Annotated in this window: 185 protein-coding genes, 1 other RNA gene and 1 pseudogene (2 of these 187 only partly in view); 85 read left to right on the top strand and 102 right to left on the bottom strand. The window is 37.9% G+C overall.

The genetic code is table 11. The annotated features are described in order from the left end of the window. Positions 1-2,445 carry the 5' portion of a cytochrome c biogenesis protein gene (locus AC3E9U_RS13220; protein WP_488747391.1) on the bottom strand. The gene continues 753 nt to the left of window position 1, outside the view, so the window shows 2,445 of its 3,198 coding nt (coding positions 1-2,445); its start codon is at positions 2,443-2,445; its stop codon lies off the left edge, out of view. Between the two features lie 314 nt (positions 2,446-2,759). Between AC3E9U_RS13220 and prmA the strand changes: the two genes are divergently transcribed. Both prmA and AC3E9U_RS13210 read left to right on the top strand, forming a co-directional pair. Beyond that, a complete protein-coding gene (gene prmA, locus AC3E9U_RS13215) occupies positions 2,760-3,596 on the top strand; it encodes a 50S ribosomal protein L11 methyltransferase (protein WP_488747390.1) in 837 nt (278 codons plus the stop codon). 28 nt (positions 3,597-3,624) lie between these two features. After that, entirely contained in the window at positions 3,625-3,900 is a 276-nt protein-coding gene (locus AC3E9U_RS13210) for an ATP-dependent Clp protease adaptor ClpS (protein WP_488747389.1), read from the top strand. A 51-nt stretch (positions 3,901-3,951) separates the two neighbouring features. Here the strand turns inward: AC3E9U_RS13210 and AC3E9U_RS13205 are convergent, their stop codons facing one another. The 3 genes from AC3E9U_RS13205 to AC3E9U_RS13195 all read right to left on the bottom strand — a co-directional run bounded on the left by AC3E9U_RS13205 (position 3,952) and on the right by AC3E9U_RS13195 (position 5,453). Then, the gene (locus AC3E9U_RS13205; protein WP_488747388.1) at positions 3,952-4,377 is read right to left on the bottom strand and encodes a lipocalin-like domain-containing protein; all 426 of its coding nucleotides are present in this window, start codon (positions 4,375-4,377) and stop codon (positions 3,952-3,954) included. Between the two features lie 87 nt (positions 4,378-4,464). Next, positions 4,465-4,887, bottom strand: a complete 423-nt coding sequence (locus AC3E9U_RS13200; RefSeq protein ID WP_488747387.1) for a DUF6691 family protein — start codon at positions 4,885-4,887, stop codon at positions 4,465-4,467. An 8-nt stretch (positions 4,888-4,895) separates the two neighbouring features. After that, a complete protein-coding gene (locus tag AC3E9U_RS13195; RefSeq protein WP_488747386.1) occupies positions 4,896-5,453 on the bottom strand; it encodes a YeeE/YedE family protein in 558 nt (185 codons plus the stop codon). 120 nt (positions 5,454-5,573) lie between these two features. Here AC3E9U_RS13195 and AC3E9U_RS13190 point away from each other — a divergent pair, with 120 nt between their 5' ends. The 4 genes from AC3E9U_RS13190 to AC3E9U_RS13175 all read left to right on the top strand — a co-directional run bounded on the left by AC3E9U_RS13190 (position 5,574) and on the right by AC3E9U_RS13175 (position 8,296). After that, positions 5,574-6,050 carry a DUF4199 domain-containing protein gene (locus tag AC3E9U_RS13190; protein ID WP_488747385.1) on the top strand — a complete coding sequence of 159 codons (477 nt, stop codon included), beginning with the start codon at positions 5,574-5,576 and terminating at the stop codon, positions 6,048-6,050. Between the two features lie 5 nt (positions 6,051-6,055). Beyond that, entirely contained in the window at positions 6,056-6,520 is a 465-nt protein-coding gene (locus AC3E9U_RS13185; RefSeq protein WP_488747384.1) for a 2-dehydro-3-deoxyphosphooctonate aldolase, read from the top strand. Positions 6,521-6,613: 93 nt separating this feature from the next. Beyond that, positions 6,614-7,432 (top strand): 3-deoxy-8-phosphooctulonate synthase, encoded by an 819-nt coding sequence (gene kdsA / locus AC3E9U_RS13180; protein ID WP_488747383.1) that lies wholly within the window; start codon positions 6,614-6,616, stop codon positions 7,430-7,432. A gap of 18 nt (positions 7,433-7,450) precedes the next feature. Next, positions 7,451-8,296: a hypothetical protein gene (locus tag AC3E9U_RS13175; protein ID WP_488747382.1), complete on the top strand. Its 846-nt coding sequence runs from the start codon at positions 7,451-7,453 to the stop codon at positions 8,294-8,296. A gap of 49 nt (positions 8,297-8,345) precedes the next feature. Here AC3E9U_RS13175 and AC3E9U_RS13170 read toward each other — a convergent pair whose 3' ends face one another. After that, entirely contained in the window at positions 8,346-8,693 is a 348-nt protein-coding gene (locus AC3E9U_RS13170; protein ID WP_488747381.1) for a DUF1801 domain-containing protein, read from the bottom strand. 72 nt (positions 8,694-8,765) lie between these two features. Between AC3E9U_RS13170 and AC3E9U_RS13165 the strand changes: the two genes are divergently transcribed. From AC3E9U_RS13165 to AC3E9U_RS13145, 5 genes are read left to right on the top strand one after another with little or no spacing between them, the layout of a single operon-like run. After that, positions 8,766-9,374, top strand: a complete 609-nt coding sequence (locus tag AC3E9U_RS13165; protein WP_488747380.1) for a hypothetical protein — start codon at positions 8,766-8,768, stop codon at positions 9,372-9,374. A 2-nt stretch (positions 9,375-9,376) separates the two neighbouring features. After that, on the top strand, positions 9,377-9,673 hold the full coding sequence (locus AC3E9U_RS13160) for a winged helix-turn-helix domain-containing protein (RefSeq protein ID WP_325203370.1): 297 nt from the start codon (positions 9,377-9,379) through the stop codon (positions 9,671-9,673). Between the two features lie 59 nt (positions 9,674-9,732). After that, positions 9,733-11,121, top strand: coding sequence for a cell envelope integrity protein CreD (creD, locus tag AC3E9U_RS13155; RefSeq protein ID WP_488747379.1), 1,389 nt, complete (start codon positions 9,733-9,735; stop codon positions 11,119-11,121). 55 nt (positions 11,122-11,176) lie between these two features. Further along, a complete protein-coding gene (xrtK, locus tag AC3E9U_RS13150) occupies positions 11,177-11,668 on the top strand; it encodes an exosortase K (RefSeq protein WP_488747378.1) in 492 nt (163 codons plus the stop codon). A gap of 1 nt (position 11,669) precedes the next feature. After that, positions 11,670-14,453, top strand: coding sequence for an MSEP-CTERM sorting domain-containing protein (locus tag AC3E9U_RS13145; protein ID WP_488747377.1), 2,784 nt, complete (start codon positions 11,670-11,672; stop codon positions 14,451-14,453). 33 nt (positions 14,454-14,486) lie between these two features. Here AC3E9U_RS13145 and AC3E9U_RS13140 read toward each other — a convergent pair whose 3' ends face one another. After that, complete coding sequence (locus AC3E9U_RS13140; RefSeq protein ID WP_488747661.1) at positions 14,487-15,689, bottom strand: NAD(P)-dependent oxidoreductase; 1,203 nt, start codon at positions 15,687-15,689, stop codon at positions 14,487-14,489. 206 nt (positions 15,690-15,895) lie between these two features. On the opposite strand from AC3E9U_RS13140, the gene ssrA reads away from it, so the two are divergent. Then, positions 15,896-16,292, top strand: a transfer-messenger RNA (tmRNA) gene (gene ssrA / locus AC3E9U_RS13135). A gap of 91 nt (positions 16,293-16,383) precedes the next feature. Beyond that, on the top strand, positions 16,384-16,539 hold the full coding sequence (locus tag AC3E9U_RS13130; RefSeq protein ID WP_488747376.1) for a hypothetical protein: 156 nt from the start codon (positions 16,384-16,386) through the stop codon (positions 16,537-16,539). Between the two features lie 201 nt (positions 16,540-16,740). On the opposite strand, the gene AC3E9U_RS13125 is transcribed toward AC3E9U_RS13130, so the two are convergent. From AC3E9U_RS13125 to AC3E9U_RS13090, 8 genes are all read right to left on the bottom strand, one after another. Continuing rightward, on the bottom strand, positions 16,741-17,706 hold the full coding sequence (locus AC3E9U_RS13125; protein WP_488747375.1) for a fasciclin domain-containing protein: 966 nt from the start codon (positions 17,704-17,706) through the stop codon (positions 16,741-16,743). Between the two features lie 257 nt (positions 17,707-17,963). Continuing rightward, positions 17,964-18,188, bottom strand: a complete 225-nt coding sequence (locus AC3E9U_RS13120; protein ID WP_488747374.1) for an FAD-binding domain-containing protein — start codon at positions 18,186-18,188, stop codon at positions 17,964-17,966. A 228-nt stretch (positions 18,189-18,416) separates the two neighbouring features. Then, the gene (locus AC3E9U_RS13115; protein WP_488747373.1) at positions 18,417-19,109 is read right to left on the bottom strand and encodes a lycopene cyclase domain-containing protein; all 693 of its coding nucleotides are present in this window, start codon (positions 19,107-19,109) and stop codon (positions 18,417-18,419) included. A gap of 2 nt (positions 19,110-19,111) precedes the next feature. Then, positions 19,112-19,552, bottom strand: coding sequence for a sterol desaturase family protein (locus tag AC3E9U_RS13110; protein WP_488747372.1), 441 nt, complete (start codon positions 19,550-19,552; stop codon positions 19,112-19,114). 21 nt (positions 19,553-19,573) lie between these two features. After that, positions 19,574-20,413: a phytoene/squalene synthase family protein gene (locus tag AC3E9U_RS13105; protein WP_488747371.1), complete on the bottom strand. Its 840-nt coding sequence runs from the start codon at positions 20,411-20,413 to the stop codon at positions 19,574-19,576. Further along, positions 20,410-21,891: a phytoene desaturase family protein gene (locus AC3E9U_RS13100; protein WP_488747370.1), complete on the bottom strand. Its 1,482-nt coding sequence runs from the start codon at positions 21,889-21,891 to the stop codon at positions 20,410-20,412. Before AC3E9U_RS13100 ends, AC3E9U_RS13105 begins: the two co-directional genes overlap by 4 nt. Positions 21,892-21,926: 35 nt before the next feature. Further along, positions 21,927-22,826, bottom strand: a complete 900-nt coding sequence (locus tag AC3E9U_RS13095) for a MerR family transcriptional regulator (protein ID WP_488747369.1) — start codon at positions 22,824-22,826, stop codon at positions 21,927-21,929. A 169-nt stretch (positions 22,827-22,995) separates the two neighbouring features. Continuing rightward, positions 22,996-23,619, bottom strand: a complete 624-nt coding sequence (locus AC3E9U_RS13090; protein ID WP_488747368.1) for a fasciclin domain-containing protein — start codon at positions 23,617-23,619, stop codon at positions 22,996-22,998. A 230-nt stretch (positions 23,620-23,849) separates the two neighbouring features. On the opposite strand from AC3E9U_RS13090, the gene AC3E9U_RS13085 reads away from it, so the two are divergent. From AC3E9U_RS13085 to AC3E9U_RS13075, 3 genes are read left to right on the top strand one after another with little or no spacing between them, the layout of a single operon-like run. Beyond that, positions 23,850-24,347: a TspO/MBR family protein gene (locus AC3E9U_RS13085; protein WP_488747367.1), complete on the top strand. Its 498-nt coding sequence runs from the start codon at positions 23,850-23,852 to the stop codon at positions 24,345-24,347. Between the two features lie 43 nt (positions 24,348-24,390). Beyond that, on the top strand, positions 24,391-24,870 hold the full coding sequence (locus AC3E9U_RS13080; protein ID WP_488747366.1) for a hypothetical protein: 480 nt from the start codon (positions 24,391-24,393) through the stop codon (positions 24,868-24,870). Between the two features lie 21 nt (positions 24,871-24,891). Beyond that, the gene (locus AC3E9U_RS13075; RefSeq protein ID WP_488747365.1) at positions 24,892-26,316 is read left to right on the top strand and encodes an SDR family oxidoreductase; all 1,425 of its coding nucleotides are present in this window, start codon (positions 24,892-24,894) and stop codon (positions 26,314-26,316) included. Positions 26,317-26,989: 673 nt separating this feature from the next. Here the strand turns inward: AC3E9U_RS13075 and AC3E9U_RS13070 are convergent. Then, positions 26,990-27,550 (bottom strand): DUF4494 domain-containing protein, encoded by a 561-nt coding sequence (locus tag AC3E9U_RS13070; RefSeq protein WP_488747364.1) that lies wholly within the window; start codon positions 27,548-27,550, stop codon positions 26,990-26,992. A gap of 214 nt (positions 27,551-27,764) precedes the next feature. Further along, positions 27,765-27,935: a hypothetical protein gene (locus tag AC3E9U_RS13065; RefSeq protein WP_488747363.1), complete on the bottom strand. Its 171-nt coding sequence runs from the start codon at positions 27,933-27,935 to the stop codon at positions 27,765-27,767. 239 nt (positions 27,936-28,174) lie between these two features. Here AC3E9U_RS13065 and AC3E9U_RS13060 point away from each other — a divergent pair, with 239 nt between their 5' ends. The 6 genes from AC3E9U_RS13060 (at position 28,175) to AC3E9U_RS13035 (ending at position 32,910) form a co-directional block, all read left to right on the top strand. After that, on the top strand, positions 28,175-28,747 hold the full coding sequence (locus tag AC3E9U_RS13060) for a Crp/Fnr family transcriptional regulator (RefSeq protein WP_488747362.1): 573 nt from the start codon (positions 28,175-28,177) through the stop codon (positions 28,745-28,747). A gap of 101 nt (positions 28,748-28,848) precedes the next feature. Next, complete coding sequence (locus tag AC3E9U_RS13055) at positions 28,849-30,060, top strand: MFS transporter (protein ID WP_488747361.1); 1,212 nt, start codon at positions 28,849-28,851, stop codon at positions 30,058-30,060. 22 nt (positions 30,061-30,082) lie between these two features. Then, positions 30,083-31,066: an aldo/keto reductase gene (locus AC3E9U_RS13050; RefSeq protein ID WP_488747360.1), complete on the top strand. Its 984-nt coding sequence runs from the start codon at positions 30,083-30,085 to the stop codon at positions 31,064-31,066. 5 nt (positions 31,067-31,071) lie between these two features. Continuing rightward, positions 31,072-31,857 carry a type 1 glutamine amidotransferase domain-containing protein gene (locus AC3E9U_RS13045; RefSeq protein ID WP_488747359.1) on the top strand — a complete coding sequence of 262 codons (786 nt, stop codon included), beginning with the start codon at positions 31,072-31,074 and terminating at the stop codon, positions 31,855-31,857. Between the two features lie 225 nt (positions 31,858-32,082). Next, positions 32,083-32,472: a VOC family protein gene (locus tag AC3E9U_RS13040; RefSeq protein WP_488747358.1), complete on the top strand. Its 390-nt coding sequence runs from the start codon at positions 32,083-32,085 to the stop codon at positions 32,470-32,472. Positions 32,473-32,553: 81 nt separating this feature from the next. Next, positions 32,554-32,910 carry a hypothetical protein gene (locus AC3E9U_RS13035; RefSeq protein WP_488747357.1) on the top strand — a complete coding sequence of 119 codons (357 nt, stop codon included), beginning with the start codon at positions 32,554-32,556 and terminating at the stop codon, positions 32,908-32,910. A 77-nt stretch (positions 32,911-32,987) separates the two neighbouring features. Here the strand turns inward: AC3E9U_RS13035 and AC3E9U_RS13030 are convergent, their stop codons facing one another. After that, positions 32,988-34,634: a serine hydrolase gene (locus AC3E9U_RS13030; RefSeq protein WP_488747356.1), complete on the bottom strand. Its 1,647-nt coding sequence runs from the start codon at positions 34,632-34,634 to the stop codon at positions 32,988-32,990. 164 nt (positions 34,635-34,798) lie between these two features. On the opposite strand from AC3E9U_RS13030, the gene AC3E9U_RS13025 reads away from it, so the two are divergent. Together AC3E9U_RS13025 and AC3E9U_RS13020 are read left to right on the top strand one after the other, a co-directional pair. After that, a complete protein-coding gene (locus AC3E9U_RS13025; RefSeq protein WP_488747355.1) occupies positions 34,799-35,866 on the top strand; it encodes a sensor histidine kinase in 1,068 nt (355 codons plus the stop codon). Next, complete coding sequence (locus AC3E9U_RS13020) at positions 35,859-36,551, top strand: LytR/AlgR family response regulator transcription factor (protein ID WP_488747354.1); 693 nt, start codon at positions 35,859-35,861, stop codon at positions 36,549-36,551. The genes AC3E9U_RS13025 and AC3E9U_RS13020 overlap by 8 nt, the downstream gene beginning before the upstream one ends. A 193-nt stretch (positions 36,552-36,744) precedes the next feature. On the opposite strand, the gene AC3E9U_RS13015 is transcribed toward AC3E9U_RS13020, so the two are convergent. From AC3E9U_RS13015 to AC3E9U_RS13000, 4 genes are all read right to left on the bottom strand, one after another. Beyond that, positions 36,745-37,569, bottom strand: a complete 825-nt coding sequence (locus AC3E9U_RS13015) for a hypothetical protein (protein ID WP_488747353.1) — start codon at positions 37,567-37,569, stop codon at positions 36,745-36,747. Continuing rightward, complete coding sequence (locus AC3E9U_RS13010) at positions 37,566-39,728, bottom strand: AAA family ATPase (RefSeq protein ID WP_488747352.1); 2,163 nt, start codon at positions 39,726-39,728, stop codon at positions 37,566-37,568. The genes AC3E9U_RS13015 and AC3E9U_RS13010 overlap by 4 nt, the downstream gene beginning before the upstream one ends. A 20-nt stretch (positions 39,729-39,748) precedes the next feature. Then, positions 39,749-41,515 carry an amidohydrolase family protein gene (locus tag AC3E9U_RS13005; RefSeq protein ID WP_488747351.1) on the bottom strand — a complete coding sequence of 589 codons (1,767 nt, stop codon included), beginning with the start codon at positions 41,513-41,515 and terminating at the stop codon, positions 39,749-39,751. 317 nt (positions 41,516-41,832) lie between these two features. Beyond that, complete coding sequence (locus AC3E9U_RS13000; protein WP_488747350.1) at positions 41,833-49,035, bottom strand: T9SS type A sorting domain-containing protein; 7,203 nt, start codon at positions 49,033-49,035, stop codon at positions 41,833-41,835. A gap of 533 nt (positions 49,036-49,568) precedes the next feature. On the opposite strand from AC3E9U_RS13000, the gene AC3E9U_RS12995 reads away from it, so the two are divergent. The 3 genes from AC3E9U_RS12995 (at position 49,569) to AC3E9U_RS12985 (ending at position 51,403) form a co-directional block, all read left to right on the top strand. Further along, positions 49,569-50,075 (top strand): hypothetical protein, encoded by a 507-nt coding sequence (locus tag AC3E9U_RS12995; protein ID WP_488747349.1) that lies wholly within the window; start codon positions 49,569-49,571, stop codon positions 50,073-50,075. A gap of 5 nt (positions 50,076-50,080) precedes the next feature. Then, on the top strand, positions 50,081-50,656 hold the full coding sequence (locus AC3E9U_RS12990; protein WP_488747348.1) for a hypothetical protein: 576 nt from the start codon (positions 50,081-50,083) through the stop codon (positions 50,654-50,656). A 324-nt stretch (positions 50,657-50,980) separates the two neighbouring features. Continuing rightward, positions 50,981-51,403 carry a DUF1801 domain-containing protein gene (locus AC3E9U_RS12985; protein WP_488747347.1) on the top strand — a complete coding sequence of 141 codons (423 nt, stop codon included), beginning with the start codon at positions 50,981-50,983 and terminating at the stop codon, positions 51,401-51,403. Positions 51,404-51,453: 50 nt separating this feature from the next. Here the strand turns inward: AC3E9U_RS12985 and AC3E9U_RS12980 are convergent, their stop codons facing one another. Both AC3E9U_RS12980 and dinB read right to left on the bottom strand, forming a co-directional pair. After that, positions 51,454-54,510 carry a DNA polymerase III subunit alpha gene (locus AC3E9U_RS12980; protein ID WP_488747346.1) on the bottom strand — a complete coding sequence of 1,019 codons (3,057 nt, stop codon included), beginning with the start codon at positions 54,508-54,510 and terminating at the stop codon, positions 51,454-51,456. A gap of 1 nt (position 54,511) precedes the next feature. Then, complete coding sequence (gene dinB, locus AC3E9U_RS12975) at positions 54,512-55,663, bottom strand: DNA polymerase IV (protein ID WP_488747345.1); 1,152 nt, start codon at positions 55,661-55,663, stop codon at positions 54,512-54,514. 100 nt (positions 55,664-55,763) lie between these two features. Between dinB and AC3E9U_RS12970 the strand changes: the two genes are divergently transcribed. The 6 genes from AC3E9U_RS12970 to AC3E9U_RS12945 all read left to right on the top strand — a co-directional run bounded on the left by AC3E9U_RS12970 (position 55,764) and on the right by AC3E9U_RS12945 (position 60,941). Then, complete coding sequence (locus tag AC3E9U_RS12970; RefSeq protein WP_488747344.1) at positions 55,764-56,528, top strand: XRE family transcriptional regulator; 765 nt, start codon at positions 55,764-55,766, stop codon at positions 56,526-56,528. Positions 56,529-56,632: 104 nt separating this feature from the next. Beyond that, positions 56,633-57,730 carry a class I SAM-dependent methyltransferase gene (locus tag AC3E9U_RS12965; RefSeq protein WP_488747343.1) on the top strand — a complete coding sequence of 366 codons (1,098 nt, stop codon included), beginning with the start codon at positions 56,633-56,635 and terminating at the stop codon, positions 57,728-57,730. Positions 57,731-57,848: 118 nt separating this feature from the next. Continuing rightward, positions 57,849-58,394 (top strand): DUF4468 domain-containing protein, encoded by a 546-nt coding sequence (locus AC3E9U_RS12960; RefSeq protein ID WP_488747342.1) that lies wholly within the window; start codon positions 57,849-57,851, stop codon positions 58,392-58,394. A gap of 128 nt (positions 58,395-58,522) precedes the next feature. Then, positions 58,523-59,770, top strand: a complete 1,248-nt coding sequence (gene pepT / locus AC3E9U_RS12955) for a peptidase T (protein WP_488747341.1) — start codon at positions 58,523-58,525, stop codon at positions 59,768-59,770. A gap of 111 nt (positions 59,771-59,881) precedes the next feature. Next, the gene (locus AC3E9U_RS12950) at positions 59,882-60,349 is read left to right on the top strand and encodes a GNAT family N-acetyltransferase (RefSeq protein WP_488747340.1); all 468 of its coding nucleotides are present in this window, start codon (positions 59,882-59,884) and stop codon (positions 60,347-60,349) included. Between the two features lie 7 nt (positions 60,350-60,356). Beyond that, on the top strand, positions 60,357-60,941 hold the full coding sequence (locus tag AC3E9U_RS12945) for a YdeI/OmpD-associated family protein (protein WP_488747339.1): 585 nt from the start codon (positions 60,357-60,359) through the stop codon (positions 60,939-60,941). 52 nt (positions 60,942-60,993) lie between these two features. Here AC3E9U_RS12945 and yajC read toward each other — a convergent pair whose 3' ends face one another. The 4 genes from yajC to AC3E9U_RS12925 form a co-directional block, all read right to left on the bottom strand. Continuing rightward, positions 60,994-61,269, bottom strand: a complete 276-nt coding sequence (gene yajC, locus AC3E9U_RS12940; RefSeq protein ID WP_488747338.1) for a preprotein translocase subunit YajC — start codon at positions 61,267-61,269, stop codon at positions 60,994-60,996. Between the two features lie 11 nt (positions 61,270-61,280). Continuing rightward, the gene (locus AC3E9U_RS12935) at positions 61,281-61,763 is read right to left on the bottom strand and encodes a DUF1573 domain-containing protein (protein ID WP_488747337.1); all 483 of its coding nucleotides are present in this window, start codon (positions 61,761-61,763) and stop codon (positions 61,281-61,283) included. 16 nt (positions 61,764-61,779) lie between these two features. Beyond that, positions 61,780-62,724, bottom strand: a complete 945-nt coding sequence (gene nusB, locus AC3E9U_RS12930; RefSeq protein ID WP_488747336.1) for a transcription antitermination factor NusB — start codon at positions 62,722-62,724, stop codon at positions 61,780-61,782. Positions 62,725-62,808: 84 nt separating this feature from the next. Continuing rightward, a complete protein-coding gene (locus AC3E9U_RS12925) occupies positions 62,809-63,915 on the bottom strand; it encodes a Glu/Leu/Phe/Val dehydrogenase dimerization domain-containing protein (RefSeq protein ID WP_488747335.1) in 1,107 nt (368 codons plus the stop codon). Positions 63,916-64,114: 199 nt separating this feature from the next. Here AC3E9U_RS12925 and AC3E9U_RS12920 point away from each other — a divergent pair, with 199 nt between their 5' ends. The 3 genes from AC3E9U_RS12920 to AC3E9U_RS12910 all read left to right on the top strand — a co-directional run bounded on the left by AC3E9U_RS12920 (position 64,115) and on the right by AC3E9U_RS12910 (position 68,964). Then, positions 64,115-65,863, top strand: coding sequence for an ABC transporter ATP-binding protein (locus tag AC3E9U_RS12920; protein ID WP_488747334.1), 1,749 nt, complete (start codon positions 64,115-64,117; stop codon positions 65,861-65,863). 73 nt (positions 65,864-65,936) lie between these two features. Then, positions 65,937-66,320: a PUR family DNA/RNA-binding protein gene (locus AC3E9U_RS12915; RefSeq protein ID WP_488747333.1), complete on the top strand. Its 384-nt coding sequence runs from the start codon at positions 65,937-65,939 to the stop codon at positions 66,318-66,320. 133 nt (positions 66,321-66,453) lie between these two features. Continuing rightward, the gene (locus AC3E9U_RS12910) at positions 66,454-68,964 is read left to right on the top strand and encodes a cation-translocating P-type ATPase (protein ID WP_488747332.1); all 2,511 of its coding nucleotides are present in this window, start codon (positions 66,454-66,456) and stop codon (positions 68,962-68,964) included. A gap of 30 nt (positions 68,965-68,994) precedes the next feature. Here the strand turns inward: AC3E9U_RS12910 and AC3E9U_RS12905 are convergent, their stop codons facing one another. The 3 genes from AC3E9U_RS12905 to AC3E9U_RS12895 all read right to left on the bottom strand — a co-directional run bounded on the left by AC3E9U_RS12905 (position 68,995) and on the right by AC3E9U_RS12895 (position 70,570). Further along, positions 68,995-69,666, bottom strand: coding sequence for a hypothetical protein (locus AC3E9U_RS12905; RefSeq protein ID WP_488747331.1), 672 nt, complete (start codon positions 69,664-69,666; stop codon positions 68,995-68,997). A 98-nt stretch (positions 69,667-69,764) separates the two neighbouring features. Further along, positions 69,765-70,097 (bottom strand): tRNA-binding protein, encoded by a 333-nt coding sequence (locus tag AC3E9U_RS12900; RefSeq protein WP_488747330.1) that lies wholly within the window; start codon positions 70,095-70,097, stop codon positions 69,765-69,767. Then, positions 70,097-70,570, bottom strand: a complete 474-nt coding sequence (locus AC3E9U_RS12895; protein WP_488747329.1) for an Mpo1 family 2-hydroxy fatty acid dioxygenase — start codon at positions 70,568-70,570, stop codon at positions 70,097-70,099. The genes AC3E9U_RS12900 and AC3E9U_RS12895 overlap by 1 nt, the downstream gene beginning before the upstream one ends. A gap of 84 nt (positions 70,571-70,654) precedes the next feature. Here AC3E9U_RS12895 and AC3E9U_RS12890 point away from each other — a divergent pair, with 84 nt between their 5' ends. Next, the gene (locus AC3E9U_RS12890; RefSeq protein ID WP_488747328.1) at positions 70,655-71,212 is read left to right on the top strand and encodes a thioredoxin family protein; all 558 of its coding nucleotides are present in this window, start codon (positions 70,655-70,657) and stop codon (positions 71,210-71,212) included. A gap of 224 nt (positions 71,213-71,436) precedes the next feature. On the opposite strand, the gene AC3E9U_RS12885 is transcribed toward AC3E9U_RS12890, so the two are convergent. Next, positions 71,437-71,958 carry a hypothetical protein gene (locus tag AC3E9U_RS12885; RefSeq protein WP_488747327.1) on the bottom strand — a complete coding sequence of 174 codons (522 nt, stop codon included), beginning with the start codon at positions 71,956-71,958 and terminating at the stop codon, positions 71,437-71,439. A gap of 103 nt (positions 71,959-72,061) precedes the next feature. Next, the gene (locus AC3E9U_RS12880; protein WP_488747326.1) at positions 72,062-72,406 is read right to left on the bottom strand and encodes a c-type cytochrome; all 345 of its coding nucleotides are present in this window, start codon (positions 72,404-72,406) and stop codon (positions 72,062-72,064) included. Between the two features lie 209 nt (positions 72,407-72,615). On the opposite strand from AC3E9U_RS12880, the gene AC3E9U_RS12875 reads away from it, so the two are divergent. Beyond that, positions 72,616-73,971 carry an RCC1 domain-containing protein gene (locus AC3E9U_RS12875; protein ID WP_488747325.1) on the top strand — a complete coding sequence of 452 codons (1,356 nt, stop codon included), beginning with the start codon at positions 72,616-72,618 and terminating at the stop codon, positions 73,969-73,971. 249 nt (positions 73,972-74,220) lie between these two features. After that, positions 74,221-74,979, top strand: coding sequence for a hypothetical protein (locus tag AC3E9U_RS12870; protein ID WP_488747324.1), 759 nt, complete (start codon positions 74,221-74,223; stop codon positions 74,977-74,979). A gap of 380 nt (positions 74,980-75,359) precedes the next feature. Here the strand turns inward: AC3E9U_RS12870 and AC3E9U_RS12865 are convergent, their stop codons facing one another. The 15 genes from AC3E9U_RS12865 to AC3E9U_RS12795 all read right to left on the bottom strand — a co-directional run bounded on the left by AC3E9U_RS12865 (position 75,360) and on the right by AC3E9U_RS12795 (position 85,610). Beyond that, complete coding sequence (locus AC3E9U_RS12865) at positions 75,360-75,953, bottom strand: TIR domain-containing protein (protein ID WP_488747323.1); 594 nt, start codon at positions 75,951-75,953, stop codon at positions 75,360-75,362. Continuing rightward, the gene (locus AC3E9U_RS12860; RefSeq protein WP_488747322.1) at positions 75,954-76,610 is read right to left on the bottom strand and encodes a TIR domain-containing protein; all 657 of its coding nucleotides are present in this window, start codon (positions 76,608-76,610) and stop codon (positions 75,954-75,956) included. It abuts the gene before it with no gap. Next, positions 76,610-78,043 (bottom strand): SIR2 family protein, encoded by a 1,434-nt coding sequence (locus tag AC3E9U_RS12855; protein ID WP_488747321.1) that lies wholly within the window; start codon positions 78,041-78,043, stop codon positions 76,610-76,612. Before AC3E9U_RS12855 ends, AC3E9U_RS12860 begins: the two co-directional genes overlap by 1 nt. Before the next feature lie 3 nt (positions 78,044-78,046). Beyond that, entirely contained in the window at positions 78,047-78,667 is a 621-nt protein-coding gene (locus tag AC3E9U_RS12850; RefSeq protein WP_488747320.1) for a toll/interleukin-1 receptor domain-containing protein, read from the bottom strand. Positions 78,668-78,688: 21 nt separating this feature from the next. Then, a complete protein-coding gene (locus AC3E9U_RS12845; protein ID WP_488747319.1) occupies positions 78,689-79,105 on the bottom strand; it encodes a hypothetical protein in 417 nt (138 codons plus the stop codon). A 3-nt stretch (positions 79,106-79,108) separates the two neighbouring features. Then, positions 79,109-79,912 (bottom strand): endonuclease/exonuclease/phosphatase family protein, encoded by an 804-nt coding sequence (locus AC3E9U_RS12840; protein WP_488747318.1) that lies wholly within the window; start codon positions 79,910-79,912, stop codon positions 79,109-79,111. Positions 79,913-79,933: 21 nt separating this feature from the next. Next, positions 79,934-80,143: a hypothetical protein gene (locus tag AC3E9U_RS12835; RefSeq protein WP_488747317.1), complete on the bottom strand. Its 210-nt coding sequence runs from the start codon at positions 80,141-80,143 to the stop codon at positions 79,934-79,936. Between the two features lie 144 nt (positions 80,144-80,287). After that, complete coding sequence (locus tag AC3E9U_RS12830) at positions 80,288-80,644, bottom strand: hypothetical protein (protein ID WP_488747316.1); 357 nt, start codon at positions 80,642-80,644, stop codon at positions 80,288-80,290. A gap of 11 nt (positions 80,645-80,655) precedes the next feature. After that, positions 80,656-81,711 carry a type I restriction endonuclease gene (locus AC3E9U_RS12825; RefSeq protein WP_488747315.1) on the bottom strand — a complete coding sequence of 352 codons (1,056 nt, stop codon included), beginning with the start codon at positions 81,709-81,711 and terminating at the stop codon, positions 80,656-80,658. 6 nt (positions 81,712-81,717) lie between these two features. Beyond that, positions 81,718-81,927 carry a TM2 domain-containing protein gene (locus AC3E9U_RS12820; protein ID WP_488747314.1) on the bottom strand — a complete coding sequence of 70 codons (210 nt, stop codon included), beginning with the start codon at positions 81,925-81,927 and terminating at the stop codon, positions 81,718-81,720. A gap of 3 nt (positions 81,928-81,930) precedes the next feature. Further along, positions 81,931-82,548: a PH domain-containing protein gene (locus AC3E9U_RS12815; RefSeq protein ID WP_488747313.1), complete on the bottom strand. Its 618-nt coding sequence runs from the start codon at positions 82,546-82,548 to the stop codon at positions 81,931-81,933. Between the two features lie 63 nt (positions 82,549-82,611). Beyond that, a complete protein-coding gene (locus tag AC3E9U_RS12810; protein ID WP_488747312.1) occupies positions 82,612-82,782 on the bottom strand; it encodes a hypothetical protein in 171 nt (56 codons plus the stop codon). Positions 82,783-82,927: 145 nt separating this feature from the next. Beyond that, the gene (locus AC3E9U_RS12805) at positions 82,928-83,593 is read right to left on the bottom strand and encodes a response regulator (protein ID WP_488747311.1); all 666 of its coding nucleotides are present in this window, start codon (positions 83,591-83,593) and stop codon (positions 82,928-82,930) included. 5 nt (positions 83,594-83,598) lie between these two features. Continuing rightward, positions 83,599-85,302 carry a tetratricopeptide repeat-containing sensor histidine kinase gene (locus tag AC3E9U_RS12800; protein WP_488747310.1) on the bottom strand — a complete coding sequence of 568 codons (1,704 nt, stop codon included), beginning with the start codon at positions 85,300-85,302 and terminating at the stop codon, positions 83,599-83,601. 50 nt (positions 85,303-85,352) lie between these two features. After that, positions 85,353-85,610, bottom strand: a complete 258-nt coding sequence (locus tag AC3E9U_RS12795) for a hypothetical protein (RefSeq protein WP_488747309.1) — start codon at positions 85,608-85,610, stop codon at positions 85,353-85,355. Between the two features lie 333 nt (positions 85,611-85,943). Between AC3E9U_RS12795 and AC3E9U_RS12790 the strand changes: the two genes are divergently transcribed. Beyond that, complete coding sequence (locus AC3E9U_RS12790; protein ID WP_488747308.1) at positions 85,944-86,837, top strand: hypothetical protein; 894 nt, start codon at positions 85,944-85,946, stop codon at positions 86,835-86,837. 92 nt (positions 86,838-86,929) lie between these two features. On the opposite strand, the gene AC3E9U_RS12785 is transcribed toward AC3E9U_RS12790, so the two are convergent. From AC3E9U_RS12785 to AC3E9U_RS12770, 4 genes are all read right to left on the bottom strand, one after another. Next, complete coding sequence (locus AC3E9U_RS12785) at positions 86,930-87,070, bottom strand: hypothetical protein (RefSeq protein ID WP_488747307.1); 141 nt, start codon at positions 87,068-87,070, stop codon at positions 86,930-86,932. A 264-nt stretch (positions 87,071-87,334) separates the two neighbouring features. Further along, positions 87,335-88,138: a helix-turn-helix domain-containing protein gene (locus AC3E9U_RS12780; RefSeq protein WP_488747306.1), complete on the bottom strand. Its 804-nt coding sequence runs from the start codon at positions 88,136-88,138 to the stop codon at positions 87,335-87,337. A gap of 60 nt (positions 88,139-88,198) precedes the next feature. Continuing rightward, positions 88,199-88,927, bottom strand: a complete 729-nt coding sequence (locus tag AC3E9U_RS12775; protein WP_488747305.1) for an SDR family oxidoreductase — start codon at positions 88,925-88,927, stop codon at positions 88,199-88,201. A gap of 30 nt (positions 88,928-88,957) precedes the next feature. Continuing rightward, positions 88,958-89,956 carry an SDR family NAD(P)-dependent oxidoreductase gene (locus AC3E9U_RS12770; RefSeq protein WP_488747304.1) on the bottom strand — a complete coding sequence of 333 codons (999 nt, stop codon included), beginning with the start codon at positions 89,954-89,956 and terminating at the stop codon, positions 88,958-88,960. A 672-nt stretch (positions 89,957-90,628) separates the two neighbouring features. Here AC3E9U_RS12770 and AC3E9U_RS12765 point away from each other — a divergent pair. From AC3E9U_RS12765 to AC3E9U_RS12735, 7 genes are all read left to right on the top strand, one after another. Continuing rightward, positions 90,629-90,955 (top strand): hypothetical protein, encoded by a 327-nt coding sequence (locus AC3E9U_RS12765; protein WP_488747303.1) that lies wholly within the window; start codon positions 90,629-90,631, stop codon positions 90,953-90,955. Positions 90,956-91,277: 322 nt separating this feature from the next. Further along, the gene (locus AC3E9U_RS12760; protein ID WP_488747302.1) at positions 91,278-91,694 is read left to right on the top strand and encodes a DUF3788 domain-containing protein; all 417 of its coding nucleotides are present in this window, start codon (positions 91,278-91,280) and stop codon (positions 91,692-91,694) included. 374 nt (positions 91,695-92,068) lie between these two features. Next, entirely contained in the window at positions 92,069-93,439 is a 1,371-nt protein-coding gene (locus tag AC3E9U_RS12755; protein WP_488747301.1) for a DUF1214 domain-containing protein, read from the top strand. 238 nt (positions 93,440-93,677) lie between these two features. Beyond that, a complete protein-coding gene (locus tag AC3E9U_RS12750) occupies positions 93,678-94,049 on the top strand; it encodes a hypothetical protein (RefSeq protein ID WP_488747300.1) in 372 nt (123 codons plus the stop codon). Positions 94,050-94,930: 881 nt separating this feature from the next. Continuing rightward, a complete protein-coding gene (locus AC3E9U_RS12745; RefSeq protein ID WP_488747299.1) occupies positions 94,931-95,383 on the top strand; it encodes an Hsp20/alpha crystallin family protein in 453 nt (150 codons plus the stop codon). Between the two features lie 72 nt (positions 95,384-95,455). Further along, the gene (locus AC3E9U_RS12740) at positions 95,456-95,962 is read left to right on the top strand and encodes a hypothetical protein (protein ID WP_488747298.1); all 507 of its coding nucleotides are present in this window, start codon (positions 95,456-95,458) and stop codon (positions 95,960-95,962) included. A 542-nt stretch (positions 95,963-96,504) separates the two neighbouring features. Next, on the top strand, positions 96,505-96,948 hold the full coding sequence (locus tag AC3E9U_RS12735) for a hypothetical protein (RefSeq protein ID WP_488747297.1): 444 nt from the start codon (positions 96,505-96,507) through the stop codon (positions 96,946-96,948). Here the strand turns inward: AC3E9U_RS12735 and AC3E9U_RS12730 are convergent. Then, positions 96,933-98,015: a Fic family protein gene (locus AC3E9U_RS12730; protein ID WP_488747296.1), complete on the bottom strand. Its 1,083-nt coding sequence runs from the start codon at positions 98,013-98,015 to the stop codon at positions 96,933-96,935. The two genes, AC3E9U_RS12735 and AC3E9U_RS12730, sit on opposite strands and share 16 nt — an antisense overlap. Before the next feature lie 691 nt (positions 98,016-98,706). Between AC3E9U_RS12730 and AC3E9U_RS12725 the strand changes: the two genes are divergently transcribed. The 4 genes from AC3E9U_RS12725 (at position 98,707) to AC3E9U_RS12710 (ending at position 104,755) form a co-directional block, all read left to right on the top strand. Next, on the top strand, positions 98,707-99,288 hold the full coding sequence (locus AC3E9U_RS12725) for a papain-like cysteine protease family protein (protein WP_488747295.1): 582 nt from the start codon (positions 98,707-98,709) through the stop codon (positions 99,286-99,288). 16 nt (positions 99,289-99,304) lie between these two features. After that, complete coding sequence (locus tag AC3E9U_RS12720) at positions 99,305-100,732, top strand: caspase family protein (RefSeq protein WP_488747294.1); 1,428 nt, start codon at positions 99,305-99,307, stop codon at positions 100,730-100,732. Positions 100,733-100,968: 236 nt separating this feature from the next. Beyond that, positions 100,969-103,848, top strand: a complete 2,880-nt coding sequence (locus AC3E9U_RS12715) for a hypothetical protein (RefSeq protein ID WP_488747293.1) — start codon at positions 100,969-100,971, stop codon at positions 103,846-103,848. A 70-nt stretch (positions 103,849-103,918) separates the two neighbouring features. Further along, positions 103,919-104,755, top strand: coding sequence for a hypothetical protein (locus AC3E9U_RS12710; protein ID WP_488747292.1), 837 nt, complete (start codon positions 103,919-103,921; stop codon positions 104,753-104,755). A gap of 425 nt (positions 104,756-105,180) precedes the next feature. On the opposite strand, the gene AC3E9U_RS12705 is transcribed toward AC3E9U_RS12710, so the two are convergent. The 15 genes from AC3E9U_RS12705 to AC3E9U_RS12635 all read right to left on the bottom strand — a co-directional run bounded on the left by AC3E9U_RS12705 (position 105,181) and on the right by AC3E9U_RS12635 (position 137,658). Next, complete coding sequence (locus AC3E9U_RS12705; protein ID WP_488747291.1) at positions 105,181-105,699, bottom strand: hypothetical protein; 519 nt, start codon at positions 105,697-105,699, stop codon at positions 105,181-105,183. 6 nt (positions 105,700-105,705) lie between these two features. Beyond that, positions 105,706-106,662: a hypothetical protein gene (locus AC3E9U_RS12700; RefSeq protein WP_488747290.1), complete on the bottom strand. Its 957-nt coding sequence runs from the start codon at positions 106,660-106,662 to the stop codon at positions 105,706-105,708. After that, positions 106,646-107,170 (bottom strand): hypothetical protein, encoded by a 525-nt coding sequence (locus AC3E9U_RS12695; RefSeq protein ID WP_488747289.1) that lies wholly within the window; start codon positions 107,168-107,170, stop codon positions 106,646-106,648. The genes AC3E9U_RS12700 and AC3E9U_RS12695 overlap by 17 nt, the downstream gene beginning before the upstream one ends. Beyond that, a complete protein-coding gene (locus AC3E9U_RS12690; RefSeq protein ID WP_488747288.1) occupies positions 107,163-108,353 on the bottom strand; it encodes a hypothetical protein in 1,191 nt (396 codons plus the stop codon). The genes AC3E9U_RS12695 and AC3E9U_RS12690 overlap by 8 nt, the downstream gene beginning before the upstream one ends. Further along, positions 108,353-110,263: a type II secretion system protein GspD gene (locus AC3E9U_RS12685; RefSeq protein ID WP_488747287.1), complete on the bottom strand. Its 1,911-nt coding sequence runs from the start codon at positions 110,261-110,263 to the stop codon at positions 108,353-108,355. The genes AC3E9U_RS12690 and AC3E9U_RS12685 overlap by 1 nt, the downstream gene beginning before the upstream one ends. Beyond that, entirely contained in the window at positions 110,256-111,665 is a 1,410-nt protein-coding gene (locus AC3E9U_RS12680; protein WP_488747286.1) for a GspE/PulE family protein, read from the bottom strand. The genes AC3E9U_RS12685 and AC3E9U_RS12680 overlap by 8 nt, the downstream gene beginning before the upstream one ends. After that, positions 111,665-112,141, bottom strand: coding sequence for a prepilin peptidase (locus AC3E9U_RS12675; RefSeq protein ID WP_488747285.1), 477 nt, complete (start codon positions 112,139-112,141; stop codon positions 111,665-111,667). The genes AC3E9U_RS12680 and AC3E9U_RS12675 overlap by 1 nt, the downstream gene beginning before the upstream one ends. Further along, positions 112,142-112,576, bottom strand: coding sequence for a type IV pilin protein (locus AC3E9U_RS12670; protein WP_488747284.1), 435 nt, complete (start codon positions 112,574-112,576; stop codon positions 112,142-112,144). Between the two features lie 697 nt (positions 112,577-113,273). Further along, entirely contained in the window at positions 113,274-113,963 is a 690-nt protein-coding gene (locus AC3E9U_RS12665) for a hypothetical protein (RefSeq protein WP_488747283.1), read from the bottom strand. 6 nt (positions 113,964-113,969) lie between these two features. Next, a complete protein-coding gene (locus AC3E9U_RS12660; protein WP_488747282.1) occupies positions 113,970-125,183 on the bottom strand; it encodes a thrombospondin type 3 repeat-containing protein in 11,214 nt (3,737 codons plus the stop codon). Between the two features lie 14 nt (positions 125,184-125,197). Further along, positions 125,198-125,923 carry a LolA3 family protein gene (locus AC3E9U_RS12655; protein ID WP_488747281.1) on the bottom strand — a complete coding sequence of 242 codons (726 nt, stop codon included), beginning with the start codon at positions 125,921-125,923 and terminating at the stop codon, positions 125,198-125,200. A 2-nt stretch (positions 125,924-125,925) separates the two neighbouring features. Then, on the bottom strand, positions 125,926-130,908 hold the full coding sequence (locus AC3E9U_RS12650; protein ID WP_488747280.1) for a choice-of-anchor J domain-containing protein: 4,983 nt from the start codon (positions 130,906-130,908) through the stop codon (positions 125,926-125,928). Further along, positions 130,909-136,566 (bottom strand): hypothetical protein, encoded by a 5,658-nt coding sequence (locus tag AC3E9U_RS12645; RefSeq protein ID WP_488747279.1) that lies wholly within the window; start codon positions 136,564-136,566, stop codon positions 130,909-130,911. Next, positions 136,563-137,171 carry a hypothetical protein gene (locus tag AC3E9U_RS12640; protein WP_488747278.1) on the bottom strand — a complete coding sequence of 203 codons (609 nt, stop codon included), beginning with the start codon at positions 137,169-137,171 and terminating at the stop codon, positions 136,563-136,565. The genes AC3E9U_RS12645 and AC3E9U_RS12640 overlap by 4 nt, the downstream gene beginning before the upstream one ends. Continuing rightward, on the bottom strand, positions 137,155-137,658 hold the full coding sequence (locus tag AC3E9U_RS12635; RefSeq protein WP_488747277.1) for an OmpH/Skp family outer membrane protein: 504 nt from the start codon (positions 137,656-137,658) through the stop codon (positions 137,155-137,157). Before AC3E9U_RS12635 ends, AC3E9U_RS12640 begins: the two co-directional genes overlap by 17 nt. 188 nt (positions 137,659-137,846) lie before the next feature. Here AC3E9U_RS12635 and AC3E9U_RS12630 point away from each other — a divergent pair, with 188 nt between their 5' ends. The 5 genes from AC3E9U_RS12630 to AC3E9U_RS12610 are packed head-to-tail and all read left to right on the top strand — an operon-like array spanning position 137,847 to position 141,676. Continuing rightward, positions 137,847-138,560 carry a toxin-antitoxin system YwqK family antitoxin gene (locus AC3E9U_RS12630; protein WP_488747276.1) on the top strand — a complete coding sequence of 238 codons (714 nt, stop codon included), beginning with the start codon at positions 137,847-137,849 and terminating at the stop codon, positions 138,558-138,560. Positions 138,561-138,612: 52 nt separating this feature from the next. After that, positions 138,613-139,758: a hypothetical protein gene (locus AC3E9U_RS12625; protein ID WP_488747275.1), complete on the top strand. Its 1,146-nt coding sequence runs from the start codon at positions 138,613-138,615 to the stop codon at positions 139,756-139,758. Next, entirely contained in the window at positions 139,733-140,074 is a 342-nt protein-coding gene (locus AC3E9U_RS12620; RefSeq protein WP_488747274.1) for a hypothetical protein, read from the top strand. The genes AC3E9U_RS12625 and AC3E9U_RS12620 overlap by 26 nt, the downstream gene beginning before the upstream one ends. Positions 140,075-140,105: 31 nt before the next feature. Further along, positions 140,106-140,558, top strand: a complete 453-nt coding sequence (locus AC3E9U_RS12615; protein ID WP_488747273.1) for a PulJ/GspJ family protein — start codon at positions 140,106-140,108, stop codon at positions 140,556-140,558. Continuing rightward, entirely contained in the window at positions 140,555-141,676 is a 1,122-nt protein-coding gene (locus AC3E9U_RS12610; protein WP_488747272.1) for a type II secretion system F family protein, read from the top strand. The genes AC3E9U_RS12615 and AC3E9U_RS12610 overlap by 4 nt, the downstream gene beginning before the upstream one ends. Here the strand turns inward: AC3E9U_RS12610 and AC3E9U_RS12605 are convergent. Then, on the bottom strand, positions 141,673-142,713 hold the full coding sequence (locus tag AC3E9U_RS12605) for a site-specific integrase (protein WP_488747271.1): 1,041 nt from the start codon (positions 142,711-142,713) through the stop codon (positions 141,673-141,675). The genes AC3E9U_RS12610 and AC3E9U_RS12605 overlap by 4 nt on opposite strands. 181 nt (positions 142,714-142,894) lie before the next feature. Between AC3E9U_RS12605 and AC3E9U_RS12600 the strand changes: the two are divergent. The 3 genes and pseudogenes from AC3E9U_RS12600 to AC3E9U_RS12590 all read left to right on the top strand — a co-directional run. Next, positions 142,895-143,947 (top strand): annotated as a pseudogene (locus AC3E9U_RS12600) (hypothetical protein); the annotation flags it as partial. A gap of 4 nt (positions 143,948-143,951) precedes the next feature. Continuing rightward, positions 143,952-144,533 (top strand): hypothetical protein, encoded by a 582-nt coding sequence (locus AC3E9U_RS12595; RefSeq protein ID WP_488747270.1) that lies wholly within the window; start codon positions 143,952-143,954, stop codon positions 144,531-144,533. A gap of 195 nt (positions 144,534-144,728) precedes the next feature. Beyond that, entirely contained in the window at positions 144,729-145,283 is a 555-nt protein-coding gene (locus AC3E9U_RS12590) for an REP-associated tyrosine transposase (protein WP_488747269.1), read from the top strand. A gap of 288 nt (positions 145,284-145,571) precedes the next feature. Here AC3E9U_RS12590 and AC3E9U_RS12585 read toward each other — a convergent pair whose 3' ends face one another. Together AC3E9U_RS12585 and AC3E9U_RS12580 are read right to left on the bottom strand one after the other, a co-directional pair. Further along, complete coding sequence (locus AC3E9U_RS12585; RefSeq protein WP_488747268.1) at positions 145,572-146,504, bottom strand: peptidylprolyl isomerase; 933 nt, start codon at positions 146,502-146,504, stop codon at positions 145,572-145,574. 72 nt (positions 146,505-146,576) lie between these two features. Then, entirely contained in the window at positions 146,577-147,734 is a 1,158-nt protein-coding gene (locus AC3E9U_RS12580) for an MFS transporter (RefSeq protein ID WP_488747267.1), read from the bottom strand. A gap of 116 nt (positions 147,735-147,850) precedes the next feature. On the opposite strand from AC3E9U_RS12580, the gene AC3E9U_RS12575 reads away from it, so the two are divergent. The 8 genes from AC3E9U_RS12575 to AC3E9U_RS12540 all read left to right on the top strand — a co-directional run bounded on the left by AC3E9U_RS12575 (position 147,851) and on the right by AC3E9U_RS12540 (position 155,660). Beyond that, positions 147,851-148,309: a GNAT family N-acetyltransferase gene (locus tag AC3E9U_RS12575; protein ID WP_488747266.1), complete on the top strand. Its 459-nt coding sequence runs from the start codon at positions 147,851-147,853 to the stop codon at positions 148,307-148,309. 15 nt (positions 148,310-148,324) lie between these two features. Further along, a complete protein-coding gene (locus tag AC3E9U_RS12570) occupies positions 148,325-149,125 on the top strand; it encodes a class I SAM-dependent methyltransferase (RefSeq protein ID WP_488747265.1) in 801 nt (266 codons plus the stop codon). Between the two features lie 88 nt (positions 149,126-149,213). Beyond that, the gene (locus tag AC3E9U_RS12565; protein WP_488747264.1) at positions 149,214-150,611 is read left to right on the top strand and encodes an MBL fold metallo-hydrolase RNA specificity domain-containing protein; all 1,398 of its coding nucleotides are present in this window, start codon (positions 149,214-149,216) and stop codon (positions 150,609-150,611) included. Positions 150,612-150,615: 4 nt separating this feature from the next. After that, positions 150,616-151,287 (top strand): LOG family protein, encoded by a 672-nt coding sequence (locus tag AC3E9U_RS12560; RefSeq protein ID WP_488747263.1) that lies wholly within the window; start codon positions 150,616-150,618, stop codon positions 151,285-151,287. Positions 151,288-151,293: 6 nt separating this feature from the next. Next, the gene (locus tag AC3E9U_RS12555; protein ID WP_488747262.1) at positions 151,294-151,743 is read left to right on the top strand and encodes a DUF1569 domain-containing protein; all 450 of its coding nucleotides are present in this window, start codon (positions 151,294-151,296) and stop codon (positions 151,741-151,743) included. Positions 151,744-151,895: 152 nt separating this feature from the next. Then, entirely contained in the window at positions 151,896-152,573 is a 678-nt protein-coding gene (trmD, locus tag AC3E9U_RS12550; protein ID WP_488747261.1) for a tRNA (guanosine(37)-N1)-methyltransferase TrmD, read from the top strand. Positions 152,574-152,754: 181 nt separating this feature from the next. Continuing rightward, complete coding sequence (gene rplS / locus AC3E9U_RS12545; RefSeq protein WP_488747260.1) at positions 152,755-153,108, top strand: 50S ribosomal protein L19; 354 nt, start codon at positions 152,755-152,757, stop codon at positions 153,106-153,108. Positions 153,109-153,437: 329 nt separating this feature from the next. Next, on the top strand, positions 153,438-155,660 hold the full coding sequence (locus AC3E9U_RS12540) for an NADP-dependent isocitrate dehydrogenase (protein ID WP_488747259.1): 2,223 nt from the start codon (positions 153,438-153,440) through the stop codon (positions 155,658-155,660). Positions 155,661-155,833: 173 nt separating this feature from the next. Here AC3E9U_RS12540 and AC3E9U_RS12535 read toward each other — a convergent pair whose 3' ends face one another. The 7 genes from AC3E9U_RS12535 to AC3E9U_RS12505 form a co-directional block, all read right to left on the bottom strand. Further along, complete coding sequence (locus AC3E9U_RS12535) at positions 155,834-160,885, bottom strand: Ig-like domain-containing protein (protein WP_488747258.1); 5,052 nt, start codon at positions 160,883-160,885, stop codon at positions 155,834-155,836. Positions 160,886-161,024: 139 nt separating this feature from the next. Next, on the bottom strand, positions 161,025-162,896 hold the full coding sequence (locus AC3E9U_RS12530; protein WP_488747257.1) for an OmpA family protein: 1,872 nt from the start codon (positions 162,894-162,896) through the stop codon (positions 161,025-161,027). A 17-nt stretch (positions 162,897-162,913) separates the two neighbouring features. Then, on the bottom strand, positions 162,914-163,849 hold the full coding sequence (locus tag AC3E9U_RS12525) for a PorP/SprF family type IX secretion system membrane protein (RefSeq protein WP_488747256.1): 936 nt from the start codon (positions 163,847-163,849) through the stop codon (positions 162,914-162,916). Positions 163,850-163,920: 71 nt separating this feature from the next. Further along, positions 163,921-170,493: a choice-of-anchor J domain-containing protein gene (locus tag AC3E9U_RS12520; protein ID WP_488747255.1), complete on the bottom strand. Its 6,573-nt coding sequence runs from the start codon at positions 170,491-170,493 to the stop codon at positions 163,921-163,923. Between the two features lie 179 nt (positions 170,494-170,672). Next, positions 170,673-177,080, bottom strand: coding sequence for an Ig-like domain-containing protein (locus AC3E9U_RS12515; protein ID WP_488747254.1), 6,408 nt, complete (start codon positions 177,078-177,080; stop codon positions 170,673-170,675). A gap of 419 nt (positions 177,081-177,499) precedes the next feature. Beyond that, complete coding sequence (locus AC3E9U_RS12510) at positions 177,500-178,669, bottom strand: tetratricopeptide repeat protein (RefSeq protein ID WP_488747253.1); 1,170 nt, start codon at positions 178,667-178,669, stop codon at positions 177,500-177,502. A 10-nt stretch (positions 178,670-178,679) separates the two neighbouring features. Then, positions 178,680-180,284 (bottom strand): helix-turn-helix domain-containing protein, encoded by a 1,605-nt coding sequence (locus tag AC3E9U_RS12505; RefSeq protein ID WP_488747252.1) that lies wholly within the window; start codon positions 180,282-180,284, stop codon positions 178,680-178,682. Between the two features lie 375 nt (positions 180,285-180,659). Here AC3E9U_RS12505 and AC3E9U_RS12500 point away from each other — a divergent pair, with 375 nt between their 5' ends. The 10 genes from AC3E9U_RS12500 to AC3E9U_RS12455 all read left to right on the top strand — a co-directional run bounded on the left by AC3E9U_RS12500 (position 180,660) and on the right by AC3E9U_RS12455 (position 193,638). Then, on the top strand, positions 180,660-183,032 hold the full coding sequence (locus AC3E9U_RS12500; protein ID WP_488747251.1) for a TonB-dependent receptor: 2,373 nt from the start codon (positions 180,660-180,662) through the stop codon (positions 183,030-183,032). Positions 183,033-183,037: 5 nt separating this feature from the next. Continuing rightward, positions 183,038-183,859, top strand: a complete 822-nt coding sequence (locus tag AC3E9U_RS12495; RefSeq protein ID WP_488747250.1) for a DUF4249 domain-containing protein — start codon at positions 183,038-183,040, stop codon at positions 183,857-183,859. A gap of 312 nt (positions 183,860-184,171) precedes the next feature. Next, positions 184,172-184,834 carry a thiamine diphosphokinase gene (locus AC3E9U_RS12490; RefSeq protein WP_488747249.1) on the top strand — a complete coding sequence of 221 codons (663 nt, stop codon included), beginning with the start codon at positions 184,172-184,174 and terminating at the stop codon, positions 184,832-184,834. An 88-nt stretch (positions 184,835-184,922) separates the two neighbouring features. Next, a complete protein-coding gene (locus AC3E9U_RS12485) occupies positions 184,923-185,354 on the top strand; it encodes a thioredoxin family protein (RefSeq protein WP_488747248.1) in 432 nt (143 codons plus the stop codon). 2 nt (positions 185,355-185,356) lie between these two features. After that, complete coding sequence (locus AC3E9U_RS12480; protein WP_488747247.1) at positions 185,357-186,277, top strand: FAD:protein FMN transferase; 921 nt, start codon at positions 185,357-185,359, stop codon at positions 186,275-186,277. A gap of 19 nt (positions 186,278-186,296) precedes the next feature. Continuing rightward, positions 186,297-186,503 carry a DUF4266 domain-containing protein gene (locus AC3E9U_RS12475; RefSeq protein WP_488747246.1) on the top strand — a complete coding sequence of 69 codons (207 nt, stop codon included), beginning with the start codon at positions 186,297-186,299 and terminating at the stop codon, positions 186,501-186,503. 19 nt (positions 186,504-186,522) lie between these two features. Continuing rightward, complete coding sequence (locus AC3E9U_RS12470; RefSeq protein ID WP_488747245.1) at positions 186,523-187,737, top strand: DUF3570 domain-containing protein; 1,215 nt, start codon at positions 186,523-186,525, stop codon at positions 187,735-187,737. Positions 187,738-187,909: 172 nt separating this feature from the next. After that, positions 187,910-189,898 carry an excinuclease ABC subunit UvrB gene (gene uvrB / locus AC3E9U_RS12465; RefSeq protein WP_488747244.1) on the top strand — a complete coding sequence of 663 codons (1,989 nt, stop codon included), beginning with the start codon at positions 187,910-187,912 and terminating at the stop codon, positions 189,896-189,898. Positions 189,899-190,286: 388 nt separating this feature from the next. Beyond that, positions 190,287-191,210, top strand: a complete 924-nt coding sequence (locus tag AC3E9U_RS12460) for a DUF6252 domain-containing protein (protein WP_488747243.1) — start codon at positions 190,287-190,289, stop codon at positions 191,208-191,210. 244 nt (positions 191,211-191,454) lie between these two features. After that, entirely contained in the window at positions 191,455-193,638 is a 2,184-nt protein-coding gene (locus AC3E9U_RS12455) for a prolyl oligopeptidase family serine peptidase (RefSeq protein WP_488747242.1), read from the top strand. On the opposite strand, the gene AC3E9U_RS12450 is transcribed toward AC3E9U_RS12455, so the two are convergent. Next, positions 193,635-194,036 carry an excinuclease ABC subunit B gene (locus AC3E9U_RS12450; RefSeq protein ID WP_488747241.1) on the bottom strand — a complete coding sequence of 134 codons (402 nt, stop codon included), beginning with the start codon at positions 194,034-194,036 and terminating at the stop codon, positions 193,635-193,637. The genes AC3E9U_RS12455 and AC3E9U_RS12450 overlap by 4 nt on opposite strands. An 81-nt stretch (positions 194,037-194,117) precedes the next feature. Here AC3E9U_RS12450 and AC3E9U_RS12445 point away from each other — a divergent pair, with 81 nt between their 5' ends. Next, positions 194,118-194,579 (top strand): DUF1456 family protein, encoded by a 462-nt coding sequence (locus tag AC3E9U_RS12445; RefSeq protein ID WP_488747240.1) that lies wholly within the window; start codon positions 194,118-194,120, stop codon positions 194,577-194,579. Positions 194,580-194,637: 58 nt separating this feature from the next. On the opposite strand, the gene AC3E9U_RS12440 is transcribed toward AC3E9U_RS12445, so the two are convergent. Both AC3E9U_RS12440 and sucC read right to left on the bottom strand, forming a co-directional pair. Further along, complete coding sequence (locus AC3E9U_RS12440; protein WP_488747239.1) at positions 194,638-194,979, bottom strand: hypothetical protein; 342 nt, start codon at positions 194,977-194,979, stop codon at positions 194,638-194,640. A 329-nt stretch (positions 194,980-195,308) separates the two neighbouring features. Further along, entirely contained in the window at positions 195,309-196,502 is a 1,194-nt protein-coding gene (gene sucC, locus AC3E9U_RS12435; RefSeq protein WP_488747238.1) for an ADP-forming succinate--CoA ligase subunit beta, read from the bottom strand. Between the two features lie 205 nt (positions 196,503-196,707). On the opposite strand from sucC, the gene lysA reads away from it, so the two are divergent. Continuing rightward, on the top strand, positions 196,708-197,913 hold the full coding sequence (gene lysA, locus AC3E9U_RS12430; RefSeq protein WP_488747237.1) for a diaminopimelate decarboxylase: 1,206 nt from the start codon (positions 196,708-196,710) through the stop codon (positions 197,911-197,913). A 74-nt stretch (positions 197,914-197,987) separates the two neighbouring features. On the opposite strand, the gene pafA is transcribed toward lysA, so the two are convergent. The 14 genes from pafA to guaA form a co-directional block, all read right to left on the bottom strand. Further along, a complete protein-coding gene (pafA, locus tag AC3E9U_RS12425) occupies positions 197,988-199,607 on the bottom strand; it encodes an alkaline phosphatase PafA (protein WP_488747236.1) in 1,620 nt (539 codons plus the stop codon). Positions 199,608-199,652: 45 nt separating this feature from the next. Further along, positions 199,653-200,060: a hypothetical protein gene (locus AC3E9U_RS12420; RefSeq protein WP_488747235.1), complete on the bottom strand. Its 408-nt coding sequence runs from the start codon at positions 200,058-200,060 to the stop codon at positions 199,653-199,655. An 18-nt stretch (positions 200,061-200,078) separates the two neighbouring features. Continuing rightward, on the bottom strand, positions 200,079-201,020 hold the full coding sequence (locus AC3E9U_RS12415; RefSeq protein WP_488747234.1) for an NAD(P)H-dependent flavin oxidoreductase: 942 nt from the start codon (positions 201,018-201,020) through the stop codon (positions 200,079-200,081). A gap of 12 nt (positions 201,021-201,032) precedes the next feature. Continuing rightward, positions 201,033-202,649, bottom strand: coding sequence for a S8 family serine peptidase (locus AC3E9U_RS12410; protein ID WP_488747233.1), 1,617 nt, complete (start codon positions 202,647-202,649; stop codon positions 201,033-201,035). A gap of 27 nt (positions 202,650-202,676) precedes the next feature. Continuing rightward, positions 202,677-203,864: a tRNA 2-thiouridine(34) synthase MnmA gene (gene mnmA / locus AC3E9U_RS12405; protein ID WP_488747660.1), complete on the bottom strand. Its 1,188-nt coding sequence runs from the start codon at positions 203,862-203,864 to the stop codon at positions 202,677-202,679. A gap of 18 nt (positions 203,865-203,882) precedes the next feature. Beyond that, the gene (locus AC3E9U_RS12400; protein ID WP_488747232.1) at positions 203,883-204,620 is read right to left on the bottom strand and encodes a toxin-antitoxin system YwqK family antitoxin; all 738 of its coding nucleotides are present in this window, start codon (positions 204,618-204,620) and stop codon (positions 203,883-203,885) included. A 194-nt stretch (positions 204,621-204,814) separates the two neighbouring features. Beyond that, positions 204,815-205,615, bottom strand: a complete 801-nt coding sequence (gene proC / locus AC3E9U_RS12395) for a pyrroline-5-carboxylate reductase (RefSeq protein ID WP_488747231.1) — start codon at positions 205,613-205,615, stop codon at positions 204,815-204,817. Positions 205,616-205,696: 81 nt separating this feature from the next. Further along, positions 205,697-207,583 (bottom strand): membrane protein insertase YidC, encoded by a 1,887-nt coding sequence (yidC, locus tag AC3E9U_RS12390; protein WP_488747230.1) that lies wholly within the window; start codon positions 207,581-207,583, stop codon positions 205,697-205,699. A 102-nt stretch (positions 207,584-207,685) separates the two neighbouring features. Continuing rightward, positions 207,686-209,302: a CTP synthase gene (gene pyrG / locus AC3E9U_RS12385; RefSeq protein WP_488747229.1), complete on the bottom strand. Its 1,617-nt coding sequence runs from the start codon at positions 209,300-209,302 to the stop codon at positions 207,686-207,688. A gap of 107 nt (positions 209,303-209,409) precedes the next feature. Then, a complete protein-coding gene (locus AC3E9U_RS12380; RefSeq protein WP_488747228.1) occupies positions 209,410-209,640 on the bottom strand; it encodes a DUF3820 family protein in 231 nt (76 codons plus the stop codon). A 10-nt stretch (positions 209,641-209,650) separates the two neighbouring features. Continuing rightward, on the bottom strand, positions 209,651-210,295 hold the full coding sequence (locus AC3E9U_RS12375; RefSeq protein ID WP_488747227.1) for a hypothetical protein: 645 nt from the start codon (positions 210,293-210,295) through the stop codon (positions 209,651-209,653). 15 nt (positions 210,296-210,310) lie between these two features. Further along, on the bottom strand, positions 210,311-210,715 hold the full coding sequence (locus AC3E9U_RS12370; RefSeq protein ID WP_488747226.1) for an OsmC family protein: 405 nt from the start codon (positions 210,713-210,715) through the stop codon (positions 210,311-210,313). Beyond that, positions 210,715-212,676 (bottom strand): amino acid ABC transporter substrate-binding protein, encoded by a 1,962-nt coding sequence (locus AC3E9U_RS12365; RefSeq protein WP_488747225.1) that lies wholly within the window; start codon positions 212,674-212,676, stop codon positions 210,715-210,717. Before AC3E9U_RS12365 ends, AC3E9U_RS12370 begins: the two co-directional genes overlap by 1 nt. Before the next feature lie 77 nt (positions 212,677-212,753). Continuing rightward, the gene (guaA, locus tag AC3E9U_RS12360; protein ID WP_488747224.1) at positions 212,754-214,283 is read right to left on the bottom strand and encodes a glutamine-hydrolyzing GMP synthase; all 1,530 of its coding nucleotides are present in this window, start codon (positions 214,281-214,283) and stop codon (positions 212,754-212,756) included. A gap of 93 nt (positions 214,284-214,376) precedes the next feature. Here guaA and AC3E9U_RS12355 point away from each other — a divergent pair, with 93 nt between their 5' ends. From AC3E9U_RS12355 to AC3E9U_RS12340, 4 genes are all read left to right on the top strand, one after another. Further along, positions 214,377-215,414 (top strand): DHH family phosphoesterase, encoded by a 1,038-nt coding sequence (locus AC3E9U_RS12355; RefSeq protein WP_488747659.1) that lies wholly within the window; start codon positions 214,377-214,379, stop codon positions 215,412-215,414. 29 nt (positions 215,415-215,443) lie between these two features. Then, a complete protein-coding gene (gene gldI / locus AC3E9U_RS12350; protein WP_488747223.1) occupies positions 215,444-216,001 on the top strand; it encodes a gliding motility-associated peptidyl-prolyl isomerase GldI in 558 nt (185 codons plus the stop codon). A 28-nt stretch (positions 216,002-216,029) separates the two neighbouring features. Beyond that, complete coding sequence (locus AC3E9U_RS12345) at positions 216,030-217,118, top strand: peptidylprolyl isomerase (RefSeq protein WP_488747222.1); 1,089 nt, start codon at positions 216,030-216,032, stop codon at positions 217,116-217,118. A gap of 69 nt (positions 217,119-217,187) precedes the next feature. Further along, positions 217,188-218,387, top strand: a complete 1,200-nt coding sequence (locus AC3E9U_RS12340; RefSeq protein ID WP_488747221.1) for a peptidylprolyl isomerase — start codon at positions 217,188-217,190, stop codon at positions 218,385-218,387. Between the two features lie 77 nt (positions 218,388-218,464). On the opposite strand, the gene AC3E9U_RS12335 is transcribed toward AC3E9U_RS12340, so the two are convergent. The 6 genes from AC3E9U_RS12335 to AC3E9U_RS12310 form a co-directional block, all read right to left on the bottom strand. Beyond that, positions 218,465-218,899, bottom strand: coding sequence for a hypothetical protein (locus AC3E9U_RS12335; protein ID WP_488747220.1), 435 nt, complete (start codon positions 218,897-218,899; stop codon positions 218,465-218,467). Positions 218,900-219,037: 138 nt separating this feature from the next. Beyond that, complete coding sequence (locus tag AC3E9U_RS12330) at positions 219,038-220,216, bottom strand: AIR synthase related protein (protein ID WP_488747219.1); 1,179 nt, start codon at positions 220,214-220,216, stop codon at positions 219,038-219,040. Between the two features lie 199 nt (positions 220,217-220,415). Continuing rightward, positions 220,416-221,270: an OmpA family protein gene (locus AC3E9U_RS12325; RefSeq protein ID WP_488747218.1), complete on the bottom strand. Its 855-nt coding sequence runs from the start codon at positions 221,268-221,270 to the stop codon at positions 220,416-220,418. A 59-nt stretch (positions 221,271-221,329) separates the two neighbouring features. Next, positions 221,330-222,085, bottom strand: coding sequence for an OmpA family protein (locus AC3E9U_RS12320; RefSeq protein ID WP_488747217.1), 756 nt, complete (start codon positions 222,083-222,085; stop codon positions 221,330-221,332). A gap of 590 nt (positions 222,086-222,675) precedes the next feature. Further along, on the bottom strand, positions 222,676-224,865 hold the full coding sequence (locus AC3E9U_RS12315; RefSeq protein ID WP_488747216.1) for a glutamine synthetase III family protein: 2,190 nt from the start codon (positions 224,863-224,865) through the stop codon (positions 222,676-222,678). 313 nt (positions 224,866-225,178) lie between these two features. Next, positions 225,179-225,703, bottom strand: coding sequence for a hypothetical protein (locus AC3E9U_RS12310; RefSeq protein WP_488747215.1), 525 nt, complete (start codon positions 225,701-225,703; stop codon positions 225,179-225,181). A gap of 401 nt (positions 225,704-226,104) precedes the next feature. Between AC3E9U_RS12310 and AC3E9U_RS12305 the strand changes: the two genes are divergently transcribed. Both AC3E9U_RS12305 and AC3E9U_RS12300 read left to right on the top strand, forming a co-directional pair. Further along, positions 226,105-226,845, top strand: coding sequence for a porin family protein (locus AC3E9U_RS12305; protein WP_488747214.1), 741 nt, complete (start codon positions 226,105-226,107; stop codon positions 226,843-226,845). Positions 226,846-226,870: 25 nt separating this feature from the next. Next, positions 226,871-227,992, top strand: a complete 1,122-nt coding sequence (locus AC3E9U_RS12300; protein ID WP_488747213.1) for a hypothetical protein — start codon at positions 226,871-226,873, stop codon at positions 227,990-227,992. Positions 227,993-228,073: 81 nt separating this feature from the next. Here the strand turns inward: AC3E9U_RS12300 and AC3E9U_RS12295 are convergent, their stop codons facing one another. Then, positions 228,074-228,952 (bottom strand): hypothetical protein, encoded by an 879-nt coding sequence (locus AC3E9U_RS12295; RefSeq protein ID WP_488747212.1) that lies wholly within the window; start codon positions 228,950-228,952, stop codon positions 228,074-228,076. Between the two features lie 150 nt (positions 228,953-229,102). Then, a protein-coding gene (locus AC3E9U_RS12290; protein WP_488747211.1) for a methylmalonyl-CoA mutase family protein crosses the window boundary here: on the bottom strand, positions 229,103-230,686 show its final stretch. The gene runs 1,842 nt beyond the window's last position; 1,584 of the gene's 3,426 nt are visible here — the last part of the coding sequence; the start codon falls outside the window, past its right edge; its stop codon occupies positions 229,103-229,105.

The raw sequence follows: 230,686 nt of genomic DNA, 5'->3' as shown, positions 1-230,686 counted from the left end.
TATCATCGATTCATAGGCATCACTCCACGGAGCATGTCCGGAAATGTACCAACGTACAATCAAACCTGCCGTATGCAATAAAAACAGCACCGTAACAACTACATTAAGGGCTTTAAGTGAGAACAATAACCATTTTTTGTTGCTAAATATGTTTATTATGGACAAAATCAACATAAGTACCCCGGCGTACATATACCAGGAAAACAGTTTTTTGAAGATGTCATATTTGTTATATAGGATTTCCGAATTGATTTTCTCTTCACTTGGATACACCTCTTTACCGTATTTCTTTTGGAATTTGATCAATCCGTCAAGGAAGGTTTCCGCTGCTTTGTAATCATGCTTGGTCGGAACTTCATCCAGTGAACTCAAATATAATGGAATCACGTTTTTTGTAAACAACGAATCAATTCCTGTCAGACCCGTTTCGTTCAGTTCCAGATGCGAAACCCATTTGTTGTTCTTGTCAAACGGAATCGGGAACACTTTTAAAATTTGTCCGCTCAATGCCGAATACAATAAGTTCACTTTCTTATCGGTTTCGATAAAATCTTTCTGAAACTGATTTGGAACCGGTGCTTTATAGGCTTCCTCCAAATAAGGCGATAATTTATAGTTCCCTCTGTCATCAAAGAATTTCATCAGGGAAACGTACTTTGCACCTTTTTCGGCACCGATCAAATTATGGATACTATCGTTGTCTTTTTTGATGTAGATAATCGGCACATTGTACCAAACCTGTGGAAATTGGGTCATCGAAAGGAAAACCTGATCGGAGTTCATTCCTTTATACGTGTCACTTTTGCTGACTTTTCGCAACAATTCAGACGAAAACGTATTTAATGGTTTCATACGTCCTCCCTGGTCCTGAACAATCAGTCGGCCGAATTTTTCCGCATGTTCTTCTGAAACCTTATATCTGAAAATCAATGAATCGATTTGCTTTTCGGTGGGCATCGTCGGTTGGTGTTCCTGATGTTGTGCCATCATCCCAGTGCTGAAAAGCAAAACGATAATTGCCGTTAAACTTGCTTTTTTAGCTTTGACTTTATCCAGTTTTCGCTTCAGATCGCCGAAACGGGAATCTTTTGTAAACAAAATTCCGAGCATTCCTAAAAATAAAAAGAAGTAGCCAACATAAGTAACCCATGTTCCCCAAAAATCATGATTTACGGAAAGAACCGTGCCTTTTTCATCCGGATCAAAAGAAGCCTGAAAGAAACGATATCCTCTGTAATCCAAAATGTTATTCATGAAAATTCGGGCATCAAAAGTGTTTTTTTCTTCTGTATCCACCACCGTTACTTTACTCTCAAAAGCGGAATAACTTTTCTCGGTTCCGGGATACTTAGAAGCAATGAAATCGTTTAATTTAATTTTGAACGGTGTTTCATAAATCTTACTGCCGTACATAAAAGTATATTCCAGGTTCCCCAATTTAAATGACTGAGGTTCACCCATTTTTCCTTTAGCCCCCATCAGGGTAACTTCTTTTTCTTTTCCTTCGGTTTTAACAGTAAGCACTAAAGCGTCATCCGTGTTTTTATCTTTATAATCACCATTAGATTCCAGAGCCATTTTCCCTTTAATCGCAGGTTGCGGAATTACGAATTGCGTTCCACCCATGTGATAAAGAGAACGAAGCATCAGCGGCTGGATTTTATCTTTCTGAACAGTACCCTGCATTTTGTCCGCCATTCGCATAAAATTTCCGTCAAACGGAGCCTGAATAGTATACGCTTCTGATATTTTAGTGATGTTTACAGCACCTTGTGTGAATTTATTAAACGCAAAAAGTACGTTGTGGATATTCTGCACTTCACCTTCTTTTAGGAAATGCTCGTGACGCGTTCCGTCTCCGGATTCCACCAATTTCAAAAACAAAACACCATTTGGATCTTCTTTAACTACTTCTTTGGCTCCCATAATGAAATCTTTGAATTCGATTTCGAACGGAATCTTGTCAAAATTCTCATTAATTGAGAAATAATTATCTGTAGCAGGCGACATCAGCAATTGCTTTTCAAATGTTCTGCGTTTCATTTCGCCGTCATGGTTACCGTCCACAAAAACATTAAGATATACTTTTTCGGAAAAAATCTGGTTAGATTCCTGACCTTCGCGAATCGGCATCATCCCTTCAAAACTGATGTAACGGGTTATAAAAGCTCCGGCTATAATCAAAATAAAAGACAAGTGCAGTAACAACGATGCCCATTTGCTTTTCTGCAGTAAATTGTATCGTTTGATGTTCCCGATGAAATTGATTACAAAGAACACCATGATCACTTCAAACCATTTGGCGTTGTATACTAAAATTCGGGCGGTATCGGTATTGTAATCATTTTCAATAAAGGTCCCGGCGGCCATCGCTGCAGCAAAAACGAGGAATAAAACAGCCATTAAACGGGTTGAAAACAGGAAGGAAAATATTTTTTTATCCATAACGGAAATGCTTTTTTACAAATTGGTGCGAAGATACTTAAAAACTAAGTTTTGAAACCCCATTTTAACGAAATTTAAGAAATATGATGTTTGGCTAAAAACTTACTTTATCAATACGAATCAGAACACTAAATCTACTAACACAAACTTAATCAGAATTCTAACAGCAAGAACTGACAATTATCATCTCGACTTTTCCGTATTCAGATGTCCCTTCGCCCTTCTCCCTTCTCCCCTCCCATCTATTTTCTATTCTCTATTCTCTTTCATCTTCTCACTTTTCACATAATTACTACCTTTGCAAAAAAAATATCATGGATAATGCATATATCGGGTACCATTTTACGGTGGAACCTAGAGAATTGGGTTCGGAAATTCTAGTAGCCGAATTGGGAGAAACAGCCTTTGAAAGTTTTATTGAAACCGAAAACGGTATTTCTGCTTATGTACAGAAAGCACTTTGGAACGAGCATATTTTGGACGATGTTCAGATTTTACATTCAGATGAATTTAAGATCGAATATACTTTTGAAGAAATCGAACAGGTAAACTGGAATGAAGAATGGGAGAAAAATTTCGATCCGATTGATGTCGACGGAATTTGTCATGTTCGTGCTCCTTTCCACGAAAAAACGAATGCGCGATACGATATTGTCATCGAACCTAAAATGAGTTTTGGAACCGGGCATCATGAAACCACGCACATGATGATCCAGCATCTTCTGGAAATGGACGTTACCGATTTAAAGACCTTGGACATGGGTTGCGGAACCGCCATTTTAGCCATTTTAGCCGAAATGAAAGGAGCTAAACCAATCGATGCGATTGACATTGACAACTGGTGTTACCTGAATTCCATTGAAAATGCCGACAGAAACAACTGCAAACACATTTCGGTTTATGAAGGTGATGCGTCATTGCTGAATCAGGGTCAGAAATACGATTTGATTATCGCCAACATCAACAGAAATATTTTGCTGAATGATATGCAGACTTATGTTAACTGTCTGAACAAAGGCGGAATTTTGTTGTTAAGCGGATTCTACAATGAAGATATTTCTGTGATAGATACCTCCTGTACGGAAAAAGGCCTAACCTATGTTAAAAAGTTCCAAAAGAACAATTGGGTTGCTTTAAAATACGTAAATTAGTAGCTAATTTCAATCTAACAATTAGATTATGAGTGTAAAAGAAAAAGTAAGGGAGAAAGTCTCCGTAGAAGAACTACTCTCTTCTGATTACGAAATTATTCTGTTTAATGATGATGTCAATACATTCGATCATGTGATAGATACACTGATAGATGTTTGCAATCATGAACCTTTACAAGCAGAACAATGTGCGCTTCTGGTTCACTACACCGGTAAATGCGGTGTAAAAACAGGCTCATATAAGGAATTGGAACCGCGGTGCGGCAAACTGCTTGAAGCCGGCCTTAGTGCTGAGATACAATAAAAAAAGTCCCGAATTTCCTTCGGGACTTTTTATTTATACGAAAAAGCGGAATTACATTCTTGTGAATACTGCCACGTAAGTCATTCCTTCTTCAACAAACTTAATTTTCAAAGTTGTAGCATTTAAAGTCACAATTTCGGCAGTCATAGGCCCCTCTCCATCAAAAGTAGCTGTGATGTTATTACCGTTTTTTGCCCAGGTACCTTCAGTAATATCAAGTACACAATCACTTGGGTAATACCCTTCTTTTGCTACATTTCCGGAAAGTAATTCTATGTAGTCTTTTTTAGTGGCACATTCGTTTTCATAATCTTCCAACATTTCATCACCATCCATTATCATTCCCTCCTTTGAATGCTGCCATTTCCCTTCAATTGAAGCCGTAGAAGACGAACTTGAGTCATCGTCTTTGTTACAAGATGTGAAAACCATACCTAATGTAAGGGCCGAAACAAATAAAACGCTTACTCTTTTCATTATTTATTTTTTTTAAGGTTGAATAACAAATATAGAAAAAAAGTATATTTCTTATTAATTAATCATTAAAAACAGAGTAATTACCTATTAGTGAGGCAATTTACTTTTAAATACCCCGTACAGATAAGTTCCTAATAACGCTCCCGCCAAAACGATTACGATCCCGTAAAAACCGGCACCTAAAAGAATAAAGATCGGTCCGGGACATGAGCCTACCAATGCCCATCCCAATCCGAATAACAAACCGCCAACAACATAGCGAACGAATCCTCTTTCTTTGTCATCTATATGAATCGGAAGACCTTTGATATCCTTCAGATTATTTCTTTTTATAAGTTGAACACCGACAACTCCGGTAAACACAGCAACACCGATAATGCCAAACATATGGAATGACTGGAATTGGAACATTTCATAAATTCTGTACCATGAAACGGCTTCAGCTTTAGTTAAAACGATTCCGAAAACGAATCCTACTAAAATGAATTTTATTAAATTGATGAATTTCATATGCTTTCTTAAAAAATTAGAGGTAAAATATAATGCGACATAACCAACCCTCCTATAAAGAATCCGATTACAGCAATTAACGAAGGTTTCTGAAGGTTACTCAAACCGGAAATCGCGTGACCGGATGTACAGCCTCCCGCATAACGGGTTCCGAAACCGATCAGTAAACCTCCAAAGAAAAGAATGGCCAGCATTTTAGGTGTTTTGATAGCTTCCCAACTGAATAATGATTCAGGTCCTAATTTCCCGTTTGGCGCCTCGATATGCATAGCAGCCAATTGTTCAACGGTTTTAGGATTCAGCTGAACGCCGCTTCCGTCACTCAAAAAATGAACCGCGAAAAACCCGCCCAGAATAGCACCAAAGACAACAGCCAAATTCCATTTTTGCTCACGCCAGTCGAATTTGAAAAAATCCACATTTTTACCGGCTCCGGCAATTGTACATAGCGTTCTTAAATTGGAAGACATTCCAAAAGACTTTCCGAAGAAAATCAGTGTAAGCATTACTGCTCCTATCAACAACCCTGAAATATACCAAGGCCAAGTTCCGTAAAATGAATACATAATTTCGTTTCTTTTTGGCAAAAATAATTATTGCCTAAAGATTTTGTGTAACAAACATTACAATTTTTTCGCTTCAATAAAATAAACTGTTAATTTTGGTCTACTAAAATTTAGCTTGAAATGAAAAATTACAGGATTGAAATTAAATGGGGAATAATTTACATAATTGCGTCATTAGCGTGGATGTTTCTTGAAAAAGCAGTTGGTTTACATGATGTCCATATCGACAAACACCCGATTTATACTATGCTGTTCGTTTTCGTTGCCATAGCAATTTACGCAATGGCGATCCGGGATAAAAAAAAGAACTTTTTTAACGGAGTAATGACATGGAAGCAGGGTTTTGTTTCCGGTATTATGATTACAATCGTGGCAGCGCTTTTGACTCCTTTATTACAATACATAACCAGTACTTTCATTACGCCTGATTTCTTTAAAAACGCAATTGCTTATTCGGTTGAGCATCACAAATCGACCCGTGAACAGGCTGAATCTTATTTTAACCTGAAAAGCTATATCTATCAGGCCACATTTGGAACTTTATCTTTTGGAGTCGTTATTTCCGCCATTAGTGCTTATTTCAACAAAACAAAGTAAATCGTATGACTAAGAAACTATTTTCACTACTGATAATTGTGACTGCTTTCACCTCCTGCATCAGCACAAAATCAACGATTCAAAACATTGACAACAATGCGCTTAAGCCCGCCGTTAAAGACGATGCCTATATCCTGAAAGAATATGCCGATTCCAAAAAATACGGATACAATCAGGATTATCCGATCAATATAGGTGTGGTCCAGGTTACGAGCGAAAGTACATACATCGGTTATTTCTTCAAAGGGATCACCGGACCGAAAGGAGAAGCGCTGACATATGAAAAAGTAGACACCTGCTGTCCGTTTCCTACAAAATATGATAAAATGGGCGGAGGTTTATTATACATTTATGAAGTACGCTGGGCCGGGCAGTCTAAACCCGTGCGTTTGTATTTCAACATTTACGAAAGAGGCAAAATAATGTGCCCGATTGGTTTCCAGATTAAAGATTTTAACAAGAAACAATAAGAAATTTTAAGAATATTATAAGATTTCAGGCCTTCTAATTTCTACATTGGAAGGTTTTTTTGTTATATCTTTGCATCACTTTTTAGAAAAACCATGGATTTACAGAACATACCGCAAATCAAACATACCGACAGTGGGAACTTTTTCTTACTTGCAGGTCCGTGCGCCATTGAAGGCGAAGAAATGGCAATGCGAATTGCAGAGAAAACCGTTTCGGTAACGGACAAACTTAAGATCCCTTATGTATTTAAAGGTTCTTTTAAGAAAGCAAACCGCTCCAGAATTGATAGTTTCACAGGGATTGGTGATGAAAAGGCACTGAAAATCCTTGAGAAAGTTTCAAAAGAATTTGGTGTACCTACCGTTACTGATATTCACACAAACGAAGATGCGGTGATGGCTGCGGCATATGTTGATATACTTCAGATCCCTGCATTTTTAGTTCGTCAGACGGATTTAGTCGTAGCTGCTGCGAATACAGGTAAAACAGTTAACCTTAAGAAAGGTCAGTTCATGAGCCCTGAAAGCATGAAACATGCGGTACAGAAAGTGATTGACTGTAATAACCAAAACGTAATGGTTACCGACAGAGGCACCATGTTCGGATATCAGGATATGATTGTTGACTATCGCGGAATCCCAACTATGAAGGAATTTGCTTCAACGGTTTTAGACGTGACCCATTCCTTACAGCAACCTAATCAAATGGTTGGTGTGACAGGCGGTCGTCCTGAAATGATTGAAACAATTGCCAAAGCAGGTATCGCGGTTGGTGTGGACGGAATTTTCATTGAAACGCATTTCGATCCGGCTAACGCAAAAAGCGACGGTGCCAACATGCTCCATTTAGATTTATTTGAAGGACTGATGTCCAAATTAGTTGCCATAAGACAAACTATTAATAAATTTTAACCCGACTCAAATCTACTGATGAAACATCCATTTCTAATGGTTGTGCTTGTTTTTAGTGTTTTTTCTCAGCACAGTAAGGCGCAGGATGCTAATGCAATTCCAGAAAAATACACTGCTCATAATAAAGGGAAATTTTATATTTTTTGGGGTGGAAACCGTGATCATTTTTCCAAATCCGATATTACCTTTAGAGGTGAAGATTATAATTTCACACTGGAAAATGTAGAAGCACACGACAAACCGAAAGGATGGCATTGTGACTATATCAATCCGGCCAACATGACCATACCACAAACCAATTTCAGATTGGGGTATTTTATAACAGATCATTACAATATTTCCATCGGGGTCGACCATATGAAATATGTAATGTATCAGGATAAGGCTGTAAATTATACCGGATATTACCAAAATGTTGGATCTTACGGGGAAACTTTGCCCAATGGACAGCTACTGCTAACGGAAGACTTCCTGACTTTTGAACATACTGACGGTCTAAACTATATCAACACTGAATTTTCAAGGGTAGATGATATTTCGAAAGTTTTCTCATTGCCCAATACTGATAAAGTTCAGATCAATATAACTGAAGGTATCGGTGGTGGACTTTTATATCCGAAAACAAATGCAAAGGTTCTCGGTAAACAGCGACATGACAATTTCCATGCTGCCGGATATGGTCTTTCAGCTAAGGCTGGATTGAATTTTACTTTTTTCAAGTACTTCTTCATTCAAACGGAATTAAAAGGAGGCTATATCAACATGAACGATATCAGAACCACGTACGACAGTAAGGACAGTGCTTCCCAGCATTTCTTCTTTGTTGAAACGGTAATTGCGATTGGCGGAATATTCAGGATTTAAACAAATAGTAAAAAATACATTTAAAGGTTTTCAGCAATGAAAGCCTTTTTTATTTGTATAAAGCGGAAGCTTCCTTAACAACTTCTTCTAAAACCGTATTGTCTATTTCAGACAGCGTATAATACCGAAGCGACTTCACCGTATTCCTGCCTTCACCCACTAAAGTATCAAGATGTTTCGTCAGTTGAAAACCTCTGGCAAAACCAATATCCACATACCCTTTCTTATTAGGAGCCAGATATATAAAAGGTTTTTTCTTAAGATAAAGATAGGGTATTCCCCACTTGAACAACAATTCCGATTCCGGAACGATCTTACTTACTTCATCAATCACAAAAAGCATTATCGCCTGATAATGTATGGGTTGCCTGAGAATATATTCTTCCGAAGGTTTCATGCAATAAATTTATTCAAAAAAACTTGTTCATTTCAAATATTATAACTTACTTTGTTTTTCAAAGTACTTTATATGGATACTCAAGATTATTTGCAGGATTTGAAAGAAATAAAAGATTTGATGAACAAATCAACACAATTTATTTCTTTAAGTGGCTTTTCTGGTGTTTTAGCCGGAATCTACGCTTTGGTCGGAGCAGGTTATGTTTATTATCTGATTGAAAATCACACGGAACAATATATTACTCTCGAAAGCACTACTTTCAAACTGATCCTGCTGACGGCCATGACGGTACTTATCGCCTCTTTAGTTACTGCTTACCTACTTACGGTGCAGAAAGCTAAAAAGATTGGTGAAAAAGTATGGAATATTTCTTCAAAAAGATTATTGATCAATTTTTTCATCCCACTGATTACCGGAGGTATTTTTGCCATATTGCTGCTGCGAAATGGCTATTATGGTCTGGTGGCTCCTATAACACTTATTTTTTACGGTTTGGCTTGTGTCAATGCCAGCAAATATACACTAAGGGACGTGCGTTATCTGGGAATTACCGAGGTGATTTTAGGACTTATAGCTGTTGAATTCTCGGGTTATGGATTATATTTCTGGGTTTTTGGTTTTGGGATTTGTCATATTGTTTACGGAGCGGTTATGTACTTTAAATACGACAGAAAATAACCGTGAAAAATATTATTCAAAATATCAACAAGGCTTTTGACCATCGTATCCGACTGGGAATCATGTCGGTCCTGATGGTCAACGAATCTGCCGACTTCACCACCCTAAAAGAACTATTAGGCGTGACGGACGGAAATCTGGCAAGCCATGCAAAGGCACTTGAGGCGGAAAACTACATCATCGTAGAAAAACAATTTATCGGAAAGAAACCCAACACGAGTTACAAAGCAACTGCAGAAGGCCGAAAGGCATTTCGCGAGCACATTGAAGCACTTGAAAAATTAATACAGAAAAGCTAAAGCTATTTTTTTGCCCATCAACTTTGAAAAACAAAGTACTTTAAAACAAAAAACTATTCATGGAAAACCAAATTCAAAACAAAATGGAAAATCAAAGCACAAATCAGAACAAAGGATCCATCCTTCAGTCCACTACCGTTAAAATGATGATGGTAGGTGTACTGACATTGGTCTTAATGATTCCTCTCGCCTTCGTGAATAATCTGATCAATGAAAGATCGGAACGAAAAAAAGAAGTCATTAATGAAGTAACCACGCTGTGGGGGAAAGACGTAATTTTTTATGGTCCGATCGTAAAAGTTCCCTATAAGAGATATTCCGAGACATCCGTATTGGATCCAAATACCAAGAAAGCCAGCATACAGCTAAATTCCAGTGTGGATTATGCGTATTTCTTCCCTGAAAAACTTAACAGTTCTTCCGACATTAAAAAGAACACTTCTTTAAAAAGAGGCATTTACAACAACGTAGTTTATTCGGCGGATATGAAATTTGACGGTAATTTCAATAAGTTGAATTTTGACAAATTAGACATCAAAGACGAAGATATCGAATGGAACAAAGCTTCTTTGGTTGTCAAAACGACAAATTTAAAAAGCATTAAAAGTGATTTAAACGTTAAACTTAACGATAAGGTTTTCAATTTTGAATCAAAAGACGAACAGGATAGTATTTACGGTACGCTGGAAACAGAAACATTCGATTATAAAACACTGGCCGCAACCGGTAAATTAGATTTCAGTTTCGCGATGAAATACAACGGAAGCAACAGTATCAAATTCATTCCGATCGGTAAAACCACACAGATCAGTCTGGATTCTGATTGGGATTCCCCAAGCTTCGAAGGAATGTTCGCAGCAAATGATACTACCAAAAAAATCAGCAAAAAAGGATTCCATGCAGATTGGAAGATATTGGACATTAATCGGTCGTTCTCGCAACAACATGTTTCCAAACTACCAAATCTGAATGAATATTCCTTTGGTGTAAAACTAATTGACACCGTAGACGAATACCAACAGAACGACCGCGCGTCAAAATACGGTTTCCTGGTAATCGGACTTACGTTTTTAATCTTCTTTTTAATTCAGTCGGTGAACAAAATCAACATTCACATCTTTCAGTACACAATGCTGGGACTGGCGCTTATCATGTTTTACACTTTATTGATAGCCATTACGGAACATTCGAGTTTCTCGCTGGCCTACCTGATTGCTTCGGTATCGGTAATCGGCATGATTGTTTTGTACTCCGTCTCAATATTAAAAACCAAAAAATTCCCATTATTCATTGGCTTGGCCTTAGGCTCCGTCTACACTTTTATTTATGTCATCATTCAATTAGAAAACTATGCGCTGCTAGTGGGAAGCATCGGATTATTCATCATTCTGGCCCTTGTTATGTACTTTTCACGAAAAATTGACTGGGATAACCCAAATAACCAATAATTCAAAATGGCAGTCCCTTTCTGGGGCTGCCCTAATTAACTTCCGAAAAATAGATATGGACATAAAAAAAATAGGTTTACTGCTCATCGTATTTGCCTGCTTAAAGAAGCTGTTTTCACTTCTGACCATAAATGATATATATTATTTTATTTATCCGGTTTCCAAAATCGTAAGCATTGTCGCAAATGCAAAATTTCAATTTTTAAATGATGTTGGATTCCACTATGAAGACCTGAACATAATCATTGACAAATCCTGTTCGGGAACAAACTTCTTCCTGATCCTGTTACTCGCATTAAGTTTCAGAATATTACGAATGAAAAACTATAAAGCCTATTATTTTCCGACAGCACTGCTCCTCTCCTATCTGCTGATGATCGTCGCAAATTCATCCCGAATCATCATTTCACTATTTTTAAAAAATTCTCACGGACTATTGCCCTCTGCTTCCTGGATGCATCAGCTTCAGGGAACGTTCATCTATTTGTTCTTTCTGATTGCCTTTTACATCGCCGCTGATGTTTCATTAAAAAAACTAAACAATTAAAATGAGAACTCTTTTACAACCTAAATGGATCGTAATCCTGAATACAATTCCGCTGCTCATACTATCGGCGATAATGTATAATGATTTTCTTATTATCAAAAGTCTGCTGAAACCGGTATCCCTGAACAATTGGTATATTTTCAGCTCGATTCTTTTTCTCTTATTTGGACTTAGCCTGTTTTCGGCCATTTATTTTTACGCAAAAAAGCAATTGATCCCGATCTGGGTTGGATTTATATCATTACTCGCTTACCTCACCTACATTTACACTTACTACTACTACATTGACTATTTAGTACCCTTCAACATACCCAACTGGATGATTTCCGGCAATTTGTTTTTTCACGTGGGAACCTTCTTAATGCCAACATTCATCCACTCGATCCTAATCCTTGTACTCCATTTCACAGATGAGGAGAAGAATCAGAAAGCATGGGTCAATTTTTTGTATACGCTCTTTATACCAATACTATTTTATCTGTTTTCACAAATAATCATACCGCTTTCCAGTAGTCTTGAAACTAACTTCGGCGCGCATTCACTTATTATCGCAGTACTCGCCGGCACAATAGTGTTTCTGTTTTTCCTGTTCAGAAGTATTTACATTCTGGCCATCAAAAAGGAAAAAATATGGACTGACTATCAAATAATCTGGAAACTGGTTTTCTGCCTGATTTTCCCATTATTAGGCTTACTGATCAATAACGGAGTAATTACACTTAGAGGATTTTCCGACGGAGAAAACGGCATTTTTGGAAATTTCAACAGCAACTGGTTCTATATTCTGGCAGTTGTAAACGGAATATTGTTATGTATCCCGGCAATTAAAAACACAAAATTGCAATTACTTCTTTTCACTGGAAGATGTATTACGCTCTCTTTTACCCTATATTTCTTTTTTGTGTTTATTCCCTATTTACCGATATCCATTCCGGCCATCATTTTCATAGGTGTCGGATTTTTAATGCTGACGCCAATAATCCTGACCGTGATTCATGCAGCTGAAATTGCCGGACAATACAAGGAACTGAAAACCGTTTTCTCAGCAACGAAAATAACACTTTGGGGAACTTTGGGCTTTATCGTTATACCGACAGTTATCACGCTGACTTACGCAAAAGACCGAACAACACTTATCAATGCATTGGAATACGTATACAATCCGGATTATTCCAAAACGTACGATATTGATGCCACATCACTCAAAAAGACACTCCATAACATCCGAAAAAGCAAAAAAAGACGCGATGAATTTATTTTCGGCGAACAGATTCCATATTTAAATACCTTTTACAATTGGATTGTCCTTGATAACCTAACCCTTTCTGATACTAAAATCAATTACCTGGAACAGATTTTCTTTGATGAAGATATATCTTCAACGGAAATCGAAAGAACAGAAGAAAGCTCAGAATTCGAAACCAATATCACATCCAAAAGCACTTACGATCCCAAAAAACAAATCTGGATCAGTACTATTTCTTTTAATTTAACCAATCTTAGCAGTAGTACTTCCGAATATGCTACCCATTTTGAAATTCCGGAAGGCTGTCTGATCAGTGATTATTATCTGTATATGGGAAAGAAAAAGGAACGCGGACTTCTGGCAGAAAAGAAATCGGCGCTTTGGGTTTACTCAAACATTGTAAACGAAAACAAAGATCCGGGAATAATCTATTACCTTAACCGAAAAGAAATTGCATTGCGCGTTTTTCCTTTTTTGGGTAATGAAACCCGAAATACTGAAATCGAACTGATTCACAAAGAACCGATCAGCCTTACGATTGACAATAAAAAAATGAGTTTAGGAGAACCTAATGAGATAAACGAAAATCAAAACAGTTCTTCTTTTGTGACAACCAGTCAAAAATCAAAACTAAAGAAAGTAACCAGAAAGCCTTACTTCCACTTTATCATCGATGTTTCAAAAGGAAACGAAAAACTGGTTGATCAATATATAAATTCAGTTGAAAAAATTATTGCCGAATATCCAACAACCGGTACAAATCATAAAATAAGTTTAGTGAACAACAATTCAGAAACTTATAACTTAAACTCCAACTGGAAAGAAGAATTGCAAAAAGCTAATTTTGAAGGCGGATTTTATCTCGACCGAGGCATTAAAAAGATCTTATTTGACACCTATAACGACAGATCAAAAGCGGTCTATCCAATAATCGTAACACTGACTGATGCTATCGGAAACGGAATTATTGAAAGCGATTTTTCAAATTACAACCAGTTTTTACCGGAGCAGAACGTTTTCTACAATTACAAAAGTGACGGAAGTCTGGATGCGCATAGATTCGATAAAAGTCCGAAAACTGCTTTCGCCGAAAATATCGCTATCAGCACAAATCCAAAACCGGTTTTAGAATTCCGCTCAAAAGACAAAATCCAATATCTGGCAGATAATGATCAGGGAAGTATTTTAATGGCCGATTTCACTCAGACGCAAAATGAAAAACCGGATGAAAAAGACTGGAATGCCGGAATCGAAGCCCATAAAATGTGGGTCAATTCAAACTTTCATCCGGAGAATTACGAAAAAGACTGGTTGCATCTGATCGGACAAAGTTTTAAAACCAAAATCATGAACCCGCATACTTCTTATATGGTTGTTGAAAATGAAGCACAAAAAGAAGTTTTAAAACAAAAGCAAAAACTGGTGATGTCCGGAAACAAAGCTTTGGATCTGGACGAAGAATCAGACAGGATGTCCGAACCGAATATCCTCATTTTACTATTTCTGTCTTTAGGATTGTTTTTCTTCAAAAAGCGATAACAAAAAAGTCCCGAGAGTTAATCGGGACTTTTTTTATTTACCATCTACATAATCCTGCAGGTATTTAAATCTTTCGGTCAGTTTACCATTCTCCGTTATAATGGCACGCTCCAAAATTCCGTCTCTATCATTGTTGTAAAACGCCGGAATAACATGTTCCAGGAACATTTCTCCGAAACCTTCACTGGCGTCTTTTGGTAATTCACATGGTAAATTATCCACTGCCATAACAACGATAGCGCCCGGATGATTTACATCCACTTCGCTGCCGTCACTTGGGTAATACCCGTAAAAAGGTTCTGCTATAGTAGAAGAACGCAACGTACTTTCGATAGGACCTCCAACATCACACGAAATATCCGCAACGACTTTGATCTTATTATCCGGTGCGTTTAACATTTCTCTCGTTAAGATAGCAGGAGCTCCGTTTCCATAGAAATGTCCTGCTATAAAAATATCGGACACTTGCGTAAAACGCTCAAAATCAGAAATATATTCTTGTGAATTCTGATAAAAATCGTCCTTCGATACTACTGTGCCGTCTTTTCGTTTGTTATAATCCAGAACATCGATTTGCGTATATACCGGTCTGTCATAGGATTTCGTTAAATAATCTTCAACAGAAACCTGTTTGATTTTCATGGCATCCAAGATTTCTTTGGCGCCCATCCCTACTTTTCCGACACCGGTTAAAACGATTTTGATAGGTGGCAACATCGGACGACGTAAACGTTCAACTAATGCCGCTTTATCTGCTAAAGTTTCGGCTTTTGGAAGATTAAATAATTCGTATTTCATTCCGAATGCCCTGAATCCGTTGTAGGTACCAACAATTCCGGCATAACGCCCGAATCCGATCAAACGGTGGTTTGTATCATTGACAATGGTTTCATGATCGATTAAGCCGATATTTTTGTCCAGACAAGCAATAAGTAGTTTTTTATTATAAGGTTGTTTTTTTATGGTGTGTGAAAAAAAGAAGTATTTTTTATTAGGGATCAGGGATTCGATCGGCACCTCTTTTACACCGATCAAAACGTCACAATCCGACAGATCGTCACTCAATTCAAATCCTAATTTTCGATACTCATCATCCTGAAAAACACGGATATCCGAAGGTTCTACTTTAATCTCAGCCTGGGGAAACTGTTCTTTTAATTTAATTAATTCTGCTGGGGTGAAAACCACGCGTCGATCAGGGGGATTTTTTCTTTCTTTAATAATTCCGAATTTCATCATTCTGCAATCTTTGAACAGTTTTTATAAAAATATCACAAAAAGTGATAAAAAAAGACGGTTAAAATTGTTAATTTTGTCTGTTTTTATTTATTTGTTGCCCAAATGTAGTGTTTAAAGAAATTAGGTGCAATAATTTTTTATCGAATTTTGATTACTTTAACTTTGCATTGTGAATTTTGTGATTAAATTTGCAAAAAGCATCTGGGGTCGACTGGTTTTGACAGCGGGTGGAATTGGAAAGTAAGCACGTCGAGAACTGGGACAATTCTCGTTAATAAAAGGTTTCAACATTTTACACGGCGAAAATAATTACGCTTTAGCTGCTTAATCTGAATCATAGTAAGATTTGCCTAGTTCCGACCAGGTCGGAAAGCTGGATTCTCCTCGAAAGCCTTGGTTTATGGCGTTCGGCTTAGGGGAACCGTAAAAGTAAACCTAGGAAAGGTAAAGCTTTAAATCCTTTCCGACATTTATAAAGCTAAGCGAAAAGTGGCCGTTTCCGGCCTTGCTTTTTGTCGAAAATCCAATCGGAAACTAAGCGTGTAGAAAGCTCTTCGATTGCTCGTTTGGACGAGAGTTCGATTCTCTCCGACTCCACTAGAACAAACCTATTTTAAGGCAAAAGCCTGTAAATCGTATGATTTACAGGCTTTTTTGTTTTAGCTGACGATTTTCGGGAGAATATTTGGAGATGAAAGAATACTACAATATGTCGAACATCTTCTTTTCGACCAAAGAATCACGATGGTCATTTATCATGGGAAACTTCAAGCAAAACGATATCGCCTTAAAAATTGATACCCTGTGTACAACAAAAAATCGGGATTTGGTAGTAAAATTCACTTAAACATATTTTTTATCATATAAGTATTTAAAAGAAAAACCCCGTTTCTGACTCTTTTTGAGCAATTTCGGGGTTTGTTTCTTCTAATAAACCGTATTTACTTAAATACATTTTTTTATTTTGAATGTGCCGCTATGAATTCTCTGTCCACAATGAAAATTATTACTTCATATTAAATCCGTGATTGATTTTTTACCTCTGTAACTAATTAAGATTTGGTAACAAAACTTTGTCGATCACGTGAATCACTCCATTACTTGCCTGAACATCCGTTGCGATGATATTAGCTACTCTGTTATTTTCATCCGTTATTTTTGCACCTCCTGTCAAACTGATTGTAAATGTTCCACCAGCTAAAGGAGTTACTGTCATATTGTTAGTTAAACTCGATGACACTACATTTCCAGAGACCACATGGTATTGTAGTACGGTTGTTATCTGTGCCGCTGATGGAGTCAATGGAATAGCTGCAAGTTCAGCGGTAAGATTTGTAAATGCCTGGTTGGTTGGCGCAAAAACTGTAAATGGCCCTTCACCAGAAAGTATGCCTACAAAGTCAGGTTGCCCTTCACTGGTTAAAGTCGAAACTAACGATGAGAAATTTGGATTAGCAATGGCATGATTTACAACGGTTGGTAAATTAATTACGTTATCTACAACATGAATAATACCATTGGACGCTTTAATATTTGCACTCGTTACCGTGGCACCTCCGTTTGCTGCCCCTCCATTGATTTTAACACCAGAAGTCAAATCAATGTACATGCTTAAAGTGTTAGAAGATGAAGCACTTCCTTTAGCTAAAGTTTTTACATAACCCGTACTCAATTCTGAGCTGGTATAAGACTCAGCAATCACATGATTTTTTAAAATTTCAGTTAACAGGGGAACCGGCACATCATCTAAGTTTAAAAATCCATTTTCATTTAAAAAATCCTGAAATTTTTCATTGGTTGGTGCAAATACAGTATAGCTTCCAGGATTGTTAAATGTCGCTGTTAGCCCAGTTTTGTCGAGCGCTTCCACCAAAACACTCAAATTTGGGTTGCCTAAAGCGATTTCGGATATTGTCTGCAATTGGCTGTTAGTATTGTTATCATCATCATCATTACATGAAAACATCAGAAATAGAGAACAACCAACAAAAAGATTTTTAATTACATTTTTCATGGCTAAATTTCTTTTAAAGTTTACGTAAAGTTAATAAATATGTTTAATATTTTTTTATTTTCGTTAAACAAAAATATCTTTTAACATTTAATTAGTACTTTACAAAATGGGGAAATAAAATTCTTACCCCATTTCTCTTTTTACTTTCCTATTAAAATCACCTTTTTGTATGTCCCAAAGTCAGTCTCTCGCAAAAGCATTTTCTGCTATTGGGGAAATATAGCCTAAATCAAAATCTGGAATCCATTTACGGATATTTACTCTTTCTCATCGATTTTTCTCAACTGTACAGCAGGATCAAAAAACCTCAAATATGGTACAGCATCGCAACCCGTTCCCACGGCCCACTGCCAATTTACAATCTTTAATGACAATTCATAATCCCGTAATTTGTGGGCTAAATTGGCTTCCCTACAACACCAGTCTGCCAACAAATGTTTACAGAAGAAACCAGTAGCAACCATTCGAATCCGATTATGCATACAACCGGTTTGATTAAACTGTTGGATTCCGGCTTCAACTATTGGGTATCCGGTATTTCAGTACATCAAAGTCTAAACTCTGCTTCGTTAATCCGCCATTAAATTCCAGTATAATCTGTAATTTCAAAACCCATATTCTTTGGTGTACTAATTTCCGGATTTTGAGGTGATGAGAAAAACTCCCGGCATTTGTTCAAATCAACCTGAATGTACTGAACAGTTTGTAACTTATAAATTTTTATTTTTTGCTTTTTCGATTTTCTCGATTAAAATCAAACTCATAAGCAACAAAGAAAAAGCGTAACCGATATCTTCAACCGGGATGGTACCTAATCGGATTCCCAGATTTTCGGCATTGTTATAAATCACGACCGGCTCATCTATAAAACTTCCGGTAAGTATGCCGTTGACCAATGAAAAAGGGATCAGGATAATAAGAAAAGTAATGAAAAATGTCTTTAGGATATTCGGCATTTTTAACATTGTATAAGTCAAAAGTAATACCAGTAAAATCAAACTGATCGTGGTGTATAATCGTCCGAAAAACAACCCGATTATTGGCAGAATTAAAAACATCAAAAGTCCGTAAATCCATTTTACCATTTGATCGCCCAACTTTATTTTTGGAAAAAAATGCTGAAAAGCAAAATGAATAAACAAACTGGCGTATGGAATACAAAAAAAGAACAACCATTCTTCAATAGGCAATTCCCAGAAAGCCAGGCCTGAATGGTATCTTTCGTTAAAACTCCAAACCCTCATTTGAGTAAAAATGATGTCCCAAACGATAAAAAAAACTGCAGTTATGGAAATACCCGTCAAAACTGCACGCCAACGACTAATGAAACGCATTCGGTTTTCAAAACTGTAGGCGAAAGGCACTATGAAAGAACCAATATTTAACAATAAATAAAGCGACATCCTTATTTTTTAAAATATTTTAATGGAACAAATAACATCCCGAAACACTCGCCGTGTTCCTTGCCTAAATGTTTATGATGAACTTTATGGGCTTTTCTCAAACCAATCAAATATTTGTTTTTGGTATGCTTAAACCATTTGAAACGCTGATGAATCAGGACATCATGAACCAAAAAATAACAAATCCCGTAGAAAAGGATTCCCAAGCCAGTGAAAAACAATTCATTGATTTGCCCTCTTGTGCCAAAATAAAACAGTAATATGCTTGGAATGGCAAAAATGACGAAGAAAATATCATTTCGCTCAAAAACATGAGCGTACTTAGGTTGATGATGATCTTCGTGAAAATACCACATAAAACCATGCATTACATATTTATGAGTGCACCACGTTACGGCTTCCATAAACATAAACGTGGCTAAAGTGATGAGTAAATACAGCATTTTCTTATCGTTAAAATATTTTTAAACCAATTTCAGCTTATAAGATACGAATGATTTGGCCAGCAAACCGGCTTTGGCATAATTTGAAACCCGGATTCTTTCGCTTCCGATTTTGTGAGACGGCGTATTTTCCAGTTTTTTGAGCAAAGTTTTATAATAAACATAAGCCGTATAGACGCCAAACTTTGCTTCCAACGGTAACTTTTTAATGCCCTGCAAAGCCAATTCAAAATCATTGTGTATTTCATCGATGATTATTTTTTTAGAAGTCTCATCAAAAGTATTTAATTTGACTCCTGGAAAATAATTTCGGTTCAAAACCTGCTGATCGTCTTTCAAATCCCTCAAAAAATTTACTTTTTGAAATGCCGATCCCAAACGCATCGCTTCATATTTTAAATTTTCATAACGCTCGATATGGCCTTTTACAAAAACTTTTAAACACATCAATCCTACCACATCAGCCGAACCGTAAATATATTCATTGTATTCCGATTGGGTTTGATAATTTTGTTTGACCAGGTCCATTTTCATGCTTTTCAGGAAATCCTGAATCAAATCATCTGTAATATTGTACTTTTTCACCGTTTGCTGAAACGAATTTAAAATCGGGTTCAGACTTATATTTTGATTATACGCCCTATAATATTCTGATTCAAAATGCGTTATTAAATCATCTTTATCAAAACCGTGAAAGGAATCGACAATCTCATCCGCCAACCGAACAAATCCGTAAATACTGTAAATAGCACTCCTAATGCTTGGTGCAAGCAAATAAACAGCCAGCGAAAATGAGGTACTGTACTTTTTGGTTATTTCCTCACTGCATTTGAATGACACTTCGTCAAAGAATTTTTTCATAGCTTCTGTTTTTTTAATTGGCTGATTATTAAATCTGACACTATTTTCCCGGAAATAAGGGAAGGCGGGACTCCCGGACCGGGAACGGTTAACTGACCGGTAAAAAACAGGTTTTTAACCTTTCTGCTTTTGACTTTTGGTCTCAAAAAAGCGGTCTGTGTGAGAATATTGGCTAAACCATAAGCATTCCCTTTATAGGAATTATAATCTTTGACAAAATCATTCACGCAGAAACTTTCCTGAAACAAAATGCTGTCTTTCAAATTTTGATCCGTCAATTGTTCCATGCGATTAATGATGCTGTTAAAATATTTTTCCCTTATTTCAAGAGTGTCTTCAATTCCCGGGGCAACAGGTATCAGGAAAATAGCAGCTTCTTTTCCATAAGGTGCGGCCGAATCATCCGTTTTACTTGGGAAACTGGCGTAAAACAAGGGTTTTTCGGGCCATTTCGGATTGTCATAAATACTATGCGCATGAATGTCAAAATCGGCATCAAAGAACAAAGTGTGATGTGAAACGTTATCAATTTTTTTATCGAAACCTACATAAAACAACAAAGATGATGGAGCGAATACTTTTTTGTCCCAATATTTTTCAGAGTAAACGCGATACGTTTTGTCTAACAAAGTTTCGGTGTGATGGTAATCAGCTCCGCTCAAAACAATATCAGCAGGTAAAAATTTACCATTAACAAAAACACCCTTGGCACAACCATTTTCAACAACAATTTTCTCGACGTTTTGACTGGTTTTAATTGTTACGCCAAGCGAAGAAGCCAAATCTTTCATGGCATTCACTACTTCATACATACCGCCTTTGGGGTACCAGGTTCCCAATTCAAAATCGGCATAATTCATAAAATTGTAAAACATGGGGGTATCCGAAGGTTTCGCACCCAAAAACAAAACCGGAAATTCCATTATTTGCCGTAATCTGTCGTTTTTGATTTTTTTACGAACACGAGTGCGAATACTTGTAAAAAACTGATTGACCTTTTTAACTGTAACCGGAGTAATAAGTTCTGTTACGGAAAGTCCGGGACGATATACCAAATCCTTTATTGCCACTTCATAATTAAATCGTGCTTCCAGCAAAAATTTGCTTAAACATTCCCCGCTTCCAGGCTCTTCTTTCTCAAAAACCTCCTTTATCTCATCCGGGTTATCAGGAATTTCAATTGAGTTCAATTTATCGAAATACACCTCATAAGCCGGATTAAGCTTTTCCAAACGGTAGAAATCGGATGGTTTTTTACCAAAATCAGAAAAGAATTTTTCAAAAACGTCAGGCATCCAGTACCATGTAGGCCCCATATCAAACATAAAACCATCCCTAAGCAATTGACGTGCCCTGCCTCCTACTGTCGTATTTTTTTCCAATACCATAACTTCAAAACCATTTTGGGCCAAATAACAAGCGGCAGAAAGACCTGAAAATCCGGATCCTATAATCGTAATTGAATGGTTTTGTTTCATTTTGTTTAATGTTTTTAAGTTTATATTAAACAAAATTAATGAATCTGTTGAATTAAATCTGAAATTGAATCAAAAATTTTCACATTACTTCCAATAGAAGTGCGATCTATATACCGAATTTGGCTTCCCAAACACCAGATTTCATTGTTTTGGCCGGACAATTGAACTGACATGTCCCGCAGATAATCATTAACCGAATCTATATCGGGCTGAACCGTGAAATAAGTAATAAAAACAATGGATTCGAAATGGTGCTTCAAGTCTCTTAAATTTTCAAGGGGAACACTCTCACCAAGATAAACCGTACGATAACCCTTCAACAAAATTTCATATTGGGTAAACAAAAGCCCTAATTCGTGAATTTCATTTAATGGCAGAGACAAAACAAAAACCCTGTCACTCGGAACTTTATTATCATTTTTACACTGTTCGATATTGAAGATTAATTTCCTTTTGATCAACTGACTGATAAAATGCTCATTAGCCGGTGTAATAGTTTGTGTTTGCCATAAAACGCCAAGCTCATCCAAAAGCGGAATGAAAACATCATAAAAAATTTCAGTAAAAGATTTCTCCTCCAAAAGCCATTCATAAGTATTAAGAAACAAATCCTGATCAAAATTCATCATTGCGATTTTAAAAGCACCAACCGCGTGATTTTTGATATTTTTTTTAGTGACGATTTCTTTTACCAATTCAGGAACCTTATCTGAATTAAGATTGGCTATCCTGGAAATTTTATAACCATGCTCCAGGAGAAGTACAATATTTAGCAATTTTTGAAGATTTTCAACATCATACAAACGCACGTTAGTTTCAGTGCGGACCGGTTGCAGAATATTATAGCGCTTTTCCCATATACGTATGGTATGCGCCTTGATTCCGGAAAGATTTTCCAAATCCTTTATACTGAAAACTGTTTTAATTTTGTTCATTTTATCTTATAACATTTTAAACAAAAATACAAAAATGCAAACCTAAAAATTAAAAAAATACAAGTATCCTGCTCACGGAGAATAAATTTTTCAGACAAAATGTTTAAAACGAAATGAGCTCAAAAATTTGAGCCCATTAAATTTTGCCTTTTATAGTTCATTACCATTTTTAATTCAATTTCGGCAACAACACTGCATCTATGACATGAATTATTCCATTTGATGCAGAAATATTTGCAGAGGTAATAGTAGCATTACTGCTAATTGCTATAATGGAGCCATTTGCAGTTACTGAAAACTTACTTCCCAGAAGAGTTGTAATTAGACGCACTCCATTTTTTGGCACAACACTATTCGCAGCCCGTCTTCCATCCGTCACATGATATAATAAAACGTCTCGTACCAAAGGCGCTGGAAGGTCAGTGATTTTGCTGATTTGTAAAGCAGAATATAAATTTTTAAATGCCTGATCAGTGGGAGCAAAAACAGTATATTGATCCTTTCCATTAGCAAAAAGATCAACCAAACCGGTATTTAACTCAGAGTCCACATAAACCAATGCAGAAACCAATTCATTAAATCCACCGTTAACAGCAATCTCTGCAATTGATGAATTTCCTGGAGCTAAAGCAGATTTTGATTCTTCTGCAGAATCTTTAATCATCTTATTTGACATTGAAGTTTCTAAAGTAGCGCTATCATCCGTAGAGCAGGATGAAAAAGCGAAGGCTACTAAAACCATTAACCCTAAATTTTTTACAGTTACTAAGGAGTGAAAGATTTTGTTTTTCATGATAAAGATAATTAATTGTTATTTAAAATGTTCCAAATAGTCAAGCAAAAAGGGTGTTATTTAGAGCATAGACCATCTATAGCGAGTAATAATTAGATTTTGGATTATTTTCATCCATCTGATATTTAAATACTTACGTAAAATTAGTATTTTTGTTTAACGAAAACTAATTTTAATTAAACAAATTTTTATCTTTAACATTTATTTTATATTTAATAACCTAAAATCCTATGAAAACAAGCATCATCAATCAGCATTCAGCTATAAAAATGATTAGTATTAGTTTTATATTACTTATTTTTAACTTTTCTGCTTTAGTGATCAGCGGCCGCTATACGGCTGATGGAGTAAAAAGCGAATGGTATCACCTTCTTAATAAGGCTCCTTGGACACCACCTGGCTGGGTATTTGGTTTTGCTTGGACAACTATTATGATCTGCTTTGCATTTTACATGACTTTTCTGTGGTCTAAAGTGAATCAAAAAAAGATCGTTATACTACTTTACTTCTTGCAATGGATATTGAATGCTTCATGGAGTCCGGTTTTTTTTAAACATCATGAAACTGTAGTTGCCTTAGTTATAATCGCTTTACTGACGATGCTTGTTGGATTTATGTTGTTTTGGTTTTTAAGAATACTGGGGCTAAAAACCATATTCATCACGCCTTATTTTATATGGCTCCTCATTGCAACGTCGTTAAACGGCTATATTTGTTTTTATAATTAACTTAAATATTAGGTCACTGTAATTAAACTTCAACTTACGTCAAATGAAACTTTTTTTGATTTTTTTATTTTCATTATTTAGTCATTTTGACAATTACAACTTGTCATACTTACGCGATTGTTATTTAAAAGCTCCTTATGACGAAAAAATTGCAAAAGAACTTATCAGTATAACGGAATCAAATAATAGCGAAATTTTAATAAAAGGATATTATGGCGCTGCAAAAATAATAATAGCCAAACACTATATAAATCCGGTCTCTAAATTGAAGACCTATAATGATGGCAAGGCTATATTAGAGTCTGCCATCGAAAAAGACAAATCAAATCCCGAATTGCGGTTTCTTCGATTAAGCATACAGGAAAATGTACCGTCTTTTTTAGGTTACCGCCATAACATTGAGCAAGACAGATTATTTCTGAAAGAAAGCCTTCCTACAATAACTGATGATGAACTAAAAAAAATTATAACTTCTTATCTGAACAATAAGAAATCAAAACCGAATCTCAAAAGCCGTAAATAGTCATATTAAATCAAATGTATTATGAAAGTTCTTCTCACTGGTGCAACAGGCTATATCGGAAAAAGAATATTACTGCCATTGGTGGAGAATGGCCATCATGTGGTTTGCTGCGTCAGAGATAGAGCCCGTTTTAATCCACCGCCTTCCATTTTGGAAAACATTACAATTCTGGAAGTTGATTTAACTGATTATCATTCACTACAAAAGATTCCGTATGACATTGATGCTGCCTATTACCTTGTTCACTCCATGGCCGATTCTTCCAAGTTTGAGAATCTTGAAATTCAATCTGCATCAAATTTCAGAAAAGTACTCTCTGCCACACAGGCAAAACACCTAATCTATCTCAGTGGGATTATCAATGAGTCTAAATTGTCAAAACATCTATTATCCAGAAAAAATGTAGAAGAAGAATTATCAAAGGGTTCATACCATTTTACCTGCATAAGAGCCGGGATCATTATTGGATCAGGCAGCGCATCTTTTGAAATAATCAGGGATCTGGTCGAGAAACTACCAGTCATGATTGCCCCAAAATGGCTGCTTACCCGATGCCAACCAATTGCCATTGCTGATGTTATAGCTGCATTGACCAAATGTTTAATGATTCATAAAACTTTTGACCAAAGTTTTGATATCGGCTCGACCGACATTCTTACCTATAAAGAAATGTTACTGAATTATGCCAAAGTGCGGAACCTGAAACGTAAAATCTGGATTGTTCCTGTTATGACACCTCGTCTTTCCTCCTATTGGTTATATTTTGTTACTTCAACCTCTTATAAACTTGCCTGCTCGCTTGTTGAAAGCATGAAGGTAGAAGTAGTTTGCCGAAATAACGCCTTATTGCAACTATTAGATATCCAGCCAATTTCATATGTAAACGCAATTCAGAGAGCTTTTGACAAAATTGAAAACAATGAAATAATTTCAAGTTGGAAAGATGCGTATTCAAGTAGTGGAGGAAAATCAAATATATCCAGATTTATAGCTGTTCCGGAATTTGGATGCTTTCGTGACCAGCGCAAAAGAAAAATTCAGAACCGTGACGTTTGCATCGAAAAAATATGGCGTATTGGCGGCGATAACGGTTGGTATTATACTAACTGGCTTTGGAAAATTCGAGGATTTATGGATAAACTTTTGGGTGGAGTTGGCTTAAGAAGAGGAAGAACCAATCAAAAAGAAATTTCGGCAGGAGATGCACTGGATTTTTGGAGAGTCATCTATGCAAATAAAGGTGAAGGCCGATTATTGCTTTATGCAGAAATGAAACTACCCGGAGAAGCATGGCTCGAATTTAAGGTCAGTGAAGACGAACTTGTTCAGACGGCTACTTTCAGGCCATTGGGATTAGCCGGAAGGATTTACTGGTATTTGGTGTATCCTTTTCATGGTATTATTTTTTCGGGATTGATAAAAAGGCTGACGGAAAATGATAAGTAACGCGCCTGCTACAGGCAAGGCAATGAACGTAATTTATAAAAGCCATCAGGCAGATTTACTGTTTGATACCTTGTAAATACAGCTAAAATAAAAGACACTGTCTTTCATAATTTCTTAAACCGAATGGTCGTGGCTGATAAAATTTCAGGAAAGAATATTGTCTCTAAAACTTTATTTTATGCAACTTCACAATAGTATAAACACTTTTTATGCAAACAGAAAACAGAATCTAAGAGAGTATGCATCTATCCCAAAGACATGCAACGCATCATGCTTATGCAGAAGACAGAAAAAGACCTAAACAAGCAACAACAGGAGTTTGTAACTATAGAGGAATTTTGTCAATACACCAGCTCAAAATATGAACTGGTCTACCCTTTAACAGTCGGATAATCTTTATAAATTGTCCAAATTCCAAACAGGCTTTAACTAACTCAGCCCTGATTAATGGTTACTTTTACGCAGTGCGATTTGAGTACTTTTATTTCAAAAAAAGAGGTGACCAATTCGGTCACTATATGAAAATAAGCGTAAAAAAAACTCCGATAAAACAGGAAAAAATCAAATAGAGTCGGACTCTCACCGACTCCACTAAAACCAATTCATTTTGAAGCAAAAGCCCATAAATCATGTGATTTACAGGCTTTTTTTATTCCCAGTAACTTGATCTCAATTACATTGACACCTCAGCATCTTCTTCCACATCTTCGAATTCCGCAGGATCTTCCGAATCAGCAATTATACTTTTAGCAGTAGCCTTAAGTGCATTAAACCTTTCCAATTGTTCCAATCCCTCTTCATCACCACCGAAATAAGGAAAAACATCCATAATCGGAGATTCCGTAATAGCTGTTATTGTATAGTCACCCATTGTATTGTTCAAAGCGGCATTTGTATTGTCAAACGCCTCTTTGATATCATTCCCTTGAATTAACAAGTACATTGTAGCTTTTCGCTCTTTACCACTTTCCTCATCATAGGATATTAAAGAAACTTTGGATTTAAACCAACGGTCACAATTCTCAAAAGGATGGATCTCTGCCAAGTTAGCCACACTGATGGTCGTGATTTTAAATTCTTCACTGATATAAGCCGACATCTCCTCATTAATTCGGCTTTCCGCTTCCGTATACGATAATGCATCTACCAAATAAGGCTCTGTAACTACCTTCTGAATTGCATTATCATCTAATTTTCTGTACTTTACTTTACATTCATACCAAGTCGTGCTCATCTCTATAATTTTTAAGGACGCCAAAGATATATTTTAAAGGAAAACAAATGTAGTATTCCCAAAAGATGATATTCACAATTTTAAAAGATGAGGAAATTTTGAAGTAAAAACAAGTCATTGCGAGGAGGCATGACAAAACAATGTAATCATTCACAAAAAGAATGTCTTTCAAACTAGCCAGTCACTGGAGCTGTAGAAGTGTCGAAGGTTCAAATCAGTCTTTCTTGCCCTCATCATCAACTTCCGACTCATCGTGATGCTTGTAATCATTGTTTAAGAAATCTTCCAGTTCTTTTTTATCCCTTTCATTTTGTATAATTAAATACACCACTAAAAATAATGAAACAACGATAACCGCAAGAATTATGATTATAGAGACTTTCATGATAACACTTTTTATTAAAGTTAAGCATTTTCCAAATTTCAAATGTTTACAAAACGTTATATTTCAACAACTTAACCGCCAAAAATACCATTACGAACGCAGTGAAACGGAGCCAGAGAACCTCTCTTCACTAATCAATCCCACTTGTAAACCATTAATTAGTATAATGTTATTGATAGCAACACTATATTTTTCCAATAGATTTTGCAATCAAGACTTTTTTGAAATACTTTTAAGCTATGGAAGAACAGTACCTATTACTCAGAAAACACATTGAAGAAATCTGCACATTAACCGATGAAGAATGGCAGGTTATTTCTCAGTTTTTCACCTACAAATCCCTTAAAAAGCATCAGTTCCTGATTCAGAAGGATCAGCTGGTACCTTGCGAATACTGGATTATCAATGGATTGACCAAAGCCTATGCCATAGACCACAACGGAAAAGAACACATTCTTCAGTTTGCCATGGAACAATACTGGACCAGCGACTTCAATGCTTTTCAGAATAAGGTGCCCGCCACGATCTTCATCGATTGTATAGAAGATTCGGAATTCTTTTGCCTGAAATGGGAAGACCGCGAATACCTGTGCCACGAAATTCCGAAGATGACGAATTTCTTCCGAATAAAATCGCACCATGGATACATTGCATTACAACAAAGAATCCTGTCATTACTGACCGAAACGGCCGAAGAACGCTACAACAACCTGATAAAGAAACTCCCAAAACTAATCCAAAGAGTCCCTAAAAAACTATTGGCGGCTTATTTGGGTGTAACCCGTGAGACCCTAAGTCGTTTTAAAGGCTAAAGCGCTATGTGATTTACATCACTTTAAAATATTGACTTACCTCATCGTCTGCCAAGGCTTAGCGACGGAAATTTGTACTGTTAATTTTTAGCATTACAAATATGAAATCAACCGCATACGCAACAACTGCTGAAGTCGGCAGTACATCAAAAAAAATACCCGCCGCTTTATGGGCGTTAACTATTAGTGCTTTCGGAATAGGAACTACGGAGTTTGTGGTAGTTGGTTTACTGCCTACGGTCGCATCCGATTTAAACATCACCATCCCATCCGCCGGATTATTAGTCAGCTTATACGCCCTTGGGGTAGCCATCGGAGCACCAATCCTAACAGCACTTACCAGCAGTATCCCAAGAAAAAAACTCCTTATTTACTTGATGGGCTTGTTTATCGTCGGCAACGGCCTGGCATCAATAGCACCAAGCTTTACCACTTTAGTGATAGCCCGCATCGTTACCGGTTTTGCCCATGGTGTTTTCTTTTCAATAGGTTCAACTATTGCAGCAGCACTTGTTCCTCCTAACCGAAGAGCTTCTGCTATTTCGATCATGTTTACCGGACTCACCATTGCCATTGTCACCGGAGTGCCCTTCGGAACCTTTATCGGGCAGCAGTTCGGATGGAGGGCTACTTTCATTGGTGTTGCCCTATTGGGCGTAATCGGTTTAATTTCCAGTTGGATATTAGTACCCGACCAAATCAAAAACGAAGAAAAAAGTGCTTTAAAAGACCAGTTTAAAGTAATCACAAACGGTCGGTTGCTTTTAGCATTTTTAATGACTGCCTTAGGGTACGGGGGAACTTTTGTGGCCTTCACTTATTTGTCACCCATCCTTCAAAAGATCACCGGACTTTCAGAATCCATGGTAAACATCGTTTTGGTGCTCTACGGAATCGCCATCGCCTTAGGAAACCTTGTTGGAGGAAAAGTAGCCAATAAAAATCCGCTTAAAGCCTTAACCTGGATGTTTGTTTTACAGGCCATCGCCTTGCTGGTATTCACTTTCACCGCCGGTAATCCGATACTGGGGATTATCACTTTGTTTGTTATGGGAGCACTTTCCTTCTCCAACGTACCCGGATTACAGTTGTATGTGGTGCAGCTTTCGGAAAAGCATCTGCCCGGTACCGAAGATGTAGCATCAGCCTTCAACATTGCAGCTTTCAACGTAGGGATAGCAATAGGTGCTTATGCCGGAGGATTGGTAGTAGAATCGGCTTTAGGACTGGAAGCCACAGCTTGGGTAGGAGCCTTACTGGTAGCTGCGGCAATTATCGTAACTTTAATAAGTTCCAGAATAGCAAGAAAATAAATTCAGAATTAAAAATAGTAGGATGAGAAATTTAGGAAAATCAGATTTAAAAGTATCTCCCATCGCCTTAGGTACCTTCGCAATTGGAGGCACCTTATGGGGAGGAAATGAAGAAAAAGACTCGATAGAAGCCATACACGCCTCAATAGATAACGGAGTAACGAGTATAGACACCGCTCCATTTTACGGTTTGGGTTTAAGTGAGGAAGTAATCGGAAAAGCATTAAAAGGTAAAGACCGAAGTAAAGTACAGCTTTTAACCAAGTTCGGATTAGTATGGGACGGCAGTAACAACGGAAAAGGTGAATACTTTTTCGATGTAAACCATAACGGAAAAACACTACCGGTATATAAGTTTTCTTCAAAGGAAAATATTATGAAAGAAGTGGAAGAAAGCCTAAAACGACTGAACACCGATTATATAGATTTACTGCAGATCCATTGGGCCGATGCCACAACACCGATCAGTGAAACCATGGAAGCGATGGAACGCTTAAAACAACAGGGAAAGATAAAAGCCATAGGGGTTTCCAATTATAACGTTGACCAGTTACAGGAAGCAGAACAAACCACGGGACTGGCTTCCAATCAGGTGGCTTACAGTATGCTGAACCGAGCTATTGAGAAAGAGCTGATTCCATTTTCGGAAAAACAAAACATAGGAATTGTTGCCTACAGCCCTATGGAAAGAGGATTGTTAACTGGAAAATATTTTGCAGACGGCACTTTAAAACAAGACGATCATCGCAACGGTTATTTCAAACAATACGATTTGGATAAAGTAAAATCATTTTTAGAAAAACTGGATCCGATAGCGGAAAGCAAAAAGGTAAACGTATCGCAATTGGTATTGGGATGGACCATTCAGCAAAAAGGAATAACCACTGCCCTGGCCGGAGCCAGAAATGCAGCTCAGGCACTGTCAAACGCTAAGGCATTGGATGTGGTATTTCAGCCGGAAGAACTAGCAATGATCAATTCTGAATTAGCAACCCTATTAAAATAAGCAGTATGAAAGCAACAGTTAGCTTTTTAAATCGTAATTTAATGGTCATTTTGGTAAGCTTTTTTGCGTTTACCATGAATCATAGTACAGCACAAACCAAACAAGACAATAACATGAAAAAGAAAATTTTATTTGTAGTCACCAGCCATGACAAAAAAGGCGATACAGGTGTAGCAACCGGTTTCTATTTAAGCGAAGTCAGCCATCCTTGGGACGTATTGCACCAAGCCGGTTATGAGATTGATTTTGTAAGCCCTAAAGGCGGAAAGGCTCCGGTGGACGGTTTCGATCTAACCGATCCGGTAAACAAAAAATTCTGGGACAACACCGAATACCACCACAAAGTGGAAAATACGATGAAACCCTCACAAGTAAATCCAAATGATTATATAGCCATCCATTTCGCAGGAGGTCACGGTGCCATGTGGGATTTAGCCGACAACACAGAAATCGCAGCTCTTGCCACAAAAATCTACGAAAACAACGGAATTGTAAGTGCCGTGTGTCACGGTCCTGCCGGATTGGTAAACATCAAATTGAGTAACGGGAAATATTTAGTAGACGGTAAAAAAGTAAATGCGTTTACCAACGAGGAAGAAACCGCCGTAAAATTAGAAAAGGTTGTTCCTTTCGCCTTAGAAACCGAACTGATAGCACGCGGAGCAAAATTCGAAAAATCCGGCTTGTGGCAGGAACACGTCGCTGTCGATGAACGCCTAATAACCGGTCAAAACCCTCAATCCGCACATGCTGTTGGAGAAGCAGTTGTAAAGCAATTGAAGAAAATATAACAATTTAAAAAGAGGCTATAAAGCCTCTTTTTAAATTAATAAAATCTGCTATGCTACTCGGTGGCTGAGCCAGTCGAAGAATCGGAGCCTCATCATTGCAAGCCGTCAATCAACTTCACTAACAACTTAGAAAAGAGTTATTTACATCGTTTTTAATCCGTAAATTTGATAATACAAAGAAATAGCAACTGAAAAGCATCTATTATAACAGTAAACAATAATAAAATGAATCCAACAGACAGTAACCTTGTAAACATCAGATATATGGTTGAGGATGTTGACAAATCCGTCAACTTCTACACAAAATATCTTGGCTTCTCCCTCATCAGAAACAATGCTCCTGCCTTCGCTGATGTTGTTAAAGGGAATCTACGGTTATTACTGAGCGGAAGAACCAGTTCAGCCGGCCGACCTATGCCGGATGGCACACTGCCTTTTCCGGGCGGATGGAACCGGATAGAACTTATTGTTGAGGATATAAATGCTGAAGTCGCCAGACTTAAAGCGCAAGGACTTCATTTTCGCAATGAAATCATCAGCGGACCAGCAGGTTCTCAAATCCTACTGATAGACCCTTCCGGTAATTTTATAGAACTTTTTCAACCGGAACAGTAGAGATTCTCTCCCATCGGTCATTGCGAGCGTAGCACAGTTTTTTTTATATTTGGCTTATTGATAAATCAAATGCCCATCAAAATGATAAGACAAATTGTAGGAGTTATTGCAGGTTATGCTGTATTTGTTATCAGCGCGTTGCTGCTTTTTAAAATTTCCGATATCAATCCACATTCGGATGCCTCCATAAGCTTTATGATTTTGACAGCAATTTATGGAACCGCATTTTCTTTTATCAGCGGACTGATAACGCAATTAATCTCAACAACAAAAAACCTGAAGGTCAACTACATCCTTGCTTTCATCATTGCCGGATTTGCAGCCTTCTCGTTCTTAAAATCCAGTGGTAGTCATTGGACGCAAGTATTGGCTATGTTCATCTTTGCACCGGTTTCAGTTTTAGGCGGGTTTTTCAGTAATAAGCGATCTAATAAATAATACCGATTTCCCAACCTGCTTCACTATAAAAGAAAAACCTCCAGCTTCCTGAAGGTTCTTATTTTCTGCATTTAATCTTATTTCACTTTTTTCGATTTGGCCTGTCGACCTCCCTGGCTCATAACCACATCGGTTATACTGCCCGATGCATCTTTAACGAATTCAAACTGTGCATCGTTAACTTTTAAAAAGAACCGTGTCTTGGATTCAGCAAACATTTCAACTTTTTCCTGTTCTGGTGCCTGCAGGTATAATTGGTCTTGTTGCAAGGTAATAGTGAAAATAAATTCCGGTGAAAGCTGATATTCGCCTACATAAGTTTCAAGGATTTTCCTGTCGACTTTTATTCCGTTTTCGTCAGGAAGCGGTTTTGTGGTCTTATTCCAGGTTTCATTTCCGTTTAAGTTTCTGGTTGTCAAAGTAACTACTTGTCCTTTTTTATTCCGTGAAAATACAAACCCTTGTATATTATCAGTAAAAAATGAATCTTTTCCGTAACCCTTTAGTTCCGATTTCGGACCATGACCTGTTTGTATGTTAAGCCCTTTCGCCGAGGCGGTTATAATACGCTGCAAGCCTTTCTGATTTTCATAAACACCAGCATAATCCTCTAATCCAGCTTTTGCAATCGAGACTTCCTTATATTCATAAGGTTCATCGGCAGTCAAAGCAGCAAGTCTCGAAGTAATTGCATCAAGGGAGTAACAGTCACAACTCGAAAAAACCGCAACAAATACATCTTGTTTTGGCAGATAGGTTTCCATAGTCATAAATCCGTTAATTAGTCCGCCATGCCATAGTGTAGGATTTTCATAGACATTTCCTAAGCGCCAGCCGTAGCCATAAGCCGTTTCTCTTCCATCCGTCAGTTTAAAAGGTTTAAAAGCTGTATCGAGTAATTCTTTTTTAACCAGTTTATAAGAATGGACAGCCTGATGCCATTTGAATAAATCAGAAACTGTCGATTGTAGCGCACCCGCAGCATAAGGTTGTGTAATGCTTAAGGGTTTCGCGTTTTCAAAACCCTCGTTATTTTTACTGTAACCGGCAGCTCTTTTTTTGATAATCTTTGTGTCGGGGGCATAAAAGGAATTCGTCATTCCAAGCGGCTTGAAAAAATGTTCTTCAATATAGTCGCCATATGTCTTACCGCTTATTTTCTCTACGATGTACCCCAATAAAAAATAGTTTGAATTACTATAGCTCCAATTGGTTCCCGCGGCAAATTTCATCGGTTGTCCCTTAAAATAATCAATCATTTCCTTTGGAGTGAAATCCAAACCTTCTCGTTGTTGATTGTTTTTTATCGCGGTATAGTTTTGAATGCCGGAAGTATGGGTCAGCAAATGCTCAATGGTTATTCTGTTGCCTTGTGTCGGATAATCAGGAAGAAACTTTGTAATTTCATCCTGTAAACTTAACTTCCCCTGTTCCACGAGCTGCAGTATTGCCACAGCCGTAAATTGTTTGGTAATGGAACCAATCCTAAAGACATTATCGGTTTGCATGGGTGTTTCAAATTCAAGATTAGCCATCCCGAAAGCTTTTGAATAAATGACCTGACCTTTGCGGGCAACCAGAACAGTCGCACCGGGACCATCAGCGGCGAACTGTTGTACTAATACCTTGTCGTATTCCGCAGCGAGTTGCTTATCGCTTTTCTGTTGTGCAGTGGCAAGTCCAAAGTAAAGCCAACAGGAAAGCACTATTGTTTTTCTTAGCATAATAAAATATATTTATGGTTTCTGACACAAAGCTGCGCAAACAATTTGGTACAATTTGGGCAGTGTCTACAAACAACCGGTTTTCGTCTACACATGTCATAAAAGAAATGTTTAGAAACGAACAACAGTAACTATTTTTACCAAAACATTTGTTTATTAGTTAGATGAAAAAAAACATCCCAATAAAACGCATTCAATTTTACTTATTCCTGGGAGGTATCTGGTTGCTTTTTTGTGCAGTCGGGAATTTCATGATTCACAATGCTGTATTTACGCCGCAACTCTTAAATGAAATCTGGAGGCTTTTCTATTTACTGGTGGTTAACTTTATATTTTTTGAATATGCGCTGCGATTTATAAACAACAAAAAGCCTGTCTACTTAGCTGTCTTAATTGGAATAGTACTCACCGTTCTCCATTTATTGGTACTTTCGGTCGGTTTGTATTTCTGGAGAAACATAGGCTTGGACTTCCATATATATACGTCTTTCAGGCAAAGTACTTTAATTCCGGGCGACGCCTATTCTTTGATGTTGGATGAAACGCAATACCAGGCGGAGACCGGATTTTTCTCTTTCGTCTTCTTTGGGATCGCAAACCTTTTCTACCGAAATTTTCAGCTGAAGCAGACCGCACAAAAACTGCGTCTCGAAAAGCAGGAAGCAGAACTGGATTACCTGAAATCACAAACAAACCCGCATTTTTTATTCAATACATTAAACAATATTTACGTACTGGCAAAAGATAAATCCGACCAAGCGCCGGAGTCCATTTTAAGACTATCTAATATTCTGCGGTTCATGCTTTATGAAACCGGTGGCAGTTTCATTAATCTGTCACAAGAGCAAAAGATTATCAGTGATTATATTACCCTGGAAAAATTGCGCTATGATGATTCGCTAAGCATCAACTTTGGATATGATATAGACGATCCCGACCAGCTTGTACCGCCGCTGCTTCTGGTTCCCCTGGTAGAAAATGCCTTTAAACATGGCGTATCAGAAATGGGAAGCCAATCGTTTGTAACTATTCAGCTTTCGCTTAAAAACAAACAATTGTCCTTTATGGTGAAGAATTCGGCAGAAAAAACGGCTGTGGTTAAAGAAAATATAGGCCTTTCCAATTTAAAAAGACAGTTGGAATTGCTTTATACCGATTATACCCTTGATATCGAACAGGAAGATGCTGTATTCACAGTTCATTTACAAATTAACCTTTCGAGCCATGCATAAGATAAAATGTATTATAATCGAAGATGAGCCTCTGGCAATAAAAGTCATAACCGACTATATAACGAACATTCCGTTTCTTGAATTGCAGGAAACATTTAGGGATGCTCTTTCCGCTACTGAATTTCTAAGAGAGCATACCGTCGACTTAATTTTTCTGGATATCCACCTGCCAAAATTAAAAGGAATGGTCTTTCTGAAAACCCTTCAGGATCCTCCGTCGGTAATTATTACGACGGCTTATCACCAGTACGCTGTTGAAGGGTTCGAATTAAACGTAACCGATTACCTGCTGAAGCCCTTTTCATTCGAGCGCTTTTTAGCGGCAGTCAATAAAGTAAAAATACAACAGGACGAAAAACAGGAATCTAATGAAAAGGGTGACCCGAAGGATTTTATATTCCTGAATGTTCAAAAAAAGAAAGTTAAGATCTTATTTTCAGAAATCATCTACATAGAAAGCCAGCGCGAATATGTGAAGATCGTGACTACAAAAAAAGAAATCATTTCCAAAATCAGCACCCGGGAAATAGAGAGTCTCCTACCCGACACGCTCTTTAAACGTATTCATCGTTCGTTTATCATCTCAGTGAATAAAATCGAATCCTATACCGCTGAAACTGTGGAGGTAGGCAGCATATCACTTCCGATTGGCCGGGATTACAGGGATAGTATTGAAGGGTTTTAGGTATTTACCTGGAAAAAAGAGACTATCTCTACTTTATTTAAAGATTATCCCAATATCAATCCTTCTACCAGGTATTTACTTTCTCCACCTCTAAACCCTCCCTTAACCTGAGCTTCAGCATAATCCTGTCTAAGCTCTAATTCCAAAGGCACAGGATTCCAAAACTACAAACGCTAACTATTTTCAATCTCGGTCATAATGTAATTCCATTTTCTTCCAAAAAGGATTTAACAAAAAACCTGCTCATTCCCGCATAAGCCTCCTCGGATTTAGTATATGCTATCAAAAAGTTAAGTTCATCATCCAATATTTTTTTTTGCGCTGCACTTTTATCATCGTTAAACCGTCCCAATTCCCTTTTCACCCGTTCCATCTGTGCGAATAAAAGCAGCATTTGTTTCTTACGCTCCTGTACCAATAAATACCTTTGCAATACATACACCTCAACCGATTTCACACCCATAGGCGTAAGAGGAACAATCACAGCTTCCTTGTTTTCATATGCAAAATGCTTGGTAGGATCATCCTTGCAGGGATTAATTAATAATCTTACAGATTCTTCCTTGATCAGTTTATCCGTGTATTTCACCAGCCTTTTACTCTCTGAAGAAATCGGGAATTGGTCAAGCTTGCCAAACCCTTCCAACTTATCTGCCCCAAACAAAAGATGCTTCCTGCGTTGATTACAATGCTGACAGGCTAAAAAGAGATTATCCCAATCATTGGCCAGCCAGTAATAACCCGGTGTCTGTGGATTTTTCTCCTTCACTTTCCCTTTAGGACGAAAATGTTCAACATCACCATCATACACGTGTGCATAAACGCTTTCACAATAAGCACATTTTTTAAAAATGTCTTTTAACGCATTTTTAATGGCAGGGTCATTATACATTTTAAATTTAAATGCCTTTGTATTTCCGCTGCTATAATGCGCAATGGCTTTATCGGTTTCAATCTGCCATTTGTTATTGGGTTCCGTTAAAAAATCGGGTTTATCCGGACGTTTTATAAATATCATAACCAATCAATATTTTTATTGCTTAACATTCCCTTCACTTCATCAATGGTCTCTTTCTTAAGCTCTTCCTTGGTTTTAAATCCCTCCTCACGGATATTTTTGGCAAAGGTTTGATCAATTAATTTATATAACATTTGCTCCGTTGCCGTGTTTCCTAACATCTCTTTTTCTTTAAGTGTTGTAGAAATTGCCTCTATTTTATTCTTGTCATCATCGGTCTTATCTTCTTCTTTCTTTCCAAGTAATTTGTAATATTCCTCGTAGGTTTTTTCGGTGTCTTCATCAAGTACATTGATAAGTCCGAAAAGATCGGAAGTCAACAGTTGTTCGAGGCGCATCAGGTTATGATCGGGCAGTAAAGTGCTGTCCAGAGCTTTAACATTGTTCTTTTTATCTCGGGTAAGGACAACAACTTCACCATGGGATAATCCACGTAAGCACAAAGGTTCATGCGTGGTTACAATGAATTGTAGTTTTGGAAATGCTTTGCGCAATGCACTCACTATCTTCATTCTCCATCTCGGATGCAGGTGATTCCCTATCTCATCAATTAAAACAATCCCTTGGGAATTATGATAATTTGCCTTTTCTATTGAGAGCGTCTGCATAATATCCGAAACCAGTGCCGTTATCGTTTTATAGCCGTCGCTATTGTCTTCAAGAGAGTGATCTTCACCAAATTGCTTGATGATAATTTTTCCATTATCAACCCACAATTTATCATCGGCACGTAAAGCCAGGATATCAAAAAACGCCGGCGCAACCCGTTCGTTAAATTCGGCTGTTTCAATGTTGCTCAGCCACAAGTTAGGATCATTTAGGGCTACACTGTAGTCAAACAGGTTTTTAACATTCAGATAAGGCTCCTTATTACTATCAGGCTTTATGGGCCCTTTAGGCAATAAACGGGTGGAACCGTAACCAAGTATAAAAGTCGGCGCTTCTTTTAACTTCGTATAAAATCCTTCCGCATTGAATTTTAACGTTATGGGTTCATTATGTTCATAACTGTAGATAACGACTTTGCCTTCGTCTGTACCGGTTGTCAGATAATCGGATACGTCTAATTTTAATTTAGCCAATTGCTTTTTAGAGGTTAATGCCAATGCGACCGCCTGCAAAATAGAGCTCTTTCCGATACCGTTATCTCCCAGTAACAAAAGCCAGGATTCCCGGTTCTCTTTTTCATTGACTGCATGTATGTCTAAAGTCATTTTCTTAATCGACTTAAAATTCTCGATTTCAATTTTCTTAATGGAAAATCGCTTAAGTGAATTAAGTTTTATGCTCGTTTCCTTAGCGCTCTTTTTTCTGGCGCCTTGAGAATCTTTACTCTGACTTACCTGAGCTGACTTCGTAATTGAAAATTCAGTCACGTCTCTACCAATATCATCCCATAATTGTTTATTTGCCTCATACCATTTTTCGAACACACTTCGCTGAACAGCAACATATTCCTGAGAAGCATTTTCTGAAAACAATTCTGTAATATAGGCAATGAAATCTCTCGTAAAAGAAGTATCAATATCAGTTGTATCTTTAATTATCTCTAATTTATTTTTTAAGTGATTTGCTTCTTCACGTCTGCTGTCAATCAATTCATTTCTGTTCAGTCCAAGTATTTCAATGGTAACCTGTCCTCTTTTCGTCAAGTCTCTAACATAACCGCTTTCATCAAATTCTAAATGTTCATCCGGATTATCGAAACAGGGATCAAGTAAAAGAGGCTGTTCGCGAAGAAGCTCCTCTCCCACGGCTCCGATTCGGGAACGCAACGATTCGTCTTCAAGCGGAAAATAGTCTCTTTTATATTTTTCATTGCACATCTGACAGGATATCAGAAGATTATCCCATTCATAAGCCAGCCACCAATAATGTTTCGAAGCATACTCATTGGAAAAGCCTCTGGCTCCGTTTTTAGGTCGAAAGTGATCAATAATTCCGGGACCTACCACTTCTACTCTTGATTCACAGTAGGCACATTTCCCATGACAAACCTTCAACAGTTCGTATTTAATTTCCTGCAATAAGGAGCTGTCGAAACGAAGTCGTTCCTGTCTTTCCGCATCTAAAAAATTTTCTTCCAGCTGCTTTTTAATACTATTTACCCTCTCAGAATTTAAGTATTCGGGAGCAGGACCTCTGTTTATTTTTTTCATGTCAAGTTGCTTTTCGATGATTAAACTTTATCTGCGAAATGTTCGTGCAAAGCATTCCTTAAAAACGTTCGCGGATTAATTCGGGCTATTTGATCAAGTTCTTTTTCATTAAGATAATCCATAATATCCGCAAGCATATTCTTCTCTGATTTATGATTCCGCACCACATAGAAATCAGTGCCAAACAAAACCCGGTCTTTCAGCTTTTGGTTAAACATGGTTTGCTTCAAAAGAGGTTGTATCTCCTTGTTATGGATGATATAACTCAAATCGGCATAAACATTGGGATACTGAAGCATCATACTGCATATGAGCGAGTACCAGTCGACATATTTCCACAAATGCTCAGGCTTTCCTCGGCTGATCTCACCATCTTCATTCTCTAAAAAATTGATCCCTTTATAAGGATGCCTTACCAGTTGGCTGCTGTAGTTATCTCTATCGGATTCAATAAAGCGGTTCCACTCATCATCACCTCCGAAATGCCCAAAACATAATTTTAAATGATTCAGATTGTATTTTAATTCAGTATTCGGATTTGTATACCCAAAAACTTTATGTATTTCTTGATTACTTGCGCGTTCCACTACTTTCCTCAGCAACCTTTCATCAAGAAGACACAGATAATTTAAGGGATGGGTGAAGTTGTTTATAAAGTCAATATTTTTAGTTTCCAGCAACATTAAAGGACCATAACAATCTATACCGTTTACCTGCTCAAAAATGGGGTGCTTATCCCATTCTTTCTTTTTATTCCCGCGGTAATAAATTGTTCCCCTGATACAATGTGTCAGTATTGGAATACCGTTATCTGCTGCGTATTTCCATAAAGGCAATAGCATTTCGTCAAAGGGATAATAGCCTAATGCAGGATAGATTTTGAATCCGCTGAACTGGTTATCTTCAATGTATTCTTTTATAAAACAGTCTTTAAGGGTAATGTTACCTTCCTCAAAAGAATAATCCAGATGTGCTTTCCCTTCTTCTTTAATTCTTCTGGGTTCGGCAAATACGAAAGGAAAAAAAATATTTTTGTTTTTTGCTTTCGATTTAATGGATTTCAATTCTTCCATTTGCTTAGCATAACTAAAATCCGGCTTCAGACTACCCGCATTCATATATTCCATATCCATCGGCAGTACAACAAAAGCCGTTCCGTCCGGATATTGATTTTTTAATCTTTTAAAAACTTCCGACTGATGTTTATAAAATGCAAACCTTCCAATATTAAGATAGCGCTCAGCCAGTTTTTTACTTTGTGCGCCTGGAAATATCCCCAAAAAAGACCAGACTTTTTTCAAAAGGAAGAGTACAAAATTCCTTGCACTTTTAAAAAATAAAAAAAGCACTCCAATCACCATTAACTTTCCGATAAATGATTTTGGAATACCTAACGGTAAGTATTTCAGCAATACGTCCCGGAATTTATCCAGGAGCAGCCCAAAATCACTTTGAGGAGCACCCAGATCTGCAAGCCAGTCATATAAAATATAAAACACCTGTATGGTAAGAATTAAGCCTACAACAAAAGTGATTACCCTGATTATTCCAGTACGGCTTCCAAACATTTTTATTTTGTAAATAGTCTGTTTTATCTGTTTATACCATGGCTCGAACTGCCATTTGTAAGGATGATTATACCAAAATCTAAAGACTTTTACAATTACTGAAAGTGAGAGCAGGTAGTGCAAAGGAGCGGGAACAAAAGTCTTAGCCAGATACGGCGGTACATGGTCACCTGTAAATATGTGGGTGTGACAATTGATTATTGGTGATTTGGTTTCCATAGGTCAGGTTTTAGTTTTTAATCTGATTGGGTTTTACACACTGAAACAAGGACTGGTCACTTGTTTTTATGACTCTTTTTTGTGTGATTTTAATGACGTAATATTATACTCAAATGTATATCTATTTAATTATTTATTTGGTATTTTCTTACTTTTTTTGATAAAAAATAAAAAAACAAGTCAATATACTTACTATCTTAAAGAATAAAAATCTTACAATTTAAAACATGAAATTGTTTTGGTTTTGTCGTGCGGCAACACCCTCGCAAAAAAAACCGCCCCAAAAAGAGACGGTTTTACACACAATTAATTTAAGACTACAATTTCAAAGCCCTAACCACCTTACGCTGGTCGCCCTGAATCACTTCAATAAAATACAATCCTCTGGCAAGTTCTTTACCAATACGAATACCGTTTTTAGAATCCGATTTGATTTCTCTGACAAGACTGCCATTGGCACTCGCAACTCTAATCACTACGCTTTCGTCGCTTAACGATTCGATAAACAGTTCAAAGTCATCAACCGCTGGATTAGGCGCCACAGTCACTTTCATTTCTGATTTAGACAAAGCACTTCCGCTATCGGTATTTGAAGTAACGGCTGTTGAGCAGTTTGGTACCATATTAATACTTGTGCTGCTGTTCGGAACAAGAGTACCATCAATTCTGCTTTCAAAAGAATACTGACAAACAGGAGCCGAACCTGTAAACGAAGAGCCTACAACCGATTTGGAATCATATTTAACCGCTAACACATATTGCGTACCCGCAACTGCATTGCTTATACAGATTCTGCCCAATCCCAAGGAAACCTGAGTTCCTGAAGCCACATTGGAACAGCTGGCATTGTAAAGCGTAATCTGATTACTTTGCTGAATACTGAACAGCGCAAGACTACTGCAGGATTTCGTTTCGATCACCTCAACACAGAAACTGGACGAAGGTGCCGTAATGCTGGTGTAATAGAAGAACTGCCCCGGAGTAACATTGGACACTTTATTTGATCTGGTAGCATAACACAACTGACCAACTAATTGACTGCTCGCATTGTTTCTGTAATCGGTACAGGTAACATTGGTGTGGAAGATACCCGCTACATTACAAGTGGTCGGACGCACATTGATCACTGCCGAAGTCGCCGAAGAAACACAACCGCCACCGTTTTTAACCGTTACGCTGTATGTGTTAGAAGACAGGCCGGAGAACGTCGGACTGGATTGATAAGCCCCTCCGATGCTGTACAGATACCCGGTTCCTGTTGGAGCAGTAACTGTAATCGTACCTGTCGCCACAGTACATGTTGGCTGGGTTATGGAAACCGTAGGCGCTGATGGTACGGACGGCTGAGCAGTAATTACGGCTACTGTTGCAGAGGAAACACAACCGCTGCTGTTTTTAACCGTTACATTGTAGCTGTTCGCTGCTAACCCTGCAAATGTCGGATTGGTTTGATAATTACCTCCGATGCTATACGTTAACCCACTTCCAGTTGGAGCAGTAATAGTAATCGAACCGGTGGCAACCGTACACGTTGGTTGTGTAATGGCAACCGTTGGTGCTGATGGCACTGAAGGCTGAGCATTAATGACAGCTACCGTTGCAGATGATATACATCCGCTACTGTTTTTAACCGTAACATTATAGCTGTTAGGGGCCAATCCTGCAAAGGTCGCATTGCTCTGATAAGCACCTCCGATACTGTAAGTATATCCGCTTCCTGTTGGGGCCGTAACCGTAATAGTTCCGGTGGCAAGTGTACAGGTCGGTTGTGTAACGGAAACCGATGGTGCCGATGGTGTAGAAGGCTGCGCGTTAATCACAGCCACTGTCGCCGAAGAAATACAACCATTACTGTTTTTAACTGTCACATTATAGCTGTTCGGAGTCACGCCTGTAAACGTCGCATTGCTTTGATAAGCACCTCCGATACTGTAAGTATAGCCGCTTCCTGTTGGCGAAGTCACCGTAATGCTACCCGTCGCTATCGTACAGGTTGGCTGTGTTACAGAAACGGTTGGAGCCGCTATTTGCGAACAACTCACTGTCACGGAAACACTGGCTTGATCACAATTAGTCGGATTGACTTTCTCACAGATCTGATAAGTCAGCGTATAAGAACCTGGTGGCGTACCCGCTGCGACAACGACATTAGTTCCCGATAAGGTGATACCTGCATTGGTTGATGAAACCGTACTGATGTTCACTTGTGAAGCTGCAACTGGCTGACCGTTGATAGTATCATTACCCAAAACATTGGTGAACGCAGTACCTCCCGTAGTAGTATTAACAGGAGTACCGTTATCATTAACCGCATCGATCACAGGCGCTGTTACAGTAACAGATACTGTTGCCTGATCACAATTGGTCGGATTGACTTTCTCGCAGATTTGATAGGTCAAGGTATAAGAACCTGCCGGAGTACCCGCTGCCACAACCACATTGGTTCCCGATAAGGTAATGCCTGCATTGGATGAAGAGACGGAGGTGATGTTCACCTGAGATGCCGTTACCGGCTGACCATTTAAAGTATCGTTAACCAAAACATTCGTATAGGTACCTCCTATATAACCATTTATTGGAGGAGTGGTGTCATTAACCGCATCAATAACAGGCGCATTGACAGTTACCGATACGTTCGCCTGATCACAATTGGTCGGATTGACTTTCTCACATATTTGGTAAATCAAGGTATAAGAACCTGCGGGCGTTCCTGCGGCCACGACCACATTGGTTCCCGATAAGGTAATACCTGTATTGGTGGACGAAACCGTACTGATATTCACCTGCGAAGCCAAAACCGGTTGGCCGTTTAGCGTATCATTCCCCAAAACATTGGTAAACGCCGCACCTCCCGCATAACCATTGACAGGAGAACCAGTATCGTTTACTGCATCGATAACCGGAGCAGTAACGGTAACGGTAACCGTAGCCTGGTCACAATTGGTCGGGTTGACTTTCTCACAGATTTTATAAATCAGACTATACGAACCCGCCGGAGTACCTGCAGCCACAACTACATTGGTTCCGGATAAGGTAATACCTGAATTAGTTGAAGAAACAAAGGTAGTATTCACCTGGGAAGCCACTACCGGCTGACCGTTTAAAGTATCATTACCCAAGACATTGCTGAAAGATGTACCTCCTGTATATCCATTAACCGGAGAACCCGCATCGTTAACTGCATCAATAACCGGAGCTGTAACGGTAACAGATACCGTAGCCTGATCACAATTGTTCGGATTGACTTTCTCACAGATTCTGTAAATAAGACTATACGTTCCTGCCGGAGTACCTGCTGCCACAACCACATTGGTTCCTGAAAGTGTAATTCCGGAATTCGTGGAAGAAACAAAAGTGGTATTCACCTGAGAAGCAACCACCGGCTGACCGTTTAAGGTATCATTGCCCAAGACATTGGTAAAGGATGTACCGCCCACATAGCCGTTAACGGAAGAACCTGCATCATTAACCGCATCAATTACCGGAGCTGTAACAGTTACGGAAACCGTAGCCTGATCACAATTAGTCGGATTGATTTTCTCACAGATTTGATAAATCAGATTATAAGAACCTGCCGGAGTACCTGCTGCTACAACCACATTGGTTCCCGATAAGGTAATGCCCGCGTTGGTGGAAGACACGGTAGTGATATTCACTTGCGAAGCTGTAACCGGCTGCCCGTTTAAAGTATCATTGCCCAGAACATTGGTAAAGGCAGTTCCTCCCGCATAACCATTGACAGGAGAACCCACATCGTTTACGGCATCAATAACCGGAGCCGTAACAGTCACCGAAACTACAGCCTGGTCACAATTAGTCGGATTGACTTTCTCACAGATTTGGTAGGTTAAACTATACGATCCCGCCGGTGTGCCCGGAGCAACAACCACATTGGTACCGGATAAGGTGATACCGGGGTTGGTTGAAGAAACTGTAGTAAGGTTAACCTGCGAAGCCACTACCGGCTGACCGTTTAAAGTATCATTACCCAAGACATTGCTGAAAGATGTACCTCCTGCATAACCATTTACCGGTGAACCAGTATCGTTAACTGCATCGATTACCGGAGCAGTAACGGTTACTGATACCGTAGCCTGATCACAATTGTTCGGATTGACTTTCTCACATATTTTATAAATCAAACTATAAGTACCTGCCGGAGTACCTACAGCCACTACCACATTGGTTCCGGATAAAGTAATACCCGCATTTGTTGAAGAAACAAAAGTAGTGTTCACCTGCGAGGCCAAAACCGGCTGACCATTCAAGGTATCGTTGCCCAAAACATTCGTAAAGGAAGTTCCACCCGTATAGCCGTTTACCGAAGAACCAGTATCGTTTACCGCATCAATAACCGGTGCGGTTACCGTAACATAGACTGCTGCCTGATCACAATTCTCAGGATTGACTTTCTCACAGATCTGGTAAATCAGTGTATAAGAACCCGCAGGAGTACCTGCAGAAACGATTACACTGTTGCCTGATAAGGTAATTCCGGGGTCGGAAGACGACATAAAATTAGTATTCACTTGCGATGCTATCACCGGCTGACCGTTCAGGGTATCATTGCCCAAAACAGTAGCTAAGGCCGTTCCCCCCACATATCCGTTTACAGGAGAACCAGTATCATTTACCGCATCAATAATCGGTGCTGTAACGGTTACGGATACCGTCGCCTGATCGCAAATGGAAGCGTTTGCTTTATCACATATCTGATAGACTAAGGAATAAAAGCCTGCCGGTGTGCCCGGAGCTACAACCACATTGGTTCCTGACAGCGTAATACCCGGATTTGTAGCAGAAACAAAACTGATATTCACCTGCGAAGCCGTAACTGGTTGGCCGTTAAAAGTATCATTCACCAAAACATTGGTAAAGGCCGTACCTCCCGAATAACCGTTTGTCGGCGTACCGATATCATCGTTCGCAATCACAACATTAACCGGAGTCGGAGTAGATGTAGATGTATTGTTGTTGGTATTAGGATCAGGCTGGTTCCCCGTTATGGTGGCGGTATTGGCATAATTACCGGTGGCATTAACAGTCACCATAATCGTTAAGGTAGCGCTCGTACCCGAATTTAAATTACCGATGGACCAGACACCTGTAGCATTGTTAAATGTTCCAATCGAAGCCGTAGAGCTGACATAAGTATACCCCGAAGGCAAAAGATCGTTTACCACAACGCCATCAGCATCTCTCGGCCCGGCATTTGAAGCTACGATCGTAAATACCACATTAGAGCCCTTAGGAGGATTTGCATTACTGGCGGTTTTAACAACGCTTAAGTCAGAGGCAACACAAAACAAAGGTCCGCCCCCGTCATTACTGTCTTTGGTATTGACAAACGCGCCATAAACATTGATGTTACTGATAACACTGGCCAACGACCCTACCCGAATTTGGATCTCATCAAAGGATAATGTGGTTTTAAATCCGACATTATAAAAACCGGGACCACTTCCAAAAAGAGGGACAAGCAACGACAAACTGAGTAACTGTGCCCCCGTTTTGGCTTCACGGAACTGTCCGTTATTATAGGTCGCTATGGTAAGGGATTGGAACAGATCCAATTCAATCAGATTATTGAGATCTTTAATTGTAAATCCGGCAAAAGTCCCAGGAGGATAAGTAAACAACTGATCGGCCACAGCCAAAGAGCCGTTAGCCAAAGTACCTACCGTCATCGAGATATTGGCATAATCCGAAGTACTGGCAGTCAACACATTATTAGCATTATTCACAGCACAGGCTGCACATACCACACCGTTGATTCCGGATTTAGCACCGTCAATGGTTACCGGGAACGTTGGATTCGTAAGCGCATAAGATTGATTACACTGCAGCGTAGTGGAACAGAATTTTTCCAATACCGAACTGTATACTTTTACCGTTCCTAAAGTCACCGTAGCCAGATTGGTCAGGGTCAGTTGCACTTCGTCAAAAGGCACGGTAGAAACAAAACCAACAGTCTGTCTTCCGGTTCCGAGTATAAGATTGGTATTCACCGAAATCAGGGGACCACTTCCCCATTTAGATTCCTGCTGTATCCCGTTCAGATAAGTGGTCACTTTAATCGCATCAAAAACATTGACGTTCAATAAAGCGATGCTTTCAATGTCAAATCCTGCAAATGTTCCTGCCGGATAATCCGTAATTTGATCTTTCACCGAAATTTTAGCGCTGGCTCCTACACTGGCTGTCAGATCAACTAAAGCGTAATTCGAAGCATTGGCATCAATAAGATTTTCGGTATTGCTGACAGAACAAAGTGCGCACACAACTCTGTCAATTTCAGTTCTCTTTCCGTTGATGAAAACAGGATAGGTTGGTGCACTGATGGCCGTTTGCGTATTACAAGGCAAGGCCGGACCTGCGCAGAACTTCTGAATAACAACGCCAAAAACCTTAGTCAGCCCAAGATTGACTCCGGCCGTTTGGTTGATGGAAATCTGAACCTCATCAAAAGACTGGGTCGAAACAAATCCAAGTTTGTAACGTCCGTTCACATTCAAGGCATCGGCAGTAGCGAGTAAATCGTTACCCGAAAAACCTTCTTTAAATACGCCGTTGAGGTAAGTTTTTACCTGGACATTCCCAAGTACCGAAAGCGTGACAAAATTTATATTTTCAACCTCAAACCCGGCATAAGTCCCTGCCGGATAATCGGTAATCTGATCTTTCACTGCAAAATTAACACTGCCGAGAACGCCTGCCAATAAATTCAGCTTGGCATAATCCGTAGCACTGGAAGAAATGGCATCTTCAGGATCTGAAATACTTCCTACTCCAATACCCGACAGTCCGGTGTGAGCATTTTGAATAGCAGCCGGATAAGCAGGCAAGTTCAGTCTTGTGGGGGAATTACAAACTAAATCCGGTCCGGCACAATAGTTTCTGATGACCGCATAATAGACATTCGTTGAGGTGGATACCCCAACCAAACTGCTAATCGAAATCTCTATCGCATCGTAAGTCTGTGAAGTATTAAATCCTACTATGAAATTGCCGGGATTGGATAATAGCGATAAACTTATGAGCGAGGTTCCCGTCATGGATTCGCGCAAAGTCCCGCCCAAATAGGTCCGTATCGAAATATTGTCAAGGAGATCGGCGGATATAATACCGCCATTCGGGGCAATCCGGAAACCGGTAAAAGTCCCGGAGGAAAACACATCACTCGCATCTGTAACCCGTAACCGGTGTGTTACACCAACGCCAACGGCCGTCGTAACTGTTGCATAGTTACCTAAATTGGCATCGGTCAATCTCGAAGGATTTAAAATGCCGCATCCTAAGACGCATAATCCGGTAGTGGAAGAACTCGAAGATAAATTGTCGAATGCATTCCCTGCGATGGGTACAGGTTCTTCCGTGTTGCATTGAATAGTACCGTTGCTCGACGTCGGTACTTTGTTTTTATCATTGTGAATTCCGGAAACCGTGACATGGGCATACGAACTCACACTACCAACAATCATTGAGAATGCCAGTAACACACTAGTAAAAGTTGACTTCATACAATTAAAATTTTGTTTGAATACTCCTTGAAAATGACGGTAAAGTGTGGATTTTCGGGAAAAATACCCATGAAGGTATTTTCTTTGTTTTTAGAGATGGTAAAATTAGAAAGGAAGCAATCTTAAACAGTGTTTTTTCCCACAAAAAACACAAAAACCCGATGATCATCACTGGCTGAAACATATATGTGACGGTATTTTAACCGAATCATTTTGAGATAGTTACAAAAGATTATTCTGACTAAACTATAAAATCAACTAAATTATTTTGTAGCTATTTTTGATACTTATATGCCTGAATTTATCAAATGTAATTGCCTCAACGAAAAAGATCAATCGAGCGATTGGTCTTTTTCGTTTCATACCGGTCACAGCATACTATCAAAAGTGAAATTTAAAAAATGTACTATTTTTTTGACAAGAAATAATTATTTTAGATTTATTTTCCTACATTAGTCCATCTGAAGAATCAACATTTCTTTAGTTTTTAGGAACAATATTTTTATTATTAATTTAACTTTAAGCATCTTTTTATGAAAATCAAAAGTTTATTACTTTCGTTAGTTGTTGTTGCATTGTACTCTTGTTCATCCGATTCATCTGTTGAATCACCGGCAACGAGTAATTCATCTGTTCATGAAACTTCAAAATGGCCAACTGACGGTAGTGTTTCTGTGCACTGGGAAATTGGTCGAAGATCACGTCACTGTGATGGGTTTGGAATCTGTAGATACATTAAAACTGTCGTAACTGTTGATCCGTTTACTGTCGATCTTGGTGAATTACGTGCAACTAACACTTTTTATGGAAATGCTCATATAATAGACGATACACATTTATTAGTTGTTGTTGACCCAACAAGTTTAACATACATAAACGAATTCTTTGGCAGTAATGCTATTATCTTTGAAGAAGATACAGAATTTGACTTTTCTGATTTAGGCATTGGCTTACATACTATTAAAGTTAAAGCCGGGACTATTCCAATAACATACGATGCAGAAACTAAACAATATGGTTTTATTCTTGAAAATAACTAGTTAATATGAGATTCTTTCTATTTATAATCCTCAGTTGTTTTAGTCCTGCCGCAATAGGGCAAAAGGTTTCGATTGAGTTTAAAATACAGAATCAAAATTCTCTAATTCAATATTTGAATGAAAAAAATGTTGATTATAAATTGGACGATATTGCCATCCTAAAAGATATAAAAACGTTTGGTGATTATGGAAAGTCGAAGCGTTTAGCAGTTCCTGAAGCCTATTTTTTCAACAAACAAGGATATCTCATTGAAGATAGTTCTCAAGGTGTTAGCTGTGGAAAAGCAATAAAAAAACTTGAGAAATTAGAAAAATCTAAGTACGACACAAATGAGAAACTTTCTACATGGCTGGAAAGACTTACAATTTTGGGCAACAACACACAATTATCAGAAGAATATGATATTTATATTCTAATCAATTGGGCTATGTTCCTTGATGCAAACAACGAAACGTCCTTCAATTGGTACAAATCACTAAAAGACAATAAAGATTTGAAAATTAAAGTTATTTTGGTGAATTTAGATGTCCAAGAGACTTGGAATTTAACAGAAGGACAAAAGAAATATTTAGGAATATAATTGACAAAACTTAATTGTAAAACGGCTTTTCATAAGCCGTTTTTTTATTTGATAGTTATTTCCAATCAGATACTTTAGTAACATCAAAATCTATAAAAAGATCGACACAAAGGGTTTTGTCTGATTAATTTCCCATTACCTGAATGTATTCCCCGAAGTTACTCCGTACTTAAGCCGTACCAAAGCCGTACCAAAGCCGTATATAAGCCGTATATAAGCCGTATAAAGCCGAGTAATAAAAATGAGTTACAAAACCGTAATTCTCTATTTAAAAAAGTGTTTAACTTTAGCTTTCTGCATAACATCCTAATTAACTAATGAATCATGGCTAAAAACAAAACAGAAGTAACCGACAAAAGTGTTACCGACTTCATAAACGAATTCGCAACAACCGACCAAAAAAGAAAAGACAGTTTTGAATTGATAAAGCTGATGCAAAGTGTTTCAGGTTATGCACCGGAAATGTGGGGACCCAGCATCATTGGTTTTGGCAGTTATCATTACAAATACGAAAGCGGTCATGAAGGCTCTGCTCCGCTTCTCGGTTTCTCGCCCCGAAAAGCAGCCATTTCCCTATATGTATACACCGGCCTGAAAGAACACGAGTACTTATTGGAAGATCTGGGCAAATTCAAAATGGGAAAGGTGTGCATCTACGCCAATAAACTTTCCGATATCAACATAGAAAAATTAACCACACTGATGACTGAAACCATGAAATTCATGAAGGAGAAGTATCCTGGATAAAACCCTAACCCTTAACAGATCCCAACTTGGTTCTTGTCTCTACACCTCTCTCACCCCTTCATCCTCCCCCTCGGCAACCCAATCTCATGCTCCGACGGATAAGGTGCCCGGTGCGTCATACTCACATTTTCTCTTATCTGCTGCTGGGTTTTGAATTGCGCTTCACTGCCATTGGAATACCTCGGGTCCGGAATAAAAGGCATTTTGGCCATTTTGACAATCGTGATGGCCGGGAAATGATAATCAATCTCAACGGTTCCCAACAAAAGATAACAGCCTCCTCCCTGAAACGGATAGTTTTTCAGACTGTCCGGAAAATGAGCCGTATCAAAAAACTCCCCTTGCGCGTCTACCCAGGTTCCGAAATACATTTCACCACGTTTGGTAGGAACATGCTTTCTGGAAATCAAATAAGCTAACATTCTAACTGTCTTCTTATGATGCAACAGCAGGTCTTTCGCCATCACATCCCCCCGATATCTGGTCTGTAATAAATCGAAAGGCGAACAGGACACCGGAAAACTCAGCAGTTCAATTTCATCGAAAGCATCCTCAAAGGGAGAACGCTCCAATTCCGGCAGTTTGTATTCCTTCACCGGTTCCTGCAGCAACATCAGACTTCTGTTTTCGGGTTTGAAATTTACCAGCAATAAACGGGCACGCACCAAAAGCTCATTCTTCGATTTCTCTGTAAAACGAAAGGCTCCAATAAAGATCAGGATCTGGATTCCTTCAATACCTATCGGAACTCTGTTTATAAAATCTTCCAATGATTGATATTCTCCGTTGGTTTCTCTTTCGGATAAAATCTGCTGAGTCACCTTATACTCCAGGCCTTCCAAATGCATAAACCCGAGATACACGTCGGTACCGTACAAAGTGGTTTCATAGTCGCTTCTGTTCACACACGCATTATGAATAGTAGCCCCCGACATCCGAGCCTCATGTACGTAGACTTCCGTCCGGTAAAAACCACCCTGATTATTAATAACCGCGACCATGAATTCTATCGGATAATACACTTTGAGATACAGACTCTGATAACTCTCCACCGCATAAGACGCAGAATGTGCTTTACAAAACGAATACCCGGCAAAGGACTCTATCTGCCTGTAAATCTCCTGACTGAGCTGAGCAGGATGCCCTTTCCGTTCACAACAGGCAAAGAAATTATCTTTCACTTTCTGCAAAGCCGCCTTGGAACGTCCTTTACCGCTCATGGCTCTGCGGAGGATATCACCATCGGCAGCCGGAAGTCCACCGTAATGCAAAGCAATCTTGATCACATCTTCCTGATAAACCATAATGCCGTAGGTTTCCCCCAACTGTTCCTGGAACACTTCATGAAAGTACTCAAACTTATCAGGGTTATTATGCCGAAATATATACTCTTTCATCATCCCCGATTGTGCCACCCCCGGACGAATAATCGATGAAGCGGCCACCAGTGTTTTGTAATTATCGCATTTCAGTCGGCGAAGCAATCCACGCATGGCCGGGCTTTCAATATAAAAACAACCAATAGTCTTTCCCCTACTTAAAAACTCGTTTGCTGTAGCTTCATCTTTAGAAATCGAAGTATTCCGGATGTCAACATTGATTCCTTGGTTTTTCAGCACAAGCTTTTTACAGTCGTCTATATGGCCAATGCCACGCTGACTCAAGATATCAAACTTATCAAAGCCGATATCCTCCGCAACGTGCATGTCGAACAAAACAATCGGAAACCCTTTAGGCGGCATTTCCAGAACGGAATAATTAGTAATCGGTTCTTCCGAAATAAGAATCCCGCAGGAATGCATGCTCCGCTGATTAGGGTATTTTTCCAGTAACATCCCATATTCCTGCACTAACCTAACCACGCTGTTAGTATCATGCATGGCCATAGGATTTTTAGCTAAAGCGTCCAGTTCTTCCTTAGGCAGACCAAACACCTTCCCTATTTCCCTGAAAATCGAACGGTATTTGAATTCCACATTAGTACCACAAAAGGCAACGTGTTCTTTACCGTATCGTGTAAAAATATAGTCGAGTATGATGTCCCGTTCTTTCCAGGACCAGTCAATATCAAAATCGGGTGGGCTTTTACGGTTTTCATTAAGGAACCGCTCAAAATACAGGTCAAGTTCTATCGGACAAATATCTGTAATCCCTAAACAATACGCTATGATACTATTGGCGCCGCTTCCACGGCCTATGTGCATGAACCCCATGCTGTTACTGTAGCGGATAATATCCCAGGTGATAAGAAAATAACCGCTGAAACCAAGTTGTTCGATTACCTTCAACTCTTTCTCGGTCCTTGCTTTGGCTGCCGCATTGTTCTTCCCGTAGCGCCATTCCAAACCCTGATAAGCCAATGTGGTGAGCAACGCCATATCGTCTTTACTGTTGTTGGTGTAATACTTCTTGTTCTTGGGAGTTGAAAAATCGAACTCGAAATTACAGTCATCAACAATACGCTCCGTGTTCCGAATGATTTGCGGATATTCTTTGTACTGATGAAGCAGTTCTTCTTCCGGCAGCATTACCTCTGTTGTGGCACAATGATCCTCTTGTGTCAGTTTGGACAGAATGATATTCAAGTCGATAGCCCTTAGGATCTTATGCAGATTGAACTCCTTTTTAGTTCCAAAAGTGACCGGTTGCCAAATAACCATCCTATCGATCAGGCTTTTCCATTCCGGGTTAAATAACTTCACAAGTTGTTCGGGACGAATGCCAATGTATTCATTTTCTCTGAGCTGTTCCGGCTGCTTTCCGAAAGGATAAATGATTATGGTATGCTCCAATGAAGGAGCCGTTTCCGGTAAGGGTGTTCCGTCAAAATTATGTTGCGTCAAGAAGCGATTCATTTCAGCTACACCGCTATGGTTCTTTGCCAATCCGATATAATGAAGTTTATTATCCCAACGGAATTCAATACCCACCAGCGGTTTTATACTTACGGCTTTGCATTCTTTTATAAAATCATAAATCCCGGTCACCGTATTGATATCGGTGAGCGCCAAAGCCTTTACGTTGGCCCGCACGGCTTTTGCCACTAAATCGCTGATGGAAATAGTGCCGTAACGCAAACTATGATACGAATGACAATTAAGAAACATGTTAAAGCTTTTTTTGAAGAATTGTACCTACCCGTCCCACGGCATCAAAACCGTAGCGCTTCTTGATTTTATCCATAGCCTGATACAAGGCGATCATCTCAAGTGTATCTTCAAACAGATTGATCTGATAGGTCCCGCGCACCAAACCACTGAAGTTGATACCGATCATCCGAAGCCGCATCCGACGGTCGTAAAGCTTATCAAACAATTCTTCAATCGTTTTTATAAGCACATGATCGGCAGAGGTATACGAAACCCTGCATTGTTTGGTCTGCGTATCGAAGTTGGCATACTTGATCTTAACCGACACCGTCGATGTAAGCCATTGTTCCGAACGCAACTGATAAGCCAGTTTCTCCACCATGCCTGTCAGAATGGTCTTCATCGCATAAATATCTATGGAATCCTGATTAAAGGTCTGCTCCGTAGAAATCGACTTCCGTTCTCTATAAGGCTCTACAGGATTGTTATCGATACCGTTGGCTTTCTTCCATAATTCGATGCCGTTTTTTCCTATCATCTGCTGCAGTACATCGGCCGGCATTTCCGATAATGTCTGTATCGTTCGGATGCCAATTCGGGACAGCAGCTGAAAAGTCACATCACCCACCATCGGAATCTTTTTAATGGATAGCGGATTAAGAAACGGTCGTACCTGATCCTCGGGGATTTCAAGATTTCCTTTGGGTTTACTCTCTCCTGTTCCTATTTTCGAAACCGTTTTATTCACCGACAACGCAAAACTGATGGGCAGCCCCGTTTCTTTGGTGATGGTTTGCGCCAGCTCGTTAGTCCATTTATAACAGCCATAGAACTTATCCATACCGGTAATATCCAGATAATGTTCATCGATGCTGGCCTTCTCAACAATAGGTGCTTTTTCCTCAATGATCTGGGTAACGTTATACGATAATTTGGAGTATAATTCCATATCCCCTTTGATGATTTTCGCCTGCGGACACAAGCGCATTGCCATACGGATGGGCATTGCCGAACGCACTCCAAACACCCTCGCTTCATACGAACAGGATGCCACCACTCCTCTGTCGCCACCTCCGATAATCAAAGGGATTCCCTCTAATTTTGAATTACCTAATCTTTCACAAGACACGAAAAAAGTGTCTAAATCCATGTGTACAATCGCCCGTGCCATAACCTCTCTTTTTTTGGATTGAAAATATATTCTACAAAATTAGAGCGATATGATATAATTTGTATTATTTTTGTTGATACAATATATATCAATTTTTATTATGACACTGTTTGCTGATAATTTGAGGTATTTAAGGGCGCGTAAAAAAGTATCACAACAAAAAGTTGCCGATGATTTGCGCATCAGTCGCGGGCAGTATCAAAAGTATGAGGACGGGAATTCGGAAGCTCCGTATCAGATTCTGATCCGCATGTCTCAATATTACAGCATCACTACTGATTTACTGCTGACGGCTGATCTGACCAAAGTAGGTTTGGACAGTATGATCAAGATCGGGCAAAACCGAATGCTGTTACCGATTAGAGTCGATGCAGAAAATAATGATGTCATTGAAATTATCCCCCAGGCAGCCAAAGCCGGTTATACCAGTGGCTATTCCGATCCTGAATACATCGGGAACCTGCCGATTATCTCACTCCCTTTTCTGGGTTTCGGCAAACACCGTGCGTTCCCTGTTGAAGGTGATTCGATGCCACCACACGAAGACGGTTCTTTTATCGTGGCCAAATACATTGAAAGCCTTGGTGAGATCCAGGATGGAAAAACCTATATCGTGATTACCAAAGACGACGGGATCGTTTACAAGCGTCTAAATAAAAACGGAAAGAATTCCTTAGTGCTGCAATCGGACAATACCTTCTATGAACCGTATCAGGTTAAGGCTTCAGATATCCTTGAGATTTGGGAGTACGTTTGCAACATCGGCCGTAATGACCAAAAGACCGAACACTCCGCTGATAACATCACTTCACTGCTTATGGAAATGCGGAAGGAGCTTCGGGAGGTTAAAGCGAAAATACAGTAGTTTTTTATACTGACACAGACCAGATTACCCACATAATGAGCTGATATAAAAAATACTATCCCTAACTTTGATATGCCCTCTGCAGTAATCAAAACACAAAAGTGATGCAGCTATCGGATATCATAAAAACAAGAATCCAACAGGAAGGTCCAATTTCGTTTCGCGATTTTATGGAAATATCGCTTTATTATCCGGAATTGGGTTATTATACTTCCGAAGGGGAAAAAATCGGAGCTGAAGGTGATTACTATACCAGTCCGAATCTCACACCACTCTTTGGCACCATGATTGCCCGTCAGTTAATCGAAATGTGGGAAGCAACCGGCAAAGACCAATTCACCATTGTTGAATACGGAGCCGGCACGGGTAAACTTTGTAATGACATCCTTGATTATCTTAAAACGGTTCCTGAGTTCTACAATAAGCTGCACTATATCATCATCGAAAAAAGTCCTGCAATGCGGGAAAAAGAAAGAGCCCGTATGCATGAAAATGTAAACTGGTGCGAAACCATTCAGGATATCCCCGAAATCACCGGCTGTATACTCTCCAATGAACTGGTAGATAATTTTTCCGTTCACAGAGTAGTCATGGAAGACGAACTCATGGAAGTTTTTGTGGGCTATGAAGATGGTTTTTACGAAGTGTTACGACCCGCTTCAAAAGAACTGAAGGAGTATCTGAACGAACTGAATGTAGTATTACCAAAAGGATTTCAGACGGAAATAAACCTCCAGGCAAACGAGTGGATATCCGAAATTGCACAGTCCTTAAAAAAAGGATACGTTATCACCATAGATTATGGTCACCACTCTTCGGAATTATACAAACCGGAGCGACAGACAGGAACATTGCTCTGTTATACCAAACATTCGTTAAATGCCCATCCGTACGAAAATATCGGAAATCAGGACATCACCGCCCATGTGAATTTTTCAGCGTTATGTCAGTCAGGTTTAAAAAACGGATTGGAGTGTTGCGGAATAACCTCTCAGACCAATTTCCTACTGGCACTGGATTTCAAACAACTTCTAAGGGAATCACTCGAATCTGAAGAAGATATCATCAAAGCAATCGAAAAAGAATCACTTCTTACCCACGGGCTCCTGCTTGACCTGGGCATGAAATTAAAAGTCCTCATCCAAAAGAAAGGTTCTGTAAAAACCAATCTCCGCGGACTAAGCAACGGCGCTAATACATAATCCAAAAACTTTTCCGGCAATGACTTCCTTTTTTGTCCAATTAATTTAAAAAAACAGTAATATTGTAATGCTATAAAAAACTAACCTTAAATTTTATTAACCTAAGCGAAAAAAGAGCATGAAAAAAATATTCTTACTATTAGTATTATTTGCCCTAAACATTAATGCACAGGAGAAATTCGAATTCCCTCTAAATGAAAACGGACAAATCATTTTTACCGAAGTAGTTCCGGCTGATGGAAAAACTAAAGATGACTTGTTCAACAACTCGAAAATGTTCTTTGTAAACACTTACAAGGTGACTCAGGAAAAACTGAAACAGGACAAAGCGAATTATTCGGTTTCAGACAACCAGTATTCGGTCATGACGGTAAAAATGAACGGAAGCGATGTAAAAGTGAAATTATTCTACACGATTGCAATCATGTCAAAAGACAATAAATACAAATACGATATCAAAAACATTTTCACTAAAACAGAAGTTTCGGAAACGCCTTTGGAAAAAATGTTTGATAAAACCGCTTCAGAAAGAGCTGCGCAAAAACCTAAGTTAGCAGAAAATCTTAAGGCATATTATGGTGCTATTAATGCAGAGATTGAAACAATCAAATCTAACATCAAAAAAGAAATGGCGAAATCAGGCGCTGCCAAAAGCGATTGGTAGTCTTGAGAACCCATCTAACCCTAACAACAAAAGGCTCCTTTATAGGAGCTTTTTTATTTTCTAACCATTATTTACACCTTGATTTTGATGCATAAACCTTATATTTGTTTTCTCAAAATTTAAAAACTATGCAACATATAATCGATCGTTTCATCAGTTACGTAACTATTGATACGGAAGCCGATCCAAACTCAACTACAACTCCAAGCAGCGCTAAACAATGGGATTTAGCCAACAAATTAGTCGAAGAACTAAAAGCCATCGGTTTACAGGATGTAACTATTGACGACAAATCATACATCCAGGCGACGTTGCCAAGTAATTTGGATTATGAGGTACCAACCATCGGTTTTGTGGCGCATTTTGACACTACGCCTGATTTTACGGGAGCTAATGTAAATCCGCAGATCGTTAAAAATTATGACGGCGGCGACATCATTCTGAACAAAGAAAAAAACATTGTATTATCTCCGAGCTATTTCGAAGATCTATTACTATACAAAGGTCAGACGTTAATCACAACCGACGGACTTACCCTTTTAGGTGCCGATGACAAAGCGGGTGTTACCGAAATCGTTACCGCGATGGAATACTTAATCAAAAATCCGCAGATCAAACACGGAACCTTGAAAGTTGGTTTCACTCCCGATGAGGAAATCGGACGTGGTGCTGACTTCTTTGACGTAGAGAAATTTGGATGTGACTGGGCTTATACCATGGACGGCAGTCAGATTGGCGAATTGGAGTATGAAAACTTCAATGCGGCCGGTGTAAAACTGAAATTCAAAGGAAAAAGTGTTCACCCGGGTTATGCGAAAGGCAAGATGATCAACTCCATGCTTTTGGCTACAAAATACATCTCTAAATTACCTAAAGACGAAGTACCGGAAAGAACTAAAGGTTACGAAGGATTCTTCCACGTAGTTCACTTGGACGGAAGTATTGAGGAAACAAATGTACAGTTAATTATCCGTGACCACAGCCGCAAACAATTCGAAAAACGCAAAAAAGAAGTGGTGAAAATTGCTGATAAATTCAATAAAAAATACGCAAAGCAATTCGGAGCTGATATTGTTGAAATTGAAGTAAAAGATCAATATTACAACATGCGCGAAAAAGTTGAACCGGTTAAACACATTGTTGATTTGGCTGAGCAGGCGATGAAAGCTTTGAACATCAAACCGCTTATCAAACCTATTCGCGGTGGTACGGACGGTTCCCGTTTATCATTCATGGGATTACCTTGTCCGAACATCTTTGCCGGCGGACATAATTTCCACGGTAAATACGAATATGTTCCTGTGGAAAGTATGCAGAAAGCTATTGATGTAATCATCAAAATTGCAGAACTTACTGCTGAGAAGTATAAGAAGTAGGCAGAAGGCAGCAAGTTGAAACCAATATATTTAAACCGCAGATTTACAGATTTTAAAATTAAAAATCTGTAAACTGCGGTTTCTTTTTTCAATCATTAAACCGAAGAGCCCATGTACAAAATCGTTAAACAATCATCCCTCACCGAAGTACAAAAAGAGCAGCTTTTTAAGCTTTGGAACCAGGAGTATCCTGTAAATTTGGCTTACGCCTTGCCCTCCGATTTTGAAATTTACCTGAGCAAACTGAACATTCAAACCCATTTTTTATTAACGGATGAAAATGAGCAAATTCTGGGCTGGGCACTTCTTTTTGAAAGGGAAAATGAAATCTGGTTTGCCATCATTGTTGATTCGTCCTTGCAGGGAAAAGGTTTCGGATCCGGTTTATTGGAGCGATTAAAATCCAAAACCGATAGCCTTAACGGCTGGGTAATTGACCATGACAACGATAAAAAAAGTGACGGTACTATTTACAAATCACCAATAAATTTCTACCTTAGAAATCAATTTAAAGTCAGCAATGCCATTCGTTTGGAGCTTGATATCATTTCGGCCGTAAAAATCGAATGGACAAAATAATTTCGTTATGGAAGAAAAAAAGAATCCGTGGAATAAAAACAACTTATGGACCGAAGAACTCGATTTCATACAATCGATAATTGCCAAAACCGAACTGGTGGAAATGACCAAATGGGGCGGCTCGGTGTATACCATCAATAAAAAAAATGTCGTAGGTGTCGGCGGGTTTAAATCCTATGTTGCCGTTTGGTTTTTCAATGGTGTTTTTTTAAAGGATGAGAAAAAAGTACTGGTCAATGCCAATGAAGGCGTGACTAAAGCATTGCGCCAATGGCGTTTTCCAACGAAAGAAGAACTTTTAAAAAACGAAAAGCAGCTTCTTCAGTACATCAATGAAGCCATAGCCAATGAAAAGGCCGGAATTTCCCAAAAACCGGAAAAGAAAGAAGCGATCGCTTCTGAATTACTTGATGCCGAATTTAAAAGCGACTCAGTATTAGCAAAAGCTTTTGATTCCTTTTCCCCGTACAAACAGCGTGAGTTTCTGGAGTATGTGGAAACGGCAAAACAGGAGAAGACCAAACTCACACGCATTGAAAAAATCAAACCGATGATTTTGGAAGGCATTGGTCTGAACGACAAATACAGATAATAAAAAAGTCCCGAATGATTCGGGACTTTTTTATTTATATAGGCTTTGAAAATTATTTCGCAGCATTAGCTTTCATGCTCAATTCCATTGAAATGGCAGAACGCTCCATTTTAATTTTACCGGCCATGGTTTCGATTACCACTGTCTCATCGTGCAATTCGGCAATTTTACCGTGGATTCCCGATTTAGTGATAACTTTGTCGCCTACTTTTACAGCGGCTTCAAACTCTTTTTCTTTTTTGGCTCTTTGCTGTTGCGGTCTGATCATTAAGAAATAAACAACCGCTAACATTAATATTATTGGTAAAAACTGACTCATTTGTCCCATAGTAGTATTCTTTATCTTATAGGTGTTGTTACCAACTGACCTGGTTTTGGTGATACATTTGCTTTGATAGTTACTTTCTCAGAACCTTCTTTTGTGTTTGTTGTTAAAGTAACTGATTTTTCCTGGTGACCCGGTTTCCCTTTAGAATTGAAGGTAACTTTCATATCAGCTGAAGCGCCCGGTTTGATCGGTTCTTTTGGCCATTCAGGAACGGTACATCCGCAACTTCCCTGTGCGTTGATGATGATTAAATCCGCTTCTCCGTCATTGGAAATTTTGAAAGTCGTTTCCGCTAAATCACCTTCTTTGATGTTTCCGAAATCGTGTTCTGTTTTGTCAAATTTTATTACAGGTAATTTCCCTGAAGCTGCATTTTCAGCGGTTACTTTTTCAACAGTTGCCTCATCGATTTTCTCTGATGCATTCTCTTTTTTACAAGAAGTCGACAGCACCAAAGCAGCAACAGCCAACACTCCAAAAGTTCTTTTGATCATAATTTAAAAAAGTTAGTTACATTAAACCTCTTCCGGTTTTGATTAATTTATTTTCTTTTTGGTATTCTTTGACTAAATTATCTAAAATTCCGTTGATAAAAATACTACTTTTTGGTGTAGAATATTCTTTGGCTAATTCTAAATATTCGTTAATAGTTACTTTAACCGGAATCGATGGGAATTTCAAAAATTCGCAGATGGCCATTTTCAGAATGATCGTGTCGATCTCGGCGATACGTTCCGCGTCCCAGTTCGGTGTTTTATCAATAAATTCTTTGGCCAATTCCGTATTGTTCAGAACGGTTTTACGGAAAAGGTTTTTCACGAAGTCCTTATCGTCTGAATCCTTGTATAATTTCGGCACAAAAAACGAAGTATCGTCCGCTGATTTGATTTGCTTCAACTGTTTCACGATCATGGTGTTCACTAAAGGAATATCATCAACCCACGTTAGTTTATTATCCTCTAAATAATCATAAAGTTTTTCGTTCGGCGCAATAACTTCGGAAAAGATATCCAATACAAACTGTTTGTCCTCTTCAAAAGTATTTACATTATTTTGCATGTAGTTCGCATACAACTCACTGTTTTTTACTTCATCCAAAAGCAAAAGAATATAATCGTCATTGTTTTTCCAATTCGTTATCTTCCTGTCTTCCATAGCGATACTCAATGAATTATTTTCTTCCAATAATTCAAGTACCTGGTTCTTTATAAATTTTGTATTGGGATTGCGTTCTTCTTTTGTAGCTAGGTGTTTTTTGCTGGATTTGTCGATAAAATCTTCCTCCGACTTTCTGATTTCCACTAAAGCGGAAAGCATGATAAGATATAAATCCTGAATATTTTCGATACTCTGAAACAAGAATTTTTCTTCCTTATCAAGATTATCGGAATTGTTTTGATGCATAGCGTAAATGGACTGCATCACTTTTACACGGATATGTCTTCTGTTTAACATCTGCTGTAAGAACTTTAAAAAAATTACGGAGCGGAAGAATGCCTTCCGCTCCGCAAAATTATGAAATATTATTGACAGTGAAAATTACTTTCCTGCGTTTTCTTTTTTTCTTGCATCGATACGCTCCTGAGCCATTCTCATAGCTGCCTGATGTGTAGTGATGTTGTTTTCTTTAGCATAGTTGAAAATATCTAACGTTGTATTATAGATATTCTCAGTTCTGCGCATTGCCTCATCTTTACCGTATCCTGCGATTTCACCGTAAACATTAATGATTCCACCTGCATTGATCAAGAAATCCGGAGCATATAAAATACCTCTTTCCTGTAATCTTGCACCGTGAACCTGCTCAACAGCTAACTGATTGTTTGCAGCACCTGCGATAACTTTAGCTTTGATTTTTTCGATAGTATCGTCGTTGATCGTAGCACCTAAAGCACATGGAGCATAAATATCCACATCAGCACTGTACAAATCAGTACCACTGAATACTTTAGCACCGTATTTAGCACCAACTTCCTGCAAACGAGCTTCGTTGATATCAGCAATCTGAACAAGAGCACCTTCTTTAGTGATTAAATCAACCAAAGTCTCACCTACGTGACCGATACCCTGAACCAATACTTTTTTACCTTCTAAACTATCTGAACCGAATTGGTATTTAGCAGAAGCTTTCATTCCCATGTAAACACCGTAAGCCGTTACCGGAGAAGGGTTACCAGAACCACCTCTTGACTCGGAAATACCTGTTACATAAGGAGTATAATCTCTGATCAAGTCCATATCTGCTGTAGTTGAACCTACGTCCTCAGCAGTGATGTATTTTCCACTTAATGAATTAACAAACTGACCGAATTTAATGATCAATTCCGGTGTTTTATCCACTTTAGAATCACCAATAATAACTGCTTTTCCTCCACCCAGGTTTAACCCTGAAATCGCCGACTTGAAAGTCATTCCGCGAGACAAACGCAATACATCATTTAATGCTTCCCATTCGTTAGTATATTTCCAGATTCTTGTCCCTCCCAAAGCAGGTCCTAAAACTGTGTTATGAACACCAATAATTGCTTTTAAACCAGTATCTTTGTCGTGACAAAATACGATCTGCTCATGATTATCAAATGAAACCTGACCAAAAACCGGGTCCAGTTTATGAAGCTCATTAGCGTTTGTGACTTCTGTTATCATGTTGTAAATGTTTTTTAAGTTGAATTATATTCAAAAACAGGATGCAAAATTACATCTTTATTCAGAATATTTCAACACAGTTCACCTATTTTAATTTATAATTAATATTTATTTTCAAAAGATAAACACAATTTTTTAAAATTTTTATTCATTTTTTTAAGATAAAAATTAAGATTTTTTTACTAAAAGCCATTTAAAAATGAAAGAACTACAATATTTAAACAAATATTTTATAAAATATAAATACAGCTTCCTTCTCGGTGTGATCATTACAGTTGCAGCGCAATTCTTTACTTTATACACTCCAAAGCTAGTCGGAGACTCAATTAAAACATTAGAACACAGTAAATTACCAAACGATATTATTCAGGGAATTCTGTTGAAAAACATTTTACTGATACTGGCTACGACACTTATAGCCGGTTTCTTAACCTTCCTGATGCGCCAAACTTTAATCGTAATGTCACGCCACATCGAATTCGATTTAAAAAATGAAGTCTTCCGCCAGTATGAAAGACTGACACAGCACTTTTACAAACAAAACCGTACGGGCGATTTGATGAACCGCATCAGCGAAGATGTTGGAAAAGTCCGACAGTATGTTGGGCCTGCGGTTATGTACTCCATAAATACCATTATCCGTTTCGCGGTGGTTACCGTCCAGATGTTTTCCGTGTCGAAGGAACTTGCACTTTATTCTTTGTTGCCGCTGCCAATTTTAGGCTATAGCATCTTCAAAATCAGTTCCGAGATCAATAAACGAAGTACAGCTTACCAGCAGAATTTATCAAAACTATCCACATTTACGCAGGAGATATTTTCTGGCATCAGGGTGATTAAAGCTTATGCGATTGAAACCAACAAGCAAAGGGATTTTGAAAATCTTTCCGAAGAAAGCAAAACCAAAAATCTGGATCTAGCGAGAGTACAATCCTTATTTGGTCCGCTGATGATTTTATTGATTGGAATCAGTAATCTGGTGGTGATTTATGTGGGTGGAAGAATGTACATCAACGGCTCCATTCCGGATATTGGGGTTATCGCCGAATTCATTCTGTACATCAACATGCTGACATGGCCGGTAGCGTCTTTGGGATGGGTTTCTTCGATGGTTCAGGAGGCTGAAGCTTCGCAAAAGCGCATCAACGAATTCCTGAAAGTGGTTCCGGAAATTCAGAACACGGTAGATGAAAAAACAGATATCCACGGAAAAATAAGTTTTGAAAATGTATCCTTTACTTATGAAGACACCAATATCAAAGCACTTCAAAACATTTCCCTAACCATCAATAAAGGAGAAACATTAGCGATTTTAGGAAAAACAGGTTCCGGTAAATCAACCTTGCTTTCCCTGATCAGCCGATTGTATGATGTAAAAGACGGTGTGGTTAAAATTGACGGAACAAATATCAAAGACCTCAACTTATATGATGTTCGTGATCACATTGGTTTTGTTCCCCAGGATGCCTTTTTGTTTTCCGACACCATCAAAAATAATATCAAATTCGGAAAAGAAGAAGCGACCGATGAAGAAGTTGTCGATGCTGCCAAAAAAGCTGTCGTTCATAAAAATATTGTGAAGTTTAAAAACCAATATGAAACTATTTTAGGCGAACGCGGGATTACACTTTCGGGCGGACAAAAGCAAAGGGTTTCCATTGCAAGAGCGCTTATCAAAAACGCCCCTATCCTTCTGTTAGACGACTGTCTTTCAGCGGTTGACACCGAAACTGAAGAAGCAATCCTAAATAATCTGATGGAATTCTGTAAAGACAAAACCACTATCATTGTAAGTCACAGAGTTTCTTCCGCCAAGAACGCCGATAAGATAATCATTCTCGAAGACGGAAAAATAATTCAGCAGGGAGCTCACTATCAGCTTGTAAATCAGGAAGGTTATTACAAAGAATTGTTCTATAAGCAACTTTCCGAAAAAGAAATGCAATAAAATCTTGGTTATTTTGGTTTTTTTTTAGATTTTTGGTTTCTACTTAACACAATTAATATTTGACAGAAGGATTATGAGAGAAAATGATTTATTAGAAAAAGAAGAAATTTTTTCTAAAGTTTTAAGAGCCGGAAGAAGAACTTATTTCTTTGATGTAAGAGCGACTAAAGCTGACGATTATTACATCACAGTTACAGAAAGCAAAAAGTTCACTGAAGAAGATGGTTCCTTCCATTTCAAAAAACACAAAATCTATCTATACAAAGAAGATTTCGCCGCTTTTAAAGATATTTTGGATGAAATGACTTCTTATGTGTTAAACCATAAAGGTGAAGAAGTAATCTCTGAAAGACATCAAAAAGATTTCAAAAAAGAATTTTTCAGTGAAAGAACAACCGGAGAAAACGAAACAAGAACTGCCGGAAGTTACACTGACATTGATTTTGATGACATTTAATAATCCGTCAAGAAAACATATTCAAAAAGCCCAAATCGAAAGATTTTGGGCTTTTTACTTTTAATACCACTACAAAAGCTTTCCCATTTCAGACAGAATAACGTAAATTTGATAGTGACGTTATCCGCAGACCATGGCTGAAAAAATAAATATTCCTGCACATCTTACCGGATTGAACGAAGAAGAAATCCAAGCTTCACGAAAAGAATTCGGCACCAACGAGCAAGTACACAAACCGCACTACCGTTGGTGGAAAGCTATTTTTGACGTGTTAAAAGAACCCATGCTGCTTTTACTGATAGCTGTATCGGCAATCTATTTCCTATTGGGGCAAAACAGTGAAGCTATTTTTATGCTGATTTCTGTCCTGGCTGTCTCCGGGATTTCATTTTATCAGGACAACCGCAGCAGAAAAGCGCTGGAAGCCCTAAAAACACTAAACGAACCTTTATCGACCGTACTCCGCAATGGCAAAATGACTCCTATTCCCACAAATGAAATTGTAGTCAACGACCTAGTCATAGCGGAAGAAGGTAATTTAATCAATGCTGATGGCGAAATAGTTCAGAGCAATGACTTTTCCGTGAACGAGGCTTCTCTGACCGGCGAATCCTTTTCCGTATTCAAATCGGAAAAATCAGAAGACCGAAAAGTATATAGCGGAACCTTAGTAGCTTCCGGACTGGCAATTTTCCGTGTGACCAAAGTAGGAATAGCCACAGAATTAGGTAAACTGGGCTCGTCGATACTCAACATTAAAGAAGAAGCTACTCCGCTACAACTTCAAATCGAAAACTTTGTAAAAAAAATGGCTTACGCGGGTGCTGCAGTTTTTTTGTTGATTTGGGTCGTCTATTTTTGGAAAACACATGATCTGCTTCACAGTTTACTCAAAGGCCTCACGCTTGCCATGTCTATACTTCCGGAAGAAATACCGGTAGCGTTCACCACTTTTATGGCCCTCGGCTCCTGGCGAATGATGCAGGAAGGTATCATCATCAAAAAAACACAAACGGTGGAAACCTTAGGAAGTGCGACTGTTATCTGCACGGATAAAACAGGAACTTTAACAGAAAACAAAATGAGTCTTCAGGCGATTTTTGCCCTAGCGAACAATCAACTTTCCGAAAACGGAGACTGGAATGATCCCAAAATCAAAGAGGTCATTACCACTGCGATGTGGGCCAGTGAACCCGTTCCCTTTGATCCGATGGAGAAAACATTGCATATGACTTACGAAAAAATAGCCGAAACCGATGAACGGCCTTCTTTTACAATGTTTCACGAATATCCGCTCGAGGGGACACCTCCGATGATGACACACCTGTTTAAGAATCGGGAAGGAAAAAGGATAATCGCCACAAAAGGAGCTGTCGAAGCACTTATAAAAACAGCTACCCTTAATGATACCGAGCGAGACCGGCTTCTGGCTGTATCCAATTCATTAGCCTCCAAAGGCTTTAGAGTTTTAGGCGTCGGATATTCCGATTATGACGGTATTGTTTTTCCAAAAACCCAACAAGAATTCCCGTTTCATTTCCTTGGATTGGTTGCCTTCAATGATCCTCCAAAAGCAAACATAAGGCAGGTAATCCGACAATTTACAGAAGCGGGAATTACCGTAAAAGTAGTGACCGGAGATAACCAAATAACTACAAAAGCAATTGCTGAAGAAGCAGAAATCCCGAACGCAGAAAAATATATTAACGGCGCAGATTTATTGCAATTAGATGAAACGGAACGAATTAGTGTCATACACAATACCGCTTTACTTACCCGAATGTTTCCCGAAGCTAAACTAGCGGTAGTCAATGCGTTAAAAAAAGACCAACAGGTCGTTGCCATGGTGGGTGATGGCGTTAACGATGGACCGGCATTGAAAGCTTCCCACATCGGAATCGCCATGGGGAAAAAGGGAACCGAAATTGCAAAAAGTGCCGCAGATATTATTCTTATCGACGATGATCTGTCAAAAATGGTTGTTGCAGTAGCCACAGGCAGACGAATTTATGCCAATATAAAAAAAGCTGTCCAATATATTGTGTCCATTCATATTCCGATCATTTTAACCGTCTCCCTTCCTTTACTTTTAAACTGGCAGTATCCCGATATTTTCACACCGGTACATGTTATCTTCCTTGAACTTATAATGGGTCCGATGTGTTCCATAGTTTACGAAAATGAACCTATCGAAAAAAACAGCATGCAGCTTCCTCCACGAGCGTTGCGCAGTACATTTCTATCTTTCAAAGAAATGACTTTCAGTATTGTTCAGGGATTAGCAATTACACTTGGGATCCTCTTTGCATATCAGTTCAGCGCACAAATTTATCAAAGTGAACAATGCACCCGAACGATGGTTTTTGTGACCTTAGTCTTTGCCAACATACTATTATCACTGACCAACCGGTCGTTCCTCTACTCGATATTCACAACGCTGAAATATAAAAACAACATGATGTTTGTTTTGAATACAGCAACACTACTACTTCTGGCGCTGATTTTATACCTTCCTGTAATCTCAGCATTTTTCAAAGTACAACCGCTTTCTCTGTTACAACTGGCCTTTTGTCTTGCAGTAAGTTCTGCGTCTGTTTTGTGGATTGAAATACTGAAATGGCGACGAAGAAAGCGCTCAATGTAAAAACTCCTTTACTGAATTTCATCATTTTTGCTAATCACTTTGGTCAACCCTGACAAAGAACTTTCCAATCATTGTCTCTTCCACTTTATCAGGAATATAGATATCATTCTTATTGGAAAAGAAAATATCCGAAATGGTAAACTTCGGCGATTTGTGCTCAAATAGCAGTTTTGTCAAATTCTGATTGTTTGAAAAAACCAAAAAGGTACATTTAATTTCTTCAGCACTTCTAATGGTCCAGATTTTATTTAATGCGAACATGGGATCTCCTATCTGTTCCAAATAGGAAATATCAAAATAATTAGAATCAAAGTAAGTACTGTCAAACTGCACCTCAATTTTGCGGTCTTTATTGTTTATGACGAACATTTCCGGGTTGAACATAAAATCCTTGGAAAAAGACATACCGGCTATGCTACTAACCTTTAGTGTATATGTTTTTTGAGGCTGAATTTTAAAAGAAAACGCTTTGTAATTTGAGTAGATCGTATCATCATAGACCAAAACAGAATCCTTGAGAGTCAGTGCACTTTCGTGATATTCATTGAAGGAAATCTTCGTCGTGGGTGTATATTCAATTTTATCAATGGACATATAATCCCGTGTCTTAAGTTGACTATAGCTTTGAATCGGATTGATCTTTTTTGCGCAGGAAACCAAACACAAAATTGCAAGTAAAAAAAGGAAGGGAAATTTCATCATGATTCAACTGATTAAAAATTATTGAAATCACACAAATCTTCTATCAGACGCTTCTTTGCGCTCTCTGAGAACAAACAAGTCTGCAATCTTATTTTAAACTACCCTATTCTGAGTCCGTTTTCAACCTTAAAATCAGGAGCCAGCAAAACAATATCATTATCTTCACCCACAGAGCCTAAAACAAGGCATTCACTCATAAATTTCCCGATTTGCTTTTTCGGAAAATTAACCACGGCAACAACCTGTCGCCTGACCAATTCTTCTTTAGTATACCTTTTTGTTATTTGCGCGGATGATTTCAGTATGCCGATCTTGGACCCAAAATCAATACTTAGCTGATATGCCGGTTTTCTGGCTTCGGGACAATCATTTACTTCGATAATCGTTCCCACTCGCATTTCTACTTTTTCAAATTCTTCCCAAGAAAGCATCAATCATTATTTTTAGATGAAAACATATTTTCCATAACCCATGCCGGTCCGATCAGCAAAAACTGGATATCTTTCAAAAAAGAAGGTTTCTTCCCTTCTATCTTATGTCCGTAAAACTGACCTATCCAAGCCAATACAAAAATCAACAGCGAAACTTCCCAAAGTTCAAACCAAATACTGATGATGAAATTCATTGCAATACAGATCGCAGAGAAAATGGAAATCTTAATGGCCATCATTAGTGAGAGTCTTGAATAAAAAGTCAGCACAAAAAGTAGGACCACTACCGCCCAGTTATCGATCATAGGCTCATGAAATGGTGAAATCCTGGTCAGAATCCCACTTGGAATACACATCAGCAATCCGATGATGGAAAAGTAAATCGCCGGCACACAAATATAATGGATCTTCTTATTTATGGGATTCTGATGACTAACGCCGTACTCATCAAACCATTGCTGTAACGTTTTCATACTCCCGAGTTTTATCCTACTAATTTAAAAAAAAATATTCCGGGAAATTCATTTTTATCGTAATTTGGTAAAAACAAAAACATCATGGCACGCACACCCTCCAACATGCTACCATTAGGAACCATAGCACCGGAATTTTATCTGAAAGACACCAATTCCAACTATTCCTATTCCTTCGCCGATTTAAAAGGAAAGAAAGGAACGCTGGTGATGTTCATCTGCAATCACTGTCCGTTTGTACATCATGTGATCGATGAAGTCGTGATGATTTCTAACGATTACAGGGTTCAGGGATTGGGAATCATTGCCATTTCGAGTAATGACATCATTAACTATCCTCAGGATGCTCCGGAACTGATGAGCGATTTTGCCCTGAAACACAATTTTGAGTTCCCTTATCTGTTTGATGCCACACAAGAAGTTGCCAAAGCTTATGATGCCGCCTGCACTCCGGATTTTTACTTATTTGACAATCAGGATCGATTGGTTTACCGCGGACAATTAGACGACAGTCGCCCGGGAAATGGTATTCCGTTAAGTGGAAGTGATTTGCGCAATGCCATTGATGGCGTGATTTACAACCGAATTATCAATCCGAATCAGAAGCCAAGTTTGGGGTGTAATATTAAGTGGAAGGAGTGATTAGCAGTTAGCCGAAGGCAGAAGGCAGAAGGCAGAAGGCAGAAGGCAGAAGGCAGAAGGCAGAAGGCAGAAGGCAGAAGGCAGAAGGCAGAAGGCAGAAGGCAGAAGGCAGAAGTTAGCAAATTTCGAAAATCTATTTCAAATCCCAATTTTTCATCTAACTTATTTTCTTGATTCTTGTCTCTTGATTCTTTTCCCTTATCCCTTATATCCACTCCCAACGTCTATCTCCTCTCCAAAACAACATCAATCGGTCGGTTAGCTTTTCGCCCGAACTGAACTGTTTTCTCGGCCTGACTGGAGCAAAGCACATACATATTAAAAGCAAATAACTGTATGGTTTGCGTTTTGTATTTTTTACTAGGATCTTCGATTTTGACACTGAAATTATCTGCTGGAAAAGTAGCAGCAATTGACAACAGGTAATTATCTTTTGCATAAGGGAAAAACCAACGGGCTTTCGGATTTTCAGCAGTTATTTTATTTCTATTTTCATCAATCTGGTAATTCATTGAAAACTGCAGCGGTTTTCCATTGTCTTTAAAACTGTAAACATTATTCACATTTACCACCTCTTTCCCTAAACTGTCGACTACGGTAATTTTCAGGTTTTTGATATTTTCCTTTTTTCCGTCTTCATGCACATCCAAAACCAGATAAGATGTAAAGTCATAACCACAATGCATGGCAGGAATTTGCGCCTTGGCAGAAACGGACATCAGAAGTAATATTAAAAGATAACGCATCAGATTTAATTTGGTGTCAAAAGTACGAAAGCAAAAACGATTGCAAAAAGAAATCCCAAAAACAAAAGTCTTTGGGATTTATATATCTTAAAAACAACTTCGATTATATTTGCGCTGTCAGGTAATTGTAAACACTTGCAGCATCTTCATCTGAAATTCTGGCTTTCTTCTGCATTCTTCCTACAATTGGCTTCCATTGTTCTGCACTGCGACTGGAAGGTTCAAATAATTTGTGGCATTTTGCGCAATTGTTTTCATAAACCTGTTTACCATGAACTTGGTTTTCAGTCAAAACTTTATCAGTTGCCGTAGTAGTCTTTTTTACAACAAATGGGACTGCTTTTTCATTTACGTTTTCTTCTTTTTTGGTAGTTCGCACCATTTGTTTTGAGGCACAAGAGTAAATTAATAGCGACGCAATCGCCAATCCAAGTAATTTTAATTTCATGTTTTTTGATTTTAGGCCGTAAATCTAACAAAAAAAGCTCTTGAATCTAATGTTGCACCAATATTTTAAGAGTTTTACGAATTATTTAACACCCTTTAATTTCAGTCCCGAACCATTATAAATGTTAAAATACACGGTGATACTAAATTATTAAGAAGGATTTTTCTTTCTTTGCATCGAATACAAATTAATCAAAAAACGAAAATCACGTGAAGAAAAAAATTACAATTTTATTAATGACAATTAGCATTGCATCTTTTGGACAATGCTGGCAAAAGATCAGTGGCGGAACCAATCATAGTTTAGCCTTAAGAAATGATGGTACGCTATGGGCGTGGGGACTTAACACAAGTGGAGAATTAGGTATTGGTTCAAATGTCAATAAAAATGTACCTACGCAAGTTGGTACAGGAAACAACTGGCAAAGCATTTCTGCCGGAGGCGCTTATTCTTTGGCCATAAAAAATGACGGCACCCTTTGGGCTTGGGGCATAAACAATTACGGACAACTTGGCGACGGTACAACTGTAAATAAAAATGTCCCTACACAAATCGGTACAGCTACTAATTGGCAAACTATTTCTGCCGGAGCTTACTCATGTTTTGCGATAAAAAATAACGGAACCCTTTGGTCATGGGGTGAAAATAACGATGGTCAGCTGGGTCTTGGTAATTATACTGATCGTAGCGTTCCTACTCAAGTTGGTGTTGCAACCGATTGGCAAAATGTTTCCGGAGGAACAGGCCATTCCTTAGCATTAAAAACTAATGGAACACTGTGGAGTTCCGGGTATAATAATTTTGGCCAATTGGGTCTTGGAAATACTTTACCAGCAACTACTTTTACTCAAATCGGGACGGACACAGACTGGCAAGGTTTTGCCGCCGGTGGAAACCACTCTATTGCAAAGAAAAATAATGGTGTAGTCTATACTTGGGGCTTAAATCTTTATGGTCAATTAGGAGACAATACAAATACAAATAAAAATGTCCCAAATCCGGTTATGGACCAAGCTGACAGCGTTGAGGCCGGGTTTTCCCATAGTGCCATTATTACGAACAATCACAGTCTTTTTGCATGGGGTCAAAATGATTATGGTCAATTAGGCGATGGTACGACTGTAAATAAAAATGCTCCTACCTTAATTGGTACAGCTACCGACCGTAGTGTAATTGCAGATGGGAACCGATTCACACTTTTATTAAACCAGGATGGTTTCCTTTATACTTCCGGTAAAAATGATTTTGGACAACTGGGAGATGCAACACTTGCAAACAAAAATTCATTTACATCTATTATTTGTACAACGTTGAGCGCAAATCAATTCACAGCAAATCAGTCCCTAAAAGTTTATCCAAACCCCGTAAAAGATATTCTAACGATTTCCTGTGATAATGAAATAACTGCAGTTATTATTTATAATTTATTAGGTCAGGAAGTTTTAATGAAACCTGTCAACGCTACTGAAGGTAAAATTGATGTGGTACATTTACTTTCGGGAACTTATTTGATAAAAGTAACTTCAAATAATGTTACAAAAACGATGAAATTCATTAAAGAATAACTACGATTTTAAAAACAAAAAAGGGCTGTCTCATAAATAAGAGACAGCCTTTTTTATATTATTAAGAATGCTTATTTAACATCAATCAATTCTACATCGAGCCAGGATCCTAGAAAAAATCTGATTAGCATCCTTTTTATTTACGGGAAACCGTAATGATACGCTTGAGACTATTATTATTTTTAATGGAACCTTCTTATATTTAGAAGTTGGTAGTAATTTATTCAAAACGAAACTAAAATAACATTCATGAAAAAGTTAATCATACTTCTTTTAATAAGTGTAAAATGTATTGCTCAAGATTGTCCAAACAGAATCGGAGATTTTATTATAGATTATACAACAATAGACGATTTAGGATATATATTTCCTCATTCAAATTTCGAAAATTCAATAAAAACAATTGATAATTCGGATGAATATTTAGATTATGAAGTCGGACAAGATGAATTAGATCTTGAATATGCTGGCGATAATTCAATTTATGAAATCAAACCTGATGTCACAAAAATAAAATCTTGGTATAATGTTGAAATTGCGAGTTTTAATGACTCTATAAGAGTATTTTTTATACCAAACTATCAAACAGATGGATTGTCAATAAAAAATATTCTTCTAAAATTATACAACAATAAGTTATTTTGCATAAAAGCAAGTCTAACTAAAGATTATTCAAATATTTTTCTTGAAAAATATAAAGGGAAAGGTTCACAAATTGAAAACAAAACATCTCCTAACAATTGTAAAAACCCTAAATTTAAAAAATACACTAATAAATACACTAAATATTTTTTCTCATCTCCTGAGAACAAAATCAGAGCTATGCTTACTTTAGATTTTAAAATTAATAAATCCTGTGAAATAATAACAAATGACAATATAGAGATTTTTGAATTTGACATATATGTCGCAGATAAAAAGAAAATCGAAAACACTCTAAATAAATTGGAAGAAGAACAAAGAATAAGACTTAACGAAGAAAAGCAGCAAAAACTAAAAAGGTTTTAAACTGGTGCCAACAGCGATTTTAAGCAAGTCGAGCTTTTGGGTAAAACTGAAAACGATATTTTCATTCTATATAAAAGATGCTTTATTTAAAGCATCTTTTTTTATATCCATGAGGTAGTTATCAATTAATGATAAACAGTTATCCAAAACGGAGTATTTAAACTTAGCGTAACCACCACTACCCTACTTAATGTATTTTTGGGTTATGGAATGGTATGAAATTATAGGATTGATTGTGTCTGTAGTTACCGGGGTTTGGCTTAGGGGGAAGGTTTATGATGGGTGGAAGTATCGTGGGTATAATGATAGTTGGAGGAAAAGGGAAAGAAACATATTAAAAACGCTTCTTTTTAATATCTTTCTTTTTCTGAGATAGTGTCCTATCTGTTTGCCCTTTTTGCTGCAATTTCTATCCAATTAGTAAGCTCATTTTTACCATCGTCCCATACATAACTATAATCATTATATAAATCACTTAACAAATATTCTTTTCCACTTTGTTCTTTTGAAAAATATTTGTTTGTAACTTCAGGTAAGTCTTTATATTTAATCCAATTATTACTAAATTCAAAAAAAATAATTTTAGTCCCGTCATTACTAATTTGTAGTTTTAAGTATTCGAATGGATTTGGTCCAGGCCAAAATTTTGATTTTTTATTTTTATCATTTATCCAATTAATTCCAACACCTAAGACCCCTTTTCTTTCAACAAAACTTTTAATAATTTCATATCTCACCCACCTTCGTGAATATGTTTCACTTCCAATTAAAACACATGTAACACTTGTTCCTTTTAACGAATTATCAATAAGTGATTTTATGATTTTTACTTTTTTCACTTTTGCTTCTTCCCAAATTGAACTATCCTTGAACTTATTTACATTTTTTCTGAAATTATAACTATTACGGACTACATTGGCCCTAAAATCAATCACATCTTGATAATGAAATGAAAAATAAATACTTCTTGGCATTTATACTAAATTCTTTTTTATGTTGTAATCATTTTTATTTAAATTGATTTGAACAGCAGTATCTAAATGTGTATTAACATTTTCTTTAAATACTTCCCAAGTAACAGAATGTATATATGAAAAATAGCCCTCATAAACTACTAAGCCCTGACAAAGCCTAGTATTATTCTCCTTCTTATTAAACATATTTTTACCTATTATATCAAATAAATCATCGATCTTATATTGATGACAATTGCACATTTGATTATGTGTGTAAAAATAATCGTAGCTACCATCTATATCAGGAATTATTACAGCTAAGACCGCATTAGTCTTACTAGTCCTTCCTGCTCTTGATTGTTCCCTCAATGAATAAGATATTTCCCAAGGAATCCATTGTTCTCTCTCGGGAATGTTTTCTTTCATACCTTTAGTAATTAAAACAATCGTTATTGAGCTATCATATATTTTATCTCCCAATTTAGAGGCTATTGTTGCATCACTTAATGTACTCATGTCTTCTCCATCGTCTTCTCCTTTATTAATGTGGTCATCTTTATCCAATAAACTTTGAATTTCATCCACATAATGTCTAGCAGTTGTATAATTATTATTTGGTAAATTATAAACTTTATAGTCACTATATTTATACGAAACAAATATTTTCTTTCCCATTATTTATTCAGTTTATTAATTATGTTAATAATCTTTTTAATTAATTCCATCTCAGTTAAATGTTCTAAAGCCAATTCTTTTATCAAAGGAATTATCCACTCAATACCAGAATAGTATCTTTCAGCCTCTTCAATTATTATTTGATAGATTTCATTTGATGCATAACCTGTAGCTGCAATTGGAATTGGAACAAGTCCTTTTTTTATAGCGATTTCGAACTCCCTAATCACACCATTTGCTAAAACTATGTTTCCATCTCCATCATTTTTATTTCCAAAAACAAAAATTGCTATGCCGGCAAGCGAAATCATTTTTTGTCGATACTCTTCCCAAAGAACATTTAGCTTTTTTTCTCCAGTTTCAAATTGAGGAAATGGTTTCATTATTAATTGATCCTCAGAGCGTCTATCAGGCTTTTCATAGATAGCTTCTAATGAACCATTAATTACAGCACTTCCAATACCCCAGCCAAACCCGTTTACAATTCTAAACCCATCAGATATTATGGCTTTACTCAATGAATGGATAAATGATTGAGCTTGATTTCTATTCCAATTTCCGTAAATTTCGGCACTACCTGAAATAAAAACAGTTTTCTTTATATACCTTCTTTCTATCTCTTTTAAAATTTCTGTTATGTCTTTATAGTCATCAACTAATAGCGCTTTAATTTTATATCGTTTTAAGTCACCAATCATTAATTCCTGTTTGCGGAGATTATATTTAAAAATCTCTTTATCTTCATAATCACTTGAACTTTGTTTTTTTATAAAACAATAATGTTGTCTATTATTATCTCCAAATTGAGTATTCAATCTACTCAAAACATAATCAAGATTGGGATCTGTAAAACTAAAACCTATGAACAAGAAGGTTTTTGAAATTAAATCACTACTTAATTGTGTAATGAAATGTTCATGAGTTTTATAGTAATATTCATATTGTTGTTTAGTCAATATTGCATTCTCGGGATGTTCAACATCTCCGTGCATTTTATAGACTACTGCATCTCTTTTTGGTTTAGCCCAAGTTAATTGGTTTAAAGTATACTTTATATCAACTATTTTTAAATTATTATTTAAAGCAGTTTCAATTAACTTATCATAATTAGTAGTCCAGTAAGTATTGATCGGTAACCTAGCCAAAATTTCGTGATTTCCCGATGGCTCGGCCTGCTCTGAAAATTCTTGCAATATCTTCTTAATTATACCAGCCTTACCCCCCCTTTCGTTCACATGATACTGAGCCAATGAGATTAAATCATGTTCTTTGTCAACACTTAAATCTAATTCATCTGCAATGTCTCTTAAAAGTTCTGGCCAACTAACATAACCAACTGATTTAGACATCCCTGCACCAGCAAAAATTGCCACATTGTTTTCTGCTAAATCGTTAACAAAATCTTTAATAAAAGCTTCAATTTCTTTACTCATAAATTATCGTTGAAATGGTTTAGAACCGCTTAACCAAGCGGAAAAAATAATATATTTTGTTAGTGTCTCATGAACCCAAAGTGTTTCGGTATTTGTGCCTGATATTTTATCAACTTTAATATAGTTATAGATACCCAAATATTCAGAACCTTTAAAATCTGACTTACTAGTTTTGGAAATGGGTAAAACAGATACAGTTCCTTTAATTCCATCAAAATATCCAAGCTCCCAAGGCATCCATTTTGAATTTGAAGCATTCTCAGAAAAAGCGTAAACTAAAGATTTACTCTGTTTCATTCTTTGTTGAAGTAAAAGGGCCGTCTCTTTATTTACTTTACTTCTATCTAAAGAAGCATCTTCAATCCAATCAACATAAACACTAAATCCTAAATCTTCTAATTCTAGCTTCAACCCTACAACCAATTTAGCATCATCTGAACTATGAGATAAAAAAATATCGTAATTTTTTGAATTAGTGTTCGAAAATGTTTTTTGTTCATTTAAGCTTCTAGATAAAATCACTCTAGCTTTTGTGTTTGGGTTATCATAAATAGTTCCCGAAACACCACTTACAAACTCTCGCTGTATCCTTGACCTTAATTTGTCTTCTGTAAATAATGACATCTTAGTTTTTTAAAAATTTATTTACTCCGCTTCCAACTCATACTCATTCCCATCCGCATCCGTAGCTTTCAACTTTCCATAATCCACCCATTGCGCTTCCACTTCTACCTCATCTCCTTCAGGTGTAGTAACTGTCCCTGTACCGTATTTTCCATTCATTGAAACATTTCCCGAAACATCGTCACCATTTTCATTTTGACCAACAACATCGTAGTTGTATTCATAGTCACCCGAGGTGCCGGTACGGTATTCGTATTTGTGTTCTTTGTCTTCATGGTAGGTTGGATCGTCATGGGGTTCGTCATATTCAACTTTCTTAGTAGATACAAAACCTTGTACCTGAGAATCCGAACTGTTGTCGTATGACTCCTTGTTTTCCTTGCAGCTAATTAAGCTGGTTAAAACAAATAAAAATACTAAAAGAGTAATTTTTTGCATAAGCTATTTTAATTTTATTGTTGCCCATATTGGGACATGATCTGAAATTTCTCTTGTTTTTTGTATGTCATCAAAGTCTTCGTAAAAATGAATAACATTGTAGTTTACCACTTCGACTTTTGAGGTATTTATAAAGATATTATCGTATTCTGACGCCAGACAATCTGAGCCATTACATTGCCTTTTTAATGAAGTTTTCTGGTTTTGAAAAACAGGTTTATACCCTAAACTTTTTAACGGCCCGAAAACGGAGTGTGATTGCGGACAATTAAAATCGCCCAGGAAAATGAGATTTAGTTCCGGATATACTTTGGGTAAAAATTTAAAGTATTTGATTTCGGTTTCCGGCTGTAGTTTTTTGGTAATTGCGTGGAAATTTGAAAGAGTGAAGTTCTTGCCTTCATATTGAAAAGTACAGTAGTAGGGTTCCCGATCTATTTCAAGCTGATACTTTTCTTCAAGCCAGGCATCACCTATTTTCTTAACGTTTGAAGTCTTCCAAAGATAGGCATATCGCTCTTTTTTGTATTTACTACCCGAAGTAGGATTACTTACTACATAATCCCATTTGGCTCCTTTACGATTTAAGATATCGGCTAGTTTGGCTATGGTTTGTGCTCCTCCTCCATTAGGAACTACTTCCTGAATTGCGACTACATCAAACTCTCTAATGGAGTTTGCAATGTAAAGTAGATTTTCGTCAGACTTTGAAGAACCTATATTTTCTATATTCCATGAACATAATTTAATTTGTGCATAAAACAAATTTGAACAAAGGATGAGTAAAACTAATAGGCTCTTCTTCAAAATATTGTTTTTAAATTCTGATTAATCTTCCCAACCGCATAAGGTTAATCCGTACCCCTGCGCTTCTTTGAGGGTTACTTTTTTAACTTCATGACTACATGAACTCAATCCCCGGCAATTTTCTTTGTAGTGGTATCGTTTTGCCCCTGTCGCACCGCAGATATAAACATCTGAGTCGGTACTAAAAGATGATGTTATAACAAAAACTAATGATAAAGCGAGTAGTTTCATATCTGTTTGTTTTTTAGGTTATTAAAGATAGTATTTTTCCAAAAAAGGGAAAATCCAAAAAGTTATCTTTCACAAATATGTTATAGATTGTTTTTTTTTCAGATCTTCGATCTTGAGTTTAGCGGAATATTTGAGGTATGTTTTTTATTCTTTGTCAAAAGCCTCCTTCACTCTATCTGACAAAAAAACATTCCCAAATACTCCAAAGCCAATGGCTGTTTCTTCTCCTTTATATGCAATTTTTGTGATGGAAAAAATCAAATAATTCTCGCTACTTACACCATTTTCAACCATCGTATTAATTAGTGAAGTACCTAACATACTTCCCAACGCAGAAAACCCATTTTTAGGTATTGATTCGTCTTCGTCAATTGACTTTTGATAATATGCAGTAATTCTAGATTTTACAATTTCCTTATGCATGGCTTGATTAGGATTTGTAAAAATTGCTAAGATTAGAACTATTCCTAAAGCTATTAAGAGTATTCGTCTTGTTTTCATATTTCTGATTTTTAATTTTCTACTTCGTAAATGTTTACTGTCTCCAACAACTCGTTCTCAAAATTATAGATATCATCAATTGTTTCAAGCAATTGACGATTTTCATTCCTGTTTTCATTGAAAAGACCTAGGTACTTTTTACCGCCATTAAAATGTAGCCTACAAAGTGGTTTACGGTTGTTATCGTCAAGAAGAACTCCAAAATATGATTGTGTATCACGATGTACGATGCGGTGGGTAGGTATTTTTCTTCTAAGAATTGCAACTACAATTCTATATGCTTCAAGTTCTTCATCTGTAGTTGTAACTTTAGACACCTCAGACTCCTCAATTTGATCTTTCACCTGAATAACAACTTCTTTATTTAAAGCTAAATGTAATCGTTCGTTTATCTTTTCGCCAATTAGCTGGCCAAACGCTTTTTGAACAAGTTCTTTAAATTCGTCGATTACTTTTTCAGTCAATCTGCCATTATAAACTTTATTCGCAAATAATCGAACAAATTCTGGAGATGGTTTATCTATTTCACTATCAATTTGCTTACGAATCTCTTTAATGAATTTAAGTGAACTTGCATTATCCAGAATCTTATTAATATCAAAATTTGATTTGTGGAATTTAGCTACTTCATTTACAGCACTATCTTTCAAGTTTGTAATATCAAATTCAAAAAATGGCTTTTCATCCATCTTGTTTTTCTCATCCAGATCGGTAAAAAACTGATATTGAATTCCGTTAGTTAATAGAGCAAAACGCGTTTTACTAACATGAAAATACCGGAATAATTGCGAACCGTGAATTGTTAAGTTTTCCTTCCAATTCTTACATTCTATAATCATTATAGGCTCTCCATTCTGAACAATAGCATAATCTACTTTTTCACCTTTTTTTATACCAATATCAGCCACATACTCCGGTACTACTTCCAGTGGGTTAAATGTATCGTAACCAAGTGTATTGATAAACGGCAGTACGAAAGCATGTTTCGTAGATTCCTCTGTTTCTATTTTATCTTTTAACTGATGGATTTTATCGGCTAAGGATTTCAGTTGTGTTTGTAGTTCCATAATTATCTAATACTGGTTATTATATTTTAGATTAAATGTATTTTCGGACATAAATAAAAATCCAAAAAATTCAAAGAATGCAAGTAGAGCTGGAATCAGAGTCCAACAAAACAGAATATATAAAATTCCTTGTACCGATTTTCCTAGATAGAATTTATGTATTCCAAGTCCACCTAAGAAAAATGCTAAAATAGCTGCAGTTTGTTTATTTTTCATAAGTTACATTTTAGATATTACTTCTGCTTTTTTCACATCAAATTCTTCTTGAGAAATTATGCTACTGTCTAATAATACTTTTAGCTTTTGAAGAACAGCAACGGGGTCTTCTTGAACTGTTTGATTTAAATGGTTTGCTTGTGAAGAATCTGGTAAATTGGTATTTACGACAATTCCACCACCCGCAGCTGCTCTTTTATCTTCCAAAGCGAGCTGTCTTCTAAATTCAATCATTTGCTCTTCTTTTCCTTGTCCAAATTGATACAATTTTCTTGCCTGAGCTTTTGGCAGATAATCTAACATATTCAAACCTCCCTTTAGTGTTTTAATTGAGAATGTTGCCCCCATAATACCCTCTTTCAGATGGCAATCTGCGATATCTTTCCACGCATAATCTTGAAAATCCATAGATAATCCGAGAATTTTTGGCCTGCAAAAAATTATTCTTTTATTAGTTAATGCTATACAATCCGGGGAAAGGTTTAATGCTGGTTTCTTTTGTACTGCAACATATTCTACCTGTTCACCATTTGTAAGCAAACCATTAACTTTGACCATTAGCTTCTCAACAGCTTTCGGATCTTGTTCTTCGTTTAGAAACTTTTTTAAATCGTTGATCATATCTTATATTTTTTTAATTAAATTGATTCATAAAGTGGCCAAAATTTTGACCACTTTAAAAAATTAAGCATGCTGAGCTAGAGCCCACGTTACTGATTTACCCGAATAAGGAGGCATCGTATTTCCTTTTGCTATAGGAGCCGTTGTTGAAGGTGTTCCAACAACTTTCCATACTCCTGATTCAGGACAATTTTCGCCAGTTTTGGCAGTCGTTCCAATTGGTGCTTTTGACATCTTTAAAAAATTTAATAATTAATACACCAAACTTAATTTCAATAAACACCAATTCCTTACGGGAAACCGTAACACAATAACATTTTCAAAAGGGCACAAAAAAAGCACCCTATAAAAGAGTGCTTTTGGTTTATATTATCAATTTCTATACTACACCGAGGTCTTTAGCTATTGCTACGAGATGTACTGTATTGTTAGCTTTAAAATAATCTTTTAATTTGGCTATTCTTTTTTCGACAGTACTTTTACTGTTTGGAGTAATACCAGCCTGTTTTAAGGTTGATTCCATGTTTTCCTGTTGAATCCCAACTGATAGATATTTCAGCAATTTAATATCGAAATCATCTATTTCATTAACTGTTTTGTCTTTGCGGACATGACTTAATTCCGATGAGATAAATTGCTCATGCTTAAATGCATTTTTTATTGCTGTTTTAAGTTCTTCAATACTGCGCCTCCCTTTAATAACAAAACCATTTACATGATATTTATCAAACAAGGCTTTAATTCTATATGGTTTGTCCTCAATTGAAAAAGCAATAATCTTTAGATTCGGCTCGATAGATTTAGCAGCTTCGATAAGTTCTTCTCCTGAATTTAATGTAGACTCTTTATAATCTGCCTTAAATGATAAATCGGTAATAAGCAGATCGAATGGTTCATTATCCCGTATTGATTTTTTTATTTTCAGAATTGCATCATCACAGTATTTTGAATAGTCTATAACGGGGACTTTCAACTCATTTAAAACCTGGACGACAGCTATATCATTTAAATCTACATCGTCAACTATTAAAGCCTTTTTAAACATAATATCTATTTTGGAAGTGAAAAACTTACTCTGAACCCTTTATCGATTTCTGTTTCAAAAGTAATTGTTCCTTTTATTGCCTGAATACGGTTTTCCACATTTTTCAAACCATTCTTTAAATTTAACTGATTTGAAATTCCTATGCCGTTATCTGAATATGTAAAATGAACCGCATGGTCGTTATTTTCAAATCCTATTACAACAAAACTAGACTGACTGTGCTTTTTCATGTTTACCATAAGTTCCTGTAGAGCTCTAAACGCTATTACTTTGCTTTCCGGTTGTACTTTCTCCCAGTTAATATCATAATTATCTTTAATGATTACTTTTATCTCACTATTTTGAAAATTGGTAATCATTTGTTTTAGATTGGATTCAAAATGATGACCTGTCTCAATCTCACTATTTTCCCTTGAGATATTTCTTGCTCTGTTATATATTTTATCCAGGTTGTCTATAAGAACTTCTTTGTTATTCGGATTTTGCAAGTCTTGAGTTTCTGCAAATGACATGGTCTGAAAGACATCGTTTGCCAGTTCATCATGTAGTTGTTTGGAAATTCTTGTTTCGGTATCATATACTGCCTTTTCTTTTTCTCTCTTACTTCTATTTCTAAGATGTCTTACAATCAAAACGATTGATATTAGAAGCAATGTAAGACCAAAGAATGATAAAAGTCTTTGGGTTTTAACTCTTTCTAATTGCAATGCATTTTCCGTTTTTTCTAATTTCAGTTTCTGATTTTCCTCTTTTTCTTTTTTTGAATCGTACTTAATTTTGGCAAATTGATTCTTAGCATTATTTCTAACTTTCGTTATACTATCATTTAATGCCAAATACTTCGTTGAATATAAGTTCTTACCAGACGTACTATTATTTACCATCAAAAATGAAAGGGCTTCTAATCTTTCGTCTATGCTTTTCAGGGCAGTAGCATTTTTATAGGCCTTTGCCGCATATTCATTTGACTTTTGAAGATTCTGATTTTGGTAAAATTCTGCTAAATGCAAATAACTTTCTATAATTCCGTAGTTATCATTTATTTTATTCCTTACTTCAACACCTTTGTTCAAGCAAACCAAGCCATCCGCAATCCGGTTCTGTTTAAAATAGGCGTATCCCAAATTATCTATTACCCTAGCTTTCTTAATTTGAAATGTATCTAGATCTAAAAGCCGCGTTTTTAAAATAGATTCTAAAATAATAATCCCCTTTGAAGGCTGTCCTTTTTGAACATATACATTGGCTATATTATTAAGTGGTGATTGTTGGTCAACCTTATTTGTACTACTACCTAAAGCTAACGTGTAGTATTTAATAGCATCATCATAGTTTTTTTGTTCTTTAGATATTATACCTAATTGATTATAAGCGGCAGCAATATAGATTGGATTTTTATATTTCAATAATTCTGTAATCGTTTCTTCGCTTCCATTATAATCGCCATAAATTTGTTGTGCTTCTGCTATTTTATTTAGGCAGTAGGGAACGTAAATGCTATCACGATCTAATTCGAATATCTTTTTGGATTTACTGTAATAAGTGAAAGCGCTGTCAATTTTTTTATATTTAAAATATTCATCCCCTTTTTTAAGTAACGAATAAGCATAATGGATATCTTGCTTTGAAGGCAATGCATCTTTGGGCTCTTTAGTACAAGAAAAAAAAGAAAGTAGTACAACTAAAATTAAAAACGGGGAACGCACCATAAAAGTTACTTTCCCCGAAATTAGTAATAATTAGCAAACTTAAAAGTTTTTTATGGTTTTGGAGGCGGTGGTGGTGGCACAACGATTGGGTCATCTCCAGGACCGGGATCTCCCACCTGATTTGTGGTTAGTGTATCATTCACGGGAATGGTATCACCTTCACGTAAAAACATTGTATTATAATCTGCTTCGATTGGAAAACTATTTGTTTTACCTAAAGCATTTCCCATACTGTCATCATCAGCAGAACAAGAAATCACCGTGCTACCTAAAGCCACAAAAGCAACTAATAAAAGTATTTTTTTCATTTTTGATAAAATTAAAATTGGACATAGGCATTGCTGTTCAGAACCATTCTGAATTCATTATTAAGGCAATGCCGGTTTATTTTGGGAAGTGTAGTGTGCCTAAATCGCAGTGAAAGAATTATACTTCCCGAACAATTATTCAAAGCGATCTTTGGCAACACTATGTAGAACTAGTTTTGTACATTTGTTCTAATCGCGATATAGAACTGTAACTAATTATGAAGCAAAGTAAAAGCGTTTCTATGTCAGTATTTATACGGAATTCCGAGGTTTCCTAGCTTTCCGAATAGTTCCTGGAAATTCCCAGGAATTCCTAAAAAATCCGATATGCTTATGATGAAAAATACTTTAGATGATTATAAAAAAGCCGTAAGAAATAAGTATGAAATAGAGAAATCAGGAGTTCATTCCGATTCTCTCTTAAACCCTTCGAGGGCCAAACTAAGAAAGTTTTGTTTTGAACTTTTTAAAGAAAATCCTAATGATGACGATTTAAAAGTTTTCCAGTCATTTTTTAAATTTGAATTCAGTATTGACTGTGGCAAAAAACTAAAAGGAGAGACAGACAGATTCCGACCTATTGGAACTTTTTTTCAAGGAGAAACTGAACCGGCTGACATTGAGACTATAAATATGGCAGCAATTCTAGTGAATTTTGAGCCTAGACCGTTTTTGAAATTTTCGAAAACTAATAACACTACCGACGTTATCATAGAACCTGTTGTTTCTAGAATACCTGAAGAGAAAACCGCAGCAGTCACAACTGTTAGTCCTTCCGCACCTATCTCCAACTTAGACGTTCCACAAAATGCAAAAAACACAAATATTAAGAAGATACTAGATAAAAAATTAGTTTTACTGTTAGTACTTCTAGGAACTTTGGGAGTTGGATTTACAATAAAACACACCCTTTTTTCCAAAAAACAATGCATGGAATGGCATAAGGATCATTATGAAATTGTTGATTGTCCGGAAAAGGCAAAAGACTCGGCAAATTTTGATCATAAAATCCCAATGGATGAATCATTATTAAAAATGAGAAGAATATGGGCATGCGATACTACCACTTTTTTTAAAGAAGGTAAAGCAGTGTTGTGGTATTATAAAGTAGATGATGAAGTTGAACTGTATAATATGCCTGGGTTTCACCCCGTAAATGACAGACCACTGAAGGCTATAACTCCTTATATGGTTAAAACCCATTTTTCTAAAAACAATAAAAAATAACATTGATTTTCTTCTTTCCTTATAAAACAAAAAGACCTAACCCCAATACCGGGTTAGGTCTTTTTGTTTGCTCGAGAATTTAAAAAAAACATTTAATCTTTAGGCTTATGGATGTGAGGCTTTAAATCCGGATGCTTTGGCTTGTTTGGTGGAGTAACCCGATGTCTTCTATCAGGTGTCCCGTCAGGTTTATTTGGTTTTGGACCAGGCTTAATTGCTTCAATTTTGTTCATAGTAAATTGTTTTTAAGTTGATAACATATTTTGTTTCTTACTAACAAAGAACATAAATAGACCGATTATTTCATTGCGGGAAACCGTAATAAAAAAAATGAGTTTGATAATAGTACACAATCCGTATTTATACAGAATTTGATTGGTGAGGGTGAAAAGAAAAGGCTAGACACATTATATGCGCCCAGCCCTATATGCTGGATCCCTTTGGAAACAGATTATTTAATAGTTTTTGGACATATCTTTCTTCATGATACTCAACTCTTAAAGCAATTGTGTTGGAGAAAGGCCATATTGTTTCTTAAAGGCAAAAGAAAAGTGTGACAAGTCCTCAAAACCAACTTCAAGGTAAACATCAATAGGTTTTTTCTTTTTTTCAGCTAATTGATAATAGGCTAATTCAAGTCTTTTATAGGTCAACCATTTTTGAGGAGTGGTATTGAAATGATTTTTGAAATCCCGATTGAATGTTGATAAGCTACGACCCGTTAAGTAGCCAAATTTTTCCATAGGCATATTAAACATAAAATTCCGCTCCATAAAACTAATCAAATCCACCTTACCTGGGGCATCAAAATTTGCTAAAACATTATCCACACCCTTATCTATTTCCCTCAAAATACTTATAGCTTCAGTAATTTTTAATGAAGCAATATTTTCAGGAAACTCACCTTCCAGATCAAAATACGGTATTACTGAAGCTAGACAACTTTCTAATAATGGGTGATTATTGAAACTGTATATCTTTTGTTCAACTTTATACTTTTTGTCAATATCAATTTTCTCATAGAACTTTTTTAGACGTTCAGCTGACAAATGCATTACCACCGTTTTGTGAGGCTGTCCGTTTTTAGGATAATTTATTATTGTGGCCGGAAGGTTTCTAGGAATTAAAAATATATCACCCGTCTTAAAATAGAAAGTAGTATCAGCTTGGATTATTTTTGTTTCACCTGAAATGAACCAAATCAGCATGTGGTCATCAAACATTAAATCTGATTTAAACAATTTATCATCGTAGCTGGACAGTTTAATATCTTTTGTTAAATATTTTGAAATATGTTCCATCTAAAAAAGCTATTTTCAATAGACTAATTTAATAAAAAGAGGACTTTAATCCTCCTTTTATTAAATAGATTGCCCACCATCAATTAAAAATTCCGAACCGGTAATAAACAATGCCGCATCACTTAATAAGTAAGTGATTAAATTTGCCACTTCACATGGCTTGCCAAAACGTAACAACGGAATACTATTTATCATTTGCTTCTCTATATTCTTATCCAAACCAATTTTATCCATAATTTCTGTAGCTACAGGACCCGGACTTACAGCATTTACCCTTATTTTTCTTGGAGCCAATTCCACTGCTGCTATTTTCATGACAGCATTTAACGCCGCTTTACTTGCAGCATAAACCGATGCATTAGGTGGAGAAATTGTCGCAGATGTTGAGGATAAAAATACCACAGAAGCACCATCATTCAGAAATGGAATAAACATACTTAATGTAAAAAAAGCACCTTTAAAATTAACATCCATTACTTCATCAAACATCTCTTCAGTTGTAGATTCTATAGGAGCAACCCTAGTTATTCCAGCGTTAATTAACAACATGTCTATTTTACCAAATTGTTTATGGACTGCTGATGCTAAACCATTGATGTCTATGAGATTGGATTGGTCAGCTACTATACCAATCACATCTAATTCCAAAGCCGCTTTCTCTATTGCTTCTTTTCTCCTTCCAGTTATAACTACCTCAGCACCTTTCTCTTTAAGTCCCTTCGCTGTTGCATACCCAATTCCACTATTGCCACCTGTGATAACAGCAACTTTACCATTAAAATTTTTCATTTTTCAAGATTTAAAAATTAAGCGATCGATTTAGGAAAGTTGGAATGTAACACCTGTCATTTGTTCACTTAAATCCCATAATTTCTTGGCATTTGTTTCATCTAAAGAGTAAAGCTCAACACCGCTTGTTCCAATACTATTTTCATTAGCTAATGGAGCAATATCAACATCTTCACAATAAACACCCCCTATATTACCAAGTGCCGCACTTGTAGCACACCAAACAGTTGTAGCGGCACCTTGAGGGATTGTTTTTAATCTTGCCGCCACTTCAGGTAACATATTTCCATCGGCATCCAAGAAACCCATTTTTTGGAATAATTCTAATGAAGCCTCTCTAGCTAATTCCGTTCCAGCTATTGAACCAGGGTGTAATGAATAGGCCCTTACATTAAATGCTTTGGCACGGTTGTCAAGCTCAAGGGAAAATAAATTACTGGCCGTTTTTGATTGTCCGTAAGCCTGTAAAGTTTCATACTCTCTGTCAAGGAAATTCGGGTCATCAAAATTGAAAGGAGCCATTTGGTGGCCAAGAGAAGATACGTTGATTACTCTCGCACCATTAGCCTTTTTAAGCGCTGGAAATAATCTTGCTGTTAAATGAAATTGCCCTAAATAATTAGTCGCCAATTGCGATTCAATACCCCTGCTGTCTCTACGCAATGGCACCCACATAATACCAGCATTGTTTATAAGCAAGTGCAAAGGTCTGTTTGAAGCTAAAAATTTTTCTGCAAATGAATCAATAGAAGCAGGATTCATAATGTCCATTGTTTCTAATTCTACATTTTCAATGCCGTCAAGATTTATTTTAGCCTTCTCAACATCTCTCGCGGGTACGATTACTGTGGCTCCAGCCTTTGCAAGTGTTATAGTGGTTTCAAGGCCAATGCCTGCATTTCCACCGGTCACGATTACAATTTTTCCTTTAAGGTCAATACCTTTAATCACATCGTTTGTTGTTGATGTTGCGTCAAATCCTGAACCTATTGGTTGTTGTAACGCTCCCTGATAATTACTCTGTCTCATTTTATTTTTATTTAAAAGTTATAAGACAAAATTAGATACATCACCTCCGCATGACTTTGTTGAAAATGTCAATTTACTTTGTTGACAATGTCAATTGAATAATAACAAAAGACCGCATCAGAAAACGTTCATATAAGCTCCATAATTGGTTAGGGTTTCGTGGAAAAGGAAAGGATGGATATATGACGCGCCCATCCCTCTATCCCGAATGCCATTTATGGAAAGTCAATATTTATATAAACCAAAATCCTAGCTTTTTACGGTTAGGATTTTTGTTTGAAATGCTTTGGATGCTTCAGCTACATTTCCGCCTTTACTTTGCAAGAGCACGAGCGGGACGCTCGCGCTAGCGGGGGAGGGAAGGTTTATGATAGCGCGAAGAACCGGGAGTATAATGGTAGTTGGAAATATAGAAAATGAAAGGCGCTTTTGGGGTGTCTTTTTTTGTTTACGAAAAACCGAAAACAGTTGTTTATTTATAAAGGAAATACATCAACAAAATTATTTAAGAACAGTATAGTTGAGATAAGTAAGCCTAAAGAAATCTTTTTTTATTGTGCCCTATTGTATTTTATAATTCCTGAAACCAAATTAATTACTCTTTTTCCTAATAAAATAAAGATTCAAATTGGTATATTTGACTCCCCCTAAATCTAACACCAAACTTTAAAAATGACATTGTACAACATTGTGCTAAAATTTAGCAGAATTCAATCTTTTTCAGACACATCTGAATTCGTTTTAGATCTTATTGCCAATAAACACTTCAAACTTGATTATTTTGGTAGGCTAAGTACTAATGACGTTTGTCATTCTGAAAAGGAAATGCAAAACACAACCTTGGTGAGTATCCTATTTGATATGAAATCTCAAGATTTCGTTTTAGACGAGACTCTTACTGGCCATGAACTTGGTCAAGTTATCAAAGCCATTATTACATCTTATGATAAAATTGGGGTTAAAAACACCGGAAAGGATATTACTATTTATTGCAGATAATGTTTTGCTTTATTTGTAGCTACTTTTGGTGAAGACTACAAAAATATAGCATCGGGTATTGTGGTAGTTGAGTACTACCCTACTTATTGTTGTTTTGGGTTATGTAATGGTATGAAATTATAGGGTTGATTGTATTTGTGCTTGCCGGTTAAGGGGGAAGCTGTATGATATTTGGAGGAACCGTGGGTTTAATGGTAGTTGGAGGAATATAAAAAAGCTTTAGGGCGTTTTTTTTGGGTAAAATTTAAATAGTTATATTCGTGATTGAATACATTTATGAGTTAGCAGAGAGCGGACCCAAAATTGCACATAAACAAAAACTATGAAAAGTATATTTGCTGACAAAAATATAAAACCAACAGACAAGAATTTAGAAAATGGATTGGGTGAAACATTTCATATTTGGAAAAGCTTCGAAGATTTCACAAAGAAAAATTATCCAGATGCAACCTGTGAATGGAATTTTTCTGGAGAAAAGTTTGGATGGAGTTATAGAATAAAAGACAATAAAAGAGTTTTAATTTATTTACTTCCAAGAGATAAATTCTTTAAAACCGCTTTTGTATTTGGACAAAAAGCAACGAACCAAATTATGGAAAGTGACATTTCGGAATCTATTAAAAAAGAACTAAAAGTTGCAAAAGCAAATGCTGAAGGACGAGGACTAAGAATTGAAATTAAGGATCAATCAAATTTTGAGGACATTCAAAAATTAATCAAAATTAAAATATCAAATTAAAAGGCCATCTGCTAACAGCGGTTTGCAGCAAGTGGGGTTTTAGGGCTAAATTTAATGTTGGTTTAGTATTTGTAAACTAAATCTTAAATAGATACTTTTGGGAAAACAATCCCCCACCTGAAGCAAGCTGGCGGGACGTTAGTTACTTGAATCCACCCTCCGAGATTTTTACGAGCAATTGAAAGTAATCATCGAGTTCAGTTTATCAGAAATATCTCAACAAATACTTAGGTATTGAAGATAATTTTCGGTATAAAATAAACCTCTTGTTTTTTTCTTCGAATTCAAATTTAGCACTTAAAATTCATTTTTTTTTTGTAAGTTTATGCATTCAACATATTGATATTCAACATCAAATTTATTAATTCATAGAGATGAAAAATAAGTGCAAATTGTTATCCGTTATGATTGCTTGCATTTTTTTAATGTTTTTTTTGGCATGTAGTCAGAAAAAGAGCAACAACGATTCAACACATAAACCTAACAATGATGCGAAGACCGTGGATATGGGAGAAATTTCTGCATTAACCGATCAGGATATTGCCAATGCTTATATCTATATGTTAGGAAGAGAGTTGGTTTTAAAACAGGAAAAATTGGATTTTGAAAAGGAAGGTTTTAAATGGAACCACATTGTATACCGTAGTCCCGGAGGAGTCGCATGGGCAAATCCCAATCTTGATGTAGCGTACAGCGAAGCATGGGTGGCTGTTGACGAAAACACTTGCGTACTGTTAGAGATACCCAAGATTAAAGGACGTTACTATACCTGGCACATGTTGAATGGTTGGGGCGAAACGTTGATTAACATAAATGAGCGGACGTTCCCGCAACATCCATTTGGAAAATTTGCTTTATGTCTTAAAGGAAGTAATCCTAAAATTCCAGAAGGGTGCTTACGTGTCGATATCCCTTCCAAAACTTCCCGTGTATTAGCTCGAATAGAACTTGGCGACGATGTAAGAGAAGCTGTTAGATTACAACATTTATTCAAGTTAATCCCGCAGGGAGAACCCAAAATTGAAAAGCCGGTGTCTGTAAAACTGATTGAAGACACGAATTTACCTGGGGCAGAGATGTTTAAAAATGTTTCTCAAAAAATAGAAAGCGAGCCGGATATTAATGAAAATATGGAAACGATTCAAGCCAAAGCTAAAGCAACAGAAACGTTAGTGAATTCTGGTATAAAAGGCATGACAAGAGTTGACAGCATTATTAAGAAAAAAGGAATTCCCTTACTTCATCAAACACTACATAATCTAGGAGTATCAAAAAATGGATGGACCAGACCTAAATCTGTTGGCAACTATAAGGATGATTATGCTGTGCGAACGGCGGTTAATTATGGTGGAATCTGGGCTAACAACATGGGTGAAGCAACCTATTTCATAAGTAATGGTAATGATGGTGGCACGACATATACATTAACCTTTCCTAAAGAGCAATTACCTTCAGCAAAGTCTAGCTATTTCTGGTCGGTGATTGCAGTGGATGCAATAAAATTTCAAGTGCTCCCTAATTCATTAAAACGATATTTGCTGAATAAACAATCAGGTTTAAAAAATAATCCAGATGGTTCCTTAACACTTGTATTTGGCCCTAAACCACTAACTGAATATCCAAAATCAAATTGGTTACCGACCATCGCAGGACAGAAATATAATTTGACATTTCGTTTGTATGGAGCGACCAAAGATGTGACAGACGGAAGTTATTTTCCTCCTGAGCTTCTAAAAAAAAATTAGGTCTTATTGTAAATTTCTTTAAAAAAAGTGATGTTGACAAATCCCTCAATTCTAATTCATTAATATAATAAACAAAAGCTAACAGTGGTTTCATGAAATTGGGGCTTTAAGGCTAAATTAAAAGGTATTTTATATATTTGACTTCTGTGCAACGGCAAGGGTTGGGAACTTATAAATCTCAACTTTATAAAGACACGGGACGTTACGAGTCATTAACTTGAATGCAAAATCCTGAAATATGAATGAGCAAATCAGAGTACTAAAATATATTTCCTGTCTTTGCTTTATAATTCCTGGATTTTATGGTCTTGTTCAAACTTTGGTCACTGAACCTGACTATTGGATTCGTGATTTTATAATTTTACTTATCATGAGCTCGCCACTGATAGTTAATAAGAGATTTTTTTACGTTGGTTATGGAATACTAGCAGGTATCATTTCTTTGTCTGTAGCTTTTATATTTGCTTTTAAAAGCACACCAATTCAAAACGAATCTTTCTTTCCTTATTTATTGACACTTATTTTCTTTTTATTAATTTTTTCATCGTCATTAATACTGATTTATATTGGAACTTTTTCTGCTGAAAAGAATAGGTTTAGATTGATCTAGTTAAACATCTTAACGGCTCATAACAGCGGTTTTGAGCAAGTAGCGTTTTAAGAACCAAACTAAAAACTTATTTAATATTTATACAAAAGATGCTTCAGGGCATCTTTTTGTTTTTATAACAACATAATGTAGTTGTTAAAAACGAAGCTTTCAATATTATGTTGGCGAGGTACTATCCTACTTGCCGTATTTTTGAGCTATGGAATAGTACGAAATTTTAAGGTTAATTGTATTTGTGCTTGCCGAGGGTTTGGTTTAGGAGGAAGTTTAGTGATTATAGGAAGAATTTTTACTCTGGGCATAATGGGAGTTGGAGGACTCGAAAAAAGAAATGAGAGGCGCTTTAAGCGTCTTTTTTTATTTACGGGAAAACGTAACAAGAGAATGAGTCCCAAAATACTATACAAATACGTATTTATACGTAATTTACTGATTATCAAAAATAAAAATCATTTGGTAACCACAATTATTTTATTTGTTGTATCTTTACAGGACTCAAATGATTAGAGATTCACATTTCTAATTGTTAGGTCTTTAAAGAGTGTGCAATTTATTTTGTATGCTCTTTTTAGTTTATAGTACTTCGAGCGTTGGATTGTGGTTCCGAAGGTTTATTTCTAGGTATATCGATACTAGATTTTGATTGGTTTGGGTTTGGTGGAAAAGGAAAAGGATGGACACGTATTGTGCGCCCATCCCTATATCCCGAATGCCATTAATTTGAAAACAGCACTAATAGTTCGTGACAATTTTTCATTTTTAAATCTGAAAAAATGTCATTTTTAATGGATTGGCACAGTTTTCGATTTCTATCTACTGTATCTGGGAAACCAGAGTAACGTTCATAAAATTAATGTCTAACAATTTTAAAGTAAACAGTTATGAATCTAATTAAAAGAAACGAAAGCCCAATGCTCGGCTTTCCACGTACGCTTTTTGATGATATCTTTGGCCGTGAGCTTTTCAATTGGGAAAACACCAATTTCTCATCTACAAGAACTACTTTGCCATCGGTAAACATCAAGGAAAATGTGGACAGTTACGAAGTTGAAGTAGCTGCCCCAGGGATGGACAAAAACGATTTCAACGTCACCTTAGACGGGAATCTACTAACCATTTCGTCTGTAAAGCAACAAGATGAAATATCAGAGGAATCAAACTTCACACGTAGGGAGTTTAGTTATCAATCTTTTCAACGAAGCTTTGAGTTGCCTAAAGATGTGGTCGACGATGAGCACATTACGGCACGCTACGAAAACGGCCTACTGCTTTTAACTGTTCCGAAAAAAGAGGAAGCTAAGCAGAAGCCGCCAAGAATGATTGAGATTTCTTAATCACAGGTTATTTCACAGTTAAACATAAAAGCTGTCCTTTCGGATAGCTTTTCGGATGTAAAATTTTCTCCTATGTCATCGCAATTATTTTCAGGGATGGCTGTACTGTCGATAGTTGTTTTGTTATATCTTGTTGCTACGCAAGTTAAAGCAACCCTATTTTATTGTTTATATTTTTTTGGTCGGCACTGGGTCCGCAGCCCTGACTGCCATTCACGAGCCGAATATTGTTTCGGAGCTTGGGAAAATAGTTATCATCTTAATGTGTACCATTACGTGATATTTAAAAACGAAAAAATGGAAAGTTTATATTATATATCGCTCAATATCAAAACGGTTTCGGGAATAGATTCCTATGCAACTTATAATTTAGGAGAAGATAGAGAAAAAGCTATAGCAATCTTTAATCTACTCAAGGGTTCTTCTAAATTATCTGAACATTCTGTTTTGACCATGGATTTTACTGAAATGAGAGATGGAATCCCATTTCCTATCACCATGTTGGATTGTACCTTCCAGGAAGTAGTTTATAATACTAAAGTTATAACCCGTGAAATATTTAAAAACCTTAATTTTTAACTTTTAATCATTTTTATAATGGTTACTCTTTAATTAACAGGTTTAATAATTTTTAACTTAATTAATCATCTATATTCGTTTTTTTATAATCGTTTAAAACCTTATCTTAAATTTTTAATCAACTCAGATAGTGACTTAGTTTAGTAAAAAGGAAAGGACGAGAAATTAAATAAAAAATTTGATTTAGGAAGTGCTACCGGATAAATCAATTGGTTATATCCAGATGAAATTCACAAAATCGATTGTAATGTTTTTGAAGTATTTCGATACAAGAAAGGAATTCTCTATTCTCAAGGCCACATCTACAAATCCAAAGAAAGTAATAAACTATTTTTTTGGTCGAAAAGAAGTCTTAAGCTTTACACAAAACTCACTATGGTTTCAGTTCATAATCTTTTAGCTCAAATATCTTTTCAAAACAAAGAACAGCTTTTACTTCTTTTAAGAGATATTATAGAAAAAAGCAAGACTTGATTTAAAACTTTACAGTTGATTTTCATACCTTCGTAACATTATAAGCCACAATTAAATATTTACACGCCATGAGAGAAAAACTGTTTCTTACTACCGCCCTATTCTTTTTACCAATTTATGCACCTTTAGTTGCATTTAAAGTTTTTACCATTTTAAAGAAGTTTCTCTATCGAGACATAAGTTATCTTGCAACCGGCTTATCTTTTTGGTTTATTATACTCATCATTGCATTTATTCTAACTTGTAAATATCTCAATAGATTGATTTTTCATGATTTTAAACTACTTGACTTTTTAAAATTCCTTGCTTCTTTTGGAATTTTAATTTCAAGTTTTCTGTTTATTAGAAATGGTTTTGCGAAAATGTGTGACAAAATTCCAAATATACCAAATTACCTTGTAAAGAATATTGCTTATTTTTTCAGTAGATCTCTTAAAGTAAAAGAAAAAGGTTTGATTTTAATAAAAGTCAAACCTCCTAGTTTTAAATTTCCAAATTATTTAAGCCTATAAGTAGTACTCCTACCGCTTCCTTCCTGTTCCAGAATATCTTTTAGCATAAGGTCCTTAATATCGCGCAAGGCAGTATCTGTAGAAGTCTTATTGATTTTTGCATATTTCGATACATTGAGCACACCAAAGAAATCGTCGAGAAGTAAATGAAGTATTTTTTGTTGTCTGGCATTGAGTTGTGTTTCCCTATGTGTTTCCCAAAATTTTGCACGTATTAATGTTTTAGAAACTACTTCGTCTGTTTGTGCCATAGAATGCATAAGGCAATCCAGAAACCATTCTAACCAGGCCGTTATGTCTAAGTCTCCTTTTTGGGTGTTTTCCAATATGTCGTAATACTTATTCCTTTCTGCCTGTATTTGTGCTGACATGGAATAAAATCGTTGCGGACTTTGGTCTGCTCTTGCTAATTGTAAATCGGCAATTGCGCGGGCAATACGGCCGTTACCGTCGTCGAACGGGTGTATGGTTACAAACCATAAATGTGCTATTGCTGCTTTTATAACGGGATCTATACCCTGGCCTGTTTCCATCCAGTCCAGAAACTGTTGCATTTCTGGGGGTACTTTGGTGGCCTGGGGGGCTTCAAAATGTATTATTTCTTTACCCATAGGACCCGAGGTTACCTGCATTACATCATCACGCCACGTACCTACATTGATTTTATACATGCCGCTTCTTCCGGTTGGGAATAAGGCTGCATGCCAGTCGAAAAGCCGCTCGGCTGTTAATGGTTTGGTGTAGGATTGTGTCGCATCTAAAAGCATTTCTACAATTCCCTCGACGCTGCGTTCTGCTGGTACAGCTCCGGCAATTTCAATACCCAAACGTCTGGCTATGGAGGAACGTACTTGTTCCGGGTTGAGCTGTTCTCCTTCTATCTGACTTGTTTTTACTACATCTAAGGTTAGTGCCTCTAACATGGTTTCTTCCTGAAGTTTAAAACCTAAAGCCTGCATTTGCCCAAGTATCTTTCCTTGATTGTGCCTCACCGCTCCCAATAATGGAGAGATTTTATCGGCATCCCAAGTGAAATTTGGCCAGTCTTTTCGTTGATGTATGTACATAATCACCGCTATTTTGCGGTAAATATAAGATTTTTTTACCGCACTTTTATTGCTTTGCGGTGATTATTTGATTTTATTACCGCTTTTTTGCGGTGATTATTTTAGTTTTTCGCCGCAAAGCAGACACTAAACGCTAGATTAACTAAGATTACATTTTAAAAATGACAGACTTCAAATGATAAAGCGAGATTGCGTTGCAATCACTCGATTTTTACACCTTGACCATAAAACAAAAAAGCTACAACATCAATTTGTAGCTTTTCTGAAAGATTTCACTATACCTCTAAATAGATTCATGTTTTAATTGAAATTCCTGCTTAATAATTTCAAATTTGTGGTTACCGGAGTTTTCTTGAGGGAAATTGTATGATGGCAAAAAGAAACGGGGCTACAATAATAGTTAGAGAGATAGGAGAACGCTTTAGGGCGTTTTTTTTATTTATATAGTTTATTATTCTGTATTTCAATAAGTTTCAAAATTCAATTCAATAAACCACTTTTAAAAATTTGATTGAAAAACTTTACATTATAACTACTTTAATTGCTGTTTGTCGTTTTTTTGTAAGTAAAAGACTAATCATAACTAAATTAGCTAATGCATAAACTTTCAAGTTGTGCATAAATCAATTGAAATTTTCTACATAATTAAGGCTATCACAATACTGTGGCAAACCATTTAAATTTAAACGAAATGAAAAGACTTATTTGGATCACAATTATGACATTTACAGTTTGTACTAATGTAGTCGGACAAAATATTCACCACTTATCTGTTGATATACCCAACTCTTCGACATTCTATACAATGCAAAGACAATCAAATTGGTGTTGGGCAGCTTGTAATCAAATGCTTTTAAATGCTAAAAGAATTAATGAGACACAAGAAAATCAAGTTTTAAAATTATTTGGACAAATATTAAATAATGGTGCAGGCCCAGATTATGAATTAGCAAAACAAGCACTGGGGGGAGTTTACAAAGATTATTCAGGTAACACAGTAACTATTATTCCTTATGTTTCCTATTTGGGACAACACACTGATGACCCAATAGTTATAATAAATCATCTTCAACAAGGAATTCCCATTGTCATGGCTACTCAAATGCACGGAAGGGTTTGTGTGGGAATAGACTACGACACCAATGGTACTAACTATCAAATTACCAGAATAAGACTACTGAATCCTGCTAACCCAAACGGGATAGAAACATTTACTATGCAACAATTCGTTAGCCAGGGACTTATAGGATTTATGACTTACGACATTCAATAATTAAAACTATTTATTTATGAAAAAATATTTATTTATTTCCCTTATTTTTTCTTTTGCAATGTCATTTGCCCAAAAAATGAAGCAAAACATTCTTTTTCAAGAAAAGTTTGACAACAATAATAATGGTTGGTATAATACTTCCATAGAGCAAAGCGGTTATTCTGCATATGTAAGCAATGATGGAAGGTATGTTTGTAATTTACCAATTGGTAATAGTATGGGTTGGAATTGGACTTGGGTTGGAATTCCAAAAATTTTGACACAAAACATAGATAATGAAGAAAATGTTGAATTGCAATTTGAATGGCAGGTATTGCAAAATTCAAACAATTTCCGCCTTGGTCTTATGTTCGACACGTTCAACGTTACAAACTCTTGTCCAGGAGGAGATTTTAGAGTAGTTTGGATAACTGGAGATGACCGTACTATTTATACAAAATTTGCACAAACTAAAAATTGCAATGTAGACTATTTATGGGATATTGATGGAACAGCTGTTTCAAACAAAGGTACAAATACATTTAGGTTGGTGAAAAATAAGGCTTCATGGAGCATATTCATTAACGGAACAAATGTTTTATCTTTTGATTATCAAGGGAGTTTAAATTTAGATCATCTTAATTATGGAAGAGGAATTTATGCATTTGATAATTTTAAAGTTATAAAAAACACATTTACAGTTCAACAATCAACTAATGCTACATCTCCCACTACAAATACTGATAAACCAAAAATTTGGATTTTATTAGCTGGAATTGAAAAGTACATGTATCAAAAAAAACTCGATTATACAGTTGATGATATTAAAGCTATGTATAATTTTTGGACAAGTGCAAACGGCGGAAAAATTCCTAGAAGTCAAATTATATATTTACCTGATGACTATGCTTCAACAGATAACATCTTGAGCAATGCAAATAACCTTTTTTCAAAAGCATCAGAAAACGATGTTATTATAACGTTTCTGTCTGGGCATGGAGGAGTAGGCACATTTGCTACATATAATGGCAGTATGCAGTATGAGTACTTAAATAAAATATTAATGAAATCCAAAGCAAAAAAGAAAATTTGTTTTGTTGACGCCTGCCATTCAGGTTCATTTAGTAGTAAAGAAGTGTTAACTAACAATGGAGAAACTCTTAATGAAGATGAAGCATTAAATTTATTTTATCAATCATTGAGCAAATCTGGAAATGGTGTAACTTATTTATTAGCGTGCAAAGCTGATGAAACTTCAATTGAAGATGGAAATTTACAGCACGGTTTATTCACTTATTACATTTTAAAAGGTGTTAAAGGTGCAGCGGATATTGATAGAAATCATCTGATTACAATCCAAGAATTGTATGATTATATTAAAGTAAAAATACCTTCCTATAACAATGAGCAAAATCCCATAATAAAAGGAACGTATGACCCTGATACACCAATCGCTGCCTACTAAAGTAATACACATAAGAGCCTTTCCATGAAATTAGGAATGTAAGGAAAAATTCTACCTATTCTGCAAAAGATATTCTAGGCTTCTTTTTGCTTTTTTAGCAGTATGAAATTGTTACTAATTTGGGATAAATAGCTCCCGAAAAAGGAGTATTTGGTTTTGTAGTAGTTGGCTACTACCCGTTTAATCTGTTGTTTTTCGAATTTGGATTGAAAATCGTAACATAATACTTTAATCATATGAAAGAAATTTTTCGCTTCTTGCAACAACGGCAAACACAAAAACTTTCAGAAGAACAAAAGCAATTGGTTGGATTGCCCTTGTACCCTAACCAATCACCTTCTGATTTTGCAAAGAAATTAATCGAAGCTGTCGATAATAGCGATCAATATCGTTCTCTCATTTCCCAGTTTAGAGAAAAAGGAAACGAGAAAAACATTATCACAGATATTGATAAAATTAATACTGTTATTTATTCCATCTATGACTGGCTTAACTTTAAAGCAAAACCAGTTAAAATTGACGATTTCAAAAAGTTTGTCCAGTCTCTTCCATGGGAACAAGATTTTGATATTAAAGAAGAATGGGAGATTTATGCAGATAATTTGATATTAGCTATTTACGATAAAAACATAAGCATAAATTATTGCGTAGACTTTCAGTTACTGATTAAAATTTGTTATTTATTTATACTCTATATAGAGGTCAAAAACGGGAAGTTCATTCTCAAAGACAATCTCCGCAACGAACACATCAATGCCATATTGGATCTTCCGGTATTATTACCGGCGCTTTTGCTACATTCAAGATGCTCATGCAGTTGTTCAGAAAAAGGAAAAGTGGAACTGCCAGTTCTCAATAAAGATATGGCTGTTGCGGAAGGGCACGACAAAGACCCATGCATATGTAACTGCAATGATCATTGTCAAAAACCAAGTTCTCATTGTATTAGCATCAATACGTACGTTTCCGATCTCTTCATTATTAAAGAAGAACTAGCGCGATATGAAGCTGGTGATATAGCCGATATTGAAAACATCCTTGCAGGTGAAAATAAAGTGCGCCATCACCGCAATCTGTATAAGACAGAAGATACTATCGAGACAGAAAACGAAACCATCACCTCTGAAGAAAAAGATCATCAGGTTAATGAAAAGTTTTCATTGCAGTCAGAAGTTAAAAACACAATCGATACAAAAGTAGGTGTATCTGCAGGAGTAACTGCCACCATTAAATATGGAGAAGTAGCCACTATCACTCCCCATGCTAACGTTACAGTAAATTATTCTAAGTCACAATCAGAAAATATCGCTCGTTCCTATGCAAAAGATATTACAGACAGGTCTGTTAGCAAAATACAAGAAAAGGTTCGGAAGTTGCATATCAGTAAGATAATAATCGAAGAGGAAGAAAAAAACAAACACTCCATTAATAACACGCAAACAGGTGCGAATCACCGGGCAGGCATTTATTATTGGGTTAATAAAGTAACTCACGCCCAGGTTTTCAACCATGGTAAACATCTGATGTTCGATCTCATTTTACCCGAACCGGCATCTCTATTTAAAAAATTATATCAGGACAAAATCAGTTTGGATAAAAACAAAAACGAGCCACCAAAACCATCAGTTATATTAAATAATAAACCAACAAACAAACCACTTACCCCCTTATTGATTGATCGAACTAATTACGGTGAAATTCTCAGCTACTATGGTATTTCAACATCAGAAGATATTACTCCACCTGATCCGCTTACGGCTATTCAGTTTGCTTTCAGTCAGAATTTCAGCGAACAGGATCCCGGTAAAACAGCAGGTTTTTCTTCCAATGAATTTAAGTCCCCGCAAATCCCAGAAGGCTATAAAGCCAAGAGGATGAATTATGAAGTTGACTGTTCTACAGGGCATCCAGCAGGTACAGATCCAAATGATGAATTAGCAGTAACAGTGAATATAGGCAAGTATTGCATCTTTAGAGAATATTTAAACGAACACAAAGATGGCGGCGGCCAAATAAACCAAAATTGGTGGGGTCCGCAGGGTACAGCTTTGATGGATGGTGAAGAAGGCATTTTAACTTTAGCAATAGCCGGCTTTAGTACATTAGGACTTTCATTAAGTGGCACCGTAAGTATTGTTTGCGAATTAAAACCAGAGAGCCTTGAAAAATGGCAGGCTAAAATCTATAACATCGTTATGGCCGACTACAACCGTAGACTCGACGCTTATAATGCCAGCAATAATAAAAACGATCAGCTAATTCAAATCAAAGGCCGTAATCCTTTCCTTAATCGTGAAATCGAACGCAACGAACTCAAACGCCACATCATCGCTTTGTTAATGTGCAATTATTTTAACGGTATGGGATCCATGATGGAAAAAGTGATGCCCTGTGGTTATCCCGAAATCGACTTTGCTAAACTGGAAAAAGACGCCCCTGTTATCCAGTTCTTCGAGCAGGTGTTTGAATGGAACTATATCACTTATCTCTTTTATCATAGCATGTGGGCACGTAAATGCAAATGGGCTGAGCTCATAGATGAAGATTCCGGCGATGCGCTATTCGACAAATTTTTAACGGCTGGTGCCGCGCGTGTCCAAATCCCCGTTCGGTCCGGCATGGAAGAGCTGGCCGCCTGGTTCTTAAAAACAGGACAGATCTGGGGCGCCAGTGGCATTCCTCCTGTATCAGGTGATGATGATTATGTTTCTATGATACAGGAACTGAAAGAATCCAAGCAATGTGATTATACAGATCGCCCCGGTTTAATTGTTGCCACCAACGGAATCGATGTACTTAAATTAACAGACAGCACCTTCTATTGGGATTTTGTCAATAACCAACCCAACCCGTTGGTACTGGATAATGATAAGGACAGGGAACTCCTGCTTAACTATAAAATCTACCGCATCGTTAAAGTAGAACAAACCAATCCCGGTGATAACACCAGTTGGAATATTACCATCGACCGATTATATGAAGATCCCACTGCCCAAAATCTTAAACATGCAGTAGGAGCTTTATTCGTGGGAGCACCATGGGAAATTGTTATACCAACCAAATTGGTATATTTAAGGAACACGACAGATAAATTACCGGTTTATCCGCTCACATAGGTGTACGGATTTGACCTGCCTGCGGATTTTCTATTTAGGGATAATTAAATAAAGTTTATATCAGAATATTATGGACTATACTAACGATATTGATTCAAATTATAGGAACTTACAAACGCCAGCTCCACTATATGCGCAGGTACAAAATCCGGTATCTCCCAATGCAGTGCCGGCAAGCACCCAAGCAACAACTGCAGTAAAAACGCTTTTCACCTATGATTCTACTTTTACAGATTTTGCTTATCTCCTAGCAGATGCTTATTATCCAGGATCAACCCAAGTACCGATTAAAGACCTGCAATCTTTAGTGGATGAACTCCGTAAGTATAGCACTATAGAAACATTGGTATTTTTTACACACTCCATTCCTGGTTCAATAAGGTTGGGGAATGTTTACACTACTTCCTCAAATGTTAGTACAGAATTAGTTAAGTTAAAAGTAAAAGTGACCGGCAAAATTGTATTTGAAGGCTGCTCCATTATGCAAGACCCGATCGAAACCTGCAAAATGATAAAAACTATCGTAAATACTAACACTAAAGCAATAGGCTTTTCTTATTTCTCTATCACAGAGGCTGTAATATTTGATTGTAGCAAAGTAACAAATAAGGCAGACGTCGAAAAAAAATACAAAGAGTTTGACAATAAATATTGGCTCAAAAAATTACCACCGGCTGCCGATGCTGTGGGTCAGAAATTTATAATAGGCAGACGTTGGTTTAGAGAAACCTTAGATAACACAGTTCCAGAAAAAGTTCAGCGGGGTATAATGAGTTACGAAATGTTAACCAAAGTCACAGTAAATAACTTATTACAGGCAAAGCAATTGAAAAAAAAATATGAAGATCCCGTCACAGAAGGCGCCATAATCACAGTCACTAATATTGCTGACGTCGCAAAAGGATAAAGATCTTAACTTATTCCTTCTTAAATTTTTAATAATCTTTAGGTTTATAACCAACAGTGACACATTTTTTGAGGTAAAACAATCTCATACACCTTCTGTTGGCAGCTAAATCAGAACAATTTATTTACTTTCCTCATATGATAAAATGTTGGTAATACCAGTTTATGAGCATAATACCGATTTGTAATATGTATATGATTTAGACATATTGTTTCTTATCGTACCTTTATAGTGAGCAATAATGAACTTCAACGTAAAATTGTGATTTCTAAATTACGTGATGATTCAAATGAGGTTACTCATACCTATGAATTCTTTTATGAATATTCAAAGGATATGCATATTATAGCAAAACATCTTGTTAATTTAAAAGCTGGTAGTAATATTTTAAGATGTCTAACTTATCAAACTAACACGAAAAAAATTTATACATTACGCTTAATCATTCTAACCTCTTTTTCAAAAATCACCTGAAGGGAATCTTTGAATATTTTTTTTACAATCACTCCACTACAACTTTCATTTAAGCGTGTTTTATGTAATATGTTTCCAACTTTCAAAAGTATCAATTCATCTTTCTTTTCTTTTGATTTAATAAATCCGTAATATTTGACCACGGGAAAAGGAACAGCTATTTTAGATTTAGTTTGCTGGGTTTGAACTTTTACAATAGGTTTAGGAACGGCATAAACAGTAGGAGTAGTTTTCTTTACTGTGACCGGCAGGGATGAACTTTTTCCAAGAAATGGATCATTAGATAATGGCTCTAAAGCAAAAGTGTCTTTTTTAATTTTATCCGGTATATTGTCGCTTAAAGCGAAATGATTAGACGAGCTAACCTCATTAGCATAAAAAAAACGGTCGACATATTTGTATAAAACTGCACTCCACAATCCTAAAACAACCACAACTAAAAGTATATTAATCTTTTTTTTATTATCCATAATCACTTAGTTCACGGTAATTTTAAAAGAACTGCTATTAATCCCGCTATTCCCTGCAGCATCGATAGCGTGAACTCTCCAGTAGTAGTCTCCAGCCGTAGCAAAGGATCTCTGAAAACTTGCTGTGGAGGCGTTGGATGTTTGGATTATATTTAAAAAAGTAGCGTCTGTTGCTATTTCAATAACATAAGAAATTGTCGACTGAATTGTACCTGAATCCGCAGGGACACTCCAGCTAAAATCTACGTTTTGATCCAAAGGCTGACTAGAATTATTAGCAGGCAATACATTTAAAGGTTGATTAGGTGAAACTGTATCCAGATAAAAGAATCTTGAACTATACTGCGTTTCACTTGTAGCATTGACTGCCTTTACTTTCCATTCGTATTTTGCATCCTGATTTAATATGCTACTGCTTAGTGAATATGAAGTAGCTGTAATATTGGACTGCTGAAAAACAATGGTATTTGAATTCGTAACATTAACAATCACTAACTCATAATAATCGGCAGCGGCAAGGTTATCCCAGGAAATTACAACATTTTGCGAATTGGTATACATATTGTCCGATGGACTAGCTAGTAATACTTGCTGCGTACTCAAATCTTCGGTTTGAACAACCTGAAAATGAGCTGGCAATGAATAGGATGATTGGTAACCAAAATTCTCACCTCTCACCCGCCACTGATAATGTCCTTCATTCAGCGGCAATGTTAAATTTGTATGGTCTACCAAGGAGTCATGAAGCATAATCTGATCCTCATCAAACACTTGTATACGATATTTATCAGCACCAGTCATACTGCGCCACTGAAAATCCACCACATTGCTTTCAATGAGATCTCCTTCCTTTGGTGTAACTATTGTTGCCGTTTTATCAGTTATGTCTTCCTCCAGAACATCGTCACAGGAAAAGATCGTAACTGAAAGTAGCAGTAATAAAATTTTATTGAATGTTTTCATAATTATGGAAAATCAGTTTTAAATGTAAGACATCTGCTTTATTATTCTTTTTAGCCGTATAGTACTTCATACTTACGATTCGTGACAGCTTGAACTGTTTTTCAAAATCGTAAGCCATAGCAAGTAATTGGTTGGCATTTCCTGTTACGTCCAATTGATTTGTAATTATTATATAATTTTCATCCTTAAACGTATGAATAGGTTGTAAATCATTGACAGAAATTCGAGGATATCTCTCTGAAACAAAACGAATAACCTCCTGCTGAACTACTTCCTTTGACACTCCACCTTTCCCAATAACTTTATTTATCAACTCTACATCTTTGCTTAAGGCCTCCAACTGTTTTGATTTACTATTAAAGTCATTTACCTGCTCTTTTAATTGACTGTATTGTGCGTAGGTTTGAACCAGCTGACTAAAAGATCTTTTGTATGCCGCTATACTCAGCATTAAGAACACCACGAGCAATGCTGTAAACTTCTGTTTATATGTATACTGATTAAACATCGGCAATGATTATCTTGATTTCAAACCTGGAAGTATTTTTTTTATCCTGTTTCAGACTTACAATTTCAAATTTTTTGATCCACTTGATGGTCCCGAGCTTTTCAATCCAATTATTAATTGAAGCTCCATTAGCCGATTCTCCTTTTAAGACTATCTGTTTTGCTTCGAAATTTACTTTTTTATCAGCCTTAATCTCTTTTTCTGCAACAGGCACGACATTCAATTCATTTAATCTTATAGTGTTCGGCATTTCTTTCATTAACTCATAACTAAAATACGAAAGGAATTTGGATGACATTAACCCCGATTCATTTAAAATACCAAGTTGCTTTTCTTTTTGTTTTTCCAATTCCTTGATCTGCTTATAGGCCTGAGATGAGTAGACGCTCTGCAGGTTTAATTCGGCAGTTTTAGAACCGTAATACTGGATAAGAAAAAAACTTATCAAAAGTGACAGTAAAAAAAAGCCAAGGATTGCAGCCCCAAAATAATTAAACGCTTTTTTATATACTATCTCTTCTTTATCCAATATATCTGATTCCGACTTTAAGACTTTATCAGAGTTGATAAAAAATTGAACTACCGATGCATAAAGCGGCAATTGCGAACTATCTATTATATCGTTTCCGATTTTATACTGTTTTTGAGTAATTAGATCTGATGATTTCGTGTAGCTGATCAAAACATCATCTTTAAACTCCAATGATAAATCGTAAGCCAAAATAGTATCGTTCTGAATAGACGTTTTCAATAACGCAGCTATCATAGAACCAACGTAAACATCAATTATGTGATAAGCATTCTGCTGAAAAGCTGCAACTACTTCTTCTGCGTAGCTCTTTCTACAAAAACACATAAAATTTGCAGCAGTTGTATTATAACTGGTAAAATAAATTGCAGCGTGATCAATATTTTTCAGCCAATTCGTATCGGCTTCGTTATTATAAGAAATTTGTTTATTCAAAACGCCTTTTCCGTCAAGAACCACTATTACTGGTAATTTAGAATCTGTTTTTTGTTTTAAATCAGAAAAAGATCTAAAGGACTGTCTGTTGGTAACAGCAATTTTACTTCCTGCTTTTTTTACCGTTAGGACATTATAAGACAAATCACCTTCTCCCTTGATGACACCAACAACATTAACCGTATTAAACTTCAATATTTTAGATAAAAATGAAATCATTAGTATACAATTGTAGGTTTAATAAAGATATGCAATTTAGAAGTAGATTTCCCTTTCTTTCTACTGCTAAAAAACCATTTAATTATTGGTATCCTTGAAAGTAAAGGTGTACCTGTTCCGGAATCTTCTTTTTTAAGCTCATCCAAACCTCCTAACAAAATCATTTCGTTATTCTTAACCCTTACCAATGATTCAAACTTCTGAGTAGCTTTACCAGGAGGAGCATTCTCCCCTGCTCTTCCTAAAAACGAACTTTTGTCTACAGTAATTGTAAGCGTAACATTTTCATCTGTTGATACAAATGGCTTTATACTTACCGTAAGATTGGCGTCTGTAGACTTCCATGTACCGGAATTAAGGATATCGTTCCCGATATTATTATTTATCAAACGGTTACTCTGTTCAAAATAATAGCTTGTTTCCCCTATTGCCAATTTTGCTTCATGTCCACTAATTGTGGCTATTTTAGGCGTGGATTCAATTTTTACAATAGAATTGTTTTCCAACAATTTAAGATTCATATAGAATGCTTCCGTAACTTTTCCTATCTTAAAAATCCCAAATCCGTTAAAAGCACTGATCAAATTATTTATCGATGACGAGTTAAGATTTACATCTTGAGTGGGAAACAGAACCCCTCCTGTTTGCTGCTTATTAAGCTTATCCAAACCTGCTTTCATGCCCGTTTGTACATCGTGTCCTTTGTTGTACTGAGCAATAATCACTTCAATTTGAACCATCGGAACCACTTTATCTATCTGTTTTATATACACCTTAAGCTCTTCTAAAGTGGTACGTGGCCCAGAAACAATTAGTCCGTTTAGTTCTACAAACTCTTTTATTTCTAATTTTTCAGTAAAAATTTTAGGTAATGATTGAAGCACGGATTCGATAGAACGATTCTCAAGAGCAATCATTTCAGTTACCCTAAGACTTTCCGTGGTATGCTCACCTATTAAATACATATTGTCAATCTTGCGATATGAGTACTTCTTCCCGGTAAAAACATTGTTTAATAGGTCATCGAACGTAATATTATCTGCGGAAAGCGTTGTCTTTTCATTTTCCGGTTTATTGTACATAAAGTAATTAATGTGCAGTTTTTCGGCAGCTTCCGTTAACAGATCTGCGGCATCAGCGACATTCGCCTTAACATTTAAAAAACCCGTCTTGTTTAAATCAACCTCAAAATAACCGGGCGCTCCCTGACTAGCTTTAGGCTGCTTTGATTTAGTCGATGAATTGCTGCTCGCTTGTGCAGCTACACCTTCCCTGTTTTTATCAAGGTAATAAAACCCGTTATCATCTTTAGTGGCAACCAGATCGTTTGATTTTGCCATCATTTCTATGACCTGATCAAACGGACGGTTTAAGATATAGGATGATACTTTAAGGTTCTTAACATCAGGCGACAAAACAATGTTTTTCCCTGACTTATCCGTAATGGCCTTTGCTACGGCAGGAATCGAATCGTTTTCAAGCTTTACCGACAAGAAGTCATTTTGTGAATTGTAACTCACATCGATGGCCTTAAGCATTTTCTTTTCTACGACTTTGACTTCCTTCCGCTTTCTGAAAGTCATAATATTGTTCATAAAACCGACTTCCAGATCGTATTTCTGTACCAGATGCAGGAATACATCTTTCACGGTCACATCAAAGAAATTATTGACCACCTGTTGATCCAATCCTGATTCAACGTCAATATTTAACTGATGTTCCTCGGCAATCGACGAAATAAAATCGTGCAATGTCAACCCGGAAACATTAATCTTTAAAACCTCATTTATACCTTTTTTCTGTTTAGCGATTTCGTCGAACTTTGCGCTAAGTACATTTATATCCTCCTGAGCAGCTACAATATTGGTAAATAATAATCCTATAAGAATCAGGGCAATTTTTTTAAGCATAATTACTAATTAATATGGCATATACTTCATCTAAAGAAGTTTCACCGTTGGCCAGCAAATCGAAAGCTTTGTCGGCCAGTGATTTATGATTTTTATCGTCCGAAAACGATTTTGTTACTGTATTGTTCTTGATCTGGTCTGCAATCAACTGATTTACCCGCACAACCTCATAAAGAGCCGTTCTGCCACTGTATCCTGTATGATAGCACTGGTTACAGCCAACCGCTTTATAATGTTTAGTGATTTCAAAAGGTAAAACATAACCTATTGGGAAATCTTCTTTTTTAAAAGACTCCCCTGTTTTACAGTGTTGGCATAATTTTCTAACCAATCGCTGCGCCAAAGAAAGGTTTAGGGTTTCTGCAATTAGATAAGAAGGAACCCCCATATCGATAAGCCTTGAAATAGTTCCGACTGCAGAATTAGTGTGAACGGTAGACAACACCAAATGCCCGGTTAAGGAGGCTCTAATTGCCATAAGCGCCGTTTCTGAATCACGGATTTCACCTAACATGATAATATCAGGGTCCTGTCGAAGAAACGATTTTAGTGCCGAAGCGAATGTAAGACCGATATCTTCTTTCAATTGCACCTGATTGATTCCTTTTAAGGTATACTCAATAGGATCTTCCACAGTTACAATATTTCTTTTCGTATCGTTTAACAAACGTAAAGTGGCATATAGCGTTGTTGTCTTTCCTGAACCCGTGGGACCACTTATCAAAATGATTCCGTTGGGTTTCTTTACCGCTTCGAGATATTTCCCAAGTTCTTCCGGCTGGAAACCTAAAGAACTCAAATCAATATTGGAAGCATCCTGACCTAATAGACGCATTACAATTTTTTCACCGTATAGTGTTGGCAGCACCGAAACCCTTATGTCAAAAGTTTCGTTTGTAATCCTTCCATCCTGCGGCAGTCGTTTTTCGGTAATATTAAGCTTGGCTTTGATTTTTACCTTATTGACCAACTCCAGATAGTTTTCCCTTTCAATCTTATAGCGTTCGATCAACTGGCCATCGATCCGGAAACGAATACGCGCCTGCTGTTCATAAACTTCAAAATGAATATCACTGCATTTCAGCGATTTTGCTTCGGACAATAAATCTTCAAGAAAATCGGCTTTGTCTACTGAGAAAGATTTACTGGTTTGAAATTGGCGTTCCTTACGGTAATACAACGACAATGCTTTTTCAATGGATTGTGAAGAAACACTTTTCAGTACAACATCTTTCCCTAACAACAAACTCAGTTCTTCTGCAATATCCGGATGATTTTTGGTTTCATCCGCAAAAAACTCCAAATCGCTATCCCCTACCTGTTTGGGAACTACACGGTAATGGTTCGCCAAATCGTTGGATATGACGTGCTGAATATCAGGCAGAATATGTATTTCAGTCATTATACCAGTGTCAGTTTTGTAAAGTTAAACAGCAGATCGGAGGCAATTATCATAAGCAACAACAGCGAAGAAAACCCTGCCAAGGGAACCGTTTCCTGAGTTGATTTTTTTTTAATAAAAACAGTTTGCATCACAATGGCAAAAACCATTGATGCGATAAAATAAATGGCATACTCCCGCAACATAAAAAAAGGAGTAATCGCCAGATAGAACAGTACATCCCCCAACCCGAAATAATGTTCAAACGGGTTAAGGAACTTTTTGGCTTTGATGTTCATGTAAAGCACCAGAAATACAAAAATGAGGCAAAAGAAAACGATATTGAAAGCAACCGTTTTATAATTTATCACCGCTTTAGCCTGAAACAGTGTCAGCCCAAAAATCAATAGCGGAAGCAGTACATGGATTCTCCTGTACTTCCAGTCCTGCCATACCATGAGCAGTAAACACAACACCAAGCCTGCGATTACAAACATTTATTCCTTGGTTACTTCGGTTAGGAGTTTTTTGCTGTCTATTTCCCAAGTATTGAAAGCACCGTCACCGTCCAAATCGGAAACGGAAGTTGCTCTTGCCAGAAACGAGTCGTTGGAGGCTTCCACGATTTCGATTTTATACACCGCCTGTCCGCCTTCTTCTACGGTAGCTTCCTGTTCGAAACCTAATTCTTCGAGATTGGAAGAGTATTTGGAATAGCGGTAAAAATGGCTTTTCTCCAAACCGTATACCTGATTAAGCATGGCCTGTGCTTCTATGGCTTTAGCCTGCCCTATAACAGATGTTTGGTTAGGTAACACCATTAAAAGCAAAATCCCGATGATACACAATACAATAAGGATTTCGGTTAAGGAATATGCTTTTACTGAGGCTCTTTTAATTTTTTGTAACTGCCTATTTAGTAGCTTTTTCATGTTAAAAAAATTTGGCGCAAAGAACCAATTTTTTTTTGAAATTGACTAACTATTTCAAGAGGAAAATTGTGACTAAAAAAATTTTAACATTATCACTTACAAATCGATTTGTAGGATTGTTTTATTTTCTTTTTGGACGGAAAACTATTCTCTCATTATACCTAAAGAATATAGTTCAAATCACCTAAATGAGTTGACAAAAAAGCTATGTCACAAAACTGGGTCAAAATTTCTGTGACACCTGTTTTGTGATACAGATTTCATCACGAAATAGATATCACAAAATATGGGTACATGATATTTGGTGATGATAATTTGTCATTATAACTACCTCATTACGAGTTGACAGTCTTGTTCTGAAAAAATGAAGAATCTTCTTGTAGTGGCTTTGTATTGTGTTGACATGGCGATTAGTTTAAAAAACAAAACTACAACTTTTTACGGTTGTAGTTTTTTCTTTGTCACTTTGTAGGTACGGATTGCAAATCCGCGCTATCGGGTGTTTTTGATTGTTTGTTTTGTGGGCACGGATTGCAAATCCGTGCTATCAGGGGATCGCAGTTTTTTGTTTGTTATACCTCAAAGTCAGGAGACTTTGCGGAGCGCGGCACGGATTGCAAATCCGCGCTATCGAGGTTTACCTGCTGATTTTTTTAAATTTAGTTGTTTTTTATCATAGAATACGCTACCTGGTTTTTTAGTGTAGTTGTCTATACTCCTGTTTAAAAAAAGCATCAATATCTTCATTTTTATTCAATATGACTTTAGTCTTCATTTTTTTAAAATGGTTTATTACTTGTGATGGATTTTGATTGTTATATAAACTAAAAACGTAACATTTATTTTTCTTAATAGAATATAAATAACTAAATGGCGGTGTTATATGAATAAAGATGTTCGAATTACTTTGAATTAAATAATTGATTACAGAATCATATTTTTTCTTATTATTTTTATAATAATTATTAAGCTCATTCTTTGAAGACAAATAAATTAACAAATTGTTTTGGTAATAAGTTATAAAACAATTTGGGTAACCTAAATTTTCATGTCCAGAAAATTGTTTTATTTCTTCAAAAAAAGAACTATAACAAATGTTTTTAAAAACATCTTTAACAGTTGAACTGTTGTCATATTGAATTTTAATTATTAATTCATTTGCTCTTACCGTTTCTTTTTTTAGACATTTTAATGTAACATTCTGTATTCTATTTTTATAAAACAAATCTCCAAATAAATCAATTCGCTTCTTAGAAATTCTAGGATAGATTGTATCTAATAACTTCCCACCTCTTTCAGTAATTACATACTTAAATCTTTCTTCAAAATCGTCATTTTGATTTTGAATCAAAAATATCGAAATAAAAAGGAATAATATCTTCTTCATGTTTTTTTACTTAATATTCGCTCCAAACAAAACAACTTGATCACCTTGTTTATTAAAAGCTTTGCCTCCACTAATTTTGCCAACATTAAATCCTGCATAATCTGAATAAATAAACCCTGATATTTTACCACTAGTATCAAAAAGGTACCCATGGAATATTGTTGAATGCCCTGATACGCGTGCGCCAATTTTCAAGTTATTGGTTACATTTGTAGGATTGTCATCAATCCAATATTGCAAAGATGCTCCTTCCCTTAGTGCGCCACTCAATATCTGTCCATGACTTACCAATGATGCGAATCCATTCCTTTTTAAAGCTGCACCCACTCCATAACCGATCAAATTATCTCTAGAGTTTTTAGCCATCATGTCGTAAGCTGAATTAGAAATGTAATAGTCTAATGCCCCTGGTCTAGCATCTAACGGTTTTCCACCAAGTGCAGTATCGATTCTTTTCATAGTAGTTGCAGTGCACATACCATAACAATTTAAAATATCATCTGCTTTGTCAAAGGAAGTTTTTGCTGCTTCAACAGAAAAATAGCCTGTAGTTCTTGTTGAATTTGGATCATATGGTAGTGATGTTACAAAATCAGAAACTTTCTCTCCATTACTAGAAGTTGATAAATCATAAAAACTATATTTGTTAGTAGCACTATTATAATTTATGCCTTTATTACCTAAATCATAGTATTGTTGTTCTGAATGAGTATCACCATCATATGCTTTAACAACATCATATTTTGCAATTTTATTAGAAAATAATAAATTATACAATCCCTGTTCTTTTGCATCTTGAGGCGTCAAAGGTCCCATTTCGCCTTTATGGTCTTGTACATCAGATGTGTTGACATATTCTAGGCCTTCGAGTTCAATTCCGTCTAAAACCCTATTTTCACTAAAAGCATATGGAGAATTATGAGGATACTTCGGAGCCAACGGATCAACCGCAAAAAACCTTCCCACCCTAGGGTCATGCATCCTAAAGGTATAATTCAACGAATTCCCTTCACCTTTCAGCTCATCATCTTCCTCCTGCCCCTGGAAACCATACCTATAATCGTTTGCCGGATCATACCCAAAGCGCCCTGGCACCAAGCTTCCGAAAGGATAGTAGTCATTGTATGCAACAACATCAGGTAAGAAGGAGTAATTTCCGCTGCCCAAGTCTGCATATAGTTTACGGTCTGTAATCACGGACAGAACGTTTCCTAAATGGTTGGATAGCTCATATTGCTTATCTCCCACAAAACGATAAACCATTTTAGGGTCACCAATTCCAGCAAATGTTCCTTGACCTTGGTCTTGGCCTTCACAAGGGTTACCAATGCCGTCACCATCTTCATCTTCCTGAAGTGGGTTGGGATTCAACTTACAGTTGTCACAAGCATCACCTACACCGTCATTATCCGTATCAGGCTGATAATAATAATCGATTTCTCCTGTAGAAGCATAATGCGGGATTCTTGGATTGTAAGTAGAAATACAGTTATCACAAAGATCACCTACTCCGTCACCATCCGTATCTGTTTGTAGCGGGTCAAATTTATCCGGACAAACGTCACAAACATCACCAACACCGTCACCTCTAAGTTGACCATTAATCACTTGTCCTTGACCGGCCGCGATTTCTGTTGTGTCCTTCTGATCCGGGTTAAATGTAGAAACACAGTTATCAGAGGTATTAGGGATACCATCAGAATCTGAATCCAAAAGACTTGGCCCACAGAAAGTGCTGTTTGTATCCACATGCCCGGCTGCGCCGTCTATAGGCGTTGTCATTACAATAGAAGCAACATGAATTTCAGGATCATCCGTATTAGATGAAACAGATCGGAATGTATTACCGGTAGGATTGTCAAAACTAAATTCATGTTTGATTTTATCGACTGTATATGTGAAATCACACATATCCATTTTCACACCGCTATATTCCCCATAGGTGTCATGTGCATAGTAGACTGTTGTTCCTCCTAAATTGTTAGGAATTACTGGATTACCCCCATCATAATGTGTATCACCATCTACATGAGTTTCCATTGGCAATTGTTTCAATGGATATACGTTTCCATTTAAATTAAGTACGACCTTATATCTTGAAGTAGGGTTAGAGTCAGCTTTATTTGGATCATAACTTATATCTACCTTCAAATCCCATTCATTTTCAGGTATTCTTATGCTAGGATTTGAATCGTCTCCAATCGGAGGAAGTGACGGCATTACATATTGTGTTTGATATATATAATTAGTGAATCTATTCCCTAAATAATAAAATCGTCTGTAATTAATTAGAGTAATAACCGGCTGTTTTTCACCTGCATCATTTTTGGCCACTTTTACCGTAACAGAACTTCTGTAATATTCTCTTCCATTAGGGGAATTCATGTGTCCATGTAAAATAGTTACTAAATTATGTTCATTTACTGCTAAACCATTAATCCTGAAATGGGTATCAATTTTTATATTCTCTGTACGTCCAAAAGAATTATCATGAAAATTAATCCGTCCTTCAGTAGGAGACATCCATGTCGTATGGTCATCAGTATTATCAAAAACCAATCCTGATATTACCGGTTCAGATGTTTGTGGAGTTTCTTCCGGAATTGTTCTTGCAGTTGCAACACTAGCCTGTATGTTGGCTATAGCTTGCTTTGCACCACTTTGATCCGATAATTCCGTACGTTGTTTTTCTATACCCAAACGGCTGCTACCATAAATATTCTGCTCTACAAGATAATATCTCGGAGCTTCAACCCCTTCCTGAACCATCTCATAGGTACTCAAAACATTTCCTTGAGCATCACGCTGATAATATGTCGTCGTGCTAATGGTGCCAGTGGTTACTTTTTTGGCAATCCTGTTCCCCAGTCCATCATAATCGAAACTTATGACGGTGCCATCGTTTTTGGTTACGGAGCTCACTTTACCATCTACACGCCAGTCAATTGCTAAGCCTTCAGATTTGTCTTCAATCAATTGTCCGACTTTGTCATAAATATAATTGTGCGTCGCCTCATCGTCAACGTCATAAGAACTCAATTGACCAATATTCTTTTTGATGTCGATTGAGGAATTAGGGAATAAGTCATTAGCAGCATCAAAAACTTTTGTCAATTGGTTTTTACCTGTTTTGTATTTATAGGTAAAATCATCCATTAACTGACCGGAAGTAGTCCAGTTTTTTAAAGTTTTCAAATTACCGTTTCTGTCATATGAATAAGTACTAGCATAGGAATTCACTCCTGCATAACTGCTTCCGCTTGGTGTAATTGAAGAAGAAGACATCGCCTTTATTCTGTTTAGCTGGTCATATTCATAATGGTTAAATTGTGACGGCAATACATTCTGGTTTAAATCCATAATGGACGTAACCATCTCCTTGATATTACCATTATAGAGATCATGGTTGTTTTCATAATGCAATCCGGCACTGAATGGACGGAATGTATTGTTATCATGTCTTGATTTGTAATCTCCTGTATAATAGTTAAGAGCGAAACCGAAAGCATCTTTTGCCACAATTAGACCATCCTTCCCAACATCATTTGTTGTAGACAGATTCTCTGAGTTAACCGATTTTAGCCATCCCTGAAGGGTATAAACGTAGTCAAGTCCCTGGACTTTCTGATCACCGATTTCGGTACGGGCTAAAGGACCATGCTCATAATACAGGTAGTTCGCTTCTTTTTCCCAAACGATATCGTCTTTACTCGTATATACCTCAGTAATTCTGTTATCGGCATCATATTTGTACTTATGAATAAACTGATCCTGGCTATTTGGTTGATAAGCCACTTTATTCACATTTCCGCTAATTAGGTCATAATCGTAAATGATTTTTTTCTTGTCTTGACCTAAATGTTGCAGATCACTATTATTATTGTGATAAACAAGTTCTTTAACGTTACCATGTACATCATAATCATACAAAATAGCATTCTTGTAGCCATCATAGGCAGCTATTTCTCCCAATTCACCCGTCAAGTTATCGTAGTACAATACTGCAGTTACCCTTTTGTGGCATTGATCGGCAGAATAGGATTCAAACCAACTTTCAGTATTGGTAACAGGCTCGTCATATACGGTATGTGTTACTTCACTCTTGTTGTATGTGCTTGAAAATTCATTCACAGGATCAGGACTTCCGGTAGATATTAATCTTCCTTTATCATTGATTTCGTATGGATACCCGCCAGCTCTGCCCATTGGAGGGGTAGTCACTTGACCAGCTTCAATGATTCTTCCTAAGCCGTCATAACTAGTATAACTGAAAGACATGGATCCTCCCCAGGCCGTTGCTTCCAATTGCTTTTCGTTTTGAGAAGCAATAATTCTTCCTTTGTCATCATACGCGAATTTTGTTATTCCGCCATCAGGGGTACGCTGCCAAACCAATTGATTCAACGAGTTATAATGGTAGCTGGTTTCCAAAGAGTGATCCGGAAGTACAGGCTCATTATTTACGACGGTTAAATTACTCTCCGGCGCATTTTTTCTTATGTCATTAATTGCGGTGTTAGACGATGAAGTAAGCGCCAAACGAGAAACACCTTGTGGCGGAACCGTCTGAACCAGATTACCTGCCTGATCATAGTAGTATAAGGTATACTGATACTCTTTATCAGCGGTGGTCTTAGTAAAGATTTCACTCAAACCTGCTAATGCTTTTTCCAGATACTCTTTTATAAACTCCTGCCTTTTATTGGCAAAATAATTCTCTTTCAGCTCCTCTCTATAGGTATTTTGGACAGACTCCACAAATATTTCACAAGGAGTTTTGATTCCTATAACCTCAAGGCTAAAATTAGGTATTAGCGGAGCAGGAGGACAGATTTGATTTCTGGCTACAAACTGTTCTACAAATTGACTCCATGTTAATTCTGCTGCTGTATTCGTAGCATAATTTACATACTCATCAATAATTTCCCTAGTACCGTTATACCCATAGTTTAATTTAGTTGCACCAAACTCACTGATTGTAATAAAAAGCGGGTCGTTTGAACTTGTGATTCCCAGCTGGTTTAAATAGTACAGATAATTGCTGCTGATATAGCCAAAGTTAGCTTCGCAGAAATATTTTCCACTAGAAGTTAAATAGTCAGGCAACTCGTAACCATTCGAAACGATTGTTGACATTCCTTCAATAAATTCATTCCATTTCGGACTACAGGCTACCGGAGCCACCTGAGGAGGGATACATGTGACACAAGGAACTGCAACTTCCTTTAAACAATCTTCCAAATTCAAACATTCAATGGTTCCGCTCGCACGATAAGTTTGCCCATCTACAGATATTGAGACAGTGAAAGAAGACATGTCATTTGTGAAAGCAAGATCACTGATGCTTTCCACCACTGCTAATTTAAAGTTTGGTATGTTTAGTTTTACCTGACAATTTGAGTTAGTTGCTAATGTAAAAACTATTTGCGACCATTCGTTGTTACTAGTTGCATAAAAATTATTAACGCTGGCTGGCCCATCTGTAGGTTCTAAGATTATATACTGATCCAGACCAGACATACCTGTCGGGATGTAACCGTTGGCAATGCTATTAGTTGATGATCCGTTATATTCACTAAGTACTGCATTTAGCACCGTTCCTAATGCCTCCTCGGCCTCAGATTTCTGTGTACACTTGACTCCATCTAAACACCCTATTTGTCCGTAAACTATTTCAATTCCTGCTGGTACATTTACAGCGGTAGCTCTGCTTGAACCTGGAAAATAGGAATATGAATCGTAGTGGGCAAACATACTAAATGTATAATTACCATCTACATCTCCATGCAGTAATTGAAAATTAGAAAAATGAGTGACTGCATTATACAATCCTTCAAGGCGGTCTCTTTCGGAATCATTTACATCATCAACGATATCGAGTCTAAATTTACATTTTGATCCAAAATACATACCTTCTGTAAAATGCCCTGTTAAAACTGGCGGGATCAAAGTAAAGTGTTGAATACCATCATCCAAATTTTGATAATATTGACTCAAGGAGATTAGTTCCTGAGGATTGTAACTGTCAGGAATCTCTCCATTATTATCAATTTGTTTAAACCAAAGATGGTTGATTAAAGCAGTGAAGTTGGCATTCGCAGCATCCTCTAAAGGAACTTTTTCGGTACAGATGCAATCGAAATCCAACTCTGTTACTTTTCCCTTTAACGTATGAATTTTATTATCTAAACCTAAATAATTGACAGTAATCAAATGATGACCAGAAATGACAGTGCCATGATCAATATCTTCTTGAATGTTAATTCCGGTTATTCTATAAAAACTAATTGTATGCAACTGAACTGGATTATCAAGTTCGTTTGCTATTTCATAAATTCTGAACGGAATACTCGAGTCTATAGTAAACTCGCCTGAATTGTAGGACCATTTAGCTGTTAACGCCTGATCATTCAATATTTCAGGAATAATACTGTTATTGTAGGCTAATGCATTATTCGCTGCGTTTAGATTAATGTTGGTTGCAAAAAGGTTACCTCCGCTTGAAGGATTATTACCTTTAAGTTTGTTCATCGTACGAACCAAAGCTTTTTCGAATCGTGTACGTCTGTAACAACCCGCTCCGGTTTCTGTTTCAGAGTTTCCACTTATCGAATTTACATCTTCAATCCCACAATCTCCAAGATTAATAATAGTTTCCCCTTCAACCACTACTTCCTCTAAAATCGGCTCAGCGCCACCGGAAGGGTTGTTTGCTGTACAGTCAGAACTTGTACCCGTTAATATTCGTTTTACGACTGCTACAATTTGGAACTTATGAGTACGTCTATCCGGATTGTAAGATCCAGGCACATAATAAATATTCTTAAAATCGACAACCGTAAAAGCCGTGAAGTAATCGCTCCATGAAGGAGCAGATACTACAGTGCCACAAGGGTTAACATATGGGTTTTCTGTAATGAATTTTAAACTGATTGGTTGTGAAACAGGCGTCCCATTTGTGTCATTAAAGATGATATTCAGATTCTCACCATCAGTTGTACCATTTATGCTTGTTTGAACAGGATTCTGAATGTCGTAGTCATCAGGATTAATTGTTGCTGTAAACAAATCTCTAGTTAAATAAGGCATGCTATAAGTAGGGAAATCCGTCAACAGCAATCCATGGTCTTGGATTTCAGGCTTAACTAAACCATCCAAAAAGCTTTCCATATCAAATGCTAAAGGACATTTGCCGGTTTCCATAATTAAGGCATTATCAGTATCTGTCTCGGCTGCATGTATAGCATCAGCATCAGTAGTTCCAGAATTATAACCGTAATCTGCCGAAATAAAACGCTTTTCCTTTCCTTGATATAAATGAGAAGTGATTGTCGAACAAGCTCGCGTAGTACCAACAGGTGCCCCTGCAGGAATTTGTGCATAAATATCGAAAGCTCCATTAATCTTTGAGAGTAAGGTTCCGTAATTATTAGCAGATGTTAAATTATATTTTCTAAATAACGTCACAAAAGTATCAGTGTTCTCTGAATCTCCTATACAATCGTTATACCCTCCATTCTTTAAAGCGTATATATGAGCAAAAACAGTACGGGTTTTTTGTTTTAATCCAATATAACTGTTTTTGAAGTTTTGCCAGATGCGTTCTTTTAGATTGTTATTCTCAAGCGTGTTTGGCAAAGTGTTGATGAAACTAAGAAGGGCTTGGTTATCAAGCTGAACGTTGCTTTCGTACGTTGACACCGGTGCTATGCCATTACCAAACGCCGCGGTATAGTAAGCTGATTGAAGCATGTTAAGTGATATCTCTACATTGCTTGAATTTGTAAATATCACTCCATCAAAATTAGCTTCCAAAGCTTCTGTCATTAATGATTTACGAAGATCGAAGTTATTGTTGTTACTTTCTTCAATAATTGAAGAGCCTCCTGCTTCATAAAAAGGATCATTTGCTGCAAAATTGATCAGTTTATAAATTGTTCCTTCGCTATCAAAAATATCTGCATTAAACTCTTGGCTATTCTGGTCAAATCCAATAATAGCTCGTAAATTTTCATCAAAATTGTCGCTATTATCACCTACCGAATTTGTTTTTTCACACCAAGCTTTATTATATTCATAGTACTTATATTCCGGGTGGTATTGAATCAATGATTTTGCCCAACTTGGTCTCCATAACCTTATGAAATCGGATACGTTACGTAAAAGGGTTGGGTCCACCAATCGGTAATCTGGGTCAACAGGGTCTATACCCCCATTATCAGGATTTTCAAGGGCTGTAATCTGGCTCGTTGTAAGTTCTACCAATGGAGGATTGTAATTATTGTCTCCTAATCTTTCTACCCTAATTTTGGAAAGCACCCCGTCTGGTTCCTTGTAACTACCGTCAAAAGGTTTCCTCCAGTTATAATTTGATATATTTTCAGTAGTAGATGGTGTTGAACCTTCCGCTGGATAAGTAATTGTTACATAACCTCCATTCCATAAATTATTATTCACATTGAACAAACTCAAAGGATCAATCACTTGCGAAGCCGAATTGTTTTCACTTGATGTTGCATTATCATTAGTCCCAGAGTCATCAAGTTCTAATCCGGTTACCGAACCATATTGTCCATGCGGACTGACATCGGCCAACATTTGTTCCTCATTAATACCGCATACATTACTCGGTTGCACACATAATTCCCTGCAACTTTGTAACAAACCATCGAATTCCAAAGCGAATCGGCCTGCATAATTGTTAATTACGGATTGATTAAGAACTGAATCCGGTGTTGTGTCGACATAGATGGTGCCATTGTAGCTAAAAGTTCCATCAAGGAAAGTACTTCCCAGATTTTTGATAATGTGCTTGCGTTTTGCTAAAGCAATTTTATCTAAACGGACTTGGTTGTTTAAATCTCCAAGTGTATGATTTAAATTGTCATTTGGAAATCCGGTTTTGAATTGGGTACACTCCTCAGGAGTCAAATAGCTGCAAATCAAAGATTGCTCACACTCCCTACATGTCACTTTACAGTCATTTATATCAATATTTACCTGAAAATCAGCTAAATTAGGATAACACGGATTAGAAGGATTTTTTATCTCTGCTATGTAAGCATCCGCATATTCGTTTAAAGCAGCCTGATTCACACGTAAATCTTTGCTTAAAGTATAAGTCCCCACTTTAAGGCTATTTGATGAATCATTAGTAAATATTTTACTGAAATGATAGTTTGATGGAGCCAGAGAGGTAAGAGAAACTGTTCCTAAAGTGGCGTCAAGTTCCAAATCAGGGTCACTATCTAAATTTTGTGGAACCAATAGTTCTTCGCCGCAATCATTTTTAAGACTGATTGACCAATCATATACAAACGGATAATATTTTCCATTTAAACAGATATTATTAAAGGTGTTGGGCACATGATCCAAACTATAATTAAGAGTGATGGGCCCTTCTTTGATCATTCCTATCTGCTTACTGAGCCTAATTCCGTCCTTGTATATTCCATTATTCCCTGAAGCATACTGGTCGTTATTAGACAATAGATTTACTGTTAAAGGTAGATCTGGATTGGTTTCCTCTTCTAAAGGGACAAGACTTCCCTGTTTATCCCCCGCTAAAGCGGTGGCTATAGTTCTTCCTTGCGGATCCAAATAACTGACGCTAGCCTGCTTGTTAGGGTCTACAACTATATTTTTCTTATAACGGCTAAAATCTCCGACTTTATATCCAAAAAGTCTGTTTAATTCTTCCTGTGCCGGGTCAAGATAAAAATAATTCATTTCCTTGCCGGTTCCGATTTGATGTTTATCACCGACACCACCTTTTCTTCTAATTCTTCCTGTGTTATCCGGTGTATATTCTATTTGTGAAAAAGGATAATTGTCTGCGTTAGGAACAAAATCCTGATAATTATTTACTATACTGTTTTGTTCAGAGTAATATTTGCTTGCTCCACTGGCATCTGTCATTTCACCTGCTCCATTTGGAGTACAGGTAGCCTCTGTCTGAAGGTCCCAGTCAAAATCATTATGCGTATATACTGCATTGTTACTGTTTTTATTAAGATCACTATAGTATCGAATTCCGGAAGCATCAACTGGTGTCGGTAACACTTCAACGGCCGCCCTTCCTTGATTGTCATAGATTACTTCACCAACAACAGCCTTATTATTGGAATTTATTTTGGTTACTGTCTGGCGATTTCGCAGTGTCCCGTCAAAATAACTTACAACTTCTTTTTTCTTTCCTTCTTCAGCAAAAGAAGATTGATACTGCCAGTTTTTCTTACCTAACTCATGAGCTTCATCAATTACAATATGCGGCCAATGACTAATATTAGTAAAACTATTTGAAAGGCCTGATGACCAAGCTCCATAGTAATTCTTTGTATGATCATCCAGAAATCTTCCCACAGCTCTTATTCTGTAAACCAAAAATCCTTTTGAAAAAATAAGTGGAATACGGTAGTACTCATTCTTAGTTTGAATTCTAGTACTGTTTAATTTAAAGTCTTGTTCTGTTAATGCAATTTCATTTGCTGTTAACTGATTATTATTTTCTCCGTAATTATCAATCCACGTCCATTCAAGTTCATATTCTACAGCAGGGGCATTTAAATCCCTAGTCCAACGGATTTCGATTTCTTCAGCACCTGCAGCTACACTGGTAACAGGTACTTGAGTAGTCCCGTTGTAATAAATAAACTGAAAACTTACAGGTGTTACAACTGTGTTTCGAAGGTTGAAATAACGGTCTGTTTTAAAACGCAATTCTAAAAATGCAACGGAATTGCTTACCAATGCTATAGGAGCTTCTGAACTATTCAAATAACTGATAGAAGTTACTTCAACCTGAGCTTTATGAATCCCCGACAGTTTGTATGTAGCAAAATCATTTAATTGCGCATTTTGAGTAACATTGTCGTGCTTTATTTTTAAAGAAACTGTCTGAGGCGTCAAAGCCACATTTGAAGTATTGAAAGGTGTGATCTTTAAGTTAACAAGACAATAATAGATATTACTGTAAGACGACTGATTTGTTATATCATCTTTAAAGCCAAAATTAATATAGACAGCAGGGTTTACTGATGTAAAAACATTTTGCTGACTTAAGTCATTAAACTTAGGATCAGTTATATTCAACGTCGGTAAAGGATTTGTATGGAGCTGCGTTCCAATCTTTATATCTCCCTGATAATCCACTTCTTGGCCAAAGCTCAAGAAAGAAAACAACATAAGTACTAATGCGAATAGGCGATTGTTGCTATGCATATATCTGTATTTTATTATTTTATATTATTATAAACAACCCTGTTGTCTAAAATTTCATAATTCTTTAAACGCGGCGACACTACAGCTCCTTTTTTCTTATTCGAAAGCGAGACATAGTTATTCAGATTCAAAAGAGCCGGGTTAATTGGACCTCTTTGATAATCGGAATAAACAATTTCCAATCTTGGGTAATGGTTGTCCGTTTTTCTAAAATTCTTTGAAAAATTAATTGCGGTGTTGTAGTAAAAAATTTGTTTTTGAATGAAAAACGATTTAGAAATATTCAAAACAATTTTTGAATAAGGTAAACCCGACAATTCTTTAGCAACTAAAACAATTTCCCAAAAAGTTTTACGATCTTTAAAAGAAACTATCTTACAAAATGGAGTGATTTGGCCAATATTAAATTCACCTTGGTAATTTTCTACCGGATTAGAAAGTATCACCATTTTTTCAGAATGACTGACTTTCAGATTTGCCTGCTTCAAATTAAGCATCTCGGTATCATTGATTTTCAAGTATACCTCGTTGGCCTTATTTTTACAAAAAACCCCTTTATACTCTTCCTCGACTTTTTTGGAGTTAGGATCCCTGAAAAGTCTATAAACAGTTTTAAAATGTAGGTTTTTGGGCGTAGTAAACTGCGTATTGACTTTTTTCAACACCTCTTCTACGGTTTGACAATAGGCAAAAGGACCTACAAATAAAATGATTAGTAAGATAATTTTCTTGGTTGACATATTTAATCAGTAATAGGGGTAATAACATTTCCTGAACGGGTTTCCTGAATAGTCTTGATTCCCTTTGCAGTTTCTTTTTTTACACGAACCAAGCCACCTTCATTATCATATTCATAAAAAGTTGAATAATTGTTCTCATCCAGTTCCGACATTAGTTTAAAGGTCTCAGAATCGTACACAAATGATTTCATGCTTCCCTTAAGCGGATGAACTCTAATATCATCAAAATAAACCGGGGAACCTTCGTTCTCGTTTTCCAATACAAACCCCATAGAAATGGTTGCTGCAGGAATTTTGAATTTAGATGCAATTCGTTGCCAGCCATCGATAATGTCTCCAGACGGTGATAATGTGAGGGTGGAAATGATTTGTCCCTGGTTTCCTTCTTCAATATCATCTGTGTTATAGAAAACTAGTTTAATTTTTGCGTTCATATAGGTTTGCAACTGAATGTTCGAGTCTTCTTTCACCCAGGCGCTCAACATAAATTCTTCATCAGGTTTAGGTTGGAAAGAATAACAGTCATCACAAGGATCCTTTGGTGTAACATCTCCGCAACCTAAATCAGCTCTAGCAATATTATCCGACAAGAAGGTTAAATCGTTGCCCATTATATCAAAATTTGACAGTCCTATGAAATCTTCTGATCCGAAATCCGGAATAACCGAACTGGCGGTTGGGAATACGTCATTTTGAAGATCCATCAGGTATTTTAAAGATAGCTTTAAAGCTGATGTTACTCGTCCTGTTGTAGACGAACTGGTCAGGCCAGCAACATAGTTCGGATCATCTCTTCTTTGCAACTGACTATTTGTAGTCTCTTCATTATAAACATAAAAACCGTCATCAATTCCCACCACGAATAAATGAGGTTTATCAGTACCCAATTCATATGGAGGATTGCTATGACCATAATTGTTAAATCCGTCCATAGTCGTTTTTAAGCCTGTCAAATTTGCAGTTTGGGCCCCATCGGTAATCATAATTACCAAATTTGGTTTTATAAGTGTATTTAAAGCTACATCAAGGCCACTTTTCCAATAGTCGGATGCTTCACTGATTCCAAGTTGTCCATATCGATTTCCGTAGCTGTCGATCCATGCATTAAATTGTCCAATTGTTGCATTTGTAATTTTGAGGTTCAAAATATTACCATAGATTGAAAATGGAGCATTTGGATAATTAGGCCTTACATTGGTATCCCTATCAGACATTCCGATTAAAGAGATATGCATGTTGCCTTGCGTTTCATTATTAACTATCAATTGTTGTGCGATAAAGTTTTTTAATTGCCTCTTAATTTTTATCTTTTCATTTTTATCTAATGATCCCGACTCATCAAGTACAATAGCAACATGAGTCATACATACTACTTCCGGACAAAAATTTATGTGTTTGATTTTAATTTGATCCACAGAAAATTGCCCTTTTTGATAGTTGTTGACAACTATCTGTTGTTCGGTATTTTCATATGCGCTGAGGGCGAAAGCAAAATTTGATGCCGAAAAATTTCGCACAGCATAAGAATTCAAACCTTCTATTATAATATCAGCTTGATGACCAGGAGAAAACGAAAATTTTATCCCAGTTAATTCCTGGCTGGAATTATATGTTGAAGTGAAATTATAAATACGGGGATCGGTGTCAGTAATATATGGAGCTAAAGCAATTAATGCCGAAGAATTAGTTCCGTTAAGAGAGGCATCGGAAATGGGATGCAAAGGATTTGTTTTCTTCTTTATCAAATACTTAACCAGATTAGCTAACAAACCTCTGACAGCTACTGATTTAGGATTGTTAACTGTGCAGGAAGCAATAGTATCCGGGCAGAAATTGACATGCTTTACAAAGAATTTCCCTGTGCCGTTAGTATAGGTTGCTAATTGATCATGAATATAGTAATTTGTAGAAAAAAAGGTTGATACATCTATATCTGTCATTGATCCAAAATTATCTCTAAAAGGCACAATCTCTACATCTTCGCCTATTGTTACATCATGTGACGGACCAAAGGAGAATTTTATATGACCTTCAATATTACTGTAATTGTAAATTTTTGGATTAGCGTCTGTTATATAGGGTGATAAAGCACTTAATTCAGGGCAGGTATATTCCGGAGTCACGGTTGTCTGGCTTTTTAAATGATTTACAAGATTCATAAAAAGCTGCTTAACAATGGTTGTGTTTGCATTATTAACGGTGCAATATGTCGGGTTTCCTACGGTAACTTTTACCCAGCCACTATTACCAATGGAACCACAAACTGATCTTATGAAAACAGTATAAGGAACACCATTTTGAAGATTGGTCAGCGTATATGTTTGCTGATTGGTTTGGATTACTTGAGTTGTGGCTCCCGGCTGTAAAGAATAACCGTCAAAATACTGAACGGCAATTTCCCACGTTGTTTCATTGTAGCCTGGAGTCCAAGATACAGTAGCTGATGTTCCCGTATAATTGCTAACCGTGGCATTAGTCACAGGGTAACAAACAGTTGGATTCTTTGTGTTAAATATAAAAGGCCCCTGCCATTCGTTTGGATAGTCGGCATTACAGGAATTACATACTGAACGTACAAAGAAACTATATTCAGTACTGGGAGTTAAGCCGGTTACTGTATATGGATTGGTTACTCCTGAAAACGTCGGAATTCCAGTTGTAATAGTTGGATTAGTAGCCAACTCTATATCCCATGCGCTTGCCGAACCTGTACTTGTCCAGCTTAATTGAGCCGAAGTTGTTGTAATTGATGTTGCAATTAGAGAGGTTGGTACATCGTCACAGTGTTTAACTACCTTCACATCATCAAGCAACCATCGGTCTCCTGGACCTTGCTGGGCTGACGATACTGTTTGCGTATGCACTCTAACAAAAGCAATGTAAATATTTTGTCCGACATAGCCACTCAAACTTTTTACAACATCTCCATAAACACTGTAGGCTGTGGAACCTCCTGTCGCCATAGCTGTTTCCAGCTCCTGCTCGGTCCATTGCTGTATAGTGGTAAAACTCGCCTGATCGGTCTGGGAAGTCGTCGAAACTCTCAATTGATAAAGCGTGCCATAGTTACCACTAAGAGTCATTTTCGTCCAAAATCTTACTTCGCCATTGGACGGTACCGTAACCTGAGGGGTTACCAACCAATCTTCAGAGGTGTTACCTACACCTATATTTTCCCTGTCAATGAAAGCATGCTGTGAACCGCTATGTGTAGGAAGATAAGAAGAAGATGTCGCTTCCCAACGCTTAGTAGTACTTACGCCACTCTCCATGACATGCCAAGAAGATGGTATTCCGTTTTCAAAACCTTCGTATATACATGTTAATGGTGTAACTTTCGTTTGAAAAGAATAAGGACCACTCCAGGTGCTTTTGCCTGTCGTATATACTGATCTTACATAATATTTATAATCTGTTGCAGCCGATAAGCCAGACGATTGATAGTTATTTGACGAAACGGTTGCTGTGGGATTACCCGTAGGAGTCTGGCTGTTCGGAAGCAATTCGATTTCAAACTGCGCACCTTGATTGTTGGCAGACCATGTTAATGTGGCTGAATTATGTGAGATATTTGAAGTCGCTAATTGGTTTGGTTTGTCGACTAAAGCAATGTCATCAAGTGCCCAAGTGTCTCCGTTTCCTGTATTGGTCATTACAAAAGCAAGGTAAGCGGATGAGACTCCTGCCAAAGTTGATAAGTTAACTACTTTCTCTGCATAGGTATCATTGGCAGAGGCAATAGGGTTGGTAGCGCCCGAAAAATACTCGCTCCATTCAGAAACTGTTGTAAAACTGGTATAGTCCGTTTGGCTTGTTGTTGAAAAACGCAGGTCAATTTTACTTCCGTTGTTACCGCTTATTTTTGATTTCGCCCAAAAATGCAATTCCGGATTAGTAAAACCAGTCAAACTTATTGAAGAAGTAACCAACCAATCCTCAATAGTAGACCCATTTGCAGCTTCGGGGGATAAAAATGCACAACGGCTTGAATTATGCGCATTTGCAGTTGTACTAATAGTCCATTTCTGTGCAGTCCCAGTTCCGTTACGATCAATTACCTGCCATAGTGCTGGGAAAGAAGAACTGAGTCCCTCGAAATTTTCAGAAAAACGATTTGTTAAAAAGGTAAATGGAGAAGACCAGGCACTTTTTAAGGTACCAGCACCATATGCAGCCCTAACCACATACTTATATTCAGTATTAAAATCTATGGGTAAAATGGCTTTTTGATTTAAAGGGCTTGTACTCACCGAATGGGTAAAAGTCCCTGTAAAGTTTTCACTGGCTTTTCGTAATTCTATGTAATAAGAAGTAGGATTGCCTGCTACATTATCCCATGCAATAGTTGCTGATGTACCGGTAATGGCAGTTGCAGTTAAATTTATTGGAGAATCAATTATAGAGATATCATCAAGCAACCATGCATCTCCCACACCTGTATTAATGACAACAAAAGCAACATAAATCTGGGAATATGATTTATAAGGGGTCAAATCTAAGGTTTTTTCTCCCCATATATTATAACCTGTTGTCGAAAGCGGGTTAATAGCTCCTGTATAATATTCATCCCATTCTGCAAGAACTGTCGTGAAATCTGTTTTTGCCTGCCCAGTTGTAGAAATACGAAGTTGCATTTTACTGTTTTGGTTGTTGCTAACATTATTTCTTGCCCAAAAATGAAATTCCGGCTTTGAAAGTGTCATAATGTTAATCGCAGGTGATATTAGCCAATCTTCAAAAGTTGCACCATTAGCATTTTCACCATTTCCCATTGTAATTGAATTAGGCAGTGAACGTACGGAAGTTCCTCCAGTGGTATTGATGCCCCATACTTTACCAGAACCAACCCCGTTATCGGTAACAATCCAATCTGTAGGTACTTGATTTGAAGCATCAAAAGTTTGGCTGAAATGCTGAGCAAAACCATTTAAAGACAATAGTGTGAGGAACACTAATAAAACTGTTTTTTTAAAGATCCTTTTCATTTACAATTGTTTTTTTACTGCTTTTTCTTGTTTCGCGATTGACTTACTACCGGTCTTTCCTGTTTGGGTTGGAGGAGGTAGAGGAGGATCACATGTAACAATTTTCTTCGTAATAACAGCTTTTTTCCTAGGCTCTAATCTTATGCTTCGTTTACCTGTATGAGATTGTTTGTTTGTAATCGAAACGGAATTGTTCGATAATGTTTCCAAAAAGTTGAAATGAGTTTTAAATGTACAATAAGAAAGATCGTAATCTTCAAAACCGTCAAAAGCTAATTCTTTATATTGAGTATTTGAAGCCACTGCAATAGGGAAACGGTTATTATATCCATATAAAGCAGACGAATATCGATCTAAAGCGTCTTTATTTTCTATCTCTTGTCCATAAGGATTATATTTTGTAACTTCAGAAGCATATGTCCATGACTGCCTGTTATTAAGAGACATTTGCCATTTAGATGAGCCTAAGAAGTTGTAAACATAAAATGGCGAAAAATCATTAAAGAACCCGGTGTTTCTAGGTGTTGGATCCTGCGCATAATTTCTTCCCGTCAAATAGGCATACGATTTATTGGCTTGCCAGTTGCCCAAAATATTATAAACAAATGGGTTATATGATCGGGCTTTAATAATATCTGGATCATCATTACCGTTGGATGTGTTTTCGTATTCAAACTGCAGCACACGGTTTTCTCCAGTTCCAACATACACCATTTTAGGTAAATTGCACTCACATTGGGCTGGCCATAAATCACTGTATTCAACCGCTGAGGCGTTAACTATTTTATACTGACTATAATCAGACGATTCGTATAGGTCCGGACCAATTTGAGATATCCAATTGCCATTATTGACAAATGGGTTTATCATAGAGGTAACTGAAGCCATAGTTGCGGATTGCATATTTCTATGTCCAGAACGAATAATCTTCATAGTACCTTTTTCAATCGTGGAATTATCAACAAGTAATCCATCTCTATCAATCAGCTTAAATTTATTTGAGCTAACCTTTACTATCCAAGCTCTAATTCCCGTTTTTACACGATTTGCTTCGCCGCCAATCCACACTTCATCACCATCCGTTAAGTATTCCGACTCAATAAAACTGTTATTGAACGCATATTCATTCTGACTTGTACCGTAAAGTTTGATTTCGTATTCCAAATCCAGGTTTTTAGCGGCCTGTCTCATACCCTGATAATTCCAATATGCAGGAAAATTGAAATTATAGTACCTGTCATCATACTCATTAATAGTTTCAGTTAGCAAAACATTGCCCGTTTCAGCGTCCCAGGCAAGATTTTTGGTAGATACTTTTGAACCAGCATCATAAGCGACTGTCTCTGAAAGTATTCCTGAAGTGTGAATTACTTTTGTGGTAACGGCGGTTCGTATCTGGCTCTCATGTCGAGCATAGCTTGGTAGAGGAATCGGTACGATAACGAATACTAAAAACAGAGGTAGTCCTGCCGTGTTAAAATGAACAGATGGAGTTTGTGTTATTGATTCTGATTCCCTAAAGTCGTTAATCACATCATAATCAACACCAACCAAATTTTCAATGATTTCTCCTTTAGAATTGATCGTTTTAATCTTGTTGTTTAGTTTTCCCTTATTCTTGATTTGGTTAGAAGAAAGACCAGCCGTCATATCTGCGGTAACTTCTTTATAGTTGTAATCAACTCCGGAAATGAATTCTTTTTGCCCTTCAGCATAAACCCTCTGGCTCTTCATTTTTCCGTCCATATCATTGGTGTGAACAGAAAATCCCTGACTCATTGTTAAATGATCCCTAACGTTTATTTTCAAAAGACTCGCTAAAATATCCGATTTATCGTATTTAGCTGAAAGAATAGTATAGTCTGTAATCGTTGGATAATCTAAAGAGGTGTAAAATTCCGTCACAACTTGACCGGTCGCATGTTTTTTAACAACATATGCGTTTTCACCTGTTCCTTTTTCTCGTGGCAGATTTTTTACAGAGACACGACTATAAGTAACCTTTGGTGAAGGGAAAAAGGACTCACCAAGTGGCTTCTCGACATAATTTTGGCTTTCTGGCCCAAGAAGTAAATCTCTTCTGGTTCTGTCATAAAAAGGTTCAACAAAAGGATTTTCCTTTCCTCCCAACGGCTCATATGTAGCTACTCCAGAAGTTTTTCCTTCTTTGGTGTCATATGAATATACCTGACCATAAAACTGCTTATACACTTCTTCATTTAAATGGTTTGTCATTACATTCCATTGGTCATGAATCTTAATACTCGTAACCCTGCTTCCACCACCAATTTTTTCCTTTTCAGGATGCATTAAACGAATCCATGACTTACCTGCTATAAACCTGCTGGCAATACCTTTCTGCCTCAACTTTCCATTAGGACTTTTGAAAATATCAAATAGAACAGGTACCCATCCGATAAGTTCGGTCACAACCCCTTTCAGATTATTGGTATCTTCTTCATTGTGCATACTGTGCACAATTCTGTTTAGGTTTTGTCTTCCAAAATACCATCCCGCTTTTGAAATCGGATTTGCATCTATAGGACCAACCCCATCTCCCTGATCCACTAAATTAATTGGAATAGAGGCATAGGTTTTTCCATTGAGCTGTTTAAATCCATAACCATTAGTATTGTTCGCATCAATATTCAGATAACCTGTTACATAATCATATTTATCAGTTCCACCCATTCCTGGGAGAGGGGTCGGATCCGCCATATTAAGTAAAAACCTGAAATAGATTGGGTCATTTACAATAGGTTTGATATAGCGATTGTAGAAATCTGTGGTAGTGTTGTTATCTAATTCAATGTATAAGTAATTCTGTCCGCTGTTTGATAATATGTTGTTTCTTAAGGAACTTTCCGATGTACTTGGGGTCAATTTTTGATTACCTGTACCAACAACTTTGAACATTTCCATCACATCTCTATTCTGGACATGTGCATAGTCATCAGATTCATAATTTAATTCCAGCTTACCACCCGATGGCATTTCTATGCTTTGTAGGAGCCATGCTGAAGCGTACAAATCTGCTCCATGAAGTAGATTTGTTCTGTCTCTTTGATCTACATAAGGATATTCCGCATTGGATAAGGCATCATTAGTTCCACAACCAACGCCCGTATCTGTTGGTTTGTAATTCCCCCACATATCATAAGCCTTCATGTCGTAGTCAGGATTGAAATTACTGTAGTTAAAGACATACGGTGTATATTTACCCATATTGGATTTTTTATAGGTAAAATAAATTTTCTTAAGCGTTAGTTTACCGCCTTGATTATTTAGCTCTTCAGGTCCGGATGCTGTGGCTTTGGAGTTATTTTCAATTCCCTGGCACAAACTGTAATCATATACGAAATGTGCTTCTTTTATAGGCGTAGCTGTCTCCGGGTTAGCCAGGTATTCAGGTTTGGAGTACAGTGAGATTTTATTGAGTTTATACATTTTGGAATCAATCCCTAAACTTCCGTTTTCACCTGCAACACCATAACCATCTTTTCTTTCTGAAATATGGAAAATGGCAATATGGGTTTTGGTCTCAATCTTCTTAATATATAATAGTTCCTTCTCACCATAAAGGTAATTCCCTTTATTGTCTTTTTTACTGGATCTTAGACCTTCATCAAAATTGGCCATATCTTTGGTGAAAGGCACTCTCCATTTATACGGCTTATCTTTAGTCGTATTCTCATATACAAATTTGGTGTAAGTACCCAAGTCATCATCAGTTGGTCCATCGTCGGTCAAATCCTGATAATTATTTGACAAAACAGAAGTTAAAAGGTAACTGTGGGCATATGCTGGAGTTGTTACTCTATTAAAATACTGATCACCATCTTTACTGTTCTTCGAAGAGTTATCCCTTCCGGCGCTATAATGAACTAAGCCTTTTTGACAATCAACCCCTGATAAAGGGTTGTCCTTATCACTCACGTCAAAAGTCACTTCTTTTTTAATACCATTATAGGCTGCGCGTCCATAAATATATCGCTCTCCACCATCTTTGGTAATCCTTATCTCTGAAGTATGATGGTCATGTTTACCAGCAATTGAGTAAGGACTGAACTGTGTTTTGAAACCGTATTTTTGGGCCTCTTTTCTCGTAAGTTTTTGGATGGTTTGGTTTCTTTTTAATCGCTTAGTTCTTTTGATTACGTTAGTGCCATTTATAGCGTTGCCAGTGCTGCGGGTATAATTAGTTTGTGTTGTCCTTGAGAAATCTCCCCCTTCTAATTCAAACTTCACAGCGTCATAGCCTCCCAGCTTATCGGTTAGTAGGTTCAATTCTTCATCTACATGTGTTCCTCCTATATTCTTAAAAAATGTTTTTTCATAATCTGGAGCATTCTGTTTACTTTCTTTAAACCTGTTAATGGCTGGATTTCCTCCTTCCCAAACATTGGTTTTACTGTTTCCAAGAGTAACCGATGCATCAAACCCCCAGTGAGCTCCACCGCCGGCTCCAAACTCCAATCCGAAAGAACCTCCATAAGTGTCATCTTTTACACGGTTGTCATACACATAATTGACCTGCGAACGAAAAGGCCTGTATGTACCAGAAATACCCTGTCCCTGTACATTATATATGTCGTAAGTATTACTAGTAATGGGTAAAGACGTGGTATTCTTATTGAATGTTCTGTCCTTTTCTCTGTTAAAATCTAAAATATCAGATTCCCCTGCATAGTATGTGTTTTCATAACCATAACCCTTCTCAATTTTGTATTTTTCAGACTCCTTGATTCCCTGGCTGGTTCTGTATCCTGAAAATTTACCCCCTCCTTCAACACCCCAAAATTCACCTTCCAGGTTTAAGTTGAACATAAAATTATTTGAGACCATTCCTACACGTTTAGTAGGTGTATAATCTGCATGCCCATGAGATAGACTTCCAGAATGACCTAGGGTTAATGAATTACGTTTGATCGAACCTGACATAGTTGAACTTTCAACACCTTTTCTACTATTGTAACTCACTCCATAACTTGCTCCCAAAGCATATTGGTTATTCATTTTATCCGTATGCTTAGCATTAAAAGAAACACTTGGTGAAACAGAAACACCTTCTGAAGCAGATGATTCCATACTAACACCCACAGAAAGATTGTCACTTATTTGGTAACTCATACCTGGAGGACTAACTGAAAATCCAAAACCATCATAATTGTTGTACTTAATACCGATGCCGACACTGGGAGCTAGCTGAAAATTTTCACCAATTCCAAACCCGGAAACGAAGACGTTAACATTAGATCCAATTGTAACATTAGGTTTCATATTGTTTTCATAAACCATTTCATCACCCTTGAAATCATCAGGTAAACCACGCATCTGTCGGTTGATCTGGCCTACATTCAGGTCCCATCCCAATCCAACCCAAGAAGCTTCCTGGTCCATTGTTACCGTTGAATTGTAGGCCAAATTCAAAGGATAGCCACCAACATCCATAATCGGTATATTATAATTGAAATCGCCGCTGGCCAAATCAACCATATCTGAGGTCGAAATCGGTGTGAAAGCTTCAAATTCCGGCTGTGAAGGACCTCCGGTCAAGGCATAGGCACGCATTGGCTGTGTCATTTCCACAAACAACATTATTGCTAAGTAAAAAGCGATAAATCGAGTAAACTTACTGGTTCGGATTTGTTTTATCATAAGGCTATTTCGGTATAAGTGTCTTTAAACTGAAACTTTAAAGTCCCTTTTCTAAAAAGGCGGTCTTTGTATATTAATTGAATTTTGTCATTTGGGTCAATCCCCGAAAAAAACAGAAGTATCTTTTGGTGAGGCGTGACTTTGAAAGTTCTCTCATAATTAACGGCACTACAGGGGATCGTGTCTTTTTTTGAGGTCACTACACTGAAGTCTTTATCCAGTGCGAAGGACATGTATTTTACAGCATCTTCCAAGGGCATTCCGGTAAAATCACTTGAGAGTAAATCTTTCTCTTCGTCTTGTGTAAAAGTAAATTCGACGATTCGTTCCGTTTTATTTGCTTCATAAAGTGAATCAACAAGAAACAGATCATTAGTCCCCTTATCCTTAAGCAAGTAGTATTGGATTGGGACCTCCGTAGCTGTGAAATTAATATCATCCACCTTTTGGTTGTAAACCCTGGATTTCCAGCCTATTTTTTCAAGATTGTAGTAACGATCACGGATTTCAGAGTCATCACGTAGACCCTTTTTCTCCTTAGAACAGGATAAAAGGGTTAGAGAAACCGTTAAAAGAACTAAAAAAGCTTTATTTAAGCCCTTCATATTTTTTGTTGATGTAGGTTATTAATTCGGGGGTAATGTTTACAGATTCTTTCGCAAATAGCACGTCTCTTTTTGTATCGGAACCTATAATAATTTTGTAGTTTTGCTCAGCACCGTATTCAGATACGTAGCTGTTGATACGTTTCCAGATTTTGGCGGTTTCCTGCTGGGCAAAAGCTTGGTTAAACCTTTCAAAATCTTCTTTTTTCTGAATAAACTCATTGGTCAAAACCTTTTTTTCTGCTTGGGGCAAATTTTCAGCTTGAATAAATGCATACAGCGAATCCAATTCTTTTTTTCTTGCATTGAATTCCTGTTCGCCAATCCTTTTCATTTCTTTCGTCATGTTAAACTCGTTGAACAACTTCTCATTATCCACATAAGCAATATTTTGACCGCCAAAAAACTCACGATAGGCTGTAAAAATCAACAGTAGTAAAGCCAAAATACTGTTGGCAATAATTATTTTCTTTGAACTTAAAAACACAAAAAACTTGTTAAAATTGTTAAAATTGGCCAAAATTAAACTTATTTGCTAAAACAAGAGGAAACAAAAAATCTTTTTTTTGTTGTATTTTTACTACATATTGATAATCAAGTAGGTAAGATTAAAAAAATAAAAAAAAACAATTGTGTGGAAAATATTCAATTAATTTGCAGTAAATTTTATTACTAGTGAAGAATTTATTTTACTTACTCGTTGTTTTGATTTGCTGTTCTTTTTCGGATCCTTACAGCATTAAGAGAATCTCGGATAAAGATTTCAGATATGAGTTTTATACAACCGAAAAGACTGTAAAACCCAAAGGAAAAAAAACATATTATTGGTTTAAAGGAGGGCAGATCCATAGTGCCCAATCAGGTGTTTTCGGGCAATTGCTGCATGGGGATTTTACCAAAACCTACCATAGTAACCAACTTGCCGAACAAGGCAAATTTCGAAACGGACTTAAAATAGGCCTTTGGAAAACATGGCATGAAAACGGGAGAATTGAGAGTGCTCAATATTGGAACCAAGGACTTAAAAACGGTACCTACCGTCGTTACGATAAGAATGGGACGCTGGTGGAAACTGGTGCTTACAGAAATGACCTTAAAAGAGGAGTTTGGCGCAATTACGAAACAAAAGAAAAGATCAGATATAAAAGAGGCATTGTCCAAAAGGAAAAAATAAAACTTACCAAAGCAGACCGAAAACAGCTTAGGGAAGAAAAAAAGGAGGCAAAAAGAAAAGAAAGAGAAGGTAAAAAGAAACAAAAAGCTGAAGCTGCCAAAGCAAGGAAAGAGAAAAAAGCCGCCGAAAAAAACAAACCTAAGAAAGATGGTTTTTTCAAAAGGCTTTTTAGCAAAAAAGACAAGAAAGAAGTAAACAATGGTTCGGGCGCATAGTTTATTATATGCGATCTACATATGTTTGCTGGTGGCCTTACTTTGTTGTGGAATGCTATATTTTTCCAATTTATACACGCAGTTGAATGTCCATTACAATCTTCAGGAGGGTCTGTATCTACACAACCAATCTGTGGTTAATTATGCCTTAGGAAACAAAGTTAAAAATTCAGAATTGCCTAAGGAAGAGTTATCAGACATTGAAGGACATTACGAGGTAAAACAACACGGACTCTTATCGGTACTGACTGCTAAATCCTATTTCCGTAATGACACTATCGTTTCGACTCATATGGTAGGGAATTTTACCATGAATAAAACAGGGCTTTATGTCACTAATTTGAGCAGGGGGATTTCATATACCGGGACTGTGAAAATTACGGGTGACTGTTTTCTGCCAAATGCGCTACATATTCAGCCGGCTTACATTAACAACAAGCCTAATCTGTTAACGGTTCAGGGAACCAAAACACTTTCTGAAATTCATTTACCCTTAATCAATAAGCGATTCAAAATGGTTTTTGACAGGTTGTCAGGCGTTAGATCTAATTTGGCTGAATTATCTTCCGAAAACCATTCCATCCCGTTCAATTCTTTTAAGAACAAAACCAAAGAAATCGCTGTTCCCTGCATTTTGGGCAACAAAACATTCAAAGGGAATATTATTCTGCGAAACAAGGATTCCATCAGAGTGCAAAAAAACATGATTTTGGAAGACGTCATTTTAATGGCCCCAAAAATCAGTTTTGAAGAAGGTTTTAACGGCACAGTTCAGGCTTTTGCAACCGAAAAAATTACATTAGAAAAAAATACGGTACTTAATTATCCTTCCGTAGTTTGCATTTACAATGGAGTTTCAGCGGAAAGTCTGATAAAAATTCAACCGGAATGCAAGATTCAGGGATGTGTGGTCATGTTTGGTAACACTATTGAAGAATTGGACAAACACAAAATTGAAATTGCCGAATCAGGCTCAATCCTGGGTGATATTTACTGCACAGGCAAACTGAACATTAAAAGCAATGTTTACGGATCGGTCTATACCAACCGTATTTTCCATCAGACCACTGCTGCACTTTACGACAATTTAATAGCAGACTTGGAAATCAATACCAAAAAACCACCTCCTTACTTTATTAAAATACCGTTGTTTGATGATGAAAACGCACAATATGGGATCATTAAAAAAGTACAGTAAAGTCAAAGCAAGTTCCATATTGGAATCGGTTATCGCATTAAGCATAATATCGGTTTGTCTCTATGTAGCTATAATGGTGTTTGCTACTGTTTTTGCACCGAGGACATCCCCTAAATTTTACAATACCCAGAATAAAATGAACGAGATGTTTTATCTGATGCAGTTAAAAAACGATTCAATGTACAGTGAAAATCAAGAAGAAAACCTGGTGATCGAAGAAGAAAATATGACTCCCCAACTTAAAAAAATAGACGTCAGGTATCAGGACAGTTTACAGATGAAATACAACAAAAGCTTTTACATCCTAAATGATTAGTCCCAATTCTAATTTACGCGCGTTCTCAATTATGGAAGCCATTGTAGGTATGGCTGTCGCCGCTATTGTCATGGGCCTGACCTTTGTGATTTTTTCAATGATAACCGAGCAGATGCTGGATTTCAAAAACCAAAACCAATTGGTAAACGACATGAACCGTCTGACTTACAGCATCAACAAGGATATTTTTGAATCAGACAAAATGGTGTATAATGAAGAGTCGTTGGAGTTTAAAGGTTATTCTGGTGAGAAGGTTTATTATGATTTTGAAGAAACCCAAATCCTGCGTTACAAAGAAGAATTTGTCGATACTTTTAGAATTCCATTAAAACAAATAAGCGTCGATTCGGTGAAAAGTAAATCGCAACGATTGGTTTTCCAAAAAATAAAAATGAAGGTTGACGTAAACGAAAAACCAATGAATCTGGTATTTTACAAAAAGGTTTACGCTAACCAGCTCTTAGAAAAAATGAATGACAAATGAGTTTGGATCTAAACACATATAAGAAAACGAAGGAGGCCGGTTCCAGTCCGCAAATAGCTAAAACCGAATTTCAGTTCTCCAAAAAACTGTCCGATAAGAAAAAGGAAATTTTCTATCGGGAGCTTGGCATGCTTTTGAAATCGGGGGTGGATTTTAAAAAAGCGCTTGAGATTTTAAACAATCAGTCACAAAGCAAACTCGAAAAAAATATCATTCTTGAGATAAAAGAGAAAGTGGTTGGAGGCCGTAGCATTTATGAATCGATGAAGGAAACCAACCAGTTTTCTCCTTACGAATATTACAGTATCCAAATTGGGGAAGAAACCCGAAAACTGGAAGAAGTGCTAACTGAACTTCAAAAATATTTCAACCGAAAGATCCAGATGAAACGTCAGGTGGTTTCCGTTCTTACGTATCCGACAATTGTGATGCTTGTTACAGTTCTTGTACTGTATTTCATGCTTAATAAAGTGGTCCCGATGTTCAGTTCGGTTTTCCGTCAGTTTGGAAGTGAATTGCCCAAGAGTACCCAAATTATAATTAAGCTGTCCAATAATTCAGGGCTGTTCTTTTCGCTTGTCATCGGTTTGATTATCGGATTTGTAGTCCTGCATTTTATCTTACGTGGGAAAAGAGGCTACAGGGCTTTAACGACCAAAGCCATTTTAAAAATTCCTTACTTCGGCAATCTGATCCGTAAGATTTACATCTCAAGGTTTTGCCAGGCGATGAATCTGCTGATCACTTCCCGAACGACTTTGATAAACTCATTATCGCTTACTGCCAAAATGATCGGTTTCTATCCCATTGAACTGGCTATCGGAACCATCAAGGACGATATCACCAAAGGGGCTTCGCTTAGTGAAAGTTTAAAAAAGCACCCGGTGTTTGAAACCAAAATGGTCTCCATGGTGGAAGTGGCCGAACAGGTCAATCAACTCGACACGATGTTTGAACGCCTGACCGAACAGTACAACGAAGAAGTGAGCCATCAGACTAAAATGATCGGTGTGATTTTAGAACCCATGATTATCATCGTCATCGGAATCATCGTCGGAGTCATTATGGTTTCCATGTATGCGCCGATGTTCGACTTGAGCAAGATTATCAACCACTAATAGGTTTCGAGTTTTTCATGTACTTTGGAAATTTCCTTATCAACATAAGCCTGTGCATAATGCACATAACGATGGAACGAAGCACTGCCAGTACTGTGCCCGCTTATTTTACGGACTAACAATTCAGGCATTCCCAAAATAAGCAGTGTGGTGATAGCAGTTCTTCGCATCATATGGGAACTCATGTTGTCGCAAAAACGTTCCTTGCCTTTTTTGGCGATAACCTTTTTTGCCTTGCCTTGTTTTTCCCTTGAAATTTCAACCGGGTAGGTATAACCTGCAATCTCTCCGATTCGCTTTAAAGAACGATTGAAGTTGGAAAGATCCTTAGTGCCGAAAACAAAAGACTTGCTGTTCTTAGGTTCATACTTCTGATAGATTTCAACAGCATAATTCGGCAGTTTGATGTAAGTAAAAGTCTTGGTCTTTTGCGTTTTGATTTTCAGGTACCACTCGTTATTGGTTTTTTCGAAGTTTTTGGTGGTGAGCAGAAACAGGTCGGAAAAACGCAATCCGGTCGTACAGCCAAAAACAAAAATATCTTTCAGTTTTATCTGTGTGGAGGTGAGTTGCTTTTCGAATTCCTTATCATGAATCAGGAACTTAAGCTGTTCCGGGGAAAGTACCAAAATATCGATTTCCTCTTTCCGGACATAAAAACGTTTGTGAAAGTCCCCCATGTAAATATCCTTCTCGTCTTTCAGGTAATTGAAGAACGTACGGATCACTTTTATGTTGGCGCCTACATAATTGTCATAGCAGCCTTTTTTGTACATGAAGTCGGTAAAATTTTTATAGAACTTCTTCCAATAGTTTTTTTCAGACTGCAGCTCACGGGTATTCATTTTCAGAATGCTGGTAACACGAAGAGCGAAATTGGTTTCCGTGCTGAATTGCACCAGGTTCAAAAGTACGAACCGATATGTGTCGATAGAAGCCGGTTTAATGCGTTCACCATTTTTCTTTAAACGCTTGCCATTTTCGGAATCTTTAATGAATTGTTTGAAAAGCGGAATCAACTCCTGAGTTTTTTTCATGTGAGGCCTAAAGACTTAAATTATTTCATTAGTTTTGAAAAATACAACTACGTTCTTTTTATACTGATTTCAGGGTGAAAAATGATCGAAAAATGCATTTTTTGACAAAAGTAGCGTTTTTGGGCAATTTGTTAAGCCTTATTTTTATTGGAGTTTTTAAAACAATGACTACTATCCTTTCGGAAGCTTGGTGCCAGGGCGTTTTGGGTATGACCCGGCAAACGATTATAGGTATGGTTTCCAGGGACAGGAGGAAGATGATGAGCTGAAAGGTGAAGGGAATTCTTTGAATTATACATTTAGGATGCATGACCCTAGGGTGGGTAGGTTCTTTGCTGTTGATCCTCTTGAAGAAAACTACTCTTGGAATTCACCATATTCATTCAGTGCAAATAGAGTGATTGATATGATTGAATTAGAAGGTGCTGAGACAAAAGAGCTACCAATAATTACACTTGTTACTACAGGAAATGCTGTTGAATTATCCAGTATGACATATGAAGATGCGATAAGGATGGTATCTGAAAATTCTGAAAAAATACCACCGAAGGGCTGGACGAGGCTTATTAAAGCAGCTGGCTTAGTTACCCTTTTATTTTCTGATTTTACAAGTCCAAACATTGGAAATAATAAGTCCGAAATTAGAGATAGGTCAATTAAATTCAATTTTGGAACATTAGAAGTAAAAGAGAGATTGAGTGGAACAACTTTTTTATTTATTCCAATAAACAGTAAAGGTCAAAAAGATCTTACCAAAGCATATAAGCCCGATCCGTTAGAAATTTTCACCAATGACCCTTCAAGATTAAGTGATAATTACTTAGCTCAGGTTATAGAAAGAGTAAATCAAGGCAAGGCAAGATTTACTGACCAAAATTATTTAAAAGAAGCAATATCTAGGAAAGGTGCTGTCGGAAAAAGTGGGAATCTGTTTTATTCGCCTACAGACAAGCATAAACCTGGTGGATGGGGAACAGAAATGGATTTAGATGATGTTACAGCTTTTAATGTATTAAACAAATCTGAATCACTTGGAAAACAAAGATATGGAATTCATGAAGGAGTAATTTATGAATTTCAACCTGACAATGTTGGTGGGTGGCATGGTTATCCAATCCCAGGTATCGAACTTGTTGGGCAAAAAGGAGGAAGTAAGATTTTAAGGGAATGGTTAAAAATTGGGAAAATAACTAAAACCGAGTATAATAAATTATCCAAGCAATCAAAACTGTAATAATATGGAATTAAATTTTGATTTCGATTTAATGGAAAATCCTTACAATGATAATTCGTCTAGATATCTAATTTGGGGTAGAATACTCCTAAGAATAGGTAGTAATATAATTATAAATTATCAATGGGATATATTGGAAATTGTGGAATGGTTTTTTAATAAAAAAGACTTTTTTACAGAAAAGCTACGATTTGAAAAAAATGGAAATCTAAGTTTTTTTGAACTTAGAAACGCTCTCTATTCTTCGGTTGATGATGAAACATCTTTAGATTATTTAGAAGAACTTGAAAGTTTTTTTTCAAATCATACTTTTAGATTGAAAGGAACTCCATTAGGAGTTTATTATATAGGCCTTTTTAACGATAAGTTAGGACAAATTTCCTTCCAAAAAGACAATATAATTTATTCTTTTGATTTTGATATGGATAAATTTATTATTGATACAGAGAAAAAAATTTATAATACTCTTGAGGAATGGAATAAATCTTCATATAGAACTGTTGAGGCTGCCTCCAAAATTAAAGATTTGCAAAGGGAAAATCCTAACTTCGGGAATATTACAAATTGGGACATATTTAATATGTAATCCGATATCGCGGATTTGCAATCTGTGCCCACAAAGCAAACAACCAAAAACTACAACCCGATAGCGCGGATTTGCAATCCGTACGCACAAAACAACTAACCCCGATAGCGCGGATTTGCAATCCGTGCCCACAAAGTAAATAACTAAAAACTACAACCGTAAAAAGTTGTAGTTTTCTTTTTTAAACTAATCGCCATGTTAACAAAATACAAAGCCACTACAAGCGGAGAAGCTTTTTTTATAACTATTACAACAGTTGGTTGGATAGATGTTTTCACACGTTTAAATCAGAAAAGTAATAGTATAGATGCGCTTAGGTATTGTCAACAAAATAAAGGATTGGAAATTTATTCTTATGTTATAATGAGTAGTCACATACATTTGCTTTGTAAGGCAACGGAAGGAAATGTTTTGTCTGATGTAATTAGGGATTTTAAAAAGTTTACTTCGAAAAAAATAATCCAAACCATCACTGACGAGCCTGAGAGCAGAAGAGAATGGATGCTGGACTATTTTAAAAAATCCTGTGAACATTTAAAGAGAAATCAAAGTTATAAAGTCTGGCAAGGCGGTTACCATGCCGAATTAATTTACAGCAATACATTCATTAAGCAAAAGATCGATTATATTCATTCAAATCCTGTAAAAGATAAAATTATTGTTAATCAAGAAGATTATTATTTTAGTTCAGCCAGAAATTATGCAGGTTTAGATAATGATTTGGAGGTTGTTTTATTAGGTTTGTTTTGATGTTGACTGTGAGCACGGATTGCAAATCCGCGCTATCGGTTTTTGTTTTTTAAAAGATTCTTCATTTTTTCAGAACAAGACTGTCAACTAATAATGAGATTCCTACTATCGTGCTAATGACAGTCTTAATAAGAAAGCATCGTTACCCACTATCGATTACCGGCAATTTGTGGCAGTAATTTACATTTGATTTTTTTGCCACAACATAGTACTCAAAGTCGGAATGCCGCACTCAACAAAAAAAGCTCCCCAAAAAGAGAGCCTTTTAATTTTTTAAGAATATTTGAATTACTTCACATCCATCAATTCCACATCAAAAACCAATGTAGCATCTGGTGGAATTACACCTCCGGCACCACGGGAACCGTAAGCTAAGTAAGAAGGAATCACAAAACGCGCCTTATCACCTACTTGCAATAACGCAATACCTTCATCCCATCCTTCAATTACCTGACCTCTTCCCAATGCGAATTCGATTGGTTGTTTTCTTTTGTATGATGAATCGAAAACCTGTCCGTTCTCCAAAGCACCTTGGTAGTGAACCGAAACCATTTTACCTTTTTCAGCTTGTTTACCATTTCCTTTCTGAATGATCTGGTAACGTAAACCACTATCCGTTTTCTGGAAACCGGCAGCTAATTTTTCCAATGCTTCTTCAGCAAGTTGTTTTTGTTCTGCCAATCTTTTTTCTCTTGAACCTTCAAAAGTTCTGAAAGCCTCAACAGCATTCCATTTCTCAGCTTCTTCACCAACTCTTACGATTTCCAAAGAATCGATTGTGTCACCCTGAGCAATGGCATCAACTACATCCTGTCCTTCCACTACATTTCCGAATACAGTATGTTTTCCGTCCAACCAAGCGGTTTCTATGTGAGTGATGAAAAACTGAGAACCGTTGGTACCAGGACCCGCATTTGCCATAGACAAAACTCCGGGACCACTGTGTTTTAATTCCGGATGAAACTCGTCGTCAAACTGATAACCTGGGCCACCAACTCCACTTCCAAGAGGACAACCTCCCTGAATCATGAAATCTGGAATCACACGGTGGAATTTCAGTCCATCATAATATGGCTTCCCTTGCGGTTTTACATCATTTTCTAATTTTCCTTCAGCCAAACCAACAAAGTTTCCAACTGTACCAGGCGTTTTATCGTAAGTTAATTTCACCAAAATTACTCCTTTAGAAGTATTGAATTTTGCGTAAATTCCGTCTTGCATCTTATTTTGATTTTAATTTTGAATTGCAAATATAAGGCTATTTTATAAATATTTTTCTTTTTGGCACTGCTCCTACTTCCTTTTATAAGTGGCAAAATACACTACGAAAGCAGTCATTGAAAGCAAAGCACATCCTATAGTAAATGTTTCCCAACCCCCTATCTTCCAAAGCCATAATCCGTAAGCTGATCCTAAAGCCGTTCCAAGGAAACTGAACGACATGTAAACGGTGTTCATACGATTTCTTGCTTCGGGTAAAAGTGCATAAACTCTGGTTTGGTTGGAAACGTGAACCGATTGTAATCCGACATCGATAAAAACAATACCAATCAGTATTCCGATAACGCTTTCAGAAGAAAAATAAAAAACTACAAAGCTCAACAGTAAAAATAGCAGCCCGTACCCAATTACTTTCCTCGGTTTTCCTTTATCACCCAATTTACCGACCAACGGCGCTGCCAAAGCTCCCGAAGCACCAACTATCCCAAACAATCCGATGGTTGCACTGTTGAAATTAAATGGCTCACCCGAAAGGAGCAACACCATCGTAGTCCAGAAAGCTCCGAATTGCGCAAAACTCAAGGCATTAATAAGCGTTGCCTCTCGCAGCATCGGTTGTTCTTTGATCAAAGTGAATAATGATTTCAGCAACTGACCATAAGTTCCTTTAAAATCAGGCTTATTGATCGGAAATTGCTTCTGTATCACAATGATGATCAGGAAACACAAACCGGACGCGATCCAAAACATCCCGCGCCATCCCAGCCATTCGCCAATAAATCCACTTATGGTTCGTGATAAAAGAATACCCAACAACAATCCGCTCATAATGGTTCCGATCACCTTCCCTCTTTGTTCGGGAGAAGCCATCGTTGCGGATAAGGGTAAAATCAATTGCGGAACTATCGATGAAGCTCCGATTAAAAAACTGGCTATCTGAAGCATTACGAAATTCGTAGCCGATGCCGCTAAAAATAAAGCCAAAACCGCTGCCAAAGTGGTAAAAAGTATCTGTTTCTTCCGTTCGAGTTTATCACCCAGCGGAACCATGAAGAACATCCCGACAGCATAACCTGCCTGTGTAAGATAGGTAACGGTACCGGCAACATTCTCGGGAACTGAAAATTCTTTTGCGATTAAAACGATTAAGGGCTGACAGTAATAAAGATTGGCAACAATCAGACCGGTGCAAATGGCCATGAAGCCAACGTCGGTTTTAGATAAATTCATACCACAAAATTAAAGGAGACCTTTCTTAATTAAATCCTAAATATTTACGAAAATTTTCGAAGGATTATTTCCAATCCATTCAATAAAAGTATATTTGTTAAGAAGCAAAAATCAACATGGAACCTAAAATAATCACCTACCAGCCGCAATACAAACAAAACTTTATCGATCTAAATACCGCCTGGCTGGAAGAATACTTTTTTGTGGAAGAACACGACAAAGAGGTTTTCAACAACATTGAAGAAATTGTTCTCAAACCTGGCGGCGAAATTTTCTTTTGCCTGATTGGTGATGAAGTTGCCGGCACAGTTGCAATGCAAAAAGTAAACGATTCTGCATACGAAATGGCAAAATTGGCGGTAGACAAAAAATTTCAGGGTCAAAAACTGAGTTATTTATTGGTTGAAACCTGCATCGATTTCGCGAAAGCTAAAAATGCCGAAAAAATCATGTTGCTTTCCAGTACTAAATTAATACCGGCGCTAAATCTGTATCGAAAATACAATTTCAAGGAAGCGCCAATGGATGAAACCGATTATGATCGCGCCGACATTCAAATGGAATTGTATCTTTAACTAAAACAAAAGGCTATGGAAATTCCGAAAGATTATCTCGATATCAATAAAAAAACCTGGAATCAGAAAACTGCCGTTCATGTGGATTCCGAGTTCTATGACATGCAAAGCTTTCTGGATGGAAAATCTACATTAAATGAAATTGAACTGGCACTGTTGGGAGATGTTTCCGGTAAAAGAATTCTGCATTTGCAATGCCATTTCGGGCAAGACACGATTTCATTAGCTCGTTTAGGTGCAACAACTGTCGGAATCGATTTATCCGATAAAGCCATCGATAAAGCTACTGAATTAGCGACGCAATTAAACGTTGATGCCAAATTCCTATGTTCCGATGTGTATGATCTGCCGAATCACCTTGATGAACAGTTCGATATCGTTTTCACCAGTTACGGAACCATTGGCTGGCTGCCTGATTTGGACAAATGGGCCGGTGTGATTGCTCATTTTCTAAAACCAGGAGGAAAATTTGTTTTTGCCGAATTTCACCCGGTAGTATGGATGTTTGATTACGATTTCAAAGAAGTATATTACAGTTATTTCAATGTTGAATCGATTATAGAAGAAGAATCAGGAACGTACGCCGACAAAAATGCACCTATCGAAAACAAAAGTGTCAGTTGGAACCATCCGCTGTCGGAAGTTTTAAATGCTTTAATTGGCGATGGTCTGACAATCGACACTTTTAACGAGTACGATTATTCCCCTTACAGCTGTTTCAACAATGTGGAGGAATTTGAACCGAATAAATTCAGGATAAAACATTTGCAAAATAAAATACCAATGGTGTATTCCTTATCAGCAATCAGAAAATAAAAAAATCATCCTATAATAGAAATACATTTCTCAAAAGAAATTAAAGAATCTTCCCTAAATTTATAAGACGAAAGTAAACAGTTCAATCATGGATGTAAGTGTTTTATTTTTAGGGGCTGCAAGCGAAGTAACCGGTTCAAAATACCTGTTAAAAATAGACCGTTTTAATCTCTTGGTCGACTGCGGAATGTTCCAGGGAAGGAAAAGTCTAAAAGAACTCAACTGGGCCGAATTCCCAATAAAACCATCCGAGATAAATGCAGTCGTATTGACGCACGCTCATACAGATCACACCGGCCTTCTACCGAGGTTGTTCCGATTGGGTTATGAAAACCCTGTTTATTGCACAACAGCCACCGCAGATCTAATGCACATGATGCTGATGGACACCGCAAGGTTTCAGGAGGAAGATGCCAAATTTGCTAAGAAAAAAGGATATTCCAAACATGCAAATCCGGAACCGTTATTTGTCACCGAAGATGTTGAACGCATCCAACCTCACATCAAAAGTGTTCCTTTTGAACAAAGAATCAATATCACCAATAAAATTTCGGCATGCTTTTACAATGCCGGACATGTCTTGGGTGCAGCTATTGTAGAAATATCGATAACAGATGATTCCGAAACAAAAAAAATCGTTTTCTCCGGGGATTTGGGCCGATATAATGACCCATTATTATATCCTCCAAAAACTATCGAAACTACCGACATTCTCTTTGTGGAATCTACGTACGGCGATAGAATGATAAAGCAAACGGACAGACAGGATATTCTCGAAATCATGAATGAAACGTTTGAAAAAGACGGAAATCTGCTAGTTCCCTCTTTTGCCATTGGCCGCACGCAAACGCTGCTGATGTATCTTAAAAATGTTTTGATGTCGAAGGAAATTCCATTGGTTACAATTGTCGTTGACAGTCCGATGGCCATTTCTGCAACTGCTCTTTACCGTAAACACAAAGAATATCACAGACTAAAAGATATCGATTTAGAGGACGATGAAGCTTTTATGACATTGAAAGAATGTCTGATCATTTCCGAAACCACCGAAGATTCAAAAAAAATAAATGACATTCAAAAAGACGCGGTTATTATCGCCGGAAACGGTTCCATGTCCGGCGGAAGAATTATGCACCATCTTTTTCATCGTTTATCAAATCCCAATAACGTTGTACTGATACCCGGTTTTCAGCCTTATGGCTCCAAAGGAAGACAATTACAGGACGGTGCAAAAACAATTAGAATCTTTGGACAGGAAATTGAAGTCAATGCCAAAATATTTACAATTCACGGTTTATCGGCTCATGCAGACCGAAACGAACTTTTACAATGGCTCGGCGGATTTAAACAAGCACCCCAGCAGACATTTGTGATCCATGGCGAAAAGGACAGCGCCGGAGCTTTATGCGATACTTTAAAAGAACAAGGATGGAATGCATTAGTTCCGTCTTATCTGGATGAAATAAAACTTTTTAAAAACATCTGACATCATGAAACCTGAAAACCAACAAAATTTCTTTGAAGCCAAAAGGGATCTTTCCGATGAAATAAGGGATTCCTATAAAATCATGGCCGATTTATGGGAAGGAATATCAGCCTTTCGAGAAATCCATAATTGTGTGACCGTTTATGGTTCGGCACGATTTAAGGAAGGTCACAAATATTATGAACTGGCAAGGGAAATGGGAAAAACGTTGGCTCAAAATGGTTTTACCGTAATGACGGGAGGCGGCCCAGGCGTAATGGAAGCAGCTAATCGTGGTGCAAAAGAAGGCGGCGGAACCTCTTTCGGATGCAACATCATTCTGCCCTTCGAACAAAAACCCAATCTTTATGTGGACAAAATGGTGGAATTTGAATTTTTCTTTACCCGAAAAGCAATTTTGCGCAAAAACTCGGTAGCTTACGTACTTATGCCCGGCGGTTTTGGCACCATGGATGAGATCTTCGAAGTGCTGACACTTATTCAAACCGGTAAGATCCCACCGCGCCCGGTAGTGTGTTTAGGAAAAAGCTATTGGGGAAAATTGGGTGATTTCCTTCGGGATACGATGCTTCACGAAGGAACTATTTCAGAAAAAGACTTACATTTGGCATTAGTAACAGACGACCCAAATCAAGCTGTCGACTATATAAAAACGCATCTAATCAAAAAACAATAATACATTATGGAGAGTTTATTTACGCCGGAAGGCAATCAAAACATTATTGACCGAATTAACAAATTAAAGCCAACTTCACTTTCTCAATGGGGAAAAATGACCGTTGACCAAATGATGTCGCACTGTATCGGTCCGCTTGACGTTGTCTACGGAAACCTTCATTTGAAAATCAACCCTATAATGGCACTGTTTGGCACATATGTTATCAAAGGAAAATTGTTAAAAGCTGAAAGATATCAAAAAGACAGTCCTACTGCCCCTGCCTTCATCCGAAAAGGTTCTTACGATTTTGAAACCACAAGAGCAGAATTAATTGAAAAAGTCAAAAAGTTCAGAGAAGGTCCTCACGTAATCAAAACACATAAACACCCTTTCTTTGGCCGTATGACCCATGAAGAATGGGATAACCTGCAGTGGAAACATTTGGATCACCATTTGAGACAGTTTGGGGTTTAAATTTTAGAAAACAGAGACAAGAATCAAGAGACAAGAATCAGGGTAGTTTTCAATCTTTTTTCTTGTTTCTTGGTTCTTTCTTCTTTTCTCTCATCCCTTTTCCCTTTTCCCTCAAAACTCCTACCTTTGCAACTTTGTAACTCAACAGAATCATGCGCATCGACATCATTACCGTTTTACCGGATTTAATCCGAAGTCCGTTTGAAGCTTCCATCCTTAAAAGAGCTATTGCCAAAAGACTGGTGGAAGTTCACATGCACAACCTTCGGGATTACAGTACCAACAAACACAAAAATGTGGATGATTACCAGTTTGGTGGCGGTGCGGGAATGGTAATGAGTATCGAACCGATCGACGCCTGCATTTCAAAACTCAAAAGCGAACGCGATTACGACGAAGTGATTTATATGACTCCGGATGGTGAAACGCTGAACCAACAAATGGCAAATTCATTATCACTTTTAGGCAATATCATAATTCTTTGCGGTCATTATAAAGGTGTGGATCAAAGAGTTCGCGACCAGTTTATCACCAAAGAAATCTCGATTGGTGATTATGTTTTATCTGGTGGTGAATTAGGAGCAGCTGTTTTATGCGATTCCATTATAAGATTGATTCCCGGTGTTTTGAGCAACGAAACTTCAGCACTGACCGACAGTTTTCAGGACAACCTGCTTTCCCCTCCTATCTATACCCGCCCTGCGGAATACAAAGGCTGGAAAGTGCCGGATATTTTATTAAGCGGAAATACCCCTGAAATAGAAAAATGGCGCGAGAATATGGCTTACGAGCACACAAAAACACGCAGACCGGATTTACTGGAAGAATAGTTCCGATTGCAGATAGCAGGAGGCAGATTACAGAAAACATCTTGTTTCTTGTATCTTGATTCTATTTTTTTCCATTTTGTAGTTTAAAATAATATTCGTAATTTCGCACCCTCATTCGGCCCAACCTCTGACGATAACCGTGTATGTTGCTCTGATTAAAAAACATTTAACATTAATAATCATGTCAAGTTTATTAAAATTTGTTCAAGACGAATTCGTAGCGAAAAAAGATTTTCCTCAATTCAACGCTGGTGATACAATCACTGTTTATTACGAAATTAAAGAGGGTGAAAAAACTCGTACTCAGTTCTTCAAAGGAGTTGTTATCCAAAAAAGAGGTGCTGGTGTAACTGAAACTTTCACTATCCGTAAAATGTCAGGTGCAGTTGGTGTAGAGCGTATCTTCCCTGTAAACATGCCGGCTTTACAAAAAATCGAAGTAAATCAAACAGGTAAAGTACGTAGAGCACGTATCTTCTACTTCAGAGAACTTACTGGTAAAAAAGCTAAAATCAAAGAAAGAAGAAGAAGATAATCAGCTTTCTGAAGATTATAAAATCAGTCCCGATGTTATCGGGACTTTTTTTTGCCTTTACTTTTCGAATTCAAATACCACTTTTGGTAATTACCAATCAAAAAAAACACGCTACTGAAGTTTTTACATTTCTCTTCAAACCGAGATTTTGGCAAAAAATTCAGACTCAAATTATCAGATTCATAATTAAGCGTCAACAAAATAGCATTCTGACAATTCGCTCAAATCCATCAAAATAGCCATCACTTTTCAGACTGATTTTCTTATATTTGCTAAGCTTTTTTAGCAATACTTTATACATCTATTATTTATTCTGAAAATACACCAAGATGACACAGAAATCAAAAATTCATTACACCCTGACGGACGAAGCGCCAATGTTAGCCACACATTCGTTTTTACCAATCGTACAGGCATTTACGGCTCCTGCAAACATTGATATCGAATTAAGAGATATTTCTCTTGCCGGGCGAATCTTATCGAATTTCCCTGAATTCCTTAAAGACGATCAGAAAATCGGAGACGCTTTGACAGAACTAGGTCAATTAGCAACGACTCCTGAAGCGAACATCATCAAATTACCAAACATATCAGCATCAGTTCCTCAGTTAAAAGAAGCTATTGCCGAATTACAAGCGCACGGTTTCGCAGTTCCAAACTTTGTGGAAGAGCCGAAAAACGACGCTGAAAAAGAAATTAAAGCTAAATATGCTAAAGTATTAGGTTCTGCCGTAAATCCGGTTCTACGTGAAGGAAACTCCGATCGTCGTGCACCGAAATCGGTTAAAAATTACGCAAAAGCAAACCCTCACTCGATGGGAGCCTGGTCTTCTGACTCAATAACAGAGATTGCTCACATGGATGCAGGTGATTTCTACGGAAGTGAAAAATCAGTAACCGTTGAACACGATACGCAGTTTGTAATTGATTTCATCGATGTAAACGGAAATCCAACCAACCTAAAAGCGGCTTCTAAATTAAAAGCAGGTGAAGTAATCGACTCATCGGTTATGAGCTTATCGGCTTTAAAAGCATTCGCGAAAAAAGAAATTGCTGATGCCAAAGCAAAAGGACAATTATTGTCGGTGCACTTAAAAGCTACAATGATGAAAGTGTCTGACCCAATCATTTTCTCTGCTATCGTAGACACTTATTTTGAAGAAGTATTCACTAAATATGCAGACGTTTTAAAATCATTGAACGTAGATACTAAAAACGGTTTAGGTGATGTATATGCAAAAATTGCTGGTCATCCGCAACAGGCTGAAATCGAAGCAGCTCTTGCAGCAGCTTTAAACAATGGTCCTGCTGTGGCAATGGTTAATTCCGATAAAGGAATCACGAACTTCCACGTTCCATCTGATGTGATTGTGGATGCTTCTGTTCCGGCTTTTGTCCGTACTTCTGGAAAAATGTGGAATGCAAAAGGCGAATTACAGGATACTAAAGCATTGATCCCGGACAGAAACTACGCTGGTTTATATGTAGCTACTGTAGATTTCTGCAAAAAGAACGGCGCTTTTGACCCTAAAACAATGGGTTCTGTACCAAACGTTGGTTTGATGGCGCAGAAAGCGGAAGAATACGGATCACACGATAAAACGTTCCAGGCAGTTGCAAACGGAACTATTCAGGTTCATGACGGAAATGGAAATATTTTCATGGAACAGAACGTACATGCAGGTGACATTTTCAGAATGTGCCAAACGAAAGACGCTCCTATTCAGGACTGGGTTAAATTAGCTGTAAACAGAGCTAGATTATCCGATACGCCTGCAGTTTTCTGGTTAGATGACAAACGTGCGCACGACAGAGAAATGATCAAGAAAGTTGAGAAATACTTAAAAAATCATGATACAACCGGTTTAGACATCCGTATTTTAAATATCGTTGATGCTACAAACTTCACTTTAGACCGATTGAAAAACGGCTTAGATACCATCTCTGTAACCGGAAACGTACTACGTGATTACCTAACCGACTTATTCCCTATTTTAGAATTAGGAACTTCAGCAAAAATGTTATCAATCGTTCCATTAATGAACGGTGGTGGTTTATTCGAAACCGGAGCCGGAGGTTCTGCACCAAAACACGTAGAGCAATTCGTGGAAGAAGGTTACTTACGTTGGGACTCTCTTGGTGAGTTCTTGGCTTTAGGTGCTTCATTAGAGCATTTAGGTCAGACACAAAATAATGCAAAAGCATTAGTGTTGGCAGAAACGTTAGACGAGGCAAACGACAAATTCCTTAAAAACGATAAGTCTCCTGCTCGTAAAGTTGGTCAGATTGACAACAGAGGTTCGCATTTCTATTTGGCAATGTACTGGGCTGAAGCGTTGGCAAACCAAACGAAGGATGCCGAGTTACAAGCGAAATTCGCTCCAATCGCAACAGAACTTTCTGCAAACGAAGCTAAAATCAATGCCGAATTAATCGGATCACAAGGCAAACCGCAAAACATTGGCGGTTACTACCAGCCTGCTTTCAAATTGACGGAAAAAGCAATGCGACCAAGTGAAACATTAAACACGATTTTACAAAAATTGGTTTAGTAGATTTCTCTTTATATAATTAAGAAAAGACGGTTCGAAAGGATCGTCTTTTTTGCTTTTAGGAAGCGAAATGCCGATAGCTATCGAGACGGGCCTTCTTGTAGTCTTACTTAGAAACATAAAAAAAGGCCATTCCGTTACAGAATGGCCTTCATAGTATAAATTATTAATTATTATCGTTTCATAGAGAAGTGTGCTTTAAATAATTTCTCCGCACCATTCTCATTATATTTAACGGTAAACCAGTAATCGGTAGATGGTAACACCTGTCCGTTAAACGTTCCATCCCATCCTGTCCCCGAAGGAACAATCTGTTTGATCAGCTTACCGTAACGGTCGTAAATATGGATTTCCGAATTCGGCTGATTTGCACTCAGCGACCAGATGTTCCAGGTATCATTATAACCATCACCATTAGGTGTAAAGAAATGCGGATAACCTATCGTTATGATATGCTCAAGAACAATATTAGTACATCCTGTAGCATCCTGAATCGTTATCGTATGCTCTCGCGGTAAAACATTCACAAAGACATTGCTGGTCTGGAATGCACCTCCGTCCAAACTATACAGATACGATCCGTTTCCTACTACAGTCACTGTGATGGCCTGCGTATCCTCAAAGTAATTTGAAACTACCGCACTTGCACTCGTAGCCGGATTGGAAGCTCCAACAGTAATGTCAAACTCATCGAAACATCCGGTAGCGTTATTCATTATCGAAACGGTGTATAATCCCGGTTCAGTAGCTGTATACGAACTACCTGTTGCAATTACGTCGGTACCATTATTTAAATGCCACTGAATTGCATAATCGGTGTCGCTTAAACCAGTATTCATCGGATAACCATAAACCAAGGCCCCAGTCACCGGATCGATACAAACAAACCCGTCAGGAATGCTGATCATCGGCAATGGATTCACCACAATAACGATGGTAATCGGACTTCCCGCACAACCATTATTTATCGGTGTGATCGTATAGGTAACAGTTCCCGGTGTGCTTCCGGTAGTCGTCAAAATCTGGTTGATAGAAATTCCTGCTCCCGGCGTAGTCTCTGTACCGTTTCCGTCAAAAGCACCTGATACACCATTTTGACTCACAGTCCATGAAATAGAAGTTCCCGGAATGTTCGGCATAACTGTAATTCCTGAAGACTCACCGCTACAGATAGGCTGCGGCGCAGTCGGACTAAACACTTCCGGTGTCGGATTAACCGTTACCGTAACCGTGATTGGCGTACCTGTACATCCGTTGACCGTTGGCGTAATAGTATACGTAACTGTTCCCTGCGTCAAACCAACCGTAGTCAAGGTCTGACTGATATTGTTTCCTGAACCCGATGAAGCCCCAAACACACCACTTTGCAGCACTGTCCAGTCGAAAACCGTTCCCGGTACATTACTTCTCAAGTCTATATTGGTAGTTTCACCGGAACATAATGTATCAGATGGTGGACTTGCCGTAGCATTCGGATTAGGATACACTGTAACAGTAACTGTTTGTGAAGTACCAGGACATCCGTTGTTAAGCGGTGTAATCGTATAAATAGCCTGACCGATATTCGTGCCCGAAGTTGTCAGCACCTGATTTATTGATGAACCGGTTCCATTAGTTGCTCCTGTTAACCCAGATGTCTGAATAACATTCCAACTGAAAGTTGCCGTTGGGATTGTGCTGGTCATTGTAATATTGGTAGTACCTCCTGTGCAGAAAGACTGCTCCGTAACATTCACATTAACAACCGGAACCGGACTTACCGTTACCGTTACATCAACCGGCGTTCCAACACAACTTCCTACTGCCGGAGTTATCGTATAGATTACTGTTCCTACTGTATTTCCTGTTGTAAGCAATTGTGAAATCACGGTACCATTTCCGTTCGATGCTCCTGTTGCTCCTCCTGACTGAGAAACTGTCCAGGAGAAAGTAGTATTCGGAACTGTTCCTGTCAACTGAATTCCGGTTGACTGTCCCGAACACAATTGTTGAGACGAAGGTGCAGCCGTAACTGTAGGTGTCTGTACTACCGTAACTGTTGCAGAACCTGACAATGCCTGAACGCAATTCGGCACAGTTCCCGCAGTTACACTAACCAAAGAATAGGTCGTGTCCGCTGCCAGGTTTCCTGTGTTCACAGTTGCCGAACCTGCAGCATCAAGAACAACAGTTTGACTTGGTCCTGCGTTGACCGTATATTCTACAGTCGCTCCCGGCGTTCCAGAAAACGAAATACTTGCTGAAGAATTAAAACAAACCGAAGTCGATCCTGAAATGGATGCCGTTGGCTGAGGCGCAATATTTATCACAACCGATTGAGACAAAGTTCCCGAACAACCTGAACCTGCGATAACGCTTACCAATTGATATGTTGTCGGTACAGCAAGACTTGCAGTTGAAAAAGTCAGTGTACCTGCTGCCGGTAAAGCAATACTCTCAGGTGCACCATTAACCGTATAGTTAACGGTTGTATTTGGAGATCCGCTGATCGTAATACTAGTGGTTGATCCGGCACAGATTGTTGACGGTCCCGTAATGGCAATAGTTGCCGTTGGTGTTGTCAATACATTAACTACAGCTGTATTCGAACATCCGTTACTATCAATATAAGAGATTGTAGTAGCTCCTACAGAAACTCCTGTTACTAATCCTGTTGCGTTAATTGTAGCTACTGCAGGATTTGACGATGTCCAGGCATTACTTGCTGCCGGTGGATTAGATGCTGACAATTGTGAAGTTGCTCCGATACAAGTTGATAAAGAACCTGAAATTACCGGTAATGCATTAACCGTTACCACAACACTAGCCGAACATCCGTTAATATTGGTATAAGTAATTGTTGTTGTTCCTCCGGCCACACTGGTAACTAATCCGCTATTGCTTACTGTCGCAACAGAAGTATTTGAAGATACCCACGGTGTTGTTGCAGAAGGTGCTCCTGAACCAGTCAATTGTGTTGTTCCTCCCTGACAAACGGATAATATTCCGCTTATGGTTGGTAAAGCATTAACCGTAACTGTTCTTGTATTTGAACAACCGTTACTATCCGTAAAAGTAATGGTCGCTGTTCCGGCTGAAACTCCGGTAATCAATCCACTAGCATTTACAGTAGCTACAGCCGCATTGGACGTTGTCCATGCATTTGACGGCGCAGGAGTTCCCGTTGCGGTAAATTGAGTGATACCGTTAACACAGATCACATTAGTACCACTAACAACCGGCAATGAATTTACAGTAAATTGTGCCGTATTCGAACATCCGTTAACATCATTATAAGTTATTGTTGTTGTTCCAACCGAAAGGCTTGTAACCAAACCAGTATTGCTTATCGTAGCGACAGCCGGATTTGAAGATGCCCAAGGATTAACTGCCGCAGGCGCACTGGACGCGGTTAATTGTGTCGTTGATGCCAAACATCCCGACATAGAGCCTGAAATAGTTGGTAAGGCATTAATAGTAACTAAAGCTGTAGCCGAACATCCGCTGCTGATTGTATAAGTTATTGTTGCAGTACCTGCAGAAATTGCCGTTACTAAACCTGTATTATTAACTGTTGCCACAGCGGTATTAGACGAAGTCCATGGATTGGAAGCCGCCGGCGTACCTGATCCTGTCAATTGCGTGGTTGCATTCTGACAAATAGATGTTACTCCACTTATAGTAGGAATCGCATCTACAGTAATCGACAATGAAGAAGAACAACCATTTGCATCTGTATACGTAATTGTTACCGTCCCTGGTGCAACACCGCTCACCAATCCGGTTGCATTAACCGTGGCAATCGATGTATTGGAAGAAACCCATGGGTTCACAGATGCAGGCGTACCTGAACCTGTTAACTGTGTTGTACCATTTGCACAGATAGCAGAAGTACCTACAACCGTTGGTAATGCATTAACCGTTACAGTTGCCGTATTTGAACAGCCATTACTATCCGTATAAGTTATAACAGTTGTACCCACTGCAACAGCGGTAACCAATCCTGTTGCACTTACTGTTGCAACACTTGTATTCGAAGATATCCAAGGAGAAACCGCGGCAGGTGTTCCTGAACCGGTTAACTGTGAAGTTCCGCTCAAACAAACTGATAAATTTCCGCCAATAGTAGGCAACGGATTAACCGTCACTGTTCTTGTTACGTTTATGTTTTGCGAACAAACCACAACATTACTGCTGTTTAATACTTTCGCAAGCACCAATGTATATGTACGCGTTGCCGCCAGCGATTCCGTGAATTGGAATGTACCGGCTGCATCTAACACTGCGGATTGAATAGGTCCTGCATCGATTCTGTAATCAACCGTCGCTCCGGGAGTTCCGTTAAAAGTAACCGTCGTGTTTCCGCCGGGACAAACCTGGGTGGGAGACACAGAAATTGTTGCCGTAGGCACCTGAACAACTCTCAGATTGAACTGTGTTATCGTACTACATCCGGAAATATTCCCCACTACTTTCGCATAAATAACTTGTGGATTTGAAGTGTTCCCGTAGATACATGCCAAAGGAAAAACTCCATCAACTGCATTAGCGTATGTAGTGTAAAAGCTGATCGTATTATTGGTTAAATCAGGATTAATCTGATTTCTAATAGAGCAAAGATCGAAGATACCCACATTTGGAGTAACACTACATGTGATTACATCGGGAATTGAGTTTGCTGTTGGAGGCACCGGAAAAGCACCGGTACCGTTCATAGCTGTACCATTCCACTGGATTGTAAATCCTCCGTCTCCCACAGGTCTGTCTATCGCGATATAATAACTTTGGCCGGCAGTTACAGTAAGTTCACGCACATAACCGTTACCGTTTGAACCCGGACCAGAAGTCGTCGCAATACTGGTACTGTTCATCCCTGTGTGATTATTTGCCAAACCTGCCAATTGCGGATTGGTAGTACAGCATCGGATTGGGCTTCCTAAACTATTACAAGGTCTGTTAGGTCCGTAAACCCAAAAATCGTAATCTACAACAATGGCAGGATCGATCGGAATTAAATCAAATCCCAATGTGCCTGATTGCACTATATTAATTTTTAGCCAAATTGAATTATGTTCAAATCCGCTACATCCGGTAACTTCCTGAATAGTTCCGATACCGCTGGCGTTTGAAGTAAAAGTTCCGTTTCCACACACGGTAATCGCACGAACACAATCGTTGGGTTCGGTTTGAGCAGAAATGACATTACCAAAAATAAGTACTAAAAGTATTACTAAAATCTTTTTCATTAAATCAGGTTTTATTTAAGAGCAATAGCTAATTCCTATTTTACAAGAAATTAGCCATTGATTGGGGTTTTTAAGTTCAACTCTCGAAGCAGTTAACGTACATCGAGGCGTATAGATTGTAAATTACTTTGTTAATTTTTTATTTTTTTACAATCATAAATTCCGAACGTCTGTTTAGAGCATGTTGCTCTTCTGTACATCCTGAACCACAAGCTACTTTAGGGTCGGTACTTCCGTAACCTTTTCCGCTTACGCGATTTCTTGCGATTCCTTTGGAAATCAGATATTCAACAGTTGATTGAGCTCGTTGTCCGGACAATTTCAGGTTGTAAGAAGCGCTACCTTTGGAATCCGTGTGCGATTTTACAAAAATCACCATCGTCGGGTTGTCTTTCATTACTTTAACTAATTTATCCAGCTCAGTGGCACCTTGTGCCGTTATATTACTTTTATTGAATTCAAAATAAACGTTGTTCAGAATCACTTCTGTATCCGTAATAATAACCTCCGTCGGCACTAACTGTACTTCAATGACAGATTGTCCCGACTTAATTTTAGTAACCTGGGCAGTTGCTGTTTCAAAATTCGCAGCACTCACCTGGAATGCGTAATTGGTTTCACATTCCACCGGATAACCCACTTTACCGTTTGCATCTGTTTGTCTTGTTTCAATAACGTTTCCTTTTGCATCAGAAATCGCTACCGTAGCATTTTTCATAACTGCACCTGTTTTCTTATTGGTTACTAAGGCAATTGCTTCGGCTGTACATACTTCTTTAGCAGCATAAATGGCATCAGAACCATTTCTATCTGAAGAGAAGTAACCGATGTTAGCCGTTTTATTATAACTGAAAGCGAAATCGTCTTTTTCAGTATTTACAGGTTTTCCAACATTTTGTGGTTGTTCTGCTGTATTCAAGTCCATTCTGAAAACATCCAAGCCTCCGAAACCTTGTTTTCCGGCAGAGGCAAAATACAATACGTTGTCTTCCGTAACGAAAGGGAAATTTTCTCTTCCTGGCGTATTAACTGCTGCACCCAAATTTTGAGGGGTTCCGTAGCTGTTTCCATCGACAGACACTTTCCAGATATCCGCTTCCCCTAAACCTCCAGGCATATTGGATGCGAAATAAAGTGTTTTACCGTCGCTGCTCAAACTTGGGTTAGTAACAGAATAGCTTGCGCTGTTAAAAGGTAAAGCTTCAATATTTGACCATTTTCCGTTCACTTTTACCGCTTTGTACAAACCTTGTTGCCCAACTTTGGTGTTGCTCTTTTTATCTTTCTCGTATTGCCCTGACGTATGTCCGTCTCTAGCAAAAAACATTGTATTTCCGTCTTTGCTCACAGTAACCGGACCATCGTGGAAGGCAGAGTTTAATTCTTTTACCGCAACCGGCTCTGAAAAAGTACCATCTGCATTTCGGGTGGTCTGAAAGATGTCCAAATACGGCTGATTAGCCCACTTGTCTTTTTTACCCGATGCGTGTCTTGTACTTGCAAAATATAAGGTGTTATCGTTTGTAAGCACTGCACCGAAATCGCTGCTGCCTTTCACGCTAATAGCAATTTCAGAAACATCAAACATTTTGCTTTTATTGGTCAGGCTCGGAATATAATTTGGATTTGCCTTGTGTTCTTTAGCTCTCGAATCCGAAGGAGCTACTGCCGCAAAAGCATCCATTTGTTTGTTTGCTTCTTCATATTTCCCCATCGCTTTTAAAGTTTGAGCATAACGGAAATAAGTTTCCGCATCTACTTTCCCTTCAACGGCTTTTCCATACCATTTTGAAGCTTCGGCAATATTGTTGATATTGTAATAGCTGTCCGCCAATTGTTTTGCAACATAAGGCGTAGCTGAATCTTTGTCTGTCAACTTCAGATATTCTTCAATGGCGTTTACGTATTGATAACTTTCAAAAAACTGATCTGCTTTCTTAGTCTGCTTGTCTTGTGCATAGGCCGACGTCATCAATAATAACAAGCTTATTTTTATAAATGTTCTTTTCATTTTTTAGCTTCTTTTGATTAGAAATATCTTGGTGATATTGATGTCTTTTTAGGGAAATTCACATCAAACAACAACATGAACTCATGAGAAGCTTTTGTTGTCGCATCCAAATCCGAAATAATATGATCGTAGGCATAACCGATACGGATTCCCGGTGTAATTCTGTAATTTACCATGGCACCAAACGAATCTTCAAGTCGGTATGTCGCTCCTGCTTCAAACTTTTCAAAGAACAGGAAGTTCGCTGATAAATCGAAAGAAGTTGGCGCTTTGAAAGCCGATTTCACCATAAAGGAAGGTTTGAACTTTGTGTTTTCAGACAATTGGAATACATACCCTCCGGTAATGAAATAATGCTGTGTTTCACTGCCAAATTTATACTGATCCCCATCCAGTTGCAAATCAAGGTGTTTTGCATCTAACATATTAGGAACAGAGAATGACAAATAATATTTTTGCGTATAGTAGAAAAGTCCACCTCCTACATTGAAATAGGTATTGTTGACATTTTGACTAAACGCAGGATCATCGGGACGCGGCACATAACCGTTTCCGATTTCACTAAAAAGACCTACTTTATGAAAAGTAACTCCTGATTTTAATCCGAAGGCCAGACGATGCTCACCTCCTAAATTTAAAGTGTATGCAAAATCCGCATAAACATTAGTTTCCTCTACAGGTCCGATTTTATCCGAAATCACTGAAAGTCCCAAACCAACGTTCTTTCCTACAGGGCTGCTCGCAGAAAAGGTAGCTGTTTTTGGAGCACCTTCAACATTAACCCATTGTTCTCTATATAAAAGACCAATTGCCAGATTCTCTTTGGAACCGGCATAGGCAGGGTTCACCACATTCATATTATACATGTATTGCGTATAATGCGGGTCTTGCTGTGCATACGTGTCCGTGGTAATCACTCCCAACAGTAGTATAGCAAAATAAATTTTTTTCATTTTCAGCTGTTATTGCTTTAATAATTACAGTCTGCTTACCTGCGTAAGCAGACTGATTTTTAATTTGTTTTTTAATATTGTCTGTTGATGTATACCCAACCTGTAACGGTTGTATTATCACTTTTCACGATATTATAGAAATAAGTTCCGTCAGGTAATTTATCTCCGTCATCGGATAAACCTGTCCACTCTTTCTTATAACCTTCTCCGTGAGTATAAACTTTCATACCATAACGGTTGAAGATGATCAACTCTTTCACATCAAAGTTTGAAAGATCAAACTCATCATTCATACCATCCCCATTTGGAGAAATACCTCTAGGGATATATCCGCATGGTCCTTCTATGGTAACGGACTGGCTCTTAGTTCCAGCAAGGTTACAACCTTGAACCATAGCTGGTATCGAATAAGTAACGGTATAAACTCCCTGAGCACTTGCTACAAGATTGATCGCACCCGTTTGAGCATCAATAGCTAATCCAGCAGGTGTAGCTGTGAAAGTTCCACCAGATGTAAAACCAACTGCAGTTTCTATTACCGGATTTTCTGAATCAGTACAGTAGTTTGTATTATCATATGTAAAATCTACTACAGCAGGTACCAAATCAAGTATATTAACAACAATTGGAGTTCTTGGACCGATACATCCTCCTGCATTAACTAACGCAACATAATATGTAGTTGATCCTACTGTCGCTGTTGAAGGAGTTGGAGCAGTTGTACTTCCTGTACCTCCTACCGCATCGGTATACCACATCAAAGTATAACCTCCCGGCGCTGTCGCGGTTAAAGGCGCAGCTGTTTGCGTCATACAGTATTCCACAGGGGATACAACTGTAGCTACATCGCTGAAACCTTGGTAAGTTACCGTAAATGCTTTTTCACAATAACGGGTCTTCCAGAAATAAGTATACACGCCTGGTGTATTAAATCCTGAAATGTTAGCTGTCTGACTTTGCGGCGTGTCAATAAGTGTTACAGCCGGGTTATTGGTATCCGCAACCCATTCTCCTGTTCCCTCAGCTGCAACCGCTACTGAAGTCTGATCACAGGTTAATGTCGCATTTTGAGTAACAATATCCGTATTAGGCACAAATTTAGCAGCATCCAACAAATGACCAATGCCATTACCTCTTGTTCTGAAGATGAATCTCGTAACAGGTTGCCCCGCAGGAATAGTATATGTTCCCGTTCTCAAACTCCAAACTAATGTAGATGCAGTATGTGATGTTACCATTGTAAACGGACCTGATGGAGGTCCAGCCCACAACTCTACGGTTGTTCCCGCTCCGCTAAGTCTACTTGCTGAAGCAAAACTATACTTCACTTTTTGGATTTCAGCAGGTGTTTGAATTTCTGTATATGTCCCTTTGATATTAGGATCCGCAGGATTCCATGTATTTGCCGGATCCTGAATTAATTGAACACATTGAGCACCTTCGTATGGAGTTACACCCGTAATGCTCGACCCTTCGTAGAAGAAAATACTTTCAGCAGCCGTATTGTTTCTCCAACCCGGAGTCACCTCCATATCAAAAATCGTGGCACTACCTGTTATATACTGCATTGGCAATTTTTCAAAGCCGTAATTAAAATTACTAACATCACAAATATCTGCAGGAGTACTCACACAAATGTCAAACGTCTTAGGAGAACTAGTCTCATTAAGTTTAACTCTTACTTTATACCTGGTACCAACAGTCAGCTCAGATGAATAGATTGCAGTTAACGAGTTATTTTCGCTACAAGCTTTTTCTACAAGAGAACTACCCTGTACTTCATATAAAGATAATGTAATCTTAGGCCAAACTCCCTGGCTGGAGTTTGTCCACCAGTTACCCGGAGCCCAATTGCTTAATTCCACCGTATGGATTTTCGAAGTTGCCGTAAATTCATACCAGATATCACCTCCGTTTATACCACCACAAGATGTTGGTTCAGCTGAAGCTGTCGCACCGATAAAGGAAGCTTTAGTTCCTTTAGAATCACAAGTTCCGTTTGTATTTACAGTTAATGGGATTGCCGTCTGAGATTCATTATTTTTAATGAATACATAAGGCCCTGTCCAATAACTTTTATCGTTGGAACCACAAATCGCTCTTACAAAGAATTCGTTTGTTCCTGCTGTAGGATCAATGAAATCTGAAGGCTGCGGAGTATAACTTGATGAATTTACAATAACTCCTGATTGAGGAACAGCTCCTAAACCTAACGGTTGTACAAAAACTTCCCATTGTGTTTCTGAACCTCCCGGAGTCCATGAAAGCACCCCTAAATTGTTAACGGTAATGTTAGTTGGCTGAGGGCAAGTAACAGCTGTACAGTTCGAAACTGTTGTATAAACATTGACATTAGGAGCATGTTGACCAAGTGTAGTGGTATAAACAACAGTTCCAGACTGATCTGTCACCGTTACCGTTGCATTTGGCCACGAATTTACTGAACCACCAAGTCTCCAATACAAGTTCCATTCAATTCCTCTACACAAGAATATATCATAGTTAATAACGGTAGGCTGGTTAGGCGCTACTACCGGCCAAGTAAGTGATTGCTGTACCACACCGTTCTGAATAACATCCAAAGCTCCCAGTACCTGACCTCCACCTCCGTTTGATAATGAAACCGTGTATTGACAAACATTTGCTAAATTGCACTTAGTAAGGAATTCAACCGGTCCAACCCATGCACTTTGCGAACTGGTGCCACAAATTGCTCTTACATAATATTGGTAACGGGTGGAAGGTGTAAGTCCTGTTAATGTATATGGATGTGCAGTCGCTGTACGTAAATATTGCGGTAGCGTGTTTCCTACCGGAGCAGGTGTACCGTAAGGCTGTAATGAAATTTCCCAAGAAGTTTCGGAGCCATTCGGCTGCCAATCAATTTGTGCTGTAGTATCAGTTACACTGTTACTATCAGTTACAACATTAGATACAGACGGACATGCCGGAATGTTTTCAACAATTACATTATCTATTAATAAATAGGATCCTCTACGACCGGGTGCTGCAGCATCTGGCGTACCAGGTGGCACCTGAAAGGCAATATTAATATTGGTTGGTGCCGTAATACTGGTAAGGTTAATTACCAGTTCCCTTGTATCCACATTATGAAGGGCACCGGTAACATCCGTATCATAAAGCGTGGTTGTAAACTGAGAGATGTCCACTCCGTTTGTTGATACTTTTACTTTTAAATCCCCAAAATATGCAGGATCGTACTTGATTTTGTAGTAAAAACGTAATCGCTGGTTTGGTTGTACTGTTAACGTTGGCGAAATTAACCAGTCATTACTGTTACCGTTTGTAAAGCAATTCAAAGCCGCCATTTGGGCACCAAACATTGGGTCCACAGGCATATTCATATTCCACTCGTTAGCATCAATATTGCTGTTTACAATTGTCCAGCAAGATTCTGTTGGAGAATCTTCTTCAAAAGTTTCAATGAATGGTGTTGTTAATACATTACAGATTGTTTTGAATTTGAATGGCCCAATCCAGGCACTGAAATCAGAGCCACAAACTGCTCTTACATAATATTCGTATTCAGTATTCTGAGTCAGACCTGTTGCATTATAGGTTGGATTGGTATTTACAACCGTTCCTGAACCTGTAGGAATACCAGAATCCGGAGCCTGAACAGCTACCTGCCATTGTGTTTCATTATATCCCGGCGTCCAGCTCAACGTAGCAGATGTTTGTAAAATATTAGATGCCGTTAATATTGAAGGATTCGGACAAACCGGAGCATCTTCAATACTGAAATCATCAATGGTAAGCAAACCAGTATTTCTAGGATTAGCCATATTTGCAGGGAGGTGGAATGCGAAATAAGCAGGCCCTGTTCCTGTGAAAATCACGGATCTCTCCATGAAATCAAGGTTGGTAACATCATGAGCAGGAATGATTACCGTTGGATTGCTCATGTTTGGCGAGCTAGACATTATAACCTCAAAATTAGCTCTTTCGATCGGACTAGAAATATTTGCGGCTACTTTGTATTTGTACTTCAGCATTTTTGTTCCCACTGCATTTACCTGAGCAGAAATCAGGTAATCATCATAAGACACGAAAGGATTCATGAAAAGATCTCTCGGTTGGATTGTTGCCTCTGTAGCTCCAATAGCCCAGAAAGAATTATTACCATCTGCATTTCTGTTATCAACAGACCAACAGAATTTTTTGGTAGTAACATCTGTATCATTCAGACTTTCATAGTAAGGCACCGGTTGCGCGTCACAAAGTGTGTTGAATGGAACTGGTCCAACCCAAGCACTTTGTAATGTGGAACTACAATAGGCTCTTACATAATATTCATAACGCGTTGAAGGCGTTAATCCTGTTTTAAGGAAAGGGTTAGTACCCACTAATTGTCCGCTTCCCGTAGGAACGCCTGAACCTAATGGTTGTACAGCAACCTCCCACTGAGAGTTGTTGTATCCGTTGGTCCAGTAAAACTGAGCTTGCGTTTGTGTAATTGAACCTGCAGTTACACCAGGATAACTCGGAGGAGAACATGCTGGTAGATCTTCAATATAAACATCATCAACATAGAAATTTGTTGCTGTGTTCACATAACCCGGAGGCAAATACCATGCAATATTAACATCGCCTACAACACTTGCAGGTACCACAACGATTTTTTCAATATAGTTGTTTCCTGTTTGGTATGTTGCAATCGGTAATATTTCAGTCGTAAAATTATTTGGCCCTATTCCGGTAGTTGATACTACCATCTTAAAAGAAGACTCCCCTAAAACATATCCCGTACTATTGGTGTATCCTCCAAAACCTTTGTATTTAAAACGGATTTGTTTTTGAGTAACTCCATCAAAATGAAATCTCGGAGAAATTAACATGTCATTTGTCTGATTTCCGGAATCCATAGTACGAAGTCTAACTAGATTTCCTTGTACCGGAGGGCTATCTGGAGCTCCCGCATAAACAAAGGAGACGCTGTCTCTATTCAAATCCAAAGCAGACCAACATAAAGGATCAGCATTTGTAGAGTTCGTAAACTGGGTAGAATACGGTGGTGTAAATAAAGTACACTGTGTTCTGAAAGGAAGCGGATTACTCCATCCCCCTGGTGTACCACTACAAACCGATCTTACGTATAAATTATAATTTGTATCCGGAGTAAGTCCGCTTACATTATTGTTTGTATTTGAACTTGTAGGTGTTGTAACGTCTGCCCCAGTAGGAGGTCCTGCCGATGCGGGTTTTACAATATATTGCCAAGCACTAGCTAAATTTTGTGGATTTGCCCATGAAAAAGTAGCGCTGTTATGTAATAAATTTTCAACTGCCAATCCTGAAGGAACAGGACAAGAAGGTTGCGATAAGGTAAATGTAAAACAAATACCAGCACCTGGCTGAGTAGCACTATATGGGAAAGGGGAAGAAATTACAAAATAGTAAGTCTGGCCACCTGTTAAATATAAATTTGACAATTGTGAAGAGTTAACACTTGAAGGAGAACCGGTTACAAGCGATCCCAAACAGTTTGCTGTAGTACCAATACCGGTACAGCTGTCGAAAATGAAAACGCTTGATAATTGGTTATAACAAGGTGCAGCACCAGTGGTAACCGCTAAACTTACGTTTACCAATCCTGAAGTTGGTGGTGTATAAGATAAAAAGGCGTGATCCCCACCTAACCAGTTCTGAGTTGAAGATGGCGGCTGGCAACTTAAACCTTGTGAATTTAAAGGAGTATATGTTTGAGTATCATGAAAATTAGCCAGATTTGTACTTAGAACATATGGCGTTGTTGATATATTTGTTGGAATAACTACGGGAGTAGCACACTGCATTCCTAATCTAGCGGTGGTTACCGAGAAAGGTCCTGCCCATCCACTTGCTGTTGTGCCATCGCAAATCGTTCTGATGTACACATCGTAATTTGTACCATCAGTTAAACCTGTTGCATTATAGGTAAAACCGTTAACAGGTGTACCTGTAGCGAGGATACCCGATCCTTGAGGAACTACCTGAATTTCAAAGTTAGTGGCAGTAGGATGTGTCCAGCTGATTACACCACTGTTGGCTGACATCGTAGAAGTGATTCCCGTTACTTTAGCACAGCTTTGAATAACTCTGGCGTTATCCACAAACCAAGTATCTCCTGATGTAGCTGTTGTTCCGTCTTGAGTAGTAATTGCAACAAAGGCAATATAAACAGGTACTCCAGCCGGAATGCTAGGAACCGGAACTATTTTTTCTTCCCATGTAGTAGCAGTTACATTTAACGTGGCTTCTGTCCAGGACTGCAACACAACGTTGAAACTGGAAATATCCGGTTGAACCGCTGTAGACAATCTCAATTCAAACCTTGTCCCTCTATTTGTAAAACTTCCCTGTTTGGTCATAAACCTAATTTCTGTTGCATTAGGTGTTACAAATTGAGGTGTAATCAAATAGTACTCTGCGGTTGTATTGGTTGTAGTATTCAACGAAGGATTTACCATTGCGCCAGGAGTATTTAAATACCCTCCTGTAGGCGTTGTTGGCCCCCAGTTGTTGGCAACCGTCTGGTTACTGGTAATTGCCCAGGTACTTGGGATTCCGCTGTTGAAATCTTCTAATGGCAATTGCGCAGAAGCATAATTTGAAAATAATCCAAATGTTAATATCAAGAGCATTTTTATTTCAAAATTTCTTCTGGCTGAGAGGAAAAATTTTGAGATAAAAATCCAAAATGATATGGCTGTTTCTTTTTGCATTTTTTCTAAATTTTTGTTGTTAAATGTATTTACTGCTAAATACTTAAATTAAAAAAAGTAAGGCAATCATTAAGATTACCTTACTTTGGCATTACTAATTATCTTTTAATTACTTTAAAGGTTTCTACTCTATCTTCAGAATAAACTTTAACTAAATAGGTCGACGACGCAAACCCGTCAAAATTCATTTGAACATTATTGTTATCAGTATCTAAAGCTCTTAATTGCTGACCAATTAAATTATATACTTCAACTCTTGTTATTACATCTTTTGCCGTAATTGACAATTGATCATTAACCGGGTTAGGGAAGTATTTTAATTCGGCAATTTTGAAATCTTCTGTTCCTAAACAAGGACCTGAAGCCAAGATTGCAGTTCTCGGTCCTTCACAAGAAACACTATTAACAGTAACAGTTTGTGATACATAATAAGTAGTATTTAAAACTGCAGGTGTTGTAGTAGGGATAACATTTCCTGCAGCAGGAGCGTCATACCATGTAAGTGTAGCACCAGCTGTAGGTGTAACTGTGAAATCAGCAATTGTATGTGTTACACAAGCATCCTGAGTAGCAGTAGCAGTTGGAGCTGCAGTATTAACAACAGTCGCAATAACAGGAACTCTTACACCTTCACAAACTTCATCATAAGTTAAGTTATGGAAAATGTTTGTTGTGTTATTTGTAGCACTAATTACATCATTAAGTGCAGAAACGTTACCAGTTAACTTAATTGGTCCACTTGTTGCTGGATAAGTAATCGCAGCAGTACTGTTTCCTAATGTATTTGTTGTTGTAACTAAACCATTAGTAACTACCAATCTGTAATCTTTACCCACAGGGATATTATAGTTAAGTGTAACTGTTTGAGGAGTTGTTCCTACAGTACCTGTCACTAACGTTGGTGTGAAAGTTACCTGAGAAGTTCCTGAAACAAGATTACCGTTAGCATCAAATAAACCTACAGTTATTGGCGTAAGTGCCGCTGTGTTTTTAGGGTAAACGGTAACTGTTTTTAATTTAAAATTATTGATTGCATCAAATGAGATACCTTTAAAGTTAGCACTTGAAACAGCAGTACCAGAATATGTCGCAGTATTTACAGCACCTGCAGACTCAGAACCAGAAGCCACATAATATGTAGTGGTTTGAGATACAGCCGGAGCGTACGAAACACCCTGAGCCACCATGTTTCCTCCCATTGGAGCATCGTACCAGTTTAAGATTGCACTACCGGCAGCACTTAAATTAGCTGTACCGCTTGTACACATTGTAGCACCTGTAGTTGTAGCTGTTGAAGCTGTAACAGTAACCGCAACCGGAGTTGAAGTAGCCGGGCTACCAGAACAGGTTACAATACACTGGTATGAAGTATTCGCTGAAGGTGTAGCAGTATAAGTAGCAGCAGTTGCTCCGGCAATGTTAGTCATAGGACCAGCATTTACAGACTCTTGCCACTGATAAGTAACACTAGCTCCAGTTGTAGGAGTTGTTAAACTTAACGCGATGGATTGTCCTGCACAAACTGAAGCAGAAGAAGCGACAGTAGCCCCAGGAGTCGGAGTACCTGTACAAGCAGGACCTTGAGCATAAGAGAAATTCCCTAAGAAACCACCTGTTTGAGCAGTAGCCAAATAAAGTGTTGGTGTATTTGGTGTTCCAAAATAAGCTAATTCATAAGTCGTAGCAGAAACTGGTGTGGAAACTACATCATAAGACCCCTGATCAGCCGTAGCATGAACAATGATGTTTGAAGCAGTAACGGCCGTAGCTGCCGGAGGAGTTGCTCCAAGTCTTACATTATATCCTGTAAAAGTTCCTGCAGTACCCACTCTGGAAACTTTCCATCTGTTAGTACTTAAATTAGACGCATTGGTTGCGTTTACCGTACCTGAGTTTGTATCAAAAGCCTCAGCCATTAACTCAACACCTCCGGTTGAAGCGATAAGTACCGGAAGGAATTTACCATTTTTACCAACCGGGAATAACTTATATGAAGTAATAGTACCATTATTTGCATTAGCATGTGCTGCCGGCCCGTCAATATATGAAGTAGCACTACCTCCCGAATAACTACCACCTGTAACGGTTGAAGTTACATCAGGGTTTCCTACGTAAAGAGGATTAGCTGCTGAAGTATGCACGATTCCGCTAGTCATGGTTACACTACCAAAAATTCTGAAATTAGGCACACTGATCGTAACCCCTGCAGCGCTCGTATTGTTTACAGTTAAACTTGCGAATGACGCATTGTTAATACCAGATGTAACAGAATATTGGTTGGTAGCAAATGTACCAGAACCAGAAATTGTCTGAGGAAGCGATGTAGGTACCGCAGCACCATTAATAAAGTTTCCTAGATATAAACCTGTACCGTTACTTGGGAAATTGATCGTTCCATTATTCACAATGTTACCCCCTACATAAACCGTTGCATTGGCAAATGTTTTTTTGAACACACTACCTGCAGTTACCGTGAATGCATTCTGAACGTTCATATTGTAAGCATTATTAGCATTGTTACTGCCCACATTCATGAATCGATCAACCCCGTTAGGAGCATTAACTGTTAAATTACCTAAAGAGAATAATCCTCCTGCAGCCTGGAACTGACAGTTGAAACCATTAGATATCACCGACGAGTTCTGAGTTGAAACGCCATCACCTATTTGCAACGTATGGTTCAATCCTGTCGCATAATGATTTGCCGAAGCATAAATGAATGAACCGCTTGATTGTGTATTAAACACGCCGAACTCAACATTCATTGGAGAAGGAGCACCTGCCTGAATAGGTTCAGACAACGTTATATTAGCACCTGAAACACCAACTACAAAAGTTCCTGGTTTGATACCAGCTCCTGAAACAGTCATACCTGGTATGATATTCGCATTTGCAGCCGATAAAATCACAGAAGTAGCTCCGGGAGTCACAACAGTAATTGCCAGTGGTAGTTGTGATACTATCGGAGATGGCGCTAAACCAGCAGTTTGGTTCGATAAACCTAACCTCACTACCGAAGTCGTAACACCTGAATTCGAAAGCGGCGTTATAGCTGTAATAGTCGTATTCGCCGGAATACCAGTTCCGGAAATTCCCATTCCTACCGCTAAATTTGCGTTGGCGGCATTTGCCTCAACCACAACGGCTGCAATGCCGTTTTGCATAGAAGTATAAGTCAAAATTGTACTGAACGTCAATGAAGTTGCTGCATTTGTAGCAGTTGCATTTTGTGTTAGTACCAAAGCTGTTCCTGCAATGCTTTGTACAAACGTACCCGCAGGAATACCTGTCCCGTTTACTGCTTGTCCCACATAAATATTTGCATTAGTAGCCGATAAGGTAACGTTCGCAGATCCAGTGGTAATAGAACCATTTTGTGTTGCACTAGCAGCAATTGTAGCTGTAGCTGGTTGTGATAATGTCAAATTATAATTCGGTCCGATCACAGTAGCAACGTTCGTAATAGTAGTATTGGCAGGAATATTTGGTCCTGAAATTGACATACCAACATCAAAGACGTTATTATTTGATAATCCAGATACTCTAATTTCACTTAAGTTAGTTCCGTTAGTCCCTCCAGGAACAGTAAAAGTACCTGTTGTACCGGCTGTGTTAACACTGAAGTTTGCAGCAGACTGTGCTGTAATTGGAGTTGCTATATTTACAAGAGGGTCAACGATAGTGATTTTACCACCTGTTAAATCTAAATTAGATGTCTCAATTTTACATGAAGAACCACCAAAAGCAACAGAAGTCGCAGCATTACCATTGTCATTACTGTCAATAATAATATCTCCACCTGTCTGGTTGAAGAAACTTCCTCCTTTGTGAGCAACAAAGCCGTTTACTTTTAAGTTACCGGCAACCATAACATGGGAACCATAGTTATAGAAAGCCGCATTGTTGTTCGTACAACCTACAGTCATTGTAGATGTACCTGCATTATTTGTCAATGTACCGCCTTTTGCGATAATTACACCCGCAGCATTAGCTGTAGCTGTAACTGTAACATTATGACCACTCGCGATATTAACCACATTGCTGCAAGTAGGAACAACACCTCCAACCCATGTTGAAGCAGTATTCCAGTTACCGGAAGCAGCAGAAGTGATCGCTGTAGCCGTATTTAAAGCCGAAGCATCGTTAATTCCAATATATACAGGAGCTGCAGTTAAATTAGGCAAAGTCAAACCTGTTCTGAACACAAATGGCTGTGCTGTTCCGTCCTGATGTGTACCTGGCAAAGCAGCTGATGCATTCATCAGTCTTGAAGAACCGTCAATCGCTTCATAAGCACCATTTGCGTACAATGCAACTCTATTCGTCGGTGTTCCCGCATTAGGCGCATAAATAAGAGGTGTAGCATTTGAAGTAGCATCCGGAGTTGAAAAAGTCCAGTTTCCGTCATATCTTTTATTAATAGTATAAGCACCATCAGCAATGGAAAGACTTCCCGTTACTGTATTTGCATTAGCATATGTTACCGCTACCTCACCAGATGTTGCCGGAGCAGCATCCGGTAAGAAATACAATGTCCTGTCTAAACCTGCACCATTGATAAAAGGATACCAAAATGGTTTATAGTTGTTATCCGTTCCAGGGTATTCTGTACCTGGCTGAACAACTTTAGTATTATTAGCAGATATCCACTTAGATACCGTACCATTTGTAAAACCTTGTCCCGGAGCAATTACAATATTATTTACACCACTGAAATTTCCAATGATGAATCTGTTTCCGGTAGTAACATTTATCCTACCACTTGTCAGAATCAAACCACCATTAATTCTAGCTTTTGCTACATTCCATATAATATTAGGTGTTGTTGCCGACGTGTTAGTAACCTCTAATTGGTTCAAAACACCTGACCTGTTACCAAATGCATTTGTACCTGCCAAATCACTACCCATATAACCTGCAGGGTCTACGGATATTGTTTGAGGCGTAGTACCGTTAAGCGTTAGTCTAGCTATTAAGTTAGTACTGCTATTAATACTACTGTCAAATCTGGCACCAGGACCTACATCAAGGTTATGGCCCAATTTTAAAAATTTACCATTAGGGGTAGAAGCACCGTCGAAGTTATTGAATCTTGCACCACTGGCAGCAAGGTTCATATCATTATTTATGGTAAAATCATCCATTACACTGCCACTTATAGCAAACTGTACTAATGAATTTACTCCGGCAAGGATCAAATCCTCACATCCTGAATATCTTGAGTCAATCATTACCACTTCACCAGTTCCATCAAGAACTGCTGTATCAGCAGGAGTTGGTACATTACCACTATCCCATGTCCCTGGCTGAGACCAAAGTCCAGAATGAGCACATGTGATTTCTTCAGGTATTCTTGAAACAAGCGAAATGTTATCAATAGCCGCCGGCGGAACTGTTCCTGCTCCACTGTTCGTCCATACGAAAATCAAACGGAAAGAAGTTCCCGCGAATGATTTAGGAATAAACGCCGTGTTTCTTGTAACACCTGCCTGAGGCGAAGCGTTATAAGAAACCAACGTAGCGCCCGGCCATGAAACACCATAAGTCATTGGCGATGTTACCTGAGTATTTGTACCTGCAACCGTGTGGGTAACTGGCGCAACCCATACTTGCCATCCGGCACCAAACGTCGGAGCTGACTTTACATCAAAAGTCAATGTCATTGCTTTTTGTGCAGCAGGAACGGTTGTGATATCTCTGTAGAAATAAACCGTTCTGTTCCCATTATAACCTGCGTAAGAATTAGTAACACCATTATCGTTGGTGATGTACGCAGCATTACCCATAATCGCAGATGAAGTCGCAGAAAAATTCATTGTCTGGGCAACTGCCAATGCAGAACCATTTATAGAAGCTTTTGACAATCCTAAAGTTGTACCGTTGATACTGGCCACATAAGTATCCGGACCAATAAAACCGGCAACAGGGGCAATCAACATACCCACTGTAATATTTGAATTTGCTGCAGCTAAAGTAACTTGATAAGTAGTGGCGGCAATTGCCGCAGTTGTCAACTGAGAAGTTGCAACACTAATACCACTTCCAGAAGTTTTCCCGAAACCTAAGGTAACGCTTGCAGCTGTTACAGTAGCATTTTGAGATAAAGTCAGGGTTGTTCCAGCAATACTTACGACGAAAGTGTTCGCCGGGATATTATCTCCATAAACAACCTGCCCTGCAAGTATACCAGCATTGGGAGCTGTTAACGTAACCGTAGGTGAACCACTTGTTGTAGCTCCCACAGATGTTGTTCCCGAAGCCGCCGTTCCAACAGCCCATTTGATTGGACCTGTTCCCTCATTTGCAACTGTCCACCCGTTCGCCGCAAATGTATTTCCAGAATTAAATCCTCCATCAGTCGCTGGATTGATTATCGTGGTTTGAGCTAACGAAGTGTTTGAAAAACAAAAAAGCGAAAACGCCAAAACCGTCCCGTGGAGGAGCCTGGTTTCTTTTTTAAAATCAAAGTAGTCGAATACTTTGCCGAGTCGTAGTTTTTTTTGCATAATCATACATTTTGGTTTAAATGTTAATGCGGTGAAATTATATATTATATACATATATAAATTGGCAGTACTTTCGAAATTCAGTAATTTTGAAACTCTAAAATACGAAACAAAGCTTTCGACTACAGTGTATTACAAAAAAAATCGACGAGTTATACGTTTTTCGGGTTTTACGACATCCAAACCTTCTTTTGTAGTCCTTTTTGGGTTTTAACTTTAAATTTTGTCAGACAAATAAGCGAAGAAAAGTAACAGAACTGAACCTGATAAAATCTCAAAAATGAGGTCGGCAACAGGTCAAAATCGACATCAAATTTATAATTTTCAGCATAAAAACAATCACCTTTATTTACAAAAAATAAAGGTGATTTTAAAGTATAGGGAATCGAAAACGGATACTTATTTATATGGCAATCGCATCATTTATGATCATGCAGCATCTTCTCGCCTTGCAGATTTTTCACTACCTCTTTGAGTGATTCAATGTTCGTTTTGGTCTTTTTTATTGAGAATAAAAAGAACAGGATAAGAAGTATTAAAATAAAAATCACAATTATGATCCGGTACAGAAAACCGGGAACCTCGCTTTTAAATTTGTTCTCATTCTCTTTCTCAATGGCGTTAAGAGAATCACCGGCTGACTTTCGTTCACGCTCCTTAACCTCATTCTGAATCTCCAGAAACTTCAAATGGTATTTCTTATACTGATCCCACTCATTTACGGCAAGATAATTTTCAGAAAGCCCCTTATAGATTTCCTGATTCAGGATCAGATCGTTTACATCGCTTGAAATTTTGAGTGCCTCATGTAACACGGCAATCGCTCCATTGTAATTCCCTTCGATCGTATAAACCTGCGCCAAACCTTTTTGGGCAAAAGCCAGTAAACTGGACGCTTTAATCATTTTAGCATAGGAAATCGATTCCTGAAAACTTTGCGTCGCCAACTTGTTATTAGACATCAGCAAATAACAGTTTCCCTTATTGTATTTAGCGATACTGATCACATTGGCATTAGTTGTAACATCGTCCGATTTCAGAATCTCATTAATACCTCTGTCGAAAAAATCAATAGCGATAGCACAGTTCAGCTTCTCTTTGTAGATAAAACCTCTTACGACATAATTAATCCCCAAACTCACATGAACTGAATCCGGTTTAGAATATTCAAAACACAACTTTTCCGCCTGATCAAGGTATTGAATCGCCTTATCATAGATTTTAAGCTGATGGTACTGAATTCCTGTTTTGGTCACAATGGAAATCTTCAGTCGCTTATTTGTAGACTGAGGTAAAAGTTCATTGGCTTTGATAACATATTCCAAGGATTTTTGATAATCTCTTTTGGAAGAATATCCGTCAGAGATTAATTTATAAGCCCGAATTCTGATATCTATATCATTACCAGCCTCTTTCAAAACCTGTTTCCCCGCAACAATGACCTTATCCGGATCTTTATACATTTCCGAATTATTGACTTTCAGAATACTGTCCAATCGTTTAATATTCTGAGCATGTGAAGCGAACCCAAACAACAATATCCCTATAAAAAGGAAACCTGAAAAAAATAAATTCATAGTGTACTTCATGATTTTAATTTTAAGATGGGTTACCGATTTCCTTTTCGTTTTTCAAAAGCTCAATAAAGGTCACGGGCGCTAAACCGGTAATCGATTTAAAAACCGTTGCAAAACTGCTGTGCGAAGAGAATCCGGAAGCTTCCGCAAGATAACTGATCTTGTAATTCATGAAATTAGGATCCGTTTTTAACTTCTCAACGATATAATTGATACGTAACTTATTGATGTAGGTGTTAAAATTCACCTCATAATGCTTATTGATAACTTCCGACAGGTATTTTATGTTGGTATCAAACTGACCCGCCAAAACCGCAAGCGACATATCTTTACTGATAAAACGCGTGGAATTCTCGAACTTTTTCAATTTGGTTAATAAAAGCTGTTCGGTTTCTTCCGGAATTGTACTCTTTTTGACGGCCTTCTCTACGCCTCTTTCACCTGCTTCTCTCTTTTCCGGCTGACGCAATACAAAATTGCTACGGGTAATTTCAAGGTAATTGATAATCTCCTTCAATCGTTTCTGATCCCAATGGAAACGGAACCAAAACGCAGCCGAAGCTAATGCTGCGAGCAAGAAGAAAGCTAAAACAAAATACAGTTTGCGAAGATAGTTCTGACGCTTGTCCTCATACTTACTCTCGTAATCCTTCGTGATTAAATTATAAGCCATATTAACCGACCCCTGTTCCTGATTCTCCATCTCTGCAATGATATTCAGAAAGTCGGCATTGTAAAACTTATAATTGGCCTTGTCATTTAAAGCGATATAATTGTCTACAAGTTGTCGGCTTATGTCTTTTGAAAGGTAAATATTATTGATTTCATTCGCCGTTTTCAGCGCTTTGAGAAGTTGTGGTACAGCCTGAGCGTGGGCTTTATTGTGAAAATTCACATTTGCCAATCCTACCAAAGCATAAACTTCGGCGTAGCTGTTTTTATTTTCCTGTTTGGATATGAGATTTAAAGCCCGGTCAAACTGCTGAGATCCCTTTGCGAATTCATTCAGCCCCGAAAAAGTCCTGCCTTTGGAAATGGCAAACCACAGATCAAAATAAGGCTGGTGTTTTGAGATTTCATCAATTTTATTGGAATTCTTTTCAATCAGTTCAGAAGCTTTCCTGAAGTTTTGTCGATCCAGTTGCATTTCAATCTCCTCAAGAAGCATTAGTGAATTACAGTATTGCTTTTCGTTTTCATCTTCCACGGAAACCAATCTGTCCTGCGCGTCCCTGAAAAACTTCTGAGCCTGACTGTCCAGGTACAATGTGCGTAAAATTTCGGATTTGGTAAGTGCGGTTTTCACAAGCAGGAAATCTTCAGATCCGGTACTTCCTTCAGAGATCTGAAACAGGTAGGAAAGCGCATTGCTGTAATCTCCTTTTACCTTGTAAATTTCGGCGATCATTAAATTGATCTGGGCTTTTTCATTATCCGTTGTACTTTTCGACAAAAGATGCAACGCAATCTTAAGCGCCTCGTCCGGTTTACTGTAAACCAATGCCTCCGATTCTTTAAAAAGCAGCGGCTCATCAATAGTGTTTTGCGCTATGCCCTTCAGCGTGAAAAACACCGTACAGAAAACAACAAGAAATAAAAAATTTATCGAAACGCGGAAATCCCTCATTAGCCTTATTTGGTTCTTATATAAATTCAGAGCAATTATTTAAAAATCAACCTTAAATCCCTGCAAATTTAGCATTTATCCCTACAATATCAACATCTTGTTAAAAGTAAGAATATAATATCAAAATTACCGCATTTTTAAAGTCTTTCTTTTGCCAATCTCATATTTTTATCATATAGATACGCAATTTCTTTCAAAAATAAAAATACAGTAACTTTTTAACAATTAACCCCTTAATCCCCAACATCACAAAAACTTTATTTTTTGTATTTTTCTTAAACAAACAATAACTTTTTTTTCATTTTACAACCACAATTTATTTAGTAACAAAAACGTTATTTCAGCGTCTTATTCCTACTAAAAAAGAATTAATTCATGTCATTTCAGAAATACTTCATTAGCTGTTTACTATTACTTTCCAGTAGTCTTTCCATCGCTCAGGAAAAATTCACGATCAGCGGAACCGTCTCGGATGTCGGCACAAACGAAACCCTTATCGGTGTCGGTATCTCCGTAAAAGATACCAAAAGTTTTACGGTTACCAACGAGTACGGATTTTACTCCCTAACCTTACCGAAAGGCAGTTACGAAATCGTAATAACCTACATGGGTTACGAATCGGTTACCGTGCCGATAGACCTGAATGAAAATATCAAAAAGAATTTCAGCCTGAAGGAAACCGGAAAAGTATTGGATGAAGTAGTCATCACTCAAAAAAACAAAGCCAATATCCGAAAACCGGAAATGAGTGTCAACAAACTATCAATCAGCACTATTAAGCAAATGCCGGTGGTTTTAGGTGAAGTCGACGTAATCAAATCCCTCTTATTCTTACCCGGAGTCACCAATGCCGGGGAAGGGCAATCCGGTTTCAATGTACGCGGAGGCGGTGCCGATCAAAACCTTATCTTACTAGATGAAGCGACCATTTTCAACTCGTCCCACGTTTTTGGGTTCTTTTCGGTTTTTAACCCGGATGCCATAAAGGATTTAAAATTGTATAAAGGAGGAATTCCTTCCCGTTTTGGAGGGCGAGCTTCCTCGGTTCTGGACATCTATCAAAAAGACGGAAACAGTAACCGCTTCAGCATGAACGGTGGTATCGGATTAATTTCCAGCCGCTTACTTGCCGAAGGACCAATCGTTAAGGAGAAAGGCTCTTTTCTAATTGGGGGAAGAGCTTCGTATGCTCACCTCTTCCTGAAACTTAGTGACAATCCCAACAAAGCTTATTTTTATGACCTAAACTCCAAACTAAACTATAGATTCAACAAAAACAACAATCTGTATTTATCCGGCTACTTCGGAAGAGATGTTTTTACCCTTAGCGAAAGTTTCACCAATACTTATGGAAATTCCACTTTAAACCTGCGTTGGAACCACCTGTTTTCAGATAAGGTCTTCTCCAATCTTTCCCTGATCTACAGCGATTATTATTACGGATTAACATTGGATTTCGTAGGTTTCAACTGGAAATCGGGCATTAAAAACTATAACCTCAAATACGATTTCAAACACTACTTATCCAACTCAATAAAACTGAATTACGGTGCCAATGCGGTATACTACGATTTCAACCCGGGTACTATCGAACCGACCGGAGAAGATTCCGGCATCAATTACGAGCAGTTGGAAAAGAAATATGCTTTAGAGCCCGCTTTCTATTTGGATGCCGAACAAAAAATCACAGAAAAATTCAGTGCCTACTACGGATTGCGCTACAGTTTGTTCTACCGACTGGGTGCTTCTACCGTCAACATCTACGAAAACAACCAACCGGTAGCCTATGATGAGGAACTGAAAATCTATGAAAAAGCCAAGCCAATCGACCAGGTTGCCTACGGAAAAAATGATGTCATAGCCAGTTTCGACTATCTGGAACCCCGTCTCGCATTTTCCTATGAACTTAACCAAAACCAATCGGTTAAAGCGAGCTACAACCGAATGGTGCAATACCTTCAACTGGTTTCCAACACCGCTTCTCCCACACCTTTGGATGTCTGGACCCCAAGCGACCAATACATAAAACCGCAAATCGCAGATCAGGTAGCTTTAGGGTATTTCAACAACTTCAAAGAAGACAATTATACCGTAGAAATAGAGAGTTTCTATAAAGTCATAAAAAACCGCATGGACTACATTGACGGCGCGGATTTAATTGCCAACAAAGCCATAGAACAGGTAATCCTGAACGGCGAAATGCGTTCGTACGGACTCGAATTCATGATCCGAAAAAACACCGGAAAACTTAACGGTTGGATAGCCTACACCATTTCCCGTTCCCAACAAAAAACTCCGGGGCGAACCGAAACCGAAATCGGAATCAATAACGGTGAATGGTATCGCTCCGCTTATGACAAAATGCATAATCTCGCGGTAACCGGTTCTTACAAATACTCCAGAAAATGGACCTTCGGAACCAACTTCATCCTACAAAGCGGCCAGCCGGTCACCTACCCTAACGGTCAATATATTTATCAGGGTGTTACGGTACCGAGTTACGGCACCAGAAACGCAAATTCCCTACCTTTATATCACCATTTGGACATATCGGCAACCTGGATCCCTAAACCGGATAGTACAAAACGCTGGAAAAGCGAATGGGTCTTCAGCATTTACAACTTATACGGAAGGAAAAATGCTGCTTCCATCAGCTTCAGGGAAAATGCCGACACCGGAAACAACGAAGCAATACGACTGTCGATCTTCGGCATAGTACCTTCTGTTTCTTACAACTTTAAATTCTAATGACTATGAAAAACGCACTATACACAGCACTTCTTTTGCTTTTAGTTTCTCTTACAGGCTGCGAAGACACCATCAGCGTACCATTAGATACCGCGGAACCGAAACTGGTCATCGATGCGACTATCAAATGGCAAAAAGGAACCCTTGGAAACGAGCAGAAAATAAAACTTACCACAACAACCAATTTTTATGACGATGTGGTTCCGACGGTGTCCGGAGCAACCGTATTTATCACCAACAGCTCAAACATCGTTTTCACTTTTACCGAAACACCGGGCACAGGCGAATATGTCTGCACCGATTTCGTACCTGTTATCAACGAAACGTATGTTTTAACGGTAATCCACGACGGCACAACCTATAAAGCGACTGACAAACTCTTGGCGACGCCGGAAATAGATAGTGTGGAACAGCTCAGCGTACCCGGTTTTGACGGCGATATTATTCAGGTAAAATTCTTTTATCAGGACAATGCTGCCGAAGACAATTTCTACCTTACCGGTGCTAAAAACAGTACCAAATCCTTTCCCGAATTCGGTGTGATCGACGACGAATTTTTCCAGGGCAACCAGATGTTCGGCTTCTATACCGATGAAAAATTAAAAGCGGGCGACAAATTGGATTTCAGTCTGCAAGCCATCTCCGAACGTCACGCAAACTACTGGGAAAAACTGATTAGCATTTCAGGGACACAAGGCGCTAATCCGTTCGCAACTCCGCCGGCAACTTTAAGAGGCAACATCGTAAACCAGAACAATTCGGATAATTTCCCTTTTGGCTATTTCAGTTTAAGCGAAATCGACACATTGAATTATACCGTTCAATAGAAGCTGACCCGGCTATACACTCCAAGAAATTGCCGCAAAACCGGTTTTTCTAAAATAAAAAAAGAGCTTCCGTTGGGCGCTCTTTTTTCATAAGAAAATCAAGGTTCTGCAACAATTTGCTTTCCATTGCTATCCGGGCTAAATCCAAAGAAGAATTAGTACCTTTACCACTTTGTTTTGAGAGAAAAGAAAATAGAAACAAAACTCAAAAAACAAGAAGGATCCTTTAGACTTTTTTTACTGAAAACTGTTTTTTTGTTCCCGATAGCTATCGGAACTGCTCACTGAATACTGAACACTAATAAATAACCCATGTCTTCACACCATATCGTTCGCGACGACCAGGAACCCGCTTTAATCATTGCCAATGGCGCTGCCTGCAGTGAAGAACTATTAGGCCAACTTTTGGAATGGTCGCCTTTTGTGATTGTGCTCGACAGTGCTATCGAACGCGTTTTCAAGTTAAACATAAAAGTAGATGTCTTATTAGGTGATTTCGACAGAGGTTTCAATCCGGAACACTATCTGGAACAGCAATATCCGCTGGAAATCGTCCACACGCCGGATCAGGAAAAAACCGATCTGGAAAAAGCCTTCGATTACCTGATTGAAAAAGGACACAAGGCAGTGAACGTAGTTTGGGCTACCGGCAGACGCGCGGATCATACCATTACCAACATCACCAACATAGTGCGTTATCGCGACTATCTGAAAATCGTGATTCTGGACGATCATTCCAAAATTTTCCTGCTACCGAAACATTTTCAGAAATGGTACACCAAAGACAGTATTATTTCCTTAATTCCGATTGGAGAAGTAACCGGAATTCATTCAGACAATCTCTTCTACCCGCTTCAAAACGACACGCTTACAATCGGTTTCAGAACAGGGAGCAGCAATCACGCTAAAGAAGACGGCTTGGTCACCATCAATCATGACAACGGCGACTTAATTTTAATTGAATCTTTAGATTAATAAAACCGTCTGCATCTTTTTTTATATTACTTTTACTTTGATTGAAAAAAAAACCGACTCATAACTAAGCGATTATAAAAAACAAGGCATGAAATTGAAGTTTATTTATCTTCTTCTGCTATTTTCAATGGCAGCAGTTGCACAGGAAACAACCCGATTGAATTTCGAACAGTCACTTGAAAAAGCCAAAACGGAAAACAAAAATGTGTTTCTGGTTTTTTCGGGCTCCGATTGGTGCGCACCCTGCATAAAATTTAAAAAACACTTCGTTGAAACCGATCAGTTTAAACACTTCAGTGCCGAAAACCTGATCGTTTACAATGCTGATTTTCCGAGACTGAAAAAAAACCAACTTCCGGCTACCATTACGCTTGAAAATGAGAAACTGGCCGAAAAATATAATAACAAAGGACAGTTCCCTTTAATCCTTCTGGTAAATCACAAAGGCGAGATCCTAAAAAAATGGGACCATTACCCATCCGAGTCTTTAGAGGATTTCATTTCTCAATTAAAAGGATAACCATGCTGGAGAAAAAGGTTGAAAAATTAATGGGAAACCGATTTGAGATTTCCGTAATCGGACCTGATTCCAATTGGTGTAACGAAAGAATCGATCTCGCCATCGATGAAATAAAACGCATCGAGAAACTGCTTACCACATTTTCCAACGATAGCATCACTTTTGAAATAAATGAAAATGCAGGAGTCCGTCCGGTTAAAGTTTCCGAGGAAGTTTTTAACCTAATACAACGTTGCCAGATGATTTCCAGGATTACGCAAGGCGCCTTTGACATCAGTTACGGCGGAATCGATAAAAAATTCTGGAACTTCGATTTGGAAATGAAAGAGTTACCGGATGCCGAGGCGGCTAAAAAATCAGTGGAACTCATAAATTATGAAAATATCATTTTAGACGAAAGCCAAAAAACAGTCTTCCTAAAAAACAAAGGAATGCGTATCGGTTTCGGAGGTATCGGAAAAGGCTATGCCGCCGAAATGGCAAAGAAAAAACTAATCCAAAGCGGAGTGGAAAGCGGAATCGTAAATGCAGCAGGTGACCTTACCACCTGGGGTTATCAGGAAAACGGCGCATCATGGACCATTGGTATCGCCGATCCGAATTTAAGAACATCCACTTTTTCAACGTTCAAGATCACCAACACTTCGGTTGCTACATCCGGCAATTACGAAAAGTTTGTAACGATAAACAACAAAAAATATTCGCATACGATTGACCCAAAAACAGGTTTCCCGGTAAGCGGAATAAAAAGTGTAACCATCATCGCCGAAAATGCTGAAATAGCCGATGCTCTGGCGACTCCGGTAACCGTAATGGGAATTGAAGTGGGACTGGATTTTATAAATCAGTTAAAACATATCGGATGCATTATCATCGACGATTATGACCGTAAATATTTTTCAAATAACATCAGACTGACTTAAACTAACCCGAAATAACGTTATGAAAACAATCGCTTTTTATTTACTTCTTGGCCTGTTCATCGGATGTTCCCCGGTGAAAGAATATCAGAAATCCAAAATTAACGATTCAGATATGGAACTGGCTTCTAAAAAAACGGAGAAATTCGAAAACACTTTCCAATTGTACCGCGAAGGCAGTTCGGGAGCCAATGGAGGTAAAACCGGTGGCGGCTGTGGCTGCAATTAATTAAATCTCGGTAAAAAACATGAAAAAGAGAATCTTTGCAGCATCCATATTGGCTTTTATATTCGGACAGAATTTAAGGGCCCAAAACACCGTGACCACAGACAGTTCGGCCTATAAAAAGCAAAAATTAAAAATAGAAGAAGTAAATTTCATCTCCAGTTATTATTCCCAGGACGGAAACAATTCGGCCGTGACGGGAGGTGTTGGAACTGAAAAATTAACCGACATCGCGACAACTTTTGACATAAAAGTTTCCAAAAGGGACAAGAATAACAACAAACATAACTTCGGACTTGAAGTCGGCATCGATTCCTACACTTCGGCTTCATCGGATAAAATTGATCCAAACACTGTTTCTTCCGCTTCCTATCAGGACGTGAGGGTTTATCCGTCGCTGAATTACAGCTTCGAAAACCTTGAAAAAAATTATATTTTCAGCAGCGGCGTGTCCTTCTCAGCGGAATTCGACTATACTTCCATAGGCGCCAACGCCGGTTTCACAAAAATATCAAAAGACAATAACCGGGAATTCTCGGTCAAAGGAATGGCATTTTTCGATACCTGGAAAGTCATCCTACCTATCGAACTCCGGGAAAGCCCATCGGATCCTGATGTTAAAGAAGGTGATAAAAAACCACGAACCTCCTACAACTTAGGGTTTACCTTATCGCAGGTGGTCAACCGAAGTTTCCAGATGGCATTGCTTGCGGATATTGGTTATCAGGAAGGATTATTGGCGACCAAATTCAACAGGGTTTATTTTAACGACCTTCCATCCACCGTCAAATCAGAGAAGTTGCCGGATACCCGCTTCAAACTTCCTATTGGTGTAAGAGGGAATTACTTTTTGGGAGATAACATTGTCGTGAGAGGATTTTACCGATATTATTGGGATGATTGGGGAATCACTTCGCACACTATTAGTCTGGAACCGGTTTTCAAATTATCAGCTTTTTCGTCCATTTCAGTCCCTTATCGATATTATACACAGACAGAAGCTGACTATTTCAAACCCATTTATCTGCACGGACTGGAAGATGAATTTTATACCAGTGATTACGACTTGTCAGCCTTCAGCAGCAATATGATTGGCTTGGGGTATAAAGTTACCGATGCCGACAAAGGTATTTTCCATCTGAAGTACTTCAACAGCCTTGAATTGCGCTACGGCTATTATACGAGAAACAACGGTTTGGATTCTCATATTATAACCTTAGCCATGAAATTTAAATAAAAAACCAAACGTACATACTTTCACCGCAGAAGCACAGATTATTAATGGATTGATCTGTAAATCTGCGGTGTTTTTTTTTGCAGAAATTAAAATCCGAATTACCGACTATCACCGAATATGCGTTCTAAATCCTTACCTTTGCACCTCAGAACCTTAGCATCTTTTTACCCAAATGAAATTTCAAGTCATATCCGATTACAAACCCATGGGTGACCAGCCACAGGCAATTGAAAAATTAGCCAAAGGGATTACCGGTGGCGAACGCTTTCAGACCCTGCTGGGGGTAACCGGATCCGGAAAGACATTTACGGTCGCGAACGTTGTTCAGGAAGTGCAACGTCCTACCTTGGTTCTGGCGCACAACAAAACACTGGCCGCTCAGTTGTATTCGGAATTCAAACAGTTCTTTCCTAACAACTCGGTACAGTACTTCGTTTCTTATTACGACTATTATCAGCCTGAAGCTTTTATTCCGGTAACGGGAACTTATATCGAAAAAGACCTTTCCATCAATGACGAACTGGAAAAACTACGTTTAAGCACCACTTCTGCCCTGCTTTCAGGACGTCGTGACGTTTTAGTTGTAGCTTCCGTTTCGTGTTTATATGGTATCGGAAATCCGGTGGAATTTCAGAAAAACGTTATTTCGTTAGAGAAAAATCAGGTCATTTCAAGAACCAAATTATTGCATCGTTTAGTGCAAAGTTTGTACTCGCGAACGGAAGCCGAATTCACTCCCGGAACCTTCCGAATTAAAGGTGATACGGTTGATATTTTTCCGAGTTACGGCGATGAACCTTTCCGAATCCACTTTTTTGGTGATGATATTGAAGAAATTGAAGCTTTCGATTCAAAGACCTCACAGGTACTTGAAAAATATGAAAAGCTGACGATATATCCCGCGAATATGTTCGTTACCTCGCCCGATGTATTACAAAATGCCATCTGGGAGATTCAGCAGGATTTGGTGAAACAGGTCGATTATTTCAAGGAAATCGGCAAACATTTAGAGGCCAAACGTTTGGAAGAACGTACGAATTTCGATTTGGAAATGATCCGCGAATTGGGTTATTGTTCCGGAATTGAAAATTATTCGCGTTATCTCGACGGACGACTACCGGGGACAAGGCCATTCTGTTTACTGGATTATTTTCCTGATGATTTCCTGATGGTCGTTGATGAGAGTCACGTAACCATTTCACAGGTACATGCCATGTACGGCGGTGACCGAAGCCGAAAAGAAAACCTGGTGGAATACGGTTTCCGATTACCGGCAGCCATGGACAACCGTCCGCTTAAGTTTGAAGAATTCGAGGCGCTGCAAAATCAGGTTATTTATGTTTCAGCGACACCGGCTGATTATGAACTTCAGAAATCGGAAGGTATTTATGTTGAACAGGTTATCCGTCCGACAGGCCTTCTCGATCCTATTATAGAAATCCGTCCGAGTTTAAACCAGATTGACGATTTAATTGAAGAAATCCAGTTGCGATGTGAAGCCGACGAACGCGTTTTGGTAACCACTTTAACCAAACGTATGGCGGAAGAGCTGACCAAATATCTGGCAAAAGTTTCCATTCGTTGTCGCTATATTCACAGTGATGTGGATACTTTGGAACGTGTGGAAATCATGCAGGATCTGCGTAAAGGCCTTTTCGATGTATTGATCGGTGTAAACTTACTCCGAGAAGGATTGGATTTACCGGAAGTATCCCTTGTGGCTATTTTGGATGCCGATAAAGAAGGCTTCCTGCGCAGTCACCGTTCCCTTACCCAAACGGTAGGACGTGCGGCGCGTAACGTAAACGGGAAAGCGATCATGTATGCGGATAAAATCACGGCCAGCATGCAGAAAACCATTGATGAAACCACGTACCGTCGTGAAAAACAGATGCAGTACAACAAGGATAATAATATGGTTCCGAAAGCACTGAACAAAAGTCTGGGAAGTGCGTTGGCCGGTAATTCCGTTTCAACACAATATTTCGAAGACAAGGCTCTAAAAGCTGCTGAACCGGAAAGCAAATACTTATCCAAACCGGAAATCGAAAAGAAAATCCGCGAACTTCGCAAGAGCATGGAAAAAGCCGCCAAAGAACTTGACTTTATGCAGGCTGCTAAATTACGCGACGAAATTAAAGCACTTCAGGAAAAAATCTAAGATCTGTCCGTTATTTCGAACGTATTAAAACACGTCACCTAACGTATTAAATGGGGTTCTCAACGTATTAAAATACGTCACCTAACGTATTAAATGGGGTCCCAAACGTATTAAAAGTGGTTCTGAGCGTATTAAAATACGTCCACCAACGTATTAAATGGCGTTCCAAACGTATTAAAAGTGGTTCTGAACGTATTAAAATACGTCCACCAAGGTATTAAATGGCGTTCCAAACGTATTAAATGGCGTCCCAAACGTATTAAAATGCACTACAAGTGATAAAAACAGGCACTTAACAGGAAAAGTGTGATATTTTTCTTCTTTTATTGCTCTTTTGCAGAATTACGTGAACTAATTATTTATTTTCGTACTCTAAAAAACCATACAAATGATAAAAAAAATCTACGGACTATTAAGTTTTGTCCTAATCGCAATGGCTTTTTCCTGTTCAAGTGACAGTGATGAACCAAACAATAATCCAGTAACTTCATCTTCTATTTCGGCAAGTGTAGGGGGACAATCCTGGGCTTCCATGACTGGCGGCGCTGTGGCCAGTGTATCACAGGTAGAAGTAATGGGCGAGAGCATGACAATGCTTCAGATCGTAGGAATGAAAATGGATCAGTCAACAGTAACGGTACAATTCCCAATTAACAACTTGTCGGAAGGAACATATACCTTCAACAGTGATGGAGAAGGTCTTTTAAGTTACAGCACACCGGGAGGTTCAAATTCGTATACTTCAATGGAAGACGGCGGTAGCTTCAACATTCACATTACCGATGTAAATGTAACTGCAGGAACCATTTCCGGAACTTTTTCAGGAACCTTATTTGATTTTGACGGCAACAGCATGAGCATTACAAACGGCGCAATCAATTCGGTGTCAATCATGAGTAACGACTTGTATTCGAACGGATCAATGTGGATTACAAGAAATGCGGGAGCGCCTTTCCTAATGGACGACAATCACTTAGATGGGAAATATCTGATGATTTCACAAAATTCGATGTCGTCCAGCTTATCGCTTTTAGGTTATAATACAAATTCCCTGTCGACTGATTTTGGTATATACAACCTAAACTTGCCTTTGGATGCCACAACAGGAACCCATAGTTTAACATCCGGGCAAGGTTATAGTGCCGGTATCGGTAACGCAGAAAACGAAGCAGAATATACCGTTACGAGCGGTTCCGTAAACATATCTTCCCATAATGGAAACGTGCTTGCGGGTACCTTCACTTTTACAGCTACCAATGGCACTAATACGGTTACTATTTCAAACGGAAATTTTAACATCACGCATCACTAATCGGTTCTTACAATACTAAAAAAGGAGTTGACACTGTCACCTCCTTTTTTTTGCGATAAATAGACGATTTCCAAAAAAGAAAGATCCGCGATTCATTGCCAAACTATTTTTTAAACGTATCTCTTTTTTTATAGGCAAAATATAACAAAATAATAATCAGTTACTTAAATCGCATTTTGTAAATTTATGTGACTCAATTCTACCTAGTTATTCAGTTTAAACATCCATTAAAACCATAGGATTTATGAAAACTAGTTACTCTCTTTTGATTGGGCTCTATTTATGCTCAGTCACCGCCTCTCTGGCACAATTAAAACCCCAACCCGCACCCAAAAAAGTGGTCACCGATGACTATTTCGGAGTAAAACTTGAAGACCCCTACCGTTATCTGGAAGATTTGAATGATCCCAAAGTTATCGAATGGATGAAGTCCAATGCGAATTATGCCCGAACCAAACTCAATGAAGTCCCTGAAAGGGAAAACATCATTAAGAAGTTACAGGAATTCGACAAACGCAGGGAGTTTGTAGTGTTTTCAGTTCAGATCACAGAAAATGACAAGTTCTTTTATCTGAAAAGAAAAGCCAACGAAGAGAACGGAAAACTGTATTGCCGAAACGGATATAAGGGAACCGAGACATTATTGTTCGACCCGAATACCTATCAAAAGGGAAAAGGCGTTAATTATACCATCAGTTCGTATTACCCAAGCTTTCAAGGAAACAAAATCGCGATTGAAGTGGCGCCGAACGGTTCCGAAAGTTCCGAAGTACTGATCATGGACAGCACCGGAAAAATGTATCCTGAGAAAATTGACCGCTGCTGGTTTGCCTCCGTGAATTGGCTCAGCGACGAAAATTCCTTTTATTACAGCCGTCTGAATTCTTCTGATGTAACTGATCAGAACCGACTTATAAATACAAAAATCTACTATCATAAAGTCGGAGAGAATATCGCGGATGATATGGAATTCTTCTCCAGCAAAACCAATCCCGAATTGGGAATCAAACCCGAAGAGATTCCGGTGATCTATTACCACAAAAATTCCAATAACCTTTTTGGTCTGGTCTTTACGGTGAACAGTAACTATAAAATGTACATCGCGCCATTGACCAATCCAACAGCCAAACCGGCATGGAAAAAGGTTTTTGATCTGGACGACAAAATCGTGAATTTCGCGATCGACGATAAGAATATGTATTTCCAGACATTTAAAGGCGCGCCGAATTACAAGATCATACGGACTTCCCTGGCCAATCCGGATCTGGCTTCTTCCCAAACCATCGTTCCTGAGTCTAAAAACAATGCTATAACCAATATTGCGGTAAACAAAGACGGATTGTATTATACTGCTTCGGAAAACGGCATTAAAGCGAAAGCATTCTTTCTTCCAAAAGGAAAAACACAGTCTATGGAACTAAAACTGCCGATTGCCGCCGGCAACATTGATATACAAATGAAAAACGAAAAATTCAGCGATGTATGGTTTTCGATGGAAGGATGGACTTCGCCTCTGAAACGCTACAAATACGACCCAGTCACCAACGCATTTAACTTTCAGCCCATGAGCAAAGCCGCGGAATATCCCGAACTGAAAAACATCGTTTGCAAAGAAGTGATGGTACCTTCTCATGATGGCGTTATGGTACCGGTTTCTATCATTTACAATAAAAACACGAAACTTAATGGCGACAATCCGGTGTTAATGATGGGGTATGGCTCTTATGGTTATTCGATAAACCCTGTCTTCAGCACCGCTATCCTAACCTACTGTTCCTACGGTGGAGTCTTTGTGGTTCCGCATGTTCGCGGCGGCGGAGAATTGGGAAGAGCCTGGCACGAAGCCGGACAAAAAGCAACAAAACCAAACACCTGGAAAGATATGATTGCTTCAGCCGAATACCTGATAAAAGAGAAATACACCAATCCGAAGCGAATTGCCATTACCGGAGGAAGTGCAGGAGGAATTTTGGTCGGACGTGCCATTACCGAGCGCCCTGATTTATTCGCGGCGGCGATTCCTGAAGTGGGCTCTTTAAATACCGTTCGCGAAGAACTTACTCCGGGCGGACCGGTGAATACCCCTGAATTCGGGACCGTACAGAATGAAGAAGAATTTAAGGCTTTACTGGAAATGGATTCATTCCATCACATCAAAGACGGAACCGCTTATCCGGCCGTTTTAATTACGGCGGGAATTAATGATCCGAGGGTAACCGCTTGGGTTCCGGCGAAATTTGCCGCGAAATTACAAGCTGCAAACACTTCGGACAATCCGATATTATTCTTCACGGATTTCGAGGCCGGGCATGGTATGGGCGATAGTAAAACAAAAGCGTTTGAAGGGTACGCCGACATCTATTCGTTTGCCTACCAACACACGGGGCATCCCAAATTCAAACCTCAGAAAAAAATAGAGAAATATTAATTATGTTGTGATTCAAAAGAACAAAGCAGCACTTCCGGCTCGATCATTTGGTTTGGTGATTGGGCCATCTGTTTTAATGTATTTTTGATTCCCATAGGATTTAATCCCATATTAATTCCAATTTCGTGAATCGCTTTGATCTCATCCTCATGAAGTACCCCGTCACAATGCATAAGCAATGCCAGACGATAGAATTGCATGATGCGGTGAAGTTCGTCTTTGATCACTTTTACTTCGTTACGTTTTCCGAAAAGCTCTAAGAATACCTTTTTCTCGATTCCTAATTCTTCTGCAACAATCAGCAGAAAATCATATTCGCGGTCGTGTAATTCGCCATCCACTACGGCAAAGGCAATCATTTCGGAAAGAAGGCTTATTTTTTCTTCGTAAGTATCCATCGTAACGTTAATTTTTTACGAAGGTAAAATAAAATCCCAATTCTGAAAACTGTATCTTTGCCTAACTTACATTTAGGATTTATGACAAACAATGATATCTTCAAAAAGCTACGAGTAGCGCTACAATTACGTGATGACCAGATCGTAACTATTTTGGAATTGGTGGATTTCCGTATTTCAAAAGGTGAAATTGGGAATTTCTTTCGCGCGGAAGACCATCCGAAGTATATGGAATGCGGTGATCAGGTTTTACGCAATTTCCTAAATGCTTTGATTATTCATCTACGCGGAACTAAGGAAAGTCCTAAAAATGCCTTAGATGTCATAAAAAGCCATAAAACTGACGCGCCAAAAACGGATGAACCGAGAAGAACAGACGCAAAACCGAAATTCTCCGGGGAAAAACCGAAAAGCAGCACTACTAAACCAAAAGCAAAGGGCGATTTTAAAAAACCGGCATCCAAAGGAAAACCTGCTCCGAAAAAAGAGCCGATTGTTGAAAAAGTCAGATTCAACAACGGAAAGAAAAGAGACAATAAATAAGTATATAAAAATAAAAATCCCGAGTCTGTGCTCGGGATTTTTTTATTTGTCCAGTTGCCTATTCTGGTTTAAAAGTCACATAAAAAGAATATTCGCTGCCTTGTTTTAGCTGGCCGGCATCTATCTTTTTGTAATTCAGTTTATGCGTAATGTATTTTTTTATGGAATCATTGTCAGTACCGACATTCAATACAACGATTTCATCGTCGGAATTAATTTTAATCTCCACCTTTACCACTACCTCTTTTTCAAGTTCCACATCAAATTTAGTTGTCTCCAACAACTTAACCACTTTTTTTACAGCTTTTGGCAAATCCTCTGTTGTGTTAGAATTGTTAGCTGAAACAAATGTTGTATTCATGAATAGTACAACAACAAAGAATGCGATTAAATTTTTCATTTTTTTTGATTTTTTGATTTTTTTTTGATTTGATTACAGGTCAAAATTACACAAACCAACCAACCAAAATAACTAATTTTCAATAGCTTAACCTATATTTAAAACCGGAAACAGTACGAACTTCCTTTCAATACCAAATGTTCTGCAAAACGGCTTTTTATTTCGATGAACAACTGAAATCCTGTTAAAATCAGAGAAAATTCTGTCTCAGTTGGAACCATTAATTTAAACTTCAGAATCCAACTTACGCAAACTTTACATTGGAGTAATAAAAAAAGCCTTAGCAATGAGCTAAGGCTTTTATATAATAAGTATAAAACTTTCTGAAATTAGCTTAAAGCAGCTTTAACCTGATCTGCAGCTTCCTGGAACTGAACAGCAGATAAGATCGGCATACCTGAATTGTCGATCAATTCTTTTGCGATCTCAGCATTAGTTCCTTGTAAACGAACGATGATAGGCACGTTAATATCGTCTCCCATGTTTTTATAAGCATCAACCACACCCTGAGCCACACGGTCACAACGAACGATACCACCGAAGATGTTGATTAAGATTGCTTTTACGTTAGGATCTTTCAAAATGATACGGAAAGCTATTTCCACACGTTTTGCATCAGCTGTTCCTCCTACGTCAAGGAAGTTAGCCGGTTCGAAACCTGCATATTTGATCAAGTCCATAGTAGCCATTGCTAAACCTGCACCGTTAACCATACATCCAACTGTACCGTCTAAGTCTACATAGTTTAATCCAGCTTCTTTAGCTTCTACTTCGATTGGACGCTCTTCCGTGATGTCGCGCATTTCAGCTAAATCAGCATGACGGTATAAAGCATTGTCATCCAAAGTTACTTTAGCATCAACTGCCATGATTTTATTGTCGGAAGTTTTCAACACAGGGTTGATTTCAAACATAGAAGAATCAGAACCGATGTAAGCTTTGTATAATGCGTCAACGAATTTAATCATTTCTTTGAATGCATCACCCGATAATCCTAAGTTGAATGCAATTCTTCTTGCCTGGAAACCTTGTAATCCTACAGCAGGATCGATTTCTTCAGTGAAGATTAAGTGTGGCGTGTGTTCTGCCACTTCTTCGATATCCATTCCACCTTCAGTAGAATACATAATCATATTACGACCATTACCACGGTTTAATAAAACCGACATGTAAAACTCTTTAGTTTCACTTTCTCCAGGATAGTATACATCCTCAGCTACTAAAACTTTGTGTACTCTTTTTCCGGTTGGAGGCGTTTGAGGCGTAATCAAATCCATTCCGATGATTTGCTCAGCAATTTCTTTAACCTGATCTAAATTTTTAGCCAGTTTAACTCCACCACCTTTTCCACGTCCACCTGCGTGGATCTGAGCTTTAATTACGTGCCAACCTGTACCGGTTTCATCTGTAAGTTGTTTTGCCTTTAAAACCGCTTCTTCAGCGTTATTTGCAACATAACCACGTTGTATACGTACACCGTAGCTTGCTAATATCTGTTTTCCTTGATACTCGTGTAAGTTCATAATTAAGATGTGTTTCTTTAAATAAAAAGTGCCACAAAAATAACAAAGTATATTGAATGTGCCTAATGTTTTTTTGATTTATCACACATTGCCGTTTATAAAAATTATAACACACAGCACAATGATGTAACAATTTGTTAAAATTACACTATTGTCATTTCTAACTGAAAAATCTTTTCTATTTTTACGAAAAATTTAATCAAAAATGGAATCTAATCAATTACTTTCAGTAGCAGAAGAATTTGGGTGTCCGCTTTATGTGTATGACGCCGCTAAAATTCAATCACAGTACAACCGTTTAACCAATGCTTTTTCCAAGGTGGAAAAACTTCGCATCAATTATGCATGTAAGGCATTGTCAAACCTATCTGTTCTAAAGCTACTGAAGAAGATGGGTTCCGGACTTGACACTGTTTCCATTCAGGAAGTACAATTAGGCCTGCATGCCGGTTTTTCTCCTGACATGATCATCTATACTCCGAACGGGGTTTCTTTGGACGAAATTGAAGAAGCAGCCGCTTTAGGTGTTCAGATCAATATTGACAACCTTTCGATCTTAGAGCAATTCGGAGCAAAACATCCTACGGTACCGGTTTGTATCCGTATCAATCCGCACGTTATGGCGGGTGGAAATTCGAATATTTCTGTTGGACATATCGACAGTAAATTCGGAATTTCAATTCACCAATTGCCTCACATATTAAGAATTGTTGAAAACACTAAAATGCACATCAACGGAATCCACATGCATACGGGTTCTGATATTCTAGACATCGAAGTATTCTTATATGCTGCCGAAATCTTATTTGAAACGGCTAAAAACTTCAAACAACTGGATTTCCTTGATTTCGGAAGCGGGTTCAAAGTACCTTACAAAAAAGGCGATATCGAAACCAACGTGGAAGAAATGGGTAAAAAATTAACCAAACGCTTTTTGGCTTTCGAAAAAGAATACGGACGTGAACTGACATTAGCTTTTGAACCAGGTAAATTCCTTGTGAGTGAAGCGGGCTATTTCTTAGCGAAAGTAAATGTGGTGAAACAAACAACATCTACTGTTTTTGCAGGAGTTGATTCTGGATTCAATCACTTGATCCGTCCGATGTTATACGGTTCCGAACATTATATTGAAAACATATCGCACCCGAAAGGAAAAGAGCGTTTCTACTCGGTAGTTGGTTATATCTGCGAAACAGATACTTTTGCTACCAACCGAAGAATCACCGAAATCAAAGAAGGTGATGTTTTAAGTTTCCGCAACGCAGGAGCTTACTGTTTCTCCATGTCGTCTAACTATAATTCACGTTTCAAACCAGCAGAAGTTCTTTGGAATGACGGCAAAGCGCACCTGATCCGTCAGCGTGAAACTTTTGATGACATTCTCAGAAACCAGATTGAAGTTGAAATCTAAATCGCTTTAGATCATTCGTTATAATCAAAATCAAAAAAAGGGCTGTTATAATTTAACAGCCCTTTTTCTATAATCTATTTTCTATTTCCCTCTAATATTTCCGTCAGTACTTCTGCTTCCGTTCCGTTTGGAAATTGAATGTGTAGTTTTTGAGCCACGGTTGGCGCAATCTGGGTAATTTCTTTTTTATCATGCGACTCGCCTTTTTCAATTCCCCACCCGTAGAAAATCAACGGCACATGCGTATCATAACTGTATGGACTCCCGTGTGTGGTTCCCGTACCGGAATACTCTACGTAAGCAGGTTTGAACAATAAAACCAATTCGCCGTTTTGAACAGGATCATACCCTTTTGCAACCGCTTTCAAATAATAATCATTTGCTGAAGCTGCCAGAATTTCTTCTTCAGTAAAAACTTTCTTGATGTATTTCTGAGCGTACAGATAGTCTTTAAAAGTCTGCTTTACCTTAGACAACTCCAACCCTTTTGATTTGATTGCTTCTTTATTCAGAAAAACATTGTAATTGGAATAATTCAAAATCAGGTTTGCTCCGAATGTCCTTGTGGAGAATTCACTCAATTCCGTTTCAATGTTTTTCCATGGAATATTATCCACGTCATATTTATTATCCTTCAGAAATTTGACATTCTCAGCACCGGCATGATCCGCAGTTAAGAACAGTAAATAATTGTCTTTTCCGACGTTCTTATCAAGATACTCCAGAAATTGAGCAATACTTTCATCCAAACGCAGATAAGTATCCTGCAATTCTATCGAACGGGGTCCTAAAGTATGTCCGATATAATCCGTGGATGAAAAACTCACCGTAAGGAAATCGGTGATATTGTCTTTTCCCAAGCCTTCAGCAGCAATAGTTCTTTCCGCGAATTCCTCCAGCAGATCATTCCCAAATGGTGTCGACCGCAATAAACTCGCATCATTATTAACATACATTTCCTTTAAACTGTACGGAAAAAAAGGCGATTTTTTAAACAACATCCCTTCGTACGGATTATTGTCCGTTAAACTCTCATTATAGGTTTCTTTCGGTTTCAGTAAGTCCCAACCCTTATCAATGTATTTCTGAAAGTTTTTTTCAGCATTGAACTTGGCTACCCAATCCGGTAATTTCTCAGCATAAAAAGTACTTGAAATAAATGCGCCGGTCTGACTGAACCAATACGCACCGTTCGCAAAATGGCCTGCCGGTAAAATCGCGCCACGGTCTTTCAGACTGATCCCGATTACCTTTCCTTTGAAGTTCGTTGCTAATCTAAGTTCGTCGGTGATGGTAGTCGCCTGAAGATTTTTTGGTGACATTTTTCCTTCGCTCTCCACTCCGTTTCCGATTAATTTTACGGAAGCATCATCGGTGCAATACACATCTTTTCCGGTTGCTTTATTGAACCATTCGTTACCGACTATTCCATGAACAGTTGGTGTAGTCCCGGTATATACCGAAGCATGACCAGGTGCCGTATACGTCGGCATATAATTGTAATGCGTGTTGTGAAACGTGTAGCCGTTGTTCATCAGTCGTTTGAAACCGTCATTGGAAAAATCTTCTGAAAAACGATACAAGTATTCCATTTTCATCTGATCTACAACGATTCCCACAACCAATTTCGGTTTCTGTTGTGCTGATACTGTTGAAACCAGTCCGATAACTGCTAGCTGAAGTAATCTTCTCATAGTTAGTTCTTTTGCATAAAAAATCCCGAAAACCGGGACTTTATTTTATTTTACATATTTCATATTATATACCAAAACCCTACTGTCTTCGGAGATATACAATTGCTTTAAATCACTTCCTTTTATCGTACGGATAGCCACTACGCATTTCTCTCCATCGCCGTTCACACACTGGAACGTATCTACACTTCCCTCTTCATTGGTTTTAGGATCATTGTAGCCTAAAATCGTATACAACTGAATAACTTCTGAATATACTACAATTCGGTCCTTGCTCGTATCTAAAGTCACCACGACTTTTGCATCTTTAAATTCAGAATACGGACTCCAAACCCCTTTAGCATTTTTGATACTCATACTTACTCCCGTCGTTTCAAATCGATACGTTTGTGCTGCTGCATTTAAACCAACAAACAAAAGGAATACTAAACTGATATTTTTTAAAAACTTCATAATTTTTTCTTTCTGATTTTACAATAATGATGCCACTTGGCTGCGGGCAGTTTCGAATTCGGACATCATATCGTCCACGATTTGTTTCACTGGTTTGATATCGTGGATTAAACCGGAGATCTGTCCGATTTCCAGTTCACCTTCGTCCAAATCACCTTCAAACATACCACGTTTTGCTCTCGCTCGTCCTAATAACGTTTTTAATTCTTCTGTTGTTGGACATTGTGTGTACAATGCTTGAACATCGTGATAGAATTTATTTTTTACCAATCGCACGGGAGCCAATTCTTTCAATGTCAAATGGGTTCCACCTTCCTCAACATCAACAATAGTTTTCTTGAAATTATCGTGTGATGAACTTTCAAAAGAAGCTGCAAAACGGCTTCCTACCTGAACTCCGTCAGCACCTAAAGCCATTGCGGCTAACATCCCTCTTCCGGTCGCAATTCCTCCGGCTGCAATAAGCGGAATAGTGATATTTTCTTTTACCATTGGGATTAATGTCATCGTAGTGGTTTCTTCTCTTCCGTTGTGTCCTCCGGCTTCAAATCCTTCTGCTACTACAGCATCAACTCCGGCTTCCTGCGCTTTTAAAGCGAATTTTGAACTGCTCACCACGTGAACTACGGTTATTCCTCTTTCTTTTAGAAAAGAGGTCCACGTTTTAGGGTTTCCCGCGGAAGTAAAAACGATTTTCACCCCCTCTTCCACGATGATGTTCATAATCTGTTCAATATCCGGATACAACATGGGAACATTCACCCCAAATGGTTTGTCTGTAGCCTTTTTACATTTCTGGATGTGTTCGCGAAGCACTTCCGGATACATGGATCCTGCACCTAAAAGACCTAATCCACCAGCGTTACTTACAGCACTGGCTAATTTATAACCGCTGTTCCAAATCATTCCACCCTGAACGATCGGGTATTTAATATTAAAAAGTTGCGTTATTCTGTTCATTCTTTAAAAGGGTTACTTTTTTATCAGTTTACCGGTTTCCGATTTATGATCAAAAGTAATATTATAAGTATATATTCCTGTATTTAAATTTTCGATTGCGATTGCATGATTTTCGTTTATCTTCTCCTTGATCACTAATTGCCCAAGATTGTTGTACAACGTAATTTCCGCGTCGGAAACCGGATCCGTAAAACTCACATTTAGTTTATTCTGCATAGGATTAGGAAAAAGCACAAATCCTTTTCTTTGAAATTCTGAAGTTGACAATACGTTATTATAAGCCAATTGAAAATCCGGGATTCCGTAACCGTAATTATTATTCGGATTTGAAAAACGATCGGCGGATGCTTTGATCAACTGAACAATTTCAGCATTAGTTTTATTAGGGAAAGCACTCCAAAAAGAGGCAACTGCCCCTGCTAAAATTGGTCCTGCGAATGAAGTTCCGCTGCTTGTCGTAACATTTCCTGTTTCTGTAGCGACCGTTGCTCCGACGCCCATGGCCATTAAATCAGGTTTTATCCTTCCGTCTGAACTTGGACCTATTGAGCTGAACCCAGCCTTTACTTCGGAACTGTTAACAGCACCAACCGTTAAATTTAAGGCCGCATCTCCAGGAACTCCTATATAAGGATTTGCCGTAGTACCTGAATTTCCCGCAGAAGTAACAAGAATCATTCCTTTGCTGAATGCAATATCGACAGCACGGGACGAAAAGGCTTTTTGACCATTTAAATCCTGATAAGAATAACTATATGCGGGATTATCATATTCGAAATAACCTAACGAGGTGTTTACGACATCAACTCCCAGACTGTCGGCCATTTCCAAAGCTTCCACCCAATTACTTTCTTCAACGGGGTTTTCGCTATTGGCATCTTCGGTAACAAATAAATAATATTTGGCATTCACCGCTGTTCCTATCAGCTGATTATCCACAAAACCTCCCATATTTGACAGCACCATTGTTCCGTGCGCAAATCCGGTATAAACGTTATTGCTTCGGTTCACAAAATTATAGCCACCCAAAATCAGGTTCTGATCACGTAAACGCTGAAAAGGAGCTTGCGTATTTACTCCCGGAAAACCGGTATCCATAACGGCTATGATTTTTTCCTGACCGGTAAAATTCTGCTGGTGCAGCCAATTGGCATTAAGCATCTGAATCTGAGCTGCAGAAGAACCATAATTAAAGTCCTCCTGACTATCCATAAACTTATTGATTTTATTTGCTTTTTGAGTCGGCGCCGGAATGGAACGTCCGCCGGGATTTAGCGAATGATTAGCGTATCTTATGCTGCTTACAAACGGTAATGCGGACAGTGCCGCTATATTCGTCTGAGTTCCTCTTACATGCACGGCATTTAACCATTTTGATTTTGCTTTCACCGTAATTCCGGTAGCGTTCTTCACCTGATTAATATATGTCTGCTGAATTGGTGCATCCTGCACATTTAAAGCGATACTTTGAGTGGTTCTTCGGTTTAAAGCTCTTTGAGAAAGCATAGTAAGCGGATTACCGATATACGACTGCGCATTTGGTTTATCCGCAAAATAAACCCAGGCATCTTCCTGTGAAAACACATTCAGGCAGAACAATACCGTAAAAAAAAGAAACGCATTTTTCATAGCTTTCTGTTTTTGGAATGGGCTAATTTAAGAAATTACTCCCGAACCAACTAATTCATCTTCAATATGCCATGACACAAACTGTCCCTCAGTGATGGCCGACTGTGGTGCATCAAAAACCACATAGACACCCATTTTGAATTTATATAATTTCGCTTTTTGAAGTGGCTGACGGTAGCGGATTCTCGCCATGATATCCATTGATTCACCATCCTTCAGAGCCAGATCTTCACGTATCCAGTGGATTTCATCGTTTTTAACCAACAATGCTTTTTTGAATAAACCCGGATGTTCAGAACCCTGACCGGTGTATATCGCATTCGTTTTAACATCGGTGGAAACAATAAACAAAGGCTCTTTGGTTCCTCCCACGTTCAGTCCTTTTCGCTGACCGATAGTGAAATAGTGGGCACCCTGATGTTTACCAACTACTTTTCCAAATTCCGGTTTGTATTCGATATTTTTAGATGCATACGCCAATTCTTCTTCCAGTGAACCGAATTCAGGTTTTTCAACAGCATAAATCGGACTGTCCACACCCACTTCATAAATCAATCCTTCTTTTGGCTGAAGCTGCTGCTGCAAGAACTCAGGCAAACGTACTTTACCGATGAAACACAATCCCTGTGAGTCTTTCTTTTCAGCGGTAACCAAGTCCATTTTCGCGGCAATTTCGCGAACCTGTGGTTTGGTTAGTTCACCGATCGGAAATAATGCTTTGGACAATTGCTCCTGTGATAACTGACAAAGGAAATACGATTGATCTTTATTTCCATCAATACCTTCTAAAAGCTGATAGATTTCTTTTCCGTCAACATCGATTATTCCTTTTCGGCAATAATGTCCGGTTGCCACATAATCAGCACCCAAACTTAGGGCGATCTTCATGAAAACGTCAAATTTGATTTCGCGGTTGCACAACACATCCGGATTTGGGGTTCTCCCCTTTTCATATTCGCTGAACATATAATCAACGATCTTCTCTTTGTATTGTTCGCTCAAATCGACAGTCTGAAACGGAATCCCCAACTTTTCTGCCACCAGCAATGCATCATTACTATCTTCCAGCCATGGACATTCGTTAGAAATGGTCACAGAATCATCATGCCAGTTCTTCATGAAAAGGCCGATAACTTCATATCCTTGTTCTTTTAAAAGATAAGCAGCAACACTAGAATCTACACCGCCGGAAAGCCCTACTACAACACGTTTCATTCCCTTATTCTCCATTAATTATTGTCCTTCGTATTTTTCAACAGGTTTAGTTCTTTTTTCGAACTTTTTTCCTTGCAAGTCCATGTTCACGGTTTTCATTTTTCCGTTCTCATACACTTTCCACTTGCCCACTTTCTTTCCGTTTTTGAACATTCCCTGACCGCTGATCTGCTTTGCTGAAAGTCGGAACGTAGCCATACCGTCGTACTGACCGTTCTTGTAATTTGATTCTTCGAGCACAACGCCATTATCAGCATATTTTTTATACTTACCATGTTTAACGCCGTTAACATAAGTAGTTTCTTCGGTAAGTTTTCCGTTTGGAAAATATACTTTGCGAACACCGTTCAGTTTACCGTCAACATAATTTTCAAGGGTCATTATTTTCGGAGAATCCAAATGGTAGTACTTCCATTCTCCGACATACGTATCTTTTCCGACAATTTTACCTTCGCTTACCTTAAAGCCTTTCTGATTGAAAAAAGTCGTATAGTGCGAACCATCGTTAGCCGAAAAATCACGGGTTGCGATAACTACCAGTTTTACGGTATTATCAAAGTATTTAAAAACGCCAACTTCCTTTCCATGATCGAAAGTACCCTCATAGCGCGGATTTTTTGTATCCTCATAAACACCTTTCCATTGGCCGTGACGTTTTCCGTTTTCGTCGAATTTATTAGAATCCTGACCATAAAAAGTCGACCACCATAGTGTCATTAAAAAAACTAAACCCAGATTTTTCTTTAATTTCATCATTTGTTTCTTAAACAATTTAAATTCGTATTTTATCAATTTATCTGTAATAAAAACTCAGATTTTTGAAAAATATTTCAAAAGTAATCAAATTAAGCTTTTAGGCAATAGTTGTTAACTTTTGCTTTAGTACTTCTTAGATGACAACTCCTATATCAACTTTCGAACCAGTTTTCGCAATTCCTTCTAAAAATAATTTACAGACCTAATTCCAGGGCACGTTCATTAGCTGCCAGAACTGCTTTTGCGATAATATCTTCCGTATCCGAAGAATCAAAAACCTGTAAAGCTCTTTCTGTTGTTCCGCCTTTTGATGCTACTCTGGTAATCCATTCTTCATTAGAAAAAGAATTCGCATTTTTCAGGTTAATCGATCCGATGAAAGTCTGATTCACCAACAATTCTGCTTCGGATGGCGTAAATCCTAATTGTTCCGCCGCTTTGATCATCGACTTCATGAAGTAGAATACATATGCCGGTCCGCTTCCCGAAACAGCCGTAGCTGCATCAATAAGTTTTTCGTTATCCACATAAATTGACTTTCCGGTGGTATTCAGAAGATTCTGAATGATGAACAAATCCTTTCTGTCGATATCCGCAGAGGCCGAAAAAACAGTCATTCCCATTCCGATTTGCGAAACGATATTTGGCATGGAACGTACCACTTTAGACGATGCGATTTTCTGTTGAATGGTACCGATTGTAACTCCGGCCATAATCGAAAGAACGATCTGATTATTCGTTAATTTTGATTTCAATTTTTCAGAAACCGACAAAAAATCCTGTGGCTTTACCGCCAGAATAACAATGTCTGTTTCCGAAAATGCATCATTTATTTCTGCAGTGAAATTAGCTGCCGGAATACCGAAAGTTTCTTTTTCATTGGGTAAAGACCTGTCAACCACGATGATATCTTCCGCTTTGATAAAACGGGAATTAATGAAACTGTTCGCATAGGTCTTCCCCATGTTTCCGTAACCGACAATTGCTATTTTCATACTTTAGACAATTAAAAAAGCCCTGATTTTATGAGTTTGAACTTTCTAAAAACAGGGCTTTGAATTATAACTAAAATTATATTACTTTTTGGACTTCTTCTGCGCTTCCGCCTGTTCCATCATTTCCTGCATTTTCTTTTGGAACTTGCTTTGCGGTTTATCTTTAGTTTTATTTTCCTGAATCTGAGCATGGATCTTCTTCTCGTCTACAATGTAATTCTTGATAACCAGCATGATTCCGATTGTAATCGTATTTGAAATAAAGTAATACAAACTCAATCCTGAAGCATAGTTATTAAAGAAGAACAACATCATGATCGGAGAAACGTAAAGCATCACTTTCATGATCTTACCCATATCCGGCATACCTTCCTGTTGCGGAGCTGACATTTGCTGATCGCCTGTTGTCATTCTCATGTAGAAGAAAATTGCAATCGAGGCCAAAATCGGGAATAAACTCACGTGGTCTCCGTAAAAAGGAATATTGAAAGGCAATTTGAATATTGAATCGTAAGACGATAAGTCATCTGCCCAAAGGAAACTCTTCTGACGCAAGTCAAACATCGACGGGAAGAACTGAAACAAAGCATAGAACACCGGAATCTGCATAACGGCCGGCAAACATCCTGCCATAGGATTCACTCCTGCTTTACCATACAATTTCATGGTTTCCTGTTGTTTCTTCATCGGATCCTTACCGAATTTTTCATTCAATTCGGCAATTTCAGGACGCAATACTTTCATCTTAGCCTGAGAAAGGTACGACTTATATGTTACCGGAGACATTACCAAACGAACTAACATTGTGAAAATGATAATTGCAATTCCCTGAGGCAGAAACCCACTTAAAAATCCGTAAGCCGGAATGAAAACATAACGGTTGATCCAACCGAAAATTCCCCATCCTAAAGGCATTACTTCATCAAGGTTTTTATTGTAATTATTTAAAATCTTATAATCAGCCGGACCATAGTACCAGTTCATCGCATAATTCAGCTCCCCGTTTTTGAATGCCAACGGTAATTTAGCAGAGAAATTTTTAGTAAAAACAGTATCGATTTTCTCATCATGGATCAAATTCTCTGATTTTAACTGAGCGCCTTTAATTGGTGTTTCAGTTAATAAAATAGAGGTGAACAAATCCTGTTTGAAGGCTACATACGTAAGATCCTCAACCGTTTCCTCGTCTAATTTGCTTGTCTGGCTTAAACTATTGTCTTTTCCTCCTTCATATTCATAACGGACATCTGTGTAACGGTTTTCATAAGAAATACTTTTTTCGTTTCTGTATGCTTTTAATTGCCAGTCTAAATCAAGCGGTTTTGAAGTATTGATCACCTGACTCAATCCCTGGGTACGGATACCGAAATCCATCATGTACTCATTTGGTTTCAATACATAACGGTACTCTAAGAATTGGTTTTCACCCGCTTTTAAACGCATGGTCACTACCTGATTGTTTCCTTCTTTAGTAACCGTCGGCTCGAAATACATGTCTTTTGTATTTAAAACTCGGTTATCTTTTGTCTGGAATTGAATATTCAGGTTAGCGTTGTTGTTTTTGATAATTTCAACCGGAAGGTTCGAACCTTTATGGAATTTCTCAAAATTATTCACTTTAGCATCAACGATATAACCACCTTTATTAGCGATTTTTAACGTTACCAACTCGTTTTTGATTTCAGTAACATTATCTTTTGCCGATGGTAATGCAGCCGAATAAGCAAAAGCTCCTAAAGAACCTTGTAATGCTTTTACTTTTAAAGAATCCGTTTGTGTTGAATCACTGATTGCAGCAGTAACAGCTTGCTCTTTTGCTTTTTCAATTTTTTCGGTAGTTGCTTTTTTCTCATCTTCTGCCATTGATTTTTTTTCTTCTTTGATGTTGTTGAACATCATCCAAATCATTAAACCGGCAATTAATACAAATGCTACGATGGATTTAGCGTCTAATTTTTTTTGTTCCATTTTAAATTTAGCTTTAAGCATTAGGCTTTAAGCAGTAAACGATTCGTTAGTCAATAATTATTGTTATTTGTTACCAAAAAACCTGACTATTTGTTTTTGGTTTTAGCAACAAACTTTATTTTTAACTGCAGCAGCCACGAAGTTGACAAACAACGGATGCGGGTTTGCTACTGTACTTTTATATTCCGGGTGGTATTGAACCCCAATGAAGAACGGATGGCTTTCTAACTCAACAATCTCTACCAAACCGGTATCCGGATTGACTCCTGTTGCTTTTAATCCGGCTGCTTCTAATTCATTTAAAAACTCACCATTGAATTCATAACGGTGACGGTGACGCTCCAAAATATCGGTTTTACCGTAAATCTTATGCGCCAGTGTATTTTCTTTAAGCTGACATTTCCATGCACCTAAACGCATAGTTCCGCCTTTATCGGTAACGTTTTTCTGTTCTTCCATAATGCTGATCACCGGATGAGCTGTACTTTCGTTCATCTCAGTCGAATTAGCATCTGCATAACCTAATACATTTCTTGAATATTCGATTACTGCCATCTGCATTCCCAAACAGATCCCGAAGAACGGAATCTTGTTTTCTCTTGCATAACGAACCGTTTCGATCTTCCCTTCGATTCCGCGACCTCCGAATCCCGGAGCAACCAATATACCATCCAAACCTTTTAATTGGCTTTCAGCTGTTTTAGCATCTAAATATTCGGAATGGATACTAACCACGTTCACTTTAGTTTCATTTGCAGCACCTGCGTGAATGAAAGCTTCTAAAATCGATTTATAAGAATCCTGCAATTCCACATATTTACCAACCAAACCGATATTTACTTCATGTTTAGGGTTTTTCAGTTTATGCAGGAACTCGTTCCATTGTGTCAAATCCGGTAAGTTTCTCTCCGGTAGATCCAGTTTTTTCAACGCCACTTTATCCAATCCTTCTTCCAACATTAAGTTCGGAACATCATAAATCGTTGAAGCATCGATTGACTGAATAACCGCTTCTTTCTTCACATTACAGAACAATGCCAATTTCTGACGTAAATCCTGAGACAATTCATGCTCCGTACGGCAAACAAGGATATCAGCTTTGATTCCGCTTTCCATCAACGTTTTTACCGAGTGTTGCGTTGGTTTGGTTTTCAACTCACCAGCTGCTGCCAGGTAAGGAATCAGTGTTAAGTGAATAACAAGTGCATTGCTTTCACCCAATTCCCACACCAACTGACGTACAGACTCAATATAAGGCAGTGATTCAATATCACCTACAGTTCCACCAATTTCAGTAATCACAATGTCATAATCACCAGATTTACCAAGTAACTGCATACGTTCCTTAATTTCATTGGTAATATGAGGAACTACCTGAACTGTTTTACCCAAAAATTCGCCACGGCGCTCTTTTTCGATCACAGAAAGATATACTCTTCCGGTGGTTACGTTATTCGCCTGAGAAGTCGGAACATTCAGGAATCTTTCATAGTGTCCTAAATCCAAATCGGTCTCGGCACCATCATCCGTTACATAACATTCCCCATGTTCGTATGGATTTAACGTTCCCGGATCGACATTCAGATACGGATCAAATTTCTGAATGGTTGTTCTGTACCCCCTTGCCTGCAATAATTTTGCTAAAGAAGCTGCGATAATTCCTTTTCCTAAAGAAGAGGACACACCTCCGGTAACAAAAATATACTTCGTCTGATTCATTGTGTTGTTTTTATTGTGTGTTGTGTTGTTGTTTAAAAAAACCTGGCAAAAATACGATTATAAATTGATTATTAGCTATTCGCAAATGACAATTATTCGTTAAAGAATTAAGGCTTCGGAAAGTTTTTACGGATGTTTCTCACGAGTTCTTCCAGGCCGTTAAGTTTGAGTTCATAAACCAATTGAAGCTGCTCTCCCAATTGCCCTTTGGGAAAACCTTTATTATGGTACCAAACCACATAATATTCGGGTAAGTCAATAAGAAAATACCCTTCGTATTTTCCGAAGGGCATTTTTGTATGTGCGAGTTTAATAAGCAATTGCTTGTCTTCTTTCAAACCTTATTTTTTATACTATCTGAGTTACTATTATCCAAAGGAATGCAAAAACAATTCCCAAAATAAAAATCCTTTTTCCATGATTTCTATCCTTCGAAGAATAGTTATGAACTTTATCTCCGTTAGGCAACATTTTTTTGAATGCTAAAAGATGCCATCCGATAAAAATTCCTAAAAATCCGCCAAGCAAAGCAAAGAAGTAACCGAATACCACCCAAATACCCTGATCTTTTTCCGGTTTTGAAAGCTCCGCCAATCTCTTTTTCTGAGCTTCCGCAATTTGAGTTTCAGACACTTCAATTCCTCTGTCTTTCAATATCTTTAAGGCAAGATTAAAATTAAAATCACCCCATTCGTCTTTTTTCTCAACAACATCTTTTAACTCCTCATTGGAATACTGAAACAGGTAATAACTTTCGTCTACCTCTTCAATCTGAGATATTGAAACTTCATTGAACAGCTCCTCTGCCGCACTAAAAAAAGCTTTTTGGATCTTCAGTATGTATTCAATAGCAAAAGCGCTGTTCCCGAAATTCGAATCCAAAGAATTACCCGTATCTTCAAGAATAACTTCAATACCATTGTCTTTCAAAACAGTACTAAAATAAACGGCGTCTTCCTGTTTGTCGAACTTCTTAAAAATTAAAAACTCCATTACTTACAATTACTCTTATTTCCAGTTAAAAGTAACATCCTTTTTAATATCAGCATGCAAACTGAATAAAACAGGACAAGTCATCGCTGTTTTTTCCAATATGCTTCTGGTTTTTTCATCAGCCGCAACAGACATCTGGAATACCACCTGAATCTCAACTATTCTTCTTGGATCTGTTCCCATAATTTTGGTTACTTCCGCCGTAGAACCTGTAAAATCCACATCCATCTCACGGGCTTTGATTCCCATAACCGTAAGCATACAGGTAGCTAAAGCATTTGCGACGGAATCCGTCGGAGAAAAGGCCTCCCCTTTACCGTGATTATCTGTCGGAGCATCAGTAATGATGGTATTTCCGGATTGTAAATGTACCGAAGACGTTCTTAAATCGCCTAAGTAAGTTACTTTTGAAGTTGCCATTATTTTGCTTCTTTTAAAGTTAGATCTTCGTCGTAATACAACAGGTAAATTCCTTTGTTGTAGTATCCGCCATCAATATTAACATAATTGAATTTACTTTCAATCTGCTCTGATGCTTTTTCGTTTACCGATTCCTTATAACCTCCGTCCTGGAACAATCTCAGGATCACGTCAAACGTCACATCAAAACCTCTGGTCGCGAATCGGTTTGGAAAAATATTGTTTTTTCTTTTGAACACCTTCGCAAAAATAGCGGCCTGAGGCGTTTCATTATCTCTTGACACAGAAGGATACAGCAATTTAAGCTTAGTCAATTTACTTAAAGGAATCTCCTCAAAATCAAGCGTTTCATTCTTATCTAAAGTCACCATCTGTACCTGATATTCCGAAGTCGCACTAACCAGAATGTTACATGTACTCAATACCATTCCTGTTTTTTCGGATTCCAATATCACATAATTGACCTTGTCTTTATCCATCAGACTTTTTACATTCTCCAATGTCGGAACCCCTTTGTCATTAATTTCTGCAATCTTAACATTAGGATAATTTTCTGTAATGAACTGTTTGGAACTTCCTTTTTTAGGATCGATGATGGCAATTATGTTTCCGTTTTTTTCCATCATGAAATCAAACATCTTGCGTTTCACATCCAATGCATTTGGCATGGCCTGAAACAGATTGGAATATGGTTTTCCTCTCTCGTTAGACAATGGTGAAATTACAGGAGTATTGTATTTTTCCAATAAAGCCGCTGTCGTTTCTACATGATTTTGGAAAAACGGACCGATTATAGCATCGGTTTTAGAGAAATCGTTTGTACTGATCAAAGCAGCTACAGCCGAAGAATTTTTCGACTCTTCTGAATCCAGGATCTTCACCGTCAAAGGCAATCCAAGTGTTTTGGCAGAATCAATGGCAATTAAAGCTCCTGCATAAAAATCGAGCGTCATATTCAGAAATTTATCCTTTTTAAGTCGTTCCGTAACCGAATTTACCGAATCCGCTTCAATCTTATCAAGATGGAACGGCAGCATCAATACCAACTCCTTACCTTCCTGTTTATTTAAGGTTTTGACAATATCCACTTGCGCTTTGTTCGGCATGATTTGATTAAACTTCGCGTCTGAAGGAACTTTGATCACCATACCCGTTTTTACCCCGCCAGCCAACTCCGGATTCACCGCCAGCAATTGCTCCTGACTCAGTCCCGATCCTCTTGTCAAACTGTAAAGTGTTTCTTTCGGCTGAACGGTATAATCCATGTACTGCACTACTTGTTTTGGTTGTACAGTTGGTGTTTTTGCCGCTACGGGAGTATTTTTATTAAGGCGCAGTTTCTGACCTATTTCCAGATTTTCTTTTATTTCAGGATTTAAAGACTCAAGCTCCTCAACAGATAGATTATTTTTCTTTGCTATACCGAATTTTGTTTCTTTCGGCTCCACAACATGATACTTTGAAGAAGCTGTTGCAACCGGTTTCACAGTTTCGGGTTTATCTATTTTTTTAGTTGTAAAAACCACAATCGTCTGCCCTAATTTCAACCCTTCTTTCTCAATATCAGGATTATTCTTAGTGATTGACTCTACTGTTGTATCGTACTTTTTAGCTATGCTGAATACAGTTTCTTTCGCTTCTACCACATGATAAACACGCGTTTCCTTACCTGATGGTTTCGGAGCTTCTTTACCGGTTGGCTTGGGAGTTTCTTTCGCTACTTCTTTCGGAGTTACCTTAAAAGGCTGCCCTCCTTTAGTCGGAATTAAAAGTATCGAATTTTCATTAACGCCGTTTTTGGCATTTGGATTTAAACGATAGATATCTTCCGCTGTCAAATTGTATTTTTTGGCTATCGAATAGGCAGTTTCCCCTTTCGCTACTTTATGTTCCTTTGTTTGTGCAAAAGCAGAAACAGAAACCAATAAAGCAGTACACAATCCAGTAAAAAAGTACTTCATATGGTATTTTTTAAAACGAACAAGTCGTCACAAAGTTATAGATTGTAACGACTTAATTCCTATTTTTCTTAAATATTTTATTCCCACTCAATTGTGGCAGGCGGTTTCGAGCTGATATCGTAAACAACTCGGTTCACACCTTTTACCTTATTGATGATTTCATTTGAGATCTTCATTAAGAAGTCATATGGTAAATGAACCCAGTCAGCCGTCATTCCGTCCGTAGATTCTACTGCGCGCAATGCAACTACTTTTTCATAAGTACGCTCATCCCCCATAACTCCGACACTGTTTACCGGCAACAAAATTGCTCCTGCCTGCCAAACTTTGTCGTACAATCCGTGAGATTTCAACCCTTCGATGAAAACATAATCCACTTCCTGAAGGATTCTTACTTTCTCCGGAGTAATATCTCCTAAGATACGGATAGAAAGCCCAGGTCCAGGGAAAGGGTGTCTTCCTAATAATTCATCGTCAATTCCTAATGTTTTACCAACTCGACGTACTTCATCTTTAAATAACATACGCAAAGGTTCTGCTATTTTAAGTTTCATGTAATCCGGTAAACCACCTACATTGTGATGCGATTTGATTGTTGCAGAAGGTCCTTTTACCGAAACCGATTCGATTACGTCCGGATAAATAGTTCCCTGCGCCAACCATTTTACATCTTCGATATGGTGCGCTTCATCGTCAAAAACTTCGATAAATACACGACCGATGATTTTTCTTTTTGTTTCCGGGTCATCCACTCCGGCTAATTCAGACAAAAATCGTTCAGAAGCATCTACTCCTTTTACGTTTAAGCCCATTCCTTTATATTGGTTCAATACGTTTTCAAATTCATTCTTACGCAATAAACCGTTATTAACGAAAATACAATATAAGTTCTGTCCGATCGCTTTGTTTAATAACACAGCTGCTACGGTAGAATCCACACCACCTGAAAGCCCAAGAACAACTTTATCGTTCTGGATTTTCTCCTGCATTTCAGCTACGATCTCCTCAACAAAAGCACCTGGTGTAAAGTTTTGAGGTACTTCAGCAATTTTCACAAGGAAATTTTCAAGCATTTGCTTTCCGTCAGTAGAGTGAAATACTTCCGGATGATACTGAATTGCATAAGTGGTCTCACCTTCGATTTTATAAGCCGCATATTCCACATCATTTGTGCTCGCCAACTTAACTCCGTTTGTAGGTAATGCTTTGATACTGTCACTGTGGCTCATCCAAACCTGACTGTTTTGAACCACGCCATCAAAGAAAACTTCGTTCTCCTTAATATAAGACAAATTAGCTCTACCATATTCTCTGGTGTTTGAAGCAGCTACTTCACCTCCGTTAAAATGTGCCAGATATTGTGCTCCATAACAAACAGCAAGCAAAGGCATTTTACCTCTGATCTGTGATAAATCAGGATGTGGCGCATCTTCTCCGCGAACAGAGAAAGGACTACCTCCTAAAATTACCGCTTTATAACTTGACAAATCATCCGGAAAATGATTATAAGGAAAAATTTCGCAGAATATGTTTAATTCGCGAACTCTACGCGCAATAAGCTGAGTGTATTGCGATCCGAAATCTAAAATAAGTACGTTGTGTTGCATGTGCAAAAATAGTTATTTCTGTGAAAATGAAAAATTAAAACTTTGAAAGATTTAAGTAATGGAAAATATCCCGAAAAAATGTATTTTCGCAACATGATGACAACCAATGAAATTGAAGCGCTTAAAGAACTTTTAGCTTCTCCAAAAAAAATAGCTATTATCCCCCACCGTAATCCCGATGGTGATGCAATGGGCTCTTCTTTAGGGCTGTACCATTTTTTACTTCAGAAAAATCACGATGTTTCGGTAATCTCGCCAAATGAATTTCCTAATTTTTTAGCCTGGCTTCCCGATGCTGATAAAGTTCTGGTTTTTGAAAAAGAAGTTGAAAAGTGCATTGAAAAATTAAATCAGGCAGACCTTATTTTCACACTGGACTTCAATGCCCTGCACCGCGTTGGCGATTTCATGCAGGCTACTTTGGAAAAACTGGACAAAACCTTTGTGATGATCGACCATCACCAGTTACCGGACAATTATTCCAAATTCACGTTTTCTGATACGGGATATGGTTCGACTTGTGAAATGATCTATCACTTCATTCACCAGTTAGCCGGGGAAAACCTGATCAATAAAACTGTTGCAACGTGTATTTATACCGGGATTGTAACAGATTCGGGTTCTTTCCGTTTCCCATTAACATCCAGTACGACGCATCGTGTTGTTGCTGACCTGATTGACAAAGGCGTTGAAAATCCAAAAATACACAACCTGCTTTTCGATACCAGTTCCTATAATCGTTTACAGTTACTGGGGCGCGCATTGCAAAACATGAAACTTCTTCCTGAGTACAAAACCTCCTATATTACCTTAAGCCAGGAAGAACTTGATACTTTTGGTTATACAAAAGGCGACACGGAAGGAATTGTGAATTACGGACTTTCCTTAGAAGGATATGATTTTACCGCAATTTTTATCGAAAACAAAGACGAAGGTATTATCAAAATATCGTTCCGTTCGCAGGGTTCGTTTGATGTAAATCAGTTCGCAAGAAATCATTTTAACGGCGGTGGCCATATAAATGCAGCCGGCGGAAAATCAGACTTATCCATGGAAGAAACCATCAAACAATTTATTGCTATTTTAGCGTCTGAAAAAAAAACAACTGACGAAAAAGTGCTGACTCAATAAATGATTTCAGTCAGTTTAAAAATTGAATTATGAAAAAGATCTATATATACGGAGTAATGCTTTCCGGACTATTGTTCGCCTGCTGCACCCAACAACAGGAAGCCAGAAAACCGGTTTCCCACTCGGGCGGAACTTTTATAAAGGAATCCATCGAACGAAACAAAAAGCTGATCAACAACGAAGAAACCCAGATAAAGCAAATCATCGCAAAGGATACTGCTCACACTTATATTGCCTCTCCAAAAGGCTACTGGTATTACTACGATGTGAAAAGCGACACGGAAACCCAAACTCCAAAAAAAGGCGATATCGCTAATTTTGATTATGAAGTAACCGATTTATCAGGAAACGTAATCTATACTGCCGAAGAACTGAAAACACAAACCTATGTTGTAGACAAGCAACATATAATGATGGGTTTGCGTGACGGTATAAAACTGATGAAAAAAGGAGAAAAAGTAACCTTCCTTTTCCCTTCGCATATGGCTTATGGCTACCACGGCGATAACGAAAAGATCGGAACCAACCAACCTGTTATCTGTAAAGTAACTTTAAACGATTTCAAAACCACAACGGAAAAACCTTAATTCCCTAAATCACATTTTTACGATTACAATGAGAAAAACAATTAAAGGACTATTAGTACTACTTACGGTCTTATTATTTTCCTGCAACAAAAAAAATCACGAAAACCTTCCTGATGGCTTATATGCCAATATAGAAACCCCGAAAGGAGACATTCTTGTATCACTGGAATACACTAAAGCTCCGGTAACCGTTGCCAATTTTGTAACATTGGCAGAGGGAAAAAACCCTTTTGTTAAAGCGCAGTACAAAGGAAAACCTTTTTACGACGGACTAACCTTTCACCGTGTAATTCAAGACTTTATGATTCAGGGTGGTGATCCTGAAGGAAGTGGAAATGGCGGACCGGGATACAAATTCAAAGATGAAATCGACCCTTCTTTAAAACATAACGACAGTGGTGTTCTATCAATGGCCAATGCCGGACCAAATACTAACGGAAGCCAGTTTTTCATTACCCGCTCTGCAACTCCCCATCTTGACGGAATTCATACGATTTTCGGAAAAGTAGTTGAAGGAATGGATGTGGTTGCAGCAATTGAAGGTAATGATGAGATCACAAAAGTGACTATTATCCGCAAAGGCACCCAGGCTTCTACTTTCGACGCTTTAAAAGTTTTTAAAAACTACTATGATACGGAAGCCGTGGAATTGAAGAAACTCGAAGAAAAAACAGCAAAAATCAAAACGGACAAACTAGCTGAATTTGATGCTTTAAAAGCCAAAGCCATTAAAACTGAATCCGGTTTACAGTACACTTTCATCAAAAAAGGGAATCAGCCAAAATTAACTCCGGGCACTGGGGTACTTTTCAGTTATGCCGGCTATTTCGAGAATGGCCAGCTTTTTGACACAAACTATAAAGATGTGGCTGAACTATTCGGAAACTATGACGAAGCAAGAGACCAGCAAGGTGGTTATAATCCGTTTCCTTTCGAATACGGAAAGAAAGAAGGTTTGATCCCAGGCTTTATTGAAGGTATGGAAAAAATGTCTACCGGAGATAAACTGCTTTTGTTTATTCCTTCTTATCTTGCCTATGGAGAAAGAGGTGCTCCGCCGATTATTCCACCGAACACAAATCTTATATTTGAAATTGAATTATCTGCAAAAAAATAATTAACCTAAGGGAAAAATCCTGAAAATCCCCGCATAATGCGAAAAGAGTAAGGCGAATACAACCTAACTATGAAAAACAAAATTCTGCTTTTATTGTTTTTAGGAATCATGAGCGGTTATGCTCAAAAAACCAAGAAAACATCTGCATCCAAAACAAAAACCACTACAGCTGCACCTAAAAGCTCTACTGATGGACTTTTCGCTGCAATTGAAACCACTAAAGGTAAAATCACGGTAAAATTAGAATTTCAAAAAACTCCGGTAACCGTTGCCAACTTTGTAGCTTTAGCGGAAGGAACCAACACTGCAGTAGCTGAACAATATAAAGGAAAGCCTTATTATGATGGCCTGACTTTCCACCGAGTAATTAAAGATTTCATGATTCAGGGAGGAGACCCTCTTGGAACAGGAGGAGGAGATCCGGGTTATAAATTCAAAGACGAGATCGACCCAACTTTAACGCACAGTAAAGGCGGTATTCTTTCAATGGCAAATGCAGGGCCGGGAACTAACGGAAGTCAGTTTTTCATCACGCACAAAGAAACGCCATGGTTAAACGGAAAACACACTGTTTTTGGAGAAGTAACCGAAGGAATGGATGTAGTAAACAGCATTGAACAAGGTGATAAAATCGTTAAAGTCACTATTGTTCGTAAAGGAAAAGAAGCTAAGAAATTTGACGCCTCTAAAACATTCGCGGATTATTTCGCAAATAAAGCGGAAGATGACAAAAAACAAGCTGCTGCAGAGGAAGAGAAAAAGAAAAAGATGGCTGAAATGGAAGCCGCTAAAGACAAAGAGTATAATGAAAAATTCGGTCAGGTTATGCAGATGAAAAAAGCTGAGTTTGAAAAACTGAAAGCTACAGCCACTACTACACCAAGCGGATTGAAATACGTGATCACTAAAAAAGGAAGTGGCAAAAAACCGGCTGCAGGTGCTCAGGTTCAAATTGGTTACGCCGGTTATTTCGAAAACGGTAAATTATTTGACGCAAGCTTTGAAGATGTAGCTAAATTATACGGAAAATATGATCCGATGCGTGCGCAACAAGGCGGTTATGCAGGATTCCCTTTTACGTACGGAAACAAAACCGGTTTAATCCCCGGCTTTATTGAAGGATTGGAAAATATGAATTCAGGCGACAGAGCTTTGATCTTTATCCCTTCTAAATTAGGCTACGGTGAAAGAGGTGCCGGAAACGTTATCCCGCCAAATACCGACTTAGTCTTCGAATTGGAAATGACAGAAGTTGCTCCAAAACAATAATCTTCAGATTTCAAAATATAAAAAGGCACATCAGTTTTTACTTTTGTGCCTTTTTTAATTTTTATGCTTATGATCTTTTATGCCGAAAACTTCCAGTCAAACTCGTCATTGATTATCACTGCTCCGACTTCCACTTTTACAATTTCACCGAATTCAGAAATCAGCATTAACCAATTGTCTTCATTGAATGTATTTTCGATTCCGTCTTCTTCTGAAACCTCCCATTCTTTGAATTGCTTCTGCGGTAATTCATCCTGAATTTCTTTGGCAGTTCTCCCAATCACAGGTTTATCAAAAAGCATTGCGTGTGCATCCGAAATCACAATATAGCCTAAACGAAACTCCTCGTCGTCATAGAAAGTCAGTCGCATTTTGTATTCATTATACATGTAGACAACGTTTTTGTCTTCATCGAAAAATTGTCTGTCGGGCTTCCCATAAACAGCCTCAACATGGGGACGCCTCATTCCGAAAAGCAATTCTCCTACTCCGTTCTTTGGATAGATGTTCATATTTTTTGATTTTTCACAAAGGTAAGATTTTAAAGAATGAAGTAGGACTGTCTTTTTTCGTTTTCAAAAAATATTTGTCTCTGAAAAAAAATATAAAAAGCCATAAATAAAAAAATCCCTCAATTGAGGGATTTTCTTTTAATATTCAAATACTCCGTATTCCGAAGTAATGGTTAACTTTTTATTTTCGGAAGCTTCCACCCTTCCTACTATCTGTGCATCTACGCCAAACGATTTTGAAATTTCGATGATATCTTCAGCTATGTCGGAAGGAATGTATAATTCCATTCGGTGACCACAGTTAAATACCTGATACATTTCTTTCCAATCTGTTCCTGACTGTTCCTGGATCAGTTTAAAGAGAGGAGGAACCGGGAACATATTGTCTTTGATCACATGAACATTATCCACAAAATGCAACACTTTAGTTTGTGCACCACCACTGCAATGCACCATTCCGTGAATCAGTCCGGCAGAATATTTATCCAATATCGCTTTAATGATCGGCGCATAAGTACGCGTAGGCGACAACACTAATTTTCCGGCATCGATCGGAGAACCTTCCACTGCATCCGTAAGTTTTACATTTCCGGAATACACTAAATCTTTCGGCACTGAAGCATCATAACTTTCAGGATATCTTTCAGCAAGATAATGAGCAAAAACATCATGGCGCGCTGACGTCAATCCGTTAGAACCCATTCCGCCGTTATAGCTTTTTTCGTAGTTTGCCTGACCGTATGACTCCAATCCAACGATTACATCACCAGCCTGAATATGCGCATTATCAACTACATGTGAACGTTTCATTCTGGCAGTTACGGTAGAATCCACAATGATGGTTCGTACCAAATCACCCACGTCAGCTGTTTCACCACCTGTTGAGTGGATTGTCACTCCGAATTCTTTCAATTCGGCGATTAGCTCCTCAGTTCCGTTAATGATCGCTGAAATTACTTCTCCCGGAATCAGGTTTTTATTTCTTCCGATTGTAGAAGACAGCATGATGTTATCGGTAGCCCCCACACATAATAAATCGTCGATATTCATGATCAACGCATCCTGTGCAATACCTTTCCAAACGGACATATCACCTGTTTCTTTCCAGTACATATAAGCCAAAGAGGATTTTGTACCCGCTCCGTCAGCATGCATGATTAAACAATAATGGTCGTCATTGGTTAAGTGATCGGGAACTATTTTGCAGAAAGCTTTTGGAAATAATCCCTTATCGATGTTTTTTATCGCATTGTGCACATCTTCTTTGGAAGCTGAAACTCCGCGAAGGTTATAACGTTGGCTGTTATCAGAACTCATGTAGTTTATTTGTGTGTTGTGAGCGCAAAGATAAGGAGAAAATAGAAGTTAGAAAAACAGATGATGGAAAATAGATAATAGATAATAGAGACAAGAGACAAGAAGCAAGACACGAGAGCTAAATAATAGGACGAAGAAATACCAATTTGACACTTCCCTTATCTCTTATCCCTTATCTCTTGCTTCTTGCTTCTTGCTTCTATTTACTCAAAATCATGATTTCCACACGACGGTTCGCAAGTGCCTGTTCTTCGTTAGCTTCCGGAATTGGGAATTTGGGATGCGAAACTCCAAAACCTTTTACCTTTACCCTTTTTTGCTCGATTCCGTTGCCTTCCAAAACCCTTCTGATCTGTTTTGCTCTTTCCAGGGAAAGATTTCTTCTGTCAGCATCAATACAGCAGATATGGCCCTGTACTTCGATTACCAGCGTCGGGTTTTTAAGCATTATATCAATCAATTCATCCATGGCCGGTTTTGATGTAGGCATCATCCCAAACGAATTCTGATAGAAAAATATGTTTTTGATAACGATTCGGGTTCCGGGTTTTGCCAGAGTCACTTTTTCTTCCAGCGTTGCATTAGCTGGAAAATGCATATCTTCTTCTTCTATCGGAATGACCTCTGTGGCAACCGGTTGAGCTGGTTTTATTCCTAAAATCTCGTTTTCCCGTGGCAGGTCTTTAGCTACTATGTAATAAATGATTACTTTTCGGTTTTCCGATTTCACTTTGGATTGCGTGTGTTCTTCGCCAAAACTTCTCGTTTTAAAATCGTCTCTTATTTTAATCTGATTCCTCACAATGATATTCTGGATAAAATTCACTCGCCGTTGGGAAAGCGTGTCATTATGAGCATTCGTTCCGTCTTCATCGGTAAAGCCGTTAATGGCAACCACCTTGGAATCTTTGTTAAGTGACATCCATTCACTCAGCGATGCGTTCTGCTTCTTGGTTAAATCAAATTTATTGCTTTCAAAATAGACCGTGAATTGTTCCTGAGCCGATGCTAAAAAGGGAAAAACCAACAACAGGAATATTATAAATCGCTTCATGAGATGTTTTTTAATAATAACGAATAAACGAAAATAATCTGATAAAAACAGGTCGGATTTTAATTTTCTATTATTTGAATTTCTACCCTTCTGTTCTCGTCTTTTTCAAAATCATTTTGTTCCGGAATGGGATACAATGGCATAGTACTTCCAAAACCTTTATAAGACAGACGGTTCTTGTCGATTCCGTTTGCAACAAGATAATCATAAACGGTTTTACAACGCAAAGTGGAAATATCGTCAATGTCACCCTGAATCTGGCAACAGATATGCCCTTGGATTTCAATTTTAAGCTTTGGATATTTCTTCATTATCTGCAGTAACTCGGCTAAAACGGGTCCCGATTTTGGAACAATTACACCCGAATGATTGTAGAAATTCAGATTTTTGAGTCGGAGTTTATCCCCCGCTTTCACTTGGGAAATTTTATCGGAGAGTTTTTCTTCTTTCGGATGGAAATAAATTTCGACCTTTCTATTTTCGGCCTGTACTTTGGATTGTTCGAATCGTTTTCCAAAACTTTTAAGTTGTATTTTATCTGAAATTCCGAATTTATTTTTCCGCAGTATTTTTATAACCGAATTGACTCTGCGCATGGCCAATTCATCGTTATAATCATAGGAGCCCAAGCTATCACAATAACCATATATTTTTAGGATTTCAGCATTTTTATTTTCTAAAATCCAATCCTTTAGCGTTTGATGTGAATCCCGATTTACTTCATGAATATCAAAATCAAAATAAACCGTAAATTTTTCCTGGGCGGAAAGTTTAGGAAGTGCGCAAAACAAAAACAGGAACAAATAGTTTTTCATAATCCTTCATTTAATGAAAACTAATTTACTGGAAATTTAGCATAAAAAGAAAAGCACTCCCCTCTAAAAAGGAAAGTGCTCTTCGCAATTAAAAAACAAGTGTCCAAGATTATTAAAAAAGTGAGACAGACGTTGCCCGTCTCACTTTCCCCCTATGGGTTTGGTTTGTTTCTGAGCACAGGAGAAACACCTAACAAATTATCGAATTATAACACAACTGTTGTGTTACCTCATCTATAGGCAGATAAGATTAAAAACGATGTTTGCTCCTGTTCGAATAACGAAATTCCAGTAGAAAATCGTATACTTTAATTAAAACCCATACAGTATAAACAGTAAAAAAAATACGTACTTAAACAGGGAATTGCAATGTGAGGATTAAACAATCTGAGTGAGATTGTGAAGATGGAAAAAGAAATCTTGTGGTTGATTTACATTTCAAAAGTACTACAAATATCTTGTCCGCAAAAAGCTTTAACACTTTATTTTTCAGACAATTATAAGTTTTCTACAAAGCGAATAAAAAAACAGTCCAACTGCATTCAAAACAAAAAAACCTCCCGAAGGAGGTTTTATAAGTTGAACGAAAATTATTTTACAAACAATAATTCTCTGTATTTTGCCAAAGTCCAAACTTCGTCATCCACTAATAATTCTAACTTATCACAGTGGTTTCTGATTGTATCAAAATATGGTTTTACTTTATCGCAATATGCGTCAGCCATTTTTTCTGAATTGGTAAGCGCATTTGCTTTTCTACGCTCTTCAGTCATTGCTTCAACATTTGAATTGATACCTTCGATATGCTCAGAGATTTCTTTGATCAATCCGATTTGCTCTTTCGCTACTTTTTCAAATTCTTTACCGAAGATCTCTTTCAAACCTTTTACGTTTTCAATCAACGTGTTTTGGTAACGGATTGCAGTAGGTATTACGTGGTTACGAGCGATGTCACCCAATACACGTCCTTCGATCTGGATTTTCTTAGTGTACTCTTCCAATTCGATTTCGTAACGAGATTCTACCTCAACGTGGTTCATTACATTCATCTCTCCGAATAAAGCAATCGCTTGTTTTGAAACTTTTGCTTTTAACGCTTTTGGAGTTGTTTTGTAGTTACTCAATCCACGTTTCTTAGCTTCTTTTTCCCAAGCCTCGCTATAACCGTCACCTTCGAATAAAATCGCTTTGGTCTGTTTGATATATTCTCTTAAAACATTGAAGATAGCATCATCTTTCTTCATGTCTTTTTTCTCGATCAATTCGTCAACAGCAACTTTGAAATCTTTCAATTGTTTAGCAACGATTGTATTTAAAGTCGTCATTGAAACCGCACAATTTGCAGAAGAACCAACTGCTCTGAATTCGAATTTGTTTCCTGTAAACGCGAATGGTGACGTTCTGTTTCTGTCTGTGTTATCTAATAATACGTCCGGTAATTTACCAACTACGTTTAGTTTTAAGTCGGTTTTCTCTTCCGGAGAAAGTTTTCCGTTAGAAACACCTTCCAATTCTTCCAACACTTTTGTCAATTGCTGACCGATGAAAACAGAGATGATTGCCGGTGGCGCCTCGTTTGCACCTAAACGGTGGTCATTACTTGCAGAAGCGATAGAAGCCCTTAATAACTCTTCATAATCATGTACCGCTTTGATGGTATTGATGAAGAACGTTAAGAATTGCAAGTTGCTCATTGGCGTTTTGCTTGGGCTTAACAAGTTTATCCCAGTATCCGTAGCTAATGACCAGTTATTGTGTTTACCTGAACCGTTTACTCCTTTGAATGGTTTTTCGTGGAATAAAACTTTAAAGTGATGACGTTCTCCCACTTTCTGCATTACATCCATCAATAACGAGTTGTGGTCAACCGCTAAATTGCTTTCCTCGAAAATCGGAGCCAACTCATATTGGTTTGGAGCTACCTCATTGTGACGTGTTTTCACAGGAATACCTAACAACATACACTCATTTTCCAAATCCCTCATGTATTGCAATACGCGAGTTGGAATGGATCCGAAATAATGGTCTTCCAATTGCTGACCTTTAGCCGAAGTATGTCCTAATAAAGTTCTTCCTGTAGCTAAGATATCAGGTCTTGAATTTGCTAAAGCAGCATCAACCAGGAAATATTCCTGTTCCCAACCTAAAGTTGGAGTTACTTTCTTAACGTTTTTGTCAAAATATTTAGCAACATCAGTCGCTGCATTGTCAATTGCGTGTAACGCTCTTAACAAAGGTGTTTTATTATCTAATGCTTCACCTGTATAAGAGATGAAAACTGTAGGGATACATAATGTTGTTCCGAAGATGAAAGCAGGAGATGTCGGATCCCAGGCAGTATATCCACGAGCTTCGAATGTATTTCTGATTCCTCCGTTCGGGAAAGAAGAAGCATCCGGCTCTTGTTGTACCAACTGACTTCCGCCGAATTTCTCAACAGGATCGCTTCCGTCCATTGAGGTTTCGAAAAACGCATCGTGTTTCTCAGCAGTTGTTCCTGTTAATGGCTGGAACCAGTGTGTATAATGAGTCACTCCTTTAGAAAGCGCCCACTCTTTCATTCCCATTGCAATGTACTCTGCAATTTTACGATCAATTTTAATTCCGTTTTCGATTGCATTTTTAACCGCTTTATAAGCTTCCGGCGTCAAAAATTGTCGCATCGCTTTGTCGTTAAAAACGTTACTTCCGAAAATCGCTGATTTTCTATCCAATTCTTCTACCGCTACGGGTGTTCTGTCTGTTGCTTTTTGTAAAGCATGGAAACGAAATGTTGACATAAGTTGTGTTTTTAAGGTTATGACCTGTAATTATACAGTGCAAAGATATGAATTTTACAATACAAAATAAATCACCCCCTAAAAAAATAGGGGTAAAACAAAAAATAATTACAAATTTATTTCAAACCCCTATGTTTTACACATGACTATGCGAATCATCTTGAAGTATATTTTTATGAGCCCTATTAATTTTTTAAGGGTATTTTACAAAAAAGACATCAAATAACTCATTTTAAACGAATTAGCTTCATATAAAATAAAAAAGACCGTCCGAGGACAGTCTTTTACTTTATAACTAACTAACAAATATTTATTATTTTATCTTCTGGATTTTTGATTCGTCTATGTGATAAGCCTTAATAACGGCATTATAATCTTTAACATCTACCGTGTTAGTTTGCTTGTGACTCACAAAGGCCGGTACAACGACTACTCTGAAAACCTGATTTAATTTTAGTCCATTTGGCAACGTAGCTAAGTCGAATCCAAACAAATCCACTTTCGCGCTATATTGGGTAAAGTCATTTCTGTATCCAAAATCCACAGTACCATCATCGAAATAATAAGTCTCAGGCAATAATCTCCACTCGTCACCTTCCGGACCCACACCGGCCAAGCGATATACCAAAACCATATCTGACGTATAGATTGCGTGAGGAAAATCTAAAAACACGCTGTAATCGTTAGGAAAAAAATCGATATTAGAATACTCAAATACTTCACTGATCGTATCCTGATCATTGGTGTCACCTTGAACATAATATTCTTCCGTAGTACAACTTTGAAGCCCAATCATCCCGATGAAAGCTAATAACAATAAGGTAATTTTCTTGCTCATGGCTCTATTTTTTAAATTTTTAAAGTAAATAATTTCAGATGCTGTACTATCAGTTCAACACCGACGTACCCATTAACTACCAATAGTCGTGCCAAAATTGTAAAAAGATGAATTTACAGACATTTTAAAACTTAAAGGCCTTTCACAAAATTACGAATAAACCAGCCCGAAAACCCCATAAACATTTCTATTAAAACAAGTTACAATTAGTTTAACATAAAAAAATGAAGAAAAATAACACAACGAAATTTACAATCCTATCAGATTTTTGTGTAACTTTAGCTAAAACACACGCTACCCACTTCTACCCTCTATTACGCACCGCTTCATGTCCTGGAGTGTATGACCTTTATATCGTACACATATTGTTGAGAATTATCACTTAAGAATCATCACAGAATATGACAAAAACATTACTATTAGGATGCCTCTTACTTTTCTCATGTTCCATAAACGGACAGGTTTTAATCTCATTACTTTTAGGTGATAAGCTCAATACAGGAAAAATAGAATTCGGTCTGGATGGTGGTGTAAACTTTGCTTCACTAAGAGTACTGGATGATTCGGATGCAAGTGCTCGATTTAATTTAGGATTCTATTTCGATTTCAAAATAAAAAATGACTGGATGGTGCACACCGGAGTTATCGTTAAGTCTACCATGGGCGCAAACCATCTCAAACCTTATTCACTTAATGACCCTGAATTGGACAGTGAATTTGCAAACGGCGAAGTAAAACGAAGTCTTGAATACTTTAATGTCCCGGTCCTGATGAAAAAAAAGTTCAGTAACAACTTTTATGGCGAAGGTGGAATTCAACTAGGACTGCTTTACAAAGCTAAAGATGAATTCACCTCCGAAATTAGAGACAAAAAAGACTTAAGTTACACCTTATCCATCAAGGACAATTACCACCCGCTTGATGCCGGCTTGGTCGCAGGATTAGGTTATCGTTTTATGAAAGGAAACGGGATGAACTTAGGAATGCGCTATTACTATGGGCTAATTGATATTGAAGTTGACGACAGCCACAACAATGTTTACAACCAAAGCTTTTATATTACCGTCGGCATTCCTATTGGCGCGGGTAAAGCGAAAGAAAAACAAGAGAAAAAGGACAAAGAAAATAAAACAACTGAGTAAGAACCCTAAAAAAACTTCTAATACCATGAAAAATTATATTTTACTTGCCTTCAGTCTGATAATAGGCCTATCAGCAAATGCACAGGTTTTCTCAAATAAAGAAGTCGGTAAGAAAAATCAGGAACTGATTGACAGTTTAAAGGTCTCAGAATATCCTTATGTACTTCCAATTTGGGGACAAAAAGCAACAGAGAGAGGCTACCATCTTCCTTATTCGGCAGGATTGAGTGTAAACTACCTTTGGCAGGAATCCGATATTATTATAAACAATTTACAAGTGGGTTTTAATAATGGTCCGATGTACAATCTTGATCAGATTGTTCGTTTCGATAAAGCTGTAGCCACTTCAAATACAATTTCATTTCGTCCCGATGTTTGGGTTTTTCCTTTTTTAAATGTGTACGCCATATTAGGAAAAACATCAGCCAGCACCGATATCGGAGTAGGCGTTTGGCTTGATGATCCTGCAACCGGTTCGGAAACAAAAGTCACCGCATTCAACACAAAAGTAGAATTTAATGCCACCACATTCGGTCTGGGAATGACTCCTACCATCGGAGTCGGAGGAGGTTTTTTAGCTTTAGACATGAATGTTGCCTGGACCGATGTCCCCCAACTTCAAAAACCTGCCTTCACCTTTATCTTTGGCCCCCGACTCGGCAAAAACTTCAAATTTGGCAAACCGGACCAATCGGTTGCCGTATGGGTTGGCGCCTTCAGAGTGAAGCTTAAATCCGATACCAATGGCTCCCTAAACCTCAGCGAAGTCTTTAACGCTGGAGAATTAGGTCAAAAAATCGATGAAGGTATTGCTGGTGTGGAACAAAAACGACAAGATGTTGATACGTGGTGGAGTAACTTAAGCCAGGCAGAACAAGCCAACCCGATCAACCAGGCAAAATACAACAAGGCAAATCAGATCTTAGACAGAGCAGGAGAATTTCTTACGGCTGCAGATACAGCCGTTAATAACATCGCAAATTCCACTGTGCAATATTCCATGGATAAAAAACCAAAAGACATGTGGAATTTCATTGTCGGATCACAATATCAGTATAATAAGCATTGGATGCTTAGAGTTGAAGCAGGGTTTCTGTCCTCCCGAACACAGTTTTTAACCAGTCTTCAATACCGTTTCGGTCTGTAGATCATAATTCAAGAATAATTCTTCGATTAAAACAATAAAAAAAGAGCTGTCTACATAAACAGCTCTTTTTTATAATCGTCATTATCGCTTTCTTTCCGCATGTAAAAAGACCGTACCTGACGAACTACTTTCTTGGTAATTTAATTCATCTCCTCTTATATAAGAAATTCGTTTTCCGCTGACATCTGACACCAATGCGCCATCATTAATACTTCCATGATCCACAACTGCACCACTAGCGCCATTCATCATTCGATATAACATATACATTCCATCAGATCGGGATAAAACCATTTTCAAAGTTCCGACATTAGTCGCATTAGAATCAGGATGAACCAAACCCGGATCAACCCTGCCAGTATCATCAGGAGCATTGGAAGGAACACCACTACCGGAAAGGAAATAATTTCCTTCATAACCTTCTATGAGCGAATTTGATCTTTCTTTAAAAATAGTAGCTGAAATCATTGGTTCTTCGCCTGTGATAGTAAAATCTGAAATTACCGGATCAGAGCCGTCTTCATTTACAGAAAAACCCATACGCACAACGGTCGTACCGGATACTCCTCTTAGCATGGCAAATACCGGTTTTCCCATAGATATCACTACTTCTGGCACTTCAGTCAGAGCAATAGTTTTGTTTTTGTAATAAACAGCACCATTTACAGTTTCCACATCATTTTTGAAGTTAATAGCAATAGTACCGGCTGGAAAAACTCCTTTATAAATACCTTTGGCTAAATTATCATTTTCAGGGATAGCCTGAGAAGTAGTAGCACAGGTAGAACAGTTAAATGGTACTTTGGACGACGTTGTGCCTGGCGGCAAATCATCATTGTCATCCGCACAAGAATAAATAAACAAGCCTGCAATTAATGCCAGGCAGAAGCCCAGTGACTTCCAGTTTCCGATTGCAATAAAATTTTTCATAATATTTACGATTTGATTGATTGATTTCAAAAATATTACGGGGCTTTTTGCAAATGCGGTATTTGACCTCAGGGGTACATCATCAAAATTAGTGAAAATCCATTTCTGAGGTTCAAAAGAAGTCTTAAAATAAACACAAAAAAAAGGCCCCAATCCGGAGCCTTTTTACACTTACTATTCTTACATGTTTCTTCGGTACTGTCCTCCCACTTCAAACAAAGCCGAAGTGATCTGACCCAAAGAACAATATTTCGTAGCGTCCATTAATTTTTCGAAAATATTCTGATTCTGTATCGCAGCATCCTGAATGATTTCCAATTGCTCTTTTACTTTATCTGCCTGTGCAGCATGTAAATTCTCAAGGGTTGCAATCTGGAACTGTTTTTCTTCTTCAGTAGCACGGATAACCTCAGCCGGAATCACCGTTGGAGAACCTTTTGAACTTAAGAAAGTATTCACACCAATAATTGGGAATTCACCGGTATGTTTCAATGTTTCATAATATAACGATTCTTCCTGGATTTTCGAACGTTGGTACATGGTTTCCATTGCACCAAGTACACCGCCTCTTTCCGTGATTCGGTCAAATTCTGCTAACACAGCTTCTTCAACCAAATCAGTCAATTCTTCAATGATGAAGGAACCTTGGATTGGGTTTTCGTTTTTAGCTAAACCTAATTCTTTATTAATGATCAACTGAATTGCCATTGCACGACGTACTGACTCTTCAGTCGGAGTTGTAATCGCCTCATCGTACGCATTGGTATGCAACGAGTTACAGTTGTCATAAATCGCGTACAATGCCTGTAACGTTGTACGGATATCGTTGAAGTCAATTTCCTGCGCATGTAACGAACGACCTGAAGTCTGAATGTGGTATTTCAACATCTGAGCTCTTTCGTTCGCACCGTATTTAAGTTTCAAGGCTTTTGCCCAGATCTTACGCGCTACACGACCGATTACCGCATATTCCGGATCGATACCGTTTGAGAAAAAGAACGATAAATTCGGACCGAAGTCGTTGATATTCATTCCTCTACTTAAATAGTATTCCACGTAGGTGAAACCGTTTGCCAATGTAAAGGCTAACTGTGTGATTGGATTCGCTCCCGCTTCCGCAATGTGGTAACCTGAAATCGAAACCGAATAGAAGTTACGAACATTTTTCTGAATGAAATATTCCTGAACGTCACCCATCAGACGAAGTGCAAATTCCGTAGAGAAAATACAAGTGTTTTGCGCCTGATCTTCTTTTAAGATATCCGCCTGAACCGTTCCGCGAACCTGTGCTAAAGTTTTCACTTTGATATCGGCATAAACGTCAGCCGGTAAAACCTGATCTCCGGTTACACCTAAAAGCATTAATCCCAAACCATCGTTTCCTTGTGGCAAATCGCCGTTGTAACGAGGTCTTTCAGTACCTTTTGCTTTATAGATCGCAGTGATTTTAGCTTCTACCTCAGCTTCTAAACCATTTTCTTTGATGTATTTTTCACAGTTCTGATCGATGGCTGCATTCATAAAGAAGCCAAGTAACATCGGAGCCGGACCGTTGATTGTCATGGAAACTGAAGTCATCGCGTGACTTAAATCGAAACCGGAGTATAATTTTTTAGCATCGTCCAAACAGCAGATGGAAACACCTGCATTACCGATTTTTCCGTAGATATCCGGTCTGTGATCAGGATCGTTACCATATAAAGTTACCGAGTCAAATGCAGTAGATAAACGTTTTGCCGGCATTCCTAAAGACACATAGTGAAA

The organism is Flavobacterium sp. 21.1 (genome assembly GCF_057801535.1).
The sequence above is the reverse complement of the archived record's forward strand: the minus strand, read 5'-3'. Positions and strand labels throughout refer to the sequence as shown.

Bases quoted from the DNA above. Each gene is read 5' to 3' on its own strand.
- prmA (WP_488747390.1), top strand. From the start codon at position 2,760: ATGGATAATGCATATATCGGGTACCATTTTACGGTGGAACCTAGAGAA.
- AC3E9U_RS13210 (WP_488747389.1), top strand. From the start codon at position 3,625: ATGAGTGTAAAAGAAAAAGTAAGGGAGAAAGTCTCCGTAGAAGAACTA.
- AC3E9U_RS13205 (WP_488747388.1), bottom strand. From the start codon at position 4,377: ATGAAAAGAGTAAGCGTTTTATTTGTTTCGGCCCTTACATTAGGTATG.
- AC3E9U_RS13200 (WP_488747387.1), bottom strand. From the start codon at position 4,887: ATGAAATTCATCAATTTAATAAAATTCATTTTAGTAGGATTCGTTTTC.
- AC3E9U_RS13195 (WP_488747386.1), bottom strand. From the start codon at position 5,453: ATGTATTCATTTTACGGAACTTGGCCTTGGTATATTTCAGGGTTGTTG.
- AC3E9U_RS13190 (WP_488747385.1), top strand. From the start codon at position 5,574: ATGAAAAATTACAGGATTGAAATTAAATGGGGAATAATTTACATAATT.
- AC3E9U_RS13185 (WP_488747384.1), top strand. From the start codon at position 6,056: ATGACTAAGAAACTATTTTCACTACTGATAATTGTGACTGCTTTCACC.
- kdsA (WP_488747383.1), top strand. From the start codon at position 6,614: ATGGATTTACAGAACATACCGCAAATCAAACATACCGACAGTGGGAAC.
- AC3E9U_RS13175 (WP_488747382.1), top strand. From the start codon at position 7,451: ATGAAACATCCATTTCTAATGGTTGTGCTTGTTTTTAGTGTTTTTTCT.
- AC3E9U_RS13170 (WP_488747381.1), bottom strand. From the start codon at position 8,693: ATGAAACCTTCGGAAGAATATATTCTCAGGCAACCCATACATTATCAG.
- AC3E9U_RS13165 (WP_488747380.1), top strand. From the start codon at position 8,766: ATGGATACTCAAGATTATTTGCAGGATTTGAAAGAAATAAAAGATTTG.
- creD (WP_488747379.1), top strand. From the start codon at position 9,733: ATGGAAAACCAAATTCAAAACAAAATGGAAAATCAAAGCACAAATCAG.
- xrtK (WP_488747378.1), top strand. From the start codon at position 11,177: ATGGACATAAAAAAAATAGGTTTACTGCTCATCGTATTTGCCTGCTTA.
- AC3E9U_RS13145 (WP_488747377.1), top strand. From the start codon at position 11,670: ATGAGAACTCTTTTACAACCTAAATGGATCGTAATCCTGAATACAATT.
- AC3E9U_RS13140 (WP_488747661.1), bottom strand. From the start codon at position 15,689: ATGAAATTCGGAATTATTAAAGAAAGAAAAAATCCCCCTGATCGACGC.
- AC3E9U_RS13130 (WP_488747376.1), top strand. From the start codon at position 16,384: ATGAAAGAATACTACAATATGTCGAACATCTTCTTTTCGACCAAAGAA.
- AC3E9U_RS13125 (WP_488747375.1), bottom strand. From the start codon at position 17,706: ATGAAAAATGTAATTAAAAATCTTTTTGTTGGTTGTTCTCTATTTCTG.
- AC3E9U_RS13120 (WP_488747374.1), bottom strand. From the start codon at position 18,188: ATGCATAATCGGATTCGAATGGTTGCTACTGGTTTCTTCTGTAAACAT.
- AC3E9U_RS13115 (WP_488747373.1), bottom strand. From the start codon at position 19,109: ATGTCGCTTTATTTATTGTTAAATATTGGTTCTTTCATAGTGCCTTTC.
- AC3E9U_RS13110 (WP_488747372.1), bottom strand. From the start codon at position 19,552: ATGCTGTATTTACTCATCACTTTAGCCACGTTTATGTTTATGGAAGCC.
- AC3E9U_RS13105 (WP_488747371.1), bottom strand. From the start codon at position 20,413: ATGAAAAAATTCTTTGACGAAGTGTCATTCAAATGCAGTGAGGAAATA.
- AC3E9U_RS13100 (WP_488747370.1), bottom strand. From the start codon at position 21,891: ATGAAACAAAACCATTCAATTACGATTATAGGATCCGGATTTTCAGGT.
- AC3E9U_RS13095 (WP_488747369.1), bottom strand. From the start codon at position 22,826: ATGAACAAAATTAAAACAGTTTTCAGTATAAAGGATTTGGAAAATCTT.
- AC3E9U_RS13090 (WP_488747368.1), bottom strand. From the start codon at position 23,619: ATGAAAAACAAAATCTTTCACTCCTTAGTAACTGTAAAAAATTTAGGG.
- AC3E9U_RS13085 (WP_488747367.1), top strand. From the start codon at position 23,850: ATGAAAACAAGCATCATCAATCAGCATTCAGCTATAAAAATGATTAGT.
- AC3E9U_RS13080 (WP_488747366.1), top strand. From the start codon at position 24,391: ATGAAACTTTTTTTGATTTTTTTATTTTCATTATTTAGTCATTTTGAC.
- AC3E9U_RS13075 (WP_488747365.1), top strand. From the start codon at position 24,892: ATGAAAGTTCTTCTCACTGGTGCAACAGGCTATATCGGAAAAAGAATA.
- AC3E9U_RS13070 (WP_488747364.1), bottom strand. From the start codon at position 27,550: ATGAGCACGACTTGGTATGAATGTAAAGTAAAGTACAGAAAATTAGAT.
- AC3E9U_RS13065 (WP_488747363.1), bottom strand. From the start codon at position 27,935: ATGAAAGTCTCTATAATCATAATTCTTGCGGTTATCGTTGTTTCATTA.
- AC3E9U_RS13060 (WP_488747362.1), top strand. From the start codon at position 28,175: ATGGAAGAACAGTACCTATTACTCAGAAAACACATTGAAGAAATCTGC.
- AC3E9U_RS13055 (WP_488747361.1), top strand. From the start codon at position 28,849: ATGAAATCAACCGCATACGCAACAACTGCTGAAGTCGGCAGTACATCA.
- AC3E9U_RS13050 (WP_488747360.1), top strand. From the start codon at position 30,083: ATGAGAAATTTAGGAAAATCAGATTTAAAAGTATCTCCCATCGCCTTA.
- AC3E9U_RS13045 (WP_488747359.1), top strand. From the start codon at position 31,072: ATGAAAGCAACAGTTAGCTTTTTAAATCGTAATTTAATGGTCATTTTG.
- AC3E9U_RS13040 (WP_488747358.1), top strand. From the start codon at position 32,083: ATGAATCCAACAGACAGTAACCTTGTAAACATCAGATATATGGTTGAG.
- AC3E9U_RS13035 (WP_488747357.1), top strand. From the start codon at position 32,554: ATGATAAGACAAATTGTAGGAGTTATTGCAGGTTATGCTGTATTTGTT.
- AC3E9U_RS13030 (WP_488747356.1), bottom strand. From the start codon at position 34,634: ATGCTAAGAAAAACAATAGTGCTTTCCTGTTGGCTTTACTTTGGACTT.
- AC3E9U_RS13025 (WP_488747355.1), top strand. From the start codon at position 34,799: ATGAAAAAAAACATCCCAATAAAACGCATTCAATTTTACTTATTCCTG.
- AC3E9U_RS13020 (WP_488747354.1), top strand. From the start codon at position 35,859: ATGCATAAGATAAAATGTATTATAATCGAAGATGAGCCTCTGGCAATA.
- AC3E9U_RS13015 (WP_488747353.1), bottom strand. From the start codon at position 37,569: ATGATATTTATAAAACGTCCGGATAAACCCGATTTTTTAACGGAACCC.
- AC3E9U_RS13010 (WP_488747352.1), bottom strand. From the start codon at position 39,728: ATGAAAAAAATAAACAGAGGTCCTGCTCCCGAATACTTAAATTCTGAG.
- AC3E9U_RS13005 (WP_488747351.1), bottom strand. From the start codon at position 41,515: ATGGAAACCAAATCACCAATAATCAATTGTCACACCCACATATTTACA.
- AC3E9U_RS13000 (WP_488747350.1), bottom strand. From the start codon at position 49,035: ATGAAGTCAACTTTTACTAGTGTGTTACTGGCATTCTCAATGATTGTT.
- AC3E9U_RS12995 (WP_488747349.1), top strand. From the start codon at position 49,569: ATGAAAATCAAAAGTTTATTACTTTCGTTAGTTGTTGTTGCATTGTAC.
- AC3E9U_RS12990 (WP_488747348.1), top strand. From the start codon at position 50,081: ATGAGATTCTTTCTATTTATAATCCTCAGTTGTTTTAGTCCTGCCGCA.
- AC3E9U_RS12985 (WP_488747347.1), top strand. From the start codon at position 50,981: ATGGCTAAAAACAAAACAGAAGTAACCGACAAAAGTGTTACCGACTTC.
- AC3E9U_RS12980 (WP_488747346.1), bottom strand. From the start codon at position 54,510: ATGTTTCTTAATTGTCATTCGTATCATAGTTTGCGTTACGGCACTATT.
- dinB (WP_488747345.1), bottom strand. From the start codon at position 55,663: ATGGCACGGGCGATTGTACACATGGATTTAGACACTTTTTTCGTGTCT.
- AC3E9U_RS12970 (WP_488747344.1), top strand. From the start codon at position 55,764: ATGACACTGTTTGCTGATAATTTGAGGTATTTAAGGGCGCGTAAAAAA.
- AC3E9U_RS12965 (WP_488747343.1), top strand. From the start codon at position 56,633: ATGCAGCTATCGGATATCATAAAAACAAGAATCCAACAGGAAGGTCCA.
- AC3E9U_RS12960 (WP_488747342.1), top strand. From the start codon at position 57,849: ATGAAAAAAATATTCTTACTATTAGTATTATTTGCCCTAAACATTAAT.
- pepT (WP_488747341.1), top strand. From the start codon at position 58,523: ATGCAACATATAATCGATCGTTTCATCAGTTACGTAACTATTGATACG.
- AC3E9U_RS12950 (WP_488747340.1), top strand. From the start codon at position 59,882: ATGTACAAAATCGTTAAACAATCATCCCTCACCGAAGTACAAAAAGAG.
- AC3E9U_RS12945 (WP_488747339.1), top strand. From the start codon at position 60,357: ATGGAAGAAAAAAAGAATCCGTGGAATAAAAACAACTTATGGACCGAA.
- yajC (WP_488747338.1), bottom strand. From the start codon at position 61,269: ATGGGACAAATGAGTCAGTTTTTACCAATAATATTAATGTTAGCGGTT.
- AC3E9U_RS12935 (WP_488747337.1), bottom strand. From the start codon at position 61,763: ATGATCAAAAGAACTTTTGGAGTGTTGGCTGTTGCTGCTTTGGTGCTG.
- nusB (WP_488747336.1), bottom strand. From the start codon at position 62,724: ATGTTAAACAGAAGACATATCCGTGTAAAAGTGATGCAGTCCATTTAC.
- AC3E9U_RS12925 (WP_488747335.1), bottom strand. From the start codon at position 63,915: ATGATAACAGAAGTCACAAACGCTAATGAGCTTCATAAACTGGACCCG.
- AC3E9U_RS12920 (WP_488747334.1), top strand. From the start codon at position 64,115: ATGAAAGAACTACAATATTTAAACAAATATTTTATAAAATATAAATAC.
- AC3E9U_RS12915 (WP_488747333.1), top strand. From the start codon at position 65,937: ATGAGAGAAAATGATTTATTAGAAAAAGAAGAAATTTTTTCTAAAGTT.
- AC3E9U_RS12910 (WP_488747332.1), top strand. From the start codon at position 66,454: ATGGCTGAAAAAATAAATATTCCTGCACATCTTACCGGATTGAACGAA.
- AC3E9U_RS12905 (WP_488747331.1), bottom strand. From the start codon at position 69,666: ATGATGAAATTTCCCTTCCTTTTTTTACTTGCAATTTTGTGTTTGGTT.
- AC3E9U_RS12900 (WP_488747330.1), bottom strand. From the start codon at position 70,097: ATGCTTTCTTGGGAAGAATTTGAAAAAGTAGAAATGCGAGTGGGAACG.
- AC3E9U_RS12895 (WP_488747329.1), bottom strand. From the start codon at position 70,570: ATGAAAACGTTACAGCAATGGTTTGATGAGTACGGCGTTAGTCATCAG.
- AC3E9U_RS12890 (WP_488747328.1), top strand. From the start codon at position 70,655: ATGGCACGCACACCCTCCAACATGCTACCATTAGGAACCATAGCACCG.
- AC3E9U_RS12885 (WP_488747327.1), bottom strand. From the start codon at position 71,958: ATGCGTTATCTTTTAATATTACTTCTGATGTCCGTTTCTGCCAAGGCG.
- AC3E9U_RS12880 (WP_488747326.1), bottom strand. From the start codon at position 72,406: ATGAAATTAAAATTACTTGGATTGGCGATTGCGTCGCTATTAATTTAC.
- AC3E9U_RS12870 (WP_488747324.1), top strand. From the start codon at position 74,221: ATGAAAAAGTTAATCATACTTCTTTTAATAAGTGTAAAATGTATTGCT.
- AC3E9U_RS12865 (WP_488747323.1), bottom strand. From the start codon at position 75,953: ATGCCAAGAAGTATTTATTTTTCATTTCATTATCAAGATGTGATTGAT.
- AC3E9U_RS12860 (WP_488747322.1), bottom strand. From the start codon at position 76,610: ATGGGAAAGAAAATATTTGTTTCGTATAAATATAGTGACTATAAAGTT.
- AC3E9U_RS12855 (WP_488747321.1), bottom strand. From the start codon at position 78,043: ATGAGTAAAGAAATTGAAGCTTTTATTAAAGATTTTGTTAACGATTTA.
- AC3E9U_RS12850 (WP_488747320.1), bottom strand. From the start codon at position 78,667: ATGTCATTATTTACAGAAGACAAATTAAGGTCAAGGATACAGCGAGAG.
- AC3E9U_RS12845 (WP_488747319.1), bottom strand. From the start codon at position 79,105: ATGCAAAAAATTACTCTTTTAGTATTTTTATTTGTTTTAACCAGCTTA.
- AC3E9U_RS12835 (WP_488747317.1), bottom strand. From the start codon at position 80,143: ATGAAACTACTCGCTTTATCATTAGTTTTTGTTATAACATCATCTTTT.
- AC3E9U_RS12830 (WP_488747316.1), bottom strand. From the start codon at position 80,644: ATGAAAACAAGACGAATACTCTTAATAGCTTTAGGAATAGTTCTAATC.
- AC3E9U_RS12825 (WP_488747315.1), bottom strand. From the start codon at position 81,711: ATGGAACTACAAACACAACTGAAATCCTTAGCCGATAAAATCCATCAG.
- AC3E9U_RS12820 (WP_488747314.1), bottom strand. From the start codon at position 81,927: ATGAAAAATAAACAAACTGCAGCTATTTTAGCATTTTTCTTAGGTGGA.
- AC3E9U_RS12815 (WP_488747313.1), bottom strand. From the start codon at position 82,548: ATGATCAACGATTTAAAAAAGTTTCTAAACGAAGAACAAGATCCGAAA.
- AC3E9U_RS12810 (WP_488747312.1), bottom strand. From the start codon at position 82,782: ATGTCAAAAGCACCAATTGGAACGACTGCCAAAACTGGCGAAAATTGT.
- AC3E9U_RS12805 (WP_488747311.1), bottom strand. From the start codon at position 83,593: ATGTTTAAAAAGGCTTTAATAGTTGACGATGTAGATTTAAATGATATA.
- AC3E9U_RS12800 (WP_488747310.1), bottom strand. From the start codon at position 85,302: ATGGTGCGTTCCCCGTTTTTAATTTTAGTTGTACTACTTTCTTTTTTT.
- AC3E9U_RS12795 (WP_488747309.1), bottom strand. From the start codon at position 85,610: ATGAAAAAAATACTTTTATTAGTTGCTTTTGTGGCTTTAGGTAGCACG.
- AC3E9U_RS12790 (WP_488747308.1), top strand. From the start codon at position 85,944: ATGATGAAAAATACTTTAGATGATTATAAAAAAGCCGTAAGAAATAAG.
- AC3E9U_RS12785 (WP_488747307.1), bottom strand. From the start codon at position 87,070: ATGAACAAAATTGAAGCAATTAAGCCTGGTCCAAAACCAAATAAACCT.
- AC3E9U_RS12780 (WP_488747306.1), bottom strand. From the start codon at position 88,138: ATGGAACATATTTCAAAATATTTAACAAAAGATATTAAACTGTCCAGC.
- AC3E9U_RS12775 (WP_488747305.1), bottom strand. From the start codon at position 88,927: ATGAAAAATTTTAATGGTAAAGTTGCTGTTATCACAGGTGGCAATAGT.
- AC3E9U_RS12770 (WP_488747304.1), bottom strand. From the start codon at position 89,956: ATGAGACAGAGTAATTATCAGGGAGCGTTACAACAACCAATAGGTTCA.
- AC3E9U_RS12765 (WP_488747303.1), top strand. From the start codon at position 90,629: ATGACATTGTACAACATTGTGCTAAAATTTAGCAGAATTCAATCTTTT.
- AC3E9U_RS12760 (WP_488747302.1), top strand. From the start codon at position 91,278: ATGAAAAGTATATTTGCTGACAAAAATATAAAACCAACAGACAAGAAT.
- AC3E9U_RS12755 (WP_488747301.1), top strand. From the start codon at position 92,069: ATGAAAAATAAGTGCAAATTGTTATCCGTTATGATTGCTTGCATTTTT.
- AC3E9U_RS12750 (WP_488747300.1), top strand. From the start codon at position 93,678: ATGAATGAGCAAATCAGAGTACTAAAATATATTTCCTGTCTTTGCTTT.
- AC3E9U_RS12745 (WP_488747299.1), top strand. From the start codon at position 94,931: ATGAATCTAATTAAAAGAAACGAAAGCCCAATGCTCGGCTTTCCACGT.
- AC3E9U_RS12740 (WP_488747298.1), top strand. From the start codon at position 95,456: ATGTCATCGCAATTATTTTCAGGGATGGCTGTACTGTCGATAGTTGTT.
- AC3E9U_RS12735 (WP_488747297.1), top strand. From the start codon at position 96,505: ATGAGAGAAAAACTGTTTCTTACTACCGCCCTATTCTTTTTACCAATT.
- AC3E9U_RS12730 (WP_488747296.1), bottom strand. From the start codon at position 98,015: ATGTACATACATCAACGAAAAGACTGGCCAAATTTCACTTGGGATGCC.
- AC3E9U_RS12725 (WP_488747295.1), top strand. From the start codon at position 98,707: ATGAAAAGACTTATTTGGATCACAATTATGACATTTACAGTTTGTACT.
- AC3E9U_RS12720 (WP_488747294.1), top strand. From the start codon at position 99,305: ATGAAAAAATATTTATTTATTTCCCTTATTTTTTCTTTTGCAATGTCA.
- AC3E9U_RS12715 (WP_488747293.1), top strand. From the start codon at position 100,969: ATGAAAGAAATTTTTCGCTTCTTGCAACAACGGCAAACACAAAAACTT.
- AC3E9U_RS12710 (WP_488747292.1), top strand. From the start codon at position 103,919: ATGGACTATACTAACGATATTGATTCAAATTATAGGAACTTACAAACG.
- AC3E9U_RS12705 (WP_488747291.1), bottom strand. From the start codon at position 105,699: ATGGATAATAAAAAAAAGATTAATATACTTTTAGTTGTGGTTGTTTTA.
- AC3E9U_RS12700 (WP_488747290.1), bottom strand. From the start codon at position 106,662: ATGAAAACATTCAATAAAATTTTATTACTGCTACTTTCAGTTACGATC.
- AC3E9U_RS12695 (WP_488747289.1), bottom strand. From the start codon at position 107,170: ATGTTTAATCAGTATACATATAAACAGAAGTTTACAGCATTGCTCGTG.
- AC3E9U_RS12690 (WP_488747288.1), bottom strand. From the start codon at position 108,353: ATGATTTCATTTTTATCTAAAATATTGAAGTTTAATACGGTTAATGTT.
- AC3E9U_RS12685 (WP_488747287.1), bottom strand. From the start codon at position 110,263: ATGCTTAAAAAAATTGCCCTGATTCTTATAGGATTATTATTTACCAAT.
- AC3E9U_RS12680 (WP_488747286.1), bottom strand. From the start codon at position 111,665: ATGACTGAAATACATATTCTGCCTGATATTCAGCACGTCATATCCAAC.
- AC3E9U_RS12675 (WP_488747285.1), bottom strand. From the start codon at position 112,141: ATGTTTGTAATCGCAGGCTTGGTGTTGTGTTTACTGCTCATGGTATGG.
- AC3E9U_RS12670 (WP_488747284.1), bottom strand. From the start codon at position 112,576: ATGAAAAAGCTACTAAATAGGCAGTTACAAAAAATTAAAAGAGCCTCA.
- AC3E9U_RS12665 (WP_488747283.1), bottom strand. From the start codon at position 113,963: ATGAAGAAGATATTATTCCTTTTTATTTCGATATTTTTGATTCAAAAT.
- AC3E9U_RS12660 (WP_488747282.1), bottom strand. From the start codon at position 125,183: ATGCATAGCAACAATCGCCTATTCGCATTAGTACTTATGTTGTTTTCT.
- AC3E9U_RS12655 (WP_488747281.1), bottom strand. From the start codon at position 125,923: ATGTCAACCAAGAAAATTATCTTACTAATCATTTTATTTGTAGGTCCT.
- AC3E9U_RS12650 (WP_488747280.1), bottom strand. From the start codon at position 130,908: ATGAAAAGGATCTTTAAAAAAACAGTTTTATTAGTGTTCCTCACACTA.
- AC3E9U_RS12645 (WP_488747279.1), bottom strand. From the start codon at position 136,566: ATGATAAAACAAATCCGAACCAGTAAGTTTACTCGATTTATCGCTTTT.
- AC3E9U_RS12640 (WP_488747278.1), bottom strand. From the start codon at position 137,171: ATGAAGGGCTTAAATAAAGCTTTTTTAGTTCTTTTAACGGTTTCTCTA.
- AC3E9U_RS12625 (WP_488747275.1), top strand. From the start codon at position 138,613: ATGCTATATTTTTCCAATTTATACACGCAGTTGAATGTCCATTACAAT.
- AC3E9U_RS12620 (WP_488747274.1), top strand. From the start codon at position 139,733: ATGGGATCATTAAAAAAGTACAGTAAAGTCAAAGCAAGTTCCATATTG.
- AC3E9U_RS12615 (WP_488747273.1), top strand. From the start codon at position 140,106: ATGGAAGCCATTGTAGGTATGGCTGTCGCCGCTATTGTCATGGGCCTG.
- AC3E9U_RS12610 (WP_488747272.1), top strand. From the start codon at position 140,555: ATGAGTTTGGATCTAAACACATATAAGAAAACGAAGGAGGCCGGTTCC.
- AC3E9U_RS12605 (WP_488747271.1), bottom strand. From the start codon at position 142,713: ATGAAAAAAACTCAGGAGTTGATTCCGCTTTTCAAACAATTCATTAAA.
- AC3E9U_RS12595 (WP_488747270.1), top strand. From the start codon at position 143,952: ATGGAATTAAATTTTGATTTCGATTTAATGGAAAATCCTTACAATGAT.
- AC3E9U_RS12590 (WP_488747269.1), top strand. From the start codon at position 144,729: ATGTTAACAAAATACAAAGCCACTACAAGCGGAGAAGCTTTTTTTATA.
- AC3E9U_RS12585 (WP_488747268.1), bottom strand. From the start codon at position 146,504: ATGCAAGACGGAATTTACGCAAAATTCAATACTTCTAAAGGAGTAATT.
- AC3E9U_RS12580 (WP_488747267.1), bottom strand. From the start codon at position 147,734: ATGAATTTATCTAAAACCGACGTTGGCTTCATGGCCATTTGCACCGGT.
- AC3E9U_RS12575 (WP_488747266.1), top strand. From the start codon at position 147,851: ATGGAACCTAAAATAATCACCTACCAGCCGCAATACAAACAAAACTTT.
- AC3E9U_RS12570 (WP_488747265.1), top strand. From the start codon at position 148,325: ATGGAAATTCCGAAAGATTATCTCGATATCAATAAAAAAACCTGGAAT.
- AC3E9U_RS12565 (WP_488747264.1), top strand. From the start codon at position 149,214: ATGGATGTAAGTGTTTTATTTTTAGGGGCTGCAAGCGAAGTAACCGGT.
- AC3E9U_RS12560 (WP_488747263.1), top strand. From the start codon at position 150,616: ATGAAACCTGAAAACCAACAAAATTTCTTTGAAGCCAAAAGGGATCTT.
- AC3E9U_RS12555 (WP_488747262.1), top strand. From the start codon at position 151,294: ATGGAGAGTTTATTTACGCCGGAAGGCAATCAAAACATTATTGACCGA.
- trmD (WP_488747261.1), top strand. From the start codon at position 151,896: ATGCGCATCGACATCATTACCGTTTTACCGGATTTAATCCGAAGTCCG.
- rplS (WP_488747260.1), top strand. From the start codon at position 152,755: ATGTCAAGTTTATTAAAATTTGTTCAAGACGAATTCGTAGCGAAAAAA.
- AC3E9U_RS12540 (WP_488747259.1), top strand. From the start codon at position 153,438: ATGACACAGAAATCAAAAATTCATTACACCCTGACGGACGAAGCGCCA.
- AC3E9U_RS12535 (WP_488747258.1), bottom strand. From the start codon at position 160,885: ATGAAAAAGATTTTAGTAATACTTTTAGTACTTATTTTTGGTAATGTC.
- AC3E9U_RS12530 (WP_488747257.1), bottom strand. From the start codon at position 162,896: ATGAAAAGAACATTTATAAAAATAAGCTTGTTATTATTGATGACGTCG.
- AC3E9U_RS12525 (WP_488747256.1), bottom strand. From the start codon at position 163,849: ATGAAAAAAATTTATTTTGCTATACTACTGTTGGGAGTGATTACCACG.
- AC3E9U_RS12520 (WP_488747255.1), bottom strand. From the start codon at position 170,493: ATGCTCTTGATATTAACATTTGGATTATTTTCAAATTATGCTTCTGCG.
- AC3E9U_RS12515 (WP_488747254.1), bottom strand. From the start codon at position 177,080: ATGCAAAAAAAACTACGACTCGGCAAAGTATTCGACTACTTTGATTTT.
- AC3E9U_RS12510 (WP_488747253.1), bottom strand. From the start codon at position 178,669: ATGAAGTACACTATGAATTTATTTTTTTCAGGTTTCCTTTTTATAGGG.
- AC3E9U_RS12505 (WP_488747252.1), bottom strand. From the start codon at position 180,284: ATGAGGGATTTCCGCGTTTCGATAAATTTTTTATTTCTTGTTGTTTTC.
- AC3E9U_RS12500 (WP_488747251.1), top strand. From the start codon at position 180,660: ATGTCATTTCAGAAATACTTCATTAGCTGTTTACTATTACTTTCCAGT.
- AC3E9U_RS12495 (WP_488747250.1), top strand. From the start codon at position 183,038: ATGAAAAACGCACTATACACAGCACTTCTTTTGCTTTTAGTTTCTCTT.
- AC3E9U_RS12490 (WP_488747249.1), top strand. From the start codon at position 184,172: ATGTCTTCACACCATATCGTTCGCGACGACCAGGAACCCGCTTTAATC.
- AC3E9U_RS12485 (WP_488747248.1), top strand. From the start codon at position 184,923: ATGAAATTGAAGTTTATTTATCTTCTTCTGCTATTTTCAATGGCAGCA.
- AC3E9U_RS12480 (WP_488747247.1), top strand. From the start codon at position 185,357: ATGCTGGAGAAAAAGGTTGAAAAATTAATGGGAAACCGATTTGAGATT.
- AC3E9U_RS12475 (WP_488747246.1), top strand. From the start codon at position 186,297: ATGAAAACAATCGCTTTTTATTTACTTCTTGGCCTGTTCATCGGATGT.
- AC3E9U_RS12470 (WP_488747245.1), top strand. From the start codon at position 186,523: ATGAAAAAGAGAATCTTTGCAGCATCCATATTGGCTTTTATATTCGGA.
- uvrB (WP_488747244.1), top strand. From the start codon at position 187,910: ATGAAATTTCAAGTCATATCCGATTACAAACCCATGGGTGACCAGCCA.
- AC3E9U_RS12460 (WP_488747243.1), top strand. From the start codon at position 190,287: ATGATAAAAAAAATCTACGGACTATTAAGTTTTGTCCTAATCGCAATG.
- AC3E9U_RS12455 (WP_488747242.1), top strand. From the start codon at position 191,455: ATGAAAACTAGTTACTCTCTTTTGATTGGGCTCTATTTATGCTCAGTC.
- AC3E9U_RS12450 (WP_488747241.1), bottom strand. From the start codon at position 194,036: ATGGATACTTACGAAGAAAAAATAAGCCTTCTTTCCGAAATGATTGCC.
- AC3E9U_RS12445 (WP_488747240.1), top strand. From the start codon at position 194,118: ATGACAAACAATGATATCTTCAAAAAGCTACGAGTAGCGCTACAATTA.
- AC3E9U_RS12440 (WP_488747239.1), bottom strand. From the start codon at position 194,979: ATGAAAAATTTAATCGCATTCTTTGTTGTTGTACTATTCATGAATACA.
- sucC (WP_488747238.1), bottom strand. From the start codon at position 196,502: ATGAACTTACACGAGTATCAAGGAAAACAGATATTAGCAAGCTACGGT.
- lysA (WP_488747237.1), top strand. From the start codon at position 196,708: ATGGAATCTAATCAATTACTTTCAGTAGCAGAAGAATTTGGGTGTCCG.
- pafA (WP_488747236.1), bottom strand. From the start codon at position 199,607: ATGAGAAGATTACTTCAGCTAGCAGTTATCGGACTGGTTTCAACAGTA.
- AC3E9U_RS12420 (WP_488747235.1), bottom strand. From the start codon at position 200,060: ATGAAGTTTTTAAAAAATATCAGTTTAGTATTCCTTTTGTTTGTTGGT.
- AC3E9U_RS12415 (WP_488747234.1), bottom strand. From the start codon at position 201,020: ATGAACAGAATAACGCAACTTTTTAATATTAAATACCCGATCGTTCAG.
- AC3E9U_RS12410 (WP_488747233.1), bottom strand. From the start codon at position 202,649: ATGAAAAATGCGTTTCTTTTTTTTACGGTATTGTTCTGCCTGAATGTG.
- mnmA (WP_488747660.1), bottom strand. From the start codon at position 203,864: ATGAAACGTGTTGTAGTAGGGCTTTCCGGCGGTGTAGATTCTAGTGTT.
- AC3E9U_RS12400 (WP_488747232.1), bottom strand. From the start codon at position 204,620: ATGATGAAATTAAAGAAAAATCTGGGTTTAGTTTTTTTAATGACACTA.
- proC (WP_488747231.1), bottom strand. From the start codon at position 205,615: ATGAAAATAGCAATTGTCGGTTACGGAAACATGGGGAAGACCTATGCG.
- yidC (WP_488747230.1), bottom strand. From the start codon at position 207,583: ATGGAACAAAAAAAATTAGACGCTAAATCCATCGTAGCATTTGTATTA.
- pyrG (WP_488747229.1), bottom strand. From the start codon at position 209,302: ATGAATCAGACGAAGTATATTTTTGTTACCGGAGGTGTGTCCTCTTCT.
- AC3E9U_RS12375 (WP_488747227.1), bottom strand. From the start codon at position 210,295: ATGGAGTTTTTAATTTTTAAGAAGTTCGACAAACAGGAAGACGCCGTT.
- AC3E9U_RS12370 (WP_488747226.1), bottom strand. From the start codon at position 210,715: ATGGCAACTTCAAAAGTAACTTACTTAGGCGATTTAAGAACGTCTTCG.
- AC3E9U_RS12365 (WP_488747225.1), bottom strand. From the start codon at position 212,676: ATGAAGTACTTTTTTACTGGATTGTGTACTGCTTTATTGGTTTCTGTT.
- guaA (WP_488747224.1), bottom strand. From the start codon at position 214,283: ATGCAACACAACGTACTTATTTTAGATTTCGGATCGCAATACACTCAG.
- AC3E9U_RS12355 (WP_488747659.1), top strand. From the start codon at position 214,377: ATGATGACAACCAATGAAATTGAAGCGCTTAAAGAACTTTTAGCTTCT.
- gldI (WP_488747223.1), top strand. From the start codon at position 215,444: ATGAAAAAGATCTATATATACGGAGTAATGCTTTCCGGACTATTGTTC.
- AC3E9U_RS12345 (WP_488747222.1), top strand. From the start codon at position 216,030: ATGAGAAAAACAATTAAAGGACTATTAGTACTACTTACGGTCTTATTA.
- AC3E9U_RS12340 (WP_488747221.1), top strand. From the start codon at position 217,188: ATGAAAAACAAAATTCTGCTTTTATTGTTTTTAGGAATCATGAGCGGT.
- AC3E9U_RS12335 (WP_488747220.1), bottom strand. From the start codon at position 218,899: ATGAACATCTATCCAAAGAACGGAGTAGGAGAATTGCTTTTCGGAATG.
- AC3E9U_RS12330 (WP_488747219.1), bottom strand. From the start codon at position 220,216: ATGAGTTCTGATAACAGCCAACGTTATAACCTTCGCGGAGTTTCAGCT.
- AC3E9U_RS12325 (WP_488747218.1), bottom strand. From the start codon at position 221,270: ATGAAGCGATTTATAATATTCCTGTTGTTGGTTTTTCCCTTTTTAGCA.
- AC3E9U_RS12320 (WP_488747217.1), bottom strand. From the start codon at position 222,085: ATGAAAAACTATTTGTTCCTGTTTTTGTTTTGCGCACTTCCTAAACTT.
- AC3E9U_RS12315 (WP_488747216.1), bottom strand. From the start codon at position 224,865: ATGTCAACATTTCGTTTCCATGCTTTACAAAAAGCAACAGACAGAACA.
- AC3E9U_RS12310 (WP_488747215.1), bottom strand. From the start codon at position 225,703: ATGAGCAAGAAAATTACCTTATTGTTATTAGCTTTCATCGGGATGATT.
- AC3E9U_RS12305 (WP_488747214.1), top strand. From the start codon at position 226,105: ATGACAAAAACATTACTATTAGGATGCCTCTTACTTTTCTCATGTTCC.
- AC3E9U_RS12300 (WP_488747213.1), top strand. From the start codon at position 226,871: ATGAAAAATTATATTTTACTTGCCTTCAGTCTGATAATAGGCCTATCA.